Source organism: Pseudomonas sp. TUM22785 (assembly GCF_028198105.1).
Taxonomy (GTDB): domain Bacteria; phylum Pseudomonadota; class Gammaproteobacteria; order Pseudomonadales; family Pseudomonadaceae; genus Metapseudomonas; species Metapseudomonas solani.
The window spans coordinates 5,915,997-6,146,682 of sequence record NZ_CP116239.1; the positions used below are offsets into that span (position 1 = coordinate 5,915,997).

Here is a 230,686-nt window from a genome sequence, read left to right on the forward strand (position 1 = left end):
GATGCGCTTCACGCCCTGCTCGTGCAGGTGGCGGGCGACCAGGGTGATGGTTTCGCCGGCGCCGATGAGCAGCGCCTGGCTGCGGTGCATGTCGGTGAAGATCTGCTTGGCCAGGCTGACTGCGGCGAAGGCTACGGAGACCGGGTTCTCACCGATCGCGGTGTCGGTGCGCACGGTCTTGGCGGTGCTGAAGGTGGCCTGGAACAGCCGGCCCAGCAGCGGGCCGACGGTGCCGGCCTCGCGCGCCACGGCGTAGGCGGACTTCATCTGGCCGAGGATCTGCGGCTCGCCGAGGACCATGGAGTCGAGCCCCGACGCGACGCGCATCATATGGCGTACGGCGGCATCGTCCTGGTGCACGTAGGCGCAGGCACGCAGCTCTTCGAGGCTGAGGTTGTGGTAGCCGGCCAGCCAGGCCAGGACTTCGTCGGCGCTGATCTGCTCCTGCTCCAGGTACAGCTCGCTGCGGTTGCAGGTGGAGAGGATCGCCGCCTCGCGGCTGGCCGTGAGGTTGCACAGCTGCCGCAGCGCCTCGACCAATTGCTCGGGAGTAAAAGCCACGCGCTCACGTACATCCACGGACGCGGTTTTGTGGTTGATACCGAGGGCAAGAAAGGCCATGCAGGGTCGCTAACGGAAACGGGAGGCGCGCAATTGTCCTCCTTCAACAGATTGAGAACAACCACCGCTCGCTATTGTCACAATCACCATGAACCGGCCCAACAATGTATCGGCCCTTGCCCCATGGGCTTGCCCAGCCGCTTGTGTCATGATGCTCCGACCGCAGGTTAGTCGCCTTTTCCCCTATGAATAAATCCTTCGCGTTGCTGACCGCCCTCCTGCTCGTTGGCGGTTGCCAGACCCTGGCCCCCACCTCGCCGGACGGCACGCCGCCGGTGGAAGACACCAGCCAGGCGCCCGATTCCAAGCCGGAAGTCTATGGCTCCTTCAGCCGCGACACGCTGTTCGCCCTGCTCTCCGCCGAAGTGGCCGGGCAGCGCAACCGCTTCGATATCGCCCTCGGCAACTATGTCCAGCAAGCCAATGCGACCCAGGACGCCGGCGTCGCCGAACGCGCCTTCCGCATCGCCGAGTACCTGGGGGCCGATCAGGCCGCGCTGGACACCGCGCTGATCTGGGCGAAGAACGCGCCGGACAACCTCGACGCCCAGCGCGCCGCTGCCGTACAGCTCGCCCGTGGCGGCCGCTACGACGAATCCATGACCTATATGGAGAAGGTGCTGCAGGGCCAAGGCGATACCCACTTCGATTTCCTCGCCCTCTCTGCCGCCGAGACCGACCCGGATACCCGCACCGGCCTGCTGCAAAGCTTCGACCGCCTGCTCGCCAAGTACCCGGACAACAGCCAGCTGGTGTTCGGCAAATCGGTGCTGCTGCAACAGGACGGCCGCACCGAAGAAGCGCTGGCGCTGCTGGAAGACATCCCCTCGGATGACCAGCAGATCCCGCCGATTCTTTTGCGCGCACGCCTGCTGCAAAGCCTGGATCGCACCGACGAAGCCCTGCCGCTGCTGCAGAAAGGCATCAAGCAGCACCCGGACGACAAGCGCCTGCGCCTGACCTATGCGCGCCTGCTGGTGGAAGAGAACCGCCTGGTCGAAGCCAAGTCCGAGTTCGCCGGCCTGGTGCAACAATTCCCCGACGATGACGACCTGCGCTTCTCCCTGGCGCTGGTGTGCATGGAAGGCGAGGCCTGGGACGAAGCCCAGGTCTACCTCGAAGAGCTGGTCGACCGTGGCAGCCACGTGGACTCCGCCCACTTCAACCTGGGCCAGGTCTACGAAAAGCGCGGCGACAAGGAAAGCGCGCTGATCGAGTACGCACTGGTCGGTGCCGGCAACGACTACCTGCCCGCGCAACTGCGCCAGACCGAGATCCTGCTGGACGCCAACCGCCCAGACGAAGCCGCCGCCCGCCTGGACAAGGCCCGCGACGCCCAGCCCGACTATGCCATCCAGCTGTACCTGATCGAGGCCGAGAGCTTCGCCGAGCGCCAGCAGCAGGACCGTTCCTGGAACGTCATCCAGCAAGGCCTGCAGCAATTCCCGGATGACCTCAACCTTCTCTATACCCGCGCGATGCTCGCGGAGAAGCGCGGCGACCTGGCGCAACTGGAGCGCGACCTGCGTTTCATCCTCGAGCGTGAACCGGAAAATGCCATGGCGCTCAACGCCCTCGGCTACACCCTGGCCGATCGCACCACGCGCTACGAGGAAGCCCGCCAACTGGTCGAAAAGGCATACCAACTCAAGCCGGACGACCCCGCCATTCTCGACAGCCTCGGCTGGATCAACTTCCGCCTGGGCAACATGGATGAAGCAGAACGCCTGCTGCGCCAGGCCCTGAAGGAATTCCCCGATCACGAAGTGGCCGCCCACCTGGGCGAAGTGCTCTGGGCCCGTGGCAAGCAGAGCGAAGCTCGCGAAGTCTGGTCCGAAGCCCTCAAGACCCAACCCGACAGCCCGATCCTGCGCGGCACCCTGCAGCGCCTGACCGGCTCCGAGACTCTTTGATCCATGCGTCTACGTTCACTGCTAGCCGCCGGCGCCCTGCTCCTGCTCACGGGCTGCGCCGGCCTCACCTCCCACGAAACCGTTGACGGCCAGGGCGACCCGGCGCAATGGAAAGTTCACAAGGAACAGGTCGCCGCGCTCGACGGCTGGCAGATCGCCGGCAAGGTCGGCATCCGCGCACCGAAGGACTCCGGCAGCGGCACGCTGTTCTGGCTGCAACGCCGCGACTATTACGACATCCGCCTTTCCGGCCCCCTGGGTCGCGGCGCGGCACGCCTCACCGGGCACCCGGGCGCCATTACCCTCGAAGTGGCCAACCAGGGTCGCTACGAAGCCGAATCCCCCGAAGCCCTGCTGGAAGAACAGCTCGGCTGGCGCCTGCCGGTGTCCCACCTGCAATGGTGGGTGCGCGGCCTGCCCGCCCCGGATAGCTCCAGCCGCCTGACCCTGGACGGCAAGAGCCACCTGGCGAGCCTCGAGCAGGACGGCTGGCAGGTGCAGTACCTCAGCTATGTGGAGCAGAACGGCTTCACCCTGCCCGAGCGCATCAAGCTCAAGGGCGCCGACCTCGACGTCACCCTGGTGATCAAGGACTGGCAGCCGCGCCAGCTCGGCCAGTAGGCGCACCATGCAGGACGCACAGCTGATCCTCCCGGCTCCGGCCAAGCTCAACCTCATGCTGCATATCCTCGGCCGCCGTGCCGACGGCTATCACGAGCTGCAGACCCTGTTCCAGTTCCTCGAACACGGCGACGAACTGGGCTTCACCCTGCGCCAGGATGGTGAAATCCACCTGCGCACCGAGGTGCCGGGCGTGCCCCATGACAGCAACCTGATCGTCCGCGCCGCCAGGCGCCTGCAGCAGGAATCCGGCACCGCTCTCGGTGCCGACATCTGGCTGGACAAGCGCCTGCCCATGGGCGGCGGCATCGGCGGCGGCAGCTCGGATGCCGCCACCACCCTGCTCGGCCTCGACCACCTCTGGCAGACCCACCTGGGCGAGGACCGCCTCGCCGAACTGGGCCTGGCCCTGGGCGCCGATGTGCCGGTATTCGTACGCGGCCGTGCGGCCTTCGCCGAAGGTGTCGGCGAGCGCCTGCAGCCGGTCACCCTGCCCGAGCCCTGGTTCCTCGTCGCCGTACCGCAAGTCTTTGTCAGCACAGCGGAAGTTTTCACCGATCCCGAGTTGACACGGAATACTCCGCCCATTAATCTTCGCAGCCTTCTTGAGGGGGGCGGTCGTAATGACTGTCAACCGGTAGTCGAGAAACGTTACCCGGATGTTCGTAACGCGCTGATCCTGTTGAATAATTTCACAGCAGCTAGACTGACCGGCACTGGAGCTTGTGTGTTTGGGAGCTTCCCAAACAAGGACGATGCTGATAAAGTCGCCCGCCAACTTCCAGCCACTCTGCCGAATTTCGTCGCGCGAGGAAGCAACATCTCGATGTTGCACCGCAAGCTCGGAATCCTGGCTTGAAAGAAGTGTTGCAAGTCCTCCGGTTATACCGATACAGGGGCGTCGCCAAGCGGTAAGGCAGCAGGTTTTGATCCTGCCATGCGTTGGTTCGAATCCAGCCGCCCCTGCCATAACCCTCCAAGGGTTCGGTACGACAAGGTCTTGCAAAGAGAGTTGAAACAGATAGGGGCGTCGCCAAGCGGTAAGGCAGCAGGTTTTGATCCTGCCATGCGTTGGTTCGAATCCAGCCGCCCCTGCCATACACGAGAAAGCTGTTCAAAAAGCACCTGTGCATTTTGAACAGCTTTTTATTCATCAGGTCCACCCTCAGCCGGCAGGTACTGCGCGTGTCCAAGATGATGGTCTTCACGGGGAACGCCAACCCCGATCTGGCGCGTCGCGTCGTACGTCAATTGCACATCCCCCTCGGTGATGCCTCCGTAGGCAAATTCTCCGACGGCGAGATCAGCGCTGAAATCAATGAAAACGTTCGCGGTAAGGACGTCTTCCTGATTCAGCCCACGTGCGCGCCCACCAACGACAACCTGATGGAACTGGTGGTGATGGCTGACGCCTTCCGCCGCTCCTCGGCGTCCCGTATCACTGCAGTGATCCCCTACTTCGGCTATGCCCGCCAGGACCGCCGCCCGCGTTCCGCTCGCGTGGCGATCAGCGCGAAGGTAGTGGCCGACATGCTCACCGTGGTCGGCGTCGACCGCGTGCTGACCGTCGACCTGCACGCCGACCAGATCCAGGGTTTCTTCGATATTCCGGTAGATAACATCTACGGCTCCCCCGTTCTGGTGGATGACATCGAAGACCAACGCTTCGACAACCTCATGATCGTCTCCCCGGACATCGGTGGCGTGGTGCGTGCTCGCGCCGTTGCCAAGTCCCTGGGGGTCGATCTGGCGATCATCGACAAGCGTCGTCCCAAGGCCAACCAGTCCGAAGTCATGCACATCATCGGTGATGTGGATGGCCGTACCTGCGTCCTGGTCGACGACATGGTCGATACCGCCGGCACCCTCGGCCACGCTGCCAAGGCTCTGAAGGACCACGGCGCCGCCAAGGTCTACGCCTACTGCACCCACCCGGTGCTGTCGGGCCGTGCCATCGAGAACATCGAAAACTCCGTGCTGGACGAGCTGGTGGTGACCAACACCATCCCCCTGTCCGCCGCGGCACAGGCCTGCTCGCGTATCCGTCAACTGGATATCGCGCCGGTCGTGGCTGAAGCGGTCCGCCGCATCAGCAATGAGGAATCGATCAGCGCGATGTTCCGCTAAGCGGACATCCCTGACGAAAACGCCCCGCTTCGGCGGGGCTTTTTTGCCCAACCGCTCAAGATGCTGGTCGCAAGCACTCGGGGCGGTTTGGTTATTTTGGAGAAACGTAATGACTGATTTTGCCCTGAATGCCGAAGCGCGTTCCGACCTGGGGAAAGGTGCGAGCCGCCGCCTGCGTCGTAATGCCAACCTGGTTCCCGCCGTGATCTACGGTGGCGAGAAAGCCCCGGAATCCGTAAGCCTGCTGGCCAAAGACCTGGCCAAGCTGCTGGAAAACGAAGCTGCCTTCAGCCACGTCCTGTCCCTGAACGTTTCCGGCAAGACCGAAACCGTTCTGATCAAGGCCCTGCAGCGTCACCCGGCCAAAGGCTTCGTACTGCACGCTGACTTCCAGCGCGTCGTTGCCGGCCAGAAACTGACCGCTCACGTGCCCCTGCACTTCCTGAACGAAGCGACCGCCGTTGGCGTGAAGACTGGTGGTGGCGAGATCTCCCACACCATCTCCGAAGTCGAAGTCTCCTGCCTGCCGAAAGACCTGCCGGAGTTCATCGAAGTCGACCTGGCCAAGGTTGAACTGGGCCAAATCGTTCACCTGTCCGACCTCAAGCTGCCGAAAGGCGTCGAGCTGGTCGCACTGGCGCACGGCAACGACCTGGCTGTGGCTAACATCCACGCCTCCCGCGTTGTAAAAGACGAAGCAGAAGGCGCAGCCGAGTAATCACTACTCGCCAGCCTGAGGAAGGGCCCCTGTCGTGACTGCCGTACAACTGATCGTCGGCCTGGGTAATCCAGGCCCTGAATACGACCAGACCCGGCATAACGCAGGGGCCCTTTTCGTTGAGCGCGTGGCAGACAGCCAGCGCGTCAACCTCTCCCTCGACAAGAAGTATTTCGGCCTGGTCGGCAAGTTCAGCCATCAGGGCCGCGACGTTCGCCTGCTCATCCCCACCACCTACATGAACCGCAGCGGCCAGTCCGTAGCGGCGCTCGCCGGTTTCTTCCGCATCCCGGTCGAGGCGATCCTGGTGGCCCACGACGAACTCGACATGCCTCCCGGCGTCGCCAAGCTCAAACTGGGCGGCGGGCACGGCGGGCACAACGGGCTGCGCGACATCATCGCCCAGCTCGGCAATCAGAACGGCTTCCACCGCCTCCGGCTCGGCATCGGCCACCCGGGGCACAGCAGCCTGGTCTCCGGCTTCGTCCTCGGCCGCGCCCCGCGCAGCGAACAGGAAAAGCTCGACTCCAGCATCGACTTCGCCCTCGGCGTGCTGCCGGAAATGCTCGCAGGTGACTGGACCAAAGCGATGCAGAAGCTGCACAGCCAGAAGGCCTGATCACACCTCTTTATCGCCAATCAGCGCGAGGGACATAGCATGGGATTCAATTGCGGCATCGTCGGCCTGCCCAACGTCGGCAAGTCCACCCTGTTCAACGCCCTGACCAAATCCGGCATCGCGGCGGAGAACTTCCCCTTCTGCACCATCGAGCCGAACAGCGGCATCGTGCCGATGCCCGACTCGCGCCTGCAGGCACTGGCCGAGATCGTCAAGCCCGAGCGCGTGCTGCCGACCACCATGGAATTCGTCGACATCGCCGGCCTGGTAGCCGGCGCCTCCAAGGGTGAAGGCCTGGGCAACAAGTTCCTCGCCAACATCCGCGAGACCGACGCCATCGCCCACGTCGTGCGCTGCTTCGAAGACGAGAACGTCATCCACGTCTCCAACAGCGTCGACCCCAAGCGCGACATCGAGATCATCGACCTCGAACTGATCTTCGCCGACCTCGACAGCTGCGAGAAGCAACTGCAGAAGGTCACCCGCAACGCCAAGGGCGGCGACAAGGACGCCCTGGCGCAGAAGGCCCTGCTGGAAAAACTCATCCCCCACTTCAGCGAAGGCAAGCCCGCACGCTCCCTGCTGAAGAACCTGGGCGATGAAGAGAAGCGCATCGTCCGTGGCTTCCACCTGCTCACCAGCAAGCCGGTGATGTACATCGCCAACGTCGCCGAAGACGGCTTCGAGAACAACCCGCACCTCGACGTGGTGAAAGCCATCGCCGAAGAGGAAGGCGCCATCGTGGTACCGGTCTGCAACAAGATCGAAGCCGAGATCGCCGAACTCGACGACGGCGAAGAGAAGGACATGTTCCTCGAAGCCCTCGGCCTCGAAGAGCCGGGCCTCAACCGCGTGATCCGCGCCGGTTACGACCTGCTCAACCTGCAGACCTACTTCACCGCCGGCGTGAAGGAAGTGCGCGCCTGGACCGTGCGCATCGGCGCTACCGCCCCGCAGGCCGCCGCCGTGATCCACACCGACTTCGAAAAAGGCTTCATCCGCGCCGAAGTGGTCGCCTATGACGACTTCATCCAGTTCAAGGGTGAAGCCGGCGCCAAGGAAGCCGGCAAATGGCGCCTGGAAGGCAAGGAATACATCGTCAAGGACGGCGACGTGATGCACTTCCGCTTCAACGTCTAAGCCCTCCCCGCTTCACCCGAAGCCCCCTGCGGACCTGCGCCGCCGGGGGCTTCGTGCTTCAGGCCGCCTCGCCCCGCTGCTCGAACACCTCCCGCGCCACCGCCAGGCCATTCAGCGCGGCCGGAAAGCCCGCGTAGACGGCCATCTGCATGATCGTCTCGATGATCTCCGTGCGGCTGGCGCCGACGTTCAGCGCGCCGTGCACGTGGACCTTCAGTTGCGGGGCAGCGTTGCCCAGGGCAGTCAGTGCCGCCACCACGGCGATCTCCCGGCTCTTCAGGTCCAGCCCCGGGCGGGAATAGATGTCGCCGAAGGGGAACTCCACCAGGTAGCGCGCAAAGTCCGGGGCAATGCCCGCCAGGCTCTCCACCACCCGCTCACCGGCCTCGCCGTCGATCTCCTTCAGTTTCGCCAGCCCACGCTGGTAGCGGCTCTCATCGTTCATGTGCGTTGTCCTTCTCGGTTGATGGCTCCAGCGCCAGGGCCTGCTCGCACGCGCGGTAATGCTCGATCTTCGCGTGCAGCGCATCGGCGGCCTGGCGCATCGCCTCGATCTCGGCCAGGACCTCCGCAAGGTGGCCCTCCAGTATCTGGCGACGCGCCGGCACCGTCGGCTCCCCGGTGCTCCTCAGCGCAGCGAACGCCTGCATCTTGCCGATGGGCATGCGGGTCGTGCGCAAGCGCAGCAGGAACTCGATCCAGGCCATGTCCGAAGCCGCGTAACGCCGCTGCCCACCCGGCGCCCGGCCCACCGGGGCGATGAGCCCGATGCGCTCGTAATAACGCAGGGTATGAGCCGTGAGCCCGGTGCGCCGGGCGACTTCGTCGATGCTGAGATGAGGTTCCATGGGGCGATCCTAGAAGTTCGAGTGCGCTCTAAGTCAACCCTTTGCCGGCGCCGCGTCAAGCACAGCCCCTCAGCGCCGGCGAAAGCGCAGAGGCAGCCCCTGGCAGTCGTCGCCAAAATGCCCCTGGTGCCAGCCCAGTTGGCCCGACACCAGCGTGGTGCGCACCGCGTGGCGGAAGGTGCGGCCCTGGAACGGCGTCCAGCCACATTGCGCGTGGATCGGGTCCGCCTCCACCGGCCGGGGTTCGGCCAGGCGCTCCACCAGCACCAGGTCCGCCCAGTAGCCCTCGCGCAGGTAACCGCGCTGCTCGATGGAGAAGCGCTCCGCCACCGCGTGGCTGGTCTTGTGCACCAGCAGCGTCAGCGGCAGCAGCCCGTCAGCCACCAGCTCCAGCAGCGCCGGCAGGCTGTGCTGCACCAGCGGCAAGCCGGCGGGCGCCTGGGCGTAGGGCCGGGCCTTCTCCTCCCGGGTGTGGGGCGCGTGGTCGCTGCCGATCACGTCCAGACGCCCGTCCAGCAACGCCCGGCGCAGGGCATCGCGGTCGGAGGGCGTCTTGATCGCCGGGTTGCACTTGATCAGGTGGCCCAGGCGCGGGTAGTCGCGGTCATCGAACAGCAGGTGGTGCACGCACACCTCGGCGGTGATGCGCTTGCCCGGCAGCGGCCCGGGGGTGAACAGCTTCAGCTCCCGCGCGGTGGTGATGTGCAGCACATGCAGGTCGGTGTCGAAACGACGGGCCAGCGCCACCGCCCGGCTGGAGGAGCGGTAGCAGGCCTCCGCATCGCGGATCAGCGGGTGCGCCTCGGGCGGGATGGCCTCGCCGTAGTCGGCCGCCCATTGCGCCTCGCGCTCGCGGATGCGCGGCGTGTCTTCGCAATGGGCCAGCAGCAGCGTCGGGCAGTCGCGGAACAACCGCTCCAGGGAGGCCTCGTCGTCCACCAGCAGGTTACCGGTGGAGGCGCCCATGAACACCTTCACCCCCGCCACCCGCTCCGGGTCGAGCCGGGCCACGGTGTCGAGGTTGTCCCGGCTCACACCGAAGTGAAAACCGTAGTTCACCGAGGAACAGGCCGCCGCGCGGCGCTCCTTCGCCACCAGCGCCTCCAGGTCCAGGGTCGGCGGCTGGGTGTTGGGCATGTCCATCACGCTGGTCACGCCCCCGGCCAGCGCCGCGCGGGACTCGCTGAGGAAAGTGCCCTTGTGGGGCGCGCCGGGGTCACGGAAGTGCACCTGGTCATCGATCATCCCCGGCAGCAGGTACTGGCCGTTGGCATCGATCACCCGCACATCCAGGCGGGCGCTGATGCTGCGGTCGATGCGTTCGATACGGCCGTTGTGCACCAGCAGGTCGGCCTCCCACTCGCAGCCTTCATTGACCAGTCTGGCATTGCGGATCAGCAGGTTGTGCATGGCTAGAACTCGTTCTGCAGGGCCTTGTAGCCGCGCACCAGATCGATGTTGGTGCGCGCCACGTCTTCGGAGAATTCGGCGGCGGAGACGCTCACCCGGGGCAGGCTGTCCAGGTCGGTCTTCGGCCCGATGCGCTGGGTGGAGGTCACGTGGAAGCCCGGGGGCAGGTCGCAGCCGTCCACCACCGCGTTGTGCCGTACCACGCAGCCATCGCCCACGGTGCAGTTGAACAGCACGCTGTTGAAGCCGATGAACACCCGATCCCCCACCTGGCAGGGGCCGTGGATGATCGAGCGGTGGGCGATGGAGGTGTGGCTGCCGATAGTGACCGCCGCCCCGGACTTGGAGTGGATCACCACCCCGTCCTGGATGTTGGAGTTGGCACCGATGACGATCGGCTGCATGTCACCGCTCGCGTCCACCTCATCCGCGCGGATCACCGCATAGGGCCCGATGAACACGTTGTCCTGCACGATCACCTTGCCGCAGAGGATGGCGGTCTTGTCCACATAGGCGGACTCGGCGATCACCGGCAGGTGGCCGGAAGGGTTCTTGCGGATCATGGATGGCCTCCCGCAGAGGGTGCCGGCACCGAGCTCATCACCCGCAGCCCGGCACCGGACAATTGGTTGTAGAAGCAGGAGCGACGCCGGGTGTGGCAGGCCGGGCCGGCCTGGTCCACCTGCAGCAGCAGCGCATCGCCGTCGCAATCCAGGTGGGCGCTGACCAGGTGTTGCACGTGCCCGGAGGTGTCCCCCTTGCGCCACAGGCAACGCCGCGAGCGCGACCAGTAGCAGGCCCGCCCCTCCTCCAGGGTGAGCCGCAGGGACTCGGGGTTCATCCACGCAAGCATCAGCACCTCGCCGCTGTCGTACTGCTGCGCCACGGCGGCGATCAGCCCGTCGGCATTCCAGGGGATGGCCGCCATCACCGCCTCCAACGCCCGCCCGGTGCCGGCCGGGCTCCGCTCCAGTTGCAGCCAGAAGCTCATGGCGCCAGCGCCTGCAGCAGCCGCTCGACGTTCTGCCGGTACATGCCCAGGTAAGTGCTGGCCGGGCCCTCGGCCGCCAGCGCATCGGAATACAGCGTGCCGCCCACCCGCGCCCCGGCCTCCTCGGCGATCTGCTTCACCAGCCGCGCATTGCGGATGTTCTCCACGAAGATGGCGCGCACCCCCTCCGCCCGCAGCTGGCGGATCAGCCCCGCCACCTCGGCGGCGGAAGGCTCGGCGGCATCGCTCACGCCCTGGGCCGCGAGGAACTGCAGGCGCCACTCCTGGGCGAAGTAACCGAAGGCATCGTGGCTGGTCAGCACCCGGCGCCGCTCCGGCGGCAGCGCCATCAGGCGCGGGGCGATGCCCTGGCGCAGCGCCCCCAGCCGGCCCAGCCAGGCATCCCGCCGCGCCTCGAAGGCCGCCGCGCGGGCCGGCACCAACTGCGCCAACGCCTGGGTGATGTTGCGTGCGTAGATCTCCGCATTGCCCAGGCTCTGCCAGGCGTGGGGGTCCACCAGGCGCTGGTCGTCCTCCAGCACCGTCATCGGCACCACGCCCTTGCTCGCGTCGATGCGCGTACCGCGCGCCTCGCCGTTGGCCAGCAGGCGCTCCAGCCAGGGCTCGAAGCCCAGCCCGTTGGCGATCACCAGGTCCGCCTCCAGCACCGCACGCACCTGGGCCGGAGCGGGCTCGAAGACGTGGGCATCGGCATCCGCCCCCACCAGGTTGGTGAGCTGGATGTCGTCCCCGCCGATCTCGCGGGTGATGTCCGCCAGGATGCTGAAGGTGGTCACCACCCTCGCCTTCTCCGCAGCGGACAGTGAAACGGGCAAGCACAGCAACAGCACAACGCACAGGCGCATGAACATGCGGGGGCTCCTCAACAGGGCACGGGAAGGGGCGCGCGTCGCAGCAAGCCGTGGACCGGCCCGACGAACACCGAGATCAGGTAGGCGAGCCCCGCCAGCAACACGATGCAGGGGCCGCTGGGCAGGTTGGCGTGGAACGACAGCAACAGCCCCAGCCACACGCAGCTCGCGCCGATGCCCGCCGCCGTCAGCAGCAGCACCGGCAGGCGCCGGCTCCAGAAGCGCGCGGCAGCGGCCGGCAGCATCATCAGCCCCACCACCATCAGCGCGCCGATGGCGTGGAAGCCGGTCACCAGGTTGAGCACCACCAGCGCCAGGAACAGCGCATAGGCCGGCGCCCCGAAGCGGCTCACCCCACGCAGGAACACCGGGTCGAAGCTGTCCCACAGCAGCGGGCGGTAGATCAGCACCAACAGCGCCAGGCTCGTGCCGGCCACCGTCAGCATGCTGCGCAGCGTCTCGCCGTCCACCGCCAGGGCCGAGCCGAATAGCAGGTGCAGCAGGTCGATCCGGCGCCCGGCCAGCCCCAGCAACAGCACACCGCCCGCCAGGGAAATGGGGTAGATGGCCGCCAGGCTCGCATCCTCCCGCAGGCCGGTGCGGCGGGTGATCCACGCCGCCAGCCCCGCCATCCCCAGCCCCGCTACCAGGCCACCGAAGGTCAGCGCCGGCAGGCTCAGGCCGAAGAACCAGAACGCCAGCGCCGCACCGGGCAACACCCCGTGGGAAATGGCATCGCCGATCAGGCTCATGCGCCGCAGCATCAGGAACACCCCGAGCGGCCCCGCGCTGCACGCCAGCGCCACCCCGCCGAGCAGCGCCCGCTGCAAGAAGGCGAACTCCGCAAAGGGTTGCCAGAGCGCCGCGATCATCAGGCCACCCGCTGGCTGGCCGACGCCGGCAGCAGCACGCGGCTGGCGCCATGACGGCAGCCGTCCGCGCGGATCAGCAGGCAGCGCGGCAAGCGCTCGCGCACCGCCTCCAGGTCATGGCAGACCACCAGTTGCGTGCGCCCCTCCCGCTGCCAGCGGGCGATGCGCTGCCAGAGAATCGCCTGGCCCTCCGCGTCCAGCGCGGCGTCGGGCTCGTCCAGCAACAGCAGCGGCGCGTCCATCAGCTCCAGCCGCGCCAGCAAGGCCCGCTGCAACTCCCCGCCGGAAAGCGCCAGCAACGGCTGGTCGGCCAGCGCCTCCAGCTGCCAATCCGCCAGGGCCGCCTCGCAGCGCCGACGCCGCTCCGCCCGGCTCAAGCGGCTGCGCCACAACCCCGCCATCGCCAGCTCCCCCAGGCTGAGGGGGAACTGCCGGTCCAGTGCCTGTTGCTGCTGCAAAAAGCCCACCGCCCCCCGGCCCGCCGCCCCGACGCTCACCCGCCCCGCCAAAGGGCGCTGCAAACCGGCGATCACCCGCAGCAGGCTGCTCTTGCCGCACCCGTTGCGCCCCACCACCGCCGTGAGGCTGCCGGCCGGCAACGCCAGGGAAAGCGGCGGCGCCAACGGCCGCGCAGGCGGCCCCCATTGCAAGGCATCGAACTGAAGCATCGTAAGGTCCAGGGCGTGGGAGAAAGGGCTGTAGGAAAACGCAAATGTTATAAAGTAACAAATCACGCTTCACAACCCATTTCCCCGTGCACGCCCCCTCCCTTTTCCAACCCGAACGCCAACCGGCACCCACCGCTAAGCGGTTGATCGCCCTTCGAAAAATTCTGAAAAGTGGGGTTGACAGAGGCAGGAAGCGAGAGAATAATGCGCGCCACGTTGGCTACGTAGCTCAGCTGGTTAGAGCATAGCATTCATAATGCTGGGGTCCGGGGTTCAAGTCCCTGCGTAGCCACCATACAAAACAAAGGGTTAGCTTCGGCTAACCCTTTGTGCTTTCTGGGGTGTTCATTTCTTGACGCTCCACTGCCCGCCTCCCTGCATCACGCCCTCCCCCTGATTGCTCTCCCCGCAGCGGCCCTCATGCTGCGCCGCCCTTCCCTGGCTTCCCGCGCGGACACACGCCCCCGTCAACAGCACCGCCTGTTGGATCCCGTGGCCACAGGGCCCGGATCGTACGGATGGTGGAAAGGAAGACCTCGCTGGGAAAGCGCTCACGGCAATGACCATCGATGGTCATGAAGAACGCTTCCTCATACACGCCCGCCATGGGCAAGACCACGCCGACGATGTGCTTGCAGCACCAGATCGGTGCCCCACTGTCGTCCCATACCAGTTCCCATAGGCCTCAGGATCCCTCTCCCAGACGTCATAATAACAATCAGGCCCATTCACTATGGCATCAGCAAAAAATAGAGAAACAGACGAGCAAAGAAGGCCTACGGCCTGCCCTCTTCCAAAAATATATTATAAGTACCCAACATCACAGAACCACTGACTTCTCCCCAGCGCCTGATATAAAGCTCTCTTCCATGAATTGGTGTGTAGTCGACTTTCTGAACCTTCCATATTCAATAAATGCTGGCTTCGCTCGGCAGGAGAAGCGCCTGAAAAATAATCAATGAATATTTGACGTATATTAGATAACTCTTCCGCCGCCTCAACCGAAAATCTGGCATTTAAATCAAATGCTTTCAAGTGAGAACGCGCCCTTTCTTTAACTGGTCCGGGCCATACAGCGGGAGGTTCCGCATAGAATGAAACAGTTGCCGGCTTTGTAGCTTGAACCGCGCAAAACAACCACTGAGCCGAGTTAAATCTATTAGCGTCATAGTATGGATGGATAGGCTGACTGCCTTCAGTCGTAGCAACAGCAACCCCCTTCCCCCCCATATTACAATCCCTGCAAGCGGGCACCAAATTTGTAACTAGAATTGATAGCCGCGGAAACTTAGCTTTGGGAAGATAATGATCCAGCGTTGTAACACGGCCAATACCACAGTATGGGCACCTTTCTCCTGGAGCGGCACCTAGCAACTTGTCGTATATACTACGACCTGGCTTACCTTGTCCCGCCAAGTAATTTGAATAAAGCGCCTTGAGCTCAGACTTGGAAACCCTACCGACTACAATTTCATCTTTTCGCTGATTATTTGGAGGAATGGTCCACCAACTGGCGCTCGTCCCATGCACATCATAGGCTCCAGCATCTTGAGTCAGTTCAGCAAGAATTTCGTTGTACCGATTTTGGAGCTCCACATCTCCGACACCTGCAATACACAAGTTAAGAACGTCCTGAAAGAGATCCAATGGTCTGGGAAGCGCCCTCACAGAACATCATCCTCTTGCGCTTTAATCAGAGCTCTAAGCAACGCTTGCCCCTCAAAACCGAGCTGCCCCCCGTACTCTGAAAACACTTCTTGATACCCCTTGCCTTCAGCAATAGATTGCGCAAGAAGGTCATAGAAGCCCGACTTAGCAACCTCCAAACCAAAAACCTCCCGCGTTAAGACACCAACATTTTCCGCAAAAGTCTCTGATTCAGGCCTTTCAGCATACGTCATTAAATTTGAACGTCTAACTTTCCAGACACAAGAACTAGGAACTTCTTGTAAAACAACCGGAGAATGAGTAGCAATGATTGCCACACCATTTCTATCAGTGAGCAAATCGGACATCGCTCGAGTAAATGCAGACAATAAAGGAGGATGAAGGTGGCTTTCAGGCTCGTCCAGTAAAACCAAAGTTTTCTCTTCGACAGTCTCCACTAAGCGTGTAATCGTGAGCAAAACTATAGCGTGCCCAGAACTCATTTTGTTAAACAAGTATTCCGCTCGATTGAAAGCCGAAAAAGCTGGCTCTCTAGCCAAAGCGGGCAGATCCATGCTCTTAAAATTCGAATCTGACTCTAGCCTCTTAATGGCCGCCACCCACTGAGATCTTTTTTTCTCTAGACTAAAACAAACACTTAAGCTCTTTACGAACTCCCGAGAAAGCTCCACCATTGTTTTGAGGCTGTATGAGCCGTCTGGCTTTATAGAAGCAGAGTCTTTAAGACCTATATAGTAATAACAAGTACCTTCAGCCTTATTTATACGATCCGGGGGAGGGATAAACGGGTCAAAAGCGCTGAATGAAACCGAAGCAACACTACTAAAGTAGTCCGAACCGATAGGTCCACCACCACTCCATGGCTCATTGTCAGTAAATACGCCTCCCCCACTTTGAGCATCAGCCCCTTGAACTATCGACCGAATCATTCCATTTAGCAGGGTCGTTTTTCCGACACCATTACGGCCAATTAAAACGTGCATATTTGTAGGAGGCTTCGATCCAGGAATAACCTTGAAGCTCAAATCTGCGCCGCCTATTAAATCTGTAGCCGCTCGCATATAACTAAAATCAAATGGAGTTAGCACAGCTCCACCAGCAATAACCCTGCGATACTGATTATTAATGGCAGACACACTAACGCCACGCGTCAAAGAATCTTTGAATACTCTTTCTTCTTTAGCTATAGAGAATATATTTGTGTCATAGGCAATATCACGCAGACCGATAAGAACCTGCTCAAATAGTTCTGCTGTTAGATTTTTCTGTAAGCTCTCATAGTAGCTAACATCTTGACCTAGAGAAAAATACTTCTCAGGCAGAAAATCAAAAAACGGAGGTAAAGACTCCTCGGTCCAACCGTGCTGCTGATTTACATACCCTATCTTTACGCTTCCAATATCATGCTCTATACCTTGTTCGTCATAGACGGTCAGGTAGAATAATGTTTTAAAACTATAATCATCCCAATTATTAACTCTTAAGCAAGCAGCCATTATTTTGGGACCAGAACCCCCACCCGAATGCTTATAGAAGTTAATATTCATTCATGCTCCGCAAGAATCAAATTACTCTAAAGTCAATTTACATTGTTCCTCGCTAAGATAGCGATAGGATTGTGGCGCGCTTCCACTCGGGACGAATTTATTCAAGGCCAAGGGAGTGCCATATCGGCGAACAACGCTAACCTTTATTGCATGAGCAGTTTCTCGACCCTTGAAATACGAATTAAAGTAACTCTTAGAGATCCCGGAAAATTCGCGTGTTTCAGACCATATAACACTCGGGGAACCAGAAAGCACTTCATCAAAGTCAAACTCGCCTACAACTTTCCCCACTGGCATCGTGGCATATATAACTACAGTTCTTACATCCCTGTTCTTGAATATATTTTTCCGAAATTCATATCGTTTAACACCCTGCAGTATCTTCTCAGCATATTCAGGCTTAATCGACAATAAGACCTTCATGAACCATCCCCCTTTTTGCTACAGCCTTGACATGAGATGAGGGAATCTCAAAAAACCCCCAATACTGCGATCCGTCAGGAAATCCAAGATCTTCGATAAGGACCTGCCGTGTTACTTTTTTCTTGAAAGCCAAATTGTAGGAAAATTTAAAAACGTGAGGATAATTTCCTCTTATCCACAGCTGCTCTAACTCTGAAGCTTTGAAAACGCTATGCGGACCACAATATCGGAAAAATTCTTCTTTGCAAGAGAAAGTAGATATATGACGATATTCTTCTACCACGCCGATAGATGTGGCCACAGACCTATAATAAGCCGGACCTTGGCCGTCACCCGTACGATATATAACAATAACATCTCCGGCGCGCAGACTCTCCATACCACGCATACCTGCCATGTAAATTTTATGGATACTATTGGCCGAAGATATATCCTCAACAATATCCGAGCTTTCATTACTCAACATCGAATCTGGCAGAAGTCGAGTATGCCACTTGGGATCGATGGCAACAACATAACACCTCACACCTCTTAAATTGACCAAGGGATAACTCTGATATTGAGAAATATAATTCGAATTAATATTTTTCACTAAAACCAACTCTGTTCCATTGTGAGTCGTCTTAGTACCCTGCTGCATAAAACCATATTTCTTAAGAAGCTGAATTAGCCCTTCATGCTCCCTGAAAACCGTCACATAAATTTCATCAACATCGGACGAGATTGCATGATCTATTATTTTTTTAATGAATCTCTCACCCATTTTCGTACCATGAGCGTTTATTTTCATCGTCCCCACTTTGAGACGTTTCGCTGCCGGAAGTGGAGGAGAAACGTCATCCACAACACCGTCTTCAACTTTTAAATATAGGAACCCATCTAGGGCTCCATTATTTCTTAAAAAAACGTAAGCTCTTTCATTAGCCTTACGCCTAAACCAATCCACAAATTCTTCATATGAGGATTTAAGCGAATCAAAAAATGGATCATCCAATTTTATATCTTGAAATTTCTTCAGCTCCAGCTCCATGAATTACCACTCCCTTTTGGCAGAATCAAACATAGCAAGTACAGCCCGAGAAAAAATCAAATAGTCAGGCTCAAATAAAATCTCAAGAGCAACGCCAAGGCTACCGCATATGGCCTTTGCACTGTTTCGTTCTTCTTCTATAAAAGATTCTATATCTACTGCACTTCTTGAGGAGTCTCGCCCCGCAAGTCGGCTAGCAATCGTCTCCGGACTCGCCTCTACGAGCACAACACCACGAATCCCTAAGCTCTCAAATACCGGAATTTCAAGATTGACGAACTCTGCTCTTTCGTTGATTAGAACGAAATGTCCGTCCAAAAGAAGTAAACCACCCTTCGAGGTAATACGACGAACAGCTCGACCCAGTGCAACCTGGTTATCGTCGACATTAGCGACTCGTTTATCGACGCTCCAGTCCGCCTGAGCGCGCTCCCGTCGAATCAAGCCACTGGCACTCTCATGAAGGACGGGAAAGGCACCTGCGTACTGCTGGCAAAGGTAGGTTTTTCCAACCCCATGAACACCCGCTACGAAAACCGTCATCACACATCCCTGTATGCCGTATGGTCTTTCGATGCTAATTGGCCAGTACCGCCAACGTAAAGATCCCTACATCACCCTTTTTCTCTGAGTAAATCTGTGACGTTGAGGTTGTAGTGGCCCGATTACCCCCAAACCCACGGGCCATTGGGTCGCGCCGGGGCTACAGGCCCAGGGTTCAAGTCCCTGCGTAGCCTCCATACAAAGCAAGGTTTTAGCGAAAGGTAAGCCCTTTTTTGTTTGCCTCGAGAACGTGGATGTGGCGCGTGAGTGGGCGGTCTGAATGCAGGCGCATCAGGTATACCCCAGCGCTGGCGGATTCGACTGGGAGCCAGAGGGCCGGATTAGTTTTCTGACTTGGTAGCGCACGTCCTGTAGTGACGAGTCGGTAACTCCAGATCCGCGCCGCATGAGGAGAAGCGTCGGTTCATCTCACACCCCAACTGCTGGCCCCCTTCCCTGCCCCACCACCCGACCGGCTTCCGGGCGAAGGTTTCGCGCAGGTAGAGGCCGGCAGGTAGCGCCAAGCCCCAGCGCCCTTGAACATCGACCCAGGGTGCGCGCGCCCTCAGCGTCACGACAGGCACTGCATGCAGTGCTCCCGTGGACGACGGCACAAGCAGGCAAAGCAGGCGCAACTCCCTGCGCCCGCGAAGCTTCCGGACATTGCCTTTCATGAGTCCTCCATCACCCCCGGCCCTGTCGCTGCGCAAATGCATTCAGCCCCAATTGGTCGATTCGTCGCAGCGCCGCGGCTTCATAGGCACCCGTGTCATGCAGCGCATCCACGTAACCGGTGAAGCGCATGAACTGTGCGAACGCACGATCCGGGTCCGCGTAGCGGATGATCCGCAGCAGAATCAGCAACTGGTGGATGGTGGTCTTATTCATTCGCGTAGTCCCCTGCGCTGAAGACCGTCTTGCCCTGTTCCAGGTCGCTGCGAATGCGGTGGAGATTGATCACCCGACGACGCCCGATCTTCACGGTGGGGATCGTTCGGGTCTCGACCCAGCCGCGCACCACGTCCTCGGTGATCTCCTCGATGCCGCACATCTCCGCCAGGACGAGTTGAGTGCAGAACGGCGCACAACGTGCGTCGTTTATTCGTTCAGGCTTTCCATCAGCGCTGAGCCCCACTACGCCAGACTGTTCCATATAAAGCTCCTATAATCGGCTCTATATTTGGACAACCCGTGTATCTAATACACGTCTCAAATACACGCAAACAATACATTAAACCGAAAAAGCACAAATGTAGGAAAAGTCTGGGAATAGTGTATGAGCGAAGGAATTACGCAGCGCGCCATGCAACTCTTGGAAATGGCCAGCATCACCGAATTATCAGAAGCAGGTAGTACGGGATATGTTCGCTGGCAGAACATAAAGCGTGGACGTGCTCGCCTTGGTGCTGATGAGATAGGAATACTAAGCAGAGTTTTTCCGCAGTATCAGTGGTGGTTGATCAGCGGAGAGTTGCGTCTCCAAGATGGACAAACCAGCCCCGAACACGACGGCCTGATCGCCCCGCTCTCTCTGGACTAGCTCACCTTTCCCAACTCGGTGCACAGCTCATGCGGCACCGAGCCGTTCCCCCTCCGCCGCCCGGCCTTACTTCCACTCTCCCCCACTGCGCGCTGCCAACTGCTCATGCAGTGACCACGCGACGGCGTAGGGCTGCTCGCGCCAGTTGAGGGCGTCCCCTGCCTGTCGCCACCGCGCTTCATCCAGCCCGCTGCGGGCGATTTCGTGGGCGAGTGCATCGATCTGCCGTTCGAGGGTGCTGCCCAGGCCGGCGGTGACGGACAGGGGCAGGCCGAACAGCGGCCGCCCGATGAAGGCGGGGTAGCGCTCCGTCGGTACGTCGAGGCCGGTGGCCTGGAGGCCCAGCAGGACGACACGGCCCTCGGCATCCACCACCTCCAGAGCGTACGAGCCGCCATCGCTCAGGGCCCAGCCGTCGATGCGCTGGAGGGGGTAGGCCAGGCGGGGCACCTGGGTGAGGTAGAGGTAGCCGGCGCCTGCGGCACTGGCGGCGAGGGCCAGGGTGAGTGAGGTGATCCATAACGCGCGTTTCATCGAGGCCTCCTTGCGGGTGGGCGAAGCCTACAGGGCGCGGGGCCTGGCGGGCCATGGCGGCTTGCCGGGGCGCTGAAAGCGGAACTGGCCGGTCATCCCCCCGGCGGGAAAAAGTTGTACAAACCCCTTGTACAAACTTATACGCAGCAGTAGAAAATCTATACAAATTCACTCAATGTACAGCTTTAGAGGACTCCACCATGCCGGCCTACCGCGCGCCGCTCCGCGACATGCGTTTTGTGTTCGATGAAGTACTCGATGCCTATACGCACCTGCAGGCTTTGCCGTCCCAAGGGGAATTCGGCACGGACCTGGGCAGCGCGATCCTCGAAGAGGCGGCGCGCCTGGCTGAGGGGGTGCTGGCCCCGCTGAACAGCTCGGGCGACAAGGAAGGCTGTCATTACGACCCGGCGACCCGCGCGGTGAAGACGCCCGAGGGGTTCCGCGAGGGCTACCGCCAGTTCGCCGAAGGCGGCTGGACGGCGCTGGCCTGCCCCACCGAGTTCGGCGGCCAGGGCCTGCCCCATGTGCTGAACATGATGGTGGAGGAGATGGTGTGCTCGGCGAACCTGTCGCTGGGCATGTACCCGGGCCTGACCCACGGCGCCATCAATGCCCTCACCGCCCACGGCACCCGCGAGCAGCAGGAGGCCTACCTGCCGAAGCTGATCAGCGGTGAGTGGACCGGCACCATGTGCCTGACCGAGCCGCAGTGCGGCACGGACCTGGGGCTGATCCGCACCCGCGCCGAACCCCAGGCGGATGGCAGCTACACGCTGAGCGGCACGAAGATCTGGATCACTGGCGGCGAGCACGATCTGGTGGAGAACATCGTCCACCTGGTGCTGGCCCGCCTGCCTGATGCGCCGGCCGGGGTGAAGGGGATTTCGCTGTTCCTGGTGCCCAAGTTCCTCGCCGATGGCAGCCGCAACCCGGCCTTCTGCGGCGGGCTGGAGCACAAGATGGGCATCAAGGGCTCGGCCACCTGCGTGATGAATTTCGAGGGTGCCAAGGGCTGGCTGATCGGCGAGCCCCACAAGGGCCTGCGCTGCATGTTCACGATGATGAACTCGGCACGCCTGATGGTCGGCATGCAGGGCCTGGGCATTGCCGAGAACGCTTACCAGATCAGCCTGGGCTTCGCCCGCGAGCGCCTGCAGAGCCGCTCGCTGAGCGGGCCGAAGGCGCAGGACAAGCCGGCGGACCCGATCCTGGTGCACCCGGACGTGCGGCGCATGCTGCTGCGCCAGAAGGTGATGATCGAGGGCAGCCGCGCGCTGGCCTACTTCACCGGCCTGCATCAGGACATCGCCCACGACCACCCGGACGCCGAGGTGCGCCAGCAGGCGGACGACCTGGTGCAGCTGCTGACGCCGGTGGTGAAGGCCTTCCTCACCGACGAGGGCTTCGCCTGCGCCAACGAGGGCCTGCAGGTGATGGGCGGCTCGGGCTTCACCGAGGACTGGGGCATCGAGCAACTGGTGCGGGATTGCCGCATCACCCGTATCTACGAAGGCACCAACGGCATCCAGGCGCTGGACCTGGTGGGCCGCAAGCTGGCCCTGGGCGGCGGCCGTGCGGTGCGTGGCTTCTTCCAGTTGGTGGGTGAGTGGCTCAAGGCCAATCCCGAGGCAGCCCACGTGGCCAAGGTGGACAAGGCGCTGCGCCAGTTGCAGCAGGCGACCATGTGGCTGGCCACCGAAGGCATGAAGGACCCGGAACAGGCCGGCGCGGCGGCCACGCCATACCTGCGGCTGTTCGCGCTGACCACGCTGGCCTGGCTGTGGGCCCGCATGGCTCAGGTGGCCCAGGCCAAGCTGGACGCGGGCAGCGAGGAGAAGACCTTCTACGGCGCCAAGCTGAAGTCCGCCGACTTCTACATGACCCGAACCCTGACCGAGACCGACGGCCTGCTGGCCGAGGTGATGGCAGGCAAAGCATCCCTGATGGCGTTCAACGAGGACGAGTTCGCGGCATAGCCAACCCTCTCCTCCGTATGCGCACGCCGGCAATCCCTCCCTTTTTTGATTGCCGGTTTTTTTTGCCCGGAATTGGGTCGGCCCGCAGGGTAGCGCTACGCGGGTTGGGGCCGTCGTAGGGTGGATCGCGCTTCATCGATCCACCGTCTGAGCCATGCCAGATGCCCATGGTGGACAGGAAAAGCATCGCGAATGAATTCGCACACGGGGTGGCGCCACCCTACAAGGCCGTGCCGAACACCTCTGGTGGATGGGAAGAGCGCCATCCACCCTACGCCCCGGGCGGTGATGTGCCGGGGCATAGGGGCGAACTCATTCGCGATTGCTGAGGTGGCCCAGGTGGCGAATCAGCGTGTCGATCAGGAACCAGCCCGAGAGCGGCAGGCCGATGAACATCATTGGTACGCTCAGGAACAGCGCTCGCCCAACCCAGGCAGTCATGTCCTGCCCGCTCGACAGGCAGTCGTGCAGCCCCTTGGTGTTGCCCTGGCAGCCGAAGTGCTCGAACGCCCAGATGCCCCATTGCCATCCCAGCCAGGTAACGCCCAGTGGCCAAGGAAGGAAACAAGGTGACCTGGAACTACGGGAAGTCATGCACCACTGAACTCTAGTGGCCTCATGTTCCCGGAAGGCTGAAGCGAGCCCTCCGGGAACCCTTAGCAACTCACTTTCCCAGTCTCGATAGCGCTAGAGCCGTCCCAAACCCCGCCCCCACCACCATCACCGGCAACGCCGCATACCCCAGCACCTCGATCGCCATCTCCAGGCTCGTGTAGGTGCTCCAGCTCGCCACCCGGTTGTCGAAGATGCTGATGTCCACCAGGTACCACGCAAGCATCGCCAGCAAGGTGGCCAAGGCCACCCTGAGCAGGCGGTAAGTAATGCGCTTGCCGAGCCAGCGGGCGAGCAGCAGAAACGGGATAAGCACCAGCGCATGCACCAGCAGCTCCTCGGCCAGCGAGTAGCGCCCCATGTCCGAGGGTGGGTTGCTGGCGAAGGGCGCGAGCGCCCAGAGGCCCTGGAGCAGGGTGCCGATGATGAAGAGCAGGCTGGCCGCCAGTGCGCGGCTGGCGGTGCGGAATCCATTGCCCACGAAGTGATCCGTCCTGTGGATAAGATGCGCATTGTATGCCGTGAGCGGGAGGCGAACCGCTAAAGCGTTCGCGCCTGCCCAAATGAAAACACCCCGAACCAGTCGGGGTGTTTGGGTGCATCAGCGCGGCGGTCAGGAAGCCAGATTGCCTACCGCACTGTCCGCTTCGACCTTGGCCTTGAGGTTGAGCACCTTGTACAGCACGGTCAGCAGCACGAGGAATGCCGGGCCGATGTACAGGGCGATGCGGGTTTCCTCGAAGAAGGCCATCAGCACCACCACCAGCACCAGGAAGGCCAGGGCGAGGTAGGAGCTGAGGGGGAACAGCCACATCTTGAACTGCAGCTTGCCCTGTTCGGCCGGGCTCAGGCTGCGGCGGAACTTCATCTGCGCGAGCAGGATCATGGCCCAGGTCCAGATGGCGCCGAAGGTGGCGATGGAAGTCACCCAGACGAACACCTTCTCCGGCACCAGGTAGTTCAGCAGCACGCCGAGGAGCAGGGCGCCGATGGACAGCAGCAGCGCGTTGCGCGGTACGCCGTTACGCGAGGTGCGGGCGAAGGGCTTAGGCGCCTGGCCGTGCTGGGCGAGGCTATAGAGCATGCGCCCGGTGCTGAAGATGCCGCCGTTGCAGGAGCTCAGCGCCGCAGTGATGACCACGAAGTTGATGATGCCGGCGGCGGTCTTGATGCCGAGGCGTTCGAAGGTCATGACGAAGGGGCTACCCTGGGTGCCGATCTCGTTCCAGGGGTAGATGGACATGATCACGAACAGCGCGCCGACGTAGAACAGCAGGATGCGCCAGAACACCGAGTTGATCGCGTTGGGGATGGTCTTCTGCGGGTTGCGCGCTTCGCCGGCGGTGAGGCCGATCATCTCCACGCCCAGGTAGGCGAACATGACCATCTGCAGCGACATGAGCACGCCCTGGATGCCGTTGGGCATGAAGCCGCCATGGTTCCACAGGTTGCTGATGCCGGTGGCGATGCCGCCATTGCCGATGCCGAAGACGATCATCCCGGCGCCGGCCACGACCATGGCGATGATGGTGACGATCTTGATCAGGGCGAACCAGAACTCGAACTCGCCGAAGGCGCGCACGGTGATCAGGTTGATGGTGCCCATGCTCGCCAGGGCCAGCAGGGCCCAGATCCAGCGGTCCACGTCGGGGAACCAGATCTGCATGTAGATGGCGACGGCGGTGATCTCGGCGACGCAGGTCACCAGCCAGAGGAACCAGTAGTTCCAGCCGGTGAGGAAGCCGGCCAGCGGGCCGAGGTAATCCTGGGCGTAACGGCTGAAGGAGCCGGCCACGGGGTTGTGCACGGCCATCTCGCCGAGGGCGCGCATGATCACGAGGATGGCGATGCCACCGATGATGTAGGAGAGCATGATGGCGGGGCCGGCCATCTGGATGGCCTTGGCGGAGCCAAGGAACAGGCCGACGCCGATGCAGGCGCCGAGGGCCATGAGGCGGATGTGCCGCTCACCCAGGCCGCGTTGCAGTTCATGTTCGCTGCTGGACATGTGAACCTCTTATTTTTGTAAAAGGGCTGGCACCCGCCGAGGGGTAACCCGGCAGGGCTGACTGTTGTTTCCGCTACCCGGGTCGCGGGAGCGGAAAGCAGAAGTCGCCCGTTCGGCAGCAAAGACAAGGCAGGCTTTGTCGGCCGGATACGGACGGTTGGCTGTTGTATAGAGGGGGCACCGAGGGGGCAATGCGACAATCGGCTTCCCGATTAAAACAGCTGAATCTGCCGCGCGGACTATACAGGGCGAGAGAAATAACTTCGATGCGACCTTCTGACAGGCGGAGTCGTTCTGGTACGGCGGTTCTTGGAGCGAAAGAAGTCGACGCTACAGGTTCCTGGCCGTTTCGCCAGGAAACATAAGCCCACGGCTGTTTGGCGCTGGGCTCGATGGGTTTCGCGGAGCTCTACCCATCCTACGGGTCCGTGACACAGGGGCCGGCGAAGGCGCTGCCCTGCCCCGCCGGATCCCGTTGCCCTACTTCAGCGGCATGCAGATGCAGGTTTGCAGCTGCGCGGGCGGGGTGGTGCGGGGGTCGTTCATGTACATCTCGAACATGGGGAAGTTCGCCGGCTCGTGGCCACTGGCGGGCAGCCATTGCGAGAACATCCAGTTGTAGGGCTTTTCCATCTCGTTGTACGGGCCGGTGTAGGTCAGTACGGCGCAGCGGCCAGCGGGGATTTCGAAGCGCAGCAGCTCGTCGCCCAGCACGGCATCGGGCGCCACCGGGACGCAAGCCATCGAGCGCAACTCATGCTCGGGCACCTGGGCGGGGTCGTCGAAGTAGATGCCGTAGCCGACCGACTCGGGCTGGGCGATGCCGCGGGTGGCGGCGAGCATGAAGACGCGGGCGAACTGCGGGCCGATTTCCTGGTAGCTGCCGCGATGGGCCAGGGCTGCCAGGGTGACGCCGGGTAGGGTTTCGATCTTGATGGGGTACATGCCGAGCTCCTTGGGGTCGAAGGGTCGGGAGCGGGCTGCGCGATAGCGCCCCGGCGGGATGCCGAAGGCGGTGCCGAATGCCCGGTTGAACGCCGCGTCCGACTCATAGCCGGCGCGCTGCGCCACATCACGCAAGGAAGCCTCGGGGTTGCCCAGTGCCACCGCCGCGCGGTGCATGCGGATGCGTTGCACCGTGGCGTTCACCGTTTCCCCCATCAAGGCGCGGTAGACGCGATGGAAGTGGTACGGCGAGAGGCAGGCCAGGTCCGCCAGCCGGTACAGGTCCGGGTCGGCGTCGGGGTGGCGAGCCAGCCAGTGCAGGACGGGTTCCAGGCGCTGGCCGTAGTGGTTCAGGGTCTCGGGCTTCATGCGGTCTCCTTGGAACGCACTGTAGCGACGGCGGTTTTGCAGATTTTGCGCTTTTTACGGGCGAGGCCGAAGGCGCCAGGGCAACGCTGTGCGCTGCTTGGCGAATGCGTTCTCCCCGCAGCGTCAGCGAACCTACTTCGCCCGCTGGCGGGTACCGAGCAGCAGGCCGGCGAAGATCATGCCGCCGCCCACCCAGTGGTAGCCCTGCAGCGCTTCGCCGAGGATGAGGAAGCCGAGGATCGCGGTGAACACCGGCATCAGGTAGTTGGTCAGCGAAGCCTTGGCCACGCCGAGCACGGCGATGCCGTGGTTCCACAGCAGGTAGGCGATCAGCGAGGCGAAGGTGCCGGTGTAGCCGATGGCGGCGAGGTTGCGCAGGCTGGGCTCGAAGTGGGCGCCACTGGCCAGCTCCAGAAGGTAGAACGGCAGCAGCAGCGGCACGCCGCAGAGCGCCAGCGCACCGAGGAAGGCCAGCGGCGGGATGCCCTGGAACCAGGCCGCCCAGCGCCGTTGCAGCAGGGTGTAGAGCGCCCAGTCGAGCACCGCCAGCAGCATGATCAGGTCACCCGGGTTGAAGCTGAGGCTGGCCAGCGAGGCCAGGCTGCCGCGGCCGATCAGCACCAGCAGCCCGAGGATGGCCACCGCCATGCCCAGCCAGGCACGCCGCGTCGGCCATTCACCCAGCAACAGGCCGGCACCGATGAAGGTGACCAGCGGCAGGCAGGTGTTGAGCAGGGTGAGGTTGATCGCCACCGTGGTGCGCGCGGCGCAGTACAGCAGCACGCTGTAGGTGCTGATGCCCATCGCCGCCACCATTACCAGGCGCCAGCCGGCGCGACGCACGGCGGCGCGGTGCTGCCAGAGGGGGCGGGCGACGAAGGGCAGGAGAATGGCCAGGGCCAGGCTCCAGCGCCAGAAGGTCAGGGCGATGGGCGGGATGTCGCCATGGAAGGCCCGCGCCACCAGGGCGTTGCCGGCCCAGCAGGCGCTGGCCAGCAACAGACCGGCCCAGGCCAGGGCCGGGGCGCGTGTTTCAGTCATCGCTCAGCTCTGGCCCAGGGGGCGCAGGCGGTATTGCGGCGGCAGTTGCTCGATGCCGCTGACGGTGACGTTGAGGTTCTTCCAGCGGCCGTCCTTGATGCCGTAGATGCAGCCGTGCACGGACAGCTCCTGCCCACGGTGCCAGGCGTTCTGGACGATGGTGGTGTGGCTGACGTTGGCTACCTGCTGCATGACATTGAGCTCGCACATGCGGTCGACGCGCTCTTCCTCGCTGGTGAACTGCGCCAGGTGCTCGCGCTGGTCGTAGTAGAGGTCACGGATGGTGCGCAGCCAGCCGTCGATCAGGCCGAACTGCACGTCCTGCATGGCCGCGCGCACGCCACCGCAGCCGTAGTGGCCGGTGACCAGGATGTGCTTCACCTTGAGCACGTCCACTGCGTACTGGACCACCGACAGGCAGTTGAGGTCGGTGTGCAGCACCACGTTGGCGACATTGCGGTGGACGAAGAGGTCGCCCGGCAGCATGCCGACGATCTCGTTGGCCGGCACGCGGGCATCGGAGCAGCCGATCCACAGGTATTCGGGCACCTGCTGCTTGGCCAGCTTCTCGAAGAACTGAGGGTCACGTTCCTTGATGTTCTCGGCCCAGCGGGCGTTGTTGTCGAACAGCTGCTGCAGGTCGCTCATCGGTCTTCTCCTCATTCTTATGGCCGGCGCACCTTACGGAGGGTGCCAGGCTTTGACAAGCGCCCGCCGCGCGCCGTCACAGCGGCTCAGCCCGCCGCCAGCACTTCCGCTACCGCACGCTCGGCCGCCTCCACGGCGCCGTCGAAATAGCCCATCCAGCGCGTGGCGGTTTCGGTACCGGCGAAGTGCAAGCGCCCATGGGGCTCACGCAGGCGTGCCGCACCCGTGGTCCATAGCCCCGGCGGGAAACAGGCGGCGTAGCAGCCCCGGGCAAAAGGCTCATCGGCCCAGCACTTGTCCACATACTCCAGGGGCGCCAATGCCTCCTGGCCGAAGTAGCGAGCGAAGCACTCGAGCACCACGGCGCGACGCTCGTCCTCGCTGCGCATGGACCAGTGCCGCGCCTCGTCGCCCTCGATGAAGCCCAACAACACACCACCTGCTGAGCCGGGCAGGCTGTTATCGAAGGTCAGCCGTACCGGCCCGACCTCGCTTGTGGCCTGGCCGGAGAGCCCACGCTCGCGCCAAAAGGGGCGCTGGTAATGCGCCATGCATTTGATCGAGGCGCCCTGGGGCTGGCGTTGCAGCATCTGGTCTCGCCAGCCGGGCAGCAACGGCGCCTGGGTGATTCTCAGCAGCTGGGTCGGCGGCACGGCGAGGATCACCCGCCCAGCCTGGTAGCGCCCGCTGTCGGTGAGCAGCTCGACGCCCTCCCCATCCTGGCACAGCGCCCGCACCGGCTGGCCGAGGCGCACCGCATCGCCCAGGCGCGCCGCCAGCTCCAGGCAGATGCGTTGCGAGCCGCCCTGGATACGGTCCTGCTGGGCGCCGTTCTCGACGCCAAGGATGCAGTCGAAACCACTGCCGGCCTGCACGTAGAACAGCACATGAAGGAAGGACAGGTCGTGGGGGCTGGCGGCGAACACGGCGCCGCTCATCAGCTCGAACACCTTGCGCCCCTGGGCAGTCTTCAGGGTGCGGCGGATCCACTCGGCGAAGGTCATCGAGTCCCATTCTTCCGCACGCGGGTGGCGGGCCGGGTCATCCAGGGGGATCTGCCGTGACAGGCGCTCGAAACGCATCTGCGCCTGCAGTACATCCAGCAGCACCAGCGGCGAGAAGCGCGGAATGGTGCCGCGATAGGGCTTCAGCCGGCCGCCGAAGAAGGTCAGGTTGTCGCCCTGGTTCCATAGCGGGAAGGTGGAGAGATTCAGCTCGCCCAGCAGCCCGAGGATGCGGTCCTGGGTCGGGCCCACCCACTGGCCACCCAGCTCCACCACATCGCCTGTGGATAACCCATGGTTGAGGGTGCGCCCCCCCACCCGCTCGTTGGCCTCCAGCACCTGCACGCGCTTGCCGGCACAGGCGAGGCGCCAGGCGGCGGTCAGCCCCGAGATACCCGCCCCGACCACGATCACGTCCGTTTGCTGCATGGCGCCCTCCTCGCCTGATGGTGGCAAAAGGGTACGCCGGTACCAGAAGCCGGAAAATGGCCGTAAATGCCAGACTGGCCGACGGATCGGGGCAAATGGGGGGAATCTTTCCGCGTGGCGGCCGTCCACCCTCCATAGCCACAGCGTGGAGGCCACGCCATGAGCCAGCCAGACCCGACCCGCAACAACCCCGCGACGGACGAGGAGCACGATCCCAAGGCCCCGGAGAAGTCGCTGACCGAAGCGCCTGCCGGCAGCCGCCCGGTGGAGGAGTTCCCGCCGCGTCAGTTGCGTGAGGCCGGCCTGACCCGGGGCGGCACACCGCACCCGCCGAAGGATTTCGACCTGTCGCCGGAAGAGCTGCTGGAGGATGAAACCGACACGCCGCTCAGCAACCCCAGCGGCACGCTGTCTCGGGATTTCGACCTCAGCGTTACCGGTGACGAGGAAGAGGAGCTGCACGAGGAAGAGCAGCCCCGCTACGCCCGGCGTGCCCGCTAGCTTCTAGGGACGTCGTCGAGCGCAGGCACTTTTCAGTCCAGCAGGGTGCAGGCCATCACCAGGGCATCCTCGCGGCCACCCACCGCCGGGTAGTAGCCCCGGCGCCGGCCGATCTCGTTGAAGCCATAGCGCTCGTAGAGCCGGTAGGCAGACTCGTTGCTGGCACGCACTTCGAGGAAGCATTCGCCGGCCTTGAGTTCCAGCGCGCGCTGCATCAGGTGCTCCAGCAGGCGCAAGCCCAGCCCGCGCCCCTGGCTTTCCGGCTTTACGGTGATGTTGAGCAGGTGCGCCTCATCGATGATCACGTTGATCACCCCGTGGCCGACCTGCTGGGTGCCTTCGAACATGATCCAGCAGTCGTAGGACTTCAGGCCGTCGGCAAAGATGCCGCGCGTCCAGGGATGGCTGAAGGCGGCGTATTCGATCTTGAGCACGGCATCGAGATCCGCCTCGGTCATCCGGCGGAAGGAAACTGCATCGGTCATTCAGCGGACTTCCAGCGTCGCGTCACCCGGCGCATGGCTTGCCACAGCTCGGCCTTGCGTTGGGGTTCGTCCATCAGCAGCTCCAGCCCGGGCACGGCCCAGGCGGCGCCCAGGCCTTCGACCTGGAGTTCGCGGCAGTAGGCATCGGCGTCGGCTTCCCCGGCAAAGCGGATCGCCGGCAACCCCACCAGCCACAGGCAACTGCAGCCGGCGCCCTCTTCCATGCGTGCAGCGACGAAGCCCTGGAGGAAATCACGGGCAGCGTCTGGCCCCTGGTCCATGTTGCCGCGCACCAGCAGCGGCCAGCGCACCGGCTCACCGATCATCTGTGGCGCATCCGGCAGGCCGGCGGCGCGCAGCAGGTCCTTGAGCAGCAGGTAGGCCGGGTCGCGGCTCTGGAAGCCTTCGCCGGTGGGCAGTTCGACCAACAACAGGCAACTGCCGGCACGCAGCAATTGCAGGGAGAAACGCGGTGGCGCCACCGGAGCGGTTTTCACCGGCTCCGGGGTCGCTTCATTGGCGGGCTCCGCCGTCGGCTCGGGGTTCACCGCTACGCGCGGCGTGGTGCCGGGGCGCGGTACCTCGATCTTCGGCCGCGTGGGGGCCTGCACCGGTGCCTCGGCTCCGGCCGGGGTGGCCTGGGTCGCGGCAGCGGCGGGAGTGGGCACCCGCGTCGGTTCGGGTTTCGGCGCGGCCTCGGGCTGCACCAGCAGCTCGGGGCGCGAGGGCGCAGCGAAGGGCAATACCGTGCGCGGCAGCCAGGTGGCGACCTGCATGGCATCGAGATAAGCGCGGCGACGGAGCTCTTGGATCAAACGTCAGCTACCTGTGGATGGGCTTTACGTACGCCGGCCTGCATGAGGTTCAGCGCGTTGAGATAGGCCTTGGCGGAAGCGACAACTATATCGGTATCCGCACCGTTGCCGTTGACGATTCGTCCGGCTTTTTCCAGGCGCACCGTCACCTCGCCCTGGGAGTCGGTGCCCTGGGTGATGGCGTTGACCGAATAGAGCTGCAGGTTGGCGGCCGAAGCAGCGAGGCTTTCGATGGCCTTGAAGGTGGCGTCCACCGGGCCGGAGCCTTCGGCACTGGCCTCACGCTCGACACCGCCGATGCTCAGTACCAGCCGCGCGTGGGGCACCTCGCCGGTGCGCGAGACGACTTCCAGGTGGGCCAGGCGGAAGTGCTCCGGCGCTTCCTCGCCGAGGCTGTCGGAGACGATGGCCTGGAGGTCTTCGTCGAAGATTTCGTGCTTCTTGTCGGCCAGCACCTTGAAGCGGGCGAAGGCAGCGTTGAGTTCGGCCTCGCCGGGCAGCTGGATGCCCAGTTCCTCCAGGCGGGTACGGAACGCGTTGCGCCCGGAGAGCTTGCCAAGGGACAGCTTGTTGGTGTGCCAGCCCACGGACTGCGCGGACATGATCTCGTAGGTTTCGCGGTGCTTGAGCACCCCATCCTGGTGGATGCCCGACTCGTGGGCGAAGGCGTTGGCGCCGACGATGGCCTTGTTCGGCTGCACCGGGAAGCCAGTGATGCCGGAGACCATGCGCGAGGTGGCGAGGATGTGCGGCGTGTCGATGCGGGTGTGCACGCCGAGGATGTCGGCGCGGGTCTTGATCGCCATGACGATCTCTTCCAGCGCGGCGTTGCCGGCGCGCTCGCCCAGGCCGTTGATGGTGCACTCCACCTGGCGTGCGCCCACCGCCACCGCCGCCAGGGAGTTGGCCACGGCCAGGCCCAGGTCGTTGTGGCAATGCACGGAGAACACCGCCTTGTCGGCATTGGGGATGCGCTGCAGCAGCTGGCGGATGGTCTCGGCGTACTGGTGCGGGATGGCGTAGCCGACGGTGTCGGGGATGTTGATGGTGCGGGCGCCGGCGTCGATGGCGGCCTCGATGATGCGGCAGAGGAAATCGATCTCGGAGCGCCCGGCGTCCTCGCAGGAGAACTCGACGTCCGCGCACAGGTTGCGCGCGTGGCGCACGGCGCGCACGGCCTGCTCCACCACCTGGTCCGGCTGCATGCGCAGCTTGTACTGCATGTGGATGGGGCTGGTGGCGATGAAGGTGTGGATGCGCCCGGAGTTGGCGCCCTTGAGGGCTTCGGCGGCGCGCTCGATATCGGCCTCGACCGCACGGGCCAGGCTGCACACGGTGCTGTCCTTGATGCTGTCGGCGATGGCCTTGACCGCTTCGAAGTCCCCCGGGCTGGCGATGGCGAAGCCCGCCTCGATCACGTCGACGCGCAGCCGCTCCAGGGCCTTGGCGATGCGCAGTTTCTCTTCCCGGGTCATTGAGGCGCCGGGGCTCTGCTCGCCGTCGCGCAGGGTGGTGTCGAAAATGATGACGCGATCGTTATTGTTCATTGTGGTCACTCCTCATGTCCCCACCGGGGATGCGGCCGGGGCGCTGGCTAAAGACGCCGCGGCTTGTGGCCGCGACGACGGATGACGAATTGTGGCGCGAAACGCGCGAGGCGGGAAGGCACGGGCGGCGCACGGAAGGCGCCGCCGGGCGGGCGGCTCAGTTGATCGGCGTGGCGGTGAGGTTGGCGCGGATATCGGCGTTCTGCAGCTTCACCCCGTACATGGAGGTGACGGCGCCGCCGGTGGGGTGCACGTGCTGGATGCGGTCGATGTTCACTTCCTTGAAGTGGATGCGGCCGTTGACCGCGAAGCCCAGCGGGTCGGGGGTGACGGCGGTGCAGGTGCTGCCGTTCTTGGTGCAGACCTTGGTCGGCGCGACGTCGAGGTTGAGGTCGGCGTTGAAGCCGTAGGTATTGGCGTTGGGGTCCTTGGGGTTACCGTCGGAGGTGTAGAAGTTATCCACAACCAGCTGGCTGCCGCTGCCGTTCACGCCATTGACGCGGTCGGTCTCGATGATCACCTGGTTGCGCTTCTCGTCGGTGGCCACGCCGTTGACCGTGCTGTCGATGGTGGTGTCGCGCACGAATACGTTCTTCAGCTTGACCGAGACGCCTTCGTTGCCGCGGTCCTCCCAGCGGCCGCCGCTGGCGGAACAGGCACTGGCAGTGGAGCCGCTGCCGCCCACGCAAAGAGCGCCGGCACCGCCGGAGCTGAGCGCCAGGGTGGAGCCCTGTTCGTAGCGCTTGAGCACCAGGCGACCGAGGCTGGTGCCGGTGGCGCGATCACCCCAGCGCAGGTCGGCGACATCGAGGTTGGACCAGTAGGTGCCCTTGCGCAGCTCGACGCCGTTGTTGCTGACGTCCACCGAGCCGTCGCGGAAGTGCATGTCGTAGCGGGTGCCGGAGAGCCACAGGCCCTTGCCGGTCTCGTCCACGGTGATGGCGGCGCGGGCGTCGGTGATGAAGAAATCGGCGTTGTAGCTGATGCCCGAGCCGCTGCTGCCACCCGGTTGCAGGGTGAGCTGGCCATTGAGGGTGAAGTCGTAGGCGGGGAAGATTTCCATCAGCACCAGCAACTCGGTGCCGCCCTGCAGCGGCGCGGTGGCGCTGCCCACACGCAAGCCATCGAAGCTGTAGCTGCCCTTGACGTTGTTCAGGCCCAGGCGCAGGCCGTCGAAGTGGCCGTTGTAGCTGCCCTTGCTCATGTCGCTCTGGGTGCCGGCGTAGCACGAGGTGGAGGCGCCAGCCGCGCAGCTCTTGGTGATGTCCAGGGTGACCTGCCCGGTGCCGTTGGTGCGCAGCCCGCTGAACCACATGCTGTTGCCGTTATCGGTGAGCGAGACCGAGCTGTTGGCCATGTTCCAGCTGACGTCGGCGGTGATGCCCTTGAGGCCCGAGTTGGGATCGCCGCCAGGGCGCAGCTTGAAGATGTTCTTCTTCGCGCCGTCGTCGACGAAGTTGAGGTCGATGCCCAGGCTGCCGAGCTTCTGGTTGGTGGGGTTGCCGATGATCAGCCCGCCCAGGGTGGCGTTGAGCTTGAGGTCGGCGAAGGCGACCTGGACGAAGCTGCCATTGCCATCCTGCACCAGGTCGAGGGTCAGGCCGGCGAGGCTGCGCAGGGTGCCGGAGAAGTTCTCGGCACGCAGGATGCCTTCGTCCTGGTACTGGAACAGGCTGTTGACGATGTTCACGTCGGGCCGGATGCGCAGGCCCGAGCCGCTGGCGCCGCCACTGGAGATGCTGACGCTGCCGCCCAGGCGCAGGTCCATGTTGAGCTTGCCGAAGCTCTTGCTGGCATTGGGGTCGCGCAGGTCCGGTGCATCGGGTGTCACCGGCAATGCAGTGGGGTCGCCATGAGCCAGGTCCAGGCCGATGCCATTGATGGCGGCGACGAAGCGCGAGCTGCCCAGGTCGAGCCGCACCGCCTGGCCATCCCCACCGCTGACGATGTCGATGTAGGCGTTGTTCAGGTAGGCGTCGAGGCTCATGCCTTTGACGATCAGGTCGAAGCCGTTGTCGCGGTAATAGAAGGTGACATCGGAGAGCGAGAGGCGGCTGTCGTCCACCGAGATGCCGGTGACGCCGCTGGCGCCGCCGCCCTTGATCTTCAGCGTCGCACCCAGGGTGTAGAAGGCGCGTAGGGAACCGAAGCTCTTGGTGCTGCCGCCCATTTCGATATTGGTGACGCTGAGCGCCTGGGCGCTGCTGGCGTGCTCGATCTGCAGGCGCTGGTTGACCACATCCACCTTGGTAGTGGAAGTGATGCTGGAGCCACTGCGCGGCTGGTTGCTGACGCCACGCAGGTTGAGGCTCTGGCCGTCCTCGCTGTAGCTGATGTTGCTGGCCGACCAGCCGGCGCTGGTGGTTTCCAGGCTGATGCCGTCCTGCCCGGTGACGTCGGACAGCGCCGTGTCATCCAGCGCCTGCATGGCCTGGGCCAGGGGGCTGAGGAGTACCGCGAACAACGCAACTGCACGCATCGCCCTGCTCCTTGTTATTTGGGGAAGACCAGCACGCTGCCCTGCATGCGGATGTCGCCGTCGATCTTCGCCGAGAAGATGTTGGTCTGCTGGAAGGTGGAGTCGCCGCCATTGGCGGTGGTGCCCACCTTGTTGCGCCAGCCGCCCTGGTTGGCGACGGCGAAGGCGAAGCTGCCGTCCTTGAAGCGCACGTTGTTGGGCAGGCCCAGCTCGATCACGTCCTGGTTGAAGCCGGCGGCGCTGTCGTTGATCAGGCGGGTGCGCAGGGTCAGGCCTTCGAAGCTGAACACGCCCTTGAGGTTGTCGAGCACGTACCAGCCGCCCGCAGCCTCGGTGCGGATGGCGATACGCATGCCGCAGCTTTCCGGGGTGCTGGAGCCCGCCGTGGCGCAGCTGCGCTCGCCGATGGTCCATTGCGCGGCGTTGTTGGTGGCCGGGGTGCTCCAGAGCACGCCGCCGCCCTTGTTGATACTGAACTCGCCGGAAAGGTAGACCCCACCCTGCCCGCTCGTGGCGCTGAGGTCGGCATCCGCCATGGGCTTGAGCTCGGCCTGCGCGCAACCGGCGGCAAGCAGCAGGACCAGTGGGAGGAGTCTAGAGGTCATGGCTGGTCACCTTCAGGTAGTTGATGCTGAGGCCGCCGATCTCGTTGTAGCCGAAGTTGTAGCCGCCGGTGCTAGCGTTGCCGCTACCGACCGTTAGGTTGTTGATGACGATGTTGGTACGCGGTGCATTGGCATAGAAATCATCTGCCAGAGCTTGCCTCTGAGCAGCCGTAGTACCGGATGCCGTCGGACTCTGCAGCTCCAACACGAACTGACCATTACTGGTCGCGTCGAACAACAGAGGCTGGCTCTTGCCGTAACCCAGAGCGACCGTGGCGTAGGCGCCACTCATGAAAATAGTGCGATCACGTTGCTGCTCGGCAGTGGTGCAGTTGGCACTACCGGCCGCGCAGGACATCAGCTGGATGCCCTTGGCGAACAGGTTGATGCGCATCTCGCCGACCATCTGGCTCTTGGCCTTGTCGCCCCAGAGACGCAGGTAGGACCCGTCCATGGCCAGTTCGGAGATATCCAGGTTGAGTACGTCGGTGCGCCCGGCGGCGACCTGGAAGTCGAAGCGGATGCCCAGGTCGACCTTCTCCGTGGCGCGGCTGGAGCAGGTGTTGCCGCCGGTGGAGTAACCGCTGATGCAGGCCGAGCCCCCCGTGGTGAGGCGCTCGGGGAACATGAACTCCAGCACCGAGACGCCGTTGGGGGTGGTTTGCACCCACTGGCCGGCATCGTTGAGGGTGCGCAGGGTCTCGCCACGGGCCAGGTTTAGGGCGAAGGGGTGGTCCAGCCGGCCAATGGTTACAGGATTGAGATTGGCGCCCTTGTTGCTTCCGATGGCACCTAGATAGAACTCTTTCACCGCAATGGGTACGTTCTGCCCGCTGCCATTGTTGATGTCGTTAATGGTGATGGTGGCGTTATTCGCATCCAGCAGCACCTTATCCAGCACGAAACCGATACCGGCGCCGTCGACGCGGGACAACTCGGCATCATCCAGAGCCTTGAGTTCAGCTTGAGCGACCGAAGCCACTACCAAGAAAAATGCGGCAATCGAGGATTTGAGCATGATCAGCACCCCGAAGTAGCGGATCCCAAGCAGGTGTCCTTACGTGGAATACCGTTCAGGGCCTGCTCGAAGTCGAACTTGATACCCGCAACCATGTCACCGTTGGCGTTCTTGTATTTGGGGATGTTGAGAAACGCACCCGCTACGGCGGTGACCAGTGCGTTGGTATCAAGGTCACGCCATTGGGTGTCCTTGAGTTGTACGGATATGAAGACTCCTCGCGCTGCTTGATCCATTCCAGCTGCCGCCGTGTTTCCAATATCCAAGGACTTGAACTGGCTGAGGTTGAAACACGTGGTAATCCCAATGATCTGGCAGCCGCTTGAAGGGAAAGCCGTCAGTAACCCTCCGAGCAAATTGCAATTGGAAATGCACTGCACAACCGCCCCATCCTTCAGTCCTGCCTGTGCAGCACGGACCGAATCAGGCGTGCCATTGCTGACCAATTCCGCTTCGGACTTGATGATCGAGTTGTCATTGACCGTGGCGCCAAGCAGCAACTTCTGGAAAAAATTGGCGCTGTCCAATAGCGGCTTTGCCTTGCCTTCAAGGTCAACAGCCACCTTTCCGGTCAGATGGGAAATATCACCGGAAAGTACACCTTTCGCCTCGGCGAAGCCGATACGTACACCGACGACCTTGTTCCCCTCGTATGCCAACTCGAAATACGGATCGACGATCTGAAAAGGATTGATGGTGTCGTTGGGTCCTACGGTTCCCAACGCGAAATTGTTGATCAGGATATCCGAGCTCTTGGACTCCCCAGGGCGACTGTAACCGCCCAATTCGAGCTTCTTGATATTGAGCTGGGTATCGACCTTCACTCCGAAATTGACACGGGTGTAGTTCACCGCCCCTGCAGCATCGGTTGTCAGGTTGATGAACGCTTGCCCAGTGACGTTGGAAAGCTCTGCGTCATCAAGAGGCTCCATGCGGGCCTGGGCCGAAGTGGCCAGCAGGCTGGCAGCAAGCACGAGGAAAAGGCGTTTGGCGGGACTGCGGGTCAGGCGCATGGCGAGTTCCCTCTACTTCTTATAGTTATGGCCGAGCACTGGCGGCTCGATTACGTGATGCCACTATAGGGAAGCGTTCGCCATAAGGGCCCGACCCATAGGCGGGAAAAAGGTGGGATTTTTGAAGTTCGCCCCCGGCTCGCCGCTGCGGTTGTTACCCAAATCCACACCCCCGCGCACCACCCCTAGCTTCAGGATGGTCGACACGCCGAGCAGGCGCGGCCTCCTGCCCGCCAGCCTTTGGATAGCTGGGCGTGAAGCGGGGCAACTGGTCCACTGCCGGCTCCATAAAACAAGGAGTCGTTGCAATGTTGAAATTCCGGATTCTCCCCATGGCCCTGGTTGCTTTCGGCCTACCCTTCATGGCTGCTGCCGATAGCCAGACTGCGCTTGAGCAGCAGCTCAGCTACATGAAAGGCGAATTGACTCCAACCCTCCACACGAAAGCCAAGGCCAGGCTATTTGGCCATCGGGAAAATACCCTTACGACATCGCTTAGCGGCACGCTGCTGGTCGGGAAAGCCATCACCTATGACACCCACAATCACACGCCCTACAACGAAGAGCCTACAGATACCACCACCTTCAACATGGTGGTGGCAGGCTACATGCCAGACCCCGCGATAGGCTCAGTTAGCTCAAATCTGAGCGGAGTCAGTACGCTGGCCTTTGCACGCGTGGTCAAGCTGTTCAACACGCCTCCGGTGCCCGAAGCAGACCTGATTTGTAATTTATTCATGACATCCAGCGAGGACGTTCAAGGCGTGAACATCGCTGGCACTTACCTTCCTCTTACCAAAGTCGGCTCATCAGTGAAAAACGGTACAACCCATTACAACTACCAAGCAGTTGCTTTGAATAGCAATGCACCCAATTACCCCCAGTACTTTGTCGATGAGCACGCTTTCTGCACCACCTTCGAATCCTTCAACAACACCTATTCCAATGGTTCCAACGTGGCAGTGACCTTAATCCCCTAAGCGGTCAAGGCTCCTCCCTCACAAGTGCGCATGAGTCCACCTCATGCGCACCTGCCTCCAGAATTTCCTGCATCCGTCCGACAAGTGACCATCCTCGTCAGATTGCGACCGCTCTAGAATGTCGAATGTGAGCTGGAGCACGCTCCAGCCCCATTCCAAGCCCTTGAATTGCCTGGCATGTTTTCTGCCTTGTTACAGATCAGATGCCGTATTGACCGAGTCCATGAACGCCAACTCCAAAGCCGATTCCGATTCACACTGGGACGAATTGCAGAACCAGAGCGACCTCGCCTGGGACCTGGATGCCATTACCGACCGCCAGCAGGCGATCGACTTCCTGCTGCGCTTCGAAAACCGCCTGTGCGTCTATTCCGGCTATGTAGAGAAGCTCTACAGCAACTACAGCTTCGTGGTGCCGGAGGAGGAGCACGGCAGCATCACCATCCTCCCCGACGAGCAGGCGTGGCACGACACCTTCAACGAAATCCCGCCCGAGGCGGTGGAGCCCACCGGCATCCACATCCTGCCCGGCGAGACCATGGGTTATTCCGGCCTGTACCTGAAGATCCCCGGTGAGCACCGCCTGGCCGCCTCCCGCGAGCTGCCGTTCCAGGAAGGCCTGAAGCTGCTGATCCAGCGCTACCAGGCGAAGAACGACCACTTCCTGCCGGTGCTGGTGAAAGGCGACCTGCGCGAGTACGAAGCACGCATGCCCTCGCTGCACCTGCACCGCATCAATACCGAGCGCCTGGGCCATACCTCGCAGCTCAACGTCAACGCCATCAAGGCCGCCATTGCCGATCACCTGATCGGGCTGTTCCGCCAGAGCTGAGCCTGCCGCGGCGGCGCAAACCCGGGCGTTACCTGGCCGTTTTCAATGCGTTCCATCCCTCCCGTCCGCCGGCGTGCGAACCAGCCGTCCTTTGATCAGCTCGGGCTGAGTCGAGCCGGCGGTCATGCAGTACAATCGCGTCTTTTTCCTTAGGCAGGGACCGTCTCCCCCGATGATCGAACCCAAACGCGTTTTGCGCGCCCTCGCCGAACACTGGGCGCTGCTGGAGCCGCTGTGCGAGCGCTTCGATGCCGGCACCTTGAGCCTGGCCGAGCTGCGCTTGCAGCTCGGGGCCCAGTTGCCCCAGGGCACGCCCACGGACGTTACCGCGCTGCTCGACCAGTGGATCCGCCTGGACATCCTGGTGCCGGTGGCCAAGAGCCCCAACCGCTTCGAGCTGAACGCCCAGATCCACGACTTCCTCGCCTACCTGCGCCGTGAGCACCGCCTCGGCCTGTGCCTGGAGATCGAAGCCTATCTGCGCCACCTGGAGCGCCTGGCTGGCTACATCCAGGAAGCCTTCGAGATCCGCGACGGCAACGACCTGGCGCGCCAGCTGCGCCTGCTCGACATGCGCGTGCGCGATGTATTGAAGAAGCTCGACAACGACGAACAGGCCCTGGTGGCCGTGGCCGAACGGGCCAAGACCAGCGACCGGCAGATTCCCTTGCGCCAGCGCTATGCCGAGGTCCTGGCGACCTGGGACGAATACGTCGAGCCGATGATCCAGCTGGTGGCCGCCGATGGCGCCTTCGAGCAGGGCGTGCGCCGTGTCGAGCAGGTGCTGCTCAAGCTGCTCGGCGAGCAGCAGCGCCTCGGCCAACTGGTGGACGACGACCTGCTGCTGCGCACCCACGCGCGCATCCTGGAAATGCAGACCACCGCCCAGCTGACCCTGCGCAAGGCCCGCGAGCTGCTGCTGCCGCTGCGCGAGGAAGCGCGCCGGCACAACGCCGTGACCCGGGGTGCCGCCCTGGCGCTGTCGGTGATCCGCAAGAAGGGCCTGGACGCCGTGCCCCAGGCGGCGCTGCCGCTGTTCACCCGGCCGCAGAGCACCTTCCTCGGCAGCGCCTCGCAGGTGGAGGCCTATGTCTACGCCCTGGCGCGCTTCGAGCCGAAGCCGGCGCACTTCCCCAAGGCCTCCGGCGGCCGTCGTGGCGAAGCGCCGCGCGCACCGCGTACCGCCCGGGAAATGATCGACCGTTGCGAGCAGGCCCTGCCGCTGCCGGACCTCATGGCCTGGCTGCTGGAGCAGGAGCCGGAAGGCGCCACCGACGAGCTGCTTTACTGGTTCTCCCGCCTTTCCCGCGAAAGCCGCTTCCAGCGCGACCGCCTGGAACGCCGCGACTACCTCACCGCGGAGCATCAGGTCAGCCTGAGCTCCTTCGCCCTCATCAAGAGCGAAAAACATGCATCTTAATCTCACCGAAATGACCCAGCTCTCGGCCATCTTCCGCGAGCTGTTCAAGGGCTATCACCTCTCGCGCAGCGAGCCGGAATGCTACGCCCAGCTGTCCACCATGCAGGACCAGTACCGCGCCCTGTTCAAGGCCCTTGGCTTCGAGCTGGTGTGCGACCCCCGTGGCTTCTATTACTTCGTGCCCGAGCAGATGGGCGCCCAGGTGAACAAGACCGCCCAGCGCCTGGCGCTGTTCACCTTCATCCTGGTGGAACACCTGGCCGACCAGGGCCGTGACCCGCTTTCCGTGCTCGACGGCGGCAGCATCGGCCGCGATGAACTGCCCGCGCTGCTGGAGAAGTACCGCGACCTGTTCCTGCAGGCCGAGGTGACCACCCATGAAGAGCTGGAAGAGAAGGTCATCCGCCGCCTCACCCAGCTCGGCTTTGCCGAGGACAGCAACGGCATCTACCGCTTCCTGCCGCCCATGCACCGCTTCCTCGATGTGTGCCTGGCCGTGCAGCACGACCGCGACCTGGCCGCCAACCTGCACAGCAGCGACCTGGCCCTGCAAGCGCCGGTGCTGATGGACGACGAGGGCGAAGAGCCCATCATCTCGCTGGAGGTCGATGAGCCGGCCGCCGTTGAATCCGATGAAGATGCCCTGGCCCGCGCCATGGCCGAAGAGCGCGCCGCGCAGGAGATGGACGCATGAGCCAGGAACGCTATGGCATCCGCCGCTTCGCCCTGCTGAACACCGCTGGTTACAGCCTTGGCCTGTTCCCGCTGGAAACCCCGCTGTCGGTCTACGGCGCCAACAACCTGGGTAAATCCGCGTCGATCAACGCGCTGCAGTTCCCCATCCTGGCGCGCATGTCGGACATGAGCTTCGGCAAGTACAGCCAGGAGCAGTCGCGCAAGTTCTACTTCGCCACCGACACCAGCTACATCCTGGTCGAAGTTTCCCTGCCCCACGGCCCCCACGTGATCGGTGTTGCCGGTCGCGGCCCGGGCGGCGGCTTCGGCCACCAGTTCTTCGCCTACCAAGGCAGCCTGGACCTGGATCATTACCAGAAGAACGGCACCTGCCTGCGTCAGCGCGAGCTGTTCAACAACCTCGAGCGCGAGGGCATCAAGGCCTACGAGCTGAAGCCGGACGAACTGCGCCGCCTGCTGGTGGGCGGTCACACGTCCATTCCGCTGGACCTGACGCTGATCCCGCTGCGCTCCACCAGCGAGCAGAGCCTGAAGACCTTCCGTTCGCTGTTCATCAACCTGCTGCACATGCGCGAGATCACCGCAGCCAAGCTCAAGCAGCTGTTCCTCGATGCCTTCGAGCACAGCCTGCGTTCGGGCAGCGTCGACTACATCGCCGCCACCGAGGAAGCCTTCCGCGACGTGCGCCGCATGGAGCAGGACTACCAGGCCCTGGTGGCCGCCGGCCCGCTGGTGGAGGCACTGGCCAACGGCGTGACCCAGCGCGAGACCCTGCGCGGCAAGCTGCACCGCCTTTCGCCCCTGCTGGATAACCTGTTGGGCACCTGGCACGACTACTCCGGCGCTCGCCGCGAGGAGCTGGTGATCCAGGCCGAGCATTACCGCAACGAGCAGGACGGCCTGCAGCACGAGCAACGCGGCGGTACCCAGGAGCTGATGCGCCTGGAACGCGAGATCAGCGAGATCCAGCGCTGGCTGGGCGAGCTGGCGGTGCTGAAGAACCGCTTCGCCCTGGTCAACGACATCAAGGTGCTGGAGCAGCAGTTGCTGGCCGCCAAGGACGCCCACGACGAACTGGCCGGTGCCCTGGCGCAATCCCGCCAGTTCTCCTCGGAGGACCTGGACGAGCGCCTGCGCGACCTGGAAAAACGCCTGAAGTCGGTGAAGCAGCAGCTCGATCACGCCGACAACAACAGCTACTCGCGCCTGCGCGAGGAGTTCTCCCAGGCCGACGTCGACCGCCTGATGCGCCTGTTCAACGGCCAGCTGTTCAGCCTGCCCCTGGGCGAGAAAGGCATTCAGCTGGATGAAGAAGACGCCTGGGTGAAATCCCTGGAAGCCATTCTCGACCGCTTCAAGGGCGAGCACTTCCAGGTGCCCGGCCTGGATATCGACCTGTCCAGCATCGAACCGCCAGCCCTGCAGGCCCTGGCCGACCGCGCTGCCCTGCGCGACCAGAAGGACCGCCTGGAGCGCGAGCTGAAGCAACTCAAGACCCAGCAGTCGGTCGCCTCCGACCGCGCCGCGAGCAAGGCCCAGGCCGAGCAGCTGTACCAGGCCGTACTGGATGCCCAGAAGGCCCTGGAAGACTTCCGCAAGGCCCAGACGCTGTCTGCCGAGGAAGCCGGCAAGATGGAACTGCTGGCCCAGCGCGAAGCCGCGCAGGATGACCTCAAGCGCTCCAGCGATGCCTTTACCGAACGCGTCCAGCAGCTCTCCGCCAAGCTGCAGCTGGTGGGCCGTCAGTTGGCCGACCTGGAAGCCAAGGAACGCACCCTGGAAGACGCGCTGCGCCGTCGCCAACTGCTGCCGGCCGACCTGCCCTTCGGCACGCCCTTCACCGACCCGGTGGACGACAGCATCGACAACCTGCTGCCACTGCTCAACGACTACCAGGACACCTGGCAGGCGCTGCAGCGCATCGATGGCCAGATCGAGGCGCTCTACGCCCAGGTACGCCTGAAGGGCGTGGCCAAATTCGACAGCGAGGACGACACCGAGCGTCGCCTGCAACTGCTGATCAACGCCTACGCCCACCGCCAGGACGAGGCCCTGACCCTGGCCAAGGCGCGCCGTGCGGCGGTCACCGACATCGCCCGGACCCTGCGCAACATCCGCAGCGACTACGACAACCTGGAACACCAGCTGGCGCTGTTCAACCGCGAGATCAACAAGCGCCAGGTGTCGAACCTGCAGAGCTTCCGTATCGTGCTGGCGCCGAACAAGGATGCGCTGCGCCACATCGACCAGATCATCCACAGTGCCGGCCAGTACGAGGAAGGCGAGACCCTGTCGGTGTTCGACCTGTCGCAATCCTCCGAACAGGATGCGAAGAACGAGGAAGCCAAGGAGTACCTGGCGCGCCTGGTGGCTGCCAACGGCAACCAGCTGGGCCTGAAGGACCTGTTCGAGCTGGCCTTCGAGATCACCAAGGTGCATGGCCAGCCGATCATCCACACGGACATCGATGGCGCCGCCTCCAACGGCACCACCATGACCATCAAGGCGCTGACCAACATGTACCTGCTGCTGCACCTGATGGACCGCGAGCAGGCCGGCCGCATCCGCCTCCCCTACTACCTGGACGAGGCCGCGGACATCGACGAGCGCAACCAGCAGGCGCTGATCGAGACCAGCGCCCAGCTGGGCTTCACGCCCATCCTGGCCTCGGTGAAGCCGCAGGTTTCGGCCGACGTGGCCATCGACCTGGAAGGGGGCAGCGGCCCCAACGGCATCTACATCGACGAGGCGGACTGGAAGTTCATCAAGCGCCGCGAGCAGGCCAGCCAGCAAACCCCGGCTGCCAGCGAGGAAGCCGAGCCGGCGTGAGTTGAAGCCGCAGTAACGAAAAAGGGCCGCAGATGCGGCCCTTTTTCATGCTGGGTGGATCACTTCTCGATGGATATCTTCGGTGCCCACTTCAGCCATTCTTCGTTGAGTTCGTCATGCAGAGCGAAGGTCTGCCCGGGGATGGCCGGTGCGCCCATCTGGGCGTTGTCCGGCGTGGCGAAGGCAATGCCCCCCTCGATCAGCGCCTCCAGGGATTCGGTGCGCACCTTCACGCCCTTGAACAGGCCGGCATCGATGCCCACGCCACTGGCGTTCCAGAAGCGCGTGCCGCTGCGTACCAGGGAGGCATAACGCGGCTCGATGAGCACGTGGATGAGCACGCGATCAGCGGTCTTGCCCAGCTCGAAACGCACCACCTTGCCCACCGGGACCTCGCGGTAGCTGACCACCACGCCGGGCTTGATGGAGCCACGACGTGCGGTGCTGAGGACGATACGCAGGCCTTCTTCGCGGGCGATGGCCGACGGCGGTTCGCTGAGTACGGTGAACTTGGTCTGCATCGGGCCCTTGGCCGAGGCGGGCTGCACTTCCAGGTACTGGCCGCTGACCAGGGTGTCGAGGTTGGCGGTACGTACCAGGCCGAGCTCGGGCTTGACCACCCAGAACTGGGTGCCGGTGCGAGCGATGCGATCGGCCGCCTCGGTGATGCGCGCGGTGACCACGACGCCGCCCAGGTCATCGGCCAGGGTGATGCGCTCGACGCTACCGACATCCAGACCTTTGAAGCGCACGGGCGTGCCTTCGCGCAGGCCATCGGCCTGGGTCATGCGGACCTCGACCACCGTGCCTTTGCCGAGGGCAAGGTTCTCGTTGTCATAGAGGGTGAAGCGACGCGGCTTGGTCACCGGCGTGGCCTTGGAATCCGGCGTGCTGAAGGAGATACCGCCGGCCAGGAGGGTCTGCAGCGACTCGCTCTTCACCTCGACACCGGACAGGCCGCCCTTGATGCTGACGCCGCTGACGTTCCAGAAGCGGGTGGATTCGTTCACCAGCTTGGCGAACTCCGGCTCGATGTGGACGCCAACCACGACGCGTTGCTGGTCACGGGAGAGCTGGTAGCTCTGCACGCTGCCGACGCGCATCTGCTTGTAGAGGATCGGGCTGCCGACATCGAGGGAGCCGAGCTTGTCACTGGTGAGTACCAGGTGCAGGCCGGGGGCGTCGGTGTTCAGCGGCGGGGCCTTGGGGCGAGCGGTGAACTCGCGGGTAGGCGTACCGCTCTTGGCGAAGCGCACGGCGATGTAGTTGCCCTTGACCAGGGCTTCGATACCACTGATGCCGGCGAGGGAGATGGAGGGCTTGACCGTCCAGAACTCGGTGCCTTCGACCAGGAACTCCTCGGTGCGCGGCTCCATGGTCAGCTCGGCGGTGGCGCCGGCGAAGTTCTTGTCCATGTCGAGCTTCTTCAGGGTGCCGACCTGGACGCCGTTGTACATGACCGGGGTGTTGCCGGGGTTGAGGCCGCTTACGTCTTCCATGCGCAGCATGACCTTGAGGCCGGCTTCGGCGGCTTCGAAACCGTCGTAGAGGCGGAACGGGATGGTGGAATCCGTGGGCGGGCTGTCCTGGCGGTTCTCGGGAGTGGCGAAGGCGATGCCGCCGGCGGCCATGCTGAGCAGCGACTCGGTGCGGATCTTAACCCCGGACAGGCCGGCGGTGACATTGAGGCCGCTGGCGTTCCAAAAGCGGGTGTGTTTGCGTACGAGCTGGGCATAGGGCTGCTCGATGTGCACCTTGATCTCGACCGTGCGCTGGTCTTCGGCCAGCTCGTAGCTCTTCACCTGACCGACCTGGATCTGCCGGTAGTAGACGGGGCTGCCCTGCTCCAGGGAGCCGAGACGCTCGGCCTTGAGGGTGAGGTGCAGGCCGGGCAGGTTGTCGGAAAGCGGCGGCGGTTCGGACAGCGCGTGGTACTTGCGCTCGGGCTCCCCTTTCACCGGGTCGATGGCGATGTAGATGCCGGAGACCAGGGTCTCCAGGCCGGTGACACCGGCGAGGGACACGCGTGGGCGAACCAGCCAGAAGCGGGTTTCCTTGCTCAGGTAAGGCTCGGCTTCTTTGAGCACTTCGACCGTGGCGACGACGCCATTGATGTCTTCGCTAACGTGCAGGTCGGTGACCTTGCCGACCTGGATGCCCTTGTACATGAGCTGGGTCTTGCCGACCTGGATGCCTTCGCCGTTCTCGAAGTAGATCTTGATGTCGATACCGGCATCGTTCATCGACTTCCAGCCCAGCCAGAGGCCGATGCCGAGGGCGATCAGGGGCAGGACCCAGATGGCCGACCAGTTGGTGGTTTTCTTCGTCTTGGGCTTTGGCAGGTCAGCCATTCTCGTCGTCCATATCGGTGTTGTCCCAGATCAGTCGGGGATCGAAGGTTACTGCTGCGGTCATGGTCAGGACCACGACGCTGGCAAAGGCGGCCGCACCGGGATTGGCTTCGATGCTGGCCAGGTTGCCGAAGTTCACCAGCGCCACGAGGATGGCGATGACGAATATATCCAGCATGGACCAGCGACCGATCCATTCGATGAAGCGGTACATCAGGATGCGTTGCCTGGCCGACATGGGCTGGTGCCTCTGCACGGAGTAAAGCAGCAGGGCGATGCCGACGAGCTTGAAGGTGGGCACCAGGATGCTGGCGGTAAAGACCACCAGGGCAATGGGCAGCATGTCGGCGTGAATCAGCTCGATCACGCCTTCCATGATGGTGGAGGGCGAGCCGTTGCCGAAGAAGTTCACCGTCATGATCGGCAGCACGTTGGCCGGGATATAGAGGATGGTAGCGGTGAGCAGCAGCGCCCAGGTGCGGATCAGGCTGTTGGGCCGGCGCTCATGGAGGCGCGAGCCGCAGCGAGTGCAGGTGGGGGCGTCGTCGTGCTGGTCCGGGCGATTCAGTTGGTGGCAGTCACCGCAGACGAGGATGCCGGCATCAAGCGCTCTCATTGGCGTGACCTCCGGCGTCGAGTGAGTCCCACACCTGGTGCGGGGACATGGTGACTTCCAACCACACCTGCGACAGCAGCAGGCCGATGAAGCAGGCGAGGCCAACGCCCAGGTGCAGGTCGGCCATGTCGATGAGTTTGACGATGCTGACGAGGATGCCCATCAGGTAGACCTCGAGCATCCCCCACTCACGCATGTGGTGATAAAGGCGATAAAGCTGCAGGCCAAGCCCCTGCATGACCTGCCAGCGGATGCACAGCAGCACCGCGAGCTGGCAGAGCAGCTTCAGCAGCGGAATGACCATGCTGCAGAGGAAGACCAGGACGGCTACGCCATCCATACCGCTGTGGTAGAGGCCGAGCACGCCGCTCCAGATGGTGTCCTGGGTCGTCTGGCCGAGCAGGTTGAGCTTCATGATCGGCAGGAAGTTCGCCGGGACGTAGAGCATCAATGCGGTCAGCACCAAGGCCAGGGCGCGGCGCTCCATATGGGCACGGTGAACGATGAGTTCATAGCCACAGCGCGGGCAGCAGGCCTTGTGTTCTTCTTCAACGTGCTGACGATGCATCAGCAGGTCGCACTCCGGGCAGGCGACCAACTCCTCTAAAGGGCGTTCGGACAACGGGCGGAGATCGGCCGAGTCAGGCATACAGGGGGCTCATATGGATTCGCGCCTATTCTAGACGAGCGCAGCGGCAATGGGTCTGCCTGACTGTGACCCGATTTGCCATTAACAGGTTCGAAACGGGCTGAAAATGGTGATCCACTGGCCTATCACCCTGGTGAAGCCCGGACTTCGGCCCGGGGGCTCTTCGACTCAGGACGTAGCCCTGACTTCAGTCCGGGGGCTCTTCCAGAGTTAAGAGAGAAACCGCAGCAGCCTTGTTCTCATAGGCGTGGCAGTCCTTCGGACTGCTTGGCGACTGAAGTCGCCCCTACAAGTCGCCCTGGCAAGCCGTGCCATTGCACCTTGGCCTCCATTCTTGGACCGTCCGCGTTGCCAGGGCTTTATATCGCCGCACCAACTTTTCCGTCGCGCAAAGTCAAACCCCCGACCTTCTTGCGAAGATCGGGGGTTTGGTATAGGTGCTTGACGATGACCTACTCTCACATGGAGAAACTCCACACTACCATCGGCGATGCATCGTTTCACTACTGAGTTCGGGATGGGATCAGGTGGTTCCAACGCTCTATGGTCGTCAAGCAATTCGGTTGGGGTATCGTCTAGGACGCGACCCCGAATGGGTATGTGATAAGGCTTTGCAAGTTCTGGCCAATTTTCGGCTAAGTCGACTTCACCTTATAACAACAATCGTCAGATTGTTTGGGTGTTATATGGTCAAGCCTCACGGGCAATTAGTATTGGTTAGCTCAACGCCTCACAGCGCTTACACACCCAACCTATCAACGTCGTAGTCTTCGACGGCCCTTCAGGGAGCTCAAGGCTCCAGTGAGATCTCATCTTGAGGCGAGTTTCCCGCTTAGATGCTTTCAGCGGTTATCTCTTCCGAACGTAGCTACCCGGCAATGCCACTGGCGTGACAACCGGAACACCAGAGGTTCGTCCACTCCGGTCCTCTCGTACTAGGAGCAGCCCCTCTCAAATCTCAAACGTCCACGGCAGATAGGGACCGAACTGTCTCACGACGTTCTAAACCCAGCTCGCGTACCACTTTAAATGGCGAACAGCCATACCCTTGGGACCGGCTTCAGCCCCAGGATGTGATGAGCCGACATCGAGGTGCCAAACACCGCCGTCGATATGAACTCTTGGGCGGTATCAGCCTGTTATCCCCGGAGTACCTTTTATCCGTTGAGCGATGGCCCTTCCATACAGAACCACCGGATCACTAAGACCTACTTTCGTACCTGCTCGACGTGTCTGTCTCGCAGTCAAGCGCGCTTTTGCCTTTATACTCTACGACCGATTTCCGACCGGTCTGAGCGCACCTTCGTACTCCTCCGTTACTCTTTAGGAGGAGACCGCCCCAGTCAAACTGCCCACCATACACTGTCCTCGATCCGGATAACGGACCAGAGTTAGAACCTCAAGCATGCCAGGGTGGTATTTCAAGGATGGCTCCACGCAGACTGGCGTCCACGCTTCAAAGCCTCCCACCTATCCTACACAAGCAGGCTCAAAGTCCAGTGCAAAGCTACAGTAAAGGTTCACGGGGTCTTTCCGTCTAGCCGCGGATACACTGCATCTTCACAGCGATTTCAATTTCACTGAGTCTCGGGTGGAGACAGCGCCGCCATCGTTACGCCATTCGTGCAGGTCGGAACTTACCCGACAAGGAATTTCGCTACCTTAGGACCGTTATAGTTACGGCCGCCGTTTACCGGGGCTTCGATCAAGAGCTTCGCTTGCGCTAACCCCATCAATTAACCTTCCGGCACCGGGCAGGCGTCACACCCTATACGTCCACTTTCGTGTTTGCAGAGTGCTGTGTTTTTAATAAACAGTCGCAGCGGCCTGGTATCTTCGACCGGCATGGGCTTACGGAGCAAGTCCTTCACCCTCACCGGCGCACCTTCTCCCGAAGTTACGGTGCCATTTTGCCTAGTTCCTTCACCCGAGTTCTCTCAAGCGCCTTGGTATTCTCTACCCAACCACCTGTGTCGGTTTGGGGTACGGTTCCTAGTTACCTGAAGCTTAGAAGCTTTTCCTGGAAGCATGGCATCAACCACTTCATCGTCTAAAAGACGACTCGTCATCAGTTCTCGGCATTAAGCGCCCGGATTTACCTAAGCACTCTGCCTACCACCTTAAACTTGGACAACCAACGCCAAGCTGGCCTAGCCTTCTCCGTCCCTCCATCGCAGTAACTAGAAGTACAGGAATATTAACCTGTTTCCCATCGACTACGCTCTTCAGCCTCGCCTTAGGGACCGACTAACCCTGCGTCGATTAACGTTGCGCAGGAACCCTTGGTCTTTCGGCGTGCGAGTTTTTCACTCGCATTGTCGTTACTCATGTCAGCATTCGCACTTCTGATACCTCCAGCAAGCTTCTCAACTCACCTTCACAGGCTTACAGAACGCTCCTCTACCGCATCACTTACGTGATACCCGTAGCTTCGGTGTATGGTTTGAGCCCCGTTACATCTTCCGCGCAGGCCGACTCGACTAGTGAGCTATTACGCTTTCTTTAAAGGGTGGCTGCTTCTAAGCCAACCTCCTAGCTGTCTAAGCCTTCCCACATCGTTTCCCACTTAACCATAACTTTGGGACCTTAGCTGACGGTCTGGGTTGTTTCCCTTTTCACGACGGACGTTAGCACCCGCCGTGTGTCTCCCATGCTCGGCACTTGTAGGTATTCGGAGTTTGCATCGGTTTGGTAAGTCGGGATGACCCCCTAGCCGAAACAGTGCTCTACCCCCTACAGTGATACATGAGGCGCTACCTAAATAGCTTTCGAGGAGAACCAGCTATCTCCGAGCTTGATTAGCCTTTCACTCCGATCCACAGGTCATCCGCTAACTTTTCAACGGTAGTCGGTTCGGTCCTCCAGTCAGTGTTACCTAACCTTCAACCTGCCCATGGATAGATCGCCCGGTTTCGGGTCTATTCCCAGCGACTAGACGCCCTATTAAGACTCGCTTTCGCTACGCCTCCCCTATTCGGTTAAGCTCGCCACTGAAAATAAGTCGCTGACCCATTATACAAAAGGTACGCAGTCACCCAACAAAGTGGGCTCCCACTGCTTGTACGCATACGGTTTCAGGTTCTATTTCACTCCCCTCTCCGGGGTTCTTTTCGCCTTTCCCTCACGGTACTGGTTCACTATCGGTCAGTCAGTAGTATTTAGCCTTGGAGGATGGTCCCCCCATATTCAGACAAGGTTTCTCGTGCCCCGTCCTACTCGATTTCATGACTAAGAGATTTTCGCGTACAGGGCTATCACCCACTATGGCCGCACTTTCCAGAGCGTTCCGCTAATCTCAAAGCCACTTAAGGGCTAGTCCCCGTTCGCTCGCCACTACTAAGGGAATCTCGGTTGATTTCTTTTCCTCAGGGTACTTAGATGTTTCAGTTCCCCTGGTTCGCCTCTTGCACCTATGTATTCAGTACAAGATAACCATCTTATGATGGCTGGGTTCCCCCATTCAGAGATCTCCGGATCAAAGTCTGTTTGCCGACTCCCCGAAGCTTATCGCAGGCTACCACGTCTTTCATCGCCTCTGACTGCCAAGGCATCCACCGTATGCGCTTCTTCACTTGACCATATAACCCCAAGCAATCTGGTTATTGTCTCTAACGTGAAGACGACATTCGCCGAAAATTCGCGCTTGAACTCGCAAATTTTACCTTGACTTGAATAATCACCAGTGAAAGAGATTATTCAGTCTACTTCTATCACATACCCAAATTTTTAAAGAACAGTTCTGGCGCAAAGACCAGAAATCAATGCCATTCTCAAGGCACTCATTTCTGAGCTTTCAGCGATTATTTAGAGTGGATGGTGGAGCCAAGGAGGATCGAACTCCTGACCTCCTGCGTGCAAAGCAGGCGCTCTCCCAGCTGAGCTATGGCCCCTCGAAGACCTGCCACGCCCATGACAATTGGTGGGTCTGGGCAGATTCGAACTGCCGACCTCACCCTTATCAGGGGTGCGCTCTAACCAACTGAGCTACAGACCCAATCGTCTTACTCTCGGGTCTAACAACCCAATCGCTTTTCGCAAGTGAATCAAGCAATTCGTGTGGGAGCTTATGAAGAAGCTGATGTCTTCGATTAAGGAGGTGATCCAGCCGCAGGTTCCCCTACGGCTACCTTGTTACGACTTCACCCCAGTCATGAATCACTCCGTGGTAACCGTCCCCCTTGCGGTTAGACTAGCTACTTCTGGAGCAACCCACTCCCATGGTGTGACGGGCGGTGTGTACAAGGCCCGGGAACGTATTCACCGTGACATTCTGATTCACGATTACTAGCGATTCCGACTTCACGCAGTCGAGTTGCAGACTGCGATCCGGACTACGATCGGTTTTATGGGATTAGCTCCACCTCGCGGTTTGGCAACCCTTTGTACCGACCATTGTAGCACGTGTGTAGCCCTGGCCGTAAGGGCCATGATGACTTGACGTCATCCCCACCTTCCTCCGGTTTGTCACCGGCAGTCTCCTTAGAGTGCCCACCATAACGTGCTGGTAACTAAGGACAAGGGTTGCGCTCGTTACGGGACTTAACCCAACATCTCACGACACGAGCTGACGACAGCCATGCAGCACCTGTGTCTGAGTTCCCGAAGGCACCAATCCATCTCTGGAAAGTTCTCAGCATGTCAAGGCCAGGTAAGGTTCTTCGCGTTGCTTCGAATTAAACCACATGCTCCACCGCTTGTGCGGGCCCCCGTCAATTCATTTGAGTTTTAACCTTGCGGCCGTACTCCCCAGGCGGTCGACTTATCGCGTTAGCTTCGCCACTAAGATCTCAAGGATCCCAACGGCTAGTCGACATCGTTTACGGCGTGGACTACCAGGGTATCTAATCCTGTTTGCTCCCCACGCTTTCGCACCTCAGTGTCAGTATCAGTCCAGGTGGTCGCCTTCGCCACTGGTGTTCCTTCCTATATCTACGCATTTCACCGCTACACAGGAAATTCCACCACCCTCTACCGTACTCTAGCTCAGTAGTTTTGGATGCAGTTCCCAGGTTGAGCCCGGGGCTTTCACATCCAACTTGCTGAACCACCTACGCGCGCTTTACGCCCAGTAATTCCGATTAACGCTTGCACCCTTCGTATTACCGCGGCTGCTGGCACGAAGTTAGCCGGTGCTTATTCTGTCGGTAACGTCAAAACAGCAAGGTATTAACTTACTGCCCTTCCTCCCAACTTAAAGTGCTTTACAATCCGAAGACCTTCTTCACACACGCGGCATGGCTGGATCAGGCTTTCGCCCATTGTCCAATATTCCCCACTGCTGCCTCCCGTAGGAGTCTGGACCGTGTCTCAGTTCCAGTGTGACTGATCATCCTCTCAGACCAGTTACGGATCGTCGCCTTGGTGAGCCTTTACCTCACCAACTAGCTAATCCGACCTAGGCTCATCTGATAGCGCAAGGCCCGAAGGTCCCCTGCTTTCTCCCGTAGGACGTATGCGGTATTAGCGTTCCTTTCGAAACGTTGTCCCCCACTACCAGGCAGATTCCTAGGCATTACTCACCCGTCCGCCGCTGAATCATGGAGCAAGCTCCACTCATCCGCTCGACTTGCATGTGTTAGGCCTGCCGCCAGCGTTCAATCTGAGCCATGATCAAACTCTTCAGTTCAATACTGCTTGGGTTTTGAGAAAACCCTAAACTTGGCTCAGCAATCGCAAATAAACTCTCGAATTCACGAGTGTTACTTGTGTTGCTGATAATCAGTCGACTACCAGTCTTACATCACAAGCACCCACACGAATTGCTTGATTCAAATTGTTAAAGAGCAATTTCGATTAAGTCTTTCGCCTCAACCGAGGCCGCGCATTCTACAGCAGCCTTTCTATCTGTCAAGCTGTTTTTCGAAGAATTTTTTCTTTCTACTCAACGACTTGCGCTTTCCGTGAATCTTTCGCTTCACGTCAGCGGGAGGCGAATTCTACAGCGTTTCAACTCGCTGTCAACACCTCTTTTTCAGCTTCTTTCGAACTCATCCGGAAGAGGCTGGCGACGCCAAAACCCAACCTGGCATCACCCTTCCACCGCATCGATTCGACCTAAATCAAATCACTCTACCTTTACTTAACCTTTTGATTTACAAGAGATTTTTCTTGGCTTCTGCTGTGGAAGTGGTGCGCATTATAGGGATCCGAAACGGCACGTCAACACTTTATTGAAATCTTTTCGTCATCTTCTCTGCAGGCCCCTGAACTGGCCGCTTGAGCCTCCGGGAGATTACCGGCAGACGCAGCGCAAGAAGCGCGCTCCCGGCAATGGCATAGCCCGCCCACTCAGCCATATCCGCACGCACCACCCAAAGCATATGCAACAAGGCCAGCCCGAGAATCAGGTAGACGAGCCTATGCAGCTGCTTCCAGCGCCTACCGAGCTTCCGAATGCTGTACCGGTTGGACGTCACCGCCAAGACAAGAAGCATGAAGAAGGCCAGTGCCCCCACAATAATGTAAGGGCGCTTACTCAGGTCTTTCGCCAATTGGCCCAGATCCAGGCCAAGCAGGAACACCGCATAGGCACTTATATGGAAGACCACATAGGCGAAGCACCAAAGCCCCAGCTGCCGGCGAACGGCGATCCAGCCACCCCAGCCCGTCAGCTTCTGCAGGGGCGTCATCCCAAGAGTGATGAGCAGGAGCCAAAGCGCGCCGAGTCCAAGCCTATCGACAAGCGTCTTCCCCGGGTCCGGGCCCAGGTCAAAGATCCAGGCCTGATATACCCACAGAGAAGGAGGAACCAACGCCGCCAGGAAAACCGCCACGCGCCACAGTCGATAGCGCATCAGTAGTACTTCCGCAGATCTAGGCCGCCATAGAGAGTGGCCACTTCGTCATAGCCATTGAACATCCGCGTCGGAATCACGTTAGGGCTGAACAAGCCACTGGGAAGACGCCGCTCATGAGCCTGGCTCCAACGTGGATGATCCACTTCAGGATTCACATTGGAATAGAAGCCGTACTCGTTGGGCGCAATAGCCTCCCAGGTCGTCTTCGGCTGCTCGGCCACCAGGCTGATGCGCACAATGGATTTGATGCTCTTGAAGCCATACTTCCACGGCACCACCAAACGCAACGGTGCCCCATTCTGGTTAGGCAGCACACGTCCATACATGCCAACAGCCAGCAGCGTGAGCGGATGCATCGCCTCATCCAAACGCAGCCCTTCTATATAAGGCCAATCGATCAACGAGAAGCCCGAACGAACGCCGGCCATCTCATCAGGAGCCAGTCGTGTCTCGAAACGCACGAACTTCGCATTCCCGTTGGGCTCCACCAATTGCAAAAGATCCGCCAGCGGGAAGCCCAACCAGGGGATGACCATCGACCACCCCTCCACGCAGCGCAGCCGGTAGATGCGCTCTTCGAGTCGATGAGGCTTCAGCAGGTCTTCAAGCGAGTAAGCGCCTGGTTTACCCACTTCACCATCGATCTTCACCTGCCAGGGTTCGACGCTGAGCTTGTCTGCGTAGCGGGCAGGGTCACCCTTGTTGGTGCCGAACTCGTAGAAGTTGTTGTAGTGGGTGGCATCCTTGAAGGGCGTCACCGCCTCGTTCCCGGCGGTGATCGCCTGCCAACGGGCATCCTGCAACTTGCCCGAGAACCAGGCAGGCGCGTTAGCCGGCTCGACATCGGCATAGGCTGCTGCCTCGGCGGCCTGACCAGGAAGGGAAGAAAGTGCGGCGGCAGCCCCCACTCCCGCCATGAAGGCGCGACGCGAGAGGTAGATGGATTCGGGGGTCACTTCATCTTCACGGGAGGAAGACGCGGCGGGAGTTCTGATCAGCATGACGGCTCCACAGTTACGGCATAGGTTGCCCAGTAGACTGCGGAGCCGGGAGGAAATTACATCACTCGACGCGCTTGCGGCGACGCAGTTGCAGCAAGTATTGCACTGGGCCGGAGGCTGCGTAAGCAAGGAAGATCAGCAGCAGGATGCGCGGTGGATCGCTGAACACCACGGCGAAAGCCAGCACCACCACCAGGATGGCCACGAACGGGACGCGCCCCTTCAGGTCAAGGTCCTTGAAGCTGTAGTACTTGACGTTGCTGACCATCAGCATGCCGGCAGCCGCTACCAGCAGGGCGACGATGAAGGACATGTTCGAGCCCTTGATACCGAAGTCGCTGAACGCCCACACCGTACCAGCAACAACACCGGCAGCGGCCGGGCTGGCCAAACCAATGAAGTAGCGCTTGTCGGCCTTGCCGATCTGGGTGTTGAAGCGCGCGAGGCGCAGAGCCGCACCTGCCACATAGATGAAGGCAACCGTCAGGCCAACGCTGTTGAGCCCACTCAGTGCCCATTCGAATGCCAACAGCGCGGGTGCGACGCCGAAGGCGACCATGTCCGAGAGCGAGTCGTACTCGGCGCCGAATGCACTCTGGGTGTTGGTCAGGCGCGCAACCCGCCCATCGAGACTATCGAGCACCATGGCAACGAAGATGGTGGCAGCCGCGACGGAGAAGTTTCCGTTCATGGCGTTGATGATCGCGTAGAAGCCGGCGAACAGGTTGGCAGTCGTGAACAGGTTGGGCAGCAGATAGATGCCGCGATGACGGACCTTGCGACCCTCATCATCGTGCCCCTCTTCGACATGCTCGTCGATCGGCAGCAGGCTTTCGGCGTCGGGAGCCTCGTTCGGCTCTTCGGGACGGTCACTCATGAACAACATCCTTGCGAGGTATGCGAATGAATTTGACCGGGATGCAACAGGCTGGTTCGCGTCACGTGCCCGGTAATCAGGCTTTATACCAGAAGCGGGAGCACCATGAAAAAACGCGGCCGTAGCCGCGTTTCTTCTTCAACCGCGCGAGACCTTAGTTCTTGGTCTTGTCGACGATCTTGTTGGCGGAGATCCACGGCATCATCGCACGCAGACGCTCACCAACCTGCTCGATCGGGTGAGCAGCGTTGTTGCGGCGGTAGGCGGTCATCGACGCGTAGTTCGAAGCACCTTCCTGAATGAACATCTTGGCGTATTCGCCGTCCTGGATGCGCTTCAGAGCGTTGCGCATGGCCTGACGGGATTCGGCGTTGATGACTTCCGGACCGGTCACGTACTCGCCGTATTCGGCGTTGTTGGAGATCGAGTAGTTCATGTTGGCGATGCCGCCTTCGTACATGAGGTCAACGATCAGCTTCAGCTCGTGCAGGCATTCGAAGTAGGCCATTTCCGGCGCGTAGCCAGCTTCGACCAGGGTTTCGAAACCGGCTTTCACCAGCTCGACGCAACCGCCGCAGAGAACGGCTTGCTCACCGAACAGGTCGGTTTCGGTCTCGTCCTTGAAGGTGGTTTCGATGATGCCGGTACGGCCGCCGCCAACGCCGCAGGCGTAGGACAGGGCAACGTTCTTGGCATTGCCGGAAGCGTCCTGGTAGATGGCGACCAGGTCAGGGATGCCGCCGCCCTTGACGAACTCGGAGCGTACGGTGTGGCCCGGAGCCTTCGGCGCGATCATGATCACGTCGAGGTCGGCACGCGGGACGACCTGGTTGTAGTGGATGGCGAAGCCGTGGGCGAAAGCCAGGGTGGCGCCTTTCTTCAGGTTCGGCTCGACTTCGTCCTTGTACAGCTTGGACTGGAATTCGTCGGGGGTCAGGATCATGACCAGGTCAGCGGCGGCAACGGCTTCCGGCACGCTCTTCACGGTCAGGCCATGGGCTTGAGCCTTGGCGACGGTGGCGGAGCCCGGGCGCAGGCCGACGGTTACGTCGACACCGGAGTCTTTCAGGTTGCAGGCATGAGCATGACCCTGGGAGCCGTAACCGATGATGGCTACTTTCTTGCCCTGGATGATCGAGAGGTCACAGTCTTTGTCGTAATAAACTTTCATGTTCATGACTCTTCTAAAACGAAAGGGATGGGGTGCGCGCACCGCGACAGAGGCACATTAAGCGATCGGACCCGTTGCGTAAAATGATATATTCGCAACGTCATGTGCCTGTAAATGAAACACTCATGGACAACCACTCGCTCAGGCTCTTCCTTTCCCTGGCAGATAACCTGCACTTCGGCAAAACCAGCCGCGAACAGCATGTCAGCCCCTCTGCACTCAGCCGAAGCATCAAGCAGCTCGAAGACGAAGTCGGCGCGCCCCTGTTCGTACGCGACAACCGTTCGGTCCAGCTGACCCGAGAGGGGCAGCAGTTCCGCGAGTATGCCAGCGAGGTCATGAGCGGCTGGCACGCCATCCGCCAGCGGTTCATGCAGGACCAGGTGGACCTGCACGGCGAGCTCTCCCTGTATTGCTCGGTGACGGCAAGCTACAGCTTCCTCTACGACATCCTCAGCAGCTTCCGCCAGGACTACCCCCGCATCGAAATGAAGCTGCACACCGGCGACCCGGCCAAGGCGGTCGAGCGGGTACAACAGGGGCTGGAGGATCTCTCCATCGGCGCCCGGCCCGACGCCCTGCCAGCCGGTATCGACTTCCAGTCGATCACCCGCTCGGAGCTGCGCTTCATCGGACCACAGTCACCTCAGTTACTGAGCGAGGAACAGCTGAGGCAGCCCACAGCGCAAAGCTGGAAGGACGTGCCGATGATTCTCTCGGAAGAAGGCCTGGCCCGAACGCGCACCGAGCGCTGGCTGAAAAGCCACAGCATCAAGCCGCGGATCTACGCCCAGGTGGCGGGTAACGAAGCCATTGTCAGCATGGTGAGCCTGGGGTTCGGCATCGGCGTGGTTCCGCAGATCGTGCTCGACAACAGCCCGCTGACCGAGCGCATCCGTATCTACGACATCCAGCCGCCATTGACCGCCTACGACATCGGCCTGTTCGCCCTGGAAAAACGCCTCAAGGACCCACTGATCGCAGCCTTCTGGAATCGCCGCCAGTAAATCCGGGCAATAAAAAACCCCGCACAAGGCGGGGTTCTTCGAGACCGCATGGCGATCAGATGCTCAGCACCTTGTCCCCACGGGCGATGCCGGTAACGCCACTGCGCACGGTCTCGAGGATCGACGCGGTGCCGATCGCCTGAATGAAGCTGTCCAGCTTGTCGGACGTACCGGCCAGCTGGATGGTGTAGACGCTACTGGTCACATCGACGATCTGCCCGCGGAAGATGTCGGTGGTGCGCTTGACCTCGGCGCGCTGGGCGCCAGTAGCCTTCACTTTTACCAGCATCAGCTCGCGCTCGATGTGAGCGCTCTCCGACAGGTCCACCAGCTTGACCACTTCGATCAGCTTGTTGAGGTTCTTGGTGATCTGCTCGATCACATCGTCCTGGCCAACGGTGGTCAGCGTCAGACGCGACAGGGTCGGATCCTCGGTGGGGGCGACGGTCAGGCTTTCGATGTTGTAGTTGCGTTGGGAGAACAGGCCGACGACACGGGACAGCGCACCGGGTTCGTTCTCCAGCAGCAGGGAAATGATGTGTCGCATGTTCAGGTCCGCTCCGTCTTGCTCAGCCACATATCGCGCATGGCGCCATCCCGGATCTGCATCGGGTAGACGTGTTCGCTCGGATCGACCTGGATATCGAGGAACACCAGGCGATTCTTCAGCGCGAACGCTTCTTCCATCTTCGGCTTCAGATCCTTCAGGTCGGTGATGCGCATGCCAACGTGGCCATAGGCTTCAACCAGCTTGACGAAGTCCGGCAGCGACTCCATGTAGGAGTGCGAGTAACGGCTGTTGTACTGCATGTCCTGCCACTGGCGGACCATGCCCAAGGCACCGTTGTTGAGGTTGATGATCTTCACCGGCAGGTCGTACTGCAGGCAGGTGGACAGTTCCTGGATGTTCATCTGGATGCTGCCTTCACCGGTCACGCACGCCACATCGGCATCCGGGAAGTTGAGCTTCACGCCCATCGCCGCCGGGAAGCCGAAGCCCATGGTGCCGAGGCCACCGGAGTTGATCCAGCGATTGGGCTTGTTGAAGCGGTAGTACTGCGCCGCGAACATCTGGTGCTGGCCCACATCGGACGCCACATAGGCATCACCCTTGGTGACATCGCACAGGGTTTCGATGACGGTCTGCGGCTTGATGATGCTGCCGTCGCCCATTTCATAGGGGAACAGGCCGCGGTCGCCACGCCACTCTTCGATCTGCTTCCACCAGCTGGCAACGGTCTCCTTGTTCGGGGTCTCGCCGATTTCCTTGAGGATGGCGACCATCTCGGTGAGGACGCTGTCCACCGGGCCCACGATCGGGATATCGGCCTTGATGGTCTTGGAGATCGAAGCCGGGTCGATGTCGATGTGGATGATCTTGGCGTTCGGGCAGAACTTGCTCGCGCCATTGATCACACGGTCATCGAAACGCGCGCCGACAGCCAGGATCACGTCAGCGTGGTGCATCGCCAGGTTGGCGGTGTAGCTGCCGTGCATGCCGAGCATGCCGACGAACTGGCGATCCATGCCCGGGTAGGCACCGAGGCCCATCAGAGTGTTGGTCACCGGCAGGTTGAGCATCTTGGCCAGTTCGGTCAGAGGCTCGGAAGCGCCGCCCATGATCACGCCGCCACCGGCGTACAGGATCGGACGCTTGGCAGCCAGCAGCATCTCGGCCGCCTTGCGGATCTGGCCGGAATGACCACGAACGGCAGGGCTGTACGAGCGCAGCTTGACCTTCTTCGGGTAGCTGTATTCGAACTTCTGGGTCGGATCGCCCATGTCCTTCGGAATATCGACCACGACCGGGCCGGGACGGCCGGACTGGGCGAGATAGAAGGCCTTCTTGATCACTTCGGGGATTTCCGAAGGATGCTTGATGATGAAGCTGTGCTTCACGATCGGGCGGGAGATACCGACCATGTCGGTTTCCTGGAAGGCATCGGTGCCTACCATGCCGCTCGGTACCTGACCGGACAGCACGACCATCGGAATGGAGTCCATATAGGCGGTGGCGATGCCGGTGATGGCGTTCGTCGCACCGGGGCCGGACGTCACCAGCACCACACCGGGCTTGCCGGTAGCACGGGCGTAGCCGTCGGCCATATGGGTAGCAGCCTGCTCATGGCGCACCAGGATATGGGTGACGTCACTTTCCTTGAACAGGGCATCGTAGATATGCAGGAGGGCACCACCCGGGTACCCGTAGATGTACTTAACGCCTTCGTCACGCAACGAGCGGACGACCATTTCAGCGCCAGATAAAAGCTCCACGTTGTTCACCTCTAAAACGCCAGTAAACCGCCCGCACCGGACGGCCTGAAATAGGTTTGCTTGCAAGCAGTGACGTGCACGACGGGTAGTCGAACTCCATCAGCTACTGACTGAGCAAGCATCGGGTCGGCCCCTGAGAGTTGTTGCGGGACTTTCCCACCCAGCGCGAGGTAACGCGTTGCGGGTGTAACAGGTCGGCGCGGGTATGCACCTCATCGACTGCGGCAGCTACCGACTTGCGGCCGGCCCACTGAAACAGCGAACCACGGATTCTTCGGATAAGCGTGCGACAAGTCAAGTAATCCATCAGTGTTTCTTGCATCACAAGCCTGTGACACGTAGCAGCATGACGATAGGCGGGTTTTGGTTATAGTAATTGCCAGGTCTCGAGTCGATCACAAGGAAACAACATGCGTCGCATCATTCTCACAGGCAGCCTGCTGCTCGCCCTGAGCGGTTCTGTCATGGCCAGCCAGGTCTACAAATGGGTGGACGCGCAAGGTGTAACCCACTTCGGCGCGCAGCCGCCCCAAGGGCAGGACGCCACGTCGGTCAGCACTGGCGCCGCGCAGCCCAAGGAAGTCAAACCCACGTTCGAGAACCCCTACCCCGTCCAGCCCAAGGCCGAGGAAAAGGCTGCTACGCCAGCGCCCGCCGAACCCGGCAAAGCCAGCAGCGATGAGCAGCAGAAGGCTCTGGACGAAAAGGTGAAAAGCGATGTCGCCAAGCAGGAAGCCGAGCGCAAAAAATACTGCGACACGATGCGCACCAATCTCGCGCAGTTCCAGAACAACCCGCGTGTACGCATGGAAGTAAACGGTGAGATGCGCCGGCTGGGTGAAGACGAACGTCAAGCCAAGATTGCCGAAGCCAAGAAAGCGATCGACGAGAACTGCGACTGATCCATAGAACTGCGGCGCCTCTCGGCGCCGCATTCATGTCTCAACCGATCAACCGATCGAACTCCCCCAGCGAATCCAGCAGGGCTCGCACCTCCACCGAACGCTCACGGAAGGCCATCTCGGCCATCGGGCGAATCCCCGACGCCTGAGGCAGATCAGCCCCGGACTCCAGGATGACCTTCATCCTCGGCAGGAAGATCCACTGCAACCACTCTTCGAACGCCAGCGTATCGACGCAGAACGGCTCCGGGCTGGAAAGCGCTTCTGCGCTGGGCGCGGCGTCCGCCCACCAACCGAGCACGCGCAGTTCGCGCTCGATCAGCAGCAACTGCTCAGCCACCTCGGAGAGGCGCGGATCCATCAGGAGCTGACCTTGGCGCGCTGACGGGCCTGGGCGGCACCAGACGGGTCGCCCTGGCGCTCGCGGGATTTGGCGACCAACTCCCACAAACTCGCCTGCAACGCCGGGCGGCCATTGGAAAGGCTCAAGCCACGACGAGCAAGCTGCTCGGCCTGGGCGGCATCGCCCTGGGCCAGGCGCACTTCAGCGAGGCGATAAAGCACCTGCGGCTCGCGCGGGGCGATGCGCTGGGCACGCTCCAGACTGGAGGACGCACCATTGAGGTCGCCACCGCCCTGTTGCTGCTGGGCGGTGGTCAGCAGCGCCAGCACGGGGCCGTCCAGCTGCTCGTCAGCGGCAAGGCTGCCGCCGCTGGGAATGCCGCTCGGCGCGGAAGGCATGCTGTAGCTGCCAGTGGAGATCGGTGCGGAGCTCGAAGGTCCCGGGGTGATCGGGCCGGGCGTGATGGGGCCGGAACTGATCGAGCCACTGATGGGCGCGCTCGGCGCCGGCATCGCCTGGGCGGAACTGCCGCTGGCACCCGGCACCATCACCACCAAACCGGAATCCTGGGAATCGTATTGAGGCTGCTGGGCCGCGACCGGGGCGCGGTAGCCGCCGGAGCCTTCTTCCTGTTCGGACATCGGGCCACCGGAGTCGACCACCGGGATGGCATTTCGCTGAGGAGTCGCACAACCGGTCAGCATGACCGCAACGGTCAAGGCAGGAATCCACCCTTTATTCACATCAGATCCTCTTCGGTTCATTGCATCCAGCCACGGACCCAGTCCATCACCGAGTCCACTGGCGCACCCATGCCACAGGACTGGCCCGGCGCCGGCTCGCTGCCGCGAATATACGGCATCTGTACCGCGCCCGGGCAGCTGGAGTCAGAGCCCTGGCCGCTGTGTGGGTCGATCCACGCCTGCACCACGTTATCCGGCATCGGCATGTCCAGCGGTAGCGGATCAGCCTTGCGCATGAAGCCTGTCCAGACCTGCAGCGCACCCGTCGCTCCGGTGAGTGGCGTCTTGCCGTTATCGTCGCGGCCCAGCCACACCACTGCCAGCAAATCCTGGCTGAAGCCGGCGAACCAGCTGTCACGGGAGTCGTTGGTGGTACCGGTCTTGCCGGCCAGGGTCAGCGAGCTGGGCAGCTGGGTATAGACCGAACGCCCGGTGCCCTCACGCATCACCCGCTGCATGGCGTTCTGCACCAGGTAGATGGCACCCGGATCGAAGCGCTGCTGGATCTGGAACGGGTAACGCTTGAGCGGCTCGCCTTCAGCGGTCAGCACGCTGCGAATACCCCGCAAGGGCGTATTGAAGCCGCCATTGGCCAGGGTCTGGTACATGGTCGCCACCTCCATCGGGCTCAGTGCGCCTGCACCCAGCAGCATCGACGGGAAGGCCGGCCACTCGCGGGAGACGCCGAGTCGTTCGAGGGTTTTGAGCACATTCGGCACGCCCAGTTCCAGACCCAGCTTGGCGGTCGACAGGTTGTACGAGTTCGCCAGCCCCTGGTACAGGTAGATGCTGCCGTGGGCCTGGCGGTCATAGTTCTGCGGCGTCCACACCTGGCCGTCCTGGCCCTTCACCGAGAAGGGCTCATCCTGCACCCAACTGGTCAGCGTGTACTGGCTGGGGCGCTCCAGGGCGGTGAGGTAGACGGCGGGCTTGATCAGCGAGCCGATCGGGCGCACGGCATCGATGGCGCGGTTGAAACCGGCGAAGCGCGGCTGGCGGCTACCGACCAGCGCCTGCACTTCACCCGTCTCGGGGTTGCTGACGACCATGGCGGACTCGACCTCGTCGACACCCTTGCGGCCGGACAGGCGCTTGAGGGTTTCATCGAGGGCGGACTCGGCCTTGAGCTGCAGGATCGGGTCGAAGCTGGTGAAGATGCGCAGCCCTTCCTCGGTAAGGTCTTCGTCACGGTAGTCCTGGCGCAGCTGGCGCTTGACCAGGTCGAGGAAGGCCGGGAACGAACTGTCCGCCAGGCTGCCGCGCTGGGTCACGCCCAGCGGCTTGGCCTTGGCCTCGGCGGCCTCCTCCGGCGTGACGATGCCCTGCTCGGCGAGCAGGTCCAGCACCAGGTTGCGGCGCTCCAGCGCACGCTCCGGGTTGCGTCGCGGGTTGTACTGCGACGGGCCCTTGACCATGCCCACCAGCAGCGCGACCTGATGCAGCTTCAGCTCGGAAAGCGGCTGGCTGAAGAAGTACTGGCTGGCAAGACCGAAGCCGTGCACGGCGCGCTGGCCGTCCTGGCCGAGGAACACCTCGTTTAGGTAGGCCTCGAGGATCTCGCGCTTGTCGTAATGCACCTCGAGCAACACCGCCATCATGGCCTCGGTGGCCTTGCGGCTGATGCTGCGCTCGTTGGTCAGGTAGAAGTTCTTCACCAACTGCTGGGTCAGGGTACTGCCGCCCTGGCGCAACTGGCCGGCGGTGGCGTTGACCCAGATCGCACGCGCGATGGACTTGAGCGAAACACCCCAATGGTTGAAGAACTCACGGTCCTCCACCGCCACCAGTGTTTCTACCAGATAGGCCGGGACCTGGTCCAGCTTGATCAGCACCCGGTCCTCATGATGGGCAGGATAGAGGCCACCGATCAGCAGCGGCTCGAGGCGCGCGACCGCAAGGTTGCTGCCGTTGGCCTGGGTCAGGCCCGCCACGTAATCGCCGGAGAAGCGCACCTTGATCCGCTGCGCAGGCTCGGGGCCTTCATAGAACTGGAAGCCGCGGGTATTGAGCTCCACCGCCGCGCCGGCCACCGACGCGGAGCCCGGGCCGTTGGACGCGCTTTCGCGGCGGTAACCCAACGCATCGAGTTCCTTGAGGAAATCATCCTTGGCCAGCTTCAGGCCAACGAACAATTCCAGCGGTCGCGCATAGACCTTGGCCGGAACCGTCCAGCGCTTGCCGGAGAATTTTTCCTGGACGATGGCGTCGAGGTAGATGGCGAATCCCGCCAGCACCACCAAGCCCACCAGGCCGAGCTTCAAGCCCCAGCCAAATAGGGTACGGAGGCCGCTGGAGCGGGGCTTTTTACGGGAGCGGGAGGATCGGGGACGAGTCATGGCGGCGCATTATACGCACTTTATCCACAGCCAGAAGGCGCCTCCTGACGGTTTGCAGAGTGGTGCACAGCGGCCATAATCCCCCGCTCTGCCAGCACCTCCAGCAAGGAAAGACCGTGAGCCAAGCACTGATTACCGCCCTGCAAGACCCCGCCCTCTATCCGCATCCCGTGGAAGGCTTCAAGGTCATCGAGACGCACATCTCCTGGGTGCTCCTCACCGGTCCCTACGCCTATAAGATCAAGAAGCCCGTCAACTTCGGCTTCCTCGACTTCACCGACCTGGCCGCCCGCGAGCGCTTCTGCGGTGAAGAGGTGCGTCTCAACCAACGCCTCACCCACGACCTGTATCTCGACGTGCTGCCGATCACCGGCAGCGAAGCCGCCCCGAAGCTGGGCGGCGAAGGCCCGGCCATCGAATTCGCCATCCGCATGGCGCAGTTCCCCCAGGCCAACCTGCTGAGCGAAGTGCAGTCGCGTGGCGAACTCACGCCCGCCCACATCGACGCCCTGGCCGTACAGATCGCCCAGTTCCACATGGAGTCGCCCCAGGTCGCCATCGAGCACCCGCTGGGCACCCCGGAAATGGTCATGGCCCCGGTGCAGCAGAACTTCGACCAGATCCGCCCGATGCTGAGCAACAAGGCTGACCTGCAGCAACTCGACGCCCTCGAAGCCTGGGCCCAAAGCAGCTACGAGCGCCTGCTGCCACTACTGGCCGAACGCAAGAAAAATGGTTCGATCCGCGAATGCCATGGCGACATCCACCTGGGTAACGCCACCCTCATCCAAGGCGAGGTGGTGCTGTTCGACTGCATCGAATTCAACGAGCCCTTCCGCTTCACCGACGTCTATGCCGACATCGGCTTCCTGGCCATGGACCTGGAGGACCGCGGCCTCAAGTCGCTGTCCCGCCGCCTGGTCAGCCGCTACCTGGAAGAGACCGGCGACTACAAGGGCCTGGAGGTGCTGAACTTCTACAAGGCCTACCGCGCCCTGGTCCGCGCCAAGATCGCCCTGTTCAGCCTCGCCCACCAGAGCGACGCCGTGCAGCAGGCCGCCACCCTGCGCCAGTACCGCAACTACGCCAACCTGGCGGAAAGCTACAGCGCCATTCCCTCGCGCTTCATGGCCATCACCCACGGCGTATCGGCCGTCGGCAAGAGCCATGTGGCGCTGCGCCTGGTGGAAGCCCTCGGCGCCATCCGCCTGCGCTCCGACGTCGAGCGCAAGCGCCTGTTCGGCCAGCAGCCGGGCGAGCAGAACGACCTCTACAGTGGCATCTACAGCGCCGAGGCCACCGCCCGCACCTACCAGCACCTGCACCAGTTGGCGGAAACCGTGCTGCACGCCGGCTTCCCGGTGGTGATCGACGCGGCCTACCTCAAGCAGGCCCAGCGCCAGGCCGCCCAGGATGTCGCCGAGCAAGTGGGCACACCCGTCGTCATCCTCGACTGCCACGCCCCGGAAGCCGTCATCGCCGGCTGGCTGGAACAGCGCAAGCAGCAAGGCGGCGACCCCTCCGACGCCACGCTAGAAGTGGTGCATGCCCAGCAGGCGAGCCGCGAAGCCCTGACGGCGGAAGAACAGACCCACAGCAAGCGCATCGACACCCACGACGCCAGCAGCCTCGACAGCCTGGTCGAGCGCATTCGTCAGCACCTGCCCGGCCTCTGATCGGACGATGCCCTAAGGCCTATGGCGGGCACTGCTCGCCATGGGTTCTATACTCCCGGTGAACTCTCACCGGATGAGTACCCATGACCACACCACACCAACTCGATAGCCCCCTCTACCGCCTGCTGCACAACGACGATGTCGTCGGCTTCAATGACCAGAAGCCCAAGGAAGGCTCGATCAACCTGGCCTCCGGCGATTTCCGCGGGCTCGACCTGCGCACCCTCGATGCCGCGCGCATCGACTTCACCGACGCCTATTTCCGCGGCGCCGACCTGCGCGGCGTAGACCTGCGCGAAGCCAGCCTGGAAGGCGCCAGCATCGCCCACGCGCAGATATCCGGCGCCTACTTCCCCACCGAACTGGCGGCCGACGAGATCCTCATGTCGGTCAATTTCGGCACCCGCCTGCGCTACAACACCCACAAGTAGCCACGCCCAACCTGTGATCGGCCCCGCTCGGTTAGCGCCCACGCGGATGCCGTCTACGCTGATATCCGGGCGCGAACTCCGCAGAAGCGGATTGGAGGGGCCAACGCCCGCCGGGCGCGGGACAGGGATGATGCCACCGGACCACGCAATAGCAGATGGCCGCTACACTTCCCGGATGAACCGGGTAATGAGTCCTTCGCGCCCCACCAACGCAAGGAGGCTGGATGAACGACGAACTGCAACACCTGAAGAATCTTGGCAAGACCTCGGCGCAGTGGCTGCATGCGGTGGGCATCCACAGCGCCTCGGACCTGCGCCGCCTGGGTGCGGTCGGGGCCTATCGTGCAGTGCGGGCACGGGGCTTTCGCGCATCCAAGGTCCTGCTCTACGCGATCGAAGGTGCGCTGCTGGATGTGCACTGGAACGACCTGCCGCCCAGCCACAAGGCTGAACTCAACGGTCAACTGGATGCACTACAGCCCCACAACAAGAGCTAGCTCACAACCTGGTCGTTGGAGGATTTACTGCGATAGCAATGCGCCCTATTGTTTCAGGGACGTTCGTGCGTCCAAGCCGCCCAGCCAGTTCAAGGAATTACTGTCATGTACCTACTCGGGGAGCAACCTGCTTACGCCGACCAGCTGATCAACCGACTGCAAAGCATTCCCGGCCAGCTGCTCGATGGGCTAGAACCCTCGGGCCCGCCCCTGCGCCTCGATGCAGTGGAGGACCTGGCCAAGGTGCTGCCCGGCAATCAGCTGTTCCTCATCGAGAACGGCCTGCTCCACGCCCTGGTCGACGAACGCCCGTTGTTCTACCTCCAGGAAGGTGACCTCGTAGGCCTGCGCCAAGGCATCGAACTGCCCAGCTGCCGCTACCGCAGCGACGAGCCGCTGAGCCTGATCCCCTATGCGCGCGGCGACGTGTTCAAGCACATCTATGGCAGCGAGAAAGGCCAGGAGCTGTTCATCCAGTACCTGATCGGCCACACCGCGCTGCTGTCCGACGCCCTCGCCCGCCTCAAGCAGCCCGAAATCCGCCCCGCCACCGGCTTCCAGCACTTCGCCGCCGGCGAGGAGCTGATCCACCAGGGCGACGAGGCCGATCATGTGTTCATCATCATCGAAGGGCACGCCGAAGCCTTCGTCGACGGGCAGAAGGTCGGTGACGTGCAGAAGGACGAAATCTTCGGCGCCATGGCCGTGTTCACCCGCGAGAAACGCAGCGCCACCGTGGTTGCCAGCGAGCCCTGCACGGTGATGGTGATCCCCAAGGACCAGTTCCTCAGCCTGATGCAAAGCAACCCGCGCATCGCTCACAGCCTGATCGAGAGCATGGCTCGACGCATCGACCTGCTGAACAAGGAAGTCACCCAGCAACGCCTGGCCAAACCGGCGGAGTGACCTTAGCCCCCCACACAAACCCCGGCCACGTGCCGGGGTTTGTGCTTTGCAGCCCACCTCGACGAGCGAGATGAAAATAATTCGCAGAAAGCGTTGACAGTGGAATGAGAATTGTTATTATTACCACAACTGGTCGCGAGATCAGCCGGTAAGCTGGGAGACCAAGCAGTCGGACTCTTCAGATTATCTCCTCATCAGGCTAATCACGGTTATTGACCCGGCAATTTTGCCGGGTCTTTTTTTGCCTGTGAGAAAGTGCCGCCGCTTCACTCCCGCGGCACCGGCCCTTACTTCTTCGGCGCGCCCTCCGGCAGGTTGGCGTTGAGCAACAGCGCCAGGCGGATGCCCGCTTCCTGCACGCGGCGCTCGGCCAGGGGCAGGAATTTCTTCAGGTAACGACGATCCAGGGTGTCCTGGTTGCCCCCTGCCTCGCCATCCTCGTCACCACCCTGGGTACCGCGTCGCGCCCACTCTTCACTCTTCGACTGCTTGAAGCCATCGGGCTTGAAGGCCTTCTTGCCGCCGGTCTTCGGATACAGGTCGTCGTCACGGACGATGGCGCAGGACTCCCCCGACCAACTCGCCGGAGTGCCGACTTCCGGCTTCGGCAGGTCCTCGGACAGCTTCGCCGTGTAGGCCGCCTGGTCCAGGCGCCGGCTTGCCAACAGGTAACTGTCCCAGACGCTGTGCAGGTTGTAGTCACGCCCGCCGACCACCACGGGGAAGTCGTTGCCGCCCTTGTCCAGGCGATAACTGTTGTGCAGCGGCTGGTGGATATCACCCACGAAATGCACCACGAACATCAGCGCCATGACCTTCTGGTTGTCATTCGCCTTGGGGTCGGCCAGCAGCGCCGCGTTGCGCTCGATGGCCGCCACCACGCACTGGCCGTCCGGGCAATCGCGCGGGGCCTGGTAGGTGCAGTCGTCGGTCTTGTAGTTGATGTAGTGCTGCGCGCGGGTCTGTTCCCAGAGCGTCTGGAAGTCTGGCATGTTGCGCAGGTTGTCGGCCCAGCTGGCGACGGCGGATAGGTGCTGCTGGCGCACCAGCGCCAGCAGGCGATCGGCCTCCGCCTTGGCCGCTGGCGTCAGCTCTGCCTCGGCGATGTCCGCCACCACCGCGTGGCCGAGCTGGCCCCACGCCCCCGCTTGGCCCCCCCAGAGCAGGCTGCCGACCAGGAGCCCGGCGCCCAGGGCCCGACGAAATCCGTTGTGCTGCATGTTTCCCCCTAATGGCTGTGCCCAGGCAAGAAGCGCCCTCGGGCGCGCCTGGACGTCGCACCCACGCGCAAGGAAATGACTCAGTGATCGAGGGTCATGGCGTCCAGCGTCAGCCGTACCATGTCGTGGAAGTCGTCCTGCCGCTGCTCCGCCGTTAGCTTCTCGCCGCTGATCAGGTGGTCGCTCACCGTCAGCACCGCCAATGCCTGGCGCCCCAGCTCCGCCGCCACGCCATAGAGCCCGGCGGCCTCCATCTCCACCGCGAGCACGCCCATGCGCGTCATGCGCTGGGCCCAGGCCGGGTCCGGCTCGTAGAACAGGTCGGCGGAAAAGACGTTGCCCACATGCACCGGCTGCCCGCTCTCATCGGCGCGGCGCACGGTGCGTTCCAGCAGCCGGTAGTCGGCCAGGGCGGCGAAATCGAAGCCGCCGAAACGCTTGCGGTTGACCACCGAATCGGTGGACGCGCCCTGGGCGATCACCAGGTCGCCGACCTTCACGCCGTCCTGCAGCGAGCCGCAGCTGCCGACGCGGACGATGCGCTGCACGCCGTACTGGCTGAACAGCTCATGGGCGTAGATCGACAGCGAGGGAATGCCCATGCCCGAGCCCATCACCGAGATGCGCCGGCCTTGGTAGAAGCCGGTGAAGGCCAGCATGTTGCGCACCGCATTCACCTGGCGGACTTCCGTCAAGTAGGTGTCGGCGATCATCTTGGCGCGCAGCGGGTCGCCCGGCATCAGCACGGTTTCGGCGAAGTCACCCGCAAGGGCGGTGATATGGGGAGTGGCCATCTACAGGTTTCCGGATTCAGGATGAATGAAGGATTCGCCGTGCTCGCAGGCCGGCAATTCGAAGAAGGTGGCCAGGCTCTGGCCGATGTCGGCGAAGCTGCCGCGCTCGCCCAGGCTGCCGGGCGTGATGCCGGCACCGAAGGCCAGCACCGGGATGTGCTCGCGGGTGTGGTCGCTGCCTGGCCAGCTCGGGTCGCAACCGTGGTCGGCGGCCAGCATCAGCACATCGCCCTCCCCCATCACCGCCAGCAGCTCCGGCAGGCGACGGTCGAAAGCCTCCAACGCCAGCGCGTAACCGGCGATATCGCGGCGGTGGCCGAAGAGCATGTCGAAGTCGACGAAGTTGGCGAACACCAGGGTGCGTTCCGGCGCTTCCGCCACGGCCTGCAAGGTCGCCTCGAACAGCGCCTCGTTGCCGTCGCCCTTGTACAGCCGGCTGATGCCCCGGTGGGCGAAGATGTCGCCGATCTTGCCCACCGCGAACACCTGGCCGCCGGCGTCCACCAGCCGGTCCAGCAGGGTCGGTGCGGGAGGCGGCACGGCGTAGTCGCGGCGGTTGCCGGTGCGGCGGAAATCGGCGGCGGAAGTGCCAACGAAAGGCCGTGCGATCACCCGGCCGATGTTCCAGTCATCGCACAGCTCACGGGCGATCTCGCACAGCTGATAGAGCCGCTCCAGGCCGAATGCCTCCTCGTGGGCGGCGATCTGGAACACGCTGTCCGCCGAGGTGTAGCAAATGGGTTTGCCGCTGCGCAGGTGCGCCTCGCCCAGTTCTTCGAGGATGGTGGTGCCCGAGGCGTGGCAGTTGCCGAGGATGCCCGGCAAGCCGGCGCGTTCGATCAGCGCATCCAGCAGCTCGGGCGGAAAGCTCTGCTGTTTCTCGGCGAAGTAGCCCCAGTCGAACAGCACCGGCACCCCGGCCATCTCCCAGTGGCCGGACGGCGTGTCCTTGCCGCTGGACAGCTCGCGGGCATGGCCGTAGGCACCGATGACAGGTGCTTCGGGATCGAAGCCCGGCGCATAGATGCCAGCACTGGCTGCCGCCGCGTGGCCCAGCCCCAGGCGCTCCAGGTTCGGCAGATGCAGCGGCCCCTTGCGCAGAGGGCCATCCGCTTCGCCACGGGCACAGGCTTCGGCGATGTGCAGCAGCGTGTTGGCGCCCTGGTCGCCGAAGCGCGTGGCATCCGCCGTGGCACCGATGCCGAAGGAGTCGAGGACCAGCAACAAGGCTCTGCCCATGGTCCGCTCCTAGTAACGCTGGCCGATCAGCTCGGCGACCTGCGCCTCGCCATCGCCCAGTTGGTAGGCCGCGCGCAAGGCCGCTGCTGCACGCTCGGCGCTGGCGGCATCCCGAGCATGCACCAGCCCCAGCGGCTGCTCGTCTCCGACCCTTTCCCCGGGCAGCGCCAGCGCGCTGAAGCCCACCGCCGGGTCGACCTCGTCTTCCGGGCGCTTGCGACCGCCGCCCAGGGCGACCACCGCGAGGCCGATGGCGCGGGTATCCACCGCCTGGACGATACCGCCGCGCTCGGCATGCACCGGGTGCACCACCGGCGCCCAGGGCAGGTGGCGCCAGGGCTCGCGATGCAGGCCCCGGGGGCCGCCCAGGGCATCGACCATCAGGTTGAAGCGTTGCAGTGCCGCGCCGTCGCGCCAGGCCTGCAGCAGGCGCTCGCGGGCCTGGGCGCAGTCCTCCGCCAACCCGGCGGCCACCAGGGTTTCCTCGGCCAGCACCAGGGTCACTTCCCACAGGCGCGGGCTGCGCACCTCGCCCTTGAGCAGGGCCAGCGCCTCTTCCACTTCCAACGCGTTGCCGGCGCTACGGGCCAGCGGCTGGTTCATGTCTGAGATCACCGCGCGGGTGCGCACGCCAGCGCCATTGGCCACTGCCACCAGGCTGCGTGCCAGCAGGTCGGCCTGTTGCGGGTCGCTCATGAAGGCGCCATTGCCGCTCTTCACGTCCATGATCAGCACATCGAGCCCGGCGGCGAGCTTCTTCGCCAGGATGGACGCAGTGATCAGGTCCACCGACTCCACCGTGCCGGTGACATCGCGGATGCCGTACAGGCGCTTGTCCGCCGGCGCCAGGTCGGCGGTCTGGCCGATGATGGCGCAGCCCACCTCCGCTACCACCGTGCGCAGGCGCTCGGGGTCGGGGCGGGTGCAGTAGCCGGGGATGCTTTCCAGCTTGTCCAGGGTGCCGCCGGTGTGCCCCAGGCCACGCCCGGAGATCATCGGCACGTAGCAGCCACAGGCCGCCAGCAACGGCGCCAGCACCAGGCTCACCAGGTCGCCGACGCCGCCGGTGGAGTGCTTGTCCACCACCGGGCCGGGCAGGTCCCACGCCAGCACCTGGCCGGAGTCGCGCATGGCGGTGGTGAGGGCGATGCGCTCGTCCAGGCTCATGCCCTTGAGCAGCACCGCCATGGCGAACGCCGCCACCTGGCCTTCACTAAGGCTGGAATCGCTGATGCCCTCGACGAAGCGGCGGATGTCATCCCCCGCCAGCTCCTGGCCATCGCGCTTGCGACGGATCACTTCCTGCGCCAGCCACATATCAGTAGCCCTCCGACACAACGGCATCGGCCTGGCCAAGCACCCGCAGCAGATCGCCGAGCAGGCTGGAGGCACCCAGACGCAGGTGACGGGCATCGATCCAGTCCAGGCCCAGCTCAGCGGCCGCCAGTTCGATATAGCGGCGCGCATCGGCCAAGGTACGAATCCCCCCTGCCGGCTTGAAGCCCACCCGGCCGCCCATCTCGCGGATCACCCCAAGCATCAGCGCCGCGGCCTCGGGCGTGGCGTTGACCGCCACCTTGCCGGTGCTGGTCTTGATGAAGTCGGCACCGGCGGCGATGGCGTCGCGGCTGGCCTGGCGGATCAGCTCCGGGTCGGCCAGTTCGCCGGTTTCGAGTATCACCTTGAGCAACACCCGCTCCCCGCACGCGGCCTTGCAGGCAGCGACCATCTCGCGGCCACACTCGGCATCGCCAGCTAGCAACGCGCGATAGGGGTAGACCAGGTCCACTTCATCCACGCCATCGACCACCGCCGCAGCGGTCTCGCGCACGGCGGAGGCGATGTCGTCGGCGCCCTGGGGGAAGTTGGTCACGGTGGCGATGCGCAGGTCGCCGGCACCCAGTTCCTCCAGGGTCCGTCGGGCGAAGCCGATGAAGCGCGGGTAGATGCACAGCGCCGCCACCCGCCCCTCGGCGGTCAGTGCACGCTGGCAGAGGGCGGCGATGGCGGTCTCGTCGTCATCGTCGTTGAGCGAAGTCAGGTCCAGCAGGCCGATGGCCAACCGGGCCAGTTCGGTATCCGTCAATAGAGTCATTCAGAACATTCCCCAGGGATGCGCCATGAGCCGGCATCCCGTTGCAGTGATTCAGAGCGAAACGAACAGTCCGGCCAAAGCCGCACTCATCAGGTTAGCCAGAGTGCCGGCGATCATCGCGCGCACCCCGAGCCGGGCGAGGTCCTTGCGGCGGTTGGGCGCCATCACCCCCATGCCGCCCAGCAGGATGCCGATGGAGGACAGGTTGGCGAAGCCGCACAGGGCGAAGGTGACGATCACCTGGGTGTGGGCGCTGAGCACCTCGACACCGGCGGCCGACGCCTGGATCGGATTGATGTAGCGGGCGAAGTCGACATAGGCGACGAACTCGTTGAGCACGATCTTCTGCCCGATGAAGCCGCCGGCCTGGATGGCTTCTGCCCAGGGCACGCCAAGCAGCCAGGCCACCGGAGCGAAGGCGTAGCCCAGCAGCAATTGCAGGGTCACGCCGGGGTAGCCGACGAAGCCGCCGAGCCAGCCCATCAGGCTGTTGAGCACCGCCACCAGAGCGATGAACACCAGCAGCATGGCACCTACGTTCAGCGCCAGTTGCAGGCCGCTGGACGCACCGGCGGCGGCCGCGTCGAGCACGTTGGCCGGACGGTCGTCGGCGTAGCCCTCGATCAGGTCCGGACGGTCCTGCGGCGTCTCGCTTTCAGGCTCCATCAGCTTGGCCATGAGCATGCCGCCGGGCGCCGACATCAGGCTCGCGGCAATCAGGTACTTGAGGTCAACACCGAGGCTGGCGTAGCCGATCATCACCGAGCCGGCGGTGGAGGCCAGGCCACAGACCATCACCGAGAACAGCTCGGAGCGGGTCATGTGCGGGATGTAGGGGCGCACCACCAGCGGCGCCTCGGTCTGGCCGAGGAAGATGTTGGCGGTGGCCGACAGGGATTCGGTGCGGCTGGTGCCCATGGCGCGCTGCAGGGCGCCACCGATCACCGAGATGATCACGTCCATGACGCGCAGGTAGTAGAGCACCGCAATGAAGGCGCTGAAGAACACGATCACCGGCAGCACCTTGATGGCGAAGACGAAGCCGCCGCCACCGAACAGGTCGAACATCTTGGCGCTGTTGAGGCCGCCGAAGAGAAAGTCGATGCCCTTGGTGGCGCTGTCTTCCAGGCTGCTGACGACGTTGGACATGGCCGCCAGGGAGTTCTGCCCCCAGGGCACGTAGAGCACGAAGGCGGCGAACCCCGCCTGCAGCACGAAGGCGGTGCCGACCGTGCGCAGGTTGATGGCGCTGCGCTTGGACGACAACAGGTACGCGATTACCAGCAACATCAGGATGCCGAGCATGCCGATCATGAAATGGATTCCCCAGAAGAAAGGTGCGTCGTTGTTCTTGTCGTTGTTCTAGAGGGCGAAGGCGCCGGGCAGCAGCTCGTCGACGCGCCACAGGCGGGTCGATTCCGGGTCGCTGCCGCAGCAGATCACCGGGCAGTCGGCCGCCATCAGCTCGCTGATCACCTGACGGCAGGCGCCGCAGGGGCTGATCACCGGAACCTCCGGGGCGAACACCAGCAACGCCTTGAAGCTGCGCGGCGCATGGCCCTGGCTGATGGCGGCGAACAGCGCGCTGCGCTCGGCGCAGTTGGTCAGGCCGTAGGAGCCGTTTTCCACGTTGCAGCCGAGGATCACCTGGCCGTCATGGGTGAGCAGCGCCGCCCCGACGGGGAATCGGGAATAGGGACTGTAGGTGCGTGCCGCAGCCTCGATGGCCTGGGGCAACAACCGCTCGCACAGAGCGGATCGAGCAACATCGTTCATGGGTACCGTCCGGGACTCTGGGTCGCCTTCTTTATGGTTATCGGGCGCCCGTCATGCAGGCGCCTCCTTGTTGCAAGCCGCTATTCCCGTTGGCTGACCGCCATATCCACACGGCGGATGCGCCCCGCGCCTTCGGCCGCACCCGCCGGCTTGCCGGCCTGGTCCTGGGCCACCAGGTAGTCGATCAGCGCGTCCAGGTCGGAGATACCACTGTCGCGATGCTCCGCCCCTTCGCGGAACAGGCTGAAGCCATCGCCCCCCTCTGCGAGGAAGGCATTGGAGACCACCCGGTAGCGTCCATCCGCCAGCACCGGCTGGCCATCGACACGCAGGCTGTCGACCAGCACGCGTTGCCCCACCGGGCGCCCCGCATCCCACTGGTAACTGAAGGACGAAGACACTTGCAGCGGCTTGAAAGCACCCTCGGCGTTCCACTGCTGCTCCAGCAGCGCCACCAGTTGCGCGCCACTGAGGGTCAGCAGGTGCAGGGTGTTGTTGAAAGGTTGCGAGCTGGCCACCTGGGAATAGCTGACCGTCTCCAGCCCCTGTTCCAGTGCCAGGTCGCCACGAATGCCGCCCGGGTTCATCAATGCCAGCTGCGCACCCTGCGAGCGGGTCGCGGCCAGCTGTGCATCGGCGATCAGATCACCCATGGCCGATTCGCCCGCCTCGTTCACCTCGCGACGCACCTCAACAGCCGCCAGCCGGGCGATGGGCCGCGCCAGCACAGCATTGCTGCGCGCTTCGATCTCGCTTTGCAGCGCCGCAAGCTTCTCGTCCGCGGCATAACGCGCCGGGTCGGCCAGCAGGTTGCGGGCCTCGATGCGGGTCACCTTGTGGGTCCCCGGCGTCACGTCCAGGGTGAGCTGGGTGAGCAGGTGGCCGTAGGAGGAGCCCTGGGTCACCGGCAGCTTGCCCACCTGGCACAGATAGCCCTGGTGGCTGTGGGCACTGAGCAGCAGGTCCACTGCCGGGTCCAGGCGCTTGGCCACATCGACGATCTCGCCACCCAGTTGCTGGCAGGCGGGTTTGTCGAAGGGCTCGGGCGTGCTGCCCCCCTGATGCACCACGGCGACGATGGCGTTGGCACCGGCGGCCTTGATCTCGGGGATAAGCGCGTTGATCGAATCAGCCTCGTCGCGCACCTCCAGCCCGGCCAGGCCGCTGGGGCGGACCACGCTGGCGACGTCACGCAGGATCGCGGCGACGAAGGCCACCTTGACCCCCTTCACCTCCTCGATGCGGTAGGCCGGCAGCAGTGGCTTGCCGGTGGCGCTGTCCACCAGGTTGGCGGCCAGGTAATCGAACCCGGCGCCCTTGTAGTCACCGCGGAAGCTGCAGGCTTTCTCCGGGCGCGGTGATTCACAGCCGCCGTGGATCTGCCGCAGCAGCTCGGCCTTGCCCAGGTCCAGCTCGTGGTTGCCCACGGCGGTGAAGCGCAGGCCCATGGCCTTGAGCGCCTCCAGGCTGGGCTCGTCGGCCCACATGGCGGAGATCGGCGGGCTGCCGCCCACCAGGTCGCCGGCGCCGATGAACAGCAGCTGCGGGTCCTGCTTGCGCAGCTCCGCCAGCATGCCGCCAAGGGTGGCGATGCCGCCGGCGTTCACCGACAGCGTCTTGCCGGGGTTGGCCGGGTCCGGGTAGCGGAAACTGCTGCCCTGGATGTAACCGTGGAAATCGTTGATCGCCACCAGGTTCACCGCCACCGGCTGCGCGGCTTCCTGCCCGCAACCGGCCAAGCCGGCGAGAAGGAGTGCGCCCAGCAAGCGGCTGCGGGCAAAGGAACGGGACATGCGTGACTCCCCTACGCGCATCAGGCCGGCTGCAACTGGCCGTTGGCGACCGGCGCCGCCGTGCGGACCACGGTGCCCATGCCGGCACGCAGCAGGAGGATCTTCAGGTGGTCGGTGATGCGCTCGACACGGTCCTGGAAGGATCATCGCGATCAGGGCGATGGCGATACCCAGCGCGGTGGCGAACAGCGCGGTGCCGATGCCCTTGGACACTTCGCCCGGGTCGGAAACGCCCGCCTCGGCCAGGGCACGGAAGGTGTCGATGATGCCGAGGATGGTGCCCAGCAGGCCCAGCAGCGGCGCTGCGGTGACCACGGTCTCGAGGATCCACAGGCCATGCATCAGCTTGCCGCGGGTGGCGATGTAGATGGATTCGCTGAGGTCTTCCAGGTCCTTGTGGGAGCTGACCGCGCCCTTCTGCTCGAACAGCTGGTCGATCATCTCCAGCGGCAGGCTCTTGCGGCCATTCAGCGCGGCCGGCAGCTCGTTGATGCCGTGCATGCTCGGTACCAGCGCCGCTTCCAGCTTCACCGCCTGGCGCAGGCTGTAGGCGAAGAAGATGCCGCGCTCCACGGCGATGAAGGCCGCCAGCGCGGCGGCGCCGTACATCACGTAGAAGGTGATGTCGTGCAGCAGATCCATATTCATGTGGTACCTCCAGCGAACTCAGGGTGTGCCGAAGGGCCCGAAGGCCCTGCGGACTTCGGGGTGGATTTAGAAGGAGCCTTCGAAGCTGACCGAAACGGTGCGCTCCTCGCCGATGGTGTAGAACGGCGAACTGCCGAACGCCGAGGCGCTGCCCTGGGAGTAGGTCACGGCGTTGAACTGGGTGGTGCGCACGCCCGACAGGTATTCCTTGTCGAACAGGTTGTTCACCGACAGGCGTACCGCCGCGCTCTTCAGCGCCGTGCCCTGCACCGGCAGGTGCACGCCCAGGTTGAGGTCGGCGATGGCGTAGTCGGGGATGCTCTCGTCGTTGGTCAGGTCGCCGTACTGGCGGCTGACGTACTTGCCGACGATGTTCCCGTAGTACAGGCCGTCGTCGTAGCCCAGGCTCAGGTTGAACATGTTCTTCGGCACGCCGGCCACGGTCTTGCCTTCGGTGGGCAGGTCCACGCCGCGGTAGCGCACGCTGTCCTTCTGCTCGGCCTCGGTATAGGTGTAGGAGGCGTAGTAGTTGAAGTTGTGCGGCAGCAGGCCGCTCCACTCCAGCTCCAGGCCCTGGTTGACCACATTGCCGACGTTGAGCATCACGAAGTCGCCGGCTTCGTCGCGGCTGGAAACCTGGCGGTTCTCGAAGGTCAGGTAGAACAGGGTGGCGCTGAGGGCCATGTCCTCGACCGCGTAGCGCCAGCCGAACTCATGGTTCCAGCTCAGCTCGGGCTCGAGGCTGATGGAGTCGCCCTTGTTGTAGAGCACGTAGTTCGGCGGCGTGCGCATGTTGCGGGTGAGGTTGTAGAAGAGCTGGTTCTCGTCATCCAGCAGGTACTGGGCACTGAAGCTCGGCAGCAGCTCGTGGTAGGTCTTGTTGCGCTTCTCTTTCTTCTCGGTGAGGCTGCCGCGGTTGTCGCCCTTGCGCTCGGAGTAGTCGTAGGCGATGCCGGCGGTCAGGGTCAGGTCCGGGGTCACCGACCAGACGTCCTGGGCGAACAGCTTGTGCGCCGGGGTCACAGTGAAGTAGTTGCGGCCCTGGATCACGTTGCCGTTGGCGTCCCGTGCCTGCTCGGAGTCGTGGTAGCCGGCCCAAATATCCACAGGCTTGCCATCGGGGGTGAGCGGCACGAAGGGCTGGGTCTGGCGCTGACGGGCGCGCTCGTACCAGTAGCCGGTGCTGAAGCTGTGCTCGTCGTTGATGTCCCACTTGATGCTGGTGTTGATGCCGGGGCGCCAGGTCTCGGTGATCGAGGGGCGGTAGTAGAGGCCGCTGTTGGGCGTGCCATCGGCGTTGAGCTGGCCGGAGGTCGGCAGGTTGCCCAGGTCGTAGTTGCCACCGGTGTTGCTGGTGCCACGGTTCAGCGAGTAGGGGCCGGTGAAGCTGCCGAAGCTGCCGCCGTTGGCCCAGTAGTAGTAGGGCGCCACGGTGAGCAGCACGTCGTCGCGCAGCTGGAAGCGGCCGGTCAGCGAGGCGGTGACGTTCTCGAAGGGGTTGCGCATCAGCACCGAGTAGCCGGTGCCACGGGTCACGCCGTTCAGCGAGCTGCCGCTGCCGGTCATGATCTTGCCGTTGCTGTTGTAGCGCGGGTCGTCCAGGTAGTCGAAGTCGCGACCGTAGGTCTTGAACTGGGCCTTGCTGGGGTTCGAGTAGTTGTAGTTTTCCTGCTTGTGGTAGTTGATCACCGCATTCAGGGAGTTGCCTTCGCCATCTTCGAACAGGCTGTTGAGGGTGACCTTGTCGGCACGCAGCACGCCTTCGCCGCGCCACTTGTCACCCTCGGTGTGGGACGCCGAGATGTAGTTGCTGAAGCCGTTGTACTTGCCGGTATTCAGCCGCACGAAGGTCTTGCGCAGGTTGTTGCTGCCGATGGTCTGCTTGCCGAAGACGCCGAAGTCCTTCTCGGGGCGCAGGGTCACCAGGCCGACGTTGCCGCCGGAGGAGCCGATATGCGGCGCGTCGATCTCGGAAGAGCCCTGGGTGGCGAATACTTCGCCGAGGTTCTCCGGGTCGCCCAGCAGGTTCGGGTAGAGGTTGTAGTTGCCCGAGTCGTTCACCGGGATGCCGTCGAGGGAAACACCGACCTGGTCGGAGTTCATCCCGCGCATGGTGAAGTTGAAGCCGCTGAGGCCGCTGGAGTCGTCGCTGGAGACGTTGACCCCCGGCGTGTACTTCAGCTTGTCGATGGCGTTGCCGGTGGCGCTCATCTTGTCCAGCGCTTCCTTGGTCACGGTCGAGCGTGACTTGGGCGCGGACTCAACCACCATCTGGCCATTGCCCAGATTCTGCCCGGTGACTTTCACCTTGCCCACATCAACGGAATCTGCGGACTCTTCAGCGGCCAGCGCCGCCATCGTCCATCCCCCCAGGCCAGCGGCCAGGAACATTGCAAATAACTTATTAAACTTCACGGACCAAACTCCTCGATAAAAAGGAACGCCTTCGTTTATTTGATTAGTTATGGGTACTTGATCACTCGACGTTGTAACTAAAGGTCGCCGTAAATCGTTGTTTGTCTTTTCCCTGGAAGGCTTCGCTCGGGAACGGCGAAACTTTTTCCAATCGACGCAAACTTGTTTGTGCAGCCTTGTTCAGCAACATGTTCGTTGCCTTGCTTTCAATGCCTGCATCCAGGACATTCCCCACTCGGTCCACCAACAGCCAGACCACCACGTTGCCTTCGGGGCGCTGCAACGAAGCCTCGCGACCACGCGGGTATTGCTTGTATTTCTCCAGCTCCTTGCGCAGGGCGGCGGTGTAGACGCTTTCCATCGCCGCGCTGTTGTCGCGGGGCGCGGGCGGCGCCACCGGCACACTCACCGGGGCCGGCGCGGGCGTCGGAGCCGGGGCTGGCGCTGCCTTGGCCACCACGGGCGGCGCGGGCTTGGGCGCCTGCTTGACCACCTGCGGCTTGGGTTTCTCCACCTGCTTCACCACAGGCTTGGGCACCGGTTTGGGGACGGGCTTGGGCTTCGGCGGCTCGATCACCACCGGCTCCTCGACTTCGGGTTCGGGCAGCGGCTCGGGTTCCGGCTGCGGCGCTTCGACCACGGGTTCCGGCTCGGGCGGTGGCGGCATGAAATCGGCCGGATCCACCAGCGCGATTTCCACGGCGCTGTCGTCGTACTTGGGTTTCATCTGCAAGCTCTGCGAACTGGCGGAATAAACGAATACGAGAAGCAGGCAAGCCGCCGGCACACACGCAATGAACTTGCGAGTTCGATAGATAGGAAACATGGTGTCAGGATTTACGCGTGGCGATGGAAACGGAAGAGAAGCCATTGCCCTTGAGCAAGTCCATCACCGCCACCAGGCGCTTAACTTCCACGCCCTGGTCGCTATTGATGATGATGACCAACTTCTCGGCCGTGCCTTCCAGCACTTTCAACTGTTCGACCAGCAGGCTCTCGCTGACATCCTGGCCATCGAGCTGCAATTTCTCTTCCAGGCCCAGGGTGATCACCGCCTTGTTCTGCGGCTTCAACTGCTGGGCATGGGCGGCCGTGGGCAACTGCGTCTTGATGCCCACGGCAGGAATCACGTTGAGACTCACCAGCACGAAAAACACCAGCAGGAACATCATCACATCGATCATCGGGATGATCTCGATGTGGGCCTTCTTCTTCTTCGCAACGTCCCAGCTACGCATGAGGACACAACCTCCCACAGTCATCAGCGATGGGCGGCCGCAACCTGCCCTCATTTGATCCTGACCATCAACGCAGGATTGGCGCGAATGATGGCGAGTTCATGTAACGCTTTGATGACAGCACGGAGCGTGCCAGGAACTGACTTCACAATCAGAATTGAAATAAGCGTTTGATTGGCGGGCCCCGCAGCAGAGCCACAGGACTCTGAGCGGTGAACACACTCACATCGGCCAATGCCCCAATCTGGCGACTTCATCGAGAAGGCCGCACCAAGTTGTCTCAACAGACAGGATCAAGAGCTGATCGTCCGACAATTTATCAACCTGTCATCTGCGTCAGGTTTCATGGGGCAGCCGCCGCCCGTGCCGGACGCCCTTCCGGGCCCGTGGCGGCATGCCGGTTGCTAGCCAACCGACGAGCAAACCCATCGATGGAGTACGCAATGCGCAAGACGATCCACGCCCTGGCCCTCGCTGTCGCGGCAGCCTTCCCCACCGCCTTGCTGGCGGAGGAGGTACTGCCTTCGGAGGTGCACTGGGTTTCGGTAGAAGAGATCGGCGGCAGCCTGTCGGGGCAGGCGCCCATCAGCGTCGGTTTCGATATCGACGACACGCTGCTGTTTTCCAGTCCCTGCTTCTATCACGGCAAGCAGAAGTACTCGCCAGGCAGTGACGCCTACCTGCACGACATGCGCTTCTGGCAGGAAACCAATGGCGGTTGCGACCGCTACTCGCTGCCCAAGGAGGTAGGGCACAGGCTGATCGACCTGCACCAGGCCCGGGGCGACCGCATCTTCTTCATCACCGGCCGGCCGAGCACGCCCGGGGAGAAGCTCAGCGAGATCCTCCAGCAGACCTTCGCCATCAAGGCGATGAACCCGGTGATCTTTTCGTCCGGCCCGGAGAAGGCCGCGTTCATCCGCCAGCAGGGCATCGCGCTCTACTACGGCGATTCGGACAGCGACATCCGCTCGGCGCGGGACGCCGGCATCCGCGGCGTGCGGGTGATGCGTGCCGCCTCCTCGACCAACCAGCCGCTACCGGAGAACGGCGCGCTGGGCGAGGAGGTGATCATCGATTCGGATCACTGAGCCGGCTTCATCCGCTCGCGCAGGTCGGCACAGTGATCCTTGGCCGGCAGCGCGGCGGTGTACCAGACGTAGTCGGCGCTGCCGGGCTTCACGGTCTTGCCGGCCTCGGCGAGGATCAGCACCGCACTGCCCTCCCCCGCACCGAGATCGGCCAGGTGCAGCGGCACGCCCAGGTCGCGGCGCACATGGAAGGCACCGGCGAACAGCAACGCCGGTTGCGGGGCCGCCAGCAGGCGCTCGGTCATGCGCCGGTCACGCTGCTGCTGCACGGCGAGCATGGCCGGGAACTGGCTCTCCGGCAGCAGCCCGCAATGGGATTCGCGGATTTGCTCGCGCAGGGCGCCCTGCACGGTGGCCGTGGTCGAGGCGGTGCCGCTGAGCGCTGGCTGCTCACCGTAGATGCGCATGATCTCGCTGCGATCCAGGTTCGCCGCCAGCAGCGGGTAAGGCTGGGCCAGCGCATGGCGCACGATCGTGCCGTACAGCGCCCAGTCCCAGTTCTTCTGCCAGGCCAGCGCGCTTTCCAGCTCACCTTCGCGGGCGCCGGAACGGATGCGTGCGTGCACGGCATCCACCTTGGCCTGCTGGTCGGGGTTGAGCATTTCCAGCAGCAGGCTGCCCTGGCTGCGGCGGCCTTCCAGCGCCTGTAGCAGCCACAGCTGCAGGGCGTGGTGGTCGGGGTTGTCGTGCTGCTCACCCACCAGCACGCGCGGCGCCTCGGCGAGACGGTCGAGCAATTGCTGCGGGCTCAGGGTTTCGCCACTGCGCAGGTCGCGGATCACACCGAGATCGGCATGCTGGCGGGCCTCCGGGCTCTGCCACTGCGGCAAGGGCGGGGTGGCCTGGCACGCCGCCAGGGACGCGATGATGAGCAGGAGAAGCAGACGCATGGATGGATTCCTCGGGTTCGTTCAGCGCGCGACGATCAGGGGATGGCCGCGTTCCGGATGGCGCTGCACCAGCACGTCGAGGCCGAACACGGCCTTCAGCGGCTCGGGTTGCAGCACCTCGTCCGGCGTGCCCAGCACATGGGGGCGCCCGTCGCAGAGCAGCAGCAGGCGGTCGCAGTAGCGCGCTGCCAGGTTGAGATCATGAAGGATCACCAGCACTGCGGCGCCACGCCCGGCGAAATCGCGCACCGCCTGCAGGGTGGTGTGTTGGTGCAGGGGGTCGAGCATGGAGGTGGGCTCGTCCAGCAACAGGTGCTGCCCTTCCGCGCCCGGCCACAGTTGCGCCAGCACCCGTGCCAGGTGCACACGCTGGCGCTCGCCGCCGGAGAGTGCGAGGTAGCTGCGCCCGGCCAGGTGCGCGGCATCGGCCGCCTCCAGGGCTTCGCCGATGATTTCCGCATCGCGCACGCGGCCCGTCGCGTGGGGCAGGCGGCCCATGCCGACCACTTCCTCGACGCGGAAGCCGAAGTTAAGGGTGGAGCTCTGCGGCAACACTGCCAGGCGTTGGGCACGCTGCGGGCCGGTCCACTCGGCAAGCGGCCGCTGCTCCAGGCTGACCTGGCCAGCGGCCAGGCTCAGCTCGCCGCTCAGGGCGCCGAGCAGGGTGCTCTTGCCCGCGCCGTTGGGGCCGAGCACGCCCAGCACTTCGCCGGGCCGCAGCTCCAGGTCCACGCCCGCCAGCACTACAGTGCTGCCACGGTGCACTTCAAGCTGTTCGACACGCAGCATCAGTGACGCCCCCGCAGCAGCAGATAGAGGAAGAAGGGTGCGCCGATCAGCGCGGTGACGATGCCGATGGGCATCTCCGCCGGCGCCAGCACCAGGCGCGCGGCCAGGTCGGCGAACAACAGCAGGCTGGCACCGGCCAACGCCGAGGCCGGCAGCAGGACACGGTGATCCGGCCCGGCGACCAGGCGCACCAGGTGCGGCACCACCAGGCCGATGAAGCCGATCAGCCCCGCAGCGGCCACCGCAGCACCGACGCCCAGCGCCGTGCACAGCACCAGTTCGCGCTTGAGCTTCTCGACTTCGAAGCCCAGGTGACGCGCCTCGGACTCGCCCAGCAGCAAGGCGTTCAGCGCCTTGGCCCGGCGCGGCAGCCACAGCGCCACCGCGCCGGTGATCAGCAGCAGCGGCCACAGCCGTGCATAGCTGGCGCCGTTGAGGCTGCCCAGGTTCCAGAAGGTCAGGGTGCGCAGGGTGGCGTCGTCCGCCAGGTAGGTGAACAAACCGATGCAGGCGAAGGCCAGGGCGTTGAGGGCGATACCGGCGAGCAGCATGGTCACCACGCTGGTCTGCCCGTCGCGACGGCCAAGGCGGTAGACCAAAGCGGTCACCCCCAGGCCACCGGCGAAGGCACAGGCGGAAAGCAGGTAGGGCGCGATGTTCTCGGACAGCCCGCCGAGGGCCGCACCGCCGACGATGGCCACCGCCGCGCCGAGGGCCGCACCGCTGGAAACGCCGACCAGGCCGGGGTCCGCCAGCGGGTTGCGGAACAGGCCCTGCATCGCCACGCCGGACAGCGCCAGCACCGCGCCAACGGCAAGGCCCAGCAAGGTACGCGGCAGGCGGATCTGCCCGAGGATCAGTTCGGCCTGCTCCAGGCCTTCGGGCGCCAGGGGCATCCCGGCCAGGCGCAGGGCGGCACGCAGGGTGTCGCCCAGGGGCAGGCTCACCGGGCCGAGGGCCAGGGACAGCCAGAGGGCGAGCGCGAGCAAGGCGCCCAGTGCGATGAACAGTGGGCGCGAATGTACAGCTGAGGTCATGGCTGGTTCTGGCTGTTAGCGGTCAGGGCTGGAGCCTGAGGATAAAAGCCTGCGGACAGCGCAGCCACTCCATCCGGCAGGCGCGGGCCGAGGCCACCCACCAGCAGGGTCGGGTCCAGCGGCAGCAGGCGGCCCTGCTTGCCGGCGCGGGTCATGGCCAGGGCGGGGTTCTGCTTGAGCAGCGCAGCCTTGGCTTCCTCGCCTTCGAGACGGCGATCGGCGAACACCACCACGTCCGGGTCCAGTGCCGCCAGCGCCTCGTTGGAGATCGCCTTGTAGCCGAGGTGATCGGTGATGTTCTGGCCACCGGCCTGTTCGATGATCCAGGCGGCGGCGGTGTCCTTGCCGGCGGACATGGGGTTGCTGCCGGCATGGCCGAGCAGCAGCAGGACGCGCGGCGCCTTCTGCGTGCGCTGGGTCTCGGCGACCCACTTGGCCTGCTGCTCGAAGCGCTGGCTGTAGTCGGCGAAGACCTTTTGCGCACGGGCCTCGTCACCCAGCAGGCCGCCGATCAGCTTGAGGTTCTTCTCCAGCACCGGCAGCTCGGCCTTGGAGGGCAGTAGCTCGATGCGCACACCCGCGGCCTTGACCTGCTCGATCACCGGCGGCGGGCCCATTTCCTCGGTACCCAGCAGCATGTCCGGGCGCAGCGAGAGAATGCCCTCGGCGGCCAGCTGGCGCTGGTAGCCGATGCTCGGCAGCGACTTCAGCGAGGCGGGGTTGAGGCTGGTGGTGTCGACGCCCACCAGCTTGCTTTCGCCACCCAGCGCCACTACCCACTCACTGAGAGAGCCGCCGGCACTGACCCAGCGTTGCGGCAGCGGATCGGCGGCCAGCGCCGCTTGGCTCAGGAACAGGCCAGCGCACAGGCCGGCAAGGGAAACAGCAACACGCATCCTATGACTCCTTCAGATTCAGGCGGAACGACGCCCCGGCATGGGCGGGGCGTCGGGGTGGATCGGGCCGGGGCTCGGCCAGGCGTCAGAGCGCTGGGGCGGTCTCGGCCAGGGCACGCCAGTCTTTACGCTCCGGGATGCCCGGCTTGCGCGCGCCGAACAGTTGTACCACCAGTTCGCCCTCGGCATCGAAGGCTTCCCAACTGGTGATCACGCCGTCGCTGCTGGGCTTGCGCACGCGCCACAGCTCGGTCACGCCCGGGGTCTTCAGGTGCAGGTTGAACTCGGGGTCGAGCACGTTGAACCAGGTGTCCATCCACTTCAGGTTCTGCACCGGGCCGCTGTGGATCTGGATGCAGTGGCGGTTGCCGACGAACACCATGATCGGAATTTCCTTCTCGCCAGCCGCTTCCAGCAGGCGCGGCAGCTCGGCGGTGTCCAGCTTCTCGGCCCATTCGGTGCCGGCCAGGCGCAGGGCCTGGGTGCGTGCCGCGCCGTGCTTCTTCAGCAGGGCGAAGAAGTGGTGGGTGTCCTTCAGGGTGGACCAGCCTTCACGCAGGCTGGCGACGTCGATCTCGGCATCGGGCTTGACCGGCTCGGCGGCGGGCAGCGGCTGCAGGTCCAGCTCGGTGCTCTGCTCCTCGGCCTGGAAACGCTCGACCAGCGGCGCCCAGGCAGCGACCTCGCTGCGCTCGGTGAGGAACACCTTGTGCACGGCCACGCCCTGCTTGTCGAAGACCTGGATGCTGCGCTGAGTGCCGCGCGGGGTCTCTTCGGCGACGGCGAACACGCTGGACCAGCCACCGAGGAACAGGCGCAGGTCGATGTCGGCGGACACCACCAGGCCCATCTGCCCGTTGGCCATCACCGACACGTCGCGGTAGACGCCCTTGCGCTCATGCACGCAATGTTCGTTGCGGGTCAGCGCCATGATGTGGCCCAGCTCACCCAGCGCGGGCAGCAGGCTCGCCCACTCGGGGCGCAGGCGCACGGCATCCACGCCCAGGCGGCTGGCGGTGAGCTCGCCCTCGCTGACCGAGAGGCGCTCGGCGGCGTCACGGGCGCGCAGGCGCGGCTCTTCGCCACGCAGCGTCTGCCAGGCCTGGTACAGGGCGGGGCCCGCCGTGGCGGTTTGGGTGAGGGCAGTCATGGTGTCACTCCTTCAGGATCAACGGCTCGCCGTAAGGGCGAATTCAATGGGTATTCTCACGCGGCTCGGTACCGGCTCGCCGTCCTGGACCTCGGGACGGAAGCGCCAGCTGGCGACCGCGCTCATGGCCGCTTCGTCGAGGCTCTCGATGCCTGACGAACGCAGCAATTTCATCTCCCGCAGCCCGCCGCGCTCGTCCAGGCGGACCTCCACCAGGACCACGCCCTGCTGGTTGCGACGACGCGCCTGGGCCGGGTAGATCGGGGGCTTGGGCGGTGTAAGAAAGGAAGGCTGGTCGATGACCACCTCGGCCTTCGGCAACTTGGCGGCGATGGCGACCTGCTGGGCAGGTGCCGGCTGCGGGGCGGCGCTGGGCGCCGACGCTGCGGCGTGCGCCACGCTCGGCTCGCTGCTGGGGCGGGATTGCGGACGCGGCTGCGGCTTGGGCTCGACGCGAGCGACCTTGCGCGCGGGGGCTTCGGGGCTGACCAGGCGCGGCTTGATGGCAATGGGCTTGGCCTCCGCTACCGGGCGGCCCTGCGGCTCCACCTTGCGAGGAGCCGGTGCCGGACGCGCGACGGGCTCAGCCACGGCAGGCGCCGGCTCGGCCAGGCTGACCAGGTGCACCACGTCCGCCCGGGCCTCTCCCCGGGCGATAGCCGGCTCCGCCCGCAGGTCGTGCAGGAGCCATGCAAGCCCCGCGTGCGCGACAAGCGACAGCGCGAGACAGAGTGGGATACGCGGCATTTTCAAGCCCGAACACATAAATACGAATCAATTTGATAATTGTTTGCATTTGACTGTCAACCTCATTATGTTCGCCACCGATGCCAATCTGCGATCACCAGAGAGGCCGGCGAAAGCGATGGTCAGGACGGCCATCGGGAAAGGCACCCGCGGCATGACGCCCGTGGCCCCGAGCCACACCAGAAGTGCCCGGCCGGTCCCTGGTTGCGCCTTGAACCCGGGAGTCCATCCATGTCGCTTCGCCCCCCCTTCGCCCGCCGCCCCTGGCTGGCCTTGCTTCTTCTTTCCCCCTCTCTCGCCCTGGCTGCGGAAAAAACCGCGACCCAGTTCGACACCGTCACCGTCACCGCCACCCGCAGCGAGCAGACGCTCGACCAGGTGCCAAACACCGTGTCGGTAATGACTGAACGAGAGATCGACCAGAAGAACGTAAAAAATATTCAGGATCTGGTGCGTTACGAGCCGGGGGTATCCGTTGGCGGAACGGGCAGCCGCTTCGGCCTGTCCGGTTTCACCATCCGCGGCATCGGTGGCAACCGCGTGCTGACCCAGGTGGACGGTGTGAGCATGCCGGACGCCTTTTCCTTCGGCGGCTTCCTCAGCGCTCAGCGCGATTACGTGGACCCGGACACCCTCAAGCAGGTGGAGATCATCCGTGGCCCGGCCAGCTCGCTGTACGGCAGCGACGCCATCGGCGGCGCGGTGAGCTTCCTCACCAAGGATGCGGCCGACTACCTGGACGAGGGCGATGACGCCTACGCCCGCCTGAAGACCGGCTACGACGGCTCCGACGACAGCTGGCTGCGCAGCACCACCCTCGCCGCCCGCCAGGGCAACCTCGATGGCCTGGTGCACATCGGCCGCCGCACCGGCCAGGCACTGGACACCCAGGGCGCCATCAGTGGCATAGGCGCGACCCGCGAGGAAGCCAACCCGGTCGACTACACCACCGACAACCTGCTCACCAAGCTCGGCTGGAACTACGCCGAAGGCCAGCGCCTGCAGCTGACCTACGAGCGTTACCAGGACGACACCGACACCAAGGTCCTGAGCAACTACAGCAACACCGCCACCATCCGTACCCAGGATGCGCGCGACAGCGTCGACCGCGAACGCTATTCCCTGCTGCACACCCTGCAGCTGGACAACCCCATAGCGGACAACGTGCAGAACCAGCTCAGCTACCAGGACAGCCAGACCCGCCAGCGTACCTACGAGAACCGCGTCGTCACGGGTTCGGCGCGCTTCCGTACCCGCGATTCCCACTACGAGGAAAAGCTCTGGGTGCTCAACAGCAAGCTGGACAAATCCTTCAGCATCGCCGGCAGCCGGCACACCCTGGTCTACGGCACCGACCTCAAGCGCCTGAAGAACACCGACCTGCGCGAAGGCGGCGAAACCGTCATCGCCACCGGGGTCAACACGCCGGTCCTGCCGACCAGCGACTTCCCGGACCCGACCACCAACGAATACGCGGCTTTCGTCCAGGACAACATCGAGATCGGCCGCTGGACCCTGCTGCCGGGCCTGCGCTACGACTATTACGAGATGAAGCCGCACGCCACCGCACGCTACCTCAACAGCCAGGCGACCGACGCCAACCCGAGCAATTTCACCGACTCGGCCGTATCGCCCAAGTTCGGCGTGACCTACCAGGTCGACGACCAGCACAGCGTCTACGGCCAGTACGCCGCCGGCTTCCGCGCCCCGCAGGCGATCGAGATCTTCGGTGAGTTCGTCAACCCGGGCATGTACCGCACCCTGGCCAACACCAACCTCAAGGCCGAGACCAGCGACAGCTTCGAGCTGGGCCTGCGCGGCAAGTACGAGATCGGCAGCTTCGGCGCCGCGCTGTTCTACAACCGCTACGACGACTTCATCGAGCAGGTGTCCCGCCCCTCCAGCGTGCCGGGCTTCCCCTTCGGCGAGTTCCAGTACGTCAACCGCGACCGGGTGACCATCCGTGGCTTCGAAGCCAAGGGCGAGCTCTTCCTCGACAAGCTCGGCATGCCGGCCGGCTGGCGCGCCATGAGCTCAGTCGCCTACGCACGCGGCAAGGACGAAGGCACTGGCCAGCCGATCAACAGCGTCGACCCGCTCAAGGGGGTCTTCGGCCTGGGTTATGCACAGCCCAGCGGCAAGTTCGGCGGTGACCTGAGCTGGACCCTGGTGGCGGCCAAGGAACGTATCGACCGCACCCAGACTGCCGGCCAGTACCAGCCCTCGGGCTACGGCCTGCTGGACCTGAACGGCTGGTGGCAGGTCACCGAGGAGTTCTCGGTCAACGCCGGCCTGTTCAACATCACCGACAAGGACTACTGGCAGTGGGGCGATGTACGCGGGCTGACCGAGAACAGCCCCAGCCTGCAGCGCTACACCCAGCCCGGCCGCCACGCCGCGGTCAACCTGGTGTGGGAGATCTGACCCCGTTCAGCGCAAGGACGCGCACCCTCTTGGCAATCCACGGCAGCGCGGGATAATACCCGCCTGCCGTGGAGACGCCGATGATCCTGCTATGCCGCCCCGACGAACTGGCCGAAGGCCAGAGCCGGGGCTTTCTGATCGATGACCTGAAGCTGCTGCTGGTGCGCCGGGAGGGCCGGGTCCATGCCTACGAAAACCGCTGCCCGCACCGGGGCATTCCCCTGGAATGGCAACCGGACCGCTTTCTCGACGACAGCGGCAGCCTGATCCAGTGCGCCACCCACGGCGCACTGTTCCTTATCGAATCCGGTGAATGCGTGGCCGGGCCTTGCGCTGGGGAGTCCCTGCGCGCCCTTGAATGCAGTGAAGATGACAGGGGCATCTGGCTGGCGCGCTAGCCGAGCACCTGCAACTTGCGCTGCAGCACCAGCCCTTCAGGGCTGACCTCGGTGCCATAGGCGAGCACCTCCACCCCGGCGGCCTTGGCGTCGGCCAGCGCTGCGGCGTAAGCCGGGTCGATCTCCACCGCTGCGCGCACGGCCTCGATGCCGGAGAGGTTGACGCAATAGAACTGCACCGCGCGCATGCCCTGGCGCGCCAGCGCTGCCAGCTCGCGCAGGTGCTTGCTGCCCCGCACCGTGACGGCATCGGGGAAGGCCGCCACAGCGGTGCCGTCGAAGCCCAAGGTCACGCTTTTCACTTCCACGAACACCTCGCCCGTCGGGTAGTCCAGGCGGAAGTCGGCGCGGCTGTTTTCCACGCCGTAGGCGACCTCGCGCTTGAGCGCGGTGAAGCCGGCCAGTTCGGGAATCAGGTCGGCGCGCAGGGCTTCCTCGACCAGGGCGTTGGCCCGTGCGGTGTTCACACAGGCCAGGCGCCCCTGGGGCGTTTCGGTGATTTCCCAGGTGCCGGGGAGCTTGCGCTTGGGGTCGTTGGAGCGGCTGAACCAGACACGGCAGCCTTCGCTCATGCAGTTGAGCATCGAGCCGGTGTTCGGGCAGTGGATGGTCAGCAGCTCGCCGTCGAGGGTCTCGATATCGGCGAGGAAGCGCTTGTAGCGACGCAGCAGGCGGCCCTGCTCCAGGGGCGGCTCGAACTTCATGCCGTCAGTGCCGCCCAGGTTTTCAGGCCACGGGCGATGCGCTGCACCGCTTCTTCCAGGCGCGGCAGGCTCTGGGTGTAGGCGAAACGCACATGCTGGTTGGCCAGGTGACGGCCGAAATCCAGGCCCGGGGTGAAGGCCACGTGCTCGGTTTCGATGAAGTGCCGGCAGAAGGCGTAGGCGTCCTGGGTGAAGGCGGAAACATCTGCATATAGATAGAAGGCGCCTTCGGGCTCGACGGCAATGCGGAAGCCCAGCTCACGCAGGGCGGGCAGCAGGTAGTCGCGACGGCGGGCGAACTCGATGCGCCGCTCTTCGAGTATCGCCAAGGTATCCGGCTCGAAGCAGGCCAGGGCAGCGTGCTGGGCCATGGAGGGGGCGCTGATGTAGAGGTTCTGCGCCAGTTTCTCCAGCTCGGGCACCGCGTCCGCCGGCGCCACCAGCCAGCCGAGCCGCCAGCCGGTCATGCCGAAATACTTGGAGAAGCTGTTGAGCACGAAGGCGTCGTCATCCACTTCCAGCACGCTGGCGGCATCCACGCCGTAGGTGAGGCCGTGGTAGATCTCGTCGACCACCAGGTGCCCGCCCTTGGCCTTCAGCGCGGCGGAAAGGCCGCCCAACTCGTCGCGGGTGAGCAGCGTGCCGGTGGGGTTGGCGGGCGAGGCGACCAGGGCGCCGACGCTGTCGCCATCCCAGTAGCGCTCCACCAGGTTCGGGGTGAGCTGGTAGCGGCTTTCGGGGCCGACCGGCACCAGTTGCGCCGCGCCTTCCACCAGGCGCAGGAAGTGACGATTGCAGGGGTAGCCCGGGTCGGCGAGCAGCCAGTGGCGGCCCGGGTCGACCAGCAGGCTCGCGGCCAGCAACAAAGCCCCCGAACCGCCGGGAGTAATCAGGATGCGTTCGGGGTCGATATCCAGGTCGTAGCGATCGCCATAGAACCCGGCGATGGCGCTGCGCAGTTGCGGCAGGCCCCGTGCGGCGGTGTAGCGCGTGTGGCCGGCGGCCAGGGCAGCCTGCCCCGCCTGGACGATGGGCGCGGCGGTGGTGAAGTCCGGCTCGCCGATCTCCAGGTGGATGACGTCATGCCCCTGGGCCTGCAACTCGTTGGCGCGAGCCAGCAGGGCCATCACGTGGAAGGGTTCTATGGCACGGCTGCGTGCACTGTATGACTGGGCCATCGGCCTTCCTTTATTAACGCAAAGAGCGGATTCTACCGAATGGTCCGGGAAGGCTGCAGCAACCAAGATAACTGGGAGTAGCGTGCCCGGAGTCGATCTGGTAAGTTCGCCCGCTTGCAGTCGCAGGGCCGGGTTACCGGCGATGGACCAGAACCTGCGCAATGGATTAGAGAAAGTGAGAGGCGGCCATTCATGCCCACCAAAGCTAAGCAACAGAGCAGCCAACTGATCCGTGGTTTCGAGCCCTATCAGGAAACCAAGGGTGAGGAATACATGAGTGATCGCATGCGCGCTCACTTCACCAGCATCCTCAACAAGTGGAAGGTTGAGCTGATGGAAGAAGTGGATCGTACCGTGCACCACATGCAGGACGAAGCCGCTAACTTCCCCGATCCGGCCGACCGCGCCAGCCAGGAAGAAGAATTCAGCCTGGAACTGCGTGCCCGCGACCGCGAGCGCAAGCTGATCAAGAAGATCGACGAGACCCTGCAGCTGATCGAAGACAACGATTACGGCTGGTGCGACTCCTGCGGCGTCGAGATCGGCATCCGCCGCCTCGAAGCACGCCCCACCGCTACGCTCTGCATCGATTGCAAGACGCTGGCGGAGATCAAGGAAAAGCAACTCGGTTCCTGATCCCAGAACGGGGCGCTTCGGCGCCCCGTTTCGTTTCAGCAGGCCCGCATCCCAATGAGCTCCCCCGCCTACATCGGCCGCTTCGCCCCTACACCCAGCGGCTATCTGCATTTCGGCTCCCTTGTCGCCGCCCTCGCTTCCTACCTCGACGCCCGCGCCGTGGGTGGCCGCTGGCTGCTGCGTATGGAGGACCTCGACCCACCCCGTGAAGTGGCCGGCGCCCAGGACGCGATACTGCGCACCCTGGAAAGCTACGGCTTCGAGTGGGACGGTGAACGGGTGCGCCAGAGCGATCGCCACGACGTCTATGCCCAGGTGATCGACCGCCTGTTCGACCAGGGCCTGGCCTATGCCTGCACCTGCTCGCGCAAGCAGCTCGAAGGCCACCAGGGCGTCTACCCCGGCTTCTGCCGCAATGCACTGCATCCCCAGCACGACGCCGCGATCCGCCTGCGCGTGCCGGAGCTGATCTATGGCTTCACCGACCGCGTGCAGGGCGAGTTCCGCCAGCACCTGGGGCGTGAAGTCGGCGATTTCGTCATCCGCCGTCGCGATGGCCTCTACGCCTACCAACTGGCAGTCGTGCTCGACGACGCCTGGCAGGGCATGACCGATGTGGTGCGCGGCGCCGACCTGCTCGACTCCACGCCGCGCCAGCTGTACCTGCAGGAGCTGCTGGGCCTGCCGCAGCCGCGCTACCTGCACGTGCCGCTGATCATCCAGCCGGACGGCCACAAGCTGGGTAAGTCCTACCGCTCCCCACCGCTGCAGACCGACCAGGCCGCCCCGCTGCTCAACCGCGCACTCCGCGCACTGGGCCAGCGCCCCCCGCAAGAGCTCGCCGACGCCAGCGCGCGCGAGGTGCTGGACTGGGGCATCGCCAACTGGGACGCCACGCGCATCCCCGGCAGCCGCACCCTGGCCGAAGCGCAATTGCGCTAGGCGCCATCCCCCCTCGCACCGGCATCGGGCATTCGCTACCATCGCCGCACTCCCGACGTGAGATGCGGCATGTATATCTACCGACTGGTCCTGCTCCTGGTGGTGGGGATCTACCTGTTCTCCCCCGCCATCATGGATTGGTGGATCGACCCCAATGGGGCCTGGTACCGCCCCTACCTGCTCTGGCTGATCCTGATCGTGGTGACCTTCATCCTCCAGAGCCAACGCGATGCTGACGAGCTTTAGCCTGAGCCAGCTGATCCTGATCAGCGCGGCTTACCTGTTCACCCTGTTCGGCGTCGCCTGGCTCAGCGACCGTGGTTTCGTACCGCGGCGCATCGTCCGCCATCCGTTGACCTACACCCTGTCGCTGGGCGTCTACGCCAGCGCCTGGGCCTTCTATGGCACGGTCGGCCTGGCCTACCAGTACGGCTACGGCTTCCTCGCCAGCTACCTGGGCATCTCCGGCGCCTTCCTCCTCGCGCCCGTGCTGCTCTACCCGATCCTGCGCATCACCCGCACCTACCAGCTGTCTTCGCTGGCGGACCTGTTCGCCTTCCGCTTCCGCAGCACCTGGGCCGGGGCGCTGACCACGCTGTTCATGCTGGTGGGTGTGCTGCCGCTGCTGGCACTGCAGATCCAGGCGGTGGCGGATTCCATCGGCATCCTCACCCGCGAGCCGGTACACGACCGCGTGGCCCTCAGCTTCTGCGCCCTGATCACGCTGTTCACCATCCTCTTCGGTGCTCGCCACATCGCCACCCGGGAGAAACACGAGGGCCTGGTGTTCGCCATCGCCTTCGAATCCCTGGTCAAGCTCACTGCCCTGGGCGGCATCGGCCTCTACGCGCTGTACGGCGTGTTCGGCGGCCCCCATGAACTGGAACTGTGGCTGCTGCAGAACCAGGCGGCGCTTTCCACCCTGCACACGCCACTGCAGGAAGGCCCCTGGCGCACGCTGCTGCTGGTGTTCTTCGCCTCGGCCATCGTGATGCCGCACATGTATCACATGACCTTCACCGAGAACCTCAACCCCCGCGCCATGGTCAGCGCCAGCTGGGGCCTGCCGCTGTTCCTGCTGCTGATGAGCCTGGCGGTGCCGCTGATCCTCTGGGCCGGCCTCAAGCTCGGTGCCACCACCAACCCGGAATACTTCACCCTGGGCCTGGGCATCGCCGTGAACAGCGACGCCCTGGCACTGCTCGCCTATGTCGGCGGACTGTCGGCGGCCAGCGGCCTGATCATCGTGCTGACCCTGGCGCTGTCGGGGATGGCGCTGAACCACCTGGTGCTGCCGCTCTACCAGCCGCCGTCGGAAGGCAACATCTACCGCTGGCTGAAATGGACACGCCGGGCGCTGATCGTCGCCATCATCATGGCCGGCTACGGCTTCTATCTATTGCTGGGTGCCGAGCAGGACCTTTCCAACCTGGGCATAGTCGCCTTCGTCGCCACCCTGCAGTTCCTTCCCGGCGCCCTGTCGGTGCTTTACTGGCCAACCGCCAACAGCCGTGGCTTCATCGCCGGCTTGCTGGCCGGTATCGGCGTCTGGCTGTTCAGCATGCTGCTGCCGCTGGTGGGCAACATGCAGGGCATCTACCTGCCGCTGTTCAACGCCATCTACGTGCTCGACGACACCAGCTGGCACATCGCGGCCATCGCCTCGCTGGCTGCCAACGTGCTGGTCTTCACCCTGGTCTCGCTGTTCACCGATGCCAGCGCCGAAGAGCGTGGTGCCGCCGAGGCCTGCGCCGTGGACAACGTGCGCCGCCCGCAACGCCGCGAACTGGTGGCCGGCTCGCCCCAGGAATTCTCCGCGCAGCTGGCCAAGCCGCTGGGTGCCAAGACCGCGCAGAAGGAGGTGGAGCAAGCCCTGCGCGACCTGCACCTGCCCTTCGACGAGCGCCGCCCCTATGCGCTGCGTCGCCTGCGCGACCGCATCGAGGCCAACCTTTCCGGGCTGATGGGGCCCAGCGTGGCCCAGGACATGGTCGAGACCTTCCTGCCGTACAAGTCCGGCAGCGAAAGCTACGTCACCGAGGACATCCACTTCATCGAGAGCCGCCTGGAGGACTACCACTCGCGCCTCACCGGCCTGGCCGCCGAGCTGGACGCCCTGCGCCGCTACCATCGCCAGACCCTGCAGGAACTGCCGATGGGCGTGTGCTCGCTGGCCAAGGACCAGGAAATCCTCATGTGGAACCGCGCCATGGAGGAACTCACCGAGATTCCCGCCCAGCGCGTGGTCGGCTCGCGCCTCTCGGCCATCGCCGAACCCTGGAAGGGGCTGCTGGAAAGCTTCATCAACCTGCCCGACGAGCACCTGCATAAGCAGCGCCTGCAGCTGGAGGGCCAGACCCGCTCGCTGAACCTGCACAAGGCGGCGATCGACGAGCCCCTGGCCCCCGGTAACAGTGGCCTGGTACTGCTGGTGGAAGACGTTACCGATACCCAGTTGCTGGAAGACAAACTGGTGCACTCCGAGCGCCTGGCGTCCATCGGTCGCCTCGCCGCCGGCGTCGCCCACGAGATCGGCAACCCCATCACCGGCATTGCTTGCCTGGCGCAGAACCTACGCGAGGAGCGTGAAGGTGATGGCGAGCTCACCGAGATCAGCAGCCAGATACTGGAACAGACCAAGCGCGTGTCACGCATCGTTCAGTCGCTGATGAGCTTCGCCCATGCCGGCGGCCGCCAGCAGGCCACCGAGCCGGTGTGCCTGGCCGACGTGACCCAGGACGCCATCGGCCTGCTGTCGCTGAACAAGCGCAGCGTCGATGTGGAGTTCTTCAACCTGTGCGATCCGGAACACGTCGCCGAGGGCGACCCGCAGCGCCTCGCCCAGGTGCTGATCAACCTGCTCTCCAACGCCCGCGACGCCTCCCCGCCCGGTAGCGCGATACGCGTGCGCAGCGAGATATCCGACCACGCGGTCGACCTTATAGTGGAGGACGAAGGGAGCGGGATTCCCAAGGCGATCATGGACCGCCTGTTCGAGCCGTTCTTCACCACCAAGGACCCGGGCAAGGGGACCGGCCTGGGCCTCGCGCTGGTCTATTCGATCGTGGAAGAGCATTATGGCCACATCACCATCGAAAGCCCGGCCGACCCCGAACAACAGCGCGGCACCCGAATCAGGGTGACGTTGCCACGATTTGTCGAAGCGACGTCCGCTGTGATCTGAGACCGTCGAGAGAGCTGAATTTAATGCCACATATTCTCATCGTCGAAGACGAAACCATTATCCGTTCTGCCTTGCGCCGCCTGCTTGAACGCAACCAATACCAGGTCAGCGAAGCAGGTTCCGTCCAGGAAGCCCAGGAGCGCTACAGCATCCCCGGCTTCGACCTGATCGTCAGCGACCTGCGCCTGCCTGGCGCACCGGGCACCGAGCTGATCAAGCTCGCCCAGGGCACCCCGGTGCTGATCATGACCAGCTACGCCAGCCTGCGCTCGGCCGTGGACTCGATGAAGATGGGCGCGGTCGACTACATCGCCAAGCCCTTCGACCACGACGAAATGCTGCAAGCCGTCGCGCGCATCCTCAAGGAGCGCCAGGAAGGCAAAGGCGCCCCGGCCGAACGCAGCGGTAACGCGCGCGGCACGGAAAAAGCCGCAGCGAGCAGCAGCGCCGCAGACGGCGAAATTGGCATCATCGGTTCCTGCGGCGCGATGCAGGAGCTGTACAGCAAGATCCGCAAGGTCTCGCCCACCGACTCCACCGTCCTGATCCAGGGCGAATCCGGTACCGGCAAGGAGCTGGTGGCCCGCGCCCTGCACAACCTCTCCCGCCGCGCCAAGGCGCCGCTGATCTCGGTGAACTGCGCCGCGATCCCGGAGACCCTGATCGAGTCCGAACTCTTCGGCCATGAAAAGGGCGCGTTCACCGGCGCCAGCGCCGGCCGCGCCGGCCTGGTGGAAGCAGCCGATGGCGGCACCCTGTTCCTCGATGAAATCGGCGAGCTGCCGCTGGAAGCCCAGGCGCGCCTGTTGCGCGTGCTGCAGGAAGGCGAGATCCGCCGGGTCGGCTCGGTGCAATCGCAGAAGGTCGATGTGCGCCTGATCGCCGCGACCCACCGCGACCTGAAGACGCTGGCCAAGACCGGCCAGTTCCGCGAAGACCTTTATTACCGCCTCCATGTGATCTCGCTGAAGCTGCCCGCCCTGCGCGAGCGCGGAAACGACGTGATCGAGATCGCCCGCGCCTTCCTCGCCCGCCAATGCACGCGCATGGGGCGCGAAGACCTGCGCTTCGCCCACGATGCGGAGCAGGCCATCCGTCATTACCCCTGGCCGGGCAACGTGCGCGAACTGGAGAACGCCATCGAGCGCGCGGTGATCCTGTGCGAGAGCCCGGACATCTCCGCCGAGCTTCTAGGCATCGACATAGAGCTGGACGACCTGGATGACGACGTCTTCCTCGATTCACCCATGCAAAGCGCCAGCAGCAGCCACGAGCCGACCGAAGACCTGTCACTGGAAGACTACTTCCAGCACTTCGTCCTCGAGCACCAGGATCATATGACCGAGACCGAGCTTGCCCGAAAACTGGGCATCAGCCGCAAATGCCTGTGGGAACGTCGCCAGCGCCTCGGTATCCCCCGCCGCAAATCGGGAGCAGCCACCTCCTGAGGCGGCGAACCTCAGGAGTAGAGCGGTGCGGCGGATTGCATCGCTTTGTTACCGCGTTAATCTCTCGTAACAAAAGCCGGGTCTTAAGGTAACGAAAGCCCGGCTTTTTTGTACCTGCCGCTCCACCCCGAATCCCCGCAAGCCATTGATTTACAAGGAATCACAAAAGTTGGCACGGCAACTGCTTTATCTCCAGTACAACAACAATAACAAACGTGTAACCCCACAATAAAAACAAGACGTATCGACTCCAGCACAACAAAAACAAAACCGCGGAGGCGCAGCTAACTGATTCTTTTGGAGAGGAGTTGCCTTTGGGGCTCGCCCCACAGCCAGGCTGAGAACAACAAAACTGCCCTAAGGCAGCGCCGGAACTGGTTGGATCACGGAATGATCATGGCACCGTCAGCGTCCAAAGCAATCCGTTTGCTATTGACCCTCGATTCGAGGGCATTTTCAGAGGCCAAGAGCCTGCTGGAACGGGTCAAACAACAAAAACACCAAGCCCGACACAACAATAAAAACAAAGCACGCACCAATTTGGGGGGGAGCTTCGGCTCCCCCAGTAGCTTTGACACACCCCCGCCGCTTCCTTCACCATCTCCCGACCCAGTGCTAGAATCCGCGTCCATCGTGCGGTCTTGTTCAATTCTGGCCGTCCATTCCGCAAAACAGTGCATCCCATGCTGAAGAAGCTGATCCAGTCTTTTCGCTCTCCCCTGCGCCGCGCGCAGCATCCCCGCAGCACACCCGAAGTATTGAGCAATCGCCAACACTCGCTTGAGCGTGCGGATATCAGCCGCAACGCGGTGAACGTGGTCGAGCGCCTGCAAAAGGCCGGGTACCAGGCGTACCTGGTCGGTGGCTGTGTACGCGACCTGCTGCTGAACCTGGAGCCCAAGGACTTCGACGTGGCCACCAGCGCTACGCCCGAGCAGGTCCGCGCGGAGTTCCGCAACGCCCGCGTCATTGGCCGCCGCTTCAAGCTGGTCCACGTGCACTTCGGCCGCGAGATCATCGAGACCGCGACCTTCCGCGCCAACCACCCCCAGGGTGCCGACGAGGAAGACAGCAACCAGTCCTCGCGCAACGAGAGCGGCCGCATCCTGCGGGACAACGTCTACGGCAACCAGGAAGAAGACGCGCAACGCCGCGACTTCACCATGAACGCCCTCTACTACGATCCGGTCACCGAGCGCATCCTCGACTACGCCCACGGCGTACACGACATCCGCAACCGTCTGATCCGCCTGATCGGCGATCCCGAGCAGCGCTACCTCGAAGACCCGGTGCGCATGCTTCGCGCCGTGCGCTTCGCCGCCAAGCTCGGCTTCGAGATCGAGAAGCACAGCGCCGCGCCCATTCGCCGCCTGGCGCCGATGCTGCGGGACATCCCGTCAGCCCGCCTGTTCGACGAGATCCTCAAGCTGTTCCTCGGCGGCAAGGCCGAGCGCACCTTCGAACTGCTGCTCGAATACGACCTCTTCGCCCCGCTGTTCCCGGCCGCTGCAGCGTCCCTGGAGCGCGACCCGGAATACGCTGGCGCGCTGATCCGCCAGGCACTGGCGAATACCGACGAACGCATCCGCCAAGGCAAGCCGGTAACCCCCGCCTTCCTCTTCGCCGCCATGCTCTGGCCGGCCCTGCCTGCCCGTGCAGCGCTGCTGCAGGAACGTGGCATGCCGCCGATCCCGGCCATCCAGGAAGCGGCCCACGGCCTGATCCTCGAACAGTGCCAGCGCACCGCCATTCCCAAGCGCTTCACCATCCCGATCCGCGAGATCTGGGACATGCAGGAGCGCCTGCCGCGCCGCAGTGGCAAACGTGCCGACCTGCTGCTGGAGAACCCGCGCTTCCGCGCCGGCTACGACTTCCTCCTGCTGCGTGAAAGCGCAGGCGAGCAAACCGACGGCCTGGGCGACTGGTGGACCGACTACCAGGAAGCCAGCGACAGCGAGCGTCGCGCCATGATCCGCGACCTCAGCAGCAAGGACGACGGCAGCGGCGCACCGCGCAAGCGGCGCCGTGGCGGCAGCCGTCGCAAACGCGGCCCGCGTGAAGGCTCGGCTCCCGCCAGCGAGTGATGATGGAACGCATCTATATAGGGCTCGGCAGCAACCTCGCCGAGCCTGCGGCACAACTGGCCAGCGCCCTGCAGGCCATGGCCGCATTGCCACGCACCCGCCTGGCGGCCGTCTCCTCGCTCTACAGCAGCGACCCGCTCGGCCCGCCCGACCAGCCCCGCTATGCCAATGCCGTGGCCGCCCTCGACTCCGAACTCGCCCCCCTGGAATTGCTCGACGCCCTGCAGGCGATCGAACTCGCCCAGGGCCGCGTGCGCAAGGACGAGCGCTGGGGCCCGCGCACCCTCGATCTGGACATCCTGCTGTTCGGCGAGCGCACGCTCGACGAGCCACGCCTGCAGGTTCCGCACTACCACATGCACGCTCGCGCCTTCGTTCTCTATCCCCTCGCGGAGATAGCCGGCGGTGGCCTGAAGCTCCCCAGCGGCCAGCCCCTGCAAGCACTTCTGGACGTCTGTCCCTTCGAAGGGCTCGAGGTCGTGGGGCACCTTCCGGGCATGGCGGTAACGCCGTAACAGATCGGTAACACCTGCAATTGACACCATGCCCCACCATCGGGACTATAAGCGTCCCGTTGCCCCGTGCCGGTGCAGAATCGGTACCGATGAGGACGTTTTCATGCCTGATGTGACCCTGACCACCCTTCAAGAGCTGAAGCAGAAAGGCGAGAAGATCGCCATGCTAACGGCCTATGACGCCACCTTCGCCCAGGCCGCGAGCCAGGCCGGTGCCGATGTGCTGCTGGTGGGCGATTCCCTTGGCATGGTCCTGCAAGGCCATGACAGCACCCTGCCGGTGAGCGTCGCCGACATGGCGTACCACACCGCCGCCGTGAAGCGCGGCAACCAGGGCGCGCTGATCATCGCCGACCTGCCCTTCATGGCCTATGCCACCTTGGAACAGACCTTCGCCAACAGCGCCGCCCTGATGCAGGCCGGCGCGCACATGGTCAAGCTGGAAGGCGCCGCCTGGCTGGCCGAGCCCATCCGCCTGCTGGCCGAGCGCGGCATTCCCGTCTGCGCCCACCTTGGCCTCACCCCGCAAGCTGTGAACATCCTCGGTGGCTACAAGGTACAAGGCCGCCAGGAAGCCCAGGCTCGCCAGCTGCGCGCCGACGCCATGGCCCTGGAACAGGCCGGCGCCGCCATGCTGCTGCTGGAATGCGTGCCCAGCGAGCTGGCCGCCGAAATCACCCAGTCGGTGAAGATCCCGGTCATCGGCATCGGTGCCGGTAGCGCCACTGATGGCCAGGTCCTGGTGATGCACGACATGCTCGGCCTCTCCCTCACCGGCCGCGCGCCCAAGTTCGTGAAGAACTTCATGGAAGGCCAGCCCAGCATCCAGGCCGCCATGGCCGCCTACGTGAAGGCCGTCAAGGACGTCACCTTCCCGGCCGCCGAACACGGATTCTCCGCATGATCACCGTCAAGACCGTCCGCGAGCTGCGGGCCGCCGTGGCCCGTGCTCGTGGCGAAGGCAAGCGCATCGGCCTGGTGCCGACCATGGGCAACCTCCACGCCGGCCATGCCGCGCTGGTGGAAAAAGCCGCCCAGCGCGCCGATTTCGTCGTAGCCAGCATCTTCGTCAACCCGCTGCAGTTCGGCCCCAGCGAAGACCTGGCCAAGTACCCCCGCACCCTGCAGGCCGACCAGGAAAAACTGGTCGCCGCCGGCTGCCACCTGCTGTTCCACCCGGACGTCGAGGAGATGTACCCCGACGGCATGAGCGACCAGACCCGCGTCAGCGTGCCCCTGGTCTCCGAAGGGCTCTGCGGCGCCAGCCGTCCCGGCCACTTCGAAGGTGTCGCCACCGTGGTCAGCAAGCTGTTCAACATGGTCCAGCCGGACCTCGCCCTGTTCGGCGAGAAGGATTTCCAGCAGCTCGCGGTGATCCGCAAGCTGGTCCGCGACCTCAACATGCCGATCCAGGTCATGGGCGAGGCCACGGTGCGCGCCGAAGACGGCCTGGCACTGTCTTCGCGCAACGGCTACCTGGACGAGCAGCAGCGTGCCGCCGCACCGGCCCTGTACCGCATCCTCAAGCAGCTGGCAGCCTCCGTAGCCAGTGGCAACAGCGACTTCGCCGCACTGGAAGCCCAGGGCCGCGACGCGCTGAGCGAGGCCGGTTTCCGCCCCGACTACCTGGAAGTCCGCGAGGCCTCCAGCCTGCGTCCGGCGCAGCCCGGCGAGCGCGACCTGGTGATACTGGCCGCCGCCTACATGGGCACCACACGCCTGATCGACAACCTCGCCTTCAGCCTCGAAAAGCAGGCCTGAAACCCGCGCCCGGCACGGCTTGCCCACCCCTCGTGGTTCGGGCAAACTCTGCCGCCGCCAGCGTCCAGACAAGGAAAACGCCATGCACGCCATCATGCTCAAGGCCAAGCTGCACCGCGCCGAAGTCACCCACGCCGTACTCGACTACGAAGGCTCCTGCGCCATCGATGGTGAGTGGCTGGACCTCGCCGGCATCCACGAATACGAGCAGATCCAGATCTACAACGTCGACAACGGCGAGCGCTTCACCACCTACGCCATCCGCGGTGAAAACGGCTCGCGCATGATCTCGGTCAACGGCGCTGCCGCGCACAAGGCCAAAGTAGGCGACCGGGTCATCATCTGCGCCTACGCCCACTACAGCGAAGCCGAACTGGCCAGCTTCAAGCCGCGCATGCTTTACATGGCGCCGGGCAACGAGCTGAGCCACACCAGTAACGCCATTCCGGTACAGGTCGCCTAAGCCCTGACCCGCTAGACTGGAAGCCCGGAACACTCCGGGCTTTTTCATGTTCATAACCAAGTTGATTGCTTGAAGGCACGCCATGAACCACCACCTGACTCCCCTCGACGTAACCCAACTGCCCAGCTGGGGCGCGCTCTCCGCGCACCGTGAGGAGCTGGCCGGTTTCAAGATGCGCCAGGCCTTCCAGGATGACGCCGAGCGTTTCAAGCGCTTCACCCTCAGCGCCTGCGGGCTGCTGCTGGACTTCTCCAAGAACCTGATCCGCGACGACACCCTGGCCCTGCTGGTGAAACTGGCGGAAGAGGCCCAGCTCAGCGAAGCGATCAAGGCGATGTTCCGGGGCGAGGTGATCAACGCCTCCGAACAGCGCCCGGTGCTGCACACCGCACTGCGCCGCCCCATCGGTGACAAGGTGCGGGTGGACGGCACCGACGTGATGCCCGAGGTGCACCGTGTGCTGCACCAGATGACCGAGCTGGTGGGCTACGTGCACAACGGCCTGTGGCGCGGTTACACCGAGAAGCCCATCACCGACGTGGTGAACATCGGTATCGGCGGCTCCTTCCTCGGCCCGCAACTGGTCTCCGAAGCCCTGCTGCCCTTCGCCCAGAAAGGCGTGCGCTGCCACTACCTGGCCAACATCGACGGCAGCGAGTTCCGCGAGCTGGCCTGCAAGCTCAACGCCGAAACCACCCTGTTCATCGTCTCCAGCAAGTCCTTCGGCACCCTGGAAACCCTGAAGAACGCCCAGGCCGCCCGCGCCTGGTACCTGGCCCAGGGCGGCAGCGAGGAAGAGCTCTACCGCCACTTCATCGCCGTTTCCAGCAACAAGGAAGCGGCCATGGCCTTCGGCATCCGTGAAGAGAACATCTTCCCCATGTGGGACTGGGTGGGCGGCCGCTACTCGCTGTGGTCGGCTATCGGCCTGCCCATCGCCATGTCCATCGGCATCTCCAACTTCAAGGAGCTGCTGTCCGGCGCCTACAGCATGGACCAGCACTTCCAGACCGCCCCCTTCGAGCGCAACATCCCTGTGATCCTCGGCCTGCTGGGCGTCTGGTACAGCGACTTCTGGGGCGCCCGCAGCCACGCGATCCTGCCCTACGACTACTACCTGCGTAACTTCACCGACCACCTGCAGCAGCTGGACATGGAATCCAACGGCAAGAGCGTGCGCCAGGACGGCAGCCCGGTCACCGCCGGCACCGGCCCGGTGATCTGGGGCGGCGTCGGCTGCAACGGCCAGCACGCCTACCACCAGTTGCTGCACCAGGGCACCCACCTGATTCCGGCCGACTTCATCGTCCCGGTGTCCAGCTACAACCCGGTGGCCGACCACCACCAGTGGCTGTTCGCCAACTGCCTGTCCCAGAGCCAGGCGATGATGCTCGGTAAATCCCGCGAGGAAGCCGAGAGCGAGCTGCGCGCCAAGGGCCTGCCCGAGGCCGAGGTGCAGCGCCTGGCACCGCACAAGGCGATCCCCGGCAACCGCCCCAGCAACACCCTGGTGATGGAGCGCATCAGCCCTCGCCGCCTGGGCGCGCTGATCGCCATGTACGAGCACAAGGTCTATGTGCAGAGCGTGCTCTGGGGCATCAACGCCTTCGATCAGTGGGGCGTCGAACTGGGCAAGGAGCTGGGCAAGGGCGTCTACTCGCGCATCGTCGGCAGCGAGGAAACCCCCGCCGAGGACGGCTCCACCCAGGGCCTGATCGACTTCTTCCGCGGCCGTCATCGCGGCTGATGCAGCTGCCGCACCCGCCCCGGGTGCGGCACTCCCCCGCCAGGTACCCGCCGCTGCTAGCGGCAGAAACGCTGGCGGTACTCGCTCGGCGTCACCCCCAACTCCAGCACGAACGCCCTTCTGAGGTTGTACTCGCTGATAAAGCCGGTGCGCTGTGCCGTGCGCTTGAGCGAGGCCGCCCCCGCCTCCAGCAACCGACAGGCCGCTTCCAGGCGCATCTGGAACAGCAGCCGCGCAGGCCCCATGTCCAGCTCCTCCTTGCAGCGTCGATGCAGGGTGCGGGGCGACACCGCCAGAGCCGCCGCCATCGCCTCGATGTCCAGGTCCTCCTGCAGGTGCTCCCGCAGCCAGGCCGATAGTTGCTCCACCAGCCCGCCCACCGGCGCCTGCTGGGCCAGCAGCTCGGCACTGAACTGGCGCTGCCCGCCAGGGCGCCGCAGGTACATCACCAGCCCCTTGGCCACCTGCAGCGAAACACCACGCCCCAGATCCTCCTCCACCAGGCTCAGGCACAGGTCGATGCCCGCGGTAACACCCGCGGAGCTGTAGAAGGCCCCGTCACGCACGAAGAGCGCGTCCTCCAACACCCGCACCGTCGGGAACAACCGTTGCAGCAGTGCCGCGTAGCGCCAGTGGGTCACCACCTGGCGCCCATCCAGCAGCCCCGCGCGCGCCAGCAGGAAGGCACCGGTGCAGACCGAACAGCAACGCCGCGCAACCTGCGCCACCTCGGCCAGCCAGCGCACCAGCACCTCCGCCCCCATGGCCCGCTGCACGCCATGGCCGCCGGCCACCAGCAAGGTGCAGCCCACGAGCTCGGAGGGTGGCGGCAGCGCCTCGGCCTGCAACTGCAACCCGGTGGACGACGCCACCAGCCCCGCCTCAGGCGCCACCGTGCGCAAGCGATAAGGCGCCGCACGGCCGCCCGGCAGGTGCTCGCCGACGGCAGCGAACACATCCGCCGGGCCACTGGCGTCGAGCAGCTGGAAATCGGTGAAGACCAGCAAGACGACGAGATGGGGCGGCGATTCGGGGGCTACGGACATGGGCCACCTGGCAGGCATTGACGAGGATTGGCGGAGTTTCATCCATCACTGTCATTCGCGCCAGGCTGGCCCGATTAACACTCCAGGCAACCCGCCCGCCAAGGAGTCCCCCATGTCCCGCCTAGCCACCCTGCTGCTCGCCTGCCTGTTTTTCTGCCATCCCCTGCCCCTGAGGGCCGGCGAAGCGCCCGAGCACCTGCCCAGCTACCAAAAGCGCTTCGAGCGCGAACGGCCGCTGGTGGCGGTGATCGGAGAAAACCGCATGACGGAACTGGTCGATTACGTTCTCCCCTATGGGCTGTTGAAGCGCTCGGGCGTCGCCGAGGTCGTCGCGCTTTCCACCCGGCCAGGGCCGATGCAGATGATGCCGGCGCTGCGCCTGCTGGCCGAGGCCGATATCGACGGCTTCGACCGCCGTCATCCCGAAGGCGCCGATTACATCGTCGTGCCTGCCGTCCACCACAGCGACGACCCGCAGCTGCTGCGCTGGGTCCGCCAGCAGGCCGCCAAGGGCGCGACCGTCGTCGGTATCTGCGACGGCGCCCTGGTGCTCGGCGAAGCCGGCCTGCTGGAGGGGCGTCGCGCCACCGGCCACTGGTACTCCCGGGGCCAGCGAGAGGACGACTTTCCCGGCACCCGCTGGGTGAGCGATCGCCGCTATCTGGCCGACGGCAAGGTGATCACCACGGCCGGCGTCAGCGCCGCGATGCCCGTCTCCATTGCCCTGGTGGAAGCCATCGCCGGCACCGACCGAGCACAGGCGCTGGCCACGGGCATCGGCCTGGCGGACTGGTCGCCCCGCCACGACGGCGATGCCTTCGCCCTCGGCGCCGGCGGCTACCTGGCCGCCGCCGGCAATCTGCTGTCGTTCTGGCGTCACGAGGCGCTGGGGCTGGAGGTGCGACAAGGCGAAGACGAACTGGCCCTGGCCCTGCGTGCAGACGCCTGGTCGCGCACCTTCCGCTCCGAGGTCCTGGCACTGGCGGCGGATGCATCGCCCATCCGTACGGCCAGCGGCCTGGTCCTGCTGCCGGAGCCCATGGCCGCGCACCCGGGTATCACGCACCTGCAGCCCACCGACGCACCGCTGGCCCGCCTCTTCGACCAGACCCTGGGCGCCATCGCCGAGCGTTACGACCAAGCCACCGCCGCACTGGTAGCAGCCCAGCTCGAGTACGCCCCTGCGCTGAACGAATAACCTTGGGGCGGGCTCAAACGCCTGTGCGAAGCCGGCGGGCACTTGAACCGAGCAACTGCTTGGGTGCACCCTAGCCGGCATTGCGGCAACACAAAAACAAGGACCCGCCTCATGTACGAAATCAGCCTTCACGCCGTGCCCGAGGACGTGCGCAAGCGCGCCTTCCTGGATAACGATGCCTACCTGCGCCTGTACCAGCAGTCGGTGGATAACCCCGAAGAGTTCTGGAGCGAGCAGGCCACCACCTTCCTCGACTGGTTCCAGCCCTGGGACCGGCTGCACAGCAGCGACCTGCGCCAGGGCCAGGCCGAATGGTTCAAGGGCGGCAAGCTCAACGTCAGCTACAACTGCATCGACCGTCACCTGGAAAAGCGCGCCGAGCAGGTCGCCATCATCTGGGAAGGCGACAACCCGGCCGAATCCGCGCAGATCACCTACCGCAAGCTGCACCAGCACGTCTGCCGTCTGGCCAACGTGCTCAAGGATCGCGGCGTAAAGAAGGGCGACCGGGTGTGCATCTACATGCCGATGATCCCCGAGGCGGCCTACGCCATGCTCGCCTGTTCGCGCATCGGTGCCGTGCACTCGGTGGTATTTGGCGGCTTCTCCCCCGACGCCCTGCGTGACCGCATCCTCGACGCCGACTGCCGCGCCGTGATCACCGCCGACGAAGGCGTGCGCGGCGGCAAGTACGTGCCCCTCAAGCAGAACGTCGACAAGGCGCTGAAGGATTGCCCCGATGTCTCCACCGTCGTCGTGGTCGAGCGCACCCAGGGCGAAGTCGCCTGGGTCGAAGGCCGTGACATCTGGTACCACGAGGCCCTGCGCGGCGCCTCGGAGGAATGCGTACCGGAGTGGATGGACGCCGAGGACCCGCTGTTCATCCTCTACACCTCCGGCTCCACCGGCAAACCCAAGGGCGTGCTGCACACCACCGGCGGCTACCTGCTGGGCGCGGCGATGACCCACAAGTACGTCTTCGACTACCACGAGGGCGATATCTACTGGTGCACCGCCGATGTGGGCTGGGTCACCGGCCACAGCTACATCGTCTACGGCCCGCTGGCCAACGCCGCCACCACCCTGATGTTCGAGGGTGTGCCGAGCTACCCCGATGCCTCGCGTTTCTGGCAGGTGATCGACAAGCACCAGGTCAACATCTTCTACACCGCGCCCACCGCCCTGCGCGCGCTGATGCGTGAAGGCGAAGCCGCCGTGCACAGCACCTCGCGCGCCAGCCTGCGCCTGCTCGGCAGCGTCGGCGAGCCGATCAACCCGGAAGCCTGGGAGTGGTACTTCAACGTCGTCGGCGAAAAGCGCTGCCCCATCGTCGACACCTGGTGGCAGACCGAGACCGGCAGCATCCTCATCACCCCGCTGCCCGGCGCCACGGCGCTGAAGCCCGGCTCGGCCACCCGCCCCTTCTTCGGCGTGCAACCGGTGCTGCTGGACGAACAGGGCAAGGAGATCGAAGGCGCCGGCTCCGGCGTGCTCGCCATCAAATCGAGCTGGCCGAGCCAGATCCGCAGCGTCTACGGCGACCACAAGCGGATGATCGAGACCTACTTCTCCGCGTACCCCGGCTACTACTTCACCGGCGACGGCGCGCGCCGCGACGAGGACGGCTACTACTGGATCACCGGCCGCGTGGACGACGTGATCAACGTCTCCGGGCACCGTATCGGCACCGCCGAGGTGGAAAGCGCCCTGGTGCTGCACGACGACGTGGCCGAGGCTGCGGTGGTCGGCTACCCCCACGATGTAAAGGGTCAGGGCATCTATGCCTTCGTCACCACCATGAAGGGCGTGGAACCCAGCGACGAGCTGAAGAAAGAACTGCTGGCCCTGGTCGGCAAGGAAATCGGCAGCTTCGCCAAGCCCGAGCTGATGCAGTGGGCACCCGGCCTGCCGAAGACCCGCTCGGGCAAGATCATGCGGCGCATCCTGCGCAAGATCGCCTGCAACGAGCTGGACAGCCTGGGCGACACCTCCACCCTGGCCGACCCCTCGGTGGTCGAGAGCCTTATCGACAAGCGCTTGAACCAGTAGATAAAGCTTGAAGCTGGGAGCTGGAAGCCGGAAGAATCACCGGGCGCCAGCTCCCGGCCTGCCTCGAACGCCTGACGATGAACCTTATCCGCAACCGCATCGAAAGCCAGATCCTCAGCCTCACCGGAGCCTCCCTCGGGCAGATCGACCTGGACAGCCCCAAGGGCGACCCGGGCTTGTTCGGCCCGGACTCCATGCCCTGGAAGGTCCACGGCGACTTCACCTCGATGATGATCGGCGGCATCAGCGCCCTGCTGTTGCAAATGCTGCACCCCCTCGCCCTGGCCGGCGTGTGGGACCACTCCAATTTCCGCCAGGACATGCTCGGCCGCCTGCGCCGCACCAGCCTGTTCATTTCCGGCACCACCTATGGCAACCGCCACGACGCGGAATGGCTGATCGACAAGGTACGCACCATTCACCTGCAAGTGGTCGGCAACGCGCCGGATGGGCGCACCTATGCGGCCAGTGACCCGGACCTGCTCACCTGGGTACATGTCGCCGAGGTCAGCAGCTTCCTCGGCGCCTACCTGCGCCACCTCGACCCGCAGATGCCCGGCGCCGACCAGGACCGCTACTACGCGGAAATCGCCCTGGTGGCCGAACGCCTTGGCGCCCGCAACGTGCCCAAATCGCGCCAGGCCGTCGCCGACTATCTGGAAGCGATGCGCCCACAGATGCTGTGCGACGAGCGCACCCTCGAAGTGGTGCGCCTGCTGCGCGATGCCCCCGCGCCCAGCGCCCTGGCGAAGCCCTTCGGCAACCTGATGATGCAGGCCGGCATCGAGTTGCTGCCCACCTGGGCCCTGGCCATGCTCGGCCTGCGCCTGCCTGACTGGCAGCGCCCGTTGATCCGCGCCGGCGTGCAGCGCACCGCACCGATGCTGCGCTGGGCCCTGCGCAACGGCGCCTCCGTCCGCGCCCGCCGGCGCATGGGCCTGCCCACCCGCTGAGTGGCTGGCCGGTCACACGGGCCTGTGCGACCATCGGCCACTTTCCGGTCACAGCCTGAACCGATTACCCGCTTCGAGGACAGAAACCATGCAAGACGTCGTCATAGTCGCCGCTACCCGCACCGCCGTCGGCAGCTTCCAGGGCTCGCTGGCCAATATTCCCGCCCCCGAGCTGGGCGCTGCGGTGATCCGCCAGCTGCTGGCCCAGGCCGGCCTCGATGGCGCCCAGGTGGATGAAGTCATCCTCGGCCAGGTGCTCACCGCCGGCTCCGGCCAGAACCCCGCGCGCCAGGCCGCCATCCTCGCCGGCTTGCCCAACGCCGTGCCGGCCATGACCCTGAACAAGGTCTGCGGCTCCGGCCTCAAGGCCCTGCACCTGGCTGCCCAGGCCATCCGTTGCGGCGACGCCGAGGTGATCATCGCCGGTGGCCAGGAAAACATGAGCCTCGCCCCCTACGTCATGCCCGGCGCCCGCACCGGCCTGCGCATGGGCCACGCCAAGCTGGTCGACACCATGATCCAGGACGGCCTGTGGGACGCCTTCAACGACTACCACATGGGCATCACCGCCGAGAACCTGGTGGAGAAGTACGGCATCAGCCGTGAAGCCCAGGACGCCTTCGCCGCCGCTTCCCAGCAAAAGGCTTCCGCCGCCATCGAAGCCGGCCGCTTCGTGGATGAGATCACCCCGATCCTGATCCCGCAGAAGAAGGGCGACCCCATCGCCTTCGCCACCGACGAGCAGCCCCGCGCCGGCACTACCGCCGAATCCCTGGCCAAGCTCAAGCCGGCGTTCAAGAAGGACGGCAGCGTCACCGCCGGCAACGCCTCCAGCCTCAACGACGGCGCCGCCGCCGTGCTGCTGATGAGCGCCGAGAAGGCCAAGGCCCTGGGCCTGCCGGTGCTGGCGCGCATCGCCGCCTACGCCAATGCCGGCGTCGATCCGGCGATCATGGGCATCGGCCCGGTCTCGGCCACCAAGCGCTGCCTGGAGAAGGCCGGCTGGAACCTCGGCGAGCTGGACCTGATCGAAGCCAACGAGGCCTTCGCCGCCCAGGCCCTGTCGGTGGGCAAGGAGCTGGGTTGGGACGCCGAGAGGGTCAACGTCAACGGCGGCGCCATCGCCATCGGCCACCCCATCGGCGCCTCCGGTTGCCGCGTGCTGGTGACCTTGCTGCACGAGATGATCAAGCGCGATGCGAAGAAGGGCCTGGCGACCCTGTGCATCGGCGGCGGGCAGGGCGTGGCCCTGGCCATCGAGCGTTAAGCCACTCGCCACGCCATCGAGACCCTGCGCGAGGCCCACACCGGCCTCGCCGCACTCGGCGCCAAGCCGTTCCCGCTTTGTTAAACTGCGCGCCCTTTCCTCCGAGACGCCGCGCATGCCTTCCGATCTCCCCCAGGCGCTGCGCGCCGCACTCGACGCCCGCCAGCCCCTGCTCGCCGACCTGCATGCGCAAGGCACCGACTGCTACCGCCTGTTCCATGGCAGCCAGGAAGGCGCCTCCGGCCTGACCATCGACCGCTACGGCCCGCAACTGCTGGTGCAGAGCTTCCACCAGACGCTGCAGCGCGACGAGCTGCTGCAGGCCGCCACCCAGGTGCAGGAACGCCTCGGCGAGCCACTGCTGCTGGTCTACAACGACCGCTCCCAGGGCAATTCGCGCATCGATCGCAGCGACCCCGTGTACCAGGCCGAGCCAGACGCACTGGTCGACCTCGTCGGCCACGAATGGGGCCTGAACTACCGGGTACGCGGCCGTCATCCCGGTCAGGACCCGCTGCTGTTCCTCGACCTGCGCAACGCCCGCGGCTGGGTAAAGCGCCACGCTGCCGGCAAGTCGGTACTCAACCTCTTCGCCTACACCTGTGGCGTCGGCCTGGCTGCCGCAGCGGGAGGAGCCAGCGAGGTGTGGAACCTGGATTTCGCCGAGGGCAACCTGGCCGTCGGCCGCGAAAACGCCGTGCTCAACCCCGGGCTTGCGCCCATGCGCTTCGTGCAGTCGGACTATTTCCCGGCGATCCGCCAGTTGGCCGGCCAGACCATCGCCCGGCGCCACGGGCAGAAACTGCCCAGCTACCCACGCCTGGAACAGCGCCCGTTCGACCTGGTATTCCTCGACCCGCCCGCCTGGGCCAAGAGCGCCTTCGGCACCGTCGACCTGCTGCGTGACTATCAGAGCCTCCTCAAGCCGGCGATCCAGGCCACCGCCGAGAACGGCACGCTGATCTGCTGCAACAACCTGGCGAAGGTGGATATCGAGGACTGGCGCGAACAGGTGCTGCGCTGCGCCAGCAAGCTCGGCCGTCCGGTGCGGGAATGGGAGCAGCTGCTGCCGGCAAGCGACTTCCCCTCCCTCGACGGGCGCCCGCCGCTGAAGACCCTGGCGCTGCATTTCTGAAGCGAGAACCGCCCTACGAAACCATCAGCAACCGTCTGTCGGAACCTTGTGGCCGTGCCATACTCCAAGCCACCTCCGCCGGGATAGTCGACGCCTCACCATGCACAAAGGATTGAAACGCGCCGTCAGCGCCTTGCTGATCGTCATCGCTCTGTACAGCCTGCTCGGCTTCCTGATCATCCCCGGGGTCGCCCTGCGCGTGGTCAACCAGCAACTGGCCCAGTATGCGAAGGTTCCCGCCCGGCTCGAGCGCATCCAGCTCAACCCCTTCAGTCTCGAACTGACCCTCTGGGGCCTGCACATCGGCGAGGCGGACAAGGAACAGATCGGCTTCCAGCGCCTGCACGCCAACCTGCAGCTGGACAGCCTGTGGACCGGCGCCCTGCACCTGGCCGAGGTGGAGCTGGAGAAGTCCACCACCGAGGTGCTGTTCGCCAAGGACGGCACGCTCAACCTGGCCCAGCTGTTCCAGCTGCCGCCCAGCGAACCCAAGGCCGAAGAACCGGCCGGCGATCCCTTCCCCGTGCGCATCGATAGCGTCCGCCTGGTGGAAGGCGGCCTGCACTTCCAGGACCTGCGTCCGAGCGATGCCATCGAGTTCGTCTACGACTCGTTGAACCTCGAACTGAAGAACCTCAGCACCATCCGCGACGACAACACCGACATGGTGCTGGTCGCCACCGGCCCCCACGGCGGCCGCATCGACTGGCAGGGCAGCCTGAGCCTGGTGCCCTTCGTCTCCAAGGGCGAGCTCAAGGTCACCGAAGGCAACATGAAGGCCTTCTGGCCCTATGTGCGTGACGCCGTGCCCCTGGTATTGGAGAAAGGCACCATCAGCCTCGCCACCCAGTACCACCTGAGCCTGGCCAAAGGCACCGAACTGAAACTGGAACAGACCTCGATCAAGGTAGCGCCCTTCGCCATCAAGGCCCCGGACGGGCGCCCGCTGGTCAACCTGGAGAACCTGGAGGTCAGCGAAAGCTCGCTGGACCTGGCCAAGCAGCAGGTGGTGGTCGGCAAGATCCGCAGCCAGAACCTGGAAACCTGGGCAGCCCGCGAAGCCGATGGCCAGCTGGACTGGCAGAAGCTGTTCGCCAGCGAAGCCAAGGCCCCGGCCAAGGACGCCAAGGCCGAGCCGGCGAAGCAAGAAGCGAAAGCTCCCGAACAGGCCTCGGCGGTCCAACAGGCAGACGCCAAGGCGAAGCAGCACGAACCCGGCAAACCCTGGCAGGTGCTGCTGCGCGATACCCAGCTGCGCGGCTACAAGGTGCACCTGGCCGATCGCGTGCCGAAGAGCCCCGTGCAGATCGACGTCGGCCCGCTCAACCTCGACCTCAAGGACTTCGACAGCCTCGGCGAATCGCCCTTCCAGCTCGCCGTCGACACCGGTCTCGGCAAGCAGGGCAAGCTCAAGGCCGAAGGCCAGGTGCAGCTGAAGCCGACCACCGCCAAGCTGCAGGTGGAAACCCGCGACATCGACCTGCGCGTGGCCCAGGCCTACATGGAGCCCTTCGTGCGCCTGGAGCTGCGCAGCGGCATGCTCGACAGCAACCTCGACGTCACCCTCACCGGCACCGAACCGCTGGCCCTGACCATCACCGGCCGTGCCCTGGTCAACCAGCTGCACACCCTGGATACGCTCAAGGAGCGCGACTTCGTCAAATGGCAGCAGTTGCTGGTGGAAGGCCTGGCCTACCGCCACGGCGATAGCCTGTCCATCGACAAGGTCGGCATCACCCAGCCCTATGCGCGCTTCATCATCAACGAAGACCTGACCACCAACGCCAGCGACCTGGTGATCAAGCAGCCCGTCGATCCGAACGCCAAGCCCGAGCCCGCCGGCAAGCCGCTGGACATCCATGTCGGCGCGGTAAGCATCAGCAACGGCTCGGCCAACTTCGCCGACTTCAGCCTCACCCCCAACTTCGCCACCGCCATCCAGCAGCTCAATGGCGAGATCGGCACCCTCGACACGCGCACCCGCACACCGGCCACGGTCAATATCAACGGCAAGGTCGACCGCTACGCACCGGTCACCATCAAGGGCAGCCTGACCCCCTTCGACCCTCTGGAGTCCCTGGACATCGCCACCAGCTTCAAGCGCGTCGAGCTGACCACCCTCACGCCCTACTCCGGCAAGTTCGCCGGTTACCGCATCCGCAAGGGTCGCCTCAACCTCGACCTGCACTACCAGATCGAGAAGGGCCAGTTGAAGGCTCAGAACCGCCTGGTGCTGGAGCAACTGCAACTGGGCGAGCAGGTCGAGAGCCCCGATGCAGTGGACCTGCCCATCAAGCTGGCGGTCGCACTGCTCAAGGACACCGAAGGCAAGATCGACATCGAGCTGCCGGTGGCCGGCAACCTCAAGGACCCGCAGTTCAGTGTCGCCCCCATCGTCTGGCAGACCCTGCGCAACCTGGTGCTGCGTGCGGCCCAGGCGCCCTTCAAGTTCGTCGCCGGGCTGGTGTCCGGCGGTGGCGACCAGGACCTCAGCAACGTGCCCTTCGCCGCCGGCAGCAGCGAGCTGTCCGCCGATGCGCAACGCGCCTTGGATACTCTCTCGGCCGCGCTCAAGGAGCGCCCGACACTGCGCCTGGAAGTGGAAGGCATGAGCGCCAAGTCCAGCGACGGCCCGCTGCTGGCTGCCCAGCGCCTGGAGCGCGAGTACCAGAGCACCTACTACAAGATCGCCCAGCGCCGCGGCGACAAGGTCCCCGCCGAGCCGGCCCAACTGGAAGTGCCGGACGACGAGAAGCCGCCGATGCTCGAAGGCATCTACCGCACCCGCCTCAAGCAGCAGCCGCCTGCCGAATGGAAGGACCTCAGCGACGAGGAACGCACGGCGAAGATGCGCGACGCGGTGATCGGCTCCTGGGCGCAGAGCGAGCTGCTGTTGCGCCAGCTGGCCCAGGCGCGCGCCGCCAACATCAAGGATTACCTGGTGGACCGCGGCGGCCTGCAGGACGAGCGCGTCTACATGCTCGATGTCAGCCTTGGCGAAGCGGACGCGGACGGCAAGGTCGACACGCCCCTGCAACTGGGCAGCGAATAGCTGCCCAGTCCCCTGGAATTCCCCCTCTTTCCACCTGTCCAAACGGCTGTGTTGCACAAGTTTTCGTGCGGCACCCGGCCCTGCTGACAGCCGCGCCTCAGCGGCGTAGGCTGAAATCCCAAACTGAATGACGGAAGCATTCGTGAAGATCCTCCCCCTGCTCGCCCTGCCCCTGTTCCTGGCCGCCGCATCTGCCCAGGCCTCCTCCACGCTGCGCTGCGAAGGCGGTGGCCTGATCAGCCAGGACGACAGCACCTCACAGGTACAGCGCAAGTGCGGTGAGCCCGCCAGCCGTGCCAGCCTGGGCTACCGCGAGAAGGTCGATCGCTACGGCAACACCAGCGAAGTGCTGGTGGAAGAGTGGGTCTACGGGCCGCGCAACGGCATGTACCAGTACCTGCGCTTCGAAGGGAACAAGCTGATCAAGATCGAGAGCAAGCGTGGCGACTGACAGCCATTAATCGGCAGTGCTAGGCTCTGCCACCCATTTTTCCCGGACAGGACGCCCACCCATGAAAAGACTGCTGCTTTCCCTGCTCGCGCTGCCGGCCCTGCTGCTGGCCCATGAAGCCTCCGCTGCCACCTTCCGCTGCGGCAGTGCGCTGGTCAGCGAGGGCGACCGCGCCGTCGAAGTGCAGCGCAAATGCGGCGACCCGGTCAGCCGCAACCTCATCGGCTACTCCGAAACCCGCAGTGGCCGCCAGGAGATGCAGGTGGAGGAATGGGTCTACGGGCCGGTCAACGGCATGTACTACTACTTGGACTTCACCGGTGGCCGCCTGACGTCGGTTGAAAGCAAACGCAACTGACCTACCCTGAATCCGATCCGCGACAAGGACGTCCCGCTTGATCATCCTCCCCGCCGAACACCCGCTGGACTGGAAACGTCCGCCCGTCGTCACCCTGTTGCTGGTGATCCTCAACACGCTGATCTACCTCGCCTACCAGGGCGGTGACGAAGCGCGTACGGACGCCGCCGTGCATCTCTACCTCGATGGCGGCCTGCTCAATCGTGAGCGGGCGCTGTTCATCGACAGCCTGGCCCAGCGCCACGAACTGGACGCCGACGAGCGCCGCGGCATCGACGCCGCGCGCCGCCAGGACCTGGCTGGCTACGTGCTGCGTGACCTCGAATTCGAAGACCAGCTGCACCGCTCCCCCGCCTACCAGGCCGACCCGGCCTGGCAGAAGGCGCGCGCCCCGGCCGAGGCCGCCCGCGACCAGATCAGCAGCTACCGCTTCGGCTTCGTGCCCAAGCGCTTTACCGTCGAAGGCCTGTTCGGGGCGATGTTCCTCCACGGCAGCTTCGATCACCTGCTGGGCAACATGATCTTCCTGTTCATCTGCGGCTTCGCCCTGGAGCGCGCGCTCGGGCGCGGCGCCTACCTGGCGCTGTACATCGCCAGCGGCCTGGCCTCGCACCTGCTCTGGTGGGCGCTGGACCCGGGCTGGGTACCCGGCATCGGCGCATCGGGCGCAGTGGCGGGCCTGATGGGCATGTACATCGGCGTCTACGGGCTGCGGCGGATCAACTTCTTCTACTGGCTCGGCCCGCTGATCGGCTACTTCAAGGCGCCGGCGCTGTGGATCCTGCCGATCTGGATGGGCAAGGAGCTCTACGGCCTGTTTCTGGCCAACGACCACGTCAACTACTACGCGCACCTCGGCGGCCTGGGCTTCGGCTTCATCGGCACCTGGCTGCCTCGTCGTCTGGGCGGGTTGAAGGTGGATGAGCAATACCTGGCCAAGGAAGACCCGGACGCGCCTTTCAAGCGCGAACTGGCAGCACTGGACCAGCTCATCGGCCGCTTCGCCCTGGACCAGGTCCCTGCCCGTGGGCAGGACCTGCTCACCCGCTACCCGGGACGGCTGGAACTGCTCGAACGCCTGTACCCGGTGGCCAGGACCCGCAACGACGCGCCGCTGATGAGCGCGGTGCTCAAGCAGCTTTTCGCCCTGCCCGACCCAACGCTCGCCCGCACCCTGCTGTGCCGCCTGGCCGATGACGCCGGCGATGCGCAGTACCGCCTCCTGCAGCACCCGGCCATCCAGCTGCACCTGCTGCAGGGCCTGCTGAAGATCGGCGAAGGCCCGAGGGCTCTGGCACCATGGCGCGTGCTCGGCCGTGCGGCCACGCCGCCGGCTCAGTTGCCCGGCCTGACCCTGATGCTCGCCAAGCAACTGGGCCAACGTCAGGACCTGCGCGGTGTCGCCGAACTGGGCGCCTACCTGCGCAAGGCGTTTCCCGACGCCGAGCAAACCCACCAGTTGGGGCTGTACCAGCAGCACCTGGCGCGCTGATCCGCCCGGGTTTCTGCCGGTGAACCTGTACGGCGGCGCCCATGCAGAACACCCACAACGAAAAACCCCGGGTGGCGGCCCGGGGTTTTTCGTGAATCCTGTGGATCAGAGCTTGCTGCTGAAATCGCGCAGCTCGTCCTGGGCCTTTTCCTTGGTCCAGCCATAGCGCTCCTGCAACTTGCCGACCAGGTATTCGCTGTGACCCTCGGCCACGTCGATATCGTCGTCGGTCAGATTGCCCCAGCGCTCCTTGAGTCGGCCGCTGAGCTGTTTCCATTTGCCTTTGATGATGTCGGAATTCATGGCGTTCTCCTTAGGTGGTACGCCGGGCCGCCCGGGTACGGGCGGCCGGCTGCGAGGGTTACTCGGCGGATTTCAGGCCGTCGGCCGATACCGCGGTAACACCCTTGATGGATTTGGCGGTGGTCACTGCCAGGTCACGCTCGGCATCACTGGCGACGACACCGGAGAGCGAGACGACGCCCTTGTTGGTTTCGACCTTGATGTCCAGGGCGCTGAGATTCTTGTCGGCCAGGAAGCTGGATTTCACTTTGCTGGTGATCCAGGTATCGGAAACGGCCTCTTCAGCCTTGTTCACGGTTTCGCTGGCAGCCAGCATGGTCGGTTGCGCCGCGAAGGCGGTGCCGGCCAGGGGCAGGCTCAGGGCGGTGGCAGCTACAGCGGCAAGGGTCCACTTGTTGAAAGACTGTTTCATGAGTTGTTCTCCTGTGCTCTTAGATAATCTGCAGCGTTGTCCTATCTGCAGTCACTGTAGATATCGCAAGGCCTGTGCCAAGCTTTGAAGGAAAATTAAACTCAATAAAATCAGTTACTTACAATTAAATCGTACCGCTTGCCTGCTTGCAGATTGCAATTTCCAGCCAAGCGGCACGTGCACTTTGCACGATCGAGCCCGTCAGGGCGTCGCCAGCCGTTCGAGGGTCGCTTCCAAAGCCCCCACATCCTTGAGCAGGGGGGAAGCTGGGTAGCGCGCGCGGATATAGCCCAGCAACTTGCGCGCAGGCTCGACCTGCCCCAGGCCCTCGGCGAAGCCGCGCGCGGCCAGCAGGTAGGCGCGCGGGATGAAGGGATAGTCGGGGAAGCGTTGGTGCAGGTTGCGTAGCAGGCTGAGGCCCTCGCGCACCTTGTGCCGGTCGATCAGCGCCGCGGCAATGCGTTCGCAGACCTGGGCATCGCTCGGCAGGTAGTCCGCCTGCAACTGCCGGGCGTTGAGCAGCGCCGTGGCCCCCAGCGGCGCATTCAGGCGCGCGGCCAGGGGCAGGTAGTGTTCGAGATGGCGCAGGCAGCGCGAGCGCTCATTGAGGCCGAACAGCAACTGGTGGAAACGCTCATTGAGCTTGAGGTCGTCAGGGTCACGCTGCAGGGCCTGGGTCAGGGTTTCCAGGGCCGTGCCGCTCTGGCCTTCCTTGATACGCACCTCGGCCTCGGCCAGGGCACGACGACGGCGCCACTCGGCAGCGGGAAGGCCTTCCTGGGCGCCCTCCTCGGCGATGGCGAAGCCCAGGGCACCCTGATATTGGAAGACGGCGTAGCCCATCATGGCGCACATCACCACGCCGAAATAACCGAACAGGAAGGCGGCGATGGGCAGCAGCACCACGCGCGGCAGGCCGTGGGAGAGCAGGTAGGTGACGTAGTCCGGCGACTGCCAGAGGGCGAAAAGGAAGATGCAGAGGATGAGGTAACGCCAGCCCATGGCCTTGATCACCTCCCCCAGTTGCTCGGGGCTAAGCGCCGCCCCCAGCTCCTTGTTCAGGGCCAGGCGGATGATGCTCGCCGGCATCAGCAGCATCAGGCCGATGTTCACCGCCCAGAACAGTGCCTCGCTTTGGAAGTCGGCGACGAGCCAGAGCACGCCGAAGGCGACGAGGAACACCACCAACTGCTTGATGAACAGCGAGAAGCCCTCGCCAACGAAGGCCGTGGCCAGGCCGGGAGCCTCGCGCCCGCCTTCGCTGGCGGCCTCGATGACGCTGTGGAAGTACTTGGTGGCGACGCTGAACAGGACGATCCAGAGGATCAGCGAACGCGGCATGAACAGGCTGGCCAGGGCCAATAGCCCGGCGAAGGCCAGGGGGCCGGTCTGCAGGCCAAAGAGGAAGAACCGGGGGATGCGCTCCCAGAAGGGCTGCGCGGTATTGGCCGCGCCAAGGAAATGCAGCGGCGCCCGGCACAACGGGCAGGTGGGCGACTCGTTGGGCTCGTCGGCGTTGAGCGGAATGCAGCAGTCGCCGAAATGACGCTCGCAAGGCGGGCAATGCCAGGTGGCGGGTTGGCTCTGGTGGTACTTGCAGTAGGTCTTATCCATGACCCGGTTTCCTTGGGCTGATTCTGGCGGCGCGCCATTTTCCGGGAAAAAAAAGAGGGCCCGCAAGGGGCCCTCTCTCATTTGCCTTAGCCGGGGATCAAACGCCCGAGGCCTCAGCTGCGTCCACGTCTTTCATGGACAGTTTGATGCGGCCGCGGTTGTCCACGTCCAGCACCAGTACCTTCACTTCCTGGCCTTCCTGCAGGACGTCGGTGACCTTGTCGATGCGCTTGTCGCTGATCTGCGAGATGTGCACCAGGCCGTCTTTGCCCGGGAGGATATTGACGAAGGCGCCGAAGTCGACGATGCGCTCGACCTTGCCCACGTAGACCTTGCCGATCTCGGCTTCTGCGGTGATGCCCAGTACGCGCTGACGTGCAGCCTCGGCAGCTTCCTTGGTTTCGCCGAAGATCTTCACGCTGCCATCGTCTTCGATGTCGATGGAGGCCTTGGTCTCTTCGCAGATGGAGCGGATAGTGGCGCCGCCCTTGCCGATGACGTCACGGATCTTATCGGTGTCGATCTTCATCGCGATCATGGTCGGAGCGTTGGCCGACAGCTCGGTACGGGACTGACCGATGATCTGGTTCATCTGACCGAGGATGTTCAGGCGTGCTTCCAGTGCCTGCTCCAGGGCAATCTCCATGATCTCTTCGGTGATGCCGTTGATCTTGATGTCCATCTGCAGCGCGGTTACGCCTTTGGCGGTACCGGCTACCTTGAAGTCCATGTCGCCCAGGTGGTCTTCGTCACCGAGGATGTCGGTCAGAACGGCGAACTTGTCACCTTCCTTGACCAGGCCCATGGCGATACCAGCGACCGGTGCCTTCATCGGCACGCCAGCGTCCATCAGGGCCAGGGAGGCGCCGCAGACGGAAGCCATGGAGCTGGAGCCGTTGGACTCGGTGATTTCCGACACTACACGGATGGTGTAGGGGAACTCATCGCTCTTCGGCAGCATGGCGGAAACGCCACGACGGGCCAGGCGACCGTGACCGATCTCGCGACGGCCGGCGCTGCCCATACGGCCGCACTCGCCCACCGAGAAGGGCGGGAAGTTGTAGTGCAGCATGAAGCCGTCTTTGCGCTCGCCTTCCAGGGTGTCCAGCAGCTGGGCATCACGGGCGGTACCGAGGGTGGCAACGACCAGAGCCTGGGTTTCGCCACGGGTGAACAGGGCGGAACCGTGGGTCTTGTCGAGCACGCCGACTTCGATCTTCAGCGGACGTACGGTGCGGGTGTCGCGGCCGTCGATACGCGGTTTGCCGTTGACGATGTTCTCGCGCACGGTGCGGTATTCCAGGAGGCCGAAGGCGTCCTTGACTTCACCGGCCGGGAATTGACCGGCTTCTTCGCCAGCGAAGCGGGCGACGACCTGGTCACGCAGCTCGCCGAGGCGGTTGTAGCGGTCTTGCTTGATGGTGATGGTGTAGGCCTGGGAGATGGCCTCGCCGAACTCGGCCTTGATGGCGCCGAGCAGAGCGGTGTTCTCGACCGGAGCGGTCCAGTTCCAGGTCGGCTTGCCGGCTTCGGCAGCGAATTCCTTGACGGCGTTGATCACGGCCTGGAATTCCTGGTGGGCGAACAGCACGCCACCGAGCATCTGGTCTTCGGTCAGTTCCTGGGCTTCGGATTCAACCATCAGCACGGCGTCCTGGGTACCGGCAACGACCATGTCCAGGCTGGAAGCCTTGAGCTGCTCGTAGTTCGGGTTCAGCAGGTAGCCGGTGCTCTCGTGGTAGGCCACGCGAGCAGCGCCGATCGGGCCGGCGAAGGGAATGCCGGAGATAGCCAGGGCAGCGGAAGTACCGATCATCGCGGCGACGTCCGGATCGGTCTTCTTGTTGGTGGAGACCACGGTGCAGATGACCTGCACTTCGTTGAGGAAACCTTCCGGGAACAGCGGGCGGATCGGACGGTCGATCAGGCGCGAGGTCAGGGTCTCTTTCTCGGAAGGACGGCCTTCACGCTTGAAGAAACCACCGGGGATGCGGCCGGCTGCGTAGGTTTTTTCCTGGTAGTGGACGGACAGCGGGAAGAAGCCCTTGCCCGGGTCGGCTTGCTTGGCGCCGACCACGGTCACCAGTACGGTGACGTCTTGGTCCATGGTGACCAGAACGGCACCGGAAGCTTGACGGGCGATACGGCCAGTCTCGAGGGTTACGGTCGACTGACCGAACTGGAATTTCTTGATTACCGGGTTCACGGTGTCTTTACCTTCTGTAGTTGCCTTTGGGGGAAATCTGCGGAAGGCACGGGAATCGGCCCGTCGTCTTCCTCAAAAAGCCTGAAGCTGGAAGCCCGAGGCTGGAGCAAGAACGATGCCTTGCTGCCAACCCCCGACTTCCAGCTTCCAGCTTGAGTGCGTCTTAGCGACGCAGACCCAGACGACCGATCAGGGTGCTGTAACGAGTGGTGTCCTTACCCTTCAGGTAGTCCAGCAGCTTGCGGCGCTGGTTGACCATGCGGATCAGACCACGACGGGAGTGGTGGTCTTTGCCGTTGGCCTTGAAGTGATCCTGCAGCTTGTTGATGTTGGCGGTCAGCAGTGCAACTTGCACTTCCGGAGAACCGGTGTCGCCTTCAGCTTGCTTGTACTCGTTAACGATCTGGGCTTTCTCAGTAACGCTCAGTGCCATGATGGGCTTCCTCTGAGGTAATAGGCCGGGAACCTGTCCCGTGTTTTAAAAGGAGGAGTGACCGTGCCTATTAACAGCCACCCTCGAATCGGTCATTCCGACCGAATCAGTCGACGCGGCGCTACGCGCCCGTCATCGCTCACTTCACCGATACCGATGAAGCGACCGTTGTGATCCTGCACCCGCAGCATGCCGAACTTCGGCGCTTCGGGAGCCCTTACCGGTTGGCCATGCAACCAGTAGTAAGCACTGTGTTCGCTCAACTGGATCAGGGGCCAATGTTCCAGGCCGCTGTCTTCCGGCAACAGGAACTGGTCCAGCGCCTCGTTGCCACCTTCGGCATGGGCCTTTTCCAGCGCTTCCAGGGTGATCGCCTGGGCCAGGACGAAGGGGCCTGCCTGAATGCGGCGCAGTTCCGCCACGTGAGCCCCGCAACCCAGCACCTGCCCGAGGTCTTCGACCAGCGTGCGAATGTAGGTGCCTTTGCTGCAGGCCACGGCGAGCCTCGCCTGGGCGGACTCGAAGGCCAGCAATTCCAGGCGCGCAATAGTAACAGAACGCGCTTCGCGCTCCACTACCTCGCCCGCACGCGCCAGCTTGTACAGCGGCTGCCCGTCTTTCTTCAGGGCCGAGTACATGGGCGGTATCTGCTTGATTTCGCCACGGAAGTCGTCGAGACGCGCTTCGATATCGGCACGACCGACGGTCACCTCACGACGCTCGAGAATCTCGCCCTCGGCATCGCCCGTGGTGGTGGTGACGCCCAGCTGCGCCAGGGTCTCGTAGCCCTTGTCGGCATCCAGCAGGTACTGGGAGAACTTGGTCGCCTCGCCGAAGCACAGCGGCAGCACGCCGGTGGCCAGGGGATCGAGGCTGCCGGTGTGGCCGGCCTTCTCGGCGTTGAGCAACCAGCGCACCTTCTGCAGGGCCTGGTTGGAGCTCATGCCGCGAGGCTTGTCGAGGATCAGAATGCCGCTGACGTTGCGGCGGATGCGTTTCACCTGGGCCACGGTTATTCCTCGCCGTCGTCCTGGTGCTTGCGATCCTCGGCCACCGCGCGCTCGATCAGCGCCGACAGCTCGACACCACGACGGATGCTGGCGTCGTAGTTGAAGTGCAACTGCGGCACGGTGCGCAGCTTCATCGCGCGACCCAGCTGCATGCGCAGGAACCCGGCGGCATCGTTGAGGATGGCGGTGTTCTGCTTGATGACTTCTGGGTTGTCGTCCTGCCCCATCACGGTGATGAACACCTTGGCGTGGGACAGGTCACGGGCCACGTCGCAGCCGGTGATGGTGACCAGGCCAAGACGCGGGTCTTTGATTTCACGTTGGATCAGCGAGGCCAGCTCACGCTGCATCTGATCCCCGATACGTTGGGTACGGCTGTATTCTTTTGCCATTTCCTGCTACCTGCACTCTCCCCCGGGGCCAGAAACCACAGGGTTCAAAAGCGGCAAACGCCCGGCCGAGCGGAAGCTGGACCGGGCGTTGCGTATTGCAGCTCGCGCTTAGAGGCTGCGAGCCACTTGGACCTTCTCGAACACTTCGATCTTGTCGCCGACCTTGACGTCGTTGTAGCTCTTCACGCCGATACCGCATTCCATGCCGGCACGCACCTCGGACACGTCGTCCTTGAAGCGGCGCAGGGATTCCAGTTCGCCTTCGAAGATCACCACGTCGTCACGCAGTACGCGGATCGGACGGTTACGGTGGACCATGCCCTCGGTAACCATGCAGCCTGCGACCGCGCCGAACTTCGGCGAGCGGAACACGTCGCGCACTTCGGCGATACCCAGGATGTTCTCCCGGACGTCGCTGCCGAGCATGCCGGACAGTGCTTTCTTAACGTCTTCGATGATGTCGTAGATGATGTTGTAGTAGCGCAGGTCCAGACCTTCCTGCTCGACGATCTTCCGGGCGCCCGCATCGGCACGCACGTTGAAGCCGAACAGTACGGCGTTGGAGGCCAGCGCCAGGTTGGCGTCGCTCTCGGTGATACCACCGACGCCGCCACCGACCACACGCACCTGGACTTCGTCGTTGCCGAGATCCGCCAGCGCGCCCTGCAGGGCCTCCAGCGAACCACGAACGTCGGACTTGAGGACGATGTTGAGCGTCTTCTTCTCGTCCTGGCCCATGTTCTCGAAGATGTTTTCCAGCTTGCCGGCATGCGCGCGGGCCAGCTTGACCTCGCGGAACTTGCCTTGACGGAACAGGGCCACTTCACGGGCCTTCTTCTCGTCGCCGATCACGGTCAGCTCGTCACCCGCATCCGGGGTGCCGTCCAGGCCGAGGATCTCGACCGGGATCGAGGGGCCGGCTTCCTTGATGGGCTTGCCGTTCTCGTCGAGCATGGCACGGACGCGACCGAAGTTGACGCCGCAGAGAACCATGTCGCCTTGGCGCAGGGTACCGTCCTGAACCAGAACGGTAGCCACCGGGCCACGGCCCTTGTCCAGGCGGGACTCGACCACTACACCACGGCCAGGGGCCGACGGGGTGGCTTTGAGTTCCAGGACTTCAGCCTGCAGCAGTACGGCTTCCAGCAGTTCGTCGACACCGGTACCGACTTTCGCCGAGACGGGTACGAACTGGGTGTCGCCGCCCCACTCTTCCGGGATCACGTCGCGACCGGCGAGGTCGTTCTTGATGCGGTCGAGGTCAGCTTCGGGCTTGTCGATCTTGTTCACCGCGACCACGATCGGCACGCCAGCCGCTTTCGCGTGCTGTACGGCTTCTTCGGTCTGCGGCATCACGCCGTCGTCCGCTGCCACCACGAGGATGACGATGTCGGTCGCCTTGGCACCACGGGCACGCATTGCGGTGAACGCAGCGTGGCCGGGGGTGTCGAGGAAGGTGACCATGCCGCGGTCGGTTTCGACGTGGTAGGCGCCGATGTGCTGGGTGATGCCGCCGGCTTCGCCAGCAGCCACCTTGGCACGACGGATGTAGTCGAGCAGCGAGGTTTTACCGTGGTCGACGTGGCCCATGACGGTCACGACCGGCGCACGGTGAATGGCCTCACCTTCGAACTTCAGGGATTCGGCCAGTTGTTCTTCCAGCGCGTTCTCGCTGACGAGCTTGACCTTGTGGCCGAACTCTTCCGCGATCAGCTGGCCAGTTTCCTGGTCCAGTACCTGGTTGATGGTCACCGGGGTGCCCATCTTGAACATGAACTTGACGATCTCTGCGCCCTTGACGGCCATCTGAGCAGCCAGTTCGGCCACGGTGATGGTCTCGCCGATATTCACATCACGCACAATCGGTCCTGTCGGGCTCTGGAACCCGTGCTGGTTGCGCTTCTTGAGCTTGGATTTGCCACGACCACCACGACGGTAGCCATCGCTTTCCTCGTCGGTGCTGCGAGGTGCCACGCGCGGGGCGGGAACCTTTTCCTTCTCTTTGACCGAAGGACGGTGCTGCGTGTGCTTGCGATCGCGGCGCTCGTCTTCGTCGCGGGCCTTTTCAGGGCGACGCGGCTCTTCCTTCTTGCGATCATCGGCGCCAGCAGGAGCGGCGGCGGCGTTCGCAGCGGCAGCCGGTGCGGCAGCTTCGCCGACAGCAGCGGCAGCAGGCGCGCCGGCTTCACCACCGCGAGCGGCTTCGAGAGCACGGGCGTCGGCTTGGCGACGGGCCTCTTCCTCGGAGCGGCGCTTGGCCTCTTCCTCGGTCTTCAGGCGTGCAGCTTCTTCGGCAGCGCGCTGCTCTTCGAGCTCGCGCTTCTTCTCGGCCTCGATCTCGTCGGGGCTGCGCTTCACGTAAGTCTTCTTCTTACGTACTTCAACACTGATGGTCTTGCTACCGGCAACTCTCAGCGTAGTGGTGGTCTTGCGCTGCAAGGTGATCTTGCGGGGCTCTTCCAGCCGCTCGCCGTGACTGCCCTTGAGATGCGCCAGCAGCGCTTGTTTCTCATTGTCAGTCACAACTTGTTCGGCGCTGGTGTGCGGCAACCCTGCCTCACGCATCTGCAACAGCAGGCGTTCCACCGGTGTGTCGACCACTTGGGCCAGTTCTTTCACCGTGACTTGCGTCATGCACTTCTCTCCTCAGGCCGCGACTGCTTACTCGAACCAATGGGCTCGGGCGGCCATGATCAGCTTGCCGGCACGCTCTTCGTCCATGCCGTCGATGTCGAGCAGGTCGTCGATAGACTGCTCGGCCAGGTCTTCGCGGTTGACTACGCCACGTACTGCCAGCTCAACAGCCAGCTCTTTGTCCATGCCTTCGAGAGCAAGCAGGTCGTCCGCCGGCTGAGCGTCAGCCAGTTTTTCTTCAGTGGCGATAGCCTTGGTCAACAGGCGATCCTTGGCGCGGGCACGCAGCTCGTTGACGATGTCTTCGTCGAAGCCGTCGATGCTCAGCATCTCTTCCATCGGTACGTAGGCGATCTCTTCGAGGCTGGTGAAACCTTCCTCGACCAGTACCTGGGCCAGCTCTTCATCGACTTCCAGCTCGTCGACGAAGGCCTGCATGATGTCGCCGGTCTCAGCCTGCTGCTTGGCCTGGATGTCGGCCTCGGTCATCACGTTCAGGGTCCAGCCGGTCAGCTGGCTCGCCAGGCGCACGTTCTGACCGCCACGGCCGATGGCCTGGGCAAGGTTGTCTTCGCCTACGGCGATGTCCATGGCATGGGCATCTTCGTCGACGATGATCGCGGCCACTTCGGCCGGAGCCATGGCGTTGATCACGAACTGAGCGGGGTTGTCATCCCACAGGACGATGTCGACACGCTCGCCACCCAGCTCGCCGGAGACGGCCTGGACGCGCGAACCGCGCATGCCGATGCAGGCGCCTTGCGGGTCGATACGTTTGTCCTTGGAGCGAACGGCGATCTTGGCGCGGGAACCCGGGTCACGGGACGCGGCCATCACTTCGATCAGCTCTTCGGCGATTTCCGGCACTTCGATGCGGAACAGCTCGATCAGCATCTGCGGCGCAGTGCGCGACAGGATCAGCTGAGGGCCACGGTTCTCGGTGCGGATTTCTTTCAGCAGCGCACGAACACGAGCGCCTACGCGGAAGGTCTCACGGGAGATGATGTCTTCGCGGGCCAGCAACGCCTCAGCGTTGTTACCCAGGTCGACGATCACGTTGTCGCGGGTGACCTTCTTCACGGTGCCGGAAATGATGTCGCCCAGCTTCTCGCGATAGGCTTCGACCACTTGGGCACGCTCGGCTTCGCGAACCTTCTGCACGATCACCTGCTTGGCGGTCTGTGCAGCGATACGGCCGAACTCGATGGATTCGATCTTTTCTTCGACGAAATCACCGACCTTGGCACCAGGTTGTTTTTCCTGGGCTTCTTCAACGGTCAGTTCGGCCGCCGGGTTTACCTGATCGTCTTCTTCGACGACCGCCCAGCGGCGGTAGGTGTCATAGCTACCGGTGTGGCGATTGATCTCCACACGCAGCTCGACTTCTTCTTCGAAGCGTTTCTTGGTAGCAGTGGCCAGTGCCAGCTCCAGTGCTTCGAAGATCACGCCAGCCGGTACGCCTTTTTCGTTGGATACCGACTCAACAACCAGCAGTACTTCTTTGCTCATCGTACGCCTCGCCTTTCGCAATCCATTGGATCCGCGGGATCCGCGTCTCAGTCAAAACGGGGAATGATGTTGGCCTTGTCGATCAGATCGATCGGCAGCAGGTACTCGTGATCCTCAACAAGAACCACCACATCCTGTTCCTCCACCCCGCGGAGGAGCCCCTGGAAATTGCGTCGCCCATCGTAGGGAGAGCGCAACTTGATCTTCACCAGTTCGCCAGCGTGCGCCGCGAACTGCTCAAGAGTGAACAGCGGTCGATCCATGCCGGGCGAAGACACCTCGAGGGTGTACTCACTGGCGATGGGATCTTCCACGTCGAGAACACCACTGACCTGACGGCTGACTTTCTCGCAGTCGTCGACCTGGATGCCATTCTCATGATCGATGTATACCCGCAGCAGCGAATGCCGCCCTTGGGACAGGAACTCGACACCCCAGCATTGATAGCCAAGGGCCTCGACTACCGGGGCCAGCAAGGCCTGCAACTGTTCTAGCTTGCTCGACACCTGATTGCCCTCGCATGCTGTGCAAATAAAAAATGGGCGAAACGCCCATCCATTCGAACCAGTCGGCCAGAAGCCGTTGGTTAACTGTCCAGCTAGCAAAAAGCCCCTAAAAAGGGGCTCCGCTACTACTGGTTGCGGGGGTTGGATTTGAACCAACGACCTTCGGGTTATGAGCCCGACGAGCTACCAAGCTGCTCCACCCCGCGTCAAAGCTGGGGCGGAAGTATACGGCCTACGCGCCTTAACGGTCAACCGAACACTCCGCCAGCAAAAAAGCCCGCATGCAGCGGGCTTTCTTGCATTGTATGGTACCGAGGAGGGGACTCGAACCCCTACAGCCTATGGCCACTACCACCTCAAGGTAGCGTGTCTACCAATTCCACCACCTCGGCAAAACTTGCCTTTTTACTTCTGCTCTGGAGCCTGAGGTACATCACCTGCGCTTTCAGCAGGCTTTTGCTCTTCGAGCACCGGCACATCGTCAGCTGCCGGCTTTTGCTGCTGAACCTCGAGAACGGCCGGATCCGGCAGACCTACGTGACTCAGAGCTTCAGCCTTTTCTTTAGCGAAGAACGCTAAGCCCAGGCTGGTTATGAAAAAAACCGCGGCGAGTATACCAGTAACTCGACTCAGAAAGGTAGCAGAACCTTGACTACCGAAAACGGTACCCGAAGCTCCAGCACCGAACGAGGCGCCAGCATCCGCACCCTTACCTTGCTGCAGCAGCACCAGAGCAACGACACCAAGGGCGCCGAGCAGGTGAACCACGATAACGACAGTTTCCAGCATCTCGTCAGCTTCCTGCGGCGCGACAGATCGCACCGAACTCATCCGCATTCAGGGAGGCGCCACCAACAAGCCCCCCATCGATATCCGGCATGCCGAACAACTCGGCCGCACTGGCGGCCTTGACGCTGCCGCCATAAAGAATCCTTACACCGCGCGCCACCTCGGCATTTTCCGCCGCCAGTTGCGCCCGTATTGCAGCATGCACTTCTTGCGCTTGCTGCGGAGTTGCCGTGAGCCCTGTACCGATAGCCCAGACCGGCTCGTATGCGATCACCGCTTTCGCGAATGCTCCCACACCCAGCTCTTCGATCACGCTACCGAGCTGGCGCCCGACAACTTCAAGAGTCCTGCCCGCTTCACGCTGCTCTTGGGTCTCACCGACGCAGAGCACCGGAACAAGACCACAAGACTGAGCCGCAGCGAACTTGCGACTAACCACCTCGTCACGCTCACCAAGAATCAGGCGACGCTCGGAATGACCAACGAGAACCAGGGTGCAACCGGCATCAGCCAGCTGACTCGCAGCAACCTCACCCGTGAGCGCACCCTGAACGGGCTCGACTGCACAATTCTGCGCACCGACGGCAATCGACTTGCCATCCAGGCCTTGCATCACCTGATTGATGTACAGACAGGGCGGGAATACCGCGACCTCGACGCCAGCATTCAATGCCAACTGACGAAGCCCTTTGATCAGCTCTGCGACGCTGGCGCGGGTACCGTGCATTTTCCAGTTACCAGCTACCAGGGGGCGACGCATGCTTTACCTCGTCGATCAAAGTGGGCGCAGATGTTACCCAAGGTTTTTTGAAGTAGCAAGAGAAATCAAGCACATACCTCGGTTACGACTTTAACCAGCTCTTCCGCGTAGCCACGGACCTGGTTTTCATCATCACCCTCGACCATCACGCGGACCAGCGGCTCGGTACCGGACTTGCGCAGCAGCACACGCCCACGCCCCGCCATCTTCTCGGTGACACGAGCGCAGGCATCTTTCACCGCCGGGTGCTCGACCGGATCGATATCACCACCAGCGAAGCGCACGTTCAGCAGCACCTGCGGGCATTTGCGCATCCCCTGACGAGCCTCCGCCAGCGACTGACCACGACGCTGAAGCGCCAGCAGCACCTGAAGCGCGGCAATCAGGGCGTCCCCTGTCGTGGTGAAATGACTGCAGAGGATATGCCCCGAATTCTCGCCGCCCAGACTCCAGCCGCGCTCCTGCATGTCCGCGATGACATAGCGATCGCCGACCTTGGCCCGCGTGAAGGGCACACCCAGCTCACCCAAGGCCAGCTCGAGCCCGAGGTTGCTCATCAGGGTTCCAACCACACCGCCACCCTGGAGCTTGCCTCGCTCATGCAGGTCACGAGCGATGATGAACAACAGTTCGTCGCCATCCACAACGGCACCGGTATGGTCGACCATCAACACGCGGTCGCCGTCGCCATCGAAGGCAATGCCGATATCGGCATGCTGGGCCACCACTTCGGCCTGCAGCGACTCCATGTGCGTCGAGCCACATTTATCGTTGATGTTCAGACCGTTCGGCTGGGCAGCCAGTACCGAGACGTTGCCGCCGAGCTCGCGGAAGACGCTGGGAGCGACCTTGTAGGTAGCGCCATGCGCGCAGTCCACAACGATCTTGAGGCCGGCCAGGTCGGTGCTCATGGGCACCGTACTCTTGCAGAACTCGATGTAGCGGCCGGCAGCATCGTTGATACGCGAAACCTTGCCGAGACTGGCCGACTCGACCACCACCATGGGCTGGTCGAGCAGCTCTTCGATCATCAGCTCAACTTCGTCAGAGAGCTTCACACCCTGCCCGGAGAAGAACTTGATGCCGTTGTCGTTATGCGGGTTGTGCGAGGCGCTGATAACGATCCCCGCCTCGGCCAGAAAGGTACGGGTCAGGTAGGCGATAGCCGGAGTCGGCATCGGCCCCAGCAGCATGACGTCCGCACCGGCAGCGGAAAGACCGGCCTCCAGGGCCGATTCGAACATGTACCCGGAAATACGGGTGTCCTTGCCCACCAGGATGCGGCACTTACCTTGCTTGCGGAACGCCATGCCCGCCGCCCAGCCAAGCTTGAGCATGAAATCAGGGGTGATGGGGAACTGACCAACGTGGCCACGAATACCATCGGTGCCGAAATACTTTCTGCTCATGAATGCTCCGTGTTTCTTATTCCGCCGAATTTACCGCGGCGATCATACGTACGACATCGACAGTCTCGGCCACATCATGCACCCGCAGGATGCATGCACCCTTGGCCACCGCCAGGGCGGCCAGGGCCAGACTGCCGTAAAGCCGCTGGTCGACATCTCGACCCAGCGCCTGCCCAACCATGCTCTTGCGCGAAACGCCGACGAGCAGGGGGCGCCCAAGCCCCAGCAACTCTTCGAGGTGTTTGAACAGGCTCAGGTTGTGTTCAAAGGTTTTGGCGAAGCCGAAACCCGGGTCCAGCACGATGCGCTCAGCAGGGATGCCCACCGCCGCACAGGCCGCCATGCGCGCAGCAAGGAACTCACCAACCTCGCCGGTCACGTCACGATACTGAGGGTTCTGCTGCATGGTGCCCGGCTCGCCCAACATATGCATGAGGCAGACCGGCAGGCCGGTATCGGCCGCCGCATCCAGCGCTCCGTCACGCTGCAGCGAACGCACATCATTGATCAGGCCAGCGCCAAGCCGCGCGCCCTCGCGCATGACTGCCGGCGTGGAGGTATCCAGGGAAACCACCACATCCAACTCGCGAGCTATCGCTTCCACGACGGGCGCGACACGCTCCAGCTCCTCGGACGGCGATACCGCCCGCGCACCAGGCCGAGTCGACTCGCCACCCACATCAATGAGCGTAGCACCGGCCGCCACCATCTCGGCAGCGTGGCGTAGCGCCGCATCGCGCTGGCTGAACCGCCCGCCGTCGGAAAAGGAGTCAGGGGTGACATTGAGGATGCCCATCACGTGTGGGCGACCCAAATCAAGAACCCGGTTGCCGCAAGGCAACCGGGTCAGGTACTGCGTGGAGCTCATCTAGGAACCTTAGTGTTCGCCAGCAGGGCCGCCGATCGGGTTCTCCGGACGCGGCGCTTCCTCACGGGGAGCAGGCTTACCGGAGGAGGCACCCGGGCCACCCTCCCAATCCTTGGGCTCACGAGCCGGACGGCCTGCCATGATGTCGTCGATCTGCTCGGCATCGATGGTTTCGAACTTCATCAACGCCTCGGCCATCATGTCCAGCTTGTCGCGGTTCTCCACGAGAATCTGCTTCGCCGTGGCGTAGCAGTGGTCGATGATGCTGCGCACTTCCTGGTCGATCAGTTGCGCGGTCTGCGCCGACACACTGGAGTGCTGGCCACCCGCGCTACGGCCGAGGAAGACTTCACCCTCTTCTTCCGCATACATAAGCGGGCCGAGTTTCTCGGACAGGCCCCACTTGGTCACCATGTTCTTGGCGATCTGGGTGGCGCGCATGATGTCGTTGGAGGCACCCGTGGTCACACCGTCGAAGCCCAGGGTCATCTCCTCGGCGATACGACCGCCGAACAGCGAGCAGACCTGGCTGATCAGTGCACGCTTGGAGAGGCTGTAGCGATCCTCCTCCGGGAGGAACATGGTCACACCCAGGGCACGGCCGCGCGGGATGATGGAAACCTTGTAAACCGGGTCATGCTCGGGAACCACACGCCCGACGATGGCATGGCCAGCCTCGTGGTAAGCAGTGTTGAGCTTCTCTTTCTCGGACATGACCATGGATTTGCGCTCGGCGCCCATCATGATCTTGTCCTTGGCCAGCTCGAATTCCTTCATCTCGACGATGCGCTTGTTGACGCGCGCAGCGAAAAGCGAGGCCTCGTTGACTAGGTTAGCCAGGTCAGCGCCGGAGAAGCCGGGAGTACCACGAGCGATTACGCCGGCGTCGACGTCATCCCCCATCGGCACCTTGCGCATGTGCACTTTGAGAATCTGCTCGCGGCCACGGATGTCCGGCAGGCCAACCACCACCTGACGGTCGAAGCGGCCCGGGCGCAGCAGCGCCGGGTCCAGTACGTCCGGACGGTTGGTCGCGGCGATCACGATGATGCCGTCGTTCATCTCAAAGCCGTCCATCTCCACCAGCAACTGGTTGAGGGTCTGCTCGCGCTCGTCGTGACCGCCACCCAGGCCGGCACCACGATGACGGCCGACTGCGTCGATCTCGTCGATGAAGATGATGCAAGGAGCATGCTTCTTGGCCTGGTCGAACATGTCGCGGACACGGGACGCACCCACGCCGACGAACATCTCGACGAAGTCGGAACCGGAGATGGTGAAGAACGGCACCTTGGCTTCCCCCGCAATGGCCTTGGCCAGCAGGGTCTTACCGGTACCGGGCGGGCCGACCATCAGCACGCCGCGGGGGATACGGCCACCCAGGCGCTGGAACTTGCCCGGGTCACGCAGGAACTCGACCAGCTCGCCCACTTCTTCCTTGGCTTCGTCGCAGCCTGCGACGTCGGCCAGGGTGGTTTTCACCTGGTCTTCCGAGAGCAGGCGCGCCTTGCTCTTGCCGAAGCTCATGGGGCCGCCGCGGCCGCCTGAGCCGCCCTGCATCTGCCGCATGAAGAACATGAATACAGCAATGATCACCAGGATCGGGAAGCTGGCAACGAGCAACTGGGTCCAGATGCTCTGCTGCTCGGGCTGCTTGCCTTCGATGATCACGTTGTTGTCGATCAGGTCACCGATCAGCCCGCCATCCTGGATAGCCGGACGAATGGTCTTGAAGGAGTCGCCGTCATTCCGCTTACCGGTAATGACGAAGCCGTCGACCGTGACACGCTCGACCTTGCCTTCCTTCACCTGACCGATGAAGTCGGAATAGTTCAGCGTCTGCGGTTCGCTCGGGCTGGAGAAGTTGTTCATCACCGTGACCAGCACGGCGGCGATGATCAGCCACAGGATGAGATTCTTTGCCATATCGTTCAATTAGCTACCCTCTGGAGCAGATCCCGTCCTGGGACGCGCCCCGCATGACGGCTGGTTATCAACCGGCCTAACTTACTATACAACCCCCACCCCTGGCAGGCGCCGTCTGTAACCCTTTATGAAGCCATGGCGCTCGTCACACACCCGAGCCCGTGCATTAAGACCGAAAAACAGGCCGACCGTTGCAGTCTATTCCCCGCAAAAGCCGCGCGCGAGCACCTATTGCTCACTGGAGCGCCGACACGACAAAAGCCGCTTGCACGTCCACCCACTGCCAACTACCTCAACACCCGTAGGCGGACGTCGAGACAGATGCACCTCAAGCGCAGCGCCACGACCCTGCACCCGATATTGGGGCCATAACGAAAATCACAAGGCCCGCCGGAGACTTTCCCACCAAACCGAGGCTCCCGGGATAGCCACACCTTCAGTGGAAACGCTCCAAACCAGCAACATGCTCTTTCAGCCAACGCTGACTAGTCTTGGAGCGGGCCACAGGAGACTCGCATTCGGCTGTGCGCCCCGAAGTCACTCGGGTAAACTGGCAGCCTTTTTTCGCAGGGGTCTGATTATGGCGCTCTCTCAGGAGCACAAGAAGCAATACAAATCTATCGGCCACCACCTGAAACCGGTATTGATCGTGGCTGAAAATGGTTTGACCGAAGGCGTGCTCGCCGAGCTGGATCGCGCACTCAACGATCACGAGCTGATCAAGGTGCAGTTCCGCATCACTGAGCGTGACGATCGCCGCGCGCTGATCGAAGAACTCTGCAGCACTGGAAAATGCGAGCTGGTCCAGATCATCGGCAAGATGGCGCTGGTCTATCGCCGCAACCCCAAGCCGAACCGCAACCTCTCCAATATCAGCCGCTACAGCGGGCTCTGATAGCCCAGGCTGATGCCCGTGGCGCGCTCAGCGCGCCCGAGCTTTATCACCCGGCACCGGCTGGATGACCAGCAAGGCGCCGCAAAATGCCAGCACCAGGTAGTTGAACGCCAACCAGCGCATGGCGCCGGGCTGCACTTGGTTCACCAGCATGAACACCACCGACATCGCCAGAACGGCTATCAGCAGCTGCCCACGGGAGTCACGCTGCAGACTGCGCACACCTTCGATCTGGACCAGAACCACACCCTGAACCAGCACGCAGAAAGCGGTGAAGGCCACCAGCAACGGCGTCAGGCTGCGCGAGACCTCCTCCACCAGCAGTGGCGCAAGACCAACGCGTTCCAGAGTGGGGATCACGACGAAATGCAGAAGCCAGAGGCCGCCGACCCAGAACGTCTGGGCCAGCTGCCAACTGGCTGAAGCCGCGCGAAACCGCCGACGATCAGATATGACGGACCTCGACGATCTCGTACTCGATCAGGCCGCTCGGGGTTTTCACCACGACGATGTCGCCCTCTTCCTTACCTACCAACGCACGGGCGATGGGCGAGCCCACCGACAGCTTGCCTTGCTTGATGTCGGCCTCATCTTCACCAACGATCTGGTAGGTCACGGTCTCGTCGGTTTCCACGTTGGCGATATCCACCGTGGTGCCGAAGATCACCTTGCCGGTGTGGGCGATGGTGGTGACGTCGATGATCACCGAGTTCTGCAGGCGCCCCTCGATGTCACGGATACGCGCCTCGACCATGCCTTGCTGCTCGCGCGCGGCGTGGTACTCGGCGTTCTCCTTGAGGTCGCCCAGCTCGCGCGCCTCACCGATGGCCTGGCTCAGTTGCGGGCGCATGACCTTGGTCAGATGCGCCAGTTCCTCTTCCAGGGCGCGAGCGCCCTGGACAGTCATGGGGTACTTATTCATGCCTTGATCCCTGCATGCAGATCCTGCAGCCGGCGAACGGTCTTCTCGGGACCGAACTTGAGCGCTTCACAGACCGCCTGCCCCGCCGCGATGGTGGTGGTGCAGTAGATCTTGTGCTGCAGGGCGTTACGACGAATCGAGTAGGAGTCAGCAATCGACTGGCGCCCCTCGGTGGTGTTGATGATCAGGGTAACCTCATCGTTCTTGATCATGTCAACGACATGGGGACGACCCTCGGTCACCTTGTTGACGCGGCGCACCGGCAGGCCGGCAGCCTCGATCACCTTGGCGGTACCGGCGGTAGCGACCACTTCGAAGCCCAGCGCGACCAGGTCACGTGCCACCTGAACGGCTTCCGACTTGTCGTCTTCGCGGACGCTGATGAACGCGCAACCGGAGTTCGGCAGAATCTCGCTGGCACCCAGCTGCGCCTTGGCGAAGGCTTCGCCGAAGCTGTCGCCTACGCCCATCACTTCACCGGTGGACTTCATTTCCGGGCCGAGGATCGGGTCGACGCCCGGGAACTTGGCGAACGGGAAGACTGCTTCCTTGACGCTGAAGAACGGCGGAATGATTTCTTCTTGGTAGCCGGCCTCGGCCAGGCTCTTGCCCGCCATGACGCGTGCCGCCACCTTGGCCAGGGACTCGCCCACGCACTTGGAGACGAACGGCACGGTACGGGAAGCACGCGGGTTCACTTCGATCACGAAGATGTCTTCGCCCTGCACGGCCATCTGCACGTTCATCAGGCCGACGACACCGAGCTCCAAGGCCATTTTCTTGACCTGGTCACGGATCTCGTCCTGGATGTGCTTGGGCAGCGAGTACGGCGGCAGCGAGCAGGCGGAGTCACCGGAGTGCACGCCAGCCTGTTCGATGTGCTGCATGATCGCGCCGATCACGACGCTCTCGCCGTCGCTCACCGCATCCACGTCCACTTCGATGGCGCAGTTGAGGAAGCGATCCAGCAGCACCGGGCTGTCGTTGGAGACCTTCACCGCTTCACGCATGTAGCGCTTGAGCTCTTCTTCCTGGTAGACGATTTCCATCGCCCGGCCGCCCAGTACGTAGGACGGGCGCACCACCATCGGATAACCGATGTTCTTCGACAGGGCCAGGGCCTCGTCTTCGCTGCGGGCAGTGGCGTTGGCCGGCTGGCGCAGACCGAGACGCTGAACCATCTGCTGGAAGCGCTCGCGGTCCTCGGCACGGTCGATGGCCTCGGGGCTGGTACCGATGATCGGCACGCCAGCCTCTTCCAGGGCGCGGCAGATCTTCAGCGGAGTCTGGCCGCCGTACTGGACGATCACGCCCTTCGGCTGCTCGACACGGACGATTTCCAGCACGTCTTCCAAGGTGACCGGCTCGAAGTACAGGCGGTCGGAGGTGTCGTAGTCGGTGGAGACGGTTTCCGGGTTGCAGTTGACCATGATGGTCTCGTAACCGTCTTCACGCATGGCCAGTGCCGCGTGTACGCAGCAGTAGTCGAACTCGATGCCCTGGCCGATACGGTTGGGGCCACCGCCGAGGATCATGATCTTCTCGCGGCTCGACGGGTTGGCTTCGCACTCTTCCTCGTAGGTCGAGTACATGTAGGCGGTATCGGTGGCGAACTCGGCGGCGCAGGTGTCCACGCGCTTGTACACCGGCAGCACCTTGAGCTTGTGGCGATGGGCACGCAGGCTCTTCTCGGAAACACCGAGCAGCTTTGCCAGGCGCGCATCGGAGAAGCCCTTGCGCTTGAGCTTGAACATCAGGTCGCGGTCGATGGCGGACAGGCCGAGGGTCTGTACAGTCGCCTCATCCTTGATCAGGTCCTCGATCTGCACCAGGAACCACTCGTCGATACGGGTCAGCTCGAACACTTCGGCGATGGTCTTGCCAGCGCGGAAGGCGTCGGCCACGTACCAGATACGGTCAGCGCTGGGCACGGTCAGTTCGCGACGCAGGGTGCTTTCGGCTTCCGGGTCGTTCAGGTCCAGCTTCGGATCGAAACCGGCAACGCCGACTTCCAGGCCGCGCAGGGCTTTCTGCATGGACTCCTGGAAGGTACGGCCGATGGCCATGACTTCACCGACGGACTTCATCTGGGTGGTCAGGCGGGCGTCGGCCTTGGGGAATTTCTCGAAGGCGAAGCGCGGCACCTTGGTGACCACGTAGTCGATGGCCGGCTCGAAGGACGCCGGGGTACGGCCGCCGGTGATGTCGTTGGACAGCTCGTCCAGGGTGTAGCCAACAGCCAGCTTGGCGGCGATCTTGGCGATCGGGAAGCCGGTGGCCTTGGAGGCCAGTGCCGACGAACGCGATACGCGCGGGTTCATCTCGATCACGACCATGCGGCCGGTGTTCGGGCAGATGCCGAACTGGACGTTGGAACCGCCGGTCTCGACGCCGATCTCGCGCAGTACGGCCAGGGAGGCGTTGCGCAGGATCTGGTATTCCTTGTCGGTCAGGGTCTGGGCCGGGGCCACGGTGATGGAGTCACCGGTGTGCACGCCCATCGGGTCGAAGTTCTCGATGGAGCAAACGATGATGCAGTTGTCCTTCTTGTCGCGGACCACCTCCATCTCGTACTCCTTCCAGCCGATCAGCGATTCGTCGATCAGCAATTCGCTGGTCGGCGACAGATCCAGGCCGCGGGCGCAGATTTCCTCGAATTCTTCACGGTTGTAGGCGATGCCGCCGCCGGTGCCGCCCATGGTGAAGGACGGACGGATGATGCAGGGGAAGCCCACCTTCTCCAGCACGCCGTAGGCTTCTTCCATGTTGTGGGCAATGCCGGAAACCGGACAGGCCAGGCCGATGTCCTTCATCGCCTTGTCGAAGCGCGAGCGGTCTTCGGCCTTGTCGATGGTGTCGGCGTTGGCACCGATCATCTCGACGCCGAACTTCTCCAGCACGCCGTGCTTTTCCAGGTCCAGCGCGCAGTTCAGCGCGGTCTGGCCGCCCATGGTCGGCAGCAGTGCGTCGGGGCGCTCCTTCTCGATGATCTTGGCCACGGTGGCCCACTTGATCGGCTCGATGTAGGTGGCGTCGGCCATGGCCGGGTCGGTCATGATGGTGGCCGGGTTGGAGTTCACCAGGATGACGCGGTAACCCTCTTCCTTCAGGGCCTTGCAGGCCTGAGCGCCGGAGTAGTCGAACTCGCAGGCCTGGCCGATGACGATCGGGCCGGCGCCGAGGATCAGGATGCTTTTGATATCTGTACGTTTAGGCATTTTTACTCACTCGAATCCTTGGGTCAGTCGGCAGGCTTAGCGGCGCTTGGCCATGGCTTCGATGAAGCGGTCGAACAGCGGGGCCACATCGTGGGGGCCGGGGCTCGCCTCCGGATGTCCCTGGAAGCTGAAGGCTTCCTTGTCGGTACGCTCGATGCCCTGCAGGGTGCCGTCGAACAGCGACTTGTGGATGGGGCGGACATTGGCCGGCAGGCTGGTCTCGTCCACGGCGAAACCGTGGTTCTGGCTGGTGATCATGACCACGCCACTGTCCAGGTCCTGGACGGGGTGGTTGGCACCATGGTGGCCGTGGCCCATCTTCAGGGTCTTGGCGCCGGACGCCAGGGCCAGCAACTGGTGGCCGAGGCAGATGCCGAAGACCGGAATCTCGGTCTCGAGGATTTCCTTGATCGCCGCAATGGCGTAGTCGCAGGGCTCGGGGTCACCAGGGCCGTTGGACAGGAACACGCCATCGGGATTCAGTGCCAGCACTTCGCTGGCCGGGGTCTGCGCGGGGACCACGGTCAGGCGGCAGCCACGGTCGACCAGCATGCGCAGGATGTTCAGCTTCACGCCGTAGTCGAACGCCACCACGTGGTAGGGCAGTTCGCTGGCGGGGATTTCCGGGTGGCTGTCGGTTTTCAGGTCCCAGATGCCGGAGCGCCACTCATAGCGTTCGGTGCAGCTGACCACCTTGGCCAGGTCCATGCCCTTCAGGCCAGGGAAGCTGCGCGCAAGCTCCAGCGCCTTCTCCGCAGTGGCGCCTTCACCGGTGAGGATGCAGCCGTTCTGCGAACCTTTCTCGCGCAGGATGCGGGTCAGGCGGCGGGTATCGATATCGGCGATGGCGACGGTGCCATTGGCTTCCAGATAGTCGGGCAGCGATTGCTTGTTACGCCAGTTGCTGGCCAGCAGCGGCAGATCACGGATGATCAGGCCGGCAGCCCAGACGCGATCGGACTCGGCATCTTCCGGCGTGGTGCCGGTGTTGCCGATATGGGGATAGGTCAGGGTAACGATTTGCTGGGCATAGGAAGGATCGGTGAGGATTTCCTGGTAGCCGGTCATGGCGGTGTTGAACACCACCTCTCCGATGGTCTGGCCGTCGGCCCCGATGGATTCACCGAGGAAAATGCTGCCGTCGGCAAGCGCGAGTATGGCTGGCTTAGTCAAGAAGACCTCCCGTAGATCAAGGCTGAAGCAAACGCAGGTTGTAAAAAAGCGGGATGACGTTTTGAACCGTCACCCCGCTTTTTTATCTGAGCCATTCTGCGTAACTTTTAGTGGACACACTAAAGCTGCAGCTTACAGGAAAGGCCTTTTACGGTCCACCGTGGAGTAGGACCTTTCGGCAGTCTCAGCGCAGGCCGAGCACATCCTGCATATCGTAGAGGCCCGCTTCCCGCCCTTCCAGCCAAGCGGCCGCACGAACCGCGCCACGGGCGAAGGTCATGCGGCTCGAGGCCTTGTGGGTGATCTCCACGCGCTCGCCATCGGCGGCGAACAGCACGGTGTGATCACCGACCACATCGCCGGCGCGCACGGTGGCGAAACCGATGGTTTCGCGCGGGCGGGCACCGGTCTGGCCTTCGCGACCGTAAACGGCCACTTTTTCCAGATCACGACCCAATGCACTGGCGACGACCTCACCCATGCGCAGCGCGGTGCCGGACGGCGCATCCACCTTGTGGCGGTGGTGGGCTTCGATGATCTCGATATCCATATCGTCACCCAGAACCCGGGCAGCCGTATCGAGCAGCTTCAGACAGAGGTTCACGCCCACGCTGTAGTTGGCGGCGAAGACGATGGGGATCTCCTTCGCCGCGACACTCAGCAGCTCCTTTTCCTGAGCACTGAAACCGGTGGTGCCGATGACCATGGCCTTGCCCGCCTTGCGGCAGACTTCCAGGTTCTTCAGGGTCACGGTCGGGTGGGTGAAGTCGATCAGCACGTCGAACTCGTCGATCACCTTGGCCAGGTCGCCCGACAGCGGCACACCGATACGGCCCAGGCCGGCCAGCTCGCCGGCATCGGCACCCACCAGGGTGCTGTCCGGGCGATCGATCGCCGCGGTCAGGCCAGCGCTACCGCCGGTCTGCTGCACCGCCTCGATCAGGATCTTGCCCATGCGCCCGGCGGCGCCCATCACTGCAATACGTCGCATAACCAAAGCTCCAAGCTGCAAGCCCCGAGCCGCAGGCGCTGCTCCTGGAGCCTGCGCCTGCAGTTGGGGCCGGGGTATCAAAGATCGCCGAAGAAGCGCTTCATGCCTTCGAACCAGCTGCTGGCCTTGGGCGAGTGGGAGCCGTCGTTCTGCAGGCTCTTGCGGAACTCTTCGAGGAGCTCGCGCTGGCGCTTATCGAGGTTCACCGGCGTTTCGACCACCACGCGACACATCAGGTCGCCCGCACCACCACCGCGCACCGGGGCCACGCCCTTGCCGCGCAGGCGGAACAGTTTGCCGGTCTGGGTCGCCTCGGGGATCTTCAGCTTCACACGACCGTCGAGGGTCGGCACTTCCAGCTCACCACCCAGGGCGGCGTCGGCGAAGCTGATCGGCACTTCGCAATAGAGGTGCTTGCCGTCGCGCTGGAAGATCGGGTGCTCGCGCACATTGACCACGACATAGAGATCACCAGCCGGACCGCCCATTGCGCCCGCCTCGCCTTCGCCCGAAAGACGGATGCGATCGCCGGTATCGACGCCAGCCGGCACTTTCACCGACAGGGTCTTGTGCTCTTCCACACGCCCCTGGCCGTGGCAGCTGCCACAGGGGTCGGAAATCATCTTGCCGGTGCCATGGCAACGCGGGCAGGTCTGCTGCACCGAGAAGAAGCCCTGCTGCATCCGCACCTGGCCGATGCCGCCACAGGTGGTACAGGTCACCGGACTGGTGCCCTTCTTGGCGCCGGAGCCTTCACAGGTCTTGCAGTTGACCAGGGTCGGCACGCGAATGGTGACGGTGGTACCGCGAACCGCTTCTTCCAGGTCCAGCTCCAGGGTGTAGCGCAGGTCGCTGCCACGCTGGGCACCGCCACGCTGACCACCGCGCTGGCCGCCGAAGAAGTCGCTGAACACGTCGCCAAAGATGTCGGAGAAGCTGGCGCCGCCGAAGCCTGCGCCACCACCTGCCCCCATCTGCGGATCGACACCGGCGTGGCCGTACTGGTCGTACGCGGCACGCTTGCTGGCGTCGGAGAGCACTTCGTAGGCCTCGTTGGCCTCCTTGAATTTCTCTTCAGCCGCCTTGTCGTCCGGATTGCGGTCCGGGTGGTATTTCATGGCCAGACGACGATAAGCCTTCTTCAGCTCAGCCTCGCTGGCGCCCCGCTCGACACCGAGGATTTCGTAAAAGTCACGTTTAGCCATTGGTTCTCACACTCTTCAAATTTTGCGCCCTCCAGACACGCCGACGCGGGAGCAAGCTCCCGCGCGGCGCATCAACCTGCGGGGCCAGGCCCCGCAGGCAGGAGAGCAAGCAAGCCTGATGCTTACTTGTTGTCCTTGACCTCTTCGAACTCGGCGTCGACGGCATCGTCGGATGCCTTGTCGTCGCCGGCCGGAGCACCTTCGCCAGCCTGGGGCTGTTCGGCGTACATCTTCTGCGCCAGCGGAGTGGAAGCCTGGGACAGGGCGTTCATCTTGGCTTCGATCTCGGCCTTGTCGTCGCCCTTGACGGCAACTTCCAGCTCACCCAGCGCCTTCTCGATAGCAGCTTTCTCGTCGGCAGTGGCCTTGTCGCCAGCCTCGGTGACCATCTTGCGGGTCGCATGGACCAACGCATCACCCTGGTTACGGGCGGCGGCCAGCTCCTCGAACTTGCGATCCTCCTCGGCATTGGCCTCGGCGTCACGCACCATCTGCTGGATTTCGTCCTCGGACAGGCCGGAGTTGGCCTTGATCACGATGGACTGCTGCTTGCCGGTGGCCTTGTCCTTGGCGGACACGTGCAGGATGCCGTTGGCGTCGATGTCGAAGGTCACCTCGACCTGCGGCACACCACGGGGAGCCGGCGGAATCTCGGCCAGGTCGAACTTGCCCAGGGACTTGTTCTGCGCGGCCTGCTTGCGCTCGCCCTGCAGCACGTGAATGGTCACGGCGGATTGGTTGTCGTCGGCGGTCGAGAACACCTGCGACTTCTTGGTCGGGATGGTGGTGTTCTTCTCGATCAGCGCGGTCATCACGCCACCCAGGGTTTCAATACCCAGGGTCAGCGGGGAAACGTCGAGCAGCAGCACGTCCTTCACGTCACCGGACAGTACGGCGCCCTGGATGGCAGCACCGATGGCCACGGCTTCGTCCGGGTTGACGTCCTTGCGTGCTTCCTTGCCGAAGAAATCGGCAACCTGCTTCTGCACCAGCGGCATGCGGGTCTGGCCGCCGACCAGGATCACTTCGTGGATATCACCCACATCCAGGCCAGCATCCTTCAGCGCGATACGGCACGGCTCGATGGTACGAGCGACCAGGTCTTCGACCAGGGCTTCCAGCTTGGCGCGGGAAATCTTCACGTTCAGGTGCTTCGGACCGGTCTGGTCTGCAGTGATGTACGGCAGGTTGACGTCGGTCTGCTGGCTGGAGGACAGCTCGATCTTGGCCTTCTCGGCAGCCTCTTTCAGGCGCTGCATGGCCAGGGGATCGCCCTTCAGGTCCATGCCGGACTCTTTCTTGAACTCGTCGACGAGGTAGTCGATCAGGCGGATGTCGAAGTCCTCACCACCCAGGAAGGTGTCGCCGTTGGTGGCCAGAACCTCGAACTGGTGCTCGCCATCGACTTCGGCGATCTCGATCACCGACACGTCGAAGGTACCGCCGCCCAGGTCATAGACGATCACGGTGTGGTCGCCCTTGGCCTTGTCCATGCCATAGGCCAGCGCAGCCGCAGTCGGTTCGTTGATGATGCGTTTGACGTCCAGACCGGCGATACGACCGGCATCCTTGGTAGCCTGGCGCTGGCTGTCGTTGAAGTAGGCCGGAACGGTGATCACCGCTTCGGTCACGGTCTCGCCGAGGTAGTCTTCGGCGGTCTTCTTCATCTTCTTCAGCACTTCCGCGGAAATTTGCGGCGGCGCCATCTTCTGGCCCTTCACTTCGACCCAGGCGTCACCGTTGTCGGCCTTGGCGATCTTGTAGGGAACCATCTTGATGTCTTTCTGCACGACGTCTTCTTCGAAGCGACGACCGATCAGGCGCTTCACGGCGTACAGGGTGTTGTGCGGGTTGGTTACCGCCTGGCGCTTGGCGGACTGACCGACAAGGATCTCGCCATCGTTGGTGTAAGCGATGATCGACGGGGTGGTACGAGTGCCTTCGGCGTTCTCGATCACCTTGACGTTACCGTTCTCCAGGATAGCCACGCAGGAGTTGGTGGTCCCCAGGTCGATACCGATGATTTTGCCCATATTCTCTCTCCCGAAACTTTGGATTTGCCGAGGCCCCGTTTCACTGGCCGCGGCAGCATAAAAACGCTTGAACTAACAAATGGGGGCCGGAGGCCGGATTTCAAGCCTGCTCGTCGATGGACGGCGGCGCTTCACTCGGGGCCTTGCTGACCACCACCATGGCGGGGCGCAGCAGGCGACCGTTCAGCAGGTAGCCCTTCTGGAACACCTTCAGCACGCTGCCGGGCTCCACGTGGGTGCTTTCCTGCATTGCCATGGCCTGGTGGTGCTCCGGGTTGAACGGCGCACCGTGCGGGTCGACCGCTTCCAGCTGGTAGCGCTTGAGGGTGTCGTGGAACAGCTTGAGCGTCAGTTCCATGCCCTCACGCACCGGCTTGATCGACTCGTCATCGGCCGCGGTCAGCTCCAGACCACGCTCGAGGCTGTCCACCACCGGCAGCAGGTCATTGGCGAATTTTTCCAGCGCGAACTTGTGCGCCTTTTCCACATCCTGCTCGGCACGGCGGCGGATGTTCTGCAATTCGGCGGCAACGCGCAGGGACTGATCCTGGGCGGCAGCCAGTTGCTCTTCCAGCGTCTGCACACGAACCGCCAGATCGTCGCCAGCGGCGCCTTCGGCAGCAGCGTTCGCTTCAGGGTTCTGATTATCCAGGGTCTGTTCGTCAGCCATGCGTTCCTCCTTTCAAAAACGGGCCGGGGCATAACCCGGCGATCTGTCCGCCTATATGGGGTCGCAATTTGTCGGTTCAAGGGGGAGGGGTGATTGTCAGGCGGAAAACAAACACTGTATAAATACCCAGCCATCGCCCTGGGAGTGCCGCCATGCTGGTCCACCTTTCCGTTCACAACTACGCCATCGTCGAACACCTCGATCTCGAACTCGCCGGCGGCATGTCGGTGATCACCGGCGAGACCGGTGCAGGCAAGTCGATCATGCTCGACGCACTCGGCCTGACCCTGGGCGACCGCGCCGACAGCGGCGTAGTGCGCCCCGGCGCGGACAAGGCCGACATCCTCGCCAGCTTCGACCTCCACGACATCCCCGAGGCCCGCACCTGGCTCGCCGAGCGCGACCTGGACAACGACGGCCCCTGCATCCTGCGCCGGGTCATCACCGCCGAAGGCCGCTCGCGCGCCTATATAAATGGCACCCCCTGCCCCCAGGGCGACCTCAAGACCCTGGGCGAGCTGCTGATCGACATCCACAGCCAGCACGAGCACCAGTCCCTGCTCAAGCTCGACACCCACCGCCGCCTGCTCGACGAATTCGCCAGCGCCAGCGAACTGGCCCGCCAGGTCCAGCTCGCCGCGCAGCGCTGGAAGCAGACCCGCCAGGAGCTGGAGCGCCTGTCCCACAGCGGCGAAGAACAGCGTGCCCGCCACCAGTTGCTCAGCTATCAGTTGGAAGAGCTGGAGAACCTGGCCCTCGGCGAATCCGAACTCGACCAGCTGGAGCAGGAGCACAAGAACCTCTCCAACGCCGAAAGCCTGCTCGCCGGCTGCCGCCAGGTGCTGGACATGTGCAGCGAAAGCGACGCCGGCAACGTGCTCAGCGCACTCACCTCCAGCCTCAACCGCCTCACCGCCTTCAACACCCAGCAGGGTGCCATCGCCGAAGCCGTCAACTTGCTGGCCAGCGCCCAGATCCAGGTGGAGGAAGCGGTTGGCGAGATCAATCGCTTCATCGACCACTTCGATGCCGACCCTCAGCGCCAGCAGCAACTGGAAGAGCGCCTCGACAGCATCTATACGCTGGCACGCAAGCACCGCGTACACCCGAGCGAGCTGGCCAACCTGCAGCAATCCCTGCTGGAAGAGATCGAAGCACTGAATGCGGACGACGAAGCCGTCGAGCGCCTGACCGAAGAACTCGAGTCCTACACCCGTCACTACCAGACCAAGGCGGCGGAACTGAGCAAACTGCGCGGCAAATCCGCCGGCAAGCTGGCCAAGGCCGTGGAGGTGGAAATGCAGCGTCTGGGCATGCCCGGCGGGCGCTTCACCATCGAACTGCACCCGCTGCAGGCTCAGGATCCTCAGGCCAACGGCATGGAGCAGGTGGAATTCCTGGTCAGTGCCAACCCCGGCCAACCCCTTAAGGCGCTGGCGAAGGTCGCCTCGGGTGGCGAACTCTCACGCATCAGCCTGGCCATCCAGGTGATCACCGCCCAGACCTCCCGCGTACCGACCCTGGTCTTCGACGAAGTGGACGTGGGCATCGGCGGCCCCACCGCCGAAGTGGTCGGGCAACTGCTGCGCCGCCTCGGCGAGCGCGGCCAGGTGCTCACCGTCACCCACTTGCCGCAGGTAGCAGCACAGGGTCACAACCATCTGTTCGTGCACAAGCTGCGCGGCAGCAAGGAAACCCGCACCGCCGTCTCTAACCTCACCGAAGCCGCGCGTATCGAGGAGATCGCGCGCATGCTTGGCGGACTCGACCTCACCGACGAATCCATCGCCCACGCCAGGAAAATGGTCACCAGCGCCCAGGACTGACTTCCCAATGCGCGAAAACGAAGAAGGCGACCCGAGGGTCGCCTTCTTTCGTTTCTGGCTGGCAGCGTGCTTATTTTTTCTTGCGCACGTACAGCACCAGATTGTGATCGACCAGCTCGAAGCCATGCTCCTTGACGATCTCTTTCTGGCGTTTCTCGATCTCGGTATCGAAGAACTCGATCACCTCACCGCTATCGACACAGACCATATGGTCGTGGTGGCCGCCGTCGGCCAGTTCGAAGACGGCGTGGCCGCCATCGAAGTTGTGGCGCACCACGAGACCGGCAGCCTCGAATTGGGTCAGCACGCGGTAGACAGTCGCCAACCCCACGTCCTCACCCGCCTCCATCAGTGCCTTGTAGACATCTTCGGCACTCATGTGGCGCTGCTCGGTGGAGTCAAGCATCTGCAGGATCTTGACTCGAGGCAGGGTCACCTTGAGGCCGGCTTTGCGAAGTTCGTTATTTTCAACCATGGTCAGCTTTCTCGTGGACGCTGCTTCGCAGCTTCCCTTAATGCGGGTATGATCGGATTTTCGTTGCCCAGCCAAGATAGTGGAAGTCACCCACCGATGCAAAACACCAAGCTCTTGCTGACCAGCCTCACCTTCGCAGGCCTGGTCGCACTCGCCGGCTGTTCATTCCCCGGGGTTTACAAAATCGACATCCAGCAGGGCAATGTCGTGACGCAGGACATGATAGACCAGTTGAAGCCCGGAATGACCCGGCGGCAAGTGAGGTTTATCATGGGCAACCCGCTGATCACCGACACCTTCCACGCCAACCGCTGGGATTACCTCTACAGCATCCAGCCCGGCGGCGGTGAACGCCAGCAGGAGCGCGTCAGCCTGGTGTTCGACGGCAGCGACCAACTGGTCGGCCTGGCCGGTGACTTCATGCCTGGCGTGAGCCGCGACGAAGCCATTCTCGGCAGCGACGGCAGCACCGAAGTGAAGAGCGAGAAGCCTGCCCAGCAACAGCAGGAAGAGAAGCCGAAGCCCGGCTCGCTGCTCGAGCAGATCCAGAAGGAAGTGGACCAGGTGGAAACCGTACCAGTGCCCACGCCCGAGCCGCTGGAAACCTCGCCGCAGTAATCACTGCGCAGAAAAAAGCCCGGACTGGTTCCGGGCTTTTTCATGGGCGCTTGTCATGCAACTCGCCGCCTTATTCCTCTCCCGATCGCGCCTGGGCGGCACGGGCCGCGCGGAGCTTGCGCACTTCCTTCGGGTCGGCGAGCAGCGGGCGGTAGATCTCGATGCGATCCCCCTCCTCCAGCACCCGCGCCTCGGGATTGGCCAGCGCCTTGCCAAAGATGCCCAGCGGGCAGGTGGCCAGATCCAGCTCGGGAAACTCCGCCGCCAGCCCTGACGCCATCACCGCCGCACGCACCGTAGTGCCCACGGCCACCTCCAGGCTCAGCAAGCGCTGACGATCGGCCAGCGCGCAGACGACCTCGATAGCGATCGACTCAGCCATGAAGCTGCTTGGCCCGCTGACAGAAAGCGTCGACCAGGGTATTCGCGGCCTGATTGAACAGCGGCCCGAGGGTCGCCTTGACGATGGGGCCGGCGTAGTCGAACGACAGGTCCAGGCTGATCTTGCAGGCCTTCTCACCCAACGCCTTGAAGCTCCACACGCCGTGCAGCTCGCTGAATGGGCCTTCTTCCAGGTTCATTTCGATCACCTGCCCCGGCACCAGCCGGTTGCGGGTGACGAAGCGCTGACTGAGCCCGCCCTTGGCCACGCCGAGGCTGGCCACCATCTCGGTTTCGCTCGCCTCCAGCACTTCACTGGAGGAGCACCAGGGCAGGAACTCGGGGTATCTCGCCACGTCGTTGACCAGATCGTAGAGCGCCTGCGCAGGGTACGGCAGCAGAGCGGAGCGCTGGATATGGGTGGTCATCTGGGCCTCTGAACGTCGGTCAGTCGGCTGCGCCGGAGCGAGCAACACGGCTGGTCAAAAAAAGAGCGCGCATTGTCAGGGATTCACCCCTCGCGCTCAAGCCTACGCCGCCGTAGCGGCCTCGCCTGGGACTCCCTATAATGCCGCGCCTATGGCTAAGCAAAAGAAACATCCCCAAGGCACCATCGCGCAGAACAAGAAGGCTCTGCATGACTACTTCGTCGAACAGCGCTTCGAGGCCGGCATGGCTCTCGCAGGCTGGGAGGTCAAGAGTCTGCGCGCCGGCAAAGCCCAGTTGGTGGACAGCTACGTGTTGCTCAAGGACGGCGAAGCCTGGTTGCTCGGCAGCCACTTCACGCCCCTGAAAACCGCCAGCACCCACGTGATCGCCGACCCGGTCCGCACGCGCAAGCTGCTGCTGCACAAGCGCGAACTCAGCAAGCTGATCGGCGCGGTCCAGCAGAAGGGTTATGCCTGCGTGGCACTGTCGCTCTACTGGAAGGCCCACCTGGTCAAGTGCGAGATCGCACTGGTCAAGGGCAAGAAGGAATTCGACAAGCGCGCCACCGAGAAGGAACGCGACTCCGATCGCGAGATCGCCCGCGTCATGCGCACCAAAGGCAAAGAAGACTGAGCGCCGACCCACGGTCGCCGCTCCAGCCGCAAGGCTGATGCTTCAGATTCCCTGCCTGCGTTGCGCGCGCTCCATCCGAAGCGCCTCCAGCTGCCCTTCCGCCAGGACCTCCTGCACGTAATCGATGTGCTGGTGCGAGATTTCCCGCGCCTCCTCGGCACGTCGCTCGACGATCGCCTCGAACAAGGCCCGGTGCTGCCTCATCAGCATGTCGCGGGTCTCGCCGCGCTGCAGGTACATGCCTCCAATATTGGTGACCACGTTGTGCTTGAGCAGTTCGAACAAGCCGCGGATGGTGTGCAGCAGCACGGCGTTGTGGCTGGCTTCGGCGATCGCCAGGTGGAAGCGCGCATCGGCGGCGCCCTCCTCTTCCCGGGTCGCCTTGCTGCCGGGCGTGTAGCAAGCCTGCAGCGTCTCGAAGGCGTCGCGCAGGCGTTCGTGATCGACCGAGGTCGCGCGCTGCGCCGCATAGAAGGCGCATGAACCCTCCAGCGTGTGGCGGAACTCCAGCAGGTCGCGCTGGGCGTCCGGGTTGCCTTCCAGCAACGACAGCAACGGATCGCTGAAGGTGGAGCCCAGCTCGGCGGACACATAGTTGCCCCCGCCCTGGCGGCTGATCAGCAAACCCTTGGCCACCAGCTTCTGGATCGCCTCGCGCAGCGACGGCCGGGACACCCCGAACTGCTCCGCCAGCAGGCGCTCGGCCGGCAGCCGCTCACCGGCCTTCAGGGTGCCTTCGAGGATCATCGACTCCAGGTGACTGACGATGTCATCCGACAGACGGCGCTGGCGCACCTGACCAAATCCCATACCCCTCCCGCCTCTTTTCCACAGCCCATCCGGGCAGTCTGGCGCGGCAGTCCGCGCATATCCGGCGGCAGCCTAACCAGCCCCCGTCCGGCGCACAAGAAAAGCTCGATCGCCGCCCTCTCGACCAAAGTTGTAGGACAGGAAATTGACATGCGCACGGTAAGACTTTTACCCTGAGCCGTCGATTTTGTAAATTGGTATTACCAATTTCGACGAAGTACGCCAGATCCGGCCACTGCCTGCTGCAACGCCAAAAGCGTCGCGCCTACCCGGACGGCCCACAGGCACTCCAAAAACAATTACGGAGCCAACCACCATGCAAGCATGGCAACAGATCTACACCCCTCTCGGCAGCCTCGGCCTGTCCGCTGCCGTCGCCGTGATCCCGATCGTGTTCTTCTTCCTCGCCCTCGCGGTGTTCCGCCTCAAGGGTCATATCGCCGGCACCATCACCCTTGCCCTGGCGATCGCCGTTGCCATCTTCGCCTTCAACATGCCCGCCGACATGGCCTTCGCCGCGGCCGGCTACGGTTTCGCCTACGGCCTCTGGCCGATCGCCTGGATCATCGTCGCGGCGGTGTTCCTCTACAAACTCACGGTCAAGAGCGGCCAGTTCGAAGTGATCCGCAGCTCGGTGCTGTCGATCACCGGTGACCAGCGCCTGCAGGTGCTGCTGATCGGCTTCTCCTTCGGCGCCTTCCTCGAAGGTGCGGCCGGCTTCGGCGCCCCCGTGGCCATCACCGCCGCGCTGCTGGTGGGCCTGGGCTTCAACCCGCTCTACGCCGCCGGCCTGTGCCTGATCGCCAACACCGCACCGGTGGCCTTCGGCGCCCTGGGCATCCCGATCATCGTCGCGGGCCAGGTCACCGGCATCGACGCGTTCAAGATCGGCGCCATGACCGGCCGCCAACTGCCCTTCCTGTCAATCCTCGTGCCCTTCTGGCTGGTAGCGATGATGGACGGCTGGCGCGGCGTGAAGGAAACCTGGCCCGCCGCCCTGGTGGCCGGCGGCAGCTTCGCCATCACCCAGTACTTCACCTCCAACTTCATCGGACCGGAACTGCCGGACATCACCTCCGCCCTGGTCAGCCTGGTATCCCTGACCCTGTTCCTCAAGGTCTGGCAGCCCGCCAGCGCACAGAGCACCGAAGTGGCCGGCGTATCCGGCGGCGCAGCGGTTCTCGGCGGCTTCGGCGGCCCGCGCAGCACCGAGCCTTCGCCCTACAGCTTCGGCGAGATCCTCAAGGCCTGGTCGCCCTTCCTGATCCTCACCGTGCTGGTGACCATGTGGACCCTCAAGCCCTTCAAGGCGATGTTCGCCCCGGGTGGCGCGCTGGAGCAGTTCGTCTTCATGTTCGCCATCCCGCACCTGGACCAGCTGGTCCTCAAGGGCGCGCCCATCGTCGCCGCCACCACGGCCATGCCGGCGGTGTTCAAGCTGGACCCGATCTCCGCCACCGGCACCGCGATCTTCTTCTCCGCGCTGCTGTCGATGCTGGTGCTCAAGGTCAATGTTAAAAATGGTCTGACCACTTTTGGTGAAACCCTGGTCGAGCTGAAGTGGCCGATCCTCTCCATCGGCATGGTGCTGGCCTTCGCCTTCGTCACCAACTACTCGGGCATGTCCACCACCCTGGCGCTGGTCCTGGCCGGCACCGGTGCGGCCTTCCCGTTCTTCTCGCCCTTCCTTGGCTGGCTGGGGGTCTTCCTGACCGGCTCGGACACCTCGTCCAACGCCCTGTTCAGCTCCCTGCAATCCACCACCGCGCACCAGATCGGCGTCAACGACACCCTGCTGGTGGCCGCCAACACCAGCGGCGGCGTGACCGGCAAGATGATCTCGCCGCAGTCCATCGCCGTGGCCTGCGCCGCCACCGGGATGGTCGGCAAGGAATCGGACCTGTTCCGCTTCACCCTGAAGCACAGCCTGATCTTCGCCGCCTTCGTCGGCCTGATCACCCTGGCGCAGGCCTATGTCTTCACCGGCATGCTGGTCCACTAAGCCGGATCGGCTGCGCGTCGGCGATACGGCGTTGGAAATGGCCTCGGAGATGCTCACCTACAGTCGTAGGCTCCGCTCCCTCGGCCATTTCCGCCTTGTCTCGCTCTAGCTCGCTCGACTCTCGCAACGTGCCACGCTTCTTTCATTCAACGGTAGGGACCCCATGATCATCTCCGCCTCCACCGACTACCGCGCCGCCGCCCAGCGCAAGCTGCCGCCCTTCCTGTTCCACTACATCGATGGCGGCGCCTACGCCGAGTACACGATGCGGCGCAACGTCGAGGACCTCTCCGGCATCGCCCTGCGCCAGCGCGTGCTGAAGAACATGTCCGAGCTGAGCCTCGAGACCCAGCTGTTCGGCGAGACCCTCGCCATGCCGGTGGCCCTGGCCCCGGTGGGCCTCACCGGCATGTACGCCCGTCGCGGCGAAGTGCAGGCGGCCAAGGCGGCGGCGGACAAGGGCATCCCCTTCACCCTCTCCACCGTCTCGGTGTGCCCCATAGAGGAAGTGGCCCCGGCCATCCAGCGCCCCATGTGGTTCCAGCTCTACGTGCTGAAGGACCGCGGCTTCATGAGGAACGCCCTGGAGCGCGCCAAGGCCGCCGGCGTCACCACCCTGGTGTTCACCGTCGACATGCCCGTGCCCGGCGCCCGCTACCGCGACGCCCACTCCGGCATGAGCGGCCCCAACGCCGCCATGCGCCGCGTGCTGCAAGCCATGACCCACCCTGCCTGGGCCTGGGACGTCGGCCTGCTGGGCAAGCCCCACGACCTCGGCAACATCTCCACCTATCGGGGCAACCCCACGGGCCTGGCCGACTACATCGGCTGGCTCGGCGCCAACTTCGACCCGTCGATCTCCTGGAAAGACCTGGAGTGGATCCGCGAATTCTGGGACGGCCCCATGGTCATCAAGGGCATCCTCGACCCCGAGGACGCCCGTGACGCGGTCACCTTCGGCGCCGACGGCATCGTCGTCTCCAACCACGGCGGCCGCCAGCTCGACGGCGTGCTCTCCAGCGCCCGCGCCCTGCCGGCCATCGCCGACGCGGTGAAGGGCGAGCTGAAGATCCTCGCCGACTCCGGCATCCGCACCGGCCTCGACGTGGTGCGCATGCTCGCCCTCGGCGCCGACACCGTGATGCTCGGCCGAGCCTTCGTCTACGCCCTGGCCGCGGCAGGCGGCGCGGGTGTGAGCAATCTGCTGGAATTGATCGACAAGGAAATGCGCGTGGCCATGGTGCTCACCGGCGCCAAAAGCATCAGCGAAATCAGCGCCGACTCGCTGGTACGCGAACTCGGCCGCTGATCCGCCCCACCCATAACGAACCGACGAGGCCGCCCGAGCGGCCCGCGCCAACCGTTGATGACAGGACCCGACCGATGAGCCTGCCCGCCGCCTTCCTCCAGACCGCCGAGCGCCTGATCCCCCGCGAGCGGCGCTTCGACGACCCGCTCTCCACCCTGGCCTTCGGCACCGACGCCAGCTTCTACCGGCTGATCCCCAAGCTGATCGTGCGGGTCGAGAGCGAGGCCGAAGTCATCGCCCTGCTCAAGGCCGCCCACGCGGAACAGGTGCCTGTGACCTTCCGCGCCGCCGGTACCAGCCTCTCCGGCCAGGCCATCAGCGACTCGGTGCTCATCGTCCTCGGCGACAACTGGAACGGCCGCGACATCCGCAAGGGTGGCGAGCAGATCCGCCTGCAGCCCGGCGTCATCGGCGCCCAGGCCAACGCCTGGCTCGCCCCCTACGGCCGCAAGATCGGCCCCGACCCGGCCTCGATCAACGCCTGCAAGATCGGCGGCATCGTCGCCAACAACGCCAGCGGCATGTGCTGCGGCACCGCGCAGAACAGCTACCACACCCTCGCCGGCCTGCGCCTGGTGCTGGCCGACGGCACCCTGCTCGACAGCGAAGACCCGCTCAGCGTCGCCGCCTTCCACGCCACCCACGGCGCGCTGCTGGAACGGCTCGGCGAGCTGGGCCGGCAGACCCGCGACAACCCCGAGCTGGCCGCGAAGATCCGCCACAAGTACCGCCTGAAGAACACCACCGGCCTGTCCCTCAATGCCCTGGTGGACTACGACCAGCCGCTGGACATCCTCACCCACCTGCTGGTGGGCTCCGAAGGCACCCTCGGCTTCATCAGCGCGGTGACCTACGACACCGTGCCCGAGCACCCGCACAAGGCCTCGGCGCTCATCGTCTTCCCCGACGTCGAAACCTGCTGCCGCGCCGTGCCCGTGCTCAAGACCCAGCCCGTCTCCGCCGTCGAGCTGCTCGACCGCCGCAGCCTGCGCTCGGTGCAGGAGAAGCCCGGCATGCCCGCCTGGGTCAAGGGCCTGTCCGCCAACGCCTGCGCCCTGCTCATCGAATCCCGCGCTGCCAGCGGCAGCCTGCTGCACGAGCAGCTCGCGCAGATCACTGCCTCCATCGCCGACTTCCCGGTGGAGCAGAAGGTCGACTTCAGCGAAGACCCGGTCGTCTACAACCAGCTGTGGAAAATCCGCAAGGACACCTTCCCCGCCGTCGGCGCCGTGCGCCAGACCGGCACCACGGTGATCATCGAAGACGTCACCTTCCCCGTCGAACAGCTAGCCGCCGGGGTCAACCGCCTGATCGAGCTGTTCGACAAGCACCGCTACGACGAGGCGATCCTCTTCGGCCACGCCCTGGAAGGGAACCTGCACTTCGTCTTCACCCAGGGCTTCGACAGCCCCGAACAGGTCGCCCGCTACGACGCCTTCATGCAGGACGTCGCCCAACTGGTCGCCGTCGAATTCGGCGGCGCCCTCAAGGCCGAGCACGGCACCGGGCGCAACATGGCGCCCTTCGTCGAGCTGGAATGGGGCAGCGACGCCTATCAACTGATGTGGCAGCTCAAGCGCCTGCTCGACCCGCGCGGCATCCTCAACCCCGACGTGGTGCTCAGCGAGGACCGCGAGCTGCACCTGAAGAACCTCAAGCCGCTGCCCGCCGCCGACGAGATCGTCGACAAGTGCATCGAATGCGGCTTCTGCGAACCGGTCTGCCCCTCCAAGGGCCTGACCCTCAGCCCGCGCCAGCGCATCGTCATCTGGCGCGACATCCAGGCACGTAAGCGCGCTGGCATCGACACCCGCGAGCTGGAAGAGGCCTTCGCCTACCAGGGCGTCGACACCTGCGCCGCCACCGGCCTCTGCGCCCAGCGCTGCCCGGTGGGCATCAACACCGGTGACCTGGTGCGCAAGCTGCGCGGCGGCGTCGCCCACCACGCCGGCAGTGCCGACTGGCTAGCCGACCACTTCGCCACCGCACTCAAGGGCGCGCGCCTCACCCTGCGTCTGGCCGACGGTGCCCGTCGCCTGCTCGGCGCGCCATTGCTGGAAAAAACCTCCGGCTCCCTGCGCCGCCTCTCCGCCGGGCGCCTGCCGCAATGGACCCCCGCCCTGCCCCAGGCCGCCAAGCCCATCCAGTTCACCCCGCCGGCCAACGACGCCCGCCCCCGCGTGGTCTACCTGGCCGCCTGCGTATCCCGCGCCATGGGCCCCGCCGCCAGCGATGGCGAACAGGTGCCGCTGGTGGACAAGACCCGCATGCTGCTGGAAAAGGCCGGCTACCAGGTGGTCTTCCCCAGCCAGCTGGAGAGCCTCTGCTGCGGCCAGCCCTTCGCCTCCAAGGGCTACGCCGAGCAGGCCGAAAGCAAACGCCGCGAGATGATCGACGCCCTGCTGGAAGCCAGCCGCGGCGGCCTCGACCCCATCTACTGCGACACCAGCCCCTGCACCCTGCGCCTGGTGCAGGACGGCCTCGACCCGCGTCTGGACCTGTTCGACCCGGTGCGCTTCATCCGCACCCACCTGCTCGAACGCCTGGAGTTCACCCCCCAGGACAAGCCTATCGCCGTGCACGTCACCTGCAGCACCCAGCACCTGGGCGAGGCACAGGGCCTGATCGACCTGGTGCGTCGCTGCACCCGCGAAGTGGTGGTGCCCGAAGGCATCCACTGCTGCGGCTTCGCCGGCGACAAGGGCTTCACCACCCCGGAGCTCAACGCCCACTCGCTGCGCAGCCTGAAGGACGCCGTGCAGGTCTGCGAAGAAGGCATCTCCACCAGCCGCACCTGCGAAATCGGCCTCACCCAGCACGGCGGCATCGACTACCACGGCCTGGTCTACCTGGTGGATCGCGTCACCCGCCCACGGGCCATCTGAACCTCAAGCTGCCGTGCATCGCACGGATTGCGCCCCGCCCAGTGCGGGGCTTTTTTTGCCCGGCAAAAACGCCTCCCCCCCCCACCTCCCGGCCAAGCGCAACGGCAAGCGAAACGGCACCCCGGGCGCAACCCGCACTGGGTTTCATCCCACCTCCCCTTCCCGACGAAATGTCAGCCCTGGAGCCCGCGAACCCCGGCACGCGAACGCCCCTGAAAACACCGTGCAGCCCATCTAGCACGGCGCCTCCAGGCCTGGCCATCATGGCCTCGAAAAATGATGGCCAATTGTCAGCATTGCTCAGTTTCGGCCCAGGGACCCGCTCATATACTCGCGCCCAAACCCTTTCCCTGGCCCGCACTACGCAGGCACTGCCCGACGACCACGGGGCAGGCCCTGGTGGCCCTCATCAAGGATCGCGTAATGAACCACGTCTATCGCACCATCTGGAACCACGCCAAAGGTGTCTGGCAAGTCGTTGGGGAGAACACCAAGCGGCAGGGCAAGACCAAATCGAGCAAGGCCGCCAGCGGCGCCGGCCTGCTGGCCATCGGTGCCCTGCTGAGCCCCGGCCTCTATGCCCAGGGCATCGTCACGGACGGGCGCACGGCCACCAGCGTGGTGCAGAACGGCGCGGTCACCGACATCCGCACCGAGACCATCCGCAACGGCAACGGCTTCAACTCCTTCTCGCAGTTCAACGTGGGCAGCGGCGAAACCGCCAACCTCTATGTACCGGATTCGGCCAACGCCCTGATCAACATCGTTCGCGACCAGCGCAGCGAGATCAACGGCATCCTCAACGGCTACAAGAACGGCCAGATCGGCGGCGACATCTATTTCGCCAACCCCCACGGCATGGTCGTGGGCGAGTCCGGCGTGATCAACGTCGGCTCCCTCACCGTCACCACCCCCGACAGCGCCTCCCTTGAGCGCCTGATCGGCGCCGACGGCAAGATCGACGACCTCGCCGTGGCCCAGCTGAAGTCCGGCAACCTGCCCCTTTCCGAATCAGGCCTGGTGTCCATCCGTGGCCAGGTCAACGCCAAGGGCGCCGTCACCCTCAGCGCCCGCGACGTCGGCATCGGCGCCAGCGGTCGCGTCACCGCCGGCCAGCAGGCCATGCCGCGCATCGAGCAACTGGTGAACATCGACGGCCTCGACAGCGCCGCCGCCATCACCGAGGTCAACGGCGAGATCCGCATCATCGCCGAGAACGACGTGCTGATCGCCGGCCAGGTGAACACCGACGGTGTCGCCGGCAAGTCCGCCGGCGAGATCGAAATCCGCGCCGGCCACAACATCACCATCGCCGACGGCGGCAAGGTCTCCGCATCGGGCCAGGGCGCCCACTCCGACGGCGGCAAGGTCGTGATCAAGGCCAAGCAGCAGAGCACCCTGGCCAAGGGCGGCACCGTGGCGGCCAACGCCGGCACCAGCGGCAACGGCGGCCAGGTCGAGCTCTCCGCCGACGAAAGCGTGACCTGGGCCGGCACCCTGGAGGCCAAGGCCGGCCAGGGCGGCGCCGTCGGCCACGTGCTGATCGACCCGCGCGAAATCAACCTCACCCAGGACCAGCGCCTGGGCGGCACAAACTACAGCCTGCAGGCGTCGGAGAAGATCAACGTCGCCGACGGCGTGATGATCTCCACCCGCAACATCGCCAACTACCAGACCGCCAGCCAGCAGGAACACCGCGACGCGGTCTCCGTCGGCGACTCCGGCGACATCACCCTGGAAGCGCCGACCATCGTCCTCGGCCAGAACGCCAAGCTCTACGCCCACACCGACAACGCCGCCTTCGAGGCCGGCGACGTCACCCTCAAGGCCATCGCCGCCGAGGGCGCCCTGCTCACCCCCGGCATCCTCGTCGGCGTGGGCAGCAACAAGACCGAAATCACCCTGGGCGCCGGCACCGAGATCCGTGGCGGCCAGGTCACCATCAGCGCCGAATCCTCCACCGCTCTGACCGACAGCCTGTCCAGCGACGGCCTGTACAACGGCGTCGATGAAAACGGCCACCCCATCGCCAATGTCCTCGACGACGACGAGCTGGAAGAACAGCGCCAGGCCCTGGCCGATGCCGGTGTGCAGACCGACGACGACGGCGGCAACGACTTCTTCGGCGGCCTGCTCGACACCCTCGCCGGCAGCGGCCTGCTGGCCTCGGTGCAGGTGCTCGACGCCCAGTCCAAGGTCAACATCGGCAATGGCGTGAGCATCATCGGCAGCAACGACGTGAACATCTCGTCCCACGCCAGCACCAACGCCCAGGCCGAGGTCGCCGACCTGCCGGTGGGTGCCGTGGTCTCGGTGACCAACACCGACGCCCAGCTCAACGTCGGCCAGAACGCCCGCATCGAATCCCTGGGCGGCAACGTCAACCTCAAGAGCCAGTCCGACACCACCGTGGAAACCGCGGTGGAAGCCGGCGCCCTCGAAGGCCTGCCGATCACCCTCACTGCCAACGTCACCTCGGCCAAGGGCCGCGCCACCACCACCGTCGGCTCCGGCAGCCTGATCAAGGCCGCCTTCGACGCCAGCGTCAGCGCCGAGCAGGTCAAGGTGTTCGACGTCAGCGCCCAGGCCGGCGACGCCGAGGGCGCCATCGGCGTCTCGGTGCTGGTCGCCCTCTCCGACCTGCAGGCCCGCAACGATTTCAACGGCACCCTGGAGGCCGGCGGCAACGCCACCCTGGAAGCCAAGGTGGACACCCAGTCCAACAGCCACGAAGCCGCCGTGATGCTCGGCGACGAGAACAAGGTCGTCGCCACCCTGGAAGAAAAGCTCAGCGAAGCCGGCGAAGACCCGAACGAAGAGCTGCAAGCCAAGACCAAGGACGGCCTCAAGGAACTGCTGACCAAACTGTTCGAGCAGAGCAAGAAAGAAGAAGACAAGAAGGGCAGCGAGCAGAGCAAAGGCTTCCTCGACGAACTGGGTGCCGCCGGCGCCGTGGCCTACATCAACCACGACAACCAGGCCCTGCTGAACCTGGGCGGCCAGGCCAAGGTCAAGGCCGGCCAGGATGCCAGCCTCAACGCCGAGGTCACCGACCTGCTGGATTCCACCGTCTCCTCGGTGATCTCCGACAAGAAGAACGCCGAAAAGCCGTTCGACTTCAACACCGAAAGCACCGGCAAGAAGAACGGCGTGGGCGTCGCCATCCTCATCAGCAACCAGGACAACGACGCGGTGCTGACCGTGCGCCCGGGTGCCGAGCTGGACGCCATGCAGGCCCTCAGCCTCAGCGCCAAGACCAGCCTGCCGTGGCTGGACCAGAGCCGCCTGTCCAACCTGATCAAGGCCTTCAGCGCCGACAACCTCAGCGACTTCCTGCAGACCATCAACGAAGGCCAGATGTTCAGCACCTGGGTCAACGCCGCCACCGCCGTCTCCGGCGAAGGCGCCCAGGATAGCGGCACCACCCTCAGCGGCATGGTCGACATCAACCACGTCGGCCTCAACGCCAAGGTGGACGTCGCCGATGGCGTCAACATCAACCAGGACCTGGCCTACCGTGGCCAGGAGCAGACCGTCGACATCGAAGCGCGCACCGAATCGCAGATGGTCAACGTCGCGGCCGACCCGGGTCTGTTCAACAACGAAGGCGGCAAGAACGGCTTCGGCGCAGGCCTCATCGCCGGCATCTACAACAACAGCGCCCAGGCCACCGTCGGCGCGGTGAACCTCTACGCCAGCGAGCTGAACGTCAACGCCGTCACCGACGTCGACATCCTCAACTACGCGGTGGCCGGCTCCAAGGGCGGCACCAACGCCCTCAGCGGCTCGGTCTCCGTCTCCGTGCTGGACAACCTCACCCGCGCCGGCATCGACGACGGCGCCCACCTGGTGGTGACCGACGAGAACGGCGGCAGCGGCGACATCACCATCAACGCCAGCGATGAGACTGACAGCCTGACCATCACCGGCGGCGTGGTGAAATCCACCAGCAAGGCCGCCGGCGTCGCCGTCGGCGTGCACGACTTCGACCGCACCACCGAAGCCTGGCTGGGCAGCCGCGACACCCAGCTCGCCGCCGGCTCCGTGGCCGCGTCCGGTGGCCTCAAGGTCGGTGCCAGCGCCGATGGCCGCATCGGCAACTACGCCCTGTCCGTAGCCCTGACCGCACCGCCGGCACCCAGCACCCAGCCCGCCGAGCAATCCCGCGAGGGCACCGGCTCCTTCGGCATCAACATCTCCGGTTCGGCGGCGGTAAACACCCTGGACAACCTGGTTCGCGCGCGCATCACCGACAACCTCGACATCAACGCCGGCGCGGTCAACGTGCAGGCCAGCGACGACACCGCGCTGCACGCCATCGCCGGCGGCGCCGCCGTCTCCAGCAACACCGGCAACGGCGTCGGCCTGGCCGGTGCCTACACCCAGAACACCGTGGACTCCCTGGTGGAGGCCGAACTGGCCGCCACCGGCGACGTCACCGCGCGCCGCCTCGACATCGCCGCCGACAACGAAGCCAGCGCCCTGTCGATCTCCGCCGGCGTCTCCGCCAGCGCCTCGGCCAGCAGCTACCAGGTGGCCGGCTCGGTGAGCGTCAACTCGATCGACAGCACCACCCGCGCGCGCCTCGCCGACGGCGCCATCGATGCCGTCGACGGCGTCACCGTCAGCGCCCGCGACGACTCCAGCATCCACGCCGTGGCCGGTGCCGCCAGCTTCGGTGGCAAGGCCGGCGTCGGTGCGGGCCTGTCGATCAACAGCATCGACGGCGCCACCGAAGCCGTGGCCGACGACCTGCGCCGCCTCGACAGCAACGCCGGCCTCAGCCTCGATGCCAGCAGCGATGCCGACCTGGTCTCGGTGGCCGCCGCCATGGGCTACTCCAACCAGTACGCCTTCGACGGCGCCGTGGCCATCAACCAGCTGGACCACGACACCCTCGCCGCCCTGCGCGGCAGCCACGACCTCAACCTTGGTGGCGCCCTGGCGGTGAACGCCGGCAACACCAGCAGCATCTGGACCGCCTCCGGTTCGGCCGCCATCGGCAACGACGGCGCCGTGGGTGCCAGCTTCGGCTACAACACCATCAGCGACCGCGTCAGCGCCGAGATCCTCGACAGCGACGCCGAAGCCGCCAGCATCGCCGTACAGGCGAACCAGCAGAGCGACATCAACGCCCTGGTCGCCGGTGGCGCCGTGGCCGCACGCTCCTCCGCCGTGGCCGGCTCCATCGCCATCAACACCATCGACAACCGCACCAGCGCCCGTACCGATGACTCCAGCCTGACCAGCCACGGCTCGCTGCTGGTGAACGCCCAGGACGCCTCGCGCATCCGCAGCCTCACCGGTGCCCTGGCCTACGGTGGCCAGGGTGCGGGCATCGGCATCGCCGGTTCCTACAACCAGATCTCCGGCGCGGTCTATGCCGGCATCAACGGCGGCAACCTCCAGGCCGGCGACCTGCTGCGCGTCAGTGCCCTGCGCAACCAGCAGCTGCAATCCCTGGCCGCAGGCGCCGCAGTGGGCAACAACGTCGGCGTCGCCGGCTCGGTGGCCGTCAACATGGTCGGCGGCTCCACCCTCGCCGAGATCGGTGACGGCGCCCAGGCCCACAGCGACGGCAGCCTGCTGCTGACCGCACGCTCCGACAGCGACATCGAAACCGTGGCCGGCGCCCTGGGCGTGGGCCTGTCCGGCGTCGGCCTGTCCGGCGCGGTGGCGGTCAACCAGCTCGAAGGCACCACCACCGCCCGGGTCACCGGTGCGTCCACCCACCTGAGCGCCGACGGCCAGGGTGCCGCCCGCGCCATCGACAACGGCCAGCTCAACGGCAACATGGGCAGCGACCTGCGCGATCGCACCCTGCAGGACAGCATCAAGGGCATCGGCGTCGTCGCCAGCAGCACCGACGAGATCGACACCGTTTCCGTCAGCGTCGGCGGCGGTTCCAGCGTCGGCGTGGCCGGCGCGGTCACCGTCAATAGGGTCGGCGGCTCCACCCTGGCCCAGGTCAGCGGCGCCACCCTCGACAGCAACGCCGCCACCCAGGTCGGCGCCTACCACCACACCCGCGTCACCACCGGCAACGGTGCCGGCGCGGGCGGTGGCACCGCCGGGGTCGGCGTATCCACCACCACCAACATCCTCGACCACGACACCCAGGCCCTGGTCGCCAACGCCACCCTCGGCAGCGACGCCGGCATCGGCGTCAACGCCCGCGCCACCCACGACCTCAACGCCGTGGTCGTCGGCGCCGCCATCGGCGGCACCGCCGGGGTCAACGGCTCGGTAGCCGTCACCACCCTGGCCGGCACCGTGCTCAGCAACGTGCAGGGCTCCAACCTGCGCAGCGACGCCGGTGGCATCGAGATCGCCGCCGACGCCGACAACGACCTTGACATCGTCGCCGGCGGCGTAGCGGGCGGCGGTGTGGCCGGCGTCGGTGCCACCATCATCGTCACCGACCTCAACCAGCGCACCGAAGCCTCCACCTCCGGCGCCACCCGTCTGGACGCCAGCGGCCTCACCGCCATCGACGCCAGCGCCGCCCAGGACGTGACCATCGTCGGCTTCACCGGTGCCGGTGGCGGTACCGCCGGCGTGGCCGGCACCGTCAACGTGCTGGTCGCCAAGGGCCAGACCCTCGCCGGTGTCGGCGCGGGCAGCCAGATCAACACCCAGCTGGGCGGCGCCCAGCAGGACGTGCGCGTGCACGCCCAGGACCGCCTCGAGACCACCGACGTGCTCGGCACTGCCGGTGTCGGCGGCGTGGCCGGCGTCGGTGCCGGTGCCGACGTGCAGGTGGTGCGCAGCGGCGCCATCGCCAGCGTCGGCGACGGCGCCACGGTCAAGGCCGGCCGCGACATCACCGTCGAAGCCGAGAACAGCCGCGACATCGACTCCGTCTCCATCGCCGCCGCCGGCGGTGGCTACGTCGGCGCGGGCGCCGGCGTCTCGGTGGTCAGCGTCGCGTCCGGCGCCTCCTCCCAGGCCACCGGCAGCCTCGACAACAGCATCCGCAACGCCCAGGGCGTCGCTCGCAACTCCGGCCTCAACGGCCAGATGGGCAATGGCTTCGCCGGCTCCAGCCAGCTGCAGGCCGACATCAACGCCAACCAGCAATCCATCAGCCCCAACGACACCTTCCTCAGCACCCCGGACGGCACCGCCTACTCCGCCGCTGCACGGGTGGGCAACGCCACCCTGGACGCCGGCCGCAACGTCACCGTCAGCGCCCACAACAGCACCGATGCCCTCAGCGAGGCAGCCGGTGTGGCTGGCGGCCTGGTGGGCGCCGGTGCCGGCGTCTCGGTGATCAACGTCGGTGACCGCAGCCTCGCCGAACTGGGCGGCACCCTGCGTGCCGGCGGCAACGTGCGCATCAGCGCCGAAGACGGCCAGGACGGCACCACCCAGGCCCTCGCCCAGGCGGGCGGTGGCGGCCTGGTGGGCCTCGGCGCCGCCGTGGCGGTGAGCGAGAAATCCAGCCAGACCACTGCGCGCATCCTCGACGGCGCCAACATCACCGCCGGCGGCGCCCTCAGCGTCGACGCCGACCTCGACCACGCGCTCAAGGCGCAGACCGTCGGCGTCAGTGCCGGCGGCGTGGCCGTGGGCGCCAGCATCGCCACCTCCAGCAGCACCGGCCAGGCACAGGCACTGGTGGGCAAGAACGTGCAGGTCAGCGCCGGCAGCCTCGCCGTCGATGCCAGCGCGCGCTCCAGCAACAACGTCGACGCCGTCGGCGTCAGCGGCGGCATCGTCGCCGGCAACGCGGTGGTCGCCACCGCCAGCGACCGCACCAGCGCCCGCGCCTGGGTCGACGATGGCAGCCGTGTCACCACCCAGGGCGCCATCGGCATCCGCGCCAGCACCGACCCGATGACCCGCGCCTTCGCCATCGGCGCCTCCGTGGGCGCCGGCGCCATCGGTGCCAGCGTCGCCACCGCCTCGGTGGACAACAGCGTGCAGGCCGGCACCGGCGCGGTGAACCTCACCGGCGGCTCGCTGGACGTGGACGCCGCCGCCCAGCGCACCCGCAGCCAGAGCGCCGAAGCCCAGGCCGTAGGCGCCAGCGGGGGTGCCCTGATGGGTCTCAACGCCACCGTCGCCAGCGCCAACCTGGACACCAATGTGCTCGCCGATATCGGCCAGGGCACCCAGCTCGCCATCACCGGCAATGCCGCGGTGAAGGCCAGCGACGCCACCCGGGTCAAGACCGACGCCACCGGCATCGCCGTCGGCGGCCTGCTGGCCGTGGGCGCCAACGTCGGCCTGGCCGACATCGACGCCACCCAGCGCGTGCGCTTCGGCGCTACCGGCCTGGTGGGCGGCACCCTCGCCCTCTCCGCCACCGGGAGCAACGGCATCAGCGGTGATGCGGTGGCCGGCAGCGGCGGCGTGGTCGCCGGCAGCGCCTCGACCCTCAACCTCGACGCCACCAGCGCCACCACCGTGGACGTGCTGGGCAACACCAACATCCTCACCGGCCGCACCGACGTGCTGGCCGAGCACCGCCTCGACTACGCCGCCGACAGCGACTCGATCCAGGCCGCCATGGTCGGTGCCTCGGGCACCTTCATCGACCTCGACCTGGGTGCCACCACCCAGGTGCTGGTGCGCGACGGCGCCCGCGTGGCCGCGCTCGATGGCCTCGACGTCGAAGCCCACACCATCACCCAGGGCGGTGCCGAGGCCTTCTCCGGCTCGGGCGGCGTGATCAGCGGCAGCTCCGTGCTGGTCGACAACACCATCCGCGACACCACCCGCATCCAGGTCGGCAACAACGTCGGCCTGGCCACCGTGGGCAGCCCGCTGGACATCGACAAGGGCCACCTGCGCCTGAGCGCCCACAACACCATGCGCGCCGCCGACACCGGCAAGCTCTCCGCCGGTGGCGCCATCGCCGCCCCCTACGCGGGCACCGAGATGGACGTGGACGTCACCAACCAGGTGACCTTCGGCGACAACCTGAGCCTGAAGAGCAGCGGCCTGCTGCAGGTGGGCGCGTACAGCGACACCCGCGCCAGCACCAATGCCCGCGTGGACGTCTACGGCCTGGTGGGCGCCGGTGGCGGTGATTCGAAGATCGACCTGACCGCTGCGCAGCTGATCCGCTTCGGCGCCAACGCCGACCTGCTCGGCTACGGCAACCTCGGCCTGCGCGCCGGCCAGAGCGCCGACGGCAACCTGGCCAACGACATCCGCGCCAGCGCCAGCACGGTGGTGGTCAACAACACCCTGATCCCGGTGACGGCGGTTCTCGATGCCGACGCCACCGCGACCACCACCAACGACCTGGTGTTCGGCACCGGCGCCCTGCTGCGCTCGGTGCGCAACGTCGACCTGATCGCCACCAACGGCGCGGTCAGCGCCAGCGGCGGCGGCGTGGGCAAGAACCCCTACCTGGCGCTGTTCTCCAGCGAGCAGACCACCCGCTCCGACCGGGTCAACCAACTGGCCAGCCTGAACCTCGCCAACAGCCGTGTGGTGGCGGGCGCGGGCAACCGCCAGGAGGTCTACTGGGACGGCAACCAGCTGCGCACCGTGTCCTCGCTGAACGACCTGACCGTGCAATACAAGGCCGCCGGCAGCGCCAACGCGTTCCGCCCGCTGGCCGAGATCGACGCCACCCTGGCCAGCCTCAACCAGCAGCTCGCCGGCCTCACCCCGGGCTCGGCCGCGTACACCAGCCTGAGCGACCAGATCGCCCTCTACACCCAGATGCGCGCCAGCACCGCGCAGTCCCTGGGCGCCGGCGCCAACGGCAACACCACCGTGGACACCCTGGTGATCGGCGACATCATCGCCGGCGCCGGTGACATCCGCGTCGGTGCCGACCGCATCCAGCAGTCCGGTGCCAACCTGACCGCCTACGGCGCGCCGACGGTGATCATCCACAACAGCTCCGACGACTACCTGGTGACCAACGGCATCCTGGTTTCCGCTGCGGGCACCGGCAGCATCACCTCCACCGGCGCGGCCAAGCTGGCCAACAGCGGCGCCACCCTGACCGAGGTGAAGCGCTCGCAGTCCGACTACTACGACGCCACCCAGCGCCCGAGCGTGCCTTCGATCGTCATCGAGAACACCTACGACACCAACCTGGCGGGCAACACCAGCCCGGCCCCGGGCATCCTGGTGCTCGGCGACATCGAGAACCTCAAGGGCCACACCTCGCTGAGCAACACCTCGGGCAACGTCTCGCAGTTCGCCACCATCGAGAGCTACCAGCTGAGCATGAACGTGCCCAACGGCGACCTGTTCGTCAGCCTGCCGGGCCGCAGCTGGAACCTGGCCTCGGTGCAGTCGGAGTGGGCCAACGTCATCAACGGCCTGAACCCGAGCAGCCTCAGCAGCGGCCGCAACGTCCCCGACGCCATCGCCGAGTTCGCCGCCAACGTGGTCTACAACGGTTCCTACGCCTTCACCAGCAAGGAAGCCTTCACCGACTACCTGATCCGCAACTACGGCAGTGGCAACGGCACCGACCAGCAGATCATCCTCGACGGCATGGTCCGCGGTTACTGGGAAACCGACGACGACAACACCGCCGACCGCGTCTGGTACAAGGACACCACCTACGAGTACAGCGGCAACATGTCGGCCAGCGACCATGACTTCTGGACCGGCAACACCGGTGTGTGGGATTGGCGCTACACCATGATGCAGGCCTACAAGACGCAGAACAGCGCGGCCCTGGGCCAGTCCGACACCAGCGGTTCCACCGCCAGCGCCCTGCGCGTGGGCGGCGCCCTGGCGATCAACGCCAAGAACATCAACATCAACGCCGGCATCGAAGTGGGCGCGCGCACCGATTGGTCGCTGAACCTGGGCGCCGCCGCGGCCGCCGAGATCGCCAGCATCGCCAACGGCAACGGCCTGGTGCGCCTGAACAACGTCAGCGGCATCGCCGACGGCAACGGCGCCGACGAGGTGCCGGTGGTGTACTGGGATTCGGACAAGCAGCGCATCCAGGTGCAGCGCATCAATGCAGCCGGCGGCGGCTCGGTGTCGCTGACCGGCAACATCATCAACACCAACACGGTGGGCAACATCGTCGTCAACTCCGGCTACGGCGATGTCGAGATCAACAACACCACCGGCCGCGACCTGATGCTCACCGACATCGACCTGGGCAACGGTGGCCAGAGCGTGGTGCGCATCACCGACACCCTCAAGCACTGGGGCGACGGCCGCGCGCAGACCTGGTGGTACGTCAACCAGGCCGGCCAGGACAGCGTCTCGGTCTACAACGACGCCAACGGCGCCACCGCCCTCACCGGCGCCAGCCTGGCGAGCGTGATCGGCCGTGACTTCACCTACAACCCGCAAGCCGGCGCCCGCTACGAGTGGACCCAGGACTACCACATCACCCGTACCTACACCGGCCCCACCGGCATCTCGGGCAAGAGCGACGAGATCCCCGGCAACCTGGGCCGCTGGGTGAGCGAGATCGCCACCGCCGACGGCAAGGCCTACCTGACCAGCGCCGGCGACGTAGTGGTCCGTGCCGTCACCGGTGACGACAAGGCCTTCATGCAGTGGGCCGACGCCAACATCGGCTACACCACCGTGCGCACCACCTCCGACGGCGACGAGTGGGGCGGCTACCACGCCGGTGCCACCTTCGACCTGGCCACCGACATCCAGATGACCGTCACCAACAGCGTGAAGGCCGACCACGCCATCCCGATCCGCTTCGTCGGCAACAGCGAGTCGCGCCTGCAGGTGGATTCCGGCTCCAACGTGCTGATCGGCGGCACCATCCGCAACGACGTCGGCACCAGCACCTTCGACGTCACCGGCTCGCTGCTGCAGGCCGGCGGCTCGCTGCAGGGCAAGGACCTGGTGCTCAACGCCAGCGCCGGCATCGGCAGCGCCAGCGACGCGCTGAAGCTGATCGACTCCCGCGTCGCCGGCGCCTCGGTCAGCGCCAGCAGCCAGGGCGACATCTTCCTGGCCAGCAGCGGTGACTTCTACGCCAAGTCGATCCAGACCACGGGCGACGTCACCGTCAACGCCGTCGGCGGCATCTACCAGCACGCCGACGCCGTGGGCGTGTCCATCGGGGGCGACGTGCTCAACCTGCACTCGGGCTCGGGCAGCTCCATCGGCGGCGTGAACAGCCCGCTGGTCACCCAGAGCAACGAGATCAACGCCTCCGCCCCGGGCAGCGTCACCCTCACCCAGGGCAGCGGCAACATGAACGTCGGCTACATCGAGTCGCTGTTCGGCAACGTCGAGCTCAACACCCCGAGCGGGCAGATCCTCGGTGCCGCGCCCAAGGGCGAGGACCAGGACGCCAAGCTGCAGGAGAAGATCGCCGAGTGGGAGGCCATGGGCCTCACCGACGCCAACCACGCGCAGAGCACCATCAACGGCTACGAGAACCTGGTGGAGCGCTACTACAGCGACTACTGGACCCTCCGCGAGCGCGCCAGCAACCCGGACGGCAGCTTCAGCCTGACCAGCGCGGGCCTCAATCTGTACCGTGAACAGGTCAGCGCCAACCTCGGCCACAGCGCCAGCGACGCCGAGATCAACAGCGCCATGAAGGCCCGCTACCTGGAGGCGAAGAGCTTCCTGGCCGGCGCGCCGGGCGTCGACCAGGGCCTGCTGCAGAACCGTTCGGCCAACTTCCAGTACAGCCTGGACACCAACTCCGAGCTGTACGCGCAGATGACCCACGGCGCGGTCTGGGACAAGAGCATGCTGGGCACGGTGATCAACGCCGGCGCCGTGGCGGGCGACCGTCCCTCCACCGGCGCGCTGCCCAACGTCTCCGCCACCCAGGGCTCGATCCGCCTGAACAACGACCCGACCCAGGCCCTGCCCGAGTCGGAGACCCTGGTCTTCACCCTCAAGCGCACCGACGGCTACCTGCCCATCGTCACCCAGCTCTCCTCCTCGGAAGGCAACAGCTACAGCTCCAGCCAGCTGATGGCCTTCCTCGCCGAGGCCAAGCCGGGCACGCTGCAGGCCGACCAGGTGGACGGCGACACCGTGCGCATCACCCTGCGCCCGCGCTACGACCTGGCGGTGGAAGCCAAGGACCCGGTGGTGATCGACGCCAAGGGCGACTACCACGTGGGCACCTCCCAGGACGTGATCCTCAAGGACATCACCGTGGGCGGCACCCTCTACGTCTACGCCGGCCGAGACGTGATCAACCAGACCGCCACCGGCGTCGCCGGCGCCGTCACCGGCGGCCTGTACATCGACGCCGGGCGCAACATCGGCTCGCCGGACAACCCCATCCAGGTCACCAACAACGGCAACGACCCGGTCACCGTGTACCGCCTGGTGGCCCCGGGCACCGCCAACGTGGTGGTGCTCAACGGCAACGTGGTGGTCGGCAAGATCGACGTGAAGGGCGAAACCAACCTGGTGGCCAACAACGGCGATTTCTACTCCCTGGGCGATTACGCCACCTTCGATGGCGGCCTGGTCAACCTGCGCGCCGTGGACGGCAACGGCCTGACCTCCGGCTACATCGGCACCGCGCTGAACCCGTTCAACGTCGTGCAGAAGCAGGGCGCCCTGGGCCTGTTCGGCCTCGGTGCCAATGTGGTCGCCACGCAGAACGACCTGGTGATGTCCAACAGCGTGCTGGACGGCCTGGTGTCCGTCACTTCCAGCCTCGGTTCCATCCTGATGGACGATGAGGATTCGGTGATCCGCACCACCGACGAAGGCACCGGCCAGGTCGACCTGGTGGCCGCCACCGGCATCGGCGAGAACGGCGCCGCCATCCGCCTGGACACCGGCCACTTCAACGCCGAGACCCCGGTGGGCGACGTCAACCTGCACCTGCACCGCGAGGCCCGTGCCGAGCGCGTGCATGCCCTCACCGGCTCCGCCCACCTGGTGGGCGATGGCGACGGCGTGCTCGGCACCACCGACCTGGATCTGGCTGACGTGCGCGTCGCCCGTGACCTGGAACTGCGCGCCGAAAGCATCCGTGGCCAGGTCACCCAGACCGTGCAAACCACCCCGCTGCGCCTGTGGGCCACCCACCTGCAGGGCGGCGTGGCCGACCGCATCGACCTGGGCATCACCGGCGCGCCCTACGTGCTCAACGAGCAGCTGGCCGCCCGTGTCGCCGACATCCGCTCCAACGCCGTGCGCTTCAACATCGTCAACGGCCACGTCGGCGAAGAGATGAAGCTCACCACCGGCTACGTCAGCGCGCTGATGGACAACACCACCCCGGCGCTGCGCTACGCCAGCGACTTCCAGTACTACATCCCCTGGAAGGGCTTCTCGCTGGACCTGGAGACCCGCGGCGCCACCGGCTCCCGCGCGCCCATGTGGTTCAACTCGGCCCGTGGCGTGTTCACCCGCAACATGGTCACCAGTGGCCACGCCACCTTCGACCTGGCCCGCCCGCACTTCAGCACCGACCTGCGCCAGACCGGCGGGGAGGCGATGCCCGCCTACTCCGCGGCCTACCCCGTGCGCCCGGCGCTGCAACGTGCCAACGCAATCTCTACCGCCCCGCTGGCGGTCAACCTCGGTACCCAGAGCAGTGACGATGACTCCATCTAAGACCCTCACCAACGGCGGCCTGCGGGCCGTCGCCAGCCGCGCGCCCTTCCTGCTCGGTGCGGCCGGGCTGCTGTTCGCCGCCATCGCCAGCGCCGAGGCCCTGCCCTCCGGCGCGCTGCCCGGTGCCATCAGCTCGGAGCTGCTGCGCCAGCCCCAGCGCGCCCAGGAGCGCCCGGAAGCCCGTCCGCAAGACGACACACCGGCGCTCGACGTGCCGGTGGTGGGCGACCAGAAGCTGCCCGACAACCCCAACCTCGCCTTCCAGCTGGACGCCGTGGTGTTCAGCGAAACCGCCATCCTCGACGCCCAGCAGCTGGAGGCGATGGCCAAGCCCTACCTCGGCCGCAAGGTGGGCTTCGCCGACCTGCAGCAGCTGATCTCGGCGGTGAACCGCCTGTACGACGAGAAGGGCTACGTCACCGCCCGCGCCATCCTGCCGCCACAGCGCATCGAGCAGGGCCGCGTGCGCATCCAACTGGTGGAAGGCCGCGTCGGCGAGCTGGTGCTGGAAGGCAACAGCTACATGAACGAGGACTTCATCCGCGAGCGCCTGGACATCGGCAACGGCGAGCTGGTGGACCCCAAGCGCCTGGAGGCCGAGCTGTCGCGCTTCAACCGCGTGAGCAACGGCACCCTCTCCGCCTCGCTGCAGCCGGGCAAGGGCTACGGCCTCACCGACGTCTACGTGAACGTCAACGAGCCGCCGCAGAACAGCCTCGACCTGTTCGCCAACAACCACGGCTACGAATCCACCGGTGAAGAAACCGGCGGCATGATGTACCGCCACTACGGCGCCCTCGGCCGTGACGACGTGTTCTCCGCCTTCCTCTCCGGCTCCCGGGGTTCGGGCGTGGGCATGCTGTCCTACGACGCGCCCTTCAACACCCTGGGCGGGCGCATCGGTGGGCGTCTCGGCAAGAGCAAGGCGAAGGTCATCTACGGGCCCTTCCGCAGCCTGGATTCGGAGAGCGACTCGAAGAACGGCTCGCTGTTCATCAGCCACCCGCTGTGGAGCAACCAGGACTGGCTGCTCACCGGCCAGCTGACCTACGGCGAGCAGCGCACCAAGAACTACATCGCCGACGTCTTCCTCAACGAGAACCGCGTGCGCACTACCCAGGCCGACCTCACCGCGCTGTACCTGGCGCCGGGCCGTTCCCTGCGCGTGGGCCTGGGTTACCAGGATGCCCGCAGCGAGCTAGAAGGCACCGCCATCCGCGAGAACTACGGCCTCTGGGTCGGCTACTGGCAGTTCTACCAGGCCCTCAGCGCGGACTGGTACCTGAACGCCAGCGGCGCCTGGCAGTACGCCAACCGCGAGGGCGTGCCCTCCAGCCAGCTGTTCCAGATCGGCGGCGCCTCCACCGTGCGTGGCTACCGCCAGGGCGAGCTGGCCGGCGACGGTGGTATGTACTCCAACCTGCAGGCCAACTACCGCGTCACCCAGGCCCTCACCGGCTTCGGCTTCTACGACTACGGGCGCATCGACTCCTCGTTCCGCCAGCCGGAGAAGCTGGACAGCGTGGGCGGCGGCTTCAACTGGCAGGCCACCTCGCGCCTCAGCGGCGAAGTGACCCTTGGCGTGCCCCTGACCAAGGTGCGCTCCGACCAGGACAACGCCTACGTCAACCTGCAAGTGGTGTTCAAGGTCCTCTAAGCGCCACGCCCCGAATCCGCTCCCGTGCTGAAGCCCGGCCCATGTGACCCCATCTCGTGGGCAGGGCTTTAGCGCCGGGGCGGCCCCTTCGGCTCTATCTGCCGTAGCCCGGGCTTCAGCCCGGGGCCTGAGGCGGCCCCACTCCTGGCGACGCCAGAAAAACACTGAACCGCGCGTTTCACCGGGCAGTCCATGCTTACAAGCCCGTCGGCAAGCCCGGGCTTATCCGTCTCGGACGTCATTGTTCCACTCGGCCTCCACAAAGGGCCTATCCGAGTGCCAAAGCACGAGAGAGGAGAACCCCTCATGAAACGTACTGCCCTGTTGATTACAGCCGTCCTGATGGCCTCCCCGGTATTCGCCGATGACCTCTGCACCATCAACCTGCAGAAGATCAGCGACGCCATGGCCACCAACACCACCCTGGGCGACCCGCTGAAGAAAGACGTCGAAGACCTGCGCATGAAGGCCGAACAGGCCAAGACCGCCGGTGACACCGAAGCCTGCATCAACTCGTCCAACATGGCGCTGCAGCGCCTGCAAGGGCCGAACAAGGAAGGCGGTAGCGACGGCGCCAGCCAGTGACCCGCCCCTACTGAAAAGGCCAGCCTCGCGCTGGCTTTTTCATGCCCCGCGTAACGCCCAGCCCCTGCCTATACTCCTGGACACCCCCGCCAGGAGCCTCGCCATGCGCCGCCTCGCTGCCTTTATCGCCGCCGCCCTGATCAGCACCCCGCTCTGGGCCATGCACTGCCCCCAGGACATGGCCAAGATCGACGAAATGCTCAAGACCGATCCGCCCTCCGATGCCGCCCTGCTGGCCGAAGTCCAGCGCCTGCGCGCGGAAGGCGAAGAGCTGCACAAGGCCGGCAACCACGAGGAATCGGCCAAGGTGCTCAAGGAAGCCATCGACATGCTGCAAGCCGGCGAATGAGCCTGGCCCGGCACCTGTAAACATCCACGCACTTGGAACGTGGCTTTGCTTTTGACCACTGGGAAAGGGGCGCAACCAGACCTCGAGCATGCAGCCGCCGCTCAGTCCGGACGTAGGGTGTGCTGCGCGCACCTGGGGCTCACCGGAGGCACCGTGCGGCGGTGCGCGCGGCACACCCTACGGCACGAGCTCATCCTGTCAGTTCTCAGCTCGAATCGTCACAGGCAGAACCGATGACCATGACCACGCCCTAAGGACGTGTCTTCCCACGCTCAAATGAAAAAGGGCTGCGCATGGCCTGCGCAGCCCTGGTAGCCCGGGCTTCAGCCCGGGGAGAGTTCACTCGCCTCAGAAGGCCGGCGGCTCCCGTTCCAGCAGCGACAGCGCCAGGCGGCGCACCTGCTGCAGGTCCACCGGCTTGGTCAGGCAGGCATCGGCACCGCGACGGCGCGCTTCCGAAAGGCTCGCCTCATCCACCGCGGCGCTCACCACCATCACCGGCATGCTGCGCAGGCGCGGCGTGCGTCGCACGTAATCGAGCACTTCCAGGCCATCGCCATCCGGCAGGTCCAGATCCAGCAGCAGGAGCGCCGGCGTCTGTGCTTCCAGGGTCGACAAGGCACGACCGACCGATCCCGCACCGCGGACCTCGGCCATGTCGCGCAGGCCTTCCTTGAGCACCTTGAGGCAGGCCGGGTGGTCCTCGACGCAGAGCACCTGGGCCAGCACCGGCGCCGGTGGGCTTTCCTGGATGCCGGCATCCGCCTGGTTCGGCGGCGCAGCGCTGGGCAGGTCGATCCAGAAGCGGCTGCCGATGTCGCGGGTGCTGCTGAAGCCGATCTCCCCGCCCATCAGCTCCGCCAGCTCGCGGCACAGCACCAGGCCGATGCCGGTACCGGGGATGGTGGAGTTCTCCCGGCCCAGGCGCTGGAAGGGCTGGAACAGCATGGCCTGCTGCTCCTCGCTGAGCCCCGAGCCGCTGTCCGCCACCCACAGGCGCACGCCGGCCGAGCGCAGCTCGTAACCGAGGCTGACCATGCCTTGCGGGTTGTTGTACTTCACCGCGTTGGACAGCAGGTTGAGCAGCACCTGGCGCAGGCGCCGGGCATCGGCCAGCACGAAGAGCGCGGGCTCGGGCGGCGTCATCATCTGCAGGTGCAGCTGGCGGGTCTGCAGCTCCGGCTGGATCAGCTCGGCGCAGCCGGCCAGCAAGGGGCCGATTTCCACCGGCTTGAGCTGCAGCTGCTGGCGGCGGTTCTCGATGCTCGACAGGTCGAGGATGTCGTCCACCAGGGAGGTCAGGTGGCGGCTGGCGTTGACGATCTCCTGGGCGTACTCGGCCTCTTCGCGGCGCTCGTCCTTGCCCTCGGTCTCCAACCCGATGAGCTGGGCGAACCCGTGGATGGCGTTGAGCGGTGTGCGCAGCTCGTGGCTCATGCTGGAGAGGAAACGGCTCTTCGCCTGGCTCGCCGCCATGGCCTCGCGGCTGGCACGGCGCAGTTCGTCCTCCACCTGCTTGAGGCGGGTGATGTCCACATGGGTGCCCGCCACCAACTGGGCGCGGCCTTCGCTGTCACGCTCCAGCACCTTGCCGCGGCTCAGCAGCCAGGCGTACTGGCCATCGGCATCGGCGAAGCGGTATTCGGCATCGAAGTTGTCCTGGTCGCTGTCGGCGAAGAACAGCCGCAGCCGGCGCACGCGCTCCACGTCGTCGGGGTGCACGCGGTCGTTGAAGTCGTTGAAGCTGAGCTCGTCGGAAGGCAGGCCGAAGCGTTTCACGAAGCGCCCGCTCATCTTGATCGACAGCGTGCGCGCGTCTACTTCCCAGAGGCTTTCGGTGGTGCTCTCCAGCACCAGCTCCAGGTTGCGCTGGGCCTCGACGCGCTCTTCTTCGCTGGCGCGCAACTGGTCGCCGGTCTGTTGTACCGCCAGGGCCATGGACTCCAATTCCATGATCCGGCTGCTCGGCGCCTCGGGACCGAAGTCGCCCTGGCCGATGCGCTGCATCATCCCGGAGATGCCGGCCAGCGGCACCGAGAGCTCGTCGCTCAGGCGCCGCGAACGGGCCCACATCCAGGCGAAGAACAGGGCATAGAAGAAGGCCAGGCCGGCGATCAGCAGGTAGCCGATCTGCAGGTAACGCTCGGCGAGACGGTTGGTCTCGCGGAAGATGTTGGCCTCGTCCACCACCATCATCAGGCGCCAGCCGGTCTGCGGGATCTCGGTCCAGGCCACCAGCTGCTTGCGCCCGCCCAGCAGCACTTCCTTCATGTTGCCCTCGCCGGACTTCATCGCCTGCAGGATGGGCTGCATCTCGGCGTGCTTGGCCAGGTTGAAGTCTTCGGGCTTGAGCACCTCGCGGCGCACCGCCTCCTCGTAGGAATAGCGGGTCAGCTCGCGCAGGCCGAAATCACGCTCCCCCGCCGCCGGCAGCGCCATGATGCTGTTGTCGCGGCTCACCAGCATCGCGTAGCCCTGCCACGGCACCTTGAGGTTGCTGATGGCGCCGAGCATCTGCCCCACGGTGATGTCCAGGCCGACCACGCCTTCGAGGAAGTCATCGCGATACACCGGCGAGATCGCCGACATCATCCAGCCCTGCCCGGCCGGGTCGAGGTAGACGTCGGTCCAGACCACCTTGCGCCCCGGGTTATGCCCGGCGTCGGCGAGGTAATAGAAGTTGTAATCGGGTATCACCATGTCATGGGGATACTGCTCGGGCGTCATGAAGAAGGGGTAGATGCGGTTGTAGCTGTCCCAGCTGTTGAAATACACCGCCGCCATCAGCGGGTCGCTCTCGCGGATCGAGCGCATCAAGGGGTCCAGCTGCGACAGGCGCAGGGCTTTCTCGTGGTCCTGGCGCTCCACCGGCGTGCTGTTGGCATAGAAGGAGGCCGAGCGGCCATCGTCGCTCTGGGTGTAGAACACCCCATCTTCGCTCAGGCGATGGCGCGAATGCTCCAGGGCATCCGGCTGGTAGCTGCGATCGAGCAGCGCGCGGCCGGCGCTGTCACGGAACAACCGCACCAGCACCTCGATGCTCTGCAGCCGTCCATCGATGATCTTGCCCTCGCGGCGCACGGCGCTGCCCAGGTCCTCCAGCGCGCTCTGCTGCAGGTAATCGACCTGCGCATCACGGATCGCACTGTTGGTCAGCAGATAGACGGCGATCAGCACCGACTCCACCAGAATCAGTGGGATCAGCGCGCTTTGCACGAACGCACGCCAAATCCACTGGCGCAACGGATAACGGGGGGAGCGCGGCATTCGGAGGACTCGTTTGAGGGACATCCTGACAATAGCTGGCAATCATAAGCGAAGCCGGCGGACAGCCCAATTGTGCACTGAAGGTCGACGCGGCAACGCCTTTGGCGTACCATCGCCCGTCTAGCTTTACCACTAGAAGCTTTTGGGGCCGATTAGGATTCGACGCCGGTAACAAAACTCTAGGGGCATGCCGAGCTGGTAGCAGACCTCGTAAATCAGCTGCTGCAAACTTATAGTTGCCAACGACGACAACTACGGGGCGGCCCTCGCGGCCTAACCCTTCTGGTGGCTTCGGCCGCCAGCAGTCATAAGGGGATGCCTGTAAACCCGAAATGACTGTCAGATAGAACAGGATCGCCGCCAAGTTCGCTGTAGACGTAACGGCTAAAACTTATACAGCTCGCTCTGAGCACCCTGCCAGTCGGGCCGCAAAGAGCTAACTCAGTAGACTTGGCTAAGCATGTAGTCCCGAAAGCGGCGCACTGGCGGACGGGGGTTCAAATCCCCCCGGCTCCACCAAACGCAAAGCCCCTGAAGATCGCAAGATCTCCAGGGGCTTTTTCTTTGGGCGTCGACAAGCCCGCCCATAGCAACAGCAAGAAGACGCGACTACGGAGGGAAGCCCAACTCCTCCACAATCAGCATCCCGCTTGGCGCTCTCACCGCCAGCTTCACCGAATCGCCCCGCACCTCCAGCACCTCGACCTCGATCCCCTGGGTCAGCAACAGTCGCATCACCTGCGTCCCCAGCTTCCCATCGAGGAGGTTGATCGACACCACATCGCCCAGCCGGCAGACGCCTTCATGTAATTGCACGTGACGTACCTCCGATTTCTCCTGAGGTAGAGGACAGCACAGGAAAAGGACCAGGGCGAGGGCAGGTGGATGGCTTCGGAGAATTCCCTGTCACCAAGGACGGCATCTCTATGCCCGGGTGCATAGGCGCATACACCTGGCGAAGCTCGTGCAATGGTATTTCAACGAGTATTTCTCGAACCCGACCTCCCTTCACTCCTCCTGCGCCCTCTGCATCTCCAGCAACCGAGAAAAATCTTCGAGATTGCTACGCGACAGCTGCACCACAGCATCCATCAATGCCCCTTCCCGGTACTCGCCAAACCAGGGCCCGGGGAAGCCTTCCCGAAACGCAGCGTTATCCAGAATGATCTCGGCGATCACCTGAACCGTATGCAGCCTCGACTCCAACCGCTCGCGCAGTTCACGAAGGCGACGTTGTTGATGGGTCAGTGAAAGCGGATCGGGATCATTCATGGCGCACCTCCTTGGTTCGGCTATCAGGCCGTTTCGCATAAAAACGAGCATGCCCAGCGCGGCGTGAGTCGGCCAGACTCCTGGTAGAGCCACAGCCGTACTCCAACCAGTTGATGTTTTCCGCCATGGGCCAGACGGACACTTCAGCGTGAGCCCTAGGTAGCAAGCCGCCGGGACGCCCTCCCCTCTCCCTCACGACCCCCGCTCCTTTTCCACGAGCTCACGGATCAGCAACGCGACGTTGACCATCACATGCTTGCCCAGCTTGTGTGAGGGGATGTAGCCGTTGCGAATCCATCCCCAGACGATGTTGTGTTCATCCCCCATGCGTATCCAGTCGGCGAATTCGCGCCACGGCATGATCGGAGGTGCGCAGAGCAGGTGTTTGAGCGTTAGGTCGGTTCCTTCCACATCCTTGGCCTTTGCTGCACTATGTTGGGCTTTCAAGCGGCTTGAGCGGCAATCAAGTCAATAATTAACCAGGTCAATTATTGACTCGATCGATTAAAAGTCAATAGTTACCTCGAAAAATGCGGTTTGTCTGACTACATGGAAAGCTCTGCAGATAGGGCAAGGCTGCTAATCAAGAAGATCGGCCCAAAAAAACTTAGCCAATTGAGCGATACCGAACACAGTCGCTGGCTCAATGTGAGCAAAGGGGCTGTGCGTGTTAGCACAGAGGAGATCGATGTGCTTGTGAGCGCTTTCCCTCAGTACGCGCTTTGGATTGCGAGTGGGAAAATTCTTCCGGAAGGAGGGCAAACCAGTCCGGACTTCGATGAGAAGAGCTCAAATTGAACTTAATCCCACCTCAACCCTGGATAACGTCAATTTGACTCAGGCCTGGTTAGAGTTAAACGACGTGAGTCATTTTGCCCCAGTCAATGAACAAAAAGGATGATCAAAGAGCGTGTTCTCACCATCCTGTCGTGATCGGAAATCAGGCTCCCGAAGCTTGAGGAATTGACCGGGATCAGCCGCTACACCTGGAGCAACCTCAAGAATCCCTCCAAGAACAGAGAGATCAAGGAGGAGGAGATCCTGGCAATCGCCAAGGTCTACCCCCAGTTCCGCTGGTAGCTCCTGACAGGCGAGGAGATGCCTGAGGTAGGGCAGATCAGCCCAGACGACCCTGTCTCGAGCGAGCCAAGCGACGAGACTGAGTAGCAAACAGCGAGTGCCCGCAGGCACCAGACATTGACAGGGAGTGGTCAATGAAAGCCGACAGAAACGACGCCCCGCGCTATCTCCATCGCAAACGAACAGCAGAAGCCGGCAAATGGCTTGCCGCAGGAGTCATCGGAACCAGCGTCGCGTTGAGCCTGCTCTACCTGGCGGGCGTCAATCTCCCCCTCCTGCAAGACCCGAAGCCCGCCGCACAGGCTCAGCAACAGCACTATGAACAGTCCTCGCTGCCGCCCTTCGTAGACACCGATCCAACGCAACCAAAGGCCGAAGACATGTTCTGGGCCAACGTCAAAAAACAGGAGCAGCAAACCCGCGCTCGGCAGACCGACTTCAACGACCACAACTACACGCCACGCCAGCCCGACAATGTGGTGAGCATGGAAGGGGTCAGGCAATCAATCGCCTACGAACAGAACGCGCAACCCTCAACGACACGCCGCCGAAACGTGGAAAGCGATAGCCACTGGGTCGACAAATGGAGCGGCGGTGGCCAGTACCTCGCCCACTGGAACGTAGTGAATAACTACATCGATGGCGGCAGCGTCTGCGGCAACCACAAGCGCGGCTCGATTGACTATCGGGAATGCCGAAAAGGTGCCAAGCAGTATTTCAAGCAGGCGTGCAGAAAGTGGGGGAGCCGCTATCAGAGCGACCGAGAGGCCAGGAGTGATTGGCTGAAACAGCGGTACTGTTCGTCGGCAAGCAGCTTTAGCCCGATGGGATGAGGGCCATGAAAAGCAAACCTGACTCTCTGCCTCTGGCGTGCCCCTGATGTGCCCATGTCTCTGCTGCATCACCTCCAGCCCATCATGAGTAACCCATTCCGGGATAAGCCTGAAATGGGTTTATTCAAACCACCGGCCCTCGTTCCGGTGACCCCATGAAAACCATCAACTCCCTGCCCTACCAACGCCTGCTCGAATTGCTCATCGCAGCGCGCAATGAGTCGGGTATGACCCAACAGCAGCTGTCAGAGAAGCTGCTGCGTCCTCAGTCCTATGTTTCCAAATACGAGCGCAGCGAAAGGCGGCTCGATGTGGTCGAGTTCCTGCTGGTCGTGCAGAGCCTCGGCGCGGAACCCTTTGCGCTCTTGCGGGAGATTCAGCCCTTGCTCGATCAATTCGGCAGGCGTCAGGAAAACGAAATCGACTGACCCCAAAAGCAAAAAAAGCGGGAGCCCCAAAAGGCTCCCGCTTTTCATTTCGGTCTTCGCTTCACCCCATCACTTGTTGCCAGTCAACGCCGCATAGCTGGTCATCAGGTTGCGGTAGTCGGGGATGTGGTTGGAGCACAGGGCGGCCAGGCCTTCCACGTCGTTGCGCCAGTCGCGGTGCAGTTCGCAGGCCACGCCGAACCAGTTCATAAGCTGCGCGCCGGCCTGGCTCATGCGATTCCATGCCGCGTTGCGGGTCATCTCGTTGAAGGTGCCGGAGGCGTCGGTCACCACGAACACCTCGAAGCCTTCCTCCAGGGCGGAGAGGGCCGGGAAGGCCACGCAGACCTCTGTCACCACGCCGGCGATGATCAGCTGCTTCTTGCCGGTGGCCTTGATCGCCTTGACGAAGTCTTCGTTATCCCAGGCGTTGATCTGGCCGGGGCGGGCGATGTAGGGCGCGTCCGGGAACAGCTCTTTCAGCTCGGGGACCAGCGGGCCGTTGGGGCCGGTTTCGAAGCTGGTGGTAAGGATGGTCGGCAGCTTGAAGAACTTGGCGAGGTCAGCCAGGGCCAGGACGTTGTTCTTGAACTTGTCCGGCTCGATGTCGCGAACCAGGGAGAGCAGGCCAGCCTGGTGGTCCACCAGCAGGACGGCGGCGTTGTCTTTGTCGAGACGGTTGTAGGTGAAATTGGTCATGGTGCGTTCCTCGCTTTTCGATGTTTGGGTGCCGGTTCGGCGTTGGTTTCTTTCGCTTCGTTGCAGTGGCTGACTGCATGTGGGAAAGATTAAATTCGGCCCCCTTTCGCCGCCAGACTGCAAAAATCAGCTCTAGCGTTCTATTTCAGGAACGATAACGACACACGCATGAGGGAAAACGGGCCGGCAGTGGCTGCTGGCCCGGGAGGGTTCTAGGCCCGCATCAGAGGGTGAACACCAACCGCGATGCCGTGGCCCGGTTCCAGGCGGATTCCACCTCGGCCAGCGGCACCGCCTCGGCGTCGATGGTCAGGCCCGCAGCAGGTACTGCGGCGAGCAATTGGCCGACCACCCGCACCAGCCCGGCGTTGGAGAGGCTGCCCAGGCCACTGCCCATCAGTTCCAGGCCCGAGCTGCGCAGCACGGCGCCGGGGAAGTCGATGCTGTTGCCGGAGATCGAGCCGATCTGCACGAAGCGCACGCGCGGCTCGGCCTCGCGGCTGCCGTGACCGGATGCAGCGGCGAGGAAGGTGGCGGCCGAAGCGCCCCAGAGGTAGTCGAGTACCACGTTGGCGCCATCGCCCTGGATGACCTCGCGGAAGCGCGCCTTCAGCTCGTCCGCCGGCAGGTCCAGCGGGATGGCCGCATCGGCGCCGAGGCCGCCCAGGGTGCGCAGGCTGTCGGCGTTGCGCCCGGTAACGGTGATGCGACCAGCACCGAGGTGACGGGCCACCTGGATCGCCAGGCGCCCGGAGGCACCGGTGGCACCGTTGATCAGCACGCTCTCGCCGGACTGGAAATTCGCCCGGTCGATCAGCGCCGCCCAGGACGACATGCCGGGGTTGGCGATGGCCGCTGCGGTGACGTCATCCACCCCGTCGGGCACCTCAACCAGGTTCGCTGCAGGCACCACGCTGTACTCGCCCATGGCGCCGTAAAGCGGGCGCGGGAAGGCGAAGTACACCCGCCGCCCATCCTCCAGCTCCCCGACCCCGTCCACGCCCGGCACCAGCGGCAGCACCTTGCCGCTGCTGTAGTGCCGGCCTGAGGCCTGCGCCTTTACCAGTTGGCTCAACGCTGCTGCACGGACCCGCACCCGAACTTCCCCCTCGCCCGCCTCGGGGGTGGCGAAATCGGCGTAGCGCGGTGCTTGGTTGAAGTCATGGACGACGGCGGCCTTCATGGCGGGCTCCGGAGCGGGTTGGAAAACCGGGATGCTACCCCTCACCCGCCATCGGTGGCACGCAGGTCGTACGCCGAATATAAGCAGCGGTGCCCCTGAGAAAGGCCTCGTGTGCCACCTACCGGGCCAAGAACTTTCAACAGGTTTGGCGCAAATTCCTCCTACGCCAAAACAGCAGTCCAGGCAGATCCGCCCCGCTTGGCTACCCCTATCCTCTCCCTGCTTTTCTCCCCGGGGTCAGCCTGCACGTATAGAGCGCGAGCCCGCCCCGCTACCAGGCGACAGGAGCCCCCCTATGCCGTACATGACCATCAGAACCGGTCGAACGAATCGCTACGCCCGGTTCTACCCCTCGCGATTCCAGTTGGACCTGTACGGGAATGGCGCGGAGGAGCGCATCGACCTCGGGGTTTCCGGCAGCCGCGTGCTCGAACTGCTGCTCAACGCGCCCGGCGAGGTGGTGCCGCGCGAAGCGCTGCTCAACCATGCCTGGTCGGATCGCATCGCCAGCCAGGGCAGCCTCACCCAGCAGATCGACACACTGCGCCAGGCGCTCGCGGACGAGACGCAGCACGAAATCATTCAGACGCTGCCACGGCGCGGTTACAGGTTCAATCCACTATTCCTGATCAGCACCGCGAGCGGCATTGCGACCAGTGACACGCAGGAAGAACGACTCCTGCCGATAGCTGCCACGCCACCCTGTGCCACCGGGGGCAAGCCGACGCCATACTGGACCCGACCCTGGCTGATAGCCCTGTGCTCCCCCATCGCCATCGGGCTCTGTATCACCGGGCTGTTGTGCTTCCAGCTCTCCGAGCAGCGGCTTCATACCCAGGACATGCAACTGGGAACGCTGACCATCACCTACCTCGATGAGCACGAAGAGGCGCTCCGCGAACTGGTCCGCGACACGGCCGTGCTCAACCCGCGCCTGCAATCGTTGGTCAGCGCTTCCACTCACTTGCTGGTGTTTCGCAGCGCCGACTTCTACGAGATCGTCTGTCTGCACGACGGGCGCAGCGCCAGTTGGTTGATGGTGCAACGCAACATCGTGGACTCGGTCCCCGAGGCCCAATTGGCGAGGTGCCTGCAATGACGCTTCAGCGTCTTCGCCAGCGGCCCCGCCGCCATTTGCTGGTTCTGCTCTCGGTGCTGGCCTCGGGCCTGGCGCCAGCTTCGCTGTGGTATGGCACGCACTCGACCCAGATGATCGACGGCCAGTACGCCGCCAACGGCCAGGTGGTGCTCGAAAATGGCCAGGTGCTGGACATCGTCCACTGGACCCTCTTCCGCGACGGCCGCTTTTATACGATGACCCGCTACGGACGCAGCCTGCTGGAAACATCCGGGCGGGTGGAGCGCGACCTCATCGGCCACCTCAGCCTGCTGGTCGAGAGTGGCGGCCCGACCGATGCCCTGCAGACCAGCGGCAACGACGACGAGGTGATGCTCAACCTGCTCTACAGCAACCAACGCGGCTCACGAATCCGCATGGAGCCCCTGGGTGATTGCTTCTGGGCCGTGGAAACACGGCACATCTTCTGCCCGCAGAAGAGCCGGGGGCCCTTCAGGCGCGCCAACGAAGCCCTATGAACCAGGGCTGCCCGGCCCGCTCACCCGCGCAACAACACTGAAGGCATGGCAGGTAGTGCCTCTGTCCGAAGCAAAGAAAGATGCGTTCAGAAGACTCAGAACCGCACTGCGGGATGGAGCAGTGCGCAGCGAAAGCCATCACCTAGGCGACTCGACCCGAACGTTTTCGCAGTGTCTGCGAGGGTTTAGGCCGGGCGTTCGCTGCGCGGGGTGATGGCCCGCAGGATGCCGTTGAGCAGCACGCCGTAGAGCGGCACGAACAGCACCAGGCTGACGCTGAGCTTGACGCCGTAGTCCACCGTGGCGATCTCCACCCAGTGCTCGGCCATGAAGGGGTTGTCGCTGTGCCAGAAGGCCACCGAGAAGAAGGTGAAGGTGTCCAGCAGGTTGCCGGCGATGGTGGAGACCACCGGGGCGATCCACCACTGGCGCATCGTGCGCAGGCGATCGAAGACCTGGATGTCGAGGATCTGCCCCAGCACGTAGGCGAGGAAACTCGCCAGCGAGATGCGGGCGACGAACAGGTTGAACTCGCCCAGGGCGCCGAAGCCCTGGAAGGCCGCATCCTGGAACAGCACGGAGACCACGTAGGAGGCCGCCAGCGCCGGCAGCATCACGCGGGCGATCACCTGGCGCGCGGCCTGTTTGCCGAGCAGGCGCACTGTCAGGTCGGTGGCGAGGAAGATGAACGGGAAGCTGAACGCGCCCCAGGTGGTCTGCCAACCGAACAGGGTCATGGGCAGCTGCACCAGGTAGTTGCTGGCGATGATGATCAGGATATGGAAGGCGATGAGGCCGGTCAGCGCGGGGCGCCAGACCGTGGGAAGAGCTGCGGGCATGGTGATTCACATCCTTTTTGCCGATGGGGTTAGGGAACCCATGTCGCAGCCCCATGGCCACGACGGCGCGCATTCTAACTTGACCCGCGCGTCAAAAAAAGACGTCGAGCCAGTGCTTTCGTCGGCGGCCGGGCCTCAGCCGTGCGCCAGCGCCTCGGCGTACACCGCCAGGCGACCGCGCCCACCGTTCTTGGCCTGGTAGCAAGCGATATCGGCCTGGCGCAGTAGCTCGGCCGGCTCGCTGTTGCCGGCCCGCAGGGTGGCCAGGCCGACGCTGGCGCCGACCTTGAAGACCTGCCCTTCCCACTCGAAGCGCAGCGCCTGGATGTGTTCGATCAACCGCGCGGCGAGCATCTCCGCCTGGACCAGGGGGCAGCTGCGCAGGATCATCGAGAACTCGTCGCCGCCCAGGCGCGCCAGCAGGTCGCCGCTGCGCACCAGGTCCTGCATCAATCGCGAGATGCGCCGCAGCAGTTCGTCTCCGGCGGCGTGACCAGCGTTGTCGTTGACCTGCTTGAAGTGGTCCAGGTCGATGAAAAACAGCACGCTGTGCCCGGCGTTCTGCTCCACCTCGCGGCAGCTCTCCGCCAGGGCGTCCTCGAAGGCCGGGCGGTTGAGCAGCCCGGTCAAGGCATCGTGGGTGGCGGCGTAGCGCAGGTGCTTCTGCATGGCCCGCGCCTCGCTGACATCGGTGAACACCAGCACGCTGCCGAGCAGCTCGCCTTCGGCACTGCGCACCGGGGCCGCCTGGCCACGCAGGGCGATGAGGCCACCGGCGCCATGGCGCAGGGACGAGTGCCCGGGAATGCTTTCCACCGTGCCCAGTTCCAGGCAGGGCCGCACCGGGCTGGCCACCGGCCGCCCCTCTTCGCTTTCCAGGGGCAGCACGCGCTCGATGGCCTGGCCACGGGCCGCAGCGGTGCTCCAGCCGCTGAGGCGTTCGGCCACCGGGTTGAGGAAGCGCACGCGGCCGTCCAGGTCGGTGGTGATCACCCCGTCGCCGATGGAGTTGAGCGTCACCTGAAGGCGCTCGCGCTCGTCGTTCAGGCGTTCGGTGAGTTCGCGCAACTGGGTCACGTCCCAGTTGGTGCCGATCATCCGGGTGGGCTTGCCCTCGGCGTCCAGGGCCAGGCTGCCGTGGCCACGCAAGGCGCGGACATCGCCATTGGGCAGGGTGACGCGGAACTCCACGTCCAGCTGCGCCAGGCCTTCGCGCACACGCTGTAGCTCACGTTGCATGGCGTCGATATCGCCGGGGTGGACGAAGCGCGCCCACTCCTCGTAACTCACCGGCCGCCCCAGCGGACGCATGCCGTAGAGGCGGAACAGGCTGTCGTCCCAGATCATGTCGTCGCTGATCAGGTCCCAGTCCCAGACACCTACGCCGCTGGCGCCGGTGGCCAGGGAATAGCGCTGGGCCAGCTCGGCCAGTTCGGCCTCGGCGCGCTTGCGCCGGTCGATGTCCTCGATCTGCGCGATGAAGTACAGCGGCCGCCCTTCCGCATCGCGCACCAGCGACACCGCCAGCAGTGCCCAGACTGCGGAGCCGTCGCGGCGCAGGTAGCGCTTCTCCAGCCGATAGTTGTCGCGACGGCCAGCGAGTGCGTCCTGCACCAGTTCCAGGTCGCCGGAGAGGTCATCGGCATGCGTGATGCCCTGGAAGCTCTGCGCGCTCAGCTCGTCCGGCAAGTAGCCGAGCATCTCGCACAGGGCGCGGTTGACCCGCTGCAAACGGCCATCCAGCCCCACCAGGGCCATGCCGATGGCCGAGTGCTCCATGGCATCGCGGAAGCGCGCCTCGCTGGCCGCCAGTTCGCGCTGGCGTCGCCGGCCCTGCTCCACGGCGGCAGCCAGCAACAGGGGCGGCAGCAGTGACAGCAGCAAGGGCAGGTAAAGGGTGATCTCCTGCCACAGTGGCGTTACCGGCGGCAGCTCCAGCCCGCCCATGGCGATCATCAGGCCGCCGCTGAAGGAGGTCAGGGTCACCAGCAGCGCCGTGCCGGCGAAGGGCAGCCGCACCGCCGCCAGCAGCAGCGGCAACGACAGGTAGACGAAGGGCGAAGGCAGCAGGCGCAGGGCCACCAGGGTCACCAGCAGCACCAGCGGCACGTAGAAGAACAGTTCGTTAGGGCGCTTCGGCGAGCGCAGGGACTGCAGGCCGTGCTGCTGCAACTGCACCGTCAGCGGCAGGATCGACAAGGTGCCCAGCACCGCGCCCTCGTACCAGGACAGCCAGACCCGGCCAAAGCCGGCATAGCCGATGCTCTGCACGATCAGCGCCCCGAAGGTGGAACTGACCAGCGGCGGCAGCAGCGCCCCCAGGAGAATGAAGCGCAGGAAGGCCGAAGGGCTGCGGCTCATGTTCAGCGCCACGCCGGTACGGCGCAGCAGGGCGGCGGCGAGGATCATCTCCAGCATGTTGGCCGGCAGGAAGCTGGCGGACATGGCCAGGGTGTCGCCCATCAACCGCCCGGCGATCATGTTGGCCAGCAGCATCGCCCCCAGCAGCGCCGGCCAGCGCCGCAGTGGCTGGGCCCAGAGGAAGGTGATGCCGAAGGCGTTGGCGTACCAGAGGGTGGCGATGGTGCCCGGCTGCCGCGCCAGCCACACGGCGCCCAGGGCCAGCAGCAGGTAGCCGAGGAACACCAGCAGCAGGGTCGCGCCGAAGCGCCCGGGCACGGCCGGGGCGGCACTCAAGGCCGGGCGCATCGGAAGGCGGATGGGGCTGGACAGCTGGTGACCACGGCTCATCTCCGGGCAGTCTGCGATTCGTCGGGGACGCTCCATCACAATAGCGAATGGCGCGCCCCGCACAACAGCGGGCTGTGACGCTCAGCGCGGCGTCTGGGCCACCCCCTGCCAGGGTGCGCCGAGGAGCAGCTCGCCGCAGCGCTGGCGGAGGAACTCGCGCAGCAGGTTCACCGGCTTGCTCAACTGGGCGCGGTGCGGGCAGATCAGGTTCAGCGGCGTGGGCTCGCCGAGGTAATCCTCCAGGGCCAGCTGCAGTCGCCCGGCACGCACGTCGGCGGCCACGTCCAGCCAGGATTTGTACACCAGCCCCTGCCCCGCCACCGCCCAGCGCCGCACCACGTCGGCGTCATCGCAGACCCGGTCGCCGGCCACCGTAACCACCTGGCTGCGGCGCCCTTCGTGGAAGGTCCACTGGTCATGCACGCGGCCACCGAGCAGGTACAACAGGCAGTTGTGCCGGTGCAGTTCCTCCGGCGTGCGCGGCCGGCCATGGCGGGCGAAGTAATCCGGCGCACCACAGAGCACGCGGCGATTGCCCGGTGCCAGGGGCAGCGCCACCAGGCTGGAATCCTCCGGCTCGCCGGAGCGGATGGCGATGTCCACCGGCTGACGGAACAGGTCGGCCACCTGGTCGCTGAGGAACAGGCGCACGCTGAGGCGCGGGTGCTCGGCCTGGAATTCGTCCAGCCAGGGCAGCAGCACGTTGCGGCCGAAATCCGAGGGCGCCGAGAGCTGCAGCAGCCCGCCGATGTCGCTCTTGCCGCCGGCCAGCTGCTGGCGGCCCTCGTCCAGGCTCTGCAATGCGGCGCGAGCGTGCACCAGGTACTGCTCGCCCTCGGCGGTCAGGCGCAGGCTGCGGGTGGAGCGGGCGAACAGGCGGGCGTCGAGGCGCTGCTCCAGGCGCTTGAGGGCGGCACTGGCCACGGCCGGGGAGATCTCCAGCTCGCGGGCGGCGGCGGAAAGGCTGCCACGGTCGGCGGTACGAACGAAGACGCTGAGGTCGTCGAGGCGCAGCATTTTCAAAAATCCTTTGAAAGACTGTCGTCTTCTAGCTGATTTTTCTTCGCCGCGAAATGGCTCAACCTATGCGCCATCGACCCCGGAGAAGCCGCCATGACCCCCTCGCTCCACCTGATCGCCCATATCGATGCCCTCCCCGGCCAGGCCGAGGCGGTGGAAACCGCCCTGCGCGAGCTGGTGGCCGCCAGCCGCAGCGAACCCGGCTGCCTGCAGTACGACCTGCACCGCGACCGCGCCGACGCGCTGCGCTTCGTCATGCTGGAAACCTGGCGCGACGACGCCGCCCTGGAGGCCCACAAGGCCACCGCCCACTACCGCCATTTCGGCGATGCCCATGGCAGCCGCCTCAAGGGCGTCACCCTCACCCTTCTCGATCGCCTCGCCTGAACCCAGGAGCCCACGATGAAAGCCGTTGCCTATTACCAGTCCCTGCCCATCGACCACGCCGATGCGCTGCAGGACGTCGAACTGCCCGCCCCCACCCCGGGCGCCCGTGACCTGCTGGTGGAGGTCCGCGCCATTTCGGTGAACCCGGTGGACACCAAGATCCGCCGCAACGTGCAGCCGGAGAACGGCCAGGCCAAGGTGCTGGGCTGGGACGTGGCCGGCGTGGTCAAGGCCGTGGGCAGCGACGTGACCCTGTTCCAGCCGGGCGACGAGGTGTTCTACGCCGGCGCCCTGACCCGCCCGGGCGGCAACGCCGAGCTGCACCTCGTTGACGAGCGCATCGTCGGCAAGCGCCCCCGGAGCCTGGACTTCGCCAAGTCCGCCGCCCTGCCGCTGACCGCCATCACCGCCTGGGAGCTGCTGTTCGACCGCCTGGGCATCGCCGAAGGCAAGGCCGACCAGGGCCAGAGCCTGCTCATCGTCGGCGCCGCCGGCGGCGTCGGCTCCATCCTCGTGCAGCTGGCCCGCCAGCTCACCGGCCTGACCGTGATCGGCACCGCCTCGCGGCCGGAAACCCAGGCCTGGGTCCGCGAGCTGGGCGCCCACCACGTGATCGACCACAGCCAGCCCCTGGCGTCCGAGCTCAAGCGCATCGGCCTCGACAGCGTCACCCACGTCGCCAGCCTGACCCAGACCGACCAGCACCTGGAACAGCTGGTGGAAGCCCTGGCGCCCCAGGGCAAGCTGGCGCTGATCGACGACCCGGCCGGCCTCGACGTGCTCAAGCTCAAGCGCAAGAGCATCTCGCTGCACTGGGAGTTCATGTACACCCGCTCGATGTTCGAGACCGCCGACATGATCGAACAGCACAGGCTGCTCAACCGCGTCAGCGAGCTGATCGACGCCGGCGTGCTGAAGACCACCTTCGGCGAACACTTCGGCCGCATCGACGCCGCCAACCTCAAGCGCGCCCACGCGCTGCTGGAAAGCGGCAAGGCCAAGGGCAAGATCGTGCTCGAGGGGTTCTGAGGTCCTCGCCTGCCAATGGGGTGTCCACCTGGGCGCCCCATCGCGAATGAGTTCCCACAACAGCGAACCCCTGCGCGGACATGACCACTGCGTAGGGTGGAGGTCGCTTTTTACCTCCACCAAGCGGGGCCGGGAATGGCATTTCGTTATGCATGAAGCTCTGCATCGATGGGTTTCGCTGGGCTCGCGGAGCGCCGCCCGACCCATCCTACGAATACGTCGATGCTGGCGGGGTGCATATCGTGGGCCCAGCGCCTCCGCCGAACGGTCGTCCACCACCAGTCGGCAATTTGATCCGGGTCATTTTCTGTCATCTACCCGGGTCTACACTGGGGGCTCACTTTCTCAGGGAGAGGGCACCATGAACGTCATAGTCCGACCACTCCGTACCACCCAGGGCAACAGTTGGCAGGTCTGCATGGACCAGCACGCGGTGAGCTTCCGCAGCGAGGCCGAGGCGCAACGCTTCGTCGCCACGCTGGAGGCGCGGCTCAAGGCACCGCACGTGCTGCCCGAGCTGAAACAGCGGGCTGCGGGCTAGCCGAGCACCGACGGCTGGCCCCGGGTCAGCCGCCAGGTGACCAGCGACGCACACACGGCACCGACGCCGCACAGGCAGATCACCATCGCCATCGGCATCGCCGATCCATCGTGCAACACCCCCACCAGCGCGGCGGCACCCGCCGCCACGCTGAACTGCAGGCTGCCCATCAGCGCCGAGGCGCTGCCGGCATGGCGGCCCTGGCCGGCCATGGCGCTGGCCGAGGCGTTGGGGATGATGATGCCGAGGCTGGCGATGCAGCCGAACAGCGGCACCAGCAATGGCCACAGCGCCTCGGTATGCGCGTGGGCCACCGCCAGCAGCGCCAGCGCGCACGCCAGGTAGAACCACACCACCCGCCGCATCCAGTAGGCCGGCCCGCCGAAGCGCATCAGCCAGGCGTTGACCTGGGCCACCAGGATGAAGCCCAGGGCGTTGCCGCCGAACAGCCAGCCGTAGTGCTCCGCCGGCACGCCGTAGAGCTCGATGAAGACGAAGGGCGAACCGGCGATGTAGGCGAACATGCCGGCCATGGACAGGCCGCCGGTCATGGCGTAGCCGATGAACACCCCATCCCCCAGCAGGCGCTTGTACTGGCCCAGGGCGCCGCGCAACGGCGGGCGCTCGTCGCCGCTGGTGAGGGTTTCCGGCAGCCAGAGGTAGACGCCGGTCAGCACCAGGGCGCTGAACAGGGTCAGCCCGAAGAAGATCGACGGCCAGCCGAACAGGTCCAACAGCAGGCCGCCGCCCAGGGGCGCGAGGATCGGCGCCAGGCCCATCACCAGCATCAGTTGCGAGAACACCTTGGCCGATGTGATGGGGTCGCAGAGATCGCGCACCACCGCCCGTGACACCACCATCCCCGCGCAACCACCCAGGGCCTGGACGAAGCGCGCGCCGATCAACCATTCCAGGCTCGGCGCCAGGGCGCAGGCCACCGAGGCCAGGGTGAACAGGCTTACCCCCACCAGCAGCGGCAGGCGCCGGCCGAAGCGGTCGGCGATGGGGCCGTAGAGCAACTGCCCGATGGCCAGGCCGATGAAATAGGACGCCAGGCTCAACTGCACGTGCTCCACGTCGGTGGAGAAGGCCTGGGCCAGCGCCGGGAAGCTCGGCAGGTAGAAGTCGATGGCCATCGGGCCGAAGGCACTGAGCGACCCGAGGATCAGCAGGATGCGGAAATTCATGGTTCACCTGAAAACAGGGCGCCGCCCCGAGGGCGGCGCCGTGGACTGCAAAAGACCGTGGAGCGATCGCGTGGTTCGATGTTCAGCGAGGCGGGCGCGTCACTCGGTCGCCGGTGCCTTCTTCTTGCGACCCAGCTTGTCGGCGGCGGATTCCACCAGCAGATAGAACATCGGGATGAGGAAGGTTGCCAGCAACGTGGCGGCAAGCATACCGCCAATCACCCCGGTACCGATCGAATGTCGGCTCGCCGAGCCCGCGCCGGTGCTGATGGCCAGGGGCACGCAGCCAAGGATGAAGGCCAGCGAGGTCATGACGATGGGGCGGAAGCGCAGCTTGGCCGCCTCCAGCGAGGACTCGAAGATGCCCTTGCCCTCCTCGCGGCAGAGCACGGCGAACTCGATGATGAGGATGGCGTTCTTCGCCGCCAGGCCGATCAGCGTGACCAGCCCCACCTGGAAGTACACGTCGTTGGACAGCCCGCGCATCCACACCGCGAGGATGGCGCCGAACACCGCGAAGGGCACGGCGGTGACCACGGCGATGGGCAGGGTCCAGCGCTCGTACTGGGCGGCGAGGATGAGGAACACTAGCACCAGGCCGAAGATGAAGGCCTTGCTGCCCGAGCCCTGGGTGGCCAGTTCCTGGTAGGCCGAGCCGATCCAGCCGATGCTGTAGTCCTCGCCCAGCACCTCGTCCGCCACCTCCTGCATGGCCGCCAGAGCCTGGCCGGAGCTGTAGCCCGGCGCCGGGCCGCCGAGGATCTTGGCCGCCGGGTAGACGTTGAAGCGCGCGTAGGAGTCCGGCCCGAGGATGCGCTGCACCCGCACCAGGGACGACAGCGGCACCAGGTCGCCGGAAGCCGAGCGCACATAGACCTGGCTGAGGTCCTCGGGCTTGCGGCGGAACTCGGACTCCGCCTGCAGGCTGACCTGCCAGGTGCGCCCGTAGAGGGTGAAGTCGTTGACGTAGTAGCTGCCGAAGGTGGACTGCATGGCGGTGAACACATCGTTCACCGCCACCCCCAGGGCGCGGGCCTTGGTGCGGTCGAGGTCGACGTAGTACTGCGGCACGTTGGCGTTGAAGGTGGTGTTCACCCCCACCAGTTCCGGGCGCTTGGAGATGGCGCCGATGAACTTGGTGACCGTCTCTTCCAGTTGCTGGACGCTGCCGCCGGAGCGGTCCTGGATGTAGGCCTCGAAGCCGCCGGTGGTGCTCATGCCGGTAATCGGCGGCGGGTTGAAGGTCATCACCACGCCATCCTTCTGCCCGGCGCCCATGGCCATGAAGCTGGGTGGCAGGTTGCGCGCGTCCAGTTCGTCGGTGGTGCGCTCCTTCCAGTCCTTCAGCGGCACGAAGGACACCCCGGCGTTGCTGCGGGTGCCGAAGGTGAGCACGTCGAAGCCGGCGAAGGTGACCACGTCCTGCACCGCCGGGTGCTTCATCAGTTGCTCGGTCACCGCGCTGGTGACCTCTTCGGTGCGGGTCAGGGAGGCGGCCGGGGGCAGGAAGTAGGCGTTGATCACATAGCCCTGGTCTTCATCCGGCACCAGCGAGCCGGGCACCCGGCCGAACAGCACCACCATCAGCGCGATCATCCCGCCGAACAGCAGCAGGCCGATGACGCTGCGCTTGAGGAAGAAGCGCACGCCGGCGGTGTAGCCGTCGGTAGCGCGGTCGAAGAAGCGGTTGAACCAGCGGAACGGCGCCGCCGGCTCCTCGTGGGTGGGCTTGAGCAGCAGGGCGCAGAGCGCCGGTGACAGGGTCAGCGCGACGATGCCGGAGATCACCACCGACACCGCGATGGTGATCGCGAACTGCTTATACATCTGCCCCGCCAGGCCGCCAAGGAAGCCCACCGGGACGAACACCGCGCAGAGCACCAGGACGATGGCGACAATGGGCCCGGTGACCTCCTCCATGGCCTTGATCGAGGCATCGCGCGGACTGAGCTTCTCGGTGCGCATCACCCGCTCGACGTTCTCCAGCACCACGATGGCGTCGTCCACGACGATGCCGATGGCCAGCACCATGCCGAACAGGGTCAGCAGGTTGATGGAGAAGCCGAGCATGTACATGCCGGCGAAGGTGCCGATCAGCGACACCGGGATGGCCAGCACCGGGATCAGCGTGGCGCGCCAGTTCTGCAGGAAGATGAAGACCACCAGCATCACCAGCACCAGGGCTTCGACGAAGGTGTGGATAACCTCCTCGATGGAGACCTTGACGAACTTGGTGGTGTCGTAGGGGATCTTGTAGGCGATGCCGTCGGGGAAGCGCTTCTCCAGGCGCTTCATGGTGTTCTCCACCGCCTCGGCGGTGTCCAGGGCGTTGGCGCCGGGTTGCAGGTAGATGCCGAAGGCGGCGTTCTGCTGGCCGTTCAGCGAGGTCATCAGCGAGTAGTCCTGGGCGCCCAGTTCCACCCGCGCCACGTCCTTGAGCAGCAGGCTGGCGCCGGTGGAGTCGGTGCGCAAGATGACGCTCTCGAACTCCTTGGGTTCGGTGAAACGGCCCTTGGTGGTGACGGTGTAGGTGAAGTCCTGGGGCTGGTTCAGGGGCTGCTTGCCGAAGCTGCCGGCGGCGAACTGGGAGTTCTGCTCCTGGATGGCCTTGACCACGTCGCTGGGGGTCAGGTCGTACTGCGCCAGCTTGTCCGGCCGCAGCCAGATGCGCATGGAGTAGTCCTTGGAACCGAACTGGCTGGCGTCACCGACGCCGGGGATGCGCTTGAGCTCGTCGATCACGTTGATCAGCGCGTAGTTGCTGATATAGATCGGGTCGCGGGAATCATCCGGGGAGAACAGCGTGACCACCTGGAGGATGTCGGAGGATTTCTTCTCCACCTTCACCCCTTGCCGGCGCACCTCCTCGGGCAGCTTGGCCAGGGCGGCCTGGACCTTGTTGTTGACGTCGATGGTGGCCTGGTCCGGGTCGGTGCCCACCTGGAAGTACACGGTCAGGCTCATGGCGCCGTTGCTGTCGGAGTTGGACAGCTGGTAGATCATGCCCTGCACGCCGTTGATCTCCTGCTCCAGCGGCGCCGCCACGGTCTCGGCGATGACCTGGGAGCTGGCGCCCGGGTAGCTGGCGGTGACCGAGACCTGCGGCGGCAGGATCTCCGGGTACTGGGCGATGGGCAGCGCGCGCATGGCCGCGAGGCCGCCGAGGATGATGACGATGGAGATGACCGCGGCGAACACCGGGCGGTCGATGAAGAAGCGTGAGATCACGGCGGACGCTCCTCAGGATTGTTGCGGCTGGTCGGCGGGCTTGTCCTTCGCTTCGACGGCCTTGACCGGCGAATCGGGCCTGACCTTGGGCAGGCCCTCGACTATCACCCGGTCACCTTCGGCGATGCCGGACTCGATGACCCAGCGCCCCTCGGAGGTGTCGCCGGTCTTGACCTCGCGCATGCGCGCCACGCCGTCCTTGTCCACCACGTAGACGAAGGTGCCGCGCGGTCCCTGGGCCAGGGCGCGCTCGGGCACGGTGATCGCCTTGGGCCGGCTCAGCCCCTTGACCAGCACCCGCACGAACTGCCCGGGCAGCAGCTTCTGCTCGGGGTTGGGCACCACGGCGCGGGCACTGACGGTGCCGGTGCCGGTGTTGACGAAGCTGTCGGTGAAGTCGACGCGGCCTTCCAGCGGGTAGGTAGAGCCATCGCCGAACTTGAGCACGGCGGCCATCTTGCCGCCCTCGGGCAGGGTCAGCTTGCCGGTCTGCACGTCCTCGCGGATGCGCTCGGCTTCGGTGTCCGGGTAGCCGAAGTTGACGTAGATGGGGTCGAGCTGGGTGAGTTGGGTGAGCAGGCTGGAATTGGGATCACCGGCCACCACCAGGCTGCCCTCGGAGCGGGTCTCCTTGCTGGTCATGCCGGTGATGGGCGCCTTCACCGTGGTGTAGTCGAGGTCGATCTGCTTGGCCTGCACGTTGGCTTCGGCGGCCTGGACGTTGGCCTTGCTCTGTTCGTAGTTGGAGACGGCATTGTCCAGCTCGCTCTCGCTGGCGAAGCCCTTCTTCTGCAGTTCGCGGATGCGCTTGAGGTCGCGCTCGGTCTGGCGGTAGCGCGCCTGCTCCTGGGCCAGGGCGCCCTTGGCGCTGCCGAGGGCGGCCTGGTAGGTGCGCGGGTCGATGCGGAACAGCACCTGGCCGCGCTGCACCTTGCTGCCCTCCTGGTAGGTACGCTCCTGGAGGATGCCGCTGACCTGGGCGCGCACTTCCACCTCGCGATAGCCGGCGGTGCGCCCGGCGTATTCCAGGGTCATCGGCAGGGGCGCGGTCTTCACCGTTTCAACCAGCACCTCGGGTGGCGGTGGTGCCGCCTTGGCCGGGGCATCCGCCGCTTCGGCGACCGTGCCCAGGGACATCAGGCCGAAAGCGAAGACGCGCAGCGAAAGGGTGAAAGAGGGTGAAAGCGGCATAGTGCGTCTCCATTCCATGACAGCGCCCGATTGGCAAAAACAGGAAACAGGTCAAGGCTGGATACATACGTTCACGCTTGTAAAAGCAGTATCCGACTGCAAAATCGGTAAACTCTGGCCCCCGAACAGAAGCCTAGACAGTATTCGTCCAACTGCTATGCGCAGAACCAAAGAAGAAGCGGAGAAAACCCGCAGCGATATCCTGGCTGCCGCCGAGGTGCTCTTCCTCGAGAACGGTGTCGCCCACACGTCCCTCGAGCAGATCGCCCGAGCGGCGGGCGTCACCCGTGGCGCCGTTTACTGGCACTTCCAGAACAAGGCCCACCTGTTCCACGAGATGCTCAACCAGGTGCGCCTGCCCCCGGAGCAGATGGCCCAGCGCCTGCACGGCGCCGAAGGCCGCGACCTGCTGCAGTCGCTGCTGGAGCTGTGCGTGGAGGCCATCACCAGCCTGGCCCTGGACGAGCAGCGCCATCGCATCTTCAACATCCTCCTGCACCGCTGCGAGTTCACCGAGGAACTGCGCGAGGCGGAGGATCGCCACAACGCCTTCGTCAATCAGTTCATCGACCTGTGCGAGGAGCTCTTCGCCCGCCCCGGCTGCGTCGAGCGGTTGATGGACGGCCTCACCCCGCGCCTGGCCTCGCGCGCGTTGCACGCGCAGGTGATCGGGCTGTTCACCGACTGGACGCGCGACCCCGAGCTGTTCGATCCACAGCGCGAGGCCGGCATCCTGGTCGGCACCCTGTTCCGCGGCATGTTCCGCGACTGGGACCAGGGCGCCTGAGGACGGGTCAGGCCGCGGCGGCCTGGTAGCCCTCCTCGCGGATCGCCGCCAGGACCTCGTCCAGGGACAGCCGGCTGGCCACCCGCACCTCGCCGGCGCCCAGGTCCACCTGGACCTCTGCCGCCGGGTCGCGGGCCTGCAGCGACTGGGTGATGGCGCGGACGCAGTGGCCGCAGGACATGCCGCTTACCTTGAGAATCTGCATGGTTCAACTCCTGAGTTGATGGGTCTGGAATCAGTCTCGGGCTTGCCACGGTGGCAAGGTCAAGCGGGCCGCGATCCCCTACACTCAAGCCATGCCGTTCCGGAGTCGCCGCCATGTCCCCCACCCGCTTCTGCCTGCTCGCCCTGCTCACCCTCGCCGGCCCCGCCAGCGCGCAATCCCCCATCGACTACAGCGTGCTGATCGTCACCCGCGAACGGGTCGAGCTGCCCACCAACTGCGACGTCGGTCTGTACCTGCAGGACCAGCTCGCCGCACGCCTGGTGCAGGGCGAGAGCATTGCCGTCAACCTGCAACCGGGCCCGGTTTCCATCCGCCTCGGCCTGCTCGGCCCCGGTCGCTGCAAGCCCGGCATCGAGCAGCAGCGCCAGCAGTCCATCAGCCTGGAGGCCGGCGAGGTGCGCAAATACCGCCTGGCGATGAACACCTCCGGCCTGTACCTGACGCCGGCGCTGTCCAATCCCTGAACCAGGCCCCGGTCCCGGGCTGAAGCCCGGGCTACCCGCTGCGGCGGTGCCGGGCCATCGCGGATGAATCCGCTCCCACAAAAAAGCCTGTGCTCATAAGGGCCCCGTGCGCGCCGGGTAGATCGCCGGGCGAATGAATTGGCTCTGTCGGTGTTAGCTGTTGTGGTTTTAAAGCAAGGGCTCAAGCACGGCCATTTCCGGGCCCCAAAGGGTTTGTGCCACCTCCACCGCATGGGTTTCGCTCCGCTCTACCCATCCTACGAAAGCCCGTTCGCACCACGTAGCGATACGCTGGACGAAGAAAGTTGGAGCAGCCGCCAACGCCCCTCCAGGAGGCCGAACGCAGTCGTTGCGCCGGGGGACGAGCGGCATGGATGCCGCGAGAGGCGCGCCAGGCCATGGATGGCCCATCGCGCCGACCCCAGACGACGCTTGCGGCGAACGCACTTCAGTGCGGCCCGAAGGGCGAGCGTAGCGAGTAACGGCGATGGAGTGAGGGAACCCGACGCAGTCGGGCCGGATGATGGGGCAAGCCCTTTTGGTTTCTTTTGGGTGGTTCGGCACCCCGACGACTGCCAAAAGAGACTCGCCCGGGGGTGGGCGAAACCAGAAACATCACCAGAGCTCGGCAATCAGCTGGGCTCAATTCTTCTAGCAACACTTAACGCAGACATAGCCAATGAATTCGCCTCTACAGAGGGAGCGCTGCGACAACTCGCCGCTTGACCTTGCCCTCGTGTCAAGGTCGATCCTATGGGCAACCCAGGAGGAATTGCCCATGAATCCATCCGTTTCGTTCGACCTGCCGATTGCCGGGATGACCTGCGCCAGCTGCGCCGGGCGCGTGGAGCGTGCCCTGGCCAAGGTGCCTGGGGTGAAGGCCGCCAGCGTCAACCTGGCCACCGAGCGCGCCCGTATAGAAGCACCGGACGACAGCCTGCCGGCCCTGCGCGCGGCGGTTGAAGGCGCCGGCTACGCGGTGCCCGGCCAGCGTCTGGAACTGGCCATCGACGGCATGACATGCGCCAGCTGCGTGGGCCGTGTGGAACGCGCCCTGGCCAAGGTGCCGGGGGTGGGCGAGGTGACGGTGAACCTGGCCACCGAGCGCGCCCACCTGCTGTTGCTCGGCGAAGTGGAGCGCAGCACGCTGCTGCAGGCCGTGGAGCGGGCCGGCTACCACGCCCGCGCCCTGGATGCCGCGACACCGCCCAGCGACGACACCGCCAGCCGCCTGCGTCGCGAGCGCTGGGCGCTGTGCATCGCCCTGGCCCTGGCGCTACCCCTGGTGCTGCCGATGCTGCTGGAACCCTTCGGCCTGCACTGGATGCTGCCGGCCTGGGCGCAGTTCGCCCTGGCCACCCCGGTGCAGTTCATCCTCGGTGCGCGCTTCTACCGCGCCGCCTGGAAGGCCGTGCGCGCCGGCGCCGGCAACATGGACCTGCTGGTGGCCATCGGCACCAGCGCCGGCTACGGCCTGAGCCTCTACCAATGGGCCACCGCCCACCCCGGCCACACGCCGCACCTGTACTTCGAAGCCTCGGCGGTGGTCATCGCCCTGGTGCTGCTGGGCAAGTACCTGGAAAGCCGCGCCAAGCGCCAGACCAGCGCCGCCATCCGCGCCCTCGAAGCGCTGCGCCCGGAACGGGCCATCCGCCTGCATGACGGCCGCGAAGAAGAGGTGGCCATCGCCGAACTGCGCCTGGGCGACGAGGTGCTGGTGAAGCCCGGTGAGCGCTTCCCGGTGGACGGCGAGGTGCTGGAAGGCCAGAGCCACGCCGACGAGGCCCTGATCAGCGGCGAGAGCCTGCCGGTGCCCAAGCGCCCCGGCGACAGCGTCACCGGTGGCGCCATCAACGGCGAAGGCCGCCTGCGGGTACGCACCAGCGCCATCGGCGGCGAGACCGTGCTGGCACGCATCATCCGCCTGGTGGAAGACGCTCAGGCGGCCAAGGCACCGATCCAGAAACTGGTGGACCGGGTCAGCCAGGTGTTCGTCCCGGCGGTGCTGCTGATCGCCCTGGCCACCCTCGGCGGCTGGCTGCTGGCCGGCGCGCCCCTGGAAACTGCACTGATCAACGCCGTCGCCGTGCTGGTGATCGCCTGCCCCTGCGCCCTCGGCCTGGCCACGCCGACGGCGATCATGGCCGGCACCGGCGTCGCCGCCCGCCACGGCATCCTGATCAAGGACGCCGAGGCCCTGGAGGTCGCCCACGCGGTCACAGCCGTGGCCTTCGACAAGACCGGCACCCTCACCTCCGGCACCCCGCGCATCACCAACCTGAGCGCCGCCGATGGCGACGAAGCCAGCCTGCTGGCGCTGGCCGGCGCCCTGCAGCGCGGCAGCGAGCACCCGCTGGCCAAGGCCGTGCTCGACGCCTGCAGCGAGCGTGCCCTGACGGTGCCCCAGGTCGCGGACAGCCAATCCCTCACCGGGCGCGGTATCCAGGGTGTGGTGGACGGGCGCCTGCTGGCCCTGGGCAACCGTCGCCTGCTGGACGAAAGCACGCTAGACGGCGGTGCCCTGCTGGCCTCAGCCGAGGCCTGGGAGGCCCAGGGCCGCACCCTGTCCTGGCTGCTGGAGCTGCAGCCCCAGGCACGGGTGATCGGCCTGTTCGCCTTCGGCGACAGCCTCAAGGACGGTGCCCGTGAAGCCGTGCAGGCCCTGCGCGAGCGCCACGTGGCCAGCCACCTGATCACCGGCGACAACCGTGGCAGCGCCCGGGTGGTGGCCGAGGCACTGGGCATCGACGACGTACACGCCGAAGTGCTGCCGGCGGACAAGGCCGCCGAAGTGGCACGGCTCAAGGCCGGTGGCGCAGTGGTGGCGATGGTCGGTGACGGCATCAACGATGCCCCGGCCCTCGCGGCGGCGGACGTCGGCATCGCCATGGGTGGCGGCACGGACGTGGCCATGCACGCTGCCGGCATCACCCTGATGCGCGGCGACCCGCGCCTGGTACCCGCCGCCCTGGAGATCGCCCGGCGCACCTATGGCAAGATCCGCCAGAACCTGTTCTGGGCCTTCATCTACAACCTGGTGGGCATCCCCCTCGCCGCCGCCGGCATGCTCAACCCGGTGGTCGCCGGCGCCGCGATGGCACTCTCCAGCGTCAGCGTGGTGAGCAACGCCCTGCTGCTGAAGACCTGGAAGCCGGCCGGGGACGAACCCAAGGAAGACTGACGCCAGGACGTTGTTCTGGCAGGGGCGGATTCATTCGCCAAGCGCCCCCCACGGGGCGCCCGGACACCTCAACCCGAGAGGACAGATGCATGAACATCGGCCAGGCCGCGAAGAAGAGCGGGCTCACCGCGAAGATGATCCGCTACTACGAATCCATCGGCCTGCTGCCCGAGGCCGGGCGCAGCGACAGCGGCTACCGCCAGTACAGCCAGCAGGACCTGCACAGCCTGGCCTTCATCCGCCGCTCGCGGGACCTGGGCTTCTCCCTGGAGGAGGTCGGCAAGCTGCTGCAGCTGTGGCAGGACCGTGGCCGCGCCAGCGCCGACGTCAAGGCACTGGCCCGCGACCATATCGAAGAACTTAACCGCAAGATCGCCGAGCTGGCGGGGCTGCGCGACACCCTGCAGGAACTGGTGGACCACTGCCAGGGCGATCACCGCCCCGACTGCCCGATCCTCAAGGACCTGGAGTCGGGCGGCGGCTGCCACTGACCAGACGGCCCAGCAGCCCCTTGGGCAGCACGGTGATCGCCAGGCCGACGAAGACGATGACGCAGGCCAGCCAGCCCGCCGGGCTCAGCGCCTCGTCCAGCAGCAGCCAACCGGACAGCAGCCCGGAGATGGGCACCGCCAGGGCGAAGGGGGTGACCAGGCTCGCCGGGTGGCGGCTGAGCAGGAAGCTCCAGATGGCGAAACCCAGGGTGGTGGCGCCGAAGGCCACGAACAGCAGCGAGCCGTAGCCCACCAGGGTGGCGTGCTCGAAGGACGCGACCATCGCCTGCGGCCCCTCGAACACCCAGGACAGCGCCAGCAACGGCAGCGGCGGCACCAGGCTCACCCAGCAGATAAGCCGCAGCATGTCGGTGGCGCCCGCACGCTTGGTGGCGATGTTGGCGAAGGCCCAGGCCAGGGCCGCCACCAGCACCAGCGCGAACGCCAGCAGGCTGTCGCCCATGGGCCGCTCCAGGCCGATCAGCACCAGGCCGGACGCCGCCAGCGCCAGGCCCAGCACCCCGCGCCGGCTGGGCCGCTCACCCAGCAACAGGGCGGCGATGAGGATGGTGAAGAACACCTGGCTCTGCAGCACCAGGGAGGTGAGCCCTGCGGGCATGCCGATCTTCATGCCGATGAACAGCACACCGAACTTGAACACCCCCAGCAGCAGGCCGATCTGCACGATGCGCCACAGCGGTGCCGGCATCGGCCCGCGCAGGAACAGCAGCGGCGTGGCCGCCAGGGCGAAGCGCAGGGCGCAGAACAGCAGCGGCGGGAATTCCGCCAGGCCGAGCTTGATGATCACGAAGTTGACGCCCCAGACCAGGGTCACCAACAGGGCGAGAAGGATGTGCGGCAAGGGCATGGCGGGCACTCGTATAGCGGGCTGGCCACGCTAGCAGGTCATCGGCCGCTTGTATGGATACAGATGCCCGCTAATGGCGGGATACAGGAGCGCCGGCGCGGCTCGGGCGCCCATGAAAAAGCCCCCGGAGGCGCATCTACCTGGGTAGACGCCCCGCCGAGGGCTTTCCGGGAACCGGTGCGGGCGCGATCAGCCCTGGGATTGCAGGTAGTTCTGCAGGCCCACGCGGTCGATCAGGCCCAGCTGCTGTTCCAGCCAGTAGGCGTGGTCTTCCTCGGTGTCCTGCAACTGCAGGGCGAGGATGTCGCGGCTGATGTAGTCCTTGTGCTTCTCGCACAGGGTGATGCCCTTGCTCAGGGCGGCGCGCACGTCGTACTCGAGCTGGAGGTCGGCGCGCAGCATCTCCGGCACCGTGGCGCCCGGGTGGATCGGCTTGGGCGACATGTCCGGGGTGCTTTCGAGGAAGAGGATGCGCTTGAGCAGGGCATCGGCGTGCTCGGTCTCTTCTTCCATCTCGTGGTTGATCCGGTCGAAGAGCTTGGTGAAGCCCCAGTCGGCGTACATGCGCGAGTGCAGGAAGTACTGGTCGCGAGCGGCCAGCTCGCCCCGCAGCAGGTCCTTGAGGTATTCGACTACTTCGGCTTGCCCTTGCATTCGTGTGTTCTCCCCTGCAAACGCGGTGATTCGAGCGCGTAATGGTCCTGCGCGGATCGGCCCCGGTCAAGCGAGCCGATGCCGCAGCCTCAATTCTGCATCCAGGGCGGGGGCGGCGGCTCGTCGCGGGCCTTGTCCTCGTCCTCGTTGAGCAGCGCCTGGCGCCGCGCTTCCTCGGCCAGGGCGGCCTTGATCTCGCGCATCACCGAGTCGACGTCGGCGGCGTCCTCCGGCTCGTCGAACTGGCCGGTGAGCGGTGTTTCCGGGGTCAGCTTGCCGTCCTCGTAGAGCGCCCACATTTCCTTGGCATAGCGCGTGTAGAGCAATTCCGGGGCGAACTGCCCGAAATACGCAGCCATGTTGCCGACATCACGCTCCAGCATGCGGAACGCGTGGTTGTTGCCGGCGGCATCCACCGCCTGCGGCAGATCGATGATCACCGGGCCGTAGGGGTCGAGCAGGACGTTGAACTCGGACAGGTCGCCATGGACCAGGCCGGCGCAGAGCATCTTGACGATCTCGCCGATCATGAAGCCGTGGAATTCGCGGGCGTCCTCGGGCGTCAGGTCGACGTCATTGAGGCGCGGCGCGGCATCGCCGTAGCCATCGGTGACCAGCTCCATCAACAGCACGCCATCGAGGAAGTCATAGGGCTTGGGCACGCGCACGCCGGCGGCGGCCAGGCGGAACAGCGCCGCGACTTCGGCGTTCTGCCAGTTCTCTTCCTGTTCCTTGCGCCCGTACTTGGAGCCCTTGGCCATGGCCCGGGCGTCGCGGCTGTTACGCACCTTGCGCCCTTCCTGGTACTCGGCGGCCTGGCGGAAACCGCGCTTGTTGGCCTCCTTGTAGACCTTCGCGCAACGCAACTCGCTGCCACAACGCACAACGTAGACCGACGCTTCCTTACCACTCATCAGGGGCCTGACCACTTCGTCGACCAGGCCGTCTTCCACCAAAGGTTCAATGCGTTTTGGAGTCTTCATGCTGCTTTGTAGCCAATCCTCTGTTTACGGGCGGACATCGTCCGACTTTATACGGCATGCGCGCCCCCGCGACTATCCGCCGCGCTGCAGACTGTGGCGCAGCGCATCCATGGCATAGCGCACCTTGGCCGGCTGGGCATCGCGGCGCGGGGTGACGATGTAGATGCCGACGGGGTCGGTGCGCCAATCCGGCAGCACCCGCAGCAGGCGACCGCTGGTCAGTTCGTCGCGCACTTCCGGCTCCGGCTGCAGCGACAGGCCGAACCCGGCCAGGGTGAAGCTGCGGGTGGAGAGGATGTTGTTGCACACCACCCGGCTCTCGATGCGCAGGCGCTGCACCTCACCGCCCGGCCCGTGCAGGGTCACCGGGCCCTGCTGGCGGTCACTGCCCAGGCTCACCCAATCCAGCGCCAGCAGTTGCTCGGGGCGGGTGACGCCGGGGTGGCGGGCCAGGTAGGCCGGCGCGCAGCAGAGCAGCATCGGCCAATCACCGATATGCCGCGCCACCAGGCTGGAGTCCTCCAGCTTGCCGACACGCACCGCCATGTCGATGCGCTGCTCCACCAGGTCGATCTGCTCGTCATGGAAGAACAGGCGCAGGCTCAGCCCGGGGTGCGCCTCCAGCAACGGTGCCAGGGCGTCGGTCATGAAGCGCCCGGAGAAGCCCACCGGGGCGGCGATGCGCAACTCCCCCACCGGCGCATCGCGCAGCTCGGCCAGGCGCTGCTCGGCCTGTTGCGCCAGCTCCAGCACCTGCGCACAGCTGCGGTAGAACAGGCTGCCGGCCTCGGTCAGGGTGAGCTTGCGGGTGGTGCGGTGGAGCAGGCTGACCCGGGTCGACTCCTCCAGCTTGCGGATCTGCTGGCTGACCGCCGAGGCGCTCATGCCCAGGGCTTCCCCGGCCGCCACCATCGAGCCTTTCTCCACCACCGTGGCGAACACCGCCATGCGCTTGAGCTGCTCCATTCGTAAGCACCGCTTAATTGTGAAAGCGCTTTCTGCCACTTTTTCCGTCGATTATCCAGCAGCGATGATGCAGCACCTCGAATCACTCACCCAGTTCCAGGAGAACAGCATGAAGATCGCCCTTATCGGTGCCAGCGGTTTCGTCGGTTCCGCCGTACTCGCCGAAGCCCTGCAACGCGGCCACCAGGTCACCGCCCTGGTGCGCCACCCGGAAAAACTCGCCGCCCACGAACACCTGAAGGCGCTGCAGGCCGACATCCACGATGCCGCCGCCACCGCGTCGCAACTGGCCGGGCATGACGCCGTCGTCCACGCCTTCAACCCCGGCTGGGGCCGCGAGGACATCCGCGAGCAGTTCATCGCCGGCACCCGCTCGATCTTCGCCGCCACCAATCAGTCCGGCGTCCGCCGCCTGCTGGTGGTCGGCGGTGCCGGCAGCCTCTACGTCGCACCCGGCGTGCAGCTGATCGACACCCCGCACTTCCCCGCCGAATACAAGGAAGGCGCCGAAGGCGCGCGCCAGGCGCTGAACCTGATCCAGGCCGAAATCGCCCTGGACTGGAGCTTCATCTCGCCGCCCGCGCTGCTGCAGCCCGGTGAGCGCACCGGCCGCTTCCGTATCGGCGGCAACGAACTGCTGATGGACGGCGACCACCCGGCCAGCGTCTCGGTGGCCGACCTGGCCGTGGCCATCGTCGACGAGCTGGAAAACCCGCAGCACATCCGCCAGCGCTTCACCGTCGGCTACTGATTCCGGCGCAGGGTGGGCCCGCTTCGGGCGGCCCACCGCACCCCCTTATCCACAAGGAGCAGCCCATGAGCCTCACCGCCTCCGCGCACGTCGTCACCGACACCCCGGCGCGCTACATCAGCCGCCTGTGCAAGCACTTCGCCCACCGCATCCCGGTCAGCTTCGACGAGCACCAGGGGCGCATCGAGTTCGACTTCGGCATCGGCCTGCTGCACGCCGAAGCCGGCGGCCTGACCCTCAAGGTCGAAGCCGCCGACACGGCGAACCTGGAAAAGATGAAGGACGTGATCGCCAGCCACTTCGAACGCTTCGCCTGGCAGGAGGCGCTGCAGCTCGATTGGCGCTGAGACTCACTCCGGCAACGTCAGCTCGATGCTCTCGGCGATGGAGTCTTCCAGGCGCTGCAGTTCGCCGTCGATGGCGGCGCGGCTATCGGCGTGGCGCTGGGCGATGAGGGCGAAGCCGTCGGCCACTTCGAGGAAGGCCATCACCACCAGCGGGTCGAACTCGCTGCCGCTGCCGGCGCTGATGCGCATCACCGCCGCGTCGCCGCTCAGGCTGCTGCGATAGGGGTGGTAGCTGGTGAGCCCGTCGTAGTGGTCCACCACCGCCATCAGGCGCGCCGCGAGGGGTATCTGGTCACCGCGCAGACCCTGTGGATAACCCGAGCCGTCCCAGCGCTCATGGTGCCCGTACTGGATTTCCTTGGCGTAGCCGAGAAAGCTCTGCTCGCTGCCGCCCAGCCGCGCTTCGGCGCGCTCCAGGGCTTCGCGGCCGAGGCGGGTGTGGCTCTGCATCAGGCGCAGGTCATCGCCTTCCAACTGCCCGGGGTTGAGCAGCACGCGATCGGGCAGCGCCACCTTGCCGATGTCGTGCAGCAAGGCCGATTTCGCCATCAGGTTGATGCGTTCCTCGGTCAGCTCCTCGGCCATGCCCGGTTGCTGCCGCGCCAGGGCCGTGCCCAGCAGGCGCATGTACAGCTCGATGCGCACCAGGTGGTTGCCGTCGGGGTTGTCGCGCATGTCGGCGAGGCCCGCCAGGGCTTCGATGGTGGCGTCGTGCAGGTGCTGGATCTCGCGGGTGCGGCGGCGCACCTCCAGCTCCAGGTATTCGCTCTTGTCGCGCAGGAAGTCGGCCGTGGCCTTGAGCTGCAGTTGCGCCTGCACCCGCGCCAGGACGATGGGCGGGCTGATGGGCTTGGTGATGTAGTCCACCGCGCCCAGGTCGAAGCCCTTCTGCTCGTCGGCCATCTCGCTGCGGGCGGTGAGGAAGATCACCGGGATATCGCGGGTGACGGCATCGGTCTTGAGCCGCGCGCAGACTTCGTAGCCGTCCATCTCCGGCATCATCACATCGAGCAGGATCAGGTCCGGGCGCATGTGCCCGGCGGCGATCTTCAACGCCTTGGCGCCGCTGCCGGCCACCTTGACCCGGTAGCGGTCCATCAGCAGCTCGCTCATCAGCTCGAGGTTGTCCGGGGTGTCGTCCACCACCAGGATCACCTCGCGCTCCGATCTGTCCAGCATGCCGACCATCTGCCGCACCTCGTCAAAGTGAAATGTCGCGTTGCCCCGCCATCTCCCGCAGGGCCACCAGCGCCGCCTCGAAATCGTAGCTGCGCACCGCCGACTCCAGCGGCCCGTAACCTTCATTGAAGGCGCTGCGGAGCAATTCCGCCTGTTCCTCGAAGAGCTTGCCGGCGCGCGGGTCGTCGTCCTCGAACAACTGCGCCAGGCGCTTGCACAGGGGCGCCAGGCGCGCCGGGTCGTAGGGGGCGGCGGCCGGTTCCGGTCGCTGCTCGCGCAGCAGCTCGTCGATGGCTCGGACCAGCGCCAGCAGCGGCGGTTCCAGCTCCAGCATCTGGCGCTCCAGCTGGGCCAGGCGCGCACCCTGATGAATGCTGCGCTCCAGGGCTTCGGCCTGGGCCTGCAGCGCCGTCGCCCCGAGGTTGCCCGCCAGCCCGCGCAGGCTGTGGGCCAGGCGTTCGGCGCTGTCGCGATCGCCATCACCCAGTGCCTGGCGCAGGCTGGCGATGAACGCCCGCTGGCCCCTGGCGAACTTGCCGAGCAAGCCGAGGTAGGCCTGCTGCTTGCCCAGCACCCGACGCAGGCCGCTGGCGATATCAACGCCCGGCAACACCCAGTCGGGCAGGTTTGCCACCACCGCCTTGTGCGGCTCGCCCTGCGCCCGTGAGCCCCGCAGCCAGCGGCTGAGGGTAGCCCACAGCTCCAGGGGTTCGATGGGTTTGCTGACGTGGTCGTTCATGCCCGCCTCGATGCAACGCTCGCGGTCGCCGGGCAGGGCGTTGGCGGTCATGGCGATGATCGGCAACTCCAGGAAGCGCGGTTCGCGGCGCAGTTCGCGGGTGGCTTCCAGGCCGTCCATCTCCGGCATCTGCATGTCCATCAGCACCAGCGCGTAGTAGCCCGGCGGCTGCCAGCGCAGGCGGTCGACGGCATCCAGGCCGTTCTCCGCCTGGTCGATGAGCAGGCCGCTTTCCTCCAGCAAGGCGGTGGCCACCTCGCGGTTCAGCGCGTGGTCCTCCACCAGCAGCACACGCTGGTTGTCGAAGCGCGGCATGGCGTCCAGCAGCGCGGCGGTGCTGGGTGGCGGCGGGTTGCCCCCACGGCGCCCCAGGCTGGTCAGGGACGCCTCCAGCAGCACCGAGGGGTTGAGCGGCTTGTGCAGCACTTCGTCGATGCCGGCCTTGTCGGTCTCCCCCAGGTCATCGAAGCCATGGGCGGTGACCAGCAGCATCCGCGGTGGCTTGCGCAGGCCCAGCCGGTGCAGGCGGCGGGCGGTCTCGACGCCATCCAGGCCGGGCATCTGCCAGTCGATGAAGGCCATTTCGAAGGGGTCGTCCTCGCGCTCCGCCTCGGCCACCCGCAGCAGCGCTTCCTCGCCGGATTGCACCGCCTCCACCCGCAGCGCCAGGCTGGCGAGCATGTCGTTGATCACCTGGCGCGCGGCATCGTTGTCGTCCACCACCAGCACGCGGCGGTCGAGCAGGTCGGGCTGCAACAACAGCTCATTGGGCTGCCGGGCCGATACCTGCACCGGCAGCCGGCACCAGAACAGGCTGCCGATGCCCACCCGGCTGTCGACGCCCACGGCGCCGTCCATGGCCTCGGCCAGGCGCCGGCAGATGGCCAGGCCCAGCCCGGAGCCGCCATAGCGCCGGGTGGTGGAGTTGTCCGCCTGCTGGAAGGATTCGAACAGCCGCCCCTGCTGCTCGGCATCCAGGCCGATGCCGGTGTCACGCACCGCCAGGTACAGCTCCAGCTCATCGCCACGCCGGTGCTCGCCACGGACAATCACTTCCACCTCGCCCTGTTCGGTGAACTTCACCGCGTTGTTGGCGTAGTTGATGAGGATCTGGCCGATGCGCAACGGGTCACCCACCAGTTGCAGGGGCAGTTGCGGGTCGATGTTGAACACCAGCTCCAGGCGCTTGCAGGCGGCCTTCTCGCTGATCAGCCCGGAGAGGTTCTCCAGCACCAGCTGCAGGTCGAAGTCGATGCGCTCGACGCTCAGCTTGCCGGCCTCGATACGGGAGAAATCGAGGATGTCGTTGATCACCCCCATCAGGTGCTGGCTGGCCTGCTGGATCTTGCCCAGGTACTCGCGCTGGCGCGGTTCGGGGTCGGTCTTCAGGGCGAGGTGGGTCATGCCGATGATGGCGTTCATCGGCGTGCGGATCTCATGGCTCATGTTGGCCAGGAAGTCGGCCTTCGTCCGCGCGGCTTCCTCGGCCAGTTCCTTGGCCTGCTCCAGGGCTTCCTCGCTGTGCTTGCGCGCGGTGACGTCGCGGCTGACGCCCACCAGGCCCAGCAACTGGCCCTTGTCGTCGTGGAAGGTGGCGCGCACGGTGTCGAACAGCACCTTGCGCCCATCGCGCTGCACCACCCAGTCCTCGCTCTCGAACGGCAGGCTCAGGGCCAGGGCCGCCTGGTCCTGGATCAGGCGCATGCGCGCCCGCTCGGTGGGCAGCAGCTCGGCATCGGTGCGGCCCTGCAAGGCGTCGCGGCTCTGGCCGATGAGATCGGCGAAGGCCTGGTTGGCCCCCAGGTAGCGGCCGTCGGCATCCTTGAACCAGATCGGGTCGGGAATGGCGTTGACCAGCGCCAGCAGGGTGCTGCGCTGGCGTTCGGCCTCGGCTTCGGCACGGCAGCGCTCCTCCACCTGCACCGCCAGGCGACGGTTCCACAGCAGCACGAAGCCCACCAGGACGATCACCCCCAGGGCGAACGGCCAGCCCACCTCGGCGGCCTTGCGCCAGTTGAATTCGGTGAGCGGCGGCAGCCAGCGATCCATGATCGCCTCGCGCTCCTCGCGGTCGATGCTGGCCAGGGCGTGGTCGATCAGGCCGGCCAGCTGCGGCCAGTCGCGGCGCACGCCGAAATGCAGCTCGCTGCTGCCCAGGCCGGATTCGCCGCGCAGCTCCAGGTTGCTCAGGTTGAACTGCCGGATCAGGTAGCTGGCAACGATCATGTTGCCCACGTAGCCGTCGGCACGCCCGGACGACACCGCCCGCAGCGCCGCCTCGGTGTCGGCGGTCTCCACCAGCAGCACCCCCGGCGCACGCTCACGGAGCATGGCCTGCACCGCATAGCCGCGTTCCACCGCCACGCGCTTGCCGGCCAGGTCGGCCACCCCCTGGAGGGCGCTTTCGCGGCGGGTGAAAAGCAGGCTGGTGCTGATCAGGTAGGGCTCGCTGAAGGCTGCCCAGCTCTGCCGCGCTGGGAGCCTGGCCATGGACGGCAGCACATCCACGCGGCGCTCACGCAGGGCGTCCTGGGCTTGCTGCCAGTCATCGAAATAGACCGGTTCGATACCCAGCCCGAGGCGCTCGCCCACCAGGCGCAGGAAGTCGGCGCTGATGCCCTGGTAGCTGCCGTCGGACTCCATCAGGTCGAAGGGCGGCCAGCCATGGCGCGGCACCCCCACGCGGATGCGCGGATGGTCCTGCAGCCAGGCGGCCTCGTCGGCGTCGAACTCGAGCCGCTCGTTTCCGCCCAGGGCCAGGGATGCCAGCAGCATCAGCAGCAGCCATACAGAGGCACGCAACATGGGTCTTTCCTTGTGCTCGTCCACCGCAGTTCAGCTTAGCCAGCGGCAGGGGGTTGGAAAGGTGAGGTGCCGAGTTCAATGGCGCCGAGCGCCCGAGCGCGCCTGCAACTCCGCTCGGTGGACCGGTGAAGCGGGGTCCACCCTACAAGCCGCCAGCCAGCCGGAGAGCCCCGAACAGGGAAGAGGCGTCGAGCCTCAGCGGAACAGCTCGCCCGGCGTGACGCCGAACAGGCCCTTGAAGGCGGCGATGAAGGCCGAGGGCGAGTCGTAGCCGCTGCCGAGGGCGACCTGGGTGACGCTGTGGCCCTGCTCCAGCGGTTGCAGGGCGGCGAGCAGGCGCAGGCGTTGGCGCCATTGGCGGAAGCTGAGGCCGGTCTCGCGCTGGAAGGCGCGCATCAGGGTCTTTTCCGAGGTGGCCAGCAGGCTGGCCCATTCACCCAGGGGGCGGGCCAGGTCGGGCTGCGCCACCAGTTCGCTGCACAGGCGCAGCAGGCGCGGCTCGGCGGGCATGGGCAGGGAGAAGCCCGCCTCCGGCAAGGCGCGCAGCTGATCCAGCAGCACCGCCACCAGGCGCGCTTCGGCGCAGTCGCCCTCTGGGTATTCCACCGGCAGCTCGCAGAAGCCCTTGATCAGCTCGCGGGCCAGCGGCGTCACCTCCAGCACCCGGCAATGGTCCGGTGCCCAGGCGCAGGCGTCGCCGCGCACGTAGAGGCTGCGCATCTCGGCATTCATCGAGGTGACCACTTCGTGCTCCAGCCCGGCCGGCACCCAGATCGCCCAGTGCGGCGGGGCGAAGAAGCTGCCCGCGGCAGTGTGCACGCCGAGCACGCCACTGATGGCGTAGGAGAGCTGCACCCAGTCGTGGCTGTGGCGCGCCGTCCAGGAGCCGGCGCGCAGGCTTTCCGCCCGCGCATAGAGCGGCCGGGGCAGCACGTCGAGGCTGGGAATGCTGCGTTGCAGGTCGATCTGTCCGTTTGGCGACATCTTCTGATCCGCTGTCGTTAGACGGTCGGATTCTGCGCCCGTTAACCTGCGGCCTCAATCCCGTTCGCTGCACGGAGGCCCCATGTCGGCACTCAAACCCCTCAAGCGCCTGGTCACCGACTGGTTCCTCGGCGGCATGCTCGTGGCCGTGGCACTGGCCTGGCTGTTCCCGGACATCGGCCGCCACGGCGGCGTGCTGCATGCCGAGAGCCTGATCAACGCCGGGGTGTTCCTGGTGTTCTTCCTGCACGGCATCAACCTGTCCACCGAGCAGATCCGCAAGGGCCTGAGCAACTGGCGCCTGCACATCATGGTGCAGGTCTTCACCTTCGCCCTGTTCCCGCTGGTGTGGCTGGCGGTGGACAGGCTGTTCGGCAAGCAACTGCCGCCGGCCCTGATGCTGGGCTTCTTCTACCTCTGCGCCCTGCCCTCGACCATTTCCTCGTCGGTGGCGCTGACCGGCAGCGCCGGCGGCAACGTGCCGGCAGCCATTCTCAACGCCAGCCTGTCGAGCCTGCTGGGGGTGTTCCTGACGCCCTGGCTGATCAGCCTGGTGGCCGATTCCAATGGCGGCATCGACCTGGGCAAGACACTGATCGACCTGAGCCTGCTGCTGCTCCTGCCGCTGGTGCTGGGCCAGGCGCTGCGCCCGCTGTGGGGCAAATTCTTCGCCCGCTACAAGCGCTACACGGCGGTGTTCGACAAGCTGGTGATCCTGCTGCTGGTGTTCGCCTCGTTCAGCGATTCGGTGGCCGGCGGCATCTGGCAGCAACAAGGGCCGGAAACCCTGGTCATCGCCTTCGTCGGCAGCGCCCTGCTGCTGGCGCTGATGCTCTGGCTCACCACCCGCTCGGCGCGGGCGCTGGGCTTCAACCACGAGGACGAGATCGCCGCGGTGTTCTGCGCCACCAAGAAATCCCTGGCGGCCGGCGCACCCATGGCGGCGATCATCTTCGGCGCCAACCCGGCGCTGGGCCTGATCCTGCTGCCGATCATGCTCTACCACCAGATGCAGCTGATCGTCTGCTCGGTGATGGCCGAGCGCTACGCCAACCGTGGCCGCGAGCTGACCCAGGCGCAGGCGAGCGCGGCCTGACACCCACCCTCGAAAAGCACGCGAAAAAAAGGGCGGCCCAACCTGTGGGCCGCCCTAAATCACGGAGTTGCATACATCATGTGACCCGCGATGGATTGCGGTCACGGGTATTGGATTACTTTTCGATGATCGCGGTCACACCTTGCCCGCCTGCGGCGCAGATCGAGATCAGCCCGCGACCCTTTTCCGCCACCGAAAGCAGCTTGGCCAGGTTGGCGACGATGCGCCCGCCGGTGGCTGCGAAGGGGTGGCCGGCGGCCAGGGAGCTGCCCTTGACGTTCATCTTGCTGCGATCGATGGAGCCCAGCGGCTGGTCGAGGCCGAGGCGGGTCTTGCAGTAGTCGGCGTCTTCCCAGGCCTTGAGGGTGCAAAGCACCTGGGCGGCGAAGGCCTCATGGATTTCGTAGAAGTCGAAGTCCTGCAGGGTCAGGCCGTTGCGCGCCAGCAGACGCGGCACCGCATAGACCGGCGCCATCAGCAGGCCTTCCTTGCCACCGACGAAATCCACCGCCGCCGCTTCGCCGTCCTTGAAGTAGGCGAGGATCGGCAGCCCGCGCGCCTTGGCCCACTCCTCGCTGGCCAGCAGCACCACGGAGGCGCCATCGGTGAGCGGGGTGGAGTTGGCGGCGGTCATGGTGCCGCGCGGGCCCTTGTCGAACACCGGCTTGAGGGTGGCGAGCTTCTCCGGATTGATGTCCGCGCGCAGGTTCTGGTCGCGGGTCAGGCCGAGGAAGGGGGTCAGCAGGTCGTTCTGCCAGCCTTCGGCATAGGCCGCGGCGAGCTTCTGGTGGCTGGCCACGGCCAGGGCGTCCTGCTCGTCACGGGGGATGGACCAGGTCTGCGCCATCAGCTCGCAGGACTCGCCCATGGAAAGCCCGGTACGCGGCTCGCCGTTACGCGGGATGTGCGGCGCCAGGTGGCGCGGGCGCACCTTGAGCAGGCTCTTGATCTTGTCGCCGGTGGTCTTGCCGCGGTTGGCTTCCAGGAGGATCTTGCGCAGCTCCTCGTGCACGCCGATGGGCGCGTCGGAGGTGGTGTCGACGCCGCCGGCGATGCCGCTGTCGATCTGCCCGAGGGCGATCTTGTTAGCCACCAGGATGGCCGCCTCCAGGCCGGTGCCGCAGGCCTGCTGGATGTCATAGGCACTGGTTTCCGGCGCCAGGCGCGAGCCCAGCACGCATTCGCGGGCCAGGTTGAAGTCACGGGAATGCTTGAGCACGGCACCGGCGACGAACTCGCCGATGCGCTCGCCGTGCAGGTTGTAGCGCTCCACCAGGCCTTCCAGCGCGCTGGTGAGCATCTGCTGGTTGGTGGCGGTGGCGTACACCGTGTTGGAACGGGCGAACGGAATGCGATTGCCGCCGACGATGGCGACCCGGCGCAGCTGGGTCATGGGTGACTCCTTGCCTGGGGAATGGATTGCGGTGCGCAACGTTGGCGACAAGACTAGCCGCCCGCCTGGCCGTCGCATTGGCCGCCTTGCCAACAGAGTGGTCAACACGGTCAATTGCGCGATTGTGATGTCTGCGTAGAGTGAGCCCCACTTCATTTATGCGTGCAGGAGCCTGCCCCCATGTCCGACCGTTATCTCGCCTTCGCCAACTCCAACGCCGGCCGACGCCTGGTCGGCGCCCTCGGGCTGCCCGCGCCGATACGCCTGGAGCGCTGGATGGCGGGCCGCACCCGGCCGGTGGATGGCGCCCTGCTGCTGGGAGGTGAGGGGGCCCTGGCCGAAGCCACCAGCGGCGTGCTGAACAAGCTCACCGACCAATCCTTCGCTACCGAGGAAGGCCGCTTCGGCCTGACCCGCTGGACCGCCGAGCACGGCCCGAAACTCAAGGCGCTGGTGTTCGACGCCAGCGGCCTGACCCGCTTCGAGCAGTTGATCGAGCTGCGCAACTTCTTCCAGCCGGCCTTCAAGGGCCTGGGCAAGTGCCCGCGCGTGGTGGTACTGGGCCGCCCGCCGGAGTCGCTGAAGGACACCGTGGCCGCCAGCGTGCAGCGCTCTCTGGAAGGCTTCACCCGCTCCCTGGGCAAGGAAATCCGCCGGGGCGGCAACGTGCAGCTGGTGTACGTCGGCAAGGGTGCCGAGGACCAGCTCGAAGGCGCCCTGCGCTTCTTCCTCTCGCCCAAGAGCGCCTATGTTTCCGGCCAGGTGCTGCGCCTCTCCGCCAGCAGCGCCCAGGTCAAGGACTGGAGCCGCCCGCTCAATGGCCTGAAGGCGCTGGTCACCGGCGCCTCCCGCGGCATCGGTGCGGCCATCGCCGAAACCCTGGCCCGTGACGGCGCCGACGTGGTGCTGCTGGACGTGCCCCAGGCCAAGGACTCCCTCGACGCCCTGGCCGCACGCCTGGGCGGGCGTGGCATCGCCCTGGACATCTGCGCCGCCGACGCCGCCGCGCAATTGGTAGAAGCGCTGCCGGACGGCCTCGACATTGTGGTGCACAACGCCGGCATCACCCGCGACAAAACCCTGGCGAAGATGAGCGATGCCTTCTGGGACTCGGTGATCAACGTCAACCTCAACGCCCCGCAGGTGCTGACCCAGGCCCTGCTCGACGCCGGCAAGCTGCACGACAACGGCCGCGTGGTGCTGATCGCCTCCATCAGCGGCATCGCCGGCAACATGGGCCAGACCAACTACGCGGTGAGCAAGGCCGGCGTCATCGGCCTGGCACAGGCCTGGGCCCCGGCCCTGGGCAAGCGCGGCATCACCATCAACGCCGTGGCCCCGGGCTTCATCGAAACCCAGATGACCGCCGCCATCCCCCTGACCATCCGCGAAGCCGGCCGCCGCATGAACTCCATGAGCCAGGGCGGCCTGCCCCAGGACGTCGCCGAAGCCGTGGCCTGGTTCGCCCAGCCCAGCTCGGGGTCGTTGACTGGGCAGGTGATGCGCGTGTGTGGGCAAAGTCTGCTTGGAGCGTAAAAGCAGCTGGAAGCTGGAAGAAAGAGCTTTGGGGGCTGGGAGCTGGTTGTCACTTGTAGGGTGGGCTTCAGCCCACCAGCGATGTAACCGGTGGGCTGAAGCCCACCCTACGCGCAGAGCCCCGCTTCCAGCTTCAGGCCTCTAGCTTCCAGCTGGCGACAAGCGACAAGAAAAAAGCCGGGACCTGTGTGCCCGGCTTTGACGTTGCGGTGTGATCGGTTGGCTGAAGCCCACCCTACGCGCAGAACCCTGCTTCCAGCTTCAGGCTTCTAGCTTCCAGCTAGTTCCCCGCCGGCTTCCCCCGCCTCCGGAATTCCACCGGCGTCTCCCCCACCCAGCGTTTGAACGCGCGATAGAAGGTGCTCGGCTCCGAGAAGCCGGTGCGCTCGACTATCACTTCGATGCGCTCGTCGGTTTTCAGCAGCAGTTCCTTGGCCAGGCGGCAGCGGTAGTCGGTGACCAGGTCGTTGAAGCGCACGCCGGCCATGGCCAGGCGTTCGCGCAGGCGGCGGGCGGGCATGTTGAGGCGGGCGGCGACCTGCTCCAGGGTCGCGCCGCCGTCCACCAGCAGTTCGCCGATCAGTTCACGCACCTTGCGCACCAGGTCCAGGCGTTCCACTTCGGCCAGTTGTCGGCGGGCCAGGGATTCGTGCATGCGCAGCAATTCCGGGGCGGCGTGGCGCGAGGGCTTGTCCAGCACCGCGGCATCGAACACCAGGGCATAGCGCTCGGCACCCAGGCGTGCGGGGCAGCCGTACACCGCCTGGTAACGCTCGGCAGCCGCGCCTTCGGTGTGCATCAGTTGCACTTCGCAGGCCTTGAAGTCGCCTTCGGTCAGGGCGTCGAACAGGCGGATCACCGCGCCGGCGAGCATCTCCGGGAAGTGGCGGTTGATGCTGGCGTCCTGCCCCAGGGAGAGCACGGCGCGCTCGCCTTCGACTTCCAGGCGCGCGTTGAGGGTGTCGGACAGCAGGCGCACGTAGCGCAGGGCGTGGCGCAGGCCTTCGCCGAAGGTCTCGCTGGAGAGGAAGAGGTATTCGAGCAGCAGCCCGTGGAAGGCCGGCAGGTGCCCGGCCAGGTGCAGGCCGACGTGCTCCTCGGCGCATTCCTCGGCGGCGGCTTTCCAGAACAGGGTCTGCGCCGTATGGGGGAAACGGCCGGCGGGCAGCCCGCCCGGCGGCAGGCCGACACGCACCAGCACCTTGTCAGGGTCGGCACCGCTGGCTCGCAGGGCGTCGATCACCGGGCGCATCAGCGCCACGTCGTCGGTCAGATCACGCATCATTTTCTGAATATTCTTGTTATGCGGGGCGGGGGCCATCTTATGCATCTTCAGGCCCCCCGCTCAAGGCGCGGATAGCGATTGCAGACGGATTGACTCGCCTGCCAGCCGCGCTTGCCCCACGGCCAATGCACCCCGCCTGCGGGCGGCTAAGCTGCACCGTTCCGCAACGAGGAGACTGCCCATGGCCACCGACTGGCTCGACCTGCCTGCCCCACCCGCCCTGCCCGGCCTGTTCGCCCGCGCGGCCCTGCGCCGTGGCGCCACCGGCCGCACCCTGCCGGACCTCGGCCTGCGCAGCCAGGTGGACGTGGATGCCCGGCACCTGGCGCGCTACCGGCAGGTCTGCGGTTTCAAGGACAACGGCCAGCTGCCGCCCACCTACCCGCACATCCTCGCCTTCCCGCTGCAGATGCAGCTGCTCACCGACAAGCGCTTCCCCTTCCCGCTGCTGGGCCTGGTGCACCTGGAAAATCGTATCCGCGTATTGCGCACCCTCGGCGGCCTCGGCCCCTTCCGCGTCAGCGTCGCGGTGGAAGGCCTGCGCCCCCACGACAAGGGCGTGACCTTCAGCCTGATCACCCGCCTGGAAGACCAGCTCGGCCTGCTCTGGGAAGGCGACAGCCGCATCCTCTTCCGTGGCATGCGCCTGGACGGCAACGCCCCCGAGCGCGCCGAGAGCGAAGCCCTGCCCCTGGAGGAGATCGACCACTGGCGCGCCCCGGCGGACATCGGCCGGCGTTACGCCAAGGTCGCCGGCGACTACAACCCGATCCACCTGTCGGCGCCCACCGCCAAGCTGTTCGGCTTCCCCCGCGCCATCGCTCATGGCCTGTGGAACAAGGCGCGCACCCTGGCCGCCCTCGCCTCGCGCCTGCCCGATGCCGGCTACGAGGTGGAGGTGCGCTTCCAGAAGCCGGTGCTGCTGCCCGCCGAGGTACGCCTGCTGGCCAGCGCCCCCGCCGCCGAGGGCCAGTTCGCCCTGCGCGGCAAGGACGACCTGCCGCACATGGCCGGCAGCTGGGGCCCGCTGCAGGGCTGACGGCCGAGGCTTGCGCGGCGCCAGCCGGCGCACCAAGCTATGCGGCTCCAGGAGAGCCGCATGAACCTCGCAGAACTGACCCAACGCCTGCACGCCATCCGTGACCATAACGATTGGCGGCCATTTCACAGCCCGAAGAACCTGGCCATGGCCGCCAGCGTCGAGATGGCCGAGCTGGTGGAAATCTTCCAGTGGCTCAGCGAGGACCAGTCCCGCCAGCTGCCCGCCGCCACGCTCGAGCACGCCGGCCAGGAAGTGGGCGACATCGTCCTCTACCTGCTGCTGATGTGCAGCGAACTGGGCATCGACATGGAGCAGGCGGTACGCGCCAAGCTGGCCGACAGCGAGAGGCGCTTCGTCCAATGAGCGCCCCGACCACCGACGACCGTCACTTCGACGAACTCGCCACGCGCTTCGCCGAGAAGATCTATGGCGGCGCCAAGGGCGCCATCCGCCTGGCGGTGCTCCAGGCCGACCTCGCCGAAGCCCTGCCCGAGCGCCCGCTGCGGGTGCTCGACGTGGGCGCCGGGCTCGGCCACATGAGCCTGTGGCTGGCCCAGCGCGGCCACCAGGTCACCCTCGCCGAACCTGCCGAACCCATGCTCGAAGGCGCCCGCGCGCGCTTCGCCGAAGCCGGCGTCGAGGCCACCTTCATCCAGGCGCCCTGGCAGGACCTGCTCGGCCAGCTCACCGAGCCCTACGACCTGGTGCTCTGCCACGCCGTGCTGGAGTGGCTCGCCGAGCCCCACGCCATCCTCCCGGTGCTGCACCAGTTGACGGCGCCGGGCGGCTGGTTGTCCCTGGCGTTCTACAATCGGGATGCACTGATCTACCGCAACCTGCTCAAGGGCCATTTCCGCAAGCTGCGACGCAACCGCTTCGCCGGCGAAGGCCAGAGCCTGACCCCGCAGCAACCGCTGGACCCGCGGGAGCTGGCCGGGCAACTCGAGGGGGTGTGGAAGGTCGAAACCCAGAGCGGCGTGCGGGTTTTCCATGACTACATGCCGAGTGAATTCCAGGCCAAGGCCGAGCTGGTCGACCTCCTGGAAATGGAGCTGGCCCACCGTCGCCACCCGAGCTTCATGGGGCTGGGACGGTACCTGCACTGGATCTGCAGACCCCAATAAGAGAGCCCCCACGGGCTCGCCTCGACGGAGGCCCCATGAAACACACTGCCCTTCCTGTATTCACCGCCCTCGCCCTGCTGGCGCTCGCCGGCTGCCAGAGCGCCAACCCCTACAAGGCCGAATCCAGGCCGATGCCGCCGGCCCCGCCGGAGGCGGCCACCACCTTCGACCGCTCCGCCTACCCGGCGGCCCCGCGCGACTTCGGCCGCTACCGCAACTGGACCTGGCTCAACGGCCGCCTGCCCGCCGGCAACAGCTGGGCGACGCCGGAGCAGATGGTCGACATCGTCAACGCCGGGCTGGACCAGCACGGCCTGCGCCAGTCCCGCGAGCCCGCCGCCGCCGACCTCAAGGTCGCCGCCAGCCTGCGGTTCGAGAAGCGCCTGCGCCAGTACAACGATTCCAGCGGCGCCTACTACGGCAACGGCCCCTACCGCGACCAGTACGGCGCCTGGGCCACGGTGCCCCTGGTGCGCACCTACGAGCAGGAAGTGGCGGTGGTCTACCTGGAGTTCTACGACGCCCGCGACAACCAACCTGTGTGGAGCGGCAGCGCCGAGAGCGACGCCAGCGGCAGCCGCAGCGACCGCACCACCGCACTGCGCGAAGCCATCAAGGAAGCCCTGGACAACTACCCGCCCCGCTGAGCCCAACCGCCCGGTGCCTCCGCCCGTCCCGCCTCACCCGGGGGTGGGCGGAGCGATTCGCCACTCCCTCCCTGCACCATGCTCCTTTCCGGGCGCTCGACGAACGGAACCGCAATACGCCGTCACGATCCACATGGAAGCAGTCGCCGGCTTGCACGAAATCTTCTTGCCGGCCGCTCTGGCTTGCGCTTGGATAGTGATTCCGGCAGAGGAGATATGACCATGTTCCGCCGTCTGTTCATCGCTTCCACCCTCCTGCTCCTGGCCGCCTGCCAGAGCTACGAGATCAACCGCGATTTCGACCGCAACCGCGACTTCGCCGCCTACCGCAGCTGGAGCTGGAAGGAGCCGGCGCTGCAGTACAGCCCCGACGACCCGCGCATCAAGAGCGACCTCACCGAACAACGCATCCGCGAGGCCGTGGGCCAGCAGCTCGACCAGCGTGGCCTGCGCCCCGCCGCCAACGGCGCCGCCAGCGACCTCAAGGTGCAGAGCTGGCTGATCGTCGACGATCGCCAGCAGCAGGTCACCACCGGCTACGGCGGCTACTGGGGCGGTTACTGGGGCAACTACTGGGGCGGCCCGGCCATGACCGAGACCCGCACCTACGACTACAAGGTCGCCACCATCCAGATCGACCTCTTAGACGGCAAGGACGGCAAGCTGGTCTGGCGCGGCAGCGCCGGGCAGATAATGCGCACCGACCCGCCGACCCCGGCCGAGCGCGAAGCCGCCATCCGCGAGACCGTCGCCAAGGTCCTCGCCCAATACCCACCGCACTGACCGAGCCTCGATGAGCGCATTCGACACCGTACTCAGCCACCGTCCCGCCCAGGCCGCCGACCTCGACGAGGTCGTCGGCTTCCCCCAGGACCGCGACGAACTGTTCTTCTGCTACCCCAAGGGCATCTGGCCGCTCACCGTCGGCCAGCTCGCCGCGGTGATGGCCGAGCGCCGCGACAACACCGTGGTGCTGCTGGACGGCCGCGTCGCCGGCTTCGCCAACTTTTACCAGTGGCAGCACAACGACTTCTGCGCCCTGGGCAACCTGATGGTCGCCCCCTGGGCCCGTGGCCATGGCGTCGCCCAGTACCTGGTGGGCGTCATGGAAAACCTCGCCCGCGAGCACTACCACGCCACCCGCCTGCGCATCTCCTGCTTCAACGCCAACGCCGCCGGGCTGCTGCTCTACACCCGCCTCGGCTACCAACTCAACGGCATCGCCGAACGCCAGGCCCCGGACGGCCAGCGCGTGGCCCTGGTGCTGATGGACCGTGCACTCACCCCAGGCGACTGACCGCCAGACAAGGAACAGGGATGACCCCGCAAACCGATGAACCCACCTTCGACGGCACCCGCTGGAGCAACGCCGACAGCGACCGCATCGAGGTGGTCGACCCCAACCCCGAGTGGCCCCAGCGCTACCGCGAGGAGGCCGCCGCCATCAGCGACGCCCTGGGCATCCGCGGCCTGCGCCTGGAGCACTACGGCAGCACCTCGGTGCCCGGCCTCGCCGCCAAACCCATCATCGATATTCTCCTGCTGCCCCCGCCCGACTATGACTGGCAGCGCCTGGTCGCCCCGCTGGAAGCCCTCGGCTACCAGTTCTGGCGCGACAACCCGGCCACCGACCGCATGTTCTTCGTCAAGGGCATGCCACCCAAGGGCACAGGCCGCACCCACCACGTGCACGTGATGACCCAGGCCAACGCCGTGCGTCACCTGCTGTTCCGCGACCACCTGCGCGCCCACCCCGAGGACGCCGCCGAATACGCCCGGGTCAAACGCCAGCTCGCCGAGCGCCATCCCACCGACCGCGACGCCTACACCGCCGGCAAGGACGAGGTGGTCGGCGCCATCCTCGGCCGCGCCACGGCGGCCATGCATGAAGCGGGCGGGATACAGGGTGGCGATGAGGGCGGCCCGGTGAAGGGCTGAATGCGACAACACAAAGGACGTGAAGAACATGAAACCGTACTGGATATTCCTTGCAGCGCTCCCGCTGTCAGGCTGCCCCGCCTATGGGGTCTACGACCGCACCGCTGAACAACCTGTGCTCACCAGCACCTGTTACGCGGTGAAGCTGCCTTCGTTCCTGTTCGAGGCCCGTTGCGCCGACCTGAAGGCAGGCGGGCTTGGAGGGCGTGAGTTCTGCCCCGGCATCCAGGCGTTCAATCCTCCACCCCGTATCTACTCCAACGGCTTCATAGCCCCCTTTGCGTTTCCCAAGTCCTGGGCCGACTACCTGAGCGATAGGGAGAAATGGGATCAGCGGCTTCTGGAAAAGCCGCTGTTCGAAAAACAGCGGACGCTGATCGCTCCGATAGACCCGGGCACCCAGATGAAGATTTCAGGCCTCTACGACTATCCCAAGGGTGAAACCGGCCACGTCTCCATCGTCCGCGCATTGATAACCAGCGGTCCCCATGCAGGCACCAGCGTCGAGCTGACGAGCCCGGGCGACTTCAAAAGTTTGGGCCCTGCGTGGACAACTGTTCCCGACATTGGCAAATCCAACGTGGAGGTCGTGAACACCTACCTGGAGCCCTGCGAGACCCGGCCATAGCACCGTAGCCCGGGCTTCAGCCCGGGACGCTCCGCAAAGGTGAACCACGCCCGGCCGCACCCCGACCCGCTTCACGTATGATCCGGCGCCTCGGAAACAGGCGCGTGCAAGGCTCTTCGCAATGCTGGAATGGAATACCCTCAGCCTCAGGCAGCGCGCCTCGGTCATCTGCCTTCTCGGCTTCGTGCTGGCCTATGTGCAGATCACCCTGCCCTTCATCCTCGCCCTCACCGACGTAGCGGCGATGCTGCAGAGCCTCTGCGAGCTGCTGGGCTGCATCGCCCTGTTCAGCGCCCTCGCCTTCGACCCGATGATCGCCAGGGGGCAGCTGCTGCAACTGCGCCCCAGCCGCATGCCGCCCCTCTGCAAGGGCCTGTGGATAACCGTCATCCTGCTGTTCGGGCTGGGCAACCTCGTTCGGATCATCGGCGGCCCGTAGCCCGGACTTTGGTCCGGGACCGCTATCGCGCTAAAGGACGGGCTACAGCGCCATGCCACCCGACTAGATCGCGGCCAGTGCCGCGACCCGCGATGCCAGGTAGGCATTCCAGGGCACCTTCTGGAAGTTGGTCCTGGGGCTCCCGCCACCGCCGCCATGGTTGACGAAGTTGTTGCTCGGCGCCCAGTACTGGTAGATGTCGCCGCTGGCGAATTCATAGGGGAAGGCCACTTCCTGGGCGTTGCCGAGGGTGCCGCCGTGGCTCCAATAGGTGGTGCCGATCGGAACCAGGAATACGTAGCAATGACCGTTGAAGCCCCACAGCTGGCCGACCGCCGGGGACTTGGAGGCATTGGCGGGCAAGCCGGCGCCAGCGCAGACCGGGAAGGTGAAGATCATCCGCCCGCCGGCGATGGCCGCGTCGTTTTCATCGACCAGGTATTCGGTGGAGTGGTCCGGGGAGATTCCGCCCCGGTGGACCTCGGAAGGGGTCAGCGCGGTGCCGTGTACGAAGTAGCGGGCGGCGCCGGTCAGGCCCTGCTGCCAGCCGTTCTTCTGCTGGCGGATCAGGTTGCCCCGGGCGCCGGCATAGAGATAGGGAGTCATCGCGTGTCACATCCTTTTGCTGGGGGTTGATCACCCACTCGCAAGATTGCCCTGCAACGTCCACTCAAGGCGCCCCGGTCCGGGCTCACGACGATACGGCGGTGCAAAGTTCTGCCAGTGCCAACGGCCCGACAGGGCCTGCAGGAAAAGATAGGCCGCACAGCGCGTGGTGTCGCCCGCCGCTGCGCTTAGCCGACGGGCGTGAAGCGCCTTGACCGAAATGCCCGGCGATCCCGTCAGCCGGGCCGTTCACCGCGCCTGCGCATCTTTCTATGGTGAGGGTCCGCCCCCCTCCTCGACGGCCCCCCATGCACAGCCCATCGCCCTACCCGCATCTGCTGTCCCCCCTTGATCTCGGCTTCGTCCAGCTGCGCAACCGCGTGGTGATGGGCTCGATGCACACCGGGCTGGAAGACCGCCTGTGGGACTTCGGCAAGCTCGCCGCCTACTACCGCGAGCGCGCCCGGGGCGGCGTGGGGCTGATCATCACCGGCGGTTTCGCACCCAACCGCGAGGGCTGGTTGCTGCCCCTGGGCAGCAGCCTCACCAGCGGCATGGAAGTGCCCGCGCACCGGCGCCTGACCCAGGCGGTGCACGCGGAAGGTGGGCGCATCCTGCTGCAGATCCTCCACGCCGGGCGCTACGGCTATCACCCGCTGGTGGTCTCCGCCTCGCCGGTCAAATCCCCCATCAGCTGGTTCGCCCCGAGGGAGCTGAGCGAGCGCGGCATCGAGAAGACCATCCGCGCCTTCGTGCGCTGCGCGCGCCTGGCCAAGGCGGCGGCCTATGACGGCGTCGAGGTGATGGGCAGCGAGGGCTACCTGCTCAACCAGTTCCTCTGCCCACGCACCAACCAGCGCCGCGACCGCTGGGGCGGCAGCCTGGAGAACCGCATGCGCCTGGCGCTGGAGATCGTCCGGCGCATCCGCCGCATGGCCGGCGAGCGCTTCATCCTCTGCTACCGCCTGTCGCTGCTGGACCTGGTGGAAGGCGGTAACACCTGGGAGGAGGTGCGCGAGATCGCCCTCGCCCTGCAGGACGCCGGCCTCACCCTGCTCAACACCGGCATCGGCTGGCACGAATCGCGGGTGCCGACCATCGTCACCTCGGTGCCCCGTGGCGCCTTCGTCGAAGTCACCGCGCGGCTGCGCAAGGAGCTGCGCATCCCGCTGATCGCCAGCAACCGCATCAACACCCCGGAGCTGGCCGAGGCCATCGTCGCAAGCGGCCAGGCGGACCTGGTGTCCATGGCCCGCCCGCTGCTGGCCGACCCGCAGTTCGTGGCCAAGGCAGCCGCCGGCAAGGGCGACGAGATCAACACCTGCATCGCCTGCAACCAGGCCTGCCTCGACCATGCCTTCGTCAACCGCCGCGCCAGTTGCCTGGTCAACCCGCGCGCCGTGCACGAGACCGAGCTGCGCTACTCCCGCGCCCGCCAGCACAAGCGCATCGCCGTGGTCGGTGCCGGCCCGGCCGGGCTCTCCGCCGCCTGCGTGGCCGCCGAGCGCGGGCACCGGGTCACCCTGTTCGAGGCCGCCGATTTCATAGGCGGGCAGTTCAACCTGGCCCGGCGCATCCCCGGCAAGGAAGAGTTCGACGAGACCCTGCGCTACTTCCGCGTGCGCCTGCAGCGCCTGGGGGTGGAGCTGGTGCTGGGCCGGCGCATCGCCCCCGGCGAACTCAGCGGCCACTACGACGACGTGATAGTCGCCACCGGCGTACGCCCACGCCTGCCGGCCATCGACGGCATCCACCACGCCAAGGTGCTCAGCTACCTGCAGGTGCTGCAGGGCGCCTCGGTGGGCCCCCGGGTGGCGCTGATCGGTGCGGGCGGCATCGGCTTCGACCTCGCCGCCTTCCTGCTCCACGACCATGCGCCGGGCCCGGAACAATGGCTGGCGGACTGGGGCATCGACCTGGCCGCCACCACCCCCGGCGGCCTGGTGCCCGCCGAGCCGGCACGGCCGCAACGGGAAATCTGGCTGCTGCAACGCAAGCCCGGCGCACTGGGCAGCGGCCTGGGCAAGACCAGCGGCTGGGTGCACCGCGCCCACCTGGCGCGCAACGGCGTGCGGATGATGGGCGGGGTCAGCTACCAGCGCATCGACAACGACGGCCTGCACATCGAAGTGGATGGCAAGGAACAGGTGCTGCCGGTGGACAACGTGGTCATCTGCGCCGGCCAGGAGCCCCTGTGCGAGCTGCAACCGGTGCAGGGCTCCGACCACCTGCGCCTGCACCTGATCGGCGGCGCCCGCCGTGCCGGCGAGCTGGATGCCAAGCGGGCGATCAGGGAAGGCGCTGAGTTGGCGGCGCGGTTGTAGGGGCGAGTGCAACCCGGCAGCTGCTTTCGCGGATAAATCCGCTCCCACAGAGAGAACACAGCGCCCAGCCCCCTCGTAGGAGCGAGCTCTGCTCGCGAAGCCCTCCGGCAACAGGGACATTGCCGGGCGAATGGATTGGCTCTGTCTGCGTTAGCTGTTGTGGTTTTAATGCAGGCGCTCAAGCACGGTGCTTTCCGGGCACCGAAGTATTTCTGCCACCTCCACCGCATGGGTTTCGCTTCGCTCTACACCATCCTACGAAAGCCCGTGCGCACCACAGCGATGCGCTGGACGAAGAAAGGTGGGGCAGCCGCCAACGCCCCTCCAGGAGGCCGAACGCAGTCGTTGCGCCGGGGGACGAGCGGCATGGATGCCGCGAGAGGCGCGCCAGGCCATGGATGGCCCATCGCGCCGGCCCCCAGAGCAACGATGGAGTGAGGGAACCCCGGCGAAGCCGGGGCCGGATGATGGGGCAAGTTTTTTGGTTCCTTTTCAACGATTGGAAAAGGGACTCGCCCGGGTGGGCGAAACCAGAAGCACCAACAAAACTCGGCAATCAGCTGGGCTCAAATCCTCTAGCAACACTTAACGCAGACAGAGCCAATGGATTCGCCCCTACACGTCGCGCGATCGTCGGTCGGGTGCAACCCGGCGGCGCCTTTCGCGGATGAATCCGCTCCCACAAAAAGAGCCGCTCCTAGCCCCGAACGGTAGCCCGGGCTTCAGCCCGGGGCGTGCAGGCTCACAGGTCCCAGTCGGGGTTGCCCTGCAGGCGTTCGGCCAGGTGGTCGAGCAGCAGGCGCAGGGCGGTGGGCATCTGCCGGCGGGTGCCGTAGAGGGCGTAGATGCCAAGCTCCTGGGGCTCGTAACCGGGCAGCAGGTGCACCAGGGCACCGGAGCGCAACTGCTCGGCCACCGAATAGCGCGGCTGCAGGCTGATGCCCTGGTCGGCCAGGGTGGCTTCCAGCAGCACCATGGATTCGTTGGCACTGAGGCTGCCGTCCACCGACACCGCGCAAGGTTCGCCGTCGCGGAAGAAGGCCCAGAGGCTGCGGCCGAAGAAGGAGTAGGTCAGGCAGTTGTGCCGGACCAGGTCCTCGGGGGTGCGCGGCATGCCGTGGCGGGCCAGGTAGGCCGGGGTGGCACAGACGACCGAGCGGCAGGTAGCGAGCTTGCGCGCCACCAGGTTGGGGTCCAGCTGGTTGGTGATGCGCAGCGCCAGGTCGATGCGCTCCTCGATCAGGTTCACCGCCTGGCTGCTCACCAGCAGGTCGACGCTGACGCCGGGATAGGTCGCCTGGAAGCGGCCGATCTCGTGCACCAGCCAGGCCTGGGCGAAGGACTGGCTGCAGGTGATGCGCAGGCGCCCCCGGGGGGCTTCGCGGCTGTCACGCCCCAGCCCCTGCATGGCCTCGGCCAGGGCACAGACCTCGCGGCATTGCGGCAGCATCCGCTCGCCGGTGCCGGTCAGGCTCAGGCGCCGGGTGCTGCGGTGCAGCAGGCGCGCACCGGCCCAATCCTCCAGCGCGGCGAGATGGCGCGAAACCATCGCCCGGGACATTTCCAGGGCGTCGGCGGCGGCGGTCTGGCTGCCCCGCTCCACCACCTCGACGAAGACCCGCATGGCGGTTATCCGGTCCATGACACGCTCGGAATGTGCAACAAAGATGCGCGGATTATGGCGTTTTTAGCTGCACAACGAGCAACTATCCTGATGCCTTTCCATCGAGGACCCCATCATGGCCCCCATCGCTTTCCTGCGCCGCCTCCTGGCCGGCGCCACCCTGATCGCCGCCACCGGCAGCGCCCTGGCCCAGCCCCTGCAACTGCAGGTCTACAACCCCGGCGACAAGGCCGTGTTCCCGGTCACCTCGTCGCTGATCCTCGGCGAGCACGACGCCCTGCTGGTGGACGCGCAGTTCTCCAGCCACGAGGCCGACGAACTGGTGAAACGCATCCAGGCCAGCGGCAAGCGCCTGACCACCATCTTCATCAGCCACGGCGACCCGGACTTCTACTTCGGCCTGGACACCCTGTTGCGCGCCTTCCCCGAAGCCAAGGTGCTGGCCACCGCGCCGACCATCGAGCACATCCAGGCCACCAAGGACCTGAAGCTCGCCTACTGGGGCCCGATCCTCAAGGACGGCGCGCCCAAGGCCGTGGTAGTGCCGCAGCCGCTCAAGGGCGACAGCCTGGAACTGGAAGGCCAGCGCATCGACGTGATCGGCCTGGACGGCGCCGACCCGGCCCACACCGGCCTGTGGATTCCCTCCCTGCGCACCCAGTTGGGCGGCGTGCTGGTGAGCGGCAACATGCATGTGTGGACCGCCGACTCGCAGAGCGTCGAATCGCGCCGTAACTGGATCGCCGCGCTGGACCGCATCGAAGCGCTGAAGCCCGAGCAAGTGATCCCCGGCCACTACCTGGGCGAGCGCGCCGCCGGCCTCGGCGACCTGCACTTCACCCGTGACTACCTCAAGGCCCTGG

Annotated in this window: 195 protein-coding genes, 7 tRNA genes, 3 rRNA genes, 1 other RNA gene and 1 pseudogene (2 of these 207 only partly in view); 85 read left to right on the top strand and 122 right to left on the bottom strand. The window is 64.9% G+C overall.

All coding sequences use genetic code 11. From position 1 onward, the window contains the following. Positions 1-621: the beginning of a glutamyl-tRNA reductase gene (gene hemA / locus PI990_RS26945; RefSeq protein ID WP_031287209.1), read on the bottom strand. Its footprint begins 654 nt before the window's first position; 621 of the gene's 1,275 nt are visible here — the first part of the coding sequence; the start codon lies at positions 619-621; its stop codon lies beyond the left edge, outside the window. Positions 622-806: 185 nt separating this feature from the next. Here hemA and PI990_RS26950 point away from each other — a divergent pair, with 185 nt between their 5' ends. The 9 genes from PI990_RS26950 to ychF all read left to right on the top strand — a co-directional run bounded on the left by PI990_RS26950 (position 807) and on the right by ychF (position 7,759). After that, on the top strand, positions 807-2,534 hold the full coding sequence (locus PI990_RS26950; RefSeq protein WP_271659011.1) for a tetratricopeptide repeat protein: 1,728 nt from the start codon (positions 807-809) through the stop codon (positions 2,532-2,534). A 3-nt stretch (positions 2,535-2,537) separates the two neighbouring features. After that, positions 2,538-3,155 carry a lipoprotein insertase outer membrane protein LolB gene (lolB, locus tag PI990_RS26955; protein ID WP_271659012.1) on the top strand — a complete coding sequence of 206 codons (618 nt, stop codon included), beginning with the start codon at positions 2,538-2,540 and terminating at the stop codon, positions 3,153-3,155. Positions 3,156-3,162: 7 nt separating this feature from the next. Further along, positions 3,163-4,014: a 4-(cytidine 5'-diphospho)-2-C-methyl-D-erythritol kinase gene (gene ispE / locus PI990_RS26960; protein WP_184487369.1), complete on the top strand. Its 852-nt coding sequence runs from the start codon at positions 3,163-3,165 to the stop codon at positions 4,012-4,014. A gap of 35 nt (positions 4,015-4,049) precedes the next feature. Next, positions 4,050-4,124 (top strand) — tRNA-Gln (locus tag PI990_RS26965). 54 nt (positions 4,125-4,178) lie between these two features. Then, positions 4,179-4,253 (top strand) — tRNA-Gln (locus PI990_RS26970). 87 nt (positions 4,254-4,340) lie between these two features. After that, positions 4,341-5,282, top strand: coding sequence for a ribose-phosphate pyrophosphokinase (locus PI990_RS26975; protein WP_021220434.1), 942 nt, complete (start codon positions 4,341-4,343; stop codon positions 5,280-5,282). Between the two features lie 109 nt (positions 5,283-5,391). Further along, positions 5,392-6,000 carry a 50S ribosomal protein L25/general stress protein Ctc gene (locus tag PI990_RS26980; RefSeq protein ID WP_021220433.1) on the top strand — a complete coding sequence of 203 codons (609 nt, stop codon included), beginning with the start codon at positions 5,392-5,394 and terminating at the stop codon, positions 5,998-6,000. A gap of 34 nt (positions 6,001-6,034) precedes the next feature. Further along, complete coding sequence (gene pth, locus PI990_RS26985; RefSeq protein ID WP_031288103.1) at positions 6,035-6,619, top strand: aminoacyl-tRNA hydrolase; 585 nt, start codon at positions 6,035-6,037, stop codon at positions 6,617-6,619. A 39-nt stretch (positions 6,620-6,658) separates the two neighbouring features. Then, entirely contained in the window at positions 6,659-7,759 is a 1,101-nt protein-coding gene (ychF, locus tag PI990_RS26990) for a redox-regulated ATPase YchF (RefSeq protein ID WP_021220431.1), read from the top strand. 58 nt (positions 7,760-7,817) lie between these two features. Here ychF and PI990_RS26995 read toward each other — a convergent pair whose 3' ends face one another. The 8 genes from PI990_RS26995 to PI990_RS27030 all read right to left on the bottom strand — a co-directional run bounded on the left by PI990_RS26995 (position 7,818) and on the right by PI990_RS27030 (position 13,420). Next, the gene (locus tag PI990_RS26995) at positions 7,818-8,204 is read right to left on the bottom strand and encodes a carboxymuconolactone decarboxylase family protein (RefSeq protein ID WP_043245635.1); all 387 of its coding nucleotides are present in this window, start codon (positions 8,202-8,204) and stop codon (positions 7,818-7,820) included. After that, positions 8,194-8,607: a MerR family transcriptional regulator gene (locus tag PI990_RS27000; protein WP_271659013.1), complete on the bottom strand. Its 414-nt coding sequence runs from the start codon at positions 8,605-8,607 to the stop codon at positions 8,194-8,196. Before PI990_RS27000 ends, PI990_RS26995 begins: the two co-directional genes overlap by 11 nt. A 69-nt stretch (positions 8,608-8,676) precedes the next feature. Further along, entirely contained in the window at positions 8,677-10,017 is a 1,341-nt protein-coding gene (locus PI990_RS27005; protein ID WP_271659014.1) for a dihydroorotase, read from the bottom strand. 2 nt (positions 10,018-10,019) lie between these two features. Then, a complete protein-coding gene (locus tag PI990_RS27010; protein ID WP_043245640.1) occupies positions 10,020-10,580 on the bottom strand; it encodes a gamma carbonic anhydrase family protein in 561 nt (186 codons plus the stop codon). Beyond that, positions 10,577-11,008: a phosphoribosyl-AMP cyclohydrolase gene (gene hisI, locus PI990_RS27015; RefSeq protein WP_271659015.1), complete on the bottom strand. Its 432-nt coding sequence runs from the start codon at positions 11,006-11,008 to the stop codon at positions 10,577-10,579. Before hisI ends, PI990_RS27010 begins: the two co-directional genes overlap by 4 nt. Further along, a complete protein-coding gene (locus tag PI990_RS27020) occupies positions 11,005-11,874 on the bottom strand; it encodes a metal ABC transporter solute-binding protein, Zn/Mn family (protein WP_271661364.1) in 870 nt (289 codons plus the stop codon). The genes hisI and PI990_RS27020 overlap by 4 nt, the downstream gene beginning before the upstream one ends. Before the next feature lie 17 nt (positions 11,875-11,891). After that, positions 11,892-12,752 carry a metal ABC transporter permease gene (locus PI990_RS27025; RefSeq protein ID WP_271659016.1) on the bottom strand — a complete coding sequence of 287 codons (861 nt, stop codon included), beginning with the start codon at positions 12,750-12,752 and terminating at the stop codon, positions 11,892-11,894. Then, a complete protein-coding gene (locus tag PI990_RS27030; protein WP_271659017.1) occupies positions 12,752-13,420 on the bottom strand; it encodes a metal ABC transporter ATP-binding protein in 669 nt (222 codons plus the stop codon). The genes PI990_RS27025 and PI990_RS27030 overlap by 1 nt, the downstream gene beginning before the upstream one ends. A gap of 218 nt (positions 13,421-13,638) precedes the next feature. On the opposite strand from PI990_RS27030, the gene PI990_RS27035 reads away from it, so the two are divergent. Beyond that, positions 13,639-13,715: transfer RNA gene (locus PI990_RS27035), tRNA-Met, on the top strand. A gap of 509 nt (positions 13,716-14,224) precedes the next feature. Here PI990_RS27035 and PI990_RS27040 read toward each other — a convergent pair. The 7 genes from PI990_RS27040 to PI990_RS27070 all read right to left on the bottom strand — a co-directional run bounded on the left by PI990_RS27040 (position 14,225) and on the right by PI990_RS27070 (position 19,784). After that, positions 14,225-15,040, bottom strand: a complete 816-nt coding sequence (locus PI990_RS27040; protein WP_271659018.1) for an HNH endonuclease — start codon at positions 15,038-15,040, stop codon at positions 14,225-14,227. A gap of 44 nt (positions 15,041-15,084) precedes the next feature. Further along, positions 15,085-16,635 carry an AAA family ATPase gene (locus tag PI990_RS27045; protein ID WP_271659019.1) on the bottom strand — a complete coding sequence of 517 codons (1,551 nt, stop codon included), beginning with the start codon at positions 16,633-16,635 and terminating at the stop codon, positions 15,085-15,087. A gap of 21 nt (positions 16,636-16,656) precedes the next feature. After that, positions 16,657-17,058: an ASCH domain-containing protein gene (locus tag PI990_RS27050; protein WP_271659020.1), complete on the bottom strand. Its 402-nt coding sequence runs from the start codon at positions 17,056-17,058 to the stop codon at positions 16,657-16,659. Beyond that, complete coding sequence (locus PI990_RS27055; RefSeq protein ID WP_271659021.1) at positions 17,036-18,088, bottom strand: N-acetyltransferase; 1,053 nt, start codon at positions 18,086-18,088, stop codon at positions 17,036-17,038. The genes PI990_RS27050 and PI990_RS27055 overlap by 23 nt, the downstream gene beginning before the upstream one ends. 3 nt (positions 18,089-18,091) lie before the next feature. Beyond that, positions 18,092-18,631, bottom strand: coding sequence for an ATP-binding protein (locus PI990_RS27060; RefSeq protein WP_271659022.1), 540 nt, complete (start codon positions 18,629-18,631; stop codon positions 18,092-18,094). Between the two features lie 684 nt (positions 18,632-19,315). Then, the gene (locus tag PI990_RS27065; RefSeq protein ID WP_263151204.1) at positions 19,316-19,519 is read right to left on the bottom strand and encodes a hypothetical protein; all 204 of its coding nucleotides are present in this window, start codon (positions 19,517-19,519) and stop codon (positions 19,316-19,318) included. Continuing rightward, a complete protein-coding gene (locus PI990_RS27070; RefSeq protein ID WP_263151205.1) occupies positions 19,512-19,784 on the bottom strand; it encodes a DNA-binding protein in 273 nt (90 codons plus the stop codon). Before PI990_RS27070 ends, PI990_RS27065 begins: the two co-directional genes overlap by 8 nt. A gap of 123 nt (positions 19,785-19,907) precedes the next feature. Here PI990_RS27070 and PI990_RS27075 point away from each other — a divergent pair, with 123 nt between their 5' ends. Next, complete coding sequence (locus PI990_RS27075) at positions 19,908-20,171, top strand: DNA-binding protein (RefSeq protein ID WP_271659023.1); 264 nt, start codon at positions 19,908-19,910, stop codon at positions 20,169-20,171. Positions 20,172-20,237: 66 nt separating this feature from the next. Here PI990_RS27075 and PI990_RS27080 read toward each other — a convergent pair whose 3' ends face one another. After that, a complete protein-coding gene (locus tag PI990_RS27080; protein WP_271659024.1) occupies positions 20,238-20,705 on the bottom strand; it encodes a hypothetical protein in 468 nt (155 codons plus the stop codon). A gap of 200 nt (positions 20,706-20,905) precedes the next feature. Between PI990_RS27080 and PI990_RS27085 the strand changes: the two genes are divergently transcribed. Next, positions 20,906-22,684 carry an acyl-CoA dehydrogenase C-terminal domain-containing protein gene (locus PI990_RS27085; RefSeq protein WP_271659025.1) on the top strand — a complete coding sequence of 593 codons (1,779 nt, stop codon included), beginning with the start codon at positions 20,906-20,908 and terminating at the stop codon, positions 22,682-22,684. Positions 22,685-22,996: 312 nt separating this feature from the next. On the opposite strand, the gene PI990_RS27090 is transcribed toward PI990_RS27085, so the two are convergent. The 7 genes from PI990_RS27090 to PI990_RS27120 form a co-directional block, all read right to left on the bottom strand. Then, on the bottom strand, positions 22,997-23,278 hold the full coding sequence (locus PI990_RS27090; protein WP_271659026.1) for a hypothetical protein: 282 nt from the start codon (positions 23,276-23,278) through the stop codon (positions 22,997-22,999). 70 nt (positions 23,279-23,348) lie between these two features. Next, positions 23,349-23,777 carry a hypothetical protein gene (locus PI990_RS27095; RefSeq protein WP_271659027.1) on the bottom strand — a complete coding sequence of 143 codons (429 nt, stop codon included), beginning with the start codon at positions 23,775-23,777 and terminating at the stop codon, positions 23,349-23,351. Between the two features lie 132 nt (positions 23,778-23,909). Next, positions 23,910-25,304, bottom strand: coding sequence for an amino acid permease (locus PI990_RS27100; RefSeq protein ID WP_271659028.1), 1,395 nt, complete (start codon positions 25,302-25,304; stop codon positions 23,910-23,912). Between the two features lie 480 nt (positions 25,305-25,784). Further along, positions 25,785-26,618 carry an AraC family transcriptional regulator gene (locus tag PI990_RS27105; RefSeq protein ID WP_263404487.1) on the bottom strand — a complete coding sequence of 278 codons (834 nt, stop codon included), beginning with the start codon at positions 26,616-26,618 and terminating at the stop codon, positions 25,785-25,787. Positions 26,619-26,750: 132 nt separating this feature from the next. Then, complete coding sequence (locus tag PI990_RS27110; RefSeq protein ID WP_271659029.1) at positions 26,751-27,659, bottom strand: DMT family transporter; 909 nt, start codon at positions 27,657-27,659, stop codon at positions 26,751-26,753. A 3-nt stretch (positions 27,660-27,662) separates the two neighbouring features. Continuing rightward, positions 27,663-28,307 (bottom strand): carbonate dehydratase, encoded by a 645-nt coding sequence (can, locus tag PI990_RS27115; protein WP_021220405.1) that lies wholly within the window; start codon positions 28,305-28,307, stop codon positions 27,663-27,665. 86 nt (positions 28,308-28,393) lie between these two features. Then, positions 28,394-29,740 (bottom strand): flavin monoamine oxidase family protein, encoded by a 1,347-nt coding sequence (locus tag PI990_RS27120; RefSeq protein WP_271659030.1) that lies wholly within the window; start codon positions 29,738-29,740, stop codon positions 28,394-28,396. A gap of 159 nt (positions 29,741-29,899) precedes the next feature. Here PI990_RS27120 and PI990_RS27125 point away from each other — a divergent pair, with 159 nt between their 5' ends. Continuing rightward, positions 29,900-30,241 carry a hypothetical protein gene (locus PI990_RS27125; RefSeq protein WP_271659031.1) on the top strand — a complete coding sequence of 114 codons (342 nt, stop codon included), beginning with the start codon at positions 29,900-29,902 and terminating at the stop codon, positions 30,239-30,241. 32 nt (positions 30,242-30,273) lie between these two features. On the opposite strand, the gene rimI is transcribed toward PI990_RS27125, so the two are convergent. The 7 genes from rimI to PI990_RS27160 all read right to left on the bottom strand — a co-directional run bounded on the left by rimI (position 30,274) and on the right by PI990_RS27160 (position 38,203). Next, positions 30,274-30,726 carry a ribosomal protein S18-alanine N-acetyltransferase gene (gene rimI / locus PI990_RS27130; RefSeq protein WP_021220402.1) on the bottom strand — a complete coding sequence of 151 codons (453 nt, stop codon included), beginning with the start codon at positions 30,724-30,726 and terminating at the stop codon, positions 30,274-30,276. Beyond that, positions 30,723-31,541, bottom strand: a complete 819-nt coding sequence (locus tag PI990_RS27135) for an energy transducer TonB (protein ID WP_271659032.1) — start codon at positions 31,539-31,541, stop codon at positions 30,723-30,725. The genes rimI and PI990_RS27135 overlap by 4 nt, the downstream gene beginning before the upstream one ends. After that, positions 31,538-33,088 (bottom strand): 2-isopropylmalate synthase, encoded by a 1,551-nt coding sequence (locus tag PI990_RS27140; RefSeq protein WP_271659033.1) that lies wholly within the window; start codon positions 33,086-33,088, stop codon positions 31,538-31,540. The genes PI990_RS27135 and PI990_RS27140 overlap by 4 nt, the downstream gene beginning before the upstream one ends. Before the next feature lie 157 nt (positions 33,089-33,245). Continuing rightward, complete coding sequence (locus tag PI990_RS27145; RefSeq protein ID WP_271659034.1) at positions 33,246-35,567, bottom strand: DUF6160 family protein; 2,322 nt, start codon at positions 35,565-35,567, stop codon at positions 33,246-33,248. 14 nt (positions 35,568-35,581) lie between these two features. Continuing rightward, on the bottom strand, positions 35,582-36,172 hold the full coding sequence (locus PI990_RS27150; RefSeq protein WP_271659035.1) for a DUF6160 family protein: 591 nt from the start codon (positions 36,170-36,172) through the stop codon (positions 35,582-35,584). Next, positions 36,162-37,190: a hypothetical protein gene (locus PI990_RS27155; RefSeq protein ID WP_271659036.1), complete on the bottom strand. Its 1,029-nt coding sequence runs from the start codon at positions 37,188-37,190 to the stop codon at positions 36,162-36,164. The genes PI990_RS27150 and PI990_RS27155 overlap by 11 nt, the downstream gene beginning before the upstream one ends. Positions 37,191-37,192: 2 nt before the next feature. After that, entirely contained in the window at positions 37,193-38,203 is a 1,011-nt protein-coding gene (locus PI990_RS27160; protein ID WP_271659037.1) for a DUF6160 family protein, read from the bottom strand. Between the two features lie 308 nt (positions 38,204-38,511). Between PI990_RS27160 and PI990_RS27165 the strand changes: the two genes are divergently transcribed. From PI990_RS27165 to mksF, 5 genes are all read left to right on the top strand, one after another. After that, positions 38,512-39,183 carry a hypothetical protein gene (locus tag PI990_RS27165; RefSeq protein ID WP_271659038.1) on the top strand — a complete coding sequence of 224 codons (672 nt, stop codon included), beginning with the start codon at positions 38,512-38,514 and terminating at the stop codon, positions 39,181-39,183. 223 nt (positions 39,184-39,406) lie between these two features. Next, positions 39,407-40,015, top strand: coding sequence for a hypothetical protein (locus PI990_RS27170; RefSeq protein WP_021220394.1), 609 nt, complete (start codon positions 39,407-39,409; stop codon positions 40,013-40,015). A 172-nt stretch (positions 40,016-40,187) separates the two neighbouring features. Next, positions 40,188-41,435: an Mks condensin complex protein MksB gene (mksB, locus tag PI990_RS27175; protein WP_184487340.1), complete on the top strand. Its 1,248-nt coding sequence runs from the start codon at positions 40,188-40,190 to the stop codon at positions 41,433-41,435. After that, the gene (gene mksE / locus PI990_RS27180) at positions 41,425-42,129 is read left to right on the top strand and encodes an Mks condensin complex protein MksE (RefSeq protein ID WP_271659039.1); all 705 of its coding nucleotides are present in this window, start codon (positions 41,425-41,427) and stop codon (positions 42,127-42,129) included. Before mksB ends, mksE begins: the two co-directional genes overlap by 11 nt. Next, positions 42,126-44,960 (top strand): Mks condensin complex protein MksF, encoded by a 2,835-nt coding sequence (gene mksF / locus PI990_RS27185; RefSeq protein WP_271659040.1) that lies wholly within the window; start codon positions 42,126-42,128, stop codon positions 44,958-44,960. Before mksE ends, mksF begins: the two co-directional genes overlap by 4 nt. A gap of 59 nt (positions 44,961-45,019) precedes the next feature. Here mksF and PI990_RS27190 read toward each other — a convergent pair whose 3' ends face one another. The 12 genes from PI990_RS27190 to ilvC form a co-directional block, all read right to left on the bottom strand. Beyond that, a complete protein-coding gene (locus PI990_RS27190; RefSeq protein ID WP_271659041.1) occupies positions 45,020-47,311 on the bottom strand; it encodes a PqiB family protein in 2,292 nt (763 codons plus the stop codon). After that, on the bottom strand, positions 47,304-47,927 hold the full coding sequence (locus PI990_RS27195; RefSeq protein ID WP_271659042.1) for a paraquat-inducible protein A: 624 nt from the start codon (positions 47,925-47,927) through the stop codon (positions 47,304-47,306). The genes PI990_RS27190 and PI990_RS27195 overlap by 8 nt, the downstream gene beginning before the upstream one ends. Then, positions 47,914-48,576 (bottom strand): paraquat-inducible protein A, encoded by a 663-nt coding sequence (locus tag PI990_RS27200; RefSeq protein ID WP_031288080.1) that lies wholly within the window; start codon positions 48,574-48,576, stop codon positions 47,914-47,916. Before PI990_RS27200 ends, PI990_RS27195 begins: the two co-directional genes overlap by 14 nt. A 439-nt stretch (positions 48,577-49,015) precedes the next feature. Next, positions 49,016-49,131: ribosomal RNA gene (rrf, locus tag PI990_RS27205) — 5S ribosomal RNA — on the bottom strand. Positions 49,132-49,262: 131 nt separating this feature from the next. Then, positions 49,263-52,154 (bottom strand): 23S ribosomal RNA (locus PI990_RS27210). 236 nt (positions 52,155-52,390) lie between these two features. Further along, a tRNA-Ala gene (locus tag PI990_RS27215) sits at positions 52,391-52,466 on the bottom strand. Between the two features lie 27 nt (positions 52,467-52,493). Further along, a tRNA-Ile gene (locus PI990_RS27220) sits at positions 52,494-52,570 on the bottom strand. A 95-nt stretch (positions 52,571-52,665) separates the two neighbouring features. Then, positions 52,666-54,202: ribosomal RNA gene (locus PI990_RS27225) — 16S ribosomal RNA — on the bottom strand. The 16S, 23S and 5S rRNA genes sit together here with 2 tRNA genes alongside, the layout of an rRNA operon. A 541-nt stretch (positions 54,203-54,743) precedes the next feature. Then, entirely contained in the window at positions 54,744-55,370 is a 627-nt protein-coding gene (gene msrQ / locus PI990_RS27230; protein ID WP_271659043.1) for a protein-methionine-sulfoxide reductase heme-binding subunit MsrQ, read from the bottom strand. After that, positions 55,370-56,374, bottom strand: a complete 1,005-nt coding sequence (gene msrP, locus PI990_RS27235; RefSeq protein WP_043244425.1) for a protein-methionine-sulfoxide reductase catalytic subunit MsrP — start codon at positions 56,372-56,374, stop codon at positions 55,370-55,372. Before msrP ends, msrQ begins: the two co-directional genes overlap by 1 nt. Positions 56,375-56,435: 61 nt before the next feature. After that, entirely contained in the window at positions 56,436-57,251 is an 816-nt protein-coding gene (pssA, locus tag PI990_RS27240) for a CDP-diacylglycerol--serine O-phosphatidyltransferase (RefSeq protein ID WP_271659044.1), read from the bottom strand. Between the two features lie 154 nt (positions 57,252-57,405). After that, a complete protein-coding gene (gene ilvC, locus PI990_RS27245) occupies positions 57,406-58,422 on the bottom strand; it encodes a ketol-acid reductoisomerase (RefSeq protein ID WP_021219283.1) in 1,017 nt (338 codons plus the stop codon). A gap of 125 nt (positions 58,423-58,547) precedes the next feature. On the opposite strand from ilvC, the gene ilvY reads away from it, so the two are divergent. Continuing rightward, on the top strand, positions 58,548-59,429 hold the full coding sequence (gene ilvY, locus PI990_RS27250; protein WP_271659045.1) for an HTH-type transcriptional activator IlvY: 882 nt from the start codon (positions 58,548-58,550) through the stop codon (positions 59,427-59,429). 55 nt (positions 59,430-59,484) lie between these two features. On the opposite strand, the gene ilvN is transcribed toward ilvY, so the two are convergent. Beyond that, positions 59,485-59,976 carry an acetolactate synthase small subunit gene (ilvN, locus tag PI990_RS27255; RefSeq protein WP_021219285.1) on the bottom strand — a complete coding sequence of 164 codons (492 nt, stop codon included), beginning with the start codon at positions 59,974-59,976 and terminating at the stop codon, positions 59,485-59,487. Between the two features lie 2 nt (positions 59,977-59,978). Then, positions 59,979-61,703 carry an acetolactate synthase 3 large subunit gene (locus tag PI990_RS27260; RefSeq protein WP_043244472.1) on the bottom strand — a complete coding sequence of 575 codons (1,725 nt, stop codon included), beginning with the start codon at positions 61,701-61,703 and terminating at the stop codon, positions 59,979-59,981. Positions 61,704-62,113: 410 nt separating this feature from the next. Between PI990_RS27260 and PI990_RS27265 the strand changes: the two genes are divergently transcribed. Then, positions 62,114-62,605: a DUF4124 domain-containing protein gene (locus PI990_RS27265; protein ID WP_271659046.1), complete on the top strand. Its 492-nt coding sequence runs from the start codon at positions 62,114-62,116 to the stop codon at positions 62,603-62,605. A 40-nt stretch (positions 62,606-62,645) separates the two neighbouring features. Here the strand turns inward: PI990_RS27265 and PI990_RS27270 are convergent, their stop codons facing one another. The 3 genes from PI990_RS27270 to mrcB are packed head-to-tail and all read right to left on the bottom strand — an operon-like array spanning position 62,646 to position 66,027. Continuing rightward, positions 62,646-62,966: a YqcC family protein gene (locus tag PI990_RS27270; protein ID WP_271659047.1), complete on the bottom strand. Its 321-nt coding sequence runs from the start codon at positions 62,964-62,966 to the stop codon at positions 62,646-62,648. Further along, the gene (locus PI990_RS27275; RefSeq protein ID WP_271659048.1) at positions 62,966-63,691 is read right to left on the bottom strand and encodes a tetratricopeptide repeat protein; all 726 of its coding nucleotides are present in this window, start codon (positions 63,689-63,691) and stop codon (positions 62,966-62,968) included. Before PI990_RS27275 ends, PI990_RS27270 begins: the two co-directional genes overlap by 1 nt. A gap of 17 nt (positions 63,692-63,708) precedes the next feature. Beyond that, entirely contained in the window at positions 63,709-66,027 is a 2,319-nt protein-coding gene (gene mrcB, locus PI990_RS27280; RefSeq protein ID WP_271659049.1) for a penicillin-binding protein 1B, read from the bottom strand. 116 nt (positions 66,028-66,143) lie between these two features. Between mrcB and PI990_RS27285 the strand changes: the two genes are divergently transcribed. From PI990_RS27285 to PI990_RS27300, 4 genes are all read left to right on the top strand, one after another. Further along, a complete protein-coding gene (locus tag PI990_RS27285) occupies positions 66,144-67,703 on the top strand; it encodes a bifunctional aminoglycoside phosphotransferase/ATP-binding protein (protein ID WP_271659050.1) in 1,560 nt (519 codons plus the stop codon). An 83-nt stretch (positions 67,704-67,786) separates the two neighbouring features. Next, a complete protein-coding gene (locus tag PI990_RS27290) occupies positions 67,787-68,134 on the top strand; it encodes a pentapeptide repeat-containing protein (RefSeq protein WP_021219292.1) in 348 nt (115 codons plus the stop codon). A 224-nt stretch (positions 68,135-68,358) separates the two neighbouring features. Further along, positions 68,359-68,631: a TfoX/Sxy family protein gene (locus tag PI990_RS27295; protein WP_021219293.1), complete on the top strand. Its 273-nt coding sequence runs from the start codon at positions 68,359-68,361 to the stop codon at positions 68,629-68,631. Positions 68,632-68,736: 105 nt separating this feature from the next. Further along, the gene (locus PI990_RS27300) at positions 68,737-69,537 is read left to right on the top strand and encodes a cyclic nucleotide-binding domain-containing protein (protein ID WP_043244433.1); all 801 of its coding nucleotides are present in this window, start codon (positions 68,737-68,739) and stop codon (positions 69,535-69,537) included. Positions 69,538-69,824: 287 nt separating this feature from the next. On the opposite strand, the gene PI990_RS27305 is transcribed toward PI990_RS27300, so the two are convergent. The 12 genes and pseudogenes from PI990_RS27305 to PI990_RS27360 all read right to left on the bottom strand — a co-directional run bounded on the left by PI990_RS27305 (position 69,825) and on the right by PI990_RS27360 (position 82,755). Continuing rightward, positions 69,825-70,757, bottom strand: coding sequence for a S1/P1 nuclease (locus tag PI990_RS27305; RefSeq protein WP_271659051.1), 933 nt, complete (start codon positions 70,755-70,757; stop codon positions 69,825-69,827). Positions 70,758-70,837: 80 nt separating this feature from the next. After that, the gene (gene deoD, locus PI990_RS27310) at positions 70,838-71,551 is read right to left on the bottom strand and encodes a purine-nucleoside phosphorylase (RefSeq protein ID WP_271659052.1); all 714 of its coding nucleotides are present in this window, start codon (positions 71,549-71,551) and stop codon (positions 70,838-70,840) included. Next, positions 71,552-72,790, bottom strand: coding sequence for a phosphopentomutase (locus tag PI990_RS27315; RefSeq protein WP_271659053.1), 1,239 nt, complete (start codon positions 72,788-72,790; stop codon positions 71,552-71,554). 9 nt (positions 72,791-72,799) lie between these two features. Continuing rightward, positions 72,800-74,107 carry a thymidine phosphorylase gene (deoA, locus tag PI990_RS27320; protein ID WP_184490953.1) on the bottom strand — a complete coding sequence of 436 codons (1,308 nt, stop codon included), beginning with the start codon at positions 74,105-74,107 and terminating at the stop codon, positions 72,800-72,802. A 1-nt stretch (position 74,108) separates the two neighbouring features. Then, positions 74,109-74,885, bottom strand: a complete 777-nt coding sequence (gene deoC, locus PI990_RS27325; protein ID WP_271659054.1) for a deoxyribose-phosphate aldolase — start codon at positions 74,883-74,885, stop codon at positions 74,109-74,111. A gap of 51 nt (positions 74,886-74,936) precedes the next feature. Further along, entirely contained in the window at positions 74,937-76,199 is a 1,263-nt protein-coding gene (locus tag PI990_RS27330; protein ID WP_021219300.1) for a NupC/NupG family nucleoside CNT transporter, read from the bottom strand. A gap of 48 nt (positions 76,200-76,247) precedes the next feature. Continuing rightward, on the bottom strand, positions 76,248-76,661 hold the full coding sequence (cdd, locus tag PI990_RS27335) for a cytidine deaminase (protein WP_031287624.1): 414 nt from the start codon (positions 76,659-76,661) through the stop codon (positions 76,248-76,250). A gap of 80 nt (positions 76,662-76,741) precedes the next feature. Further along, positions 76,742-78,454, bottom strand: a complete 1,713-nt coding sequence (locus PI990_RS27340; RefSeq protein ID WP_271659055.1) for a bifunctional metallophosphatase/5'-nucleotidase — start codon at positions 78,452-78,454, stop codon at positions 76,742-76,744. Between the two features lie 20 nt (positions 78,455-78,474). Then, positions 78,475-79,102 (bottom strand): annotated as a pseudogene (locus tag PI990_RS27345) (MotA/TolQ/ExbB proton channel family protein). 66 nt (positions 79,103-79,168) lie between these two features. Further along, positions 79,169-81,517, bottom strand: a complete 2,349-nt coding sequence (locus PI990_RS27350) for a TonB-dependent receptor family protein (RefSeq protein ID WP_271659056.1) — start codon at positions 81,515-81,517, stop codon at positions 79,169-79,171. Positions 81,518-81,578: 61 nt separating this feature from the next. Continuing rightward, positions 81,579-82,343, bottom strand: coding sequence for an energy transducer TonB family protein (locus tag PI990_RS27355; protein ID WP_271659057.1), 765 nt, complete (start codon positions 82,341-82,343; stop codon positions 81,579-81,581). A gap of 4 nt (positions 82,344-82,347) precedes the next feature. Then, positions 82,348-82,755, bottom strand: a complete 408-nt coding sequence (locus tag PI990_RS27360; RefSeq protein ID WP_263404309.1) for an ExbD/TolR family protein — start codon at positions 82,753-82,755, stop codon at positions 82,348-82,350. A 443-nt stretch (positions 82,756-83,198) separates the two neighbouring features. On the opposite strand from PI990_RS27360, the gene aphA reads away from it, so the two are divergent. Then, positions 83,199-83,846 (top strand): acid phosphatase AphA, encoded by a 648-nt coding sequence (aphA, locus tag PI990_RS27365; RefSeq protein ID WP_184490972.1) that lies wholly within the window; start codon positions 83,199-83,201, stop codon positions 83,844-83,846. Here the strand turns inward: aphA and PI990_RS27370 are convergent. The 6 genes from PI990_RS27370 to PI990_RS27395 all read right to left on the bottom strand — a co-directional run bounded on the left by PI990_RS27370 (position 83,840) and on the right by PI990_RS27395 (position 89,235). Further along, positions 83,840-84,736 (bottom strand): ChaN family lipoprotein, encoded by an 897-nt coding sequence (locus PI990_RS27370; protein WP_271659058.1) that lies wholly within the window; start codon positions 84,734-84,736, stop codon positions 83,840-83,842. The genes aphA and PI990_RS27370 overlap by 7 nt on opposite strands. Before the next feature lie 21 nt (positions 84,737-84,757). Continuing rightward, entirely contained in the window at positions 84,758-85,525 is a 768-nt protein-coding gene (locus tag PI990_RS27375) for a heme ABC transporter ATP-binding protein (RefSeq protein ID WP_271659059.1), read from the bottom strand. Then, positions 85,525-86,562 (bottom strand): FecCD family ABC transporter permease, encoded by a 1,038-nt coding sequence (locus PI990_RS27380; RefSeq protein WP_263404313.1) that lies wholly within the window; start codon positions 86,560-86,562, stop codon positions 85,525-85,527. The genes PI990_RS27375 and PI990_RS27380 overlap by 1 nt, the downstream gene beginning before the upstream one ends. After that, positions 86,559-87,458 (bottom strand): heme/hemin ABC transporter substrate-binding protein, encoded by a 900-nt coding sequence (locus PI990_RS27385; RefSeq protein WP_271659060.1) that lies wholly within the window; start codon positions 87,456-87,458, stop codon positions 86,559-86,561. The genes PI990_RS27380 and PI990_RS27385 overlap by 4 nt, the downstream gene beginning before the upstream one ends. Before the next feature lie 85 nt (positions 87,459-87,543). Beyond that, the gene (locus tag PI990_RS27390) at positions 87,544-88,608 is read right to left on the bottom strand and encodes a hemin-degrading factor (RefSeq protein WP_271659061.1); all 1,065 of its coding nucleotides are present in this window, start codon (positions 88,606-88,608) and stop codon (positions 87,544-87,546) included. An 18-nt stretch (positions 88,609-88,626) separates the two neighbouring features. Next, positions 88,627-89,235, bottom strand: coding sequence for an energy transducer TonB (locus PI990_RS27395; RefSeq protein ID WP_271659062.1), 609 nt, complete (start codon positions 89,233-89,235; stop codon positions 88,627-88,629). A gap of 351 nt (positions 89,236-89,586) precedes the next feature. Here PI990_RS27395 and PI990_RS27400 point away from each other — a divergent pair, with 351 nt between their 5' ends. Continuing rightward, entirely contained in the window at positions 89,587-91,779 is a 2,193-nt protein-coding gene (locus tag PI990_RS27400) for a TonB-dependent hemoglobin/transferrin/lactoferrin family receptor (protein ID WP_271659063.1), read from the top strand. An 80-nt stretch (positions 91,780-91,859) separates the two neighbouring features. Continuing rightward, positions 91,860-92,177 (top strand): Rieske (2Fe-2S) protein, encoded by a 318-nt coding sequence (locus PI990_RS27405; protein ID WP_184490995.1) that lies wholly within the window; start codon positions 91,860-91,862, stop codon positions 92,175-92,177. Here the strand turns inward: PI990_RS27405 and sfsA are convergent. Next, positions 92,174-92,881 (bottom strand): DNA/RNA nuclease SfsA, encoded by a 708-nt coding sequence (sfsA, locus tag PI990_RS27410; RefSeq protein WP_271659064.1) that lies wholly within the window; start codon positions 92,879-92,881, stop codon positions 92,174-92,176. The two genes, PI990_RS27405 and sfsA, sit on opposite strands and share 4 nt — an antisense overlap. After that, a complete protein-coding gene (locus PI990_RS27415) occupies positions 92,878-94,059 on the bottom strand; it encodes a pyridoxal phosphate-dependent aminotransferase (protein WP_271659065.1) in 1,182 nt (393 codons plus the stop codon). Before PI990_RS27415 ends, sfsA begins: the two co-directional genes overlap by 4 nt. A gap of 192 nt (positions 94,060-94,251) precedes the next feature. Here PI990_RS27415 and dksA point away from each other — a divergent pair, with 192 nt between their 5' ends. From dksA to pgi, 11 genes are all read left to right on the top strand, one after another. Next, positions 94,252-94,695, top strand: coding sequence for an RNA polymerase-binding protein DksA (gene dksA, locus PI990_RS27420; protein WP_015478905.1), 444 nt, complete (start codon positions 94,252-94,254; stop codon positions 94,693-94,695). Between the two features lie 54 nt (positions 94,696-94,749). Continuing rightward, the gene (gene gluQRS, locus PI990_RS27425) at positions 94,750-95,637 is read left to right on the top strand and encodes a tRNA glutamyl-Q(34) synthetase GluQRS (protein WP_271659066.1); all 888 of its coding nucleotides are present in this window, start codon (positions 94,750-94,752) and stop codon (positions 95,635-95,637) included. A gap of 69 nt (positions 95,638-95,706) precedes the next feature. After that, a complete protein-coding gene (locus PI990_RS27430) occupies positions 95,707-95,883 on the top strand; it encodes a hypothetical protein (RefSeq protein WP_003095129.1) in 177 nt (58 codons plus the stop codon). Next, positions 95,867-98,821 (top strand): sensor histidine kinase, encoded by a 2,955-nt coding sequence (locus PI990_RS27435; protein WP_271659067.1) that lies wholly within the window; start codon positions 95,867-95,869, stop codon positions 98,819-98,821. Before PI990_RS27430 ends, PI990_RS27435 begins: the two co-directional genes overlap by 17 nt. A 23-nt stretch (positions 98,822-98,844) precedes the next feature. Then, positions 98,845-100,269, top strand: a complete 1,425-nt coding sequence (locus PI990_RS27440; protein WP_021219320.1) for a sigma-54-dependent transcriptional regulator — start codon at positions 98,845-98,847, stop codon at positions 100,267-100,269. 683 nt (positions 100,270-100,952) lie between these two features. Continuing rightward, positions 100,953-102,353, top strand: a complete 1,401-nt coding sequence (locus PI990_RS27445; RefSeq protein ID WP_184491005.1) for a polynucleotide adenylyltransferase PcnB — start codon at positions 100,953-100,955, stop codon at positions 102,351-102,353. 2 nt (positions 102,354-102,355) lie between these two features. Continuing rightward, entirely contained in the window at positions 102,356-102,868 is a 513-nt protein-coding gene (gene folK / locus PI990_RS27450) for a 2-amino-4-hydroxy-6-hydroxymethyldihydropteridine diphosphokinase (protein ID WP_271659068.1), read from the top strand. A gap of 103 nt (positions 102,869-102,971) precedes the next feature. Then, a complete protein-coding gene (panB, locus tag PI990_RS27455) occupies positions 102,972-103,772 on the top strand; it encodes a 3-methyl-2-oxobutanoate hydroxymethyltransferase (protein WP_263404323.1) in 801 nt (266 codons plus the stop codon). Then, a complete protein-coding gene (panC, locus tag PI990_RS27460) occupies positions 103,769-104,629 on the top strand; it encodes a pantoate--beta-alanine ligase (RefSeq protein ID WP_184491014.1) in 861 nt (286 codons plus the stop codon). The genes panB and panC overlap by 4 nt, the downstream gene beginning before the upstream one ends. An 82-nt stretch (positions 104,630-104,711) precedes the next feature. Continuing rightward, on the top strand, positions 104,712-105,092 hold the full coding sequence (gene panD / locus PI990_RS27465; RefSeq protein WP_021219325.1) for an aspartate 1-decarboxylase: 381 nt from the start codon (positions 104,712-104,714) through the stop codon (positions 105,090-105,092). Positions 105,093-105,174: 82 nt separating this feature from the next. Further along, positions 105,175-106,839, top strand: coding sequence for a glucose-6-phosphate isomerase (gene pgi, locus PI990_RS27470; protein WP_184491017.1), 1,665 nt, complete (start codon positions 105,175-105,177; stop codon positions 106,837-106,839). A 56-nt stretch (positions 106,840-106,895) separates the two neighbouring features. On the opposite strand, the gene PI990_RS27475 is transcribed toward pgi, so the two are convergent. Next, positions 106,896-107,885, bottom strand: a complete 990-nt coding sequence (locus tag PI990_RS27475; protein WP_271659069.1) for a GlxA family transcriptional regulator — start codon at positions 107,883-107,885, stop codon at positions 106,896-106,898. Positions 107,886-107,997: 112 nt separating this feature from the next. On the opposite strand from PI990_RS27475, the gene PI990_RS27480 reads away from it, so the two are divergent. The 9 genes from PI990_RS27480 to PI990_RS27520 all read left to right on the top strand — a co-directional run bounded on the left by PI990_RS27480 (position 107,998) and on the right by PI990_RS27520 (position 119,840). After that, positions 107,998-109,083, top strand: coding sequence for a DJ-1/PfpI family protein (locus PI990_RS27480; protein ID WP_271659070.1), 1,086 nt, complete (start codon positions 107,998-108,000; stop codon positions 109,081-109,083). A gap of 111 nt (positions 109,084-109,194) precedes the next feature. Further along, positions 109,195-111,132: an acetate--CoA ligase gene (gene acs, locus PI990_RS27485; protein WP_271659071.1), complete on the top strand. Its 1,938-nt coding sequence runs from the start codon at positions 109,195-109,197 to the stop codon at positions 111,130-111,132. Positions 111,133-111,209: 77 nt separating this feature from the next. Beyond that, positions 111,210-112,085: an oxygenase MpaB family protein gene (locus PI990_RS27490; RefSeq protein WP_271659072.1), complete on the top strand. Its 876-nt coding sequence runs from the start codon at positions 111,210-111,212 to the stop codon at positions 112,083-112,085. A gap of 88 nt (positions 112,086-112,173) precedes the next feature. Next, positions 112,174-113,352: an acetyl-CoA C-acetyltransferase gene (locus tag PI990_RS27495; protein ID WP_271659073.1), complete on the top strand. Its 1,179-nt coding sequence runs from the start codon at positions 112,174-112,176 to the stop codon at positions 113,350-113,352. A gap of 115 nt (positions 113,353-113,467) precedes the next feature. Then, positions 113,468-114,487: a class I SAM-dependent rRNA methyltransferase gene (locus PI990_RS27500; RefSeq protein ID WP_271659074.1), complete on the top strand. Its 1,020-nt coding sequence runs from the start codon at positions 113,468-113,470 to the stop codon at positions 114,485-114,487. Between the two features lie 100 nt (positions 114,488-114,587). Then, on the top strand, positions 114,588-117,539 hold the full coding sequence (locus PI990_RS27505) for a DUF748 domain-containing protein (protein ID WP_271659075.1): 2,952 nt from the start codon (positions 114,588-114,590) through the stop codon (positions 117,537-117,539). Between the two features lie 127 nt (positions 117,540-117,666). After that, entirely contained in the window at positions 117,667-117,990 is a 324-nt protein-coding gene (locus PI990_RS27510; protein ID WP_031287191.1) for a DUF2845 domain-containing protein, read from the top strand. Between the two features lie 61 nt (positions 117,991-118,051). Continuing rightward, positions 118,052-118,348, top strand: coding sequence for a DUF2845 domain-containing protein (locus PI990_RS27515; RefSeq protein ID WP_043245243.1), 297 nt, complete (start codon positions 118,052-118,054; stop codon positions 118,346-118,348). Positions 118,349-118,385: 37 nt separating this feature from the next. Then, a complete protein-coding gene (locus PI990_RS27520; protein WP_271659076.1) occupies positions 118,386-119,840 on the top strand; it encodes a rhomboid family intramembrane serine protease in 1,455 nt (484 codons plus the stop codon). 105 nt (positions 119,841-119,945) lie between these two features. Here the strand turns inward: PI990_RS27520 and PI990_RS27525 are convergent, their stop codons facing one another. The 17 genes from PI990_RS27525 to ftsH form a co-directional block, all read right to left on the bottom strand. Then, positions 119,946-120,143, bottom strand: a complete 198-nt coding sequence (locus tag PI990_RS27525; RefSeq protein ID WP_021217892.1) for a CsbD family protein — start codon at positions 120,141-120,143, stop codon at positions 119,946-119,948. 58 nt (positions 120,144-120,201) lie between these two features. Beyond that, positions 120,202-120,555 (bottom strand): BON domain-containing protein, encoded by a 354-nt coding sequence (locus tag PI990_RS27530; RefSeq protein WP_021217893.1) that lies wholly within the window; start codon positions 120,553-120,555, stop codon positions 120,202-120,204. A 201-nt stretch (positions 120,556-120,756) separates the two neighbouring features. Beyond that, on the bottom strand, positions 120,757-122,169 hold the full coding sequence (locus tag PI990_RS27535; protein ID WP_271659077.1) for a hypothetical protein: 1,413 nt from the start codon (positions 122,167-122,169) through the stop codon (positions 120,757-120,759). A gap of 97 nt (positions 122,170-122,266) precedes the next feature. Beyond that, the gene (gene pnp / locus PI990_RS27540) at positions 122,267-124,375 is read right to left on the bottom strand and encodes a polyribonucleotide nucleotidyltransferase (protein WP_021217895.1); all 2,109 of its coding nucleotides are present in this window, start codon (positions 124,373-124,375) and stop codon (positions 122,267-122,269) included. Positions 124,376-124,538: 163 nt separating this feature from the next. Continuing rightward, a complete protein-coding gene (rpsO, locus tag PI990_RS27545; RefSeq protein ID WP_021217896.1) occupies positions 124,539-124,808 on the bottom strand; it encodes a 30S ribosomal protein S15 in 270 nt (89 codons plus the stop codon). Between the two features lie 92 nt (positions 124,809-124,900). Next, positions 124,901-125,818 (bottom strand): tRNA pseudouridine(55) synthase TruB, encoded by a 918-nt coding sequence (gene truB, locus PI990_RS27550; protein WP_271659078.1) that lies wholly within the window; start codon positions 125,816-125,818, stop codon positions 124,901-124,903. Between the two features lie 2 nt (positions 125,819-125,820). Then, positions 125,821-126,210, bottom strand: coding sequence for a 30S ribosome-binding factor RbfA (rbfA, locus tag PI990_RS27555; RefSeq protein WP_031287192.1), 390 nt, complete (start codon positions 126,208-126,210; stop codon positions 125,821-125,823). Between the two features lie 108 nt (positions 126,211-126,318). Then, positions 126,319-128,844: a translation initiation factor IF-2 gene (gene infB / locus PI990_RS27560; protein ID WP_043245240.1), complete on the bottom strand. Its 2,526-nt coding sequence runs from the start codon at positions 128,842-128,844 to the stop codon at positions 126,319-126,321. 27 nt (positions 128,845-128,871) lie between these two features. Further along, positions 128,872-130,353: a transcription termination factor NusA gene (gene nusA / locus PI990_RS27565; RefSeq protein WP_021217900.1), complete on the bottom strand. Its 1,482-nt coding sequence runs from the start codon at positions 130,351-130,353 to the stop codon at positions 128,872-128,874. 47 nt (positions 130,354-130,400) lie between these two features. Continuing rightward, positions 130,401-130,859, bottom strand: coding sequence for a ribosome maturation factor RimP (rimP, locus tag PI990_RS27570; RefSeq protein WP_021217901.1), 459 nt, complete (start codon positions 130,857-130,859; stop codon positions 130,401-130,403). Positions 130,860-130,988: 129 nt separating this feature from the next. Further along, positions 130,989-131,065 (bottom strand) — tRNA-Met (locus tag PI990_RS27575). A gap of 100 nt (positions 131,066-131,165) precedes the next feature. Further along, positions 131,166-131,251 (bottom strand) — tRNA-Leu (locus tag PI990_RS27580). Positions 131,252-131,264: 13 nt separating this feature from the next. Then, positions 131,265-131,648 (bottom strand): preprotein translocase subunit SecG, encoded by a 384-nt coding sequence (gene secG, locus PI990_RS27585; RefSeq protein ID WP_021222238.1) that lies wholly within the window; start codon positions 131,646-131,648, stop codon positions 131,265-131,267. Positions 131,649-131,652: 4 nt separating this feature from the next. Beyond that, complete coding sequence (tpiA, locus tag PI990_RS27590) at positions 131,653-132,408, bottom strand: triose-phosphate isomerase (protein ID WP_184491055.1); 756 nt, start codon at positions 132,406-132,408, stop codon at positions 131,653-131,655. A gap of 65 nt (positions 132,409-132,473) precedes the next feature. Then, complete coding sequence (gene glmM / locus PI990_RS27595) at positions 132,474-133,817, bottom strand: phosphoglucosamine mutase (RefSeq protein ID WP_271659079.1); 1,344 nt, start codon at positions 133,815-133,817, stop codon at positions 132,474-132,476. 16 nt (positions 133,818-133,833) lie between these two features. Continuing rightward, the gene (folP, locus tag PI990_RS27600; RefSeq protein ID WP_271659080.1) at positions 133,834-134,685 is read right to left on the bottom strand and encodes a dihydropteroate synthase; all 852 of its coding nucleotides are present in this window, start codon (positions 134,683-134,685) and stop codon (positions 133,834-133,836) included. Positions 134,686-134,694: 9 nt separating this feature from the next. Next, positions 134,695-136,611, bottom strand: a complete 1,917-nt coding sequence (ftsH, locus tag PI990_RS27605; protein ID WP_021222234.1) for an ATP-dependent zinc metalloprotease FtsH — start codon at positions 136,609-136,611, stop codon at positions 134,695-134,697. 580 nt (positions 136,612-137,191) lie between these two features. Here ftsH and PI990_RS27610 point away from each other — a divergent pair. Next, entirely contained in the window at positions 137,192-137,506 is a 315-nt protein-coding gene (locus tag PI990_RS27610; RefSeq protein ID WP_021222233.1) for a YhbY family RNA-binding protein, read from the top strand. A gap of 27 nt (positions 137,507-137,533) precedes the next feature. Here PI990_RS27610 and PI990_RS27615 read toward each other — a convergent pair whose 3' ends face one another. The 8 genes from PI990_RS27615 to grpE form a co-directional block, all read right to left on the bottom strand. Next, a complete protein-coding gene (locus PI990_RS27615) occupies positions 137,534-137,959 on the bottom strand; it encodes a hypothetical protein (RefSeq protein WP_043245232.1) in 426 nt (141 codons plus the stop codon). Beyond that, positions 137,952-138,428: a transcription elongation factor GreA gene (gene greA / locus PI990_RS27620; RefSeq protein WP_031288836.1), complete on the bottom strand. Its 477-nt coding sequence runs from the start codon at positions 138,426-138,428 to the stop codon at positions 137,952-137,954. Before greA ends, PI990_RS27615 begins: the two co-directional genes overlap by 8 nt. Continuing rightward, complete coding sequence (gene carB, locus PI990_RS27625; RefSeq protein WP_271659081.1) at positions 138,425-141,646, bottom strand: carbamoyl-phosphate synthase large subunit; 3,222 nt, start codon at positions 141,644-141,646, stop codon at positions 138,425-138,427. The genes greA and carB overlap by 4 nt, the downstream gene beginning before the upstream one ends. A 36-nt stretch (positions 141,647-141,682) precedes the next feature. After that, positions 141,683-142,819: a glutamine-hydrolyzing carbamoyl-phosphate synthase small subunit gene (gene carA / locus PI990_RS27630; protein WP_271659082.1), complete on the bottom strand. Its 1,137-nt coding sequence runs from the start codon at positions 142,817-142,819 to the stop codon at positions 141,683-141,685. Positions 142,820-143,003: 184 nt separating this feature from the next. Beyond that, positions 143,004-143,810: a 4-hydroxy-tetrahydrodipicolinate reductase gene (gene dapB / locus PI990_RS27635; protein WP_271659083.1), complete on the bottom strand. Its 807-nt coding sequence runs from the start codon at positions 143,808-143,810 to the stop codon at positions 143,004-143,006. A gap of 77 nt (positions 143,811-143,887) precedes the next feature. After that, positions 143,888-145,015: a molecular chaperone DnaJ gene (dnaJ, locus tag PI990_RS27640; RefSeq protein ID WP_021222329.1), complete on the bottom strand. Its 1,128-nt coding sequence runs from the start codon at positions 145,013-145,015 to the stop codon at positions 143,888-143,890. A 122-nt stretch (positions 145,016-145,137) separates the two neighbouring features. Further along, positions 145,138-147,048, bottom strand: a complete 1,911-nt coding sequence (dnaK, locus tag PI990_RS27645; protein ID WP_021222330.1) for a molecular chaperone DnaK — start codon at positions 147,046-147,048, stop codon at positions 145,138-145,140. 100 nt (positions 147,049-147,148) lie between these two features. Beyond that, positions 147,149-147,718, bottom strand: a complete 570-nt coding sequence (gene grpE / locus PI990_RS27650; RefSeq protein ID WP_021222331.1) for a nucleotide exchange factor GrpE — start codon at positions 147,716-147,718, stop codon at positions 147,149-147,151. Between the two features lie 152 nt (positions 147,719-147,870). Between grpE and recN the strand changes: the two genes are divergently transcribed. Next, positions 147,871-149,544 carry a DNA repair protein RecN gene (gene recN / locus PI990_RS27655; RefSeq protein ID WP_271659084.1) on the top strand — a complete coding sequence of 558 codons (1,674 nt, stop codon included), beginning with the start codon at positions 147,871-147,873 and terminating at the stop codon, positions 149,542-149,544. Between the two features lie 70 nt (positions 149,545-149,614). Here recN and fur read toward each other — a convergent pair whose 3' ends face one another. Then, on the bottom strand, positions 149,615-150,019 hold the full coding sequence (gene fur, locus PI990_RS27660) for a ferric iron uptake transcriptional regulator (RefSeq protein ID WP_021222333.1): 405 nt from the start codon (positions 150,017-150,019) through the stop codon (positions 149,615-149,617). Positions 150,020-150,115: 96 nt separating this feature from the next. Here fur and PI990_RS27665 point away from each other — a divergent pair, with 96 nt between their 5' ends. Next, complete coding sequence (locus PI990_RS27665; protein WP_043245389.1) at positions 150,116-150,637, top strand: outer membrane protein assembly factor BamE; 522 nt, start codon at positions 150,116-150,118, stop codon at positions 150,635-150,637. Between the two features lie 70 nt (positions 150,638-150,707). Here the strand turns inward: PI990_RS27665 and PI990_RS27670 are convergent, their stop codons facing one another. Next, a complete protein-coding gene (locus tag PI990_RS27670; protein ID WP_271659085.1) occupies positions 150,708-151,019 on the bottom strand; it encodes an RnfH family protein in 312 nt (103 codons plus the stop codon). Next, positions 151,012-151,446, bottom strand: a complete 435-nt coding sequence (locus PI990_RS27675) for a type II toxin-antitoxin system RatA family toxin (RefSeq protein ID WP_184491087.1) — start codon at positions 151,444-151,446, stop codon at positions 151,012-151,014. Before PI990_RS27675 ends, PI990_RS27670 begins: the two co-directional genes overlap by 8 nt. Before the next feature lie 151 nt (positions 151,447-151,597). Here PI990_RS27675 and smpB point away from each other — a divergent pair, with 151 nt between their 5' ends. After that, positions 151,598-152,080 (top strand): SsrA-binding protein SmpB, encoded by a 483-nt coding sequence (gene smpB / locus PI990_RS27680; protein ID WP_021222337.1) that lies wholly within the window; start codon positions 151,598-151,600, stop codon positions 152,078-152,080. A 42-nt stretch (positions 152,081-152,122) separates the two neighbouring features. Here the strand turns inward: smpB and PI990_RS27685 are convergent, their stop codons facing one another. Continuing rightward, a complete protein-coding gene (locus PI990_RS27685; RefSeq protein WP_031288869.1) occupies positions 152,123-152,890 on the bottom strand; it encodes an FCD domain-containing protein in 768 nt (255 codons plus the stop codon). Positions 152,891-153,206: 316 nt separating this feature from the next. On the opposite strand from PI990_RS27685, the gene PI990_RS27690 reads away from it, so the two are divergent. From PI990_RS27690 to PI990_RS27720, 7 genes are all read left to right on the top strand, one after another. Continuing rightward, positions 153,207-154,892, top strand: coding sequence for a lactate permease LctP family transporter (locus PI990_RS27690; RefSeq protein ID WP_271659086.1), 1,686 nt, complete (start codon positions 153,207-153,209; stop codon positions 154,890-154,892). Positions 154,893-155,055: 163 nt separating this feature from the next. After that, complete coding sequence (gene lldD / locus PI990_RS27695; protein WP_021222340.1) at positions 155,056-156,201, top strand: FMN-dependent L-lactate dehydrogenase LldD; 1,146 nt, start codon at positions 155,056-155,058, stop codon at positions 156,199-156,201. Positions 156,202-156,275: 74 nt separating this feature from the next. Further along, on the top strand, positions 156,276-159,086 hold the full coding sequence (locus PI990_RS27700; RefSeq protein ID WP_271659087.1) for an FAD-binding and (Fe-S)-binding domain-containing protein: 2,811 nt from the start codon (positions 156,276-156,278) through the stop codon (positions 159,084-159,086). A gap of 423 nt (positions 159,087-159,509) precedes the next feature. Then, entirely contained in the window at positions 159,510-173,594 is a 14,085-nt protein-coding gene (locus PI990_RS27705) for a leukotoxin LktA family filamentous adhesin (RefSeq protein ID WP_271659088.1), read from the top strand. Continuing rightward, the gene (locus PI990_RS27710) at positions 173,581-175,251 is read left to right on the top strand and encodes a ShlB/FhaC/HecB family hemolysin secretion/activation protein (RefSeq protein ID WP_271659089.1); all 1,671 of its coding nucleotides are present in this window, start codon (positions 173,581-173,583) and stop codon (positions 175,249-175,251) included. The genes PI990_RS27705 and PI990_RS27710 overlap by 14 nt, the downstream gene beginning before the upstream one ends. A 306-nt stretch (positions 175,252-175,557) precedes the next feature. Beyond that, positions 175,558-175,836, top strand: coding sequence for a hypothetical protein (locus tag PI990_RS27715; RefSeq protein WP_271659090.1), 279 nt, complete (start codon positions 175,558-175,560; stop codon positions 175,834-175,836). A gap of 103 nt (positions 175,837-175,939) precedes the next feature. Further along, on the top strand, positions 175,940-176,185 hold the full coding sequence (locus tag PI990_RS27720) for a hypothetical protein (RefSeq protein WP_271659091.1): 246 nt from the start codon (positions 175,940-175,942) through the stop codon (positions 176,183-176,185). Positions 176,186-176,533: 348 nt separating this feature from the next. On the opposite strand, the gene PI990_RS27725 is transcribed toward PI990_RS27720, so the two are convergent. After that, positions 176,534-179,452 (bottom strand): ATP-binding protein, encoded by a 2,919-nt coding sequence (locus PI990_RS27725; RefSeq protein ID WP_271659092.1) that lies wholly within the window; start codon positions 179,450-179,452, stop codon positions 176,534-176,536. 144 nt (positions 179,453-179,596) lie between these two features. Between PI990_RS27725 and ssrA the strand changes: the two genes are divergently transcribed. Then, positions 179,597-179,971, top strand: a transfer-messenger RNA (tmRNA) gene (gene ssrA / locus PI990_RS27730). Positions 179,972-180,061: 90 nt separating this feature from the next. On the opposite strand, the gene PI990_RS27735 is transcribed toward ssrA, so the two are convergent. From PI990_RS27735 to PI990_RS27745, 3 genes are all read right to left on the bottom strand, one after another. Then, positions 180,062-180,268 (bottom strand): carbon storage regulator, encoded by a 207-nt coding sequence (locus tag PI990_RS27735; RefSeq protein ID WP_271659093.1) that lies wholly within the window; start codon positions 180,266-180,268, stop codon positions 180,062-180,064. A 192-nt stretch (positions 180,269-180,460) separates the two neighbouring features. Then, positions 180,461-180,724, bottom strand: a complete 264-nt coding sequence (locus tag PI990_RS27740; protein ID WP_021222349.1) for a hypothetical protein — start codon at positions 180,722-180,724, stop codon at positions 180,461-180,463. A 192-nt stretch (positions 180,725-180,916) separates the two neighbouring features. After that, complete coding sequence (locus PI990_RS27745) at positions 180,917-181,135, bottom strand: DNA-binding protein (RefSeq protein WP_271659094.1); 219 nt, start codon at positions 181,133-181,135, stop codon at positions 180,917-180,919. A gap of 803 nt (positions 181,136-181,938) precedes the next feature. On the opposite strand from PI990_RS27745, the gene PI990_RS27755 reads away from it, so the two are divergent. Both PI990_RS27755 and PI990_RS27760 read left to right on the top strand, forming a co-directional pair. Next, a complete protein-coding gene (locus tag PI990_RS27755) occupies positions 181,939-182,637 on the top strand; it encodes a hypothetical protein (protein WP_271659095.1) in 699 nt (232 codons plus the stop codon). A 155-nt stretch (positions 182,638-182,792) separates the two neighbouring features. Then, a complete protein-coding gene (locus tag PI990_RS27760) occupies positions 182,793-183,065 on the top strand; it encodes a helix-turn-helix domain-containing protein (RefSeq protein ID WP_271659096.1) in 273 nt (90 codons plus the stop codon). 69 nt (positions 183,066-183,134) lie between these two features. On the opposite strand, the gene ycaC is transcribed toward PI990_RS27760, so the two are convergent. Together ycaC and PI990_RS27770 are read right to left on the bottom strand one after the other, a co-directional pair. Further along, positions 183,135-183,764 (bottom strand): isochorismate family cysteine hydrolase YcaC, encoded by a 630-nt coding sequence (gene ycaC / locus PI990_RS27765; RefSeq protein WP_265168064.1) that lies wholly within the window; start codon positions 183,762-183,764, stop codon positions 183,135-183,137. 223 nt (positions 183,765-183,987) lie between these two features. Continuing rightward, positions 183,988-184,947 carry a quinone oxidoreductase family protein gene (locus PI990_RS27770; RefSeq protein ID WP_271659097.1) on the bottom strand — a complete coding sequence of 320 codons (960 nt, stop codon included), beginning with the start codon at positions 184,945-184,947 and terminating at the stop codon, positions 183,988-183,990. Between the two features lie 295 nt (positions 184,948-185,242). Between PI990_RS27770 and PI990_RS27775 the strand changes: the two genes are divergently transcribed. Continuing rightward, complete coding sequence (locus tag PI990_RS27775; protein ID WP_271659098.1) at positions 185,243-186,046, top strand: transcriptional regulator; 804 nt, start codon at positions 185,243-185,245, stop codon at positions 186,044-186,046. Then, positions 186,043-186,543, top strand: coding sequence for a hypothetical protein (locus PI990_RS27780; RefSeq protein ID WP_271659099.1), 501 nt, complete (start codon positions 186,043-186,045; stop codon positions 186,541-186,543). Before PI990_RS27775 ends, PI990_RS27780 begins: the two co-directional genes overlap by 4 nt. Before the next feature lie 185 nt (positions 186,544-186,728). Here PI990_RS27780 and PI990_RS27785 read toward each other — a convergent pair whose 3' ends face one another. The 3 genes from PI990_RS27785 to PI990_RS27795 all read right to left on the bottom strand — a co-directional run bounded on the left by PI990_RS27785 (position 186,729) and on the right by PI990_RS27795 (position 191,150). Beyond that, entirely contained in the window at positions 186,729-187,382 is a 654-nt protein-coding gene (locus PI990_RS27785) for a 7-cyano-7-deazaguanine/7-aminomethyl-7-deazaguanine transporter (RefSeq protein ID WP_271659100.1), read from the bottom strand. A gap of 135 nt (positions 187,383-187,517) precedes the next feature. Further along, the gene (locus PI990_RS27790; RefSeq protein ID WP_271659101.1) at positions 187,518-190,133 is read right to left on the bottom strand and encodes a PAS domain S-box protein; all 2,616 of its coding nucleotides are present in this window, start codon (positions 190,131-190,133) and stop codon (positions 187,518-187,520) included. 81 nt (positions 190,134-190,214) lie between these two features. Further along, positions 190,215-191,150, bottom strand: a complete 936-nt coding sequence (locus PI990_RS27795) for a LysR family transcriptional regulator (protein ID WP_271659102.1) — start codon at positions 191,148-191,150, stop codon at positions 190,215-190,217. 96 nt (positions 191,151-191,246) lie between these two features. Between PI990_RS27795 and PI990_RS27800 the strand changes: the two genes are divergently transcribed. The 3 genes from PI990_RS27800 to PI990_RS27810 all read left to right on the top strand — a co-directional run bounded on the left by PI990_RS27800 (position 191,247) and on the right by PI990_RS27810 (position 193,110). Then, entirely contained in the window at positions 191,247-191,540 is a 294-nt protein-coding gene (locus PI990_RS27800; RefSeq protein ID WP_184492271.1) for a putative quinol monooxygenase, read from the top strand. Positions 191,541-191,555: 15 nt separating this feature from the next. Further along, positions 191,556-192,569, top strand: coding sequence for a zinc-binding alcohol dehydrogenase family protein (locus PI990_RS27805; protein ID WP_271659103.1), 1,014 nt, complete (start codon positions 191,556-191,558; stop codon positions 192,567-192,569). Between the two features lie 361 nt (positions 192,570-192,930). After that, positions 192,931-193,110 carry a hypothetical protein gene (locus PI990_RS27810; RefSeq protein ID WP_021217162.1) on the top strand — a complete coding sequence of 60 codons (180 nt, stop codon included), beginning with the start codon at positions 192,931-192,933 and terminating at the stop codon, positions 193,108-193,110. Here the strand turns inward: PI990_RS27810 and PI990_RS27815 are convergent. The 3 genes from PI990_RS27815 to PI990_RS27825 form a co-directional block, all read right to left on the bottom strand. Continuing rightward, positions 193,107-194,297 (bottom strand): multidrug effflux MFS transporter, encoded by a 1,191-nt coding sequence (locus PI990_RS27815; protein WP_021217163.1) that lies wholly within the window; start codon positions 194,295-194,297, stop codon positions 193,107-193,109. The two genes, PI990_RS27810 and PI990_RS27815, sit on opposite strands and share 4 nt — an antisense overlap. Before the next feature lie 99 nt (positions 194,298-194,396). Continuing rightward, positions 194,397-197,525: an efflux RND transporter permease subunit gene (locus tag PI990_RS27820; RefSeq protein ID WP_271659104.1), complete on the bottom strand. Its 3,129-nt coding sequence runs from the start codon at positions 197,523-197,525 to the stop codon at positions 194,397-194,399. Between the two features lie 12 nt (positions 197,526-197,537). Then, positions 197,538-198,716, bottom strand: a complete 1,179-nt coding sequence (locus PI990_RS27825) for an efflux RND transporter periplasmic adaptor subunit (protein ID WP_423728036.1) — start codon at positions 198,714-198,716, stop codon at positions 197,538-197,540. A gap of 157 nt (positions 198,717-198,873) precedes the next feature. Between PI990_RS27825 and PI990_RS27830 the strand changes: the two genes are divergently transcribed. Further along, positions 198,874-199,503: a TetR family transcriptional regulator gene (locus tag PI990_RS27830; protein ID WP_021217166.1), complete on the top strand. Its 630-nt coding sequence runs from the start codon at positions 198,874-198,876 to the stop codon at positions 199,501-199,503. Between the two features lie 7 nt (positions 199,504-199,510). Here the strand turns inward: PI990_RS27830 and PI990_RS27835 are convergent, their stop codons facing one another. After that, positions 199,511-199,708: a heavy-metal-associated domain-containing protein gene (locus PI990_RS27835; protein WP_043244619.1), complete on the bottom strand. Its 198-nt coding sequence runs from the start codon at positions 199,706-199,708 to the stop codon at positions 199,511-199,513. A 113-nt stretch (positions 199,709-199,821) separates the two neighbouring features. On the opposite strand from PI990_RS27835, the gene PI990_RS27840 reads away from it, so the two are divergent. The 3 genes from PI990_RS27840 to cueR all read left to right on the top strand — a co-directional run bounded on the left by PI990_RS27840 (position 199,822) and on the right by cueR (position 203,865). Continuing rightward, positions 199,822-200,193 (top strand): hypothetical protein, encoded by a 372-nt coding sequence (locus PI990_RS27840; protein WP_271659105.1) that lies wholly within the window; start codon positions 199,822-199,824, stop codon positions 200,191-200,193. A gap of 778 nt (positions 200,194-200,971) precedes the next feature. Beyond that, a complete protein-coding gene (locus PI990_RS27845; RefSeq protein WP_271659106.1) occupies positions 200,972-203,374 on the top strand; it encodes a heavy metal translocating P-type ATPase in 2,403 nt (800 codons plus the stop codon). An 89-nt stretch (positions 203,375-203,463) separates the two neighbouring features. After that, positions 203,464-203,865: a Cu(I)-responsive transcriptional regulator gene (gene cueR, locus PI990_RS27850; RefSeq protein WP_271659107.1), complete on the top strand. Its 402-nt coding sequence runs from the start codon at positions 203,464-203,466 to the stop codon at positions 203,863-203,865. On the opposite strand, the gene PI990_RS27855 is transcribed toward cueR, so the two are convergent. The 4 genes from PI990_RS27855 to PI990_RS27870 form a co-directional block, all read right to left on the bottom strand. Continuing rightward, on the bottom strand, positions 203,831-204,733 hold the full coding sequence (locus tag PI990_RS27855; protein ID WP_271659108.1) for an EamA family transporter: 903 nt from the start codon (positions 204,731-204,733) through the stop codon (positions 203,831-203,833). The genes cueR and PI990_RS27855 overlap by 35 nt on opposite strands. 189 nt (positions 204,734-204,922) lie before the next feature. Then, positions 204,923-205,387, bottom strand: a complete 465-nt coding sequence (bfr, locus tag PI990_RS27860) for a bacterioferritin (RefSeq protein WP_021219731.1) — start codon at positions 205,385-205,387, stop codon at positions 204,923-204,925. 89 nt (positions 205,388-205,476) lie between these two features. Continuing rightward, on the bottom strand, positions 205,477-206,370 hold the full coding sequence (locus PI990_RS27865; protein WP_031287779.1) for a PA4780 family RIO1-like protein kinase: 894 nt from the start codon (positions 206,368-206,370) through the stop codon (positions 205,477-205,479). Between the two features lie 72 nt (positions 206,371-206,442). Continuing rightward, positions 206,443-207,336, bottom strand: a complete 894-nt coding sequence (locus PI990_RS27870; RefSeq protein WP_271659109.1) for a LysR family transcriptional regulator — start codon at positions 207,334-207,336, stop codon at positions 206,443-206,445. Positions 207,337-207,445: 109 nt separating this feature from the next. Here PI990_RS27870 and PI990_RS27875 point away from each other — a divergent pair, with 109 nt between their 5' ends. Together PI990_RS27875 and PI990_RS27880 are read left to right on the top strand one after the other, a co-directional pair. Further along, on the top strand, positions 207,446-208,087 hold the full coding sequence (locus tag PI990_RS27875; protein ID WP_271659110.1) for an NAD(P)-dependent oxidoreductase: 642 nt from the start codon (positions 207,446-207,448) through the stop codon (positions 208,085-208,087). Positions 208,088-208,152: 65 nt separating this feature from the next. Beyond that, a complete protein-coding gene (locus PI990_RS27880) occupies positions 208,153-208,434 on the top strand; it encodes a DUF2218 domain-containing protein (protein WP_021219727.1) in 282 nt (93 codons plus the stop codon). A gap of 3 nt (positions 208,435-208,437) precedes the next feature. Here PI990_RS27880 and PI990_RS27885 read toward each other — a convergent pair whose 3' ends face one another. The 3 genes from PI990_RS27885 to PI990_RS27895 all read right to left on the bottom strand — a co-directional run bounded on the left by PI990_RS27885 (position 208,438) and on the right by PI990_RS27895 (position 214,141). Further along, positions 208,438-209,622 carry a response regulator gene (locus PI990_RS27885; protein WP_271659111.1) on the bottom strand — a complete coding sequence of 395 codons (1,185 nt, stop codon included), beginning with the start codon at positions 209,620-209,622 and terminating at the stop codon, positions 208,438-208,440. Positions 209,623-209,635: 13 nt separating this feature from the next. Next, positions 209,636-213,157, bottom strand: a complete 3,522-nt coding sequence (locus tag PI990_RS27890) for a response regulator (RefSeq protein WP_271659112.1) — start codon at positions 213,155-213,157, stop codon at positions 209,636-209,638. 195 nt (positions 213,158-213,352) lie between these two features. Continuing rightward, positions 213,353-214,141 carry an AraC family transcriptional regulator gene (locus tag PI990_RS27895; RefSeq protein ID WP_271659113.1) on the bottom strand — a complete coding sequence of 263 codons (789 nt, stop codon included), beginning with the start codon at positions 214,139-214,141 and terminating at the stop codon, positions 213,353-213,355. Between the two features lie 82 nt (positions 214,142-214,223). Between PI990_RS27895 and PI990_RS27900 the strand changes: the two genes are divergently transcribed. After that, positions 214,224-215,237 (top strand): bile acid:sodium symporter family protein, encoded by a 1,014-nt coding sequence (locus tag PI990_RS27900; RefSeq protein WP_271659114.1) that lies wholly within the window; start codon positions 214,224-214,226, stop codon positions 215,235-215,237. A gap of 115 nt (positions 215,238-215,352) precedes the next feature. On the opposite strand, the gene PI990_RS27905 is transcribed toward PI990_RS27900, so the two are convergent. Next, positions 215,353-216,630 carry an acetyl-CoA C-acetyltransferase gene (locus tag PI990_RS27905; RefSeq protein WP_271659115.1) on the bottom strand — a complete coding sequence of 426 codons (1,278 nt, stop codon included), beginning with the start codon at positions 216,628-216,630 and terminating at the stop codon, positions 215,353-215,355. A 180-nt stretch (positions 216,631-216,810) separates the two neighbouring features. Here PI990_RS27905 and PI990_RS27910 point away from each other — a divergent pair, with 180 nt between their 5' ends. After that, positions 216,811-218,166 carry a 3-oxoacyl-ACP reductase gene (locus tag PI990_RS27910; protein WP_271659116.1) on the top strand — a complete coding sequence of 452 codons (1,356 nt, stop codon included), beginning with the start codon at positions 216,811-216,813 and terminating at the stop codon, positions 218,164-218,166. A gap of 280 nt (positions 218,167-218,446) precedes the next feature. Here the strand turns inward: PI990_RS27910 and PI990_RS27915 are convergent, their stop codons facing one another. Further along, a complete protein-coding gene (locus PI990_RS27915) occupies positions 218,447-219,448 on the bottom strand; it encodes an AraC family transcriptional regulator (RefSeq protein WP_271661365.1) in 1,002 nt (333 codons plus the stop codon). 184 nt (positions 219,449-219,632) lie between these two features. Here PI990_RS27915 and PI990_RS27920 point away from each other — a divergent pair, with 184 nt between their 5' ends. The 9 genes from PI990_RS27920 (at position 219,633) to PI990_RS27960 (ending at position 225,269) form a co-directional block, all read left to right on the top strand. Continuing rightward, positions 219,633-220,490: a MaoC family dehydratase gene (locus PI990_RS27920; RefSeq protein ID WP_043244613.1), complete on the top strand. Its 858-nt coding sequence runs from the start codon at positions 219,633-219,635 to the stop codon at positions 220,488-220,490. 60 nt (positions 220,491-220,550) lie between these two features. Then, entirely contained in the window at positions 220,551-220,856 is a 306-nt protein-coding gene (locus PI990_RS27925) for a nucleotide pyrophosphohydrolase (RefSeq protein ID WP_021219718.1), read from the top strand. Next, positions 220,853-221,617: a methyltransferase domain-containing protein gene (locus tag PI990_RS27930; protein WP_271659117.1), complete on the top strand. Its 765-nt coding sequence runs from the start codon at positions 220,853-220,855 to the stop codon at positions 221,615-221,617. Before PI990_RS27925 ends, PI990_RS27930 begins: the two co-directional genes overlap by 4 nt. Positions 221,618-221,652: 35 nt before the next feature. Continuing rightward, complete coding sequence (locus tag PI990_RS27935; protein WP_271659118.1) at positions 221,653-222,264, top strand: DUF4136 domain-containing protein; 612 nt, start codon at positions 221,653-221,655, stop codon at positions 222,262-222,264. Between the two features lie 222 nt (positions 222,265-222,486). Continuing rightward, on the top strand, positions 222,487-223,047 hold the full coding sequence (locus PI990_RS27940; protein ID WP_184492038.1) for a DUF4136 domain-containing protein: 561 nt from the start codon (positions 222,487-222,489) through the stop codon (positions 223,045-223,047). A 10-nt stretch (positions 223,048-223,057) separates the two neighbouring features. After that, positions 223,058-223,561: a GNAT family N-acetyltransferase gene (locus PI990_RS27945; protein WP_021219714.1), complete on the top strand. Its 504-nt coding sequence runs from the start codon at positions 223,058-223,060 to the stop codon at positions 223,559-223,561. A 20-nt stretch (positions 223,562-223,581) separates the two neighbouring features. Then, on the top strand, positions 223,582-224,202 hold the full coding sequence (locus tag PI990_RS27950) for a GrpB family protein (protein ID WP_271659119.1): 621 nt from the start codon (positions 223,582-223,584) through the stop codon (positions 224,200-224,202). A gap of 28 nt (positions 224,203-224,230) precedes the next feature. Beyond that, positions 224,231-224,830: a hypothetical protein gene (locus PI990_RS27955; RefSeq protein ID WP_271659120.1), complete on the top strand. Its 600-nt coding sequence runs from the start codon at positions 224,231-224,233 to the stop codon at positions 224,828-224,830. A gap of 121 nt (positions 224,831-224,951) precedes the next feature. Beyond that, positions 224,952-225,269, top strand: coding sequence for a hypothetical protein (locus PI990_RS27960; RefSeq protein WP_271659121.1), 318 nt, complete (start codon positions 224,952-224,954; stop codon positions 225,267-225,269). 63 nt (positions 225,270-225,332) lie between these two features. Here the strand turns inward: PI990_RS27960 and PI990_RS27965 are convergent, their stop codons facing one another. Further along, entirely contained in the window at positions 225,333-225,875 is a 543-nt protein-coding gene (locus tag PI990_RS27965) for a hypothetical protein (protein ID WP_271659122.1), read from the bottom strand. A 308-nt stretch (positions 225,876-226,183) separates the two neighbouring features. Between PI990_RS27965 and PI990_RS27970 the strand changes: the two genes are divergently transcribed. Further along, entirely contained in the window at positions 226,184-228,199 is a 2,016-nt protein-coding gene (locus tag PI990_RS27970; protein ID WP_442969304.1) for an FAD-dependent oxidoreductase, read from the top strand. A 742-nt stretch (positions 228,200-228,941) separates the two neighbouring features. On the opposite strand, the gene PI990_RS27975 is transcribed toward PI990_RS27970, so the two are convergent. Then, complete coding sequence (locus PI990_RS27975; protein WP_271659124.1) at positions 228,942-229,841, bottom strand: LysR family transcriptional regulator; 900 nt, start codon at positions 229,839-229,841, stop codon at positions 228,942-228,944. Between the two features lie 97 nt (positions 229,842-229,938). Between PI990_RS27975 and PI990_RS27980 the strand changes: the two genes are divergently transcribed. Continuing rightward, positions 229,939-230,686 carry the 5' portion of an MBL fold metallo-hydrolase gene (locus PI990_RS27980; RefSeq protein ID WP_271659125.1) on the top strand. 134 nt of this gene lie beyond the right edge of the window, so the window shows 748 of its 882 coding nt (coding positions 1-748); it begins with the start codon at positions 229,939-229,941; its stop codon lies off the right edge, out of view.

Bases quoted from the DNA above. Each gene is read 5' to 3' on its own strand.
- dnaJ (WP_021222329.1), bottom strand. From the start codon at position 145,015: ATGGCTAAACGTGACTTTTACGAAATCCTCGGTGTCGAGCGGGGCGCC.
- ilvN (WP_021219285.1), bottom strand. From the start codon at position 59,976: ATGCGACACATCATTTCCCTGCTGCTGGAGAACGAACCCGGTGCGCTG.
- folP (WP_271659080.1), bottom strand. From the start codon at position 134,685: ATGAGCTCCACGCAGTACCTGACCCGGTTGCCTTGCGGCAACCGGGTT.
- cdd (WP_031287624.1), bottom strand. From the start codon at position 76,661: ATGAACGATGTTGCTCGATCCGCTCTGTGCGAGCGGTTGTTGCCCCAG.
- PI990_RS27440 (WP_021219320.1), top strand. From the start codon at position 98,845: ATGCCACATATTCTCATCGTCGAAGACGAAACCATTATCCGTTCTGCC.
- PI990_RS27930 (WP_271659117.1), top strand. From the start codon at position 220,853: ATGAGCGCCCCGACCACCGACGACCGTCACTTCGACGAACTCGCCACG.
- PI990_RS27955 (WP_271659120.1), top strand. From the start codon at position 224,231: ATGAAACCGTACTGGATATTCCTTGCAGCGCTCCCGCTGTCAGGCTGC.
- infB (WP_043245240.1), bottom strand. From the start codon at position 128,844: ATGACGCAAGTCACGGTGAAAGAACTGGCCCAAGTGGTCGACACACCG.
- ftsH (WP_021222234.1), bottom strand. From the start codon at position 136,611: ATGGCAAAGAATCTCATCCTGTGGCTGATCATCGCCGCCGTGCTGGTC.
- PI990_RS27085 (WP_271659025.1), top strand. From the start codon at position 20,906: ATGCCGGCCTACCGCGCGCCGCTCCGCGACATGCGTTTTGTGTTCGAT.
- PI990_RS27825 (WP_423728036.1), bottom strand. From the start codon at position 198,716: ATGCCGCTTTCACCCTCTTTCACCCTTTCGCTGCGCGTCTTCGCTTTC.
- PI990_RS27170 (WP_021220394.1), top strand. From the start codon at position 39,407: ATGAACGCCAACTCCAAAGCCGATTCCGATTCACACTGGGACGAATTG.
- lolB (WP_271659012.1), top strand. From the start codon at position 2,538: ATGCGTCTACGTTCACTGCTAGCCGCCGGCGCCCTGCTCCTGCTCACG.
- PI990_RS27070 (WP_263151205.1), bottom strand. From the start codon at position 19,784: ATGGAACAGTCTGGCGTAGTGGGGCTCAGCGCTGATGGAAAGCCTGAA.
- ilvY (WP_271659045.1), top strand. From the start codon at position 58,548: ATGGACAACCACTCGCTCAGGCTCTTCCTTTCCCTGGCAGATAACCTG.
- PI990_RS27960 (WP_271659121.1), top strand. From the start codon at position 224,952: ATGCTGGAATGGAATACCCTCAGCCTCAGGCAGCGCGCCTCGGTCATC.
- greA (WP_031288836.1), bottom strand. From the start codon at position 138,428: ATGAATAAGTACCCCATGACTGTCCAGGGCGCTCGCGCCCTGGAAGAG.
- PI990_RS27430 (WP_003095129.1), top strand. From the start codon at position 95,707: ATGTATATCTACCGACTGGTCCTGCTCCTGGTGGTGGGGATCTACCTG.
- can (WP_021220405.1), bottom strand. From the start codon at position 28,307: ATGAGCGACCTGCAGCAGCTGTTCGACAACAACGCCCGCTGGGCCGAG.
- smpB (WP_021222337.1), top strand. From the start codon at position 151,598: ATGGCTAAGCAAAAGAAACATCCCCAAGGCACCATCGCGCAGAACAAG.
- PI990_RS27445 (WP_184491005.1), top strand. From the start codon at position 100,953: ATGCTGAAGAAGCTGATCCAGTCTTTTCGCTCTCCCCTGCGCCGCGCG.
- PI990_RS26950 (WP_271659011.1), top strand. From the start codon at position 807: ATGAATAAATCCTTCGCGTTGCTGACCGCCCTCCTGCTCGTTGGCGGT.
- PI990_RS27080 (WP_271659024.1), bottom strand. From the start codon at position 20,705: ATGAAACGCGCGTTATGGATCACCTCACTCACCCTGGCCCTCGCCGCC.
- cueR (WP_271659107.1), top strand. From the start codon at position 203,464: ATGAACATCGGCCAGGCCGCGAAGAAGAGCGGGCTCACCGCGAAGATG.
- secG (WP_021222238.1), bottom strand. From the start codon at position 131,648: ATGCTGGAAACTGTCGTTATCGTGGTTCACCTGCTCGGCGCCCTTGGT.
- PI990_RS27150 (WP_271659035.1), bottom strand. From the start codon at position 36,172: ATGACCTCTAGACTCCTCCCACTGGTCCTGCTGCTTGCCGCCGGTTGC.
- PI990_RS27840 (WP_271659105.1), top strand. From the start codon at position 199,822: ATGTCCCCCACCCGCTTCTGCCTGCTCGCCCTGCTCACCCTCGCCGGC.
- pgi (WP_184491017.1), top strand. From the start codon at position 105,175: ATGAACCACCACCTGACTCCCCTCGACGTAACCCAACTGCCCAGCTGG.
- PI990_RS27475 (WP_271659069.1), bottom strand. From the start codon at position 107,885: ATGTCCGTAGCCCCCGAATCGCCGCCCCATCTCGTCGTCTTGCTGGTC.
- PI990_RS27270 (WP_271659047.1), bottom strand. From the start codon at position 62,966: ATGGATCCGCGCCTCTCCGAGGTGGCTGAGCAGTTGCTGCTGATCGAG.
- PI990_RS27770 (WP_271659097.1), bottom strand. From the start codon at position 184,947: ATGAAGGCCGCCGTCGTCCATGACTTCAACCAAGCACCGCGCTACGCC.
- PI990_RS27265 (WP_271659046.1), top strand. From the start codon at position 62,114: ATGCGTCGCATCATTCTCACAGGCAGCCTGCTGCTCGCCCTGAGCGGT.
- rpsO (WP_021217896.1), bottom strand. From the start codon at position 124,808: ATGGCACTGAGCGTTACTGAGAAAGCCCAGATCGTTAACGAGTACAAG.
- PI990_RS27060 (WP_271659022.1), bottom strand. From the start codon at position 18,631: ATGACGGTTTTCGTAGCGGGTGTTCATGGGGTTGGAAAAACCTACCTT.
- PI990_RS27975 (WP_271659124.1), bottom strand. From the start codon at position 229,841: ATGGACCGGATAACCGCCATGCGGGTCTTCGTCGAGGTGGTGGAGCGG.
- PI990_RS27760 (WP_271659096.1), top strand. From the start codon at position 182,793: ATGAAAACCATCAACTCCCTGCCCTACCAACGCCTGCTCGAATTGCTC.
- msrQ (WP_271659043.1), bottom strand. From the start codon at position 55,370: ATGCGCTATCGACTGTGGCGCGTGGCGGTTTTCCTGGCGGCGTTGGTT.
- aphA (WP_184490972.1), top strand. From the start codon at position 83,199: ATGCGCAAGACGATCCACGCCCTGGCCCTCGCTGTCGCGGCAGCCTTC.
- PI990_RS27690 (WP_271659086.1), top strand. From the start codon at position 153,207: ATGCAAGCATGGCAACAGATCTACACCCCTCTCGGCAGCCTCGGCCTG.
- PI990_RS27030 (WP_271659017.1), bottom strand. From the start codon at position 13,420: ATGCTTCAGTTCGATGCCTTGCAATGGGGGCCGCCTGCGCGGCCGTTG.
- PI990_RS27090 (WP_271659026.1), bottom strand. From the start codon at position 23,278: ATGACTTCCCGTAGTTCCAGGTCACCTTGTTTCCTTCCTTGGCCACTG.
- PI990_RS27495 (WP_271659073.1), top strand. From the start codon at position 112,174: ATGCAAGACGTCGTCATAGTCGCCGCTACCCGCACCGCCGTCGGCAGC.
- PI990_RS27020 (WP_271661364.1), bottom strand. From the start codon at position 11,874: ATGCGCCTGTGCGTTGTGCTGTTGCTGTGCTTGCCCGTTTCACTGTCC.
- PI990_RS27515 (WP_043245243.1), top strand. From the start codon at position 118,052: ATGAAAAGACTGCTGCTTTCCCTGCTCGCGCTGCCGGCCCTGCTGCTG.
- ispE (WP_184487369.1), top strand. From the start codon at position 3,163: ATGCAGGACGCACAGCTGATCCTCCCGGCTCCGGCCAAGCTCAACCTC.
- PI990_RS27920 (WP_043244613.1), top strand. From the start codon at position 219,633: ATGGCCACCGACTGGCTCGACCTGCCTGCCCCACCCGCCCTGCCCGGC.
- PI990_RS27075 (WP_271659023.1), top strand. From the start codon at position 19,908: ATGAGCGAAGGAATTACGCAGCGCGCCATGCAACTCTTGGAAATGGCC.
- panC (WP_184491014.1), top strand. From the start codon at position 103,769: ATGATCACCGTCAAGACCGTCCGCGAGCTGCGGGCCGCCGTGGCCCGT.
- glmM (WP_271659079.1), bottom strand. From the start codon at position 133,817: ATGAGCAGAAAGTATTTCGGCACCGATGGTATTCGTGGCCACGTTGGT.
- PI990_RS27900 (WP_271659114.1), top strand. From the start codon at position 214,224: ATGTCGGCACTCAAACCCCTCAAGCGCCTGGTCACCGACTGGTTCCTC.
- PI990_RS27785 (WP_271659100.1), bottom strand. From the start codon at position 187,382: ATGCCCGCAGCTCTTCCCACGGTCTGGCGCCCCGCGCTGACCGGCCTC.
- PI990_RS27755 (WP_271659095.1), top strand. From the start codon at position 181,939: ATGAAAGCCGACAGAAACGACGCCCCGCGCTATCTCCATCGCAAACGA.
- rimI (WP_021220402.1), bottom strand. From the start codon at position 30,726: ATGACCGATGCAGTTTCCTTCCGCCGGATGACCGAGGCGGATCTCGAT.
- PI990_RS27065 (WP_263151204.1), bottom strand. From the start codon at position 19,519: ATGAATAAGACCACCATCCACCAGTTGCTGATTCTGCTGCGGATCATC.
- folK (WP_271659068.1), top strand. From the start codon at position 102,356: ATGGAACGCATCTATATAGGGCTCGGCAGCAACCTCGCCGAGCCTGCG.
- PI990_RS27055 (WP_271659021.1), bottom strand. From the start codon at position 18,088: ATGGAGCTGGAGCTGAAGAAATTTCAAGATATAAAATTGGATGATCCA.
- PI990_RS27340 (WP_271659055.1), bottom strand. From the start codon at position 78,454: ATGTCCCGTTCCTTTGCCCGCAGCCGCTTGCTGGGCGCACTCCTTCTC.
- mksB (WP_184487340.1), top strand. From the start codon at position 40,188: ATGATCGAACCCAAACGCGTTTTGCGCGCCCTCGCCGAACACTGGGCG.
- PI990_RS27525 (WP_021217892.1), bottom strand. From the start codon at position 120,143: ATGAATTCCGACATCATCAAAGGCAAATGGAAACAGCTCAGCGGCCGA.
- PI990_RS27165 (WP_271659038.1), top strand. From the start codon at position 38,512: ATGTTGAAATTCCGGATTCTCCCCATGGCCCTGGTTGCTTTCGGCCTA.
- PI990_RS27105 (WP_263404487.1), bottom strand. From the start codon at position 26,618: ATGAAGCCCGAGACCCTGAACCACTACGGCCAGCGCCTGGAACCCGTC.
- PI990_RS27835 (WP_043244619.1), bottom strand. From the start codon at position 199,708: ATGCAGATTCTCAAGGTAAGCGGCATGTCCTGCGGCCACTGCGTCCGC.
- PI990_RS27715 (WP_271659090.1), top strand. From the start codon at position 175,558: ATGAAACGTACTGCCCTGTTGATTACAGCCGTCCTGATGGCCTCCCCG.
- PI990_RS27315 (WP_271659053.1), bottom strand. From the start codon at position 72,790: ATGGGCAGAGCCTTGTTGCTGGTCCTCGACTCCTTCGGCATCGGTGCC.
- PI990_RS27810 (WP_021217162.1), top strand. From the start codon at position 192,931: ATGAACGTCATAGTCCGACCACTCCGTACCACCCAGGGCAACAGTTGG.
- ychF (WP_021220431.1), top strand. From the start codon at position 6,659: ATGGGATTCAATTGCGGCATCGTCGGCCTGCCCAACGTCGGCAAGTCC.
- PI990_RS27400 (WP_271659063.1), top strand. From the start codon at position 89,587: ATGTCGCTTCGCCCCCCCTTCGCCCGCCGCCCCTGGCTGGCCTTGCTT.
- PI990_RS27155 (WP_271659036.1), bottom strand. From the start codon at position 37,190: ATGCTCAAATCCTCGATTGCCGCATTTTTCTTGGTAGTGGCTTCGGTC.
- PI990_RS27200 (WP_031288080.1), bottom strand. From the start codon at position 48,576: ATGCCTGACTCGGCCGATCTCCGCCCGTTGTCCGAACGCCCTTTAGAG.
- PI990_RS27775 (WP_271659098.1), top strand. From the start codon at position 185,243: ATGCCGTACATGACCATCAGAACCGGTCGAACGAATCGCTACGCCCGG.
- grpE (WP_021222331.1), bottom strand. From the start codon at position 147,718: ATGGCTGACGAACAGACCCTGGATAATCAGAACCCTGAAGCGAACGCT.
- nusA (WP_021217900.1), bottom strand. From the start codon at position 130,353: ATGAGCAAAGAAGTACTGCTGGTTGTTGAGTCGGTATCCAACGAAAAA.
- PI990_RS27050 (WP_271659020.1), bottom strand. From the start codon at position 17,058: ATGAAGGTCTTATTGTCGATTAAGCCTGAATATGCTGAGAAGATACTG.
- PI990_RS27710 (WP_271659089.1), top strand. From the start codon at position 173,581: ATGACTCCATCTAAGACCCTCACCAACGGCGGCCTGCGGGCCGTCGCC.
- PI990_RS27885 (WP_271659111.1), bottom strand. From the start codon at position 209,622: ATGGTCGGCATGCTGGACAGATCGGAGCGCGAGGTGATCCTGGTGGTG.
- PI990_RS27305 (WP_271659051.1), bottom strand. From the start codon at position 70,757: ATGCAGCACAACGGATTTCGTCGGGCCCTGGGCGCCGGGCTCCTGGTC.
- PI990_RS27915 (WP_271661365.1), bottom strand. From the start codon at position 219,448: ATGCGTGATCTGACCGACGACGTGGCGCTGATGCGCCCGGTGATCGAC.
- PI990_RS27010 (WP_043245640.1), bottom strand. From the start codon at position 10,580: ATGATCCGCAAGAACCCTTCCGGCCACCTGCCGGTGATCGCCGAGTCC.
- PI990_RS27685 (WP_031288869.1), bottom strand. From the start codon at position 152,890: ATGGGATTTGGTCAGGTGCGCCAGCGCCGTCTGTCGGATGACATCGTC.
- PI990_RS27375 (WP_271659059.1), bottom strand. From the start codon at position 85,525: ATGCTGCGTGTCGAACAGCTTGAAGTGCACCGTGGCAGCACTGTAGTG.
- PI990_RS27965 (WP_271659122.1), bottom strand. From the start codon at position 225,875: ATGACTCCCTATCTCTATGCCGGCGCCCGGGGCAACCTGATCCGCCAG.
- PI990_RS27160 (WP_271659037.1), bottom strand. From the start codon at position 38,203: ATGCGCCTGACCCGCAGTCCCGCCAAACGCCTTTTCCTCGTGCTTGCT.
- msrP (WP_043244425.1), bottom strand. From the start codon at position 56,374: ATGCTGATCAGAACTCCCGCCGCGTCTTCCTCCCGTGAAGATGAAGTG.
- dnaK (WP_021222330.1), bottom strand. From the start codon at position 147,048: ATGGGCAAAATCATCGGTATCGACCTGGGGACCACCAACTCCTGCGTG.
- PI990_RS27815 (WP_021217163.1), bottom strand. From the start codon at position 194,297: ATGAATTTCCGCATCCTGCTGATCCTCGGGTCGCTCAGTGCCTTCGGC.
- PI990_RS27950 (WP_271659119.1), top strand. From the start codon at position 223,582: ATGACCCCGCAAACCGATGAACCCACCTTCGACGGCACCCGCTGGAGC.
- PI990_RS27110 (WP_271659029.1), bottom strand. From the start codon at position 27,659: ATGACTGAAACACGCGCCCCGGCCCTGGCCTGGGCCGGTCTGTTGCTG.
- PI990_RS27535 (WP_271659077.1), bottom strand. From the start codon at position 122,169: ATGGATAAGACCTACTGCAAGTACCACCAGAGCCAACCCGCCACCTGG.
- PI990_RS27190 (WP_271659041.1), bottom strand. From the start codon at position 47,311: ATGGCTGACCTGCCAAAGCCCAAGACGAAGAAAACCACCAACTGGTCG.
- ilvC (WP_021219283.1), bottom strand. From the start codon at position 58,422: ATGAAAGTTTATTACGACAAAGACTGTGACCTCTCGATCATCCAGGGC.
- PI990_RS27120 (WP_271659030.1), bottom strand. From the start codon at position 29,740: ATGCAGCAAACGGACGTGATCGTGGTCGGGGCGGGTATCTCGGGGCTG.
- PI990_RS27870 (WP_271659109.1), bottom strand. From the start codon at position 207,336: ATGGAGCAGCTCAAGCGCATGGCGGTGTTCGCCACGGTGGTGGAGAAA.
- PI990_RS27380 (WP_263404313.1), bottom strand. From the start codon at position 86,562: ATGACCTCAGCTGTACATTCGCGCCCACTGTTCATCGCACTGGGCGCC.
- dapB (WP_271659083.1), bottom strand. From the start codon at position 143,810: ATGCGACGTATTGCAGTGATGGGCGCCGCCGGGCGCATGGGCAAGATC.
- panB (WP_263404323.1), top strand. From the start codon at position 102,972: ATGCCTGATGTGACCCTGACCACCCTTCAAGAGCTGAAGCAGAAAGGC.
- mksF (WP_271659040.1), top strand. From the start codon at position 42,126: ATGAGCCAGGAACGCTATGGCATCCGCCGCTTCGCCCTGCTGAACACC.
- mrcB (WP_271659049.1), bottom strand. From the start codon at position 66,027: ATGACTCGTCCCCGATCCTCCCGCTCCCGTAAAAAGCCCCGCTCCAGC.
- PI990_RS27355 (WP_271659057.1), bottom strand. From the start codon at position 82,343: ATGTTTCCTATCTATCGAACTCGCAAGTTCATTGCGTGTGTGCCGGCG.
- gluQRS (WP_271659066.1), top strand. From the start codon at position 94,750: ATGAGCTCCCCCGCCTACATCGGCCGCTTCGCCCCTACACCCAGCGGC.
- PI990_RS27740 (WP_021222349.1), bottom strand. From the start codon at position 180,724: ATGAATGATCCCGATCCGCTTTCACTGACCCATCAACAACGTCGCCTT.
- tpiA (WP_184491055.1), bottom strand. From the start codon at position 132,408: ATGCGTCGCCCCCTGGTAGCTGGTAACTGGAAAATGCACGGTACCCGC.
- PI990_RS27675 (WP_184491087.1), bottom strand. From the start codon at position 151,446: ATGACCACCCATATCCAGCGCTCCGCTCTGCTGCCGTACCCTGCGCAG.
- PI990_RS27880 (WP_021219727.1), top strand. From the start codon at position 208,153: ATGAGCCTCACCGCCTCCGCGCACGTCGTCACCGACACCCCGGCGCGC.
- acs (WP_271659071.1), top strand. From the start codon at position 109,195: ATGTACGAAATCAGCCTTCACGCCGTGCCCGAGGACGTGCGCAAGCGC.
- PI990_RS26980 (WP_021220433.1), top strand. From the start codon at position 5,392: ATGACTGATTTTGCCCTGAATGCCGAAGCGCGTTCCGACCTGGGGAAA.
- PI990_RS27435 (WP_271659067.1), top strand. From the start codon at position 95,867: ATGCTGACGAGCTTTAGCCTGAGCCAGCTGATCCTGATCAGCGCGGCT.
- ycaC (WP_265168064.1), bottom strand. From the start codon at position 183,764: ATGACCAATTTCACCTACAACCGTCTCGACAAAGACAACGCCGCCGTC.
- bfr (WP_021219731.1), bottom strand. From the start codon at position 205,387: ATGCAAGGGCAAGCCGAAGTAGTCGAATACCTCAAGGACCTGCTGCGG.
- PI990_RS27855 (WP_271659108.1), bottom strand. From the start codon at position 204,733: ATGCCCTTGCCGCACATCCTTCTCGCCCTGTTGGTGACCCTGGTCTGG.
- PI990_RS27910 (WP_271659116.1), top strand. From the start codon at position 216,811: ATGTCCGACCGTTATCTCGCCTTCGCCAACTCCAACGCCGGCCGACGC.
- PI990_RS27500 (WP_271659074.1), top strand. From the start codon at position 113,468: ATGCCTTCCGATCTCCCCCAGGCGCTGCGCGCCGCACTCGACGCCCGC.
- PI990_RS27480 (WP_271659070.1), top strand. From the start codon at position 107,998: ATGTCCCGCCTAGCCACCCTGCTGCTCGCCTGCCTGTTTTTCTGCCAT.
- PI990_RS27705 (WP_271659088.1), top strand. From the start codon at position 159,510: ATGAACCACGTCTATCGCACCATCTGGAACCACGCCAAAGGTGTCTGG.
- PI990_RS27005 (WP_271659014.1), bottom strand. From the start codon at position 10,017: ATGCACAACCTGCTGATCCGCAATGCCAGACTGGTCAATGAAGGCTGC.
- PI990_RS27195 (WP_271659042.1), bottom strand. From the start codon at position 47,927: ATGAGAGCGCTTGATGCCGGCATCCTCGTCTGCGGTGACTGCCACCAA.
- PI990_RS27000 (WP_271659013.1), bottom strand. From the start codon at position 8,607: ATGGAACCTCATCTCAGCATCGACGAAGTCGCCCGGCGCACCGGGCTC.
- recN (WP_271659084.1), top strand. From the start codon at position 147,871: ATGCTGGTCCACCTTTCCGTTCACAACTACGCCATCGTCGAACACCTC.
- PI990_RS27725 (WP_271659092.1), bottom strand. From the start codon at position 179,452: ATGCCGCGCTCCCCCCGTTATCCGTTGCGCCAGTGGATTTGGCGTGCG.
- PI990_RS27405 (WP_184490995.1), top strand. From the start codon at position 91,860: ATGATCCTGCTATGCCGCCCCGACGAACTGGCCGAAGGCCAGAGCCGG.
- rbfA (WP_031287192.1), bottom strand. From the start codon at position 126,210: ATGGCAAAAGAATACAGCCGTACCCAACGTATCGGGGATCAGATGCAG.
- PI990_RS27100 (WP_271659028.1), bottom strand. From the start codon at position 25,304: ATGTCCAGCAGCGAACATGAACTGCAACGCGGCCTGGGTGAGCGGCAC.
- PI990_RS27800 (WP_184492271.1), top strand. From the start codon at position 191,247: ATGACCCCCTCGCTCCACCTGATCGCCCATATCGATGCCCTCCCCGGC.
- PI990_RS27805 (WP_271659103.1), top strand. From the start codon at position 191,556: ATGAAAGCCGTTGCCTATTACCAGTCCCTGCCCATCGACCACGCCGAT.
- carB (WP_271659081.1), bottom strand. From the start codon at position 141,646: ATGCCTAAACGTACAGATATCAAAAGCATCCTGATCCTCGGCGCCGGC.
- sfsA (WP_271659064.1), bottom strand. From the start codon at position 92,881: ATGAAGTTCGAGCCGCCCCTGGAGCAGGGCCGCCTGCTGCGTCGCTAC.
- panD (WP_021219325.1), top strand. From the start codon at position 104,712: ATGCACGCCATCATGCTCAAGGCCAAGCTGCACCGCGCCGAAGTCACC.
- PI990_RS27300 (WP_043244433.1), top strand. From the start codon at position 68,737: ATGTACCTACTCGGGGAGCAACCTGCTTACGCCGACCAGCTGATCAAC.
- PI990_RS27610 (WP_021222233.1), top strand. From the start codon at position 137,192: ATGGCGCTCTCTCAGGAGCACAAGAAGCAATACAAATCTATCGGCCAC.
- PI990_RS27385 (WP_271659060.1), bottom strand. From the start codon at position 87,458: ATGCGTGTTGCTGTTTCCCTTGCCGGCCTGTGCGCTGGCCTGTTCCTG.
- PI990_RS27295 (WP_021219293.1), top strand. From the start codon at position 68,359: ATGAACGACGAACTGCAACACCTGAAGAATCTTGGCAAGACCTCGGCG.
- lldD (WP_021222340.1), top strand. From the start codon at position 155,056: ATGATCATCTCCGCCTCCACCGACTACCGCGCCGCCGCCCAGCGCAAG.
- pssA (WP_271659044.1), bottom strand. From the start codon at position 57,251: ATGAGTGACCGTCCCGAAGAGCCGAACGAGGCTCCCGACGCCGAAAGC.
- PI990_RS27700 (WP_271659087.1), top strand. From the start codon at position 156,276: ATGAGCCTGCCCGCCGCCTTCCTCCAGACCGCCGAGCGCCTGATCCCC.
- PI990_RS27370 (WP_271659058.1), bottom strand. From the start codon at position 84,736: ATGCGTCTGCTTCTCCTGCTCATCATCGCGTCCCTGGCGGCGTGCCAG.
- PI990_RS27875 (WP_271659110.1), top strand. From the start codon at position 207,446: ATGAAGATCGCCCTTATCGGTGCCAGCGGTTTCGTCGGTTCCGCCGTA.
- PI990_RS27505 (WP_271659075.1), top strand. From the start codon at position 114,588: ATGCACAAAGGATTGAAACGCGCCGTCAGCGCCTTGCTGATCGTCATC.
- dksA (WP_015478905.1), top strand. From the start codon at position 94,252: ATGCCCACCAAAGCTAAGCAACAGAGCAGCCAACTGATCCGTGGTTTC.
- PI990_RS27780 (WP_271659099.1), top strand. From the start codon at position 186,043: ATGACGCTTCAGCGTCTTCGCCAGCGGCCCCGCCGCCATTTGCTGGTT.
- PI990_RS27415 (WP_271659065.1), bottom strand. From the start codon at position 94,059: ATGGCCCAGTCATACAGTGCACGCAGCCGTGCCATAGAACCCTTCCAC.
- PI990_RS27140 (WP_271659033.1), bottom strand. From the start codon at position 33,088: ATGAACAATAACGATCGCGTCATCATTTTCGACACCACCCTGCGCGAC.
- PI990_RS27530 (WP_021217893.1), bottom strand. From the start codon at position 120,555: ATGAAACAGTCTTTCAACAAGTGGACCCTTGCCGCTGTAGCTGCCACC.
- PI990_RS27510 (WP_031287191.1), top strand. From the start codon at position 117,667: ATGACGGAAGCATTCGTGAAGATCCTCCCCCTGCTCGCCCTGCCCCTG.
- PI990_RS27830 (WP_021217166.1), top strand. From the start codon at position 198,874: ATGCGCAGAACCAAAGAAGAAGCGGAGAAAACCCGCAGCGATATCCTG.
- PI990_RS27935 (WP_271659118.1), top strand. From the start codon at position 221,653: ATGAAACACACTGCCCTTCCTGTATTCACCGCCCTCGCCCTGCTGGCG.
- deoD (WP_271659052.1), bottom strand. From the start codon at position 71,551: ATGGCCACTCCCCATATCACCGCCCTTGCGGGTGACTTCGCCGAAACC.
- deoA (WP_184490953.1), bottom strand. From the start codon at position 74,107: ATGTGGCTGGCGCAGGAAGTGATCCGTCGCAAGCGCGATGGCCAGGAG.
- PI990_RS27330 (WP_021219300.1), bottom strand. From the start codon at position 76,199: ATGATCGGCATGCTCGGCATCCTGATGTTGCTGGTAATCGCGTACCTG.
- PI990_RS27670 (WP_271659085.1), bottom strand. From the start codon at position 151,019: ATGGCTGAGTCGATCGCTATCGAGGTCGTCTGCGCGCTGGCCGATCGT.
- PI990_RS27945 (WP_021219714.1), top strand. From the start codon at position 223,058: ATGAGCGCATTCGACACCGTACTCAGCCACCGTCCCGCCCAGGCCGCC.
- hisI (WP_271659015.1), bottom strand. From the start codon at position 11,008: ATGAGCTTCTGGCTGCAACTGGAGCGGAGCCCGGCCGGCACCGGGCGG.
- PI990_RS27145 (WP_271659034.1), bottom strand. From the start codon at position 35,567: ATGCGTGCAGTTGCGTTGTTCGCGGTACTCCTCAGCCCCCTGGCCCAG.
- PI990_RS27790 (WP_271659101.1), bottom strand. From the start codon at position 190,133: ATGAGCCGTGGTCACCAGCTGTCCAGCCCCATCCGCCTTCCGATGCGC.
- PI990_RS27720 (WP_271659091.1), top strand. From the start codon at position 175,940: ATGCGCCGCCTCGCTGCCTTTATCGCCGCCGCCCTGATCAGCACCCCG.
- mksE (WP_271659039.1), top strand. From the start codon at position 41,425: ATGCATCTTAATCTCACCGAAATGACCCAGCTCTCGGCCATCTTCCGC.
- PI990_RS27490 (WP_271659072.1), top strand. From the start codon at position 111,210: ATGAACCTTATCCGCAACCGCATCGAAAGCCAGATCCTCAGCCTCACC.
- PI990_RS27925 (WP_021219718.1), top strand. From the start codon at position 220,551: ATGAACCTCGCAGAACTGACCCAACGCCTGCACGCCATCCGTGACCAT.
- PI990_RS27865 (WP_031287779.1), bottom strand. From the start codon at position 206,370: ATGAAGACTCCAAAACGCATTGAACCTTTGGTGGAAGACGGCCTGGTC.
- PI990_RS27905 (WP_271659115.1), bottom strand. From the start codon at position 216,630: ATGACCCAGCTGCGCCGGGTCGCCATCGTCGGCGGCAATCGCATTCCG.
- PI990_RS27940 (WP_184492038.1), top strand. From the start codon at position 222,487: ATGTTCCGCCGTCTGTTCATCGCTTCCACCCTCCTGCTCCTGGCCGCC.
- deoC (WP_271659054.1), bottom strand. From the start codon at position 74,885: ATGACTCTATTGACGGATACCGAACTGGCCCGGTTGGCCATCGGCCTG.
- PI990_RS27895 (WP_271659113.1), bottom strand. From the start codon at position 214,141: ATGTCGCCAAACGGACAGATCGACCTGCAACGCAGCATTCCCAGCCTC.
- PI990_RS26995 (WP_043245635.1), bottom strand. From the start codon at position 8,204: ATGAACGATGAGAGCCGCTACCAGCGTGGGCTGGCGAAACTGAAGGAG.
- fur (WP_021222333.1), bottom strand. From the start codon at position 150,019: ATGGTTGAAAATAACGAACTTCGCAAAGCCGGCCTCAAGGTGACCCTG.
- PI990_RS27890 (WP_271659112.1), bottom strand. From the start codon at position 213,157: ATGTTGCGTGCCTCTGTATGGCTGCTGCTGATGCTGCTGGCATCCCTG.
- PI990_RS27970 (WP_442969304.1), top strand. From the start codon at position 226,184: ATGCACAGCCCATCGCCCTACCCGCATCTGCTGTCCCCCCTTGATCTC.
- PI990_RS27125 (WP_271659031.1), top strand. From the start codon at position 29,900: ATGAGCCAGCCAGACCCGACCCGCAACAACCCCGCGACGGACGAGGAG.
- PI990_RS27045 (WP_271659019.1), bottom strand. From the start codon at position 16,635: ATGAATATTAACTTCTATAAGCATTCGGGTGGGGGTTCTGGTCCCAAA.
- PI990_RS27360 (WP_263404309.1), bottom strand. From the start codon at position 82,755: ATGCGTAGCTGGGACGTTGCGAAGAAGAAGAAGGCCCACATCGAGATC.
- PI990_RS27845 (WP_271659106.1), top strand. From the start codon at position 200,972: ATGAATCCATCCGTTTCGTTCGACCTGCCGATTGCCGGGATGACCTGC.
- PI990_RS27665 (WP_043245389.1), top strand. From the start codon at position 150,116: ATGCAAAACACCAAGCTCTTGCTGACCAGCCTCACCTTCGCAGGCCTG.
- PI990_RS27025 (WP_271659016.1), bottom strand. From the start codon at position 12,752: ATGATCGCGGCGCTCTGGCAACCCTTTGCGGAGTTCGCCTTCTTGCAG.
- PI990_RS27290 (WP_021219292.1), top strand. From the start codon at position 67,787: ATGACCACACCACACCAACTCGATAGCCCCCTCTACCGCCTGCTGCAC.
- PI990_RS27390 (WP_271659061.1), bottom strand. From the start codon at position 88,608: ATGACTGCCCTCACCCAAACCGCCACGGCGGGCCCCGCCCTGTACCAG.
- PI990_RS27795 (WP_271659102.1), bottom strand. From the start codon at position 191,150: ATGCTGCGCCTCGACGACCTCAGCGTCTTCGTTCGTACCGCCGACCGT.